At 57.9% G+C, this 229,321-nt stretch carries 209 protein-coding genes and 5 pseudogenes (1 of these 214 cut by a window edge); 97 read left to right on the forward strand and 117 right to left on the reverse strand.

Going from position 1 to position 229,321, the window contains the following annotated elements:
- The 4 genes from AC0JZ4_RS24280 to AC0JZ4_RS24295 form a co-directional block, all read left to right on the forward strand.
- A partial coding sequence (locus AC0JZ4_RS24280; RefSeq protein ID WP_471889092.1) for an ABC transporter substrate-binding protein occupies positions 1–388 on the forward strand: 388 nt, incomplete at its 5' end.
- Positions 389–393: 5 nt separating this feature from the next.
- Positions 394–1,182, forward strand: coding sequence for an ABC transporter permease (locus AC0JZ4_RS24285; protein WP_471889412.1), 789 nt, complete (start codon positions 394–396; stop codon positions 1,180–1,182).
- On the forward strand, positions 1,179–1,940 hold the full coding sequence (locus AC0JZ4_RS24290; protein WP_471889093.1) for an ABC transporter permease: 762 nt from the start codon (positions 1,179–1,181) through the stop codon (positions 1,938–1,940). Before AC0JZ4_RS24285 ends, AC0JZ4_RS24290 begins: the two co-directional genes overlap by 4 nt.
- A gap of 7 nt (positions 1,941–1,947) precedes the next feature.
- Positions 1,948–3,243 carry an LLM class flavin-dependent oxidoreductase gene (locus tag AC0JZ4_RS24295; RefSeq protein ID WP_471889094.1) on the forward strand — a complete coding sequence of 432 codons (1,296 nt, stop codon included), beginning with the start codon at positions 1,948–1,950 and terminating at the stop codon, positions 3,241–3,243.
- Positions 3,244–3,502: 259 nt separating this feature from the next.
- Here the strand turns inward: AC0JZ4_RS24295 and AC0JZ4_RS24300 are convergent, their stop codons facing one another.
- The 6 genes and pseudogenes from AC0JZ4_RS24300 to AC0JZ4_RS24325 form a co-directional block, all read right to left on the reverse strand.
- A complete protein-coding gene (locus tag AC0JZ4_RS24300; RefSeq protein WP_471889095.1) occupies positions 3,503–3,967 on the reverse strand; it encodes a heme-degrading domain-containing protein in 465 nt (154 codons plus the stop codon).
- Positions 3,968–4,138: 171 nt separating this feature from the next.
- Positions 4,139–4,467, reverse strand: a pseudogene (locus AC0JZ4_RS24305) (aminotransferase class III-fold pyridoxal phosphate-dependent enzyme); the annotation flags it as partial.
- Positions 4,468–4,525: 58 nt separating this feature from the next.
- Positions 4,526–6,202, reverse strand: a complete 1,677-nt coding sequence (locus AC0JZ4_RS24310; protein ID WP_471889096.1) for an ABC transporter ATP-binding protein — start codon at positions 6,200–6,202, stop codon at positions 4,526–4,528.
- 1 nt (position 6,203) lies between these two features.
- Positions 6,204–7,043, reverse strand: a complete 840-nt coding sequence (locus AC0JZ4_RS24315) for an ABC transporter permease (protein WP_471889413.1) — start codon at positions 7,041–7,043, stop codon at positions 6,204–6,206.
- A complete protein-coding gene (locus AC0JZ4_RS24320) occupies positions 7,043–8,011 on the reverse strand; it encodes an ABC transporter permease (protein WP_471889097.1) in 969 nt (322 codons plus the stop codon). Before AC0JZ4_RS24320 ends, AC0JZ4_RS24315 begins: the two co-directional genes overlap by 1 nt.
- A 65-nt stretch (positions 8,012–8,076) precedes the next feature.
- Positions 8,077–9,621: an ABC transporter substrate-binding protein gene (locus tag AC0JZ4_RS24325; RefSeq protein WP_471889098.1), complete on the reverse strand. Its 1,545-nt coding sequence runs from the start codon at positions 9,619–9,621 to the stop codon at positions 8,077–8,079.
- Positions 9,622–9,853: 232 nt separating this feature from the next.
- On the opposite strand from AC0JZ4_RS24325, the pseudogene AC0JZ4_RS24330 reads away from it, so the two are divergent.
- Both AC0JZ4_RS24330 and AC0JZ4_RS24335 read left to right on the forward strand, forming a co-directional pair.
- A pseudogene (locus AC0JZ4_RS24330) lies at positions 9,854–10,006 on the forward strand (LacI family DNA-binding transcriptional regulator); the annotation flags it as partial.
- Positions 10,007–10,015: 9 nt separating this feature from the next.
- Positions 10,016–10,897 carry a substrate-binding domain-containing protein gene (locus AC0JZ4_RS24335; RefSeq protein ID WP_471889414.1) on the forward strand — a complete coding sequence of 294 codons (882 nt, stop codon included), beginning with the start codon at positions 10,016–10,018 and terminating at the stop codon, positions 10,895–10,897.
- A 20-nt stretch (positions 10,898–10,917) separates the two neighbouring features.
- On the opposite strand, the gene AC0JZ4_RS24340 is transcribed toward AC0JZ4_RS24335, so the two are convergent.
- On the reverse strand, positions 10,918–13,074 hold the full coding sequence (locus AC0JZ4_RS24340) for a glycoside hydrolase family 3 C-terminal domain-containing protein (protein WP_471889099.1): 2,157 nt from the start codon (positions 13,072–13,074) through the stop codon (positions 10,918–10,920).
- Positions 13,075–13,301: 227 nt separating this feature from the next.
- Entirely contained in the window at positions 13,302–14,435 is a 1,134-nt protein-coding gene (locus AC0JZ4_RS24345) for a Gfo/Idh/MocA family protein (RefSeq protein WP_471889100.1), read from the reverse strand.
- A gap of 238 nt (positions 14,436–14,673) precedes the next feature.
- Here AC0JZ4_RS24345 and AC0JZ4_RS24350 point away from each other — a divergent pair, with 238 nt between their 5' ends.
- The gene (locus AC0JZ4_RS24350; protein ID WP_471889101.1) at positions 14,674–15,111 is read left to right on the forward strand and encodes a VOC family protein; all 438 of its coding nucleotides are present in this window, start codon (positions 14,674–14,676) and stop codon (positions 15,109–15,111) included.
- Between the two features lie 309 nt (positions 15,112–15,420).
- Here the strand turns inward: AC0JZ4_RS24350 and AC0JZ4_RS24355 are convergent, their stop codons facing one another.
- The 9 genes and pseudogenes from AC0JZ4_RS24355 to AC0JZ4_RS24395 form a co-directional block, all read right to left on the reverse strand.
- A complete protein-coding gene (locus tag AC0JZ4_RS24355; RefSeq protein ID WP_471889102.1) occupies positions 15,421–16,848 on the reverse strand; it encodes an ISNCY family transposase in 1,428 nt (475 codons plus the stop codon).
- 320 nt (positions 16,849–17,168) lie between these two features.
- Positions 17,169–18,539, reverse strand: a complete 1,371-nt coding sequence (locus tag AC0JZ4_RS24360; protein ID WP_471889103.1) for an ISNCY family transposase — start codon at positions 18,537–18,539, stop codon at positions 17,169–17,171.
- 229 nt (positions 18,540–18,768) lie between these two features.
- Positions 18,769–19,827: a porin gene (locus AC0JZ4_RS24365; protein ID WP_471889104.1), complete on the reverse strand. Its 1,059-nt coding sequence runs from the start codon at positions 19,825–19,827 to the stop codon at positions 18,769–18,771.
- A 517-nt stretch (positions 19,828–20,344) separates the two neighbouring features.
- Positions 20,345–21,526, reverse strand: a complete 1,182-nt coding sequence (locus AC0JZ4_RS24370) for an MFS transporter (protein WP_471889105.1) — start codon at positions 21,524–21,526, stop codon at positions 20,345–20,347.
- 118 nt (positions 21,527–21,644) lie between these two features.
- A pseudogene (locus AC0JZ4_RS24375) lies at positions 21,645–22,412 on the reverse strand (SDR family NAD(P)-dependent oxidoreductase).
- A 431-nt stretch (positions 22,413–22,843) separates the two neighbouring features.
- Entirely contained in the window at positions 22,844–23,740 is an 897-nt protein-coding gene (locus AC0JZ4_RS24380) for an NAD(P)-dependent oxidoreductase (RefSeq protein ID WP_471889106.1), read from the reverse strand.
- 74 nt (positions 23,741–23,814) lie between these two features.
- Complete coding sequence (locus AC0JZ4_RS24385; protein ID WP_471889107.1) at positions 23,815–24,804, reverse strand: ABC transporter substrate-binding protein; 990 nt, start codon at positions 24,802–24,804, stop codon at positions 23,815–23,817.
- Between the two features lie 46 nt (positions 24,805–24,850).
- Positions 24,851–25,681, reverse strand: coding sequence for an ABC transporter permease (locus AC0JZ4_RS24390; protein ID WP_471889108.1), 831 nt, complete (start codon positions 25,679–25,681; stop codon positions 24,851–24,853).
- A gap of 14 nt (positions 25,682–25,695) precedes the next feature.
- On the reverse strand, positions 25,696–26,484 hold the full coding sequence (locus tag AC0JZ4_RS24395; protein ID WP_471889109.1) for an ABC transporter ATP-binding protein: 789 nt from the start codon (positions 26,482–26,484) through the stop codon (positions 25,696–25,698).
- Between the two features lie 351 nt (positions 26,485–26,835).
- Between AC0JZ4_RS24395 and AC0JZ4_RS24400 the strand changes: the two genes are divergently transcribed.
- The gene (locus tag AC0JZ4_RS24400; RefSeq protein WP_471889110.1) at positions 26,836–27,747 is read left to right on the forward strand and encodes an NAD(P)-dependent oxidoreductase; all 912 of its coding nucleotides are present in this window, start codon (positions 26,836–26,838) and stop codon (positions 27,745–27,747) included.
- Between the two features lie 238 nt (positions 27,748–27,985).
- On the opposite strand, the gene AC0JZ4_RS24405 is transcribed toward AC0JZ4_RS24400, so the two are convergent.
- Together AC0JZ4_RS24405 and AC0JZ4_RS24410 are read right to left on the reverse strand one after the other, a co-directional pair.
- Positions 27,986–29,470, reverse strand: coding sequence for an FAD-dependent oxidoreductase (locus AC0JZ4_RS24405; protein ID WP_471889111.1), 1,485 nt, complete (start codon positions 29,468–29,470; stop codon positions 27,986–27,988).
- Between the two features lie 221 nt (positions 29,471–29,691).
- A complete protein-coding gene (locus AC0JZ4_RS24410) occupies positions 29,692–30,804 on the reverse strand; it encodes an alpha/beta hydrolase (RefSeq protein WP_471889112.1) in 1,113 nt (370 codons plus the stop codon).
- A gap of 454 nt (positions 30,805–31,258) precedes the next feature.
- Here AC0JZ4_RS24410 and AC0JZ4_RS24415 point away from each other — a divergent pair, with 454 nt between their 5' ends.
- A complete protein-coding gene (locus AC0JZ4_RS24415; protein WP_471889113.1) occupies positions 31,259–32,755 on the forward strand; it encodes an aldehyde dehydrogenase family protein in 1,497 nt (498 codons plus the stop codon).
- 685 nt (positions 32,756–33,440) lie between these two features.
- Here AC0JZ4_RS24415 and AC0JZ4_RS24420 read toward each other — a convergent pair.
- From AC0JZ4_RS24420 to AC0JZ4_RS24500, 17 genes are all read right to left on the reverse strand, one after another.
- Entirely contained in the window at positions 33,441–34,430 is a 990-nt protein-coding gene (locus AC0JZ4_RS24420; protein WP_471889114.1) for an ABC transporter substrate-binding protein, read from the reverse strand.
- A 236-nt stretch (positions 34,431–34,666) separates the two neighbouring features.
- Positions 34,667–35,749 (reverse strand): alpha/beta hydrolase, encoded by a 1,083-nt coding sequence (locus AC0JZ4_RS24425; protein ID WP_471889115.1) that lies wholly within the window; start codon positions 35,747–35,749, stop codon positions 34,667–34,669.
- A gap of 936 nt (positions 35,750–36,685) precedes the next feature.
- On the reverse strand, positions 36,686–37,009 hold the full coding sequence (locus AC0JZ4_RS24430; RefSeq protein ID WP_471889116.1) for a hypothetical protein: 324 nt from the start codon (positions 37,007–37,009) through the stop codon (positions 36,686–36,688).
- A 770-nt stretch (positions 37,010–37,779) separates the two neighbouring features.
- On the reverse strand, positions 37,780–38,598 hold the full coding sequence (gene panB / locus AC0JZ4_RS24435; RefSeq protein ID WP_471889117.1) for a 3-methyl-2-oxobutanoate hydroxymethyltransferase: 819 nt from the start codon (positions 38,596–38,598) through the stop codon (positions 37,780–37,782).
- The gene (panC, locus tag AC0JZ4_RS24440) at positions 38,595–39,455 is read right to left on the reverse strand and encodes a pantoate--beta-alanine ligase (protein WP_471889118.1); all 861 of its coding nucleotides are present in this window, start codon (positions 39,453–39,455) and stop codon (positions 38,595–38,597) included. Before panC ends, panB begins: the two co-directional genes overlap by 4 nt.
- A 60-nt stretch (positions 39,456–39,515) precedes the next feature.
- Positions 39,516–40,961, reverse strand: coding sequence for an NAD(P)(+) transhydrogenase (Re/Si-specific) subunit beta (locus AC0JZ4_RS24445; protein WP_471889119.1), 1,446 nt, complete (start codon positions 40,959–40,961; stop codon positions 39,516–39,518).
- 20 nt (positions 40,962–40,981) lie between these two features.
- The gene (locus AC0JZ4_RS24450; RefSeq protein WP_471889120.1) at positions 40,982–42,556 is read right to left on the reverse strand and encodes a Re/Si-specific NAD(P)(+) transhydrogenase subunit alpha; all 1,575 of its coding nucleotides are present in this window, start codon (positions 42,554–42,556) and stop codon (positions 40,982–40,984) included.
- A 77-nt stretch (positions 42,557–42,633) separates the two neighbouring features.
- Positions 42,634–46,089, reverse strand: coding sequence for a pyruvate carboxylase (pyc, locus tag AC0JZ4_RS24455; protein ID WP_471889121.1), 3,456 nt, complete (start codon positions 46,087–46,089; stop codon positions 42,634–42,636).
- 43 nt (positions 46,090–46,132) lie between these two features.
- A complete protein-coding gene (locus AC0JZ4_RS24460; RefSeq protein ID WP_471889122.1) occupies positions 46,133–46,714 on the reverse strand; it encodes an adenylate kinase in 582 nt (193 codons plus the stop codon).
- Between the two features lie 11 nt (positions 46,715–46,725).
- Complete coding sequence (locus tag AC0JZ4_RS24465) at positions 46,726–48,387, reverse strand: electron transfer flavoprotein-ubiquinone oxidoreductase (protein WP_471889123.1); 1,662 nt, start codon at positions 48,385–48,387, stop codon at positions 46,726–46,728.
- A 4-nt stretch (positions 48,388–48,391) separates the two neighbouring features.
- Entirely contained in the window at positions 48,392–49,321 is a 930-nt protein-coding gene (locus AC0JZ4_RS24470) for an electron transfer flavoprotein subunit alpha/FixB family protein (RefSeq protein ID WP_471889124.1), read from the reverse strand.
- A 25-nt stretch (positions 49,322–49,346) separates the two neighbouring features.
- Positions 49,347–50,093, reverse strand: coding sequence for an electron transfer flavoprotein subunit beta/FixA family protein (locus tag AC0JZ4_RS24475; protein ID WP_471889125.1), 747 nt, complete (start codon positions 50,091–50,093; stop codon positions 49,347–49,349).
- A gap of 4 nt (positions 50,094–50,097) precedes the next feature.
- A complete protein-coding gene (locus AC0JZ4_RS24480) occupies positions 50,098–50,928 on the reverse strand; it encodes an HpcH/HpaI aldolase/citrate lyase family protein (protein ID WP_471889126.1) in 831 nt (276 codons plus the stop codon).
- Positions 50,925–51,788, reverse strand: a complete 864-nt coding sequence (locus AC0JZ4_RS24485; protein ID WP_471889127.1) for an HTD2 family dehydratase — start codon at positions 51,786–51,788, stop codon at positions 50,925–50,927. Before AC0JZ4_RS24485 ends, AC0JZ4_RS24480 begins: the two co-directional genes overlap by 4 nt.
- Positions 51,788–52,927 carry a CaiB/BaiF CoA transferase family protein gene (locus AC0JZ4_RS24490; protein ID WP_471889128.1) on the reverse strand — a complete coding sequence of 380 codons (1,140 nt, stop codon included), beginning with the start codon at positions 52,925–52,927 and terminating at the stop codon, positions 51,788–51,790. The genes AC0JZ4_RS24485 and AC0JZ4_RS24490 overlap by 1 nt, the downstream gene beginning before the upstream one ends.
- On the reverse strand, positions 52,927–54,090 hold the full coding sequence (locus AC0JZ4_RS24495; protein WP_471889129.1) for an acyl-CoA dehydrogenase family protein: 1,164 nt from the start codon (positions 54,088–54,090) through the stop codon (positions 52,927–52,929). The genes AC0JZ4_RS24490 and AC0JZ4_RS24495 overlap by 1 nt, the downstream gene beginning before the upstream one ends.
- Before the next feature lie 100 nt (positions 54,091–54,190).
- Positions 54,191–55,135 carry a LysR family transcriptional regulator gene (locus AC0JZ4_RS24500; RefSeq protein ID WP_471889130.1) on the reverse strand — a complete coding sequence of 315 codons (945 nt, stop codon included), beginning with the start codon at positions 55,133–55,135 and terminating at the stop codon, positions 54,191–54,193.
- Positions 55,136–55,440: 305 nt separating this feature from the next.
- Between AC0JZ4_RS24500 and AC0JZ4_RS24505 the strand changes: the two genes are divergently transcribed.
- Positions 55,441–56,100 carry a TetR/AcrR family transcriptional regulator gene (locus AC0JZ4_RS24505; RefSeq protein WP_471889131.1) on the forward strand — a complete coding sequence of 220 codons (660 nt, stop codon included), beginning with the start codon at positions 55,441–55,443 and terminating at the stop codon, positions 56,098–56,100.
- Positions 56,101–56,432: 332 nt separating this feature from the next.
- Here the strand turns inward: AC0JZ4_RS24505 and AC0JZ4_RS24510 are convergent, their stop codons facing one another.
- The 4 genes from AC0JZ4_RS24510 to AC0JZ4_RS24525 all read right to left on the reverse strand — a co-directional run bounded on the left by AC0JZ4_RS24510 (position 56,433) and on the right by AC0JZ4_RS24525 (position 60,430).
- Positions 56,433–57,833 carry an FAD-dependent oxidoreductase gene (locus AC0JZ4_RS24510; protein WP_471889132.1) on the reverse strand — a complete coding sequence of 467 codons (1,401 nt, stop codon included), beginning with the start codon at positions 57,831–57,833 and terminating at the stop codon, positions 56,433–56,435.
- An 11-nt stretch (positions 57,834–57,844) separates the two neighbouring features.
- Positions 57,845–58,087 (reverse strand): hypothetical protein, encoded by a 243-nt coding sequence (locus tag AC0JZ4_RS24515; protein ID WP_471889133.1) that lies wholly within the window; start codon positions 58,085–58,087, stop codon positions 57,845–57,847.
- A 98-nt stretch (positions 58,088–58,185) separates the two neighbouring features.
- Positions 58,186–59,541, reverse strand: coding sequence for an MmgE/PrpD family protein (locus AC0JZ4_RS24520; RefSeq protein WP_471889134.1), 1,356 nt, complete (start codon positions 59,539–59,541; stop codon positions 58,186–58,188).
- A 253-nt stretch (positions 59,542–59,794) separates the two neighbouring features.
- A complete protein-coding gene (locus tag AC0JZ4_RS24525; protein WP_471889135.1) occupies positions 59,795–60,430 on the reverse strand; it encodes a hypothetical protein in 636 nt (211 codons plus the stop codon).
- A gap of 281 nt (positions 60,431–60,711) precedes the next feature.
- Between AC0JZ4_RS24525 and AC0JZ4_RS24530 the strand changes: the two genes are divergently transcribed.
- A complete protein-coding gene (locus AC0JZ4_RS24530; protein WP_471889136.1) occupies positions 60,712–61,230 on the forward strand; it encodes a hypothetical protein in 519 nt (172 codons plus the stop codon).
- A 268-nt stretch (positions 61,231–61,498) separates the two neighbouring features.
- Here AC0JZ4_RS24530 and AC0JZ4_RS24535 read toward each other — a convergent pair whose 3' ends face one another.
- From AC0JZ4_RS24535 to AC0JZ4_RS24550, 4 genes are all read right to left on the reverse strand, one after another.
- Entirely contained in the window at positions 61,499–61,930 is a 432-nt protein-coding gene (locus AC0JZ4_RS24535; protein ID WP_471889137.1) for a Zn-ribbon domain-containing OB-fold protein, read from the reverse strand.
- Positions 61,927–63,159, reverse strand: coding sequence for a thiolase family protein (locus AC0JZ4_RS24540; RefSeq protein ID WP_471889138.1), 1,233 nt, complete (start codon positions 63,157–63,159; stop codon positions 61,927–61,929). The genes AC0JZ4_RS24535 and AC0JZ4_RS24540 overlap by 4 nt, the downstream gene beginning before the upstream one ends.
- Positions 63,160–63,280: 121 nt before the next feature.
- Positions 63,281–64,048, reverse strand: a complete 768-nt coding sequence (locus AC0JZ4_RS24545) for an SDR family NAD(P)-dependent oxidoreductase (RefSeq protein ID WP_471889139.1) — start codon at positions 64,046–64,048, stop codon at positions 63,281–63,283.
- Between the two features lie 108 nt (positions 64,049–64,156).
- Entirely contained in the window at positions 64,157–66,004 is a 1,848-nt protein-coding gene (locus AC0JZ4_RS24550) for an AMP-binding protein (protein WP_471889140.1), read from the reverse strand.
- A 67-nt stretch (positions 66,005–66,071) separates the two neighbouring features.
- On the opposite strand from AC0JZ4_RS24550, the gene AC0JZ4_RS24555 reads away from it, so the two are divergent.
- From AC0JZ4_RS24555 to AC0JZ4_RS24595, 9 genes are all read left to right on the forward strand, one after another.
- Positions 66,072–66,872 (forward strand): enoyl-CoA hydratase/isomerase family protein, encoded by an 801-nt coding sequence (locus tag AC0JZ4_RS24555; RefSeq protein ID WP_471889141.1) that lies wholly within the window; start codon positions 66,072–66,074, stop codon positions 66,870–66,872.
- 74 nt (positions 66,873–66,946) lie between these two features.
- On the forward strand, positions 66,947–67,810 hold the full coding sequence (locus AC0JZ4_RS24560) for a MaoC/PaaZ C-terminal domain-containing protein (protein WP_471889142.1): 864 nt from the start codon (positions 66,947–66,949) through the stop codon (positions 67,808–67,810).
- A 13-nt stretch (positions 67,811–67,823) separates the two neighbouring features.
- Positions 67,824–68,879, forward strand: coding sequence for an acyl-CoA dehydrogenase family protein (locus AC0JZ4_RS24565; protein ID WP_471889143.1), 1,056 nt, complete (start codon positions 67,824–67,826; stop codon positions 68,877–68,879).
- Positions 68,876–70,045 (forward strand): acyl-CoA dehydrogenase family protein, encoded by a 1,170-nt coding sequence (locus AC0JZ4_RS24570; protein ID WP_471889144.1) that lies wholly within the window; start codon positions 68,876–68,878, stop codon positions 70,043–70,045. The genes AC0JZ4_RS24565 and AC0JZ4_RS24570 overlap by 4 nt, the downstream gene beginning before the upstream one ends.
- Before the next feature lie 22 nt (positions 70,046–70,067).
- Positions 70,068–70,982: an SDR family NAD(P)-dependent oxidoreductase gene (locus tag AC0JZ4_RS24575; protein ID WP_471889145.1), complete on the forward strand. Its 915-nt coding sequence runs from the start codon at positions 70,068–70,070 to the stop codon at positions 70,980–70,982.
- Positions 70,983–71,070: 88 nt separating this feature from the next.
- The gene (locus tag AC0JZ4_RS24580) at positions 71,071–72,267 is read left to right on the forward strand and encodes an acetyl-CoA C-acetyltransferase (RefSeq protein ID WP_471889146.1); all 1,197 of its coding nucleotides are present in this window, start codon (positions 71,071–71,073) and stop codon (positions 72,265–72,267) included.
- A gap of 22 nt (positions 72,268–72,289) precedes the next feature.
- The gene (locus AC0JZ4_RS24585; protein WP_471889147.1) at positions 72,290–73,534 is read left to right on the forward strand and encodes an acetyl-CoA hydrolase/transferase family protein; all 1,245 of its coding nucleotides are present in this window, start codon (positions 72,290–72,292) and stop codon (positions 73,532–73,534) included.
- 235 nt (positions 73,535–73,769) lie between these two features.
- On the forward strand, positions 73,770–74,525 hold the full coding sequence (locus AC0JZ4_RS24590) for an SDR family NAD(P)-dependent oxidoreductase (protein WP_471889148.1): 756 nt from the start codon (positions 73,770–73,772) through the stop codon (positions 74,523–74,525).
- Positions 74,526–75,069: 544 nt separating this feature from the next.
- Complete coding sequence (locus AC0JZ4_RS24595; protein WP_471889149.1) at positions 75,070–76,866, forward strand: potassium/proton antiporter; 1,797 nt, start codon at positions 75,070–75,072, stop codon at positions 76,864–76,866.
- A 308-nt stretch (positions 76,867–77,174) separates the two neighbouring features.
- Here AC0JZ4_RS24595 and AC0JZ4_RS24600 read toward each other — a convergent pair whose 3' ends face one another.
- The 9 genes from AC0JZ4_RS24600 to AC0JZ4_RS24640 all read right to left on the reverse strand — a co-directional run bounded on the left by AC0JZ4_RS24600 (position 77,175) and on the right by AC0JZ4_RS24640 (position 86,378).
- Positions 77,175–78,680 (reverse strand): tripartite tricarboxylate transporter permease, encoded by a 1,506-nt coding sequence (locus tag AC0JZ4_RS24600; RefSeq protein WP_471889150.1) that lies wholly within the window; start codon positions 78,678–78,680, stop codon positions 77,175–77,177.
- A gap of 7 nt (positions 78,681–78,687) precedes the next feature.
- Positions 78,688–79,149, reverse strand: a complete 462-nt coding sequence (locus AC0JZ4_RS24605; protein WP_471889151.1) for a tripartite tricarboxylate transporter TctB family protein — start codon at positions 79,147–79,149, stop codon at positions 78,688–78,690.
- A 318-nt stretch (positions 79,150–79,467) separates the two neighbouring features.
- The gene (locus tag AC0JZ4_RS24610) at positions 79,468–80,415 is read right to left on the reverse strand and encodes a Bug family tripartite tricarboxylate transporter substrate binding protein (protein ID WP_471889152.1); all 948 of its coding nucleotides are present in this window, start codon (positions 80,413–80,415) and stop codon (positions 79,468–79,470) included.
- A gap of 358 nt (positions 80,416–80,773) precedes the next feature.
- On the reverse strand, positions 80,774–81,232 hold the full coding sequence (locus AC0JZ4_RS24615) for a MaoC/PaaZ C-terminal domain-containing protein (RefSeq protein WP_471889153.1): 459 nt from the start codon (positions 81,230–81,232) through the stop codon (positions 80,774–80,776).
- Positions 81,187–81,648, reverse strand: a complete 462-nt coding sequence (locus tag AC0JZ4_RS24620; RefSeq protein ID WP_471889154.1) for a MaoC family dehydratase N-terminal domain-containing protein — start codon at positions 81,646–81,648, stop codon at positions 81,187–81,189. Before AC0JZ4_RS24620 ends, AC0JZ4_RS24615 begins: the two co-directional genes overlap by 46 nt.
- Positions 81,649–81,677: 29 nt before the next feature.
- Complete coding sequence (locus AC0JZ4_RS24625; RefSeq protein WP_471889155.1) at positions 81,678–82,886, reverse strand: serine hydrolase domain-containing protein; 1,209 nt, start codon at positions 82,884–82,886, stop codon at positions 81,678–81,680.
- A 352-nt stretch (positions 82,887–83,238) separates the two neighbouring features.
- Positions 83,239–84,231, reverse strand: a complete 993-nt coding sequence (locus tag AC0JZ4_RS24630; RefSeq protein WP_471889156.1) for a Bug family tripartite tricarboxylate transporter substrate binding protein — start codon at positions 84,229–84,231, stop codon at positions 83,239–83,241.
- 143 nt (positions 84,232–84,374) lie between these two features.
- The gene (locus tag AC0JZ4_RS24635; protein ID WP_471889157.1) at positions 84,375–85,580 is read right to left on the reverse strand and encodes an ATP-grasp domain-containing protein; all 1,206 of its coding nucleotides are present in this window, start codon (positions 85,578–85,580) and stop codon (positions 84,375–84,377) included.
- A 30-nt stretch (positions 85,581–85,610) separates the two neighbouring features.
- Complete coding sequence (locus tag AC0JZ4_RS24640) at positions 85,611–86,378, reverse strand: GntR family transcriptional regulator (RefSeq protein ID WP_471889158.1); 768 nt, start codon at positions 86,376–86,378, stop codon at positions 85,611–85,613.
- Between the two features lie 344 nt (positions 86,379–86,722).
- On the opposite strand from AC0JZ4_RS24640, the gene AC0JZ4_RS24645 reads away from it, so the two are divergent.
- Positions 86,723–87,586 (forward strand): succinate--CoA ligase subunit alpha, encoded by an 864-nt coding sequence (locus AC0JZ4_RS24645; RefSeq protein WP_471889159.1) that lies wholly within the window; start codon positions 86,723–86,725, stop codon positions 87,584–87,586.
- 759 nt (positions 87,587–88,345) lie between these two features.
- Here AC0JZ4_RS24645 and AC0JZ4_RS24650 read toward each other — a convergent pair.
- The 7 genes from AC0JZ4_RS24650 to AC0JZ4_RS24680 form a co-directional block, all read right to left on the reverse strand.
- A complete protein-coding gene (locus AC0JZ4_RS24650) occupies positions 88,346–89,428 on the reverse strand; it encodes an alpha/beta hydrolase (RefSeq protein ID WP_471889160.1) in 1,083 nt (360 codons plus the stop codon).
- Between the two features lie 97 nt (positions 89,429–89,525).
- The gene (locus AC0JZ4_RS24655) at positions 89,526–90,074 is read right to left on the reverse strand and encodes a (R)-mandelonitrile lyase (RefSeq protein WP_471889161.1); all 549 of its coding nucleotides are present in this window, start codon (positions 90,072–90,074) and stop codon (positions 89,526–89,528) included.
- 64 nt (positions 90,075–90,138) lie between these two features.
- Entirely contained in the window at positions 90,139–90,909 is a 771-nt protein-coding gene (locus AC0JZ4_RS24660; RefSeq protein WP_471889162.1) for a carboxymuconolactone decarboxylase family protein, read from the reverse strand.
- A gap of 1,103 nt (positions 90,910–92,012) precedes the next feature.
- The gene (locus AC0JZ4_RS24665) at positions 92,013–92,282 is read right to left on the reverse strand and encodes a hypothetical protein (protein ID WP_471889163.1); all 270 of its coding nucleotides are present in this window, start codon (positions 92,280–92,282) and stop codon (positions 92,013–92,015) included.
- Between the two features lie 258 nt (positions 92,283–92,540).
- Positions 92,541–93,314, reverse strand: coding sequence for an SDR family oxidoreductase (locus AC0JZ4_RS24670; protein ID WP_471889164.1), 774 nt, complete (start codon positions 93,312–93,314; stop codon positions 92,541–92,543).
- A gap of 39 nt (positions 93,315–93,353) precedes the next feature.
- Positions 93,354–94,028, reverse strand: coding sequence for a nitroreductase (locus AC0JZ4_RS24675; protein WP_471889165.1), 675 nt, complete (start codon positions 94,026–94,028; stop codon positions 93,354–93,356).
- Between the two features lie 67 nt (positions 94,029–94,095).
- On the reverse strand, positions 94,096–94,926 hold the full coding sequence (locus AC0JZ4_RS24680; protein ID WP_471889166.1) for an oxidoreductase: 831 nt from the start codon (positions 94,924–94,926) through the stop codon (positions 94,096–94,098).
- A gap of 566 nt (positions 94,927–95,492) precedes the next feature.
- Here AC0JZ4_RS24680 and paoC (AC0JZ4_RS24685) point away from each other — a divergent pair.
- Both paoC (AC0JZ4_RS24685) and AC0JZ4_RS24690 read left to right on the forward strand, forming a co-directional pair.
- Entirely contained in the window at positions 95,493–97,691 is a 2,199-nt protein-coding gene (gene paoC, locus AC0JZ4_RS24685) for an aldehyde oxidoreductase molybdenum-binding subunit PaoC (protein ID WP_471889167.1), read from the forward strand.
- 68 nt (positions 97,692–97,759) lie between these two features.
- Positions 97,760–98,182, forward strand: coding sequence for a hypothetical protein (locus AC0JZ4_RS24690; RefSeq protein ID WP_471889168.1), 423 nt, complete (start codon positions 97,760–97,762; stop codon positions 98,180–98,182).
- A gap of 581 nt (positions 98,183–98,763) precedes the next feature.
- Here AC0JZ4_RS24690 and AC0JZ4_RS24695 read toward each other — a convergent pair.
- Complete coding sequence (locus AC0JZ4_RS24695) at positions 98,764–99,528, reverse strand: response regulator (protein WP_471889169.1); 765 nt, start codon at positions 99,526–99,528, stop codon at positions 98,764–98,766.
- 166 nt (positions 99,529–99,694) lie between these two features.
- The gene (locus AC0JZ4_RS24700) at positions 99,695–100,696 is read right to left on the reverse strand and encodes an alpha/beta hydrolase (RefSeq protein ID WP_471889170.1); all 1,002 of its coding nucleotides are present in this window, start codon (positions 100,694–100,696) and stop codon (positions 99,695–99,697) included.
- A 280-nt stretch (positions 100,697–100,976) separates the two neighbouring features.
- Between AC0JZ4_RS24700 and AC0JZ4_RS24705 the strand changes: the two genes are divergently transcribed.
- Together AC0JZ4_RS24705 and AC0JZ4_RS24710 are read left to right on the forward strand one after the other, a co-directional pair.
- Positions 100,977–101,690, forward strand: coding sequence for a response regulator (locus AC0JZ4_RS24705; RefSeq protein ID WP_471889171.1), 714 nt, complete (start codon positions 100,977–100,979; stop codon positions 101,688–101,690).
- A complete protein-coding gene (locus AC0JZ4_RS24710) occupies positions 101,687–103,105 on the forward strand; it encodes an ATP-binding protein (RefSeq protein ID WP_471889172.1) in 1,419 nt (472 codons plus the stop codon). Before AC0JZ4_RS24705 ends, AC0JZ4_RS24710 begins: the two co-directional genes overlap by 4 nt.
- A 124-nt stretch (positions 103,106–103,229) precedes the next feature.
- On the opposite strand, the gene AC0JZ4_RS24715 is transcribed toward AC0JZ4_RS24710, so the two are convergent.
- The 12 genes and pseudogenes from AC0JZ4_RS24715 to AC0JZ4_RS24770 form a co-directional block, all read right to left on the reverse strand.
- Complete coding sequence (locus AC0JZ4_RS24715) at positions 103,230–104,057, reverse strand: oxidoreductase (RefSeq protein ID WP_471889173.1); 828 nt, start codon at positions 104,055–104,057, stop codon at positions 103,230–103,232.
- A gap of 353 nt (positions 104,058–104,410) precedes the next feature.
- The gene (gene paoC, locus AC0JZ4_RS24720; protein WP_471889174.1) at positions 104,411–106,609 is read right to left on the reverse strand and encodes an aldehyde oxidoreductase molybdenum-binding subunit PaoC; all 2,199 of its coding nucleotides are present in this window, start codon (positions 106,607–106,609) and stop codon (positions 104,411–104,413) included.
- Between the two features lie 3 nt (positions 106,610–106,612).
- Positions 106,613–107,563 (reverse strand): FAD binding domain-containing protein, encoded by a 951-nt coding sequence (locus AC0JZ4_RS24725; protein ID WP_471889175.1) that lies wholly within the window; start codon positions 107,561–107,563, stop codon positions 106,613–106,615.
- On the reverse strand, positions 107,560–108,198 hold the full coding sequence (gene paoA / locus AC0JZ4_RS24730; protein ID WP_471889176.1) for an aldehyde dehydrogenase iron-sulfur subunit PaoA: 639 nt from the start codon (positions 108,196–108,198) through the stop codon (positions 107,560–107,562). The genes AC0JZ4_RS24725 and paoA (AC0JZ4_RS24730) overlap by 4 nt, the downstream gene beginning before the upstream one ends.
- A gap of 248 nt (positions 108,199–108,446) precedes the next feature.
- A complete protein-coding gene (locus tag AC0JZ4_RS24735) occupies positions 108,447–108,674 on the reverse strand; it encodes a hypothetical protein (RefSeq protein WP_471889177.1) in 228 nt (75 codons plus the stop codon).
- Positions 108,675–108,717: 43 nt separating this feature from the next.
- A pseudogene (locus AC0JZ4_RS24740) lies at positions 108,718–110,183 on the reverse strand (alpha/beta hydrolase domain-containing protein).
- 149 nt (positions 110,184–110,332) lie between these two features.
- Positions 110,333–111,160: an SDR family NAD(P)-dependent oxidoreductase gene (locus AC0JZ4_RS24745; protein ID WP_471889178.1), complete on the reverse strand. Its 828-nt coding sequence runs from the start codon at positions 111,158–111,160 to the stop codon at positions 110,333–110,335.
- Positions 111,161–111,215: 55 nt separating this feature from the next.
- Positions 111,216–111,770, reverse strand: a complete 555-nt coding sequence (locus AC0JZ4_RS24750) for a TetR/AcrR family transcriptional regulator (RefSeq protein ID WP_471889179.1) — start codon at positions 111,768–111,770, stop codon at positions 111,216–111,218.
- Positions 111,771–111,973: 203 nt separating this feature from the next.
- Positions 111,974–113,299, reverse strand: a complete 1,326-nt coding sequence (locus AC0JZ4_RS24755) for a c-type cytochrome (RefSeq protein ID WP_471889180.1) — start codon at positions 113,297–113,299, stop codon at positions 111,974–111,976.
- 59 nt (positions 113,300–113,358) lie between these two features.
- The gene (locus AC0JZ4_RS24760) at positions 113,359–115,563 is read right to left on the reverse strand and encodes a xanthine dehydrogenase family protein molybdopterin-binding subunit (protein ID WP_471889181.1); all 2,205 of its coding nucleotides are present in this window, start codon (positions 115,561–115,563) and stop codon (positions 113,359–113,361) included.
- A 3-nt stretch (positions 115,564–115,566) separates the two neighbouring features.
- Positions 115,567–116,013 (reverse strand): (2Fe-2S)-binding protein, encoded by a 447-nt coding sequence (locus tag AC0JZ4_RS24765; protein WP_471889182.1) that lies wholly within the window; start codon positions 116,011–116,013, stop codon positions 115,567–115,569.
- Positions 116,014–117,134: 1,121 nt separating this feature from the next.
- Positions 117,135–118,388, reverse strand: a complete 1,254-nt coding sequence (locus AC0JZ4_RS24770; RefSeq protein WP_471889183.1) for a LysR substrate-binding domain-containing protein — start codon at positions 118,386–118,388, stop codon at positions 117,135–117,137.
- Positions 118,389–118,656: 268 nt separating this feature from the next.
- On the opposite strand from AC0JZ4_RS24770, the gene AC0JZ4_RS24775 reads away from it, so the two are divergent.
- The 14 genes from AC0JZ4_RS24775 to AC0JZ4_RS24840 all read left to right on the forward strand — a co-directional run bounded on the left by AC0JZ4_RS24775 (position 118,657) and on the right by AC0JZ4_RS24840 (position 131,468).
- Complete coding sequence (locus AC0JZ4_RS24775) at positions 118,657–119,436, forward strand: LamB/YcsF family protein (protein ID WP_471889184.1); 780 nt, start codon at positions 118,657–118,659, stop codon at positions 119,434–119,436.
- 39 nt (positions 119,437–119,475) lie between these two features.
- Positions 119,476–120,414 (forward strand): ABC transporter permease, encoded by a 939-nt coding sequence (locus tag AC0JZ4_RS24780; protein WP_471889185.1) that lies wholly within the window; start codon positions 119,476–119,478, stop codon positions 120,412–120,414.
- Between the two features lie 221 nt (positions 120,415–120,635).
- Positions 120,636–121,202 carry an ABC transporter permease gene (locus AC0JZ4_RS24785; RefSeq protein ID WP_471889186.1) on the forward strand — a complete coding sequence of 189 codons (567 nt, stop codon included), beginning with the start codon at positions 120,636–120,638 and terminating at the stop codon, positions 121,200–121,202.
- Positions 121,203–121,248: 46 nt separating this feature from the next.
- The gene (locus tag AC0JZ4_RS24790; RefSeq protein ID WP_471889187.1) at positions 121,249–122,340 is read left to right on the forward strand and encodes an ABC transporter substrate-binding protein; all 1,092 of its coding nucleotides are present in this window, start codon (positions 121,249–121,251) and stop codon (positions 122,338–122,340) included.
- A 52-nt stretch (positions 122,341–122,392) separates the two neighbouring features.
- A complete protein-coding gene (locus tag AC0JZ4_RS24795; RefSeq protein ID WP_471889188.1) occupies positions 122,393–123,445 on the forward strand; it encodes an ABC transporter ATP-binding protein in 1,053 nt (350 codons plus the stop codon).
- 103 nt (positions 123,446–123,548) lie between these two features.
- On the forward strand, positions 123,549–124,832 hold the full coding sequence (locus AC0JZ4_RS24800) for an MFS transporter (protein WP_471889415.1): 1,284 nt from the start codon (positions 123,549–123,551) through the stop codon (positions 124,830–124,832).
- Between the two features lie 55 nt (positions 124,833–124,887).
- A complete protein-coding gene (locus AC0JZ4_RS24805) occupies positions 124,888–125,844 on the forward strand; it encodes a 2-hydroxyacid dehydrogenase (protein ID WP_471889189.1) in 957 nt (318 codons plus the stop codon).
- A 56-nt stretch (positions 125,845–125,900) separates the two neighbouring features.
- The gene (locus AC0JZ4_RS24810) at positions 125,901–127,118 is read left to right on the forward strand and encodes a pyridoxal phosphate-dependent aminotransferase (RefSeq protein WP_471889190.1); all 1,218 of its coding nucleotides are present in this window, start codon (positions 125,901–125,903) and stop codon (positions 127,116–127,118) included.
- Positions 127,115–127,603, forward strand: a complete 489-nt coding sequence (locus AC0JZ4_RS24815) for an acetyl-CoA carboxylase biotin carboxyl carrier protein (protein WP_471889191.1) — start codon at positions 127,115–127,117, stop codon at positions 127,601–127,603. The genes AC0JZ4_RS24810 and AC0JZ4_RS24815 overlap by 4 nt, the downstream gene beginning before the upstream one ends.
- Complete coding sequence (locus AC0JZ4_RS24820) at positions 127,593–128,315, forward strand: 5-oxoprolinase subunit B family protein (protein WP_471889192.1); 723 nt, start codon at positions 127,593–127,595, stop codon at positions 128,313–128,315. Before AC0JZ4_RS24815 ends, AC0JZ4_RS24820 begins: the two co-directional genes overlap by 11 nt.
- Positions 128,312–129,334 (forward strand): 5-oxoprolinase subunit C family protein, encoded by a 1,023-nt coding sequence (locus tag AC0JZ4_RS24825; protein WP_471889193.1) that lies wholly within the window; start codon positions 128,312–128,314, stop codon positions 129,332–129,334. Before AC0JZ4_RS24820 ends, AC0JZ4_RS24825 begins: the two co-directional genes overlap by 4 nt.
- Positions 129,334–129,753: a biotin/lipoyl-containing protein gene (locus tag AC0JZ4_RS24830; RefSeq protein ID WP_471889194.1), complete on the forward strand. Its 420-nt coding sequence runs from the start codon at positions 129,334–129,336 to the stop codon at positions 129,751–129,753. The genes AC0JZ4_RS24825 and AC0JZ4_RS24830 overlap by 1 nt, the downstream gene beginning before the upstream one ends.
- 40 nt (positions 129,754–129,793) lie before the next feature.
- Positions 129,794–131,152, forward strand: coding sequence for an acetyl-CoA carboxylase biotin carboxylase subunit (locus AC0JZ4_RS24835; protein WP_471889195.1), 1,359 nt, complete (start codon positions 129,794–129,796; stop codon positions 131,150–131,152).
- 103 nt (positions 131,153–131,255) lie between these two features.
- Entirely contained in the window at positions 131,256–131,468 is a 213-nt protein-coding gene (locus tag AC0JZ4_RS24840) for a hypothetical protein (RefSeq protein ID WP_471889196.1), read from the forward strand.
- A 506-nt stretch (positions 131,469–131,974) separates the two neighbouring features.
- Here the strand turns inward: AC0JZ4_RS24840 and AC0JZ4_RS24845 are convergent.
- The 6 genes and pseudogenes from AC0JZ4_RS24845 to AC0JZ4_RS24870 form a co-directional block, all read right to left on the reverse strand.
- Positions 131,975–132,088 (reverse strand): annotated as a pseudogene (locus AC0JZ4_RS24845) (hypothetical protein); the annotation flags it as partial.
- Positions 132,089–132,215: 127 nt separating this feature from the next.
- The gene (locus AC0JZ4_RS24850) at positions 132,216–133,511 is read right to left on the reverse strand and encodes an MFS transporter (RefSeq protein ID WP_471889197.1); all 1,296 of its coding nucleotides are present in this window, start codon (positions 133,509–133,511) and stop codon (positions 132,216–132,218) included.
- Between the two features lie 808 nt (positions 133,512–134,319).
- Positions 134,320–137,580, reverse strand: coding sequence for an error-prone DNA polymerase (locus tag AC0JZ4_RS24855; protein WP_471889198.1), 3,261 nt, complete (start codon positions 137,578–137,580; stop codon positions 134,320–134,322).
- Positions 137,577–139,088, reverse strand: coding sequence for a Y-family DNA polymerase (locus AC0JZ4_RS24860; RefSeq protein WP_471889199.1), 1,512 nt, complete (start codon positions 139,086–139,088; stop codon positions 137,577–137,579). Before AC0JZ4_RS24860 ends, AC0JZ4_RS24855 begins: the two co-directional genes overlap by 4 nt.
- Positions 139,009–139,761: an ImuA family protein gene (locus AC0JZ4_RS24865; RefSeq protein ID WP_471889200.1), complete on the reverse strand. Its 753-nt coding sequence runs from the start codon at positions 139,759–139,761 to the stop codon at positions 139,009–139,011. Before AC0JZ4_RS24865 ends, AC0JZ4_RS24860 begins: the two co-directional genes overlap by 80 nt.
- 572 nt (positions 139,762–140,333) lie before the next feature.
- A complete protein-coding gene (locus tag AC0JZ4_RS24870) occupies positions 140,334–140,756 on the reverse strand; it encodes a hypothetical protein (protein WP_471889201.1) in 423 nt (140 codons plus the stop codon).
- A gap of 318 nt (positions 140,757–141,074) precedes the next feature.
- Here AC0JZ4_RS24870 and AC0JZ4_RS24875 point away from each other — a divergent pair, with 318 nt between their 5' ends.
- Positions 141,075–141,518 (forward strand): PPC domain-containing DNA-binding protein, encoded by a 444-nt coding sequence (locus tag AC0JZ4_RS24875; protein ID WP_471889416.1) that lies wholly within the window; start codon positions 141,075–141,077, stop codon positions 141,516–141,518.
- An 11-nt stretch (positions 141,519–141,529) separates the two neighbouring features.
- A complete protein-coding gene (gene xth / locus AC0JZ4_RS24880) occupies positions 141,530–142,318 on the forward strand; it encodes an exodeoxyribonuclease III (RefSeq protein ID WP_471889202.1) in 789 nt (262 codons plus the stop codon).
- A gap of 60 nt (positions 142,319–142,378) precedes the next feature.
- Here xth and AC0JZ4_RS24885 read toward each other — a convergent pair whose 3' ends face one another.
- The gene (locus tag AC0JZ4_RS24885) at positions 142,379–143,155 is read right to left on the reverse strand and encodes an alpha/beta hydrolase (protein ID WP_471889203.1); all 777 of its coding nucleotides are present in this window, start codon (positions 143,153–143,155) and stop codon (positions 142,379–142,381) included.
- A gap of 278 nt (positions 143,156–143,433) precedes the next feature.
- On the opposite strand from AC0JZ4_RS24885, the gene AC0JZ4_RS24890 reads away from it, so the two are divergent.
- Positions 143,434–143,664: a hypothetical protein gene (locus tag AC0JZ4_RS24890; protein WP_471889204.1), complete on the forward strand. Its 231-nt coding sequence runs from the start codon at positions 143,434–143,436 to the stop codon at positions 143,662–143,664.
- A gap of 113 nt (positions 143,665–143,777) precedes the next feature.
- Here the strand turns inward: AC0JZ4_RS24890 and AC0JZ4_RS24895 are convergent, their stop codons facing one another.
- A complete protein-coding gene (locus AC0JZ4_RS24895; protein WP_471889205.1) occupies positions 143,778–144,158 on the reverse strand; it encodes a response regulator in 381 nt (126 codons plus the stop codon).
- Between the two features lie 410 nt (positions 144,159–144,568).
- Between AC0JZ4_RS24895 and AC0JZ4_RS24900 the strand changes: the two genes are divergently transcribed.
- Positions 144,569–144,760 carry a CsbD family protein gene (locus tag AC0JZ4_RS24900; RefSeq protein ID WP_471889206.1) on the forward strand — a complete coding sequence of 64 codons (192 nt, stop codon included), beginning with the start codon at positions 144,569–144,571 and terminating at the stop codon, positions 144,758–144,760.
- A gap of 68 nt (positions 144,761–144,828) precedes the next feature.
- A complete protein-coding gene (locus AC0JZ4_RS24905; RefSeq protein WP_471889207.1) occupies positions 144,829–145,086 on the forward strand; it encodes a DUF3253 domain-containing protein in 258 nt (85 codons plus the stop codon).
- Positions 145,087–145,159: 73 nt separating this feature from the next.
- Here AC0JZ4_RS24905 and AC0JZ4_RS24910 read toward each other — a convergent pair whose 3' ends face one another.
- A complete protein-coding gene (locus AC0JZ4_RS24910; RefSeq protein WP_471889208.1) occupies positions 145,160–145,810 on the reverse strand; it encodes a DUF2461 family protein in 651 nt (216 codons plus the stop codon).
- 363 nt (positions 145,811–146,173) lie between these two features.
- Between AC0JZ4_RS24910 and AC0JZ4_RS24915 the strand changes: the two genes are divergently transcribed.
- Positions 146,174–147,067 carry an SDR family oxidoreductase gene (locus AC0JZ4_RS24915; RefSeq protein WP_471889209.1) on the forward strand — a complete coding sequence of 298 codons (894 nt, stop codon included), beginning with the start codon at positions 146,174–146,176 and terminating at the stop codon, positions 147,065–147,067.
- A 90-nt stretch (positions 147,068–147,157) separates the two neighbouring features.
- Here AC0JZ4_RS24915 and ligD read toward each other — a convergent pair whose 3' ends face one another.
- Together ligD and AC0JZ4_RS24925 are read right to left on the reverse strand one after the other, a co-directional pair.
- Positions 147,158–149,794: a DNA ligase D gene (ligD, locus tag AC0JZ4_RS24920; protein ID WP_471889210.1), complete on the reverse strand. Its 2,637-nt coding sequence runs from the start codon at positions 149,792–149,794 to the stop codon at positions 147,158–147,160.
- 42 nt (positions 149,795–149,836) lie between these two features.
- Positions 149,837–150,148, reverse strand: a complete 312-nt coding sequence (locus AC0JZ4_RS24925) for a hypothetical protein (protein ID WP_471889211.1) — start codon at positions 150,146–150,148, stop codon at positions 149,837–149,839.
- A 113-nt stretch (positions 150,149–150,261) separates the two neighbouring features.
- Between AC0JZ4_RS24925 and AC0JZ4_RS24930 the strand changes: the two genes are divergently transcribed.
- The 5 genes from AC0JZ4_RS24930 to AC0JZ4_RS24950 all read left to right on the forward strand — a co-directional run bounded on the left by AC0JZ4_RS24930 (position 150,262) and on the right by AC0JZ4_RS24950 (position 152,373).
- Positions 150,262–150,528: a hypothetical protein gene (locus tag AC0JZ4_RS24930; RefSeq protein ID WP_471889212.1), complete on the forward strand. Its 267-nt coding sequence runs from the start codon at positions 150,262–150,264 to the stop codon at positions 150,526–150,528.
- Between the two features lie 126 nt (positions 150,529–150,654).
- A complete protein-coding gene (locus AC0JZ4_RS24935; RefSeq protein ID WP_471889213.1) occupies positions 150,655–150,912 on the forward strand; it encodes a DUF982 domain-containing protein in 258 nt (85 codons plus the stop codon).
- Between the two features lie 217 nt (positions 150,913–151,129).
- Positions 151,130–151,531 carry a DUF2177 family protein gene (locus AC0JZ4_RS24940; RefSeq protein ID WP_471889214.1) on the forward strand — a complete coding sequence of 134 codons (402 nt, stop codon included), beginning with the start codon at positions 151,130–151,132 and terminating at the stop codon, positions 151,529–151,531.
- Positions 151,532–151,537: 6 nt separating this feature from the next.
- The gene (locus tag AC0JZ4_RS24945) at positions 151,538–152,035 is read left to right on the forward strand and encodes a hydrolase (RefSeq protein ID WP_471889215.1); all 498 of its coding nucleotides are present in this window, start codon (positions 151,538–151,540) and stop codon (positions 152,033–152,035) included.
- A gap of 110 nt (positions 152,036–152,145) precedes the next feature.
- A complete protein-coding gene (locus tag AC0JZ4_RS24950) occupies positions 152,146–152,373 on the forward strand; it encodes a hypothetical protein (protein WP_471889216.1) in 228 nt (75 codons plus the stop codon).
- Between the two features lie 36 nt (positions 152,374–152,409).
- Here the strand turns inward: AC0JZ4_RS24950 and AC0JZ4_RS24955 are convergent, their stop codons facing one another.
- Complete coding sequence (locus tag AC0JZ4_RS24955) at positions 152,410–152,619, reverse strand: hypervirulence associated TUDOR domain-containing protein (protein WP_471889217.1); 210 nt, start codon at positions 152,617–152,619, stop codon at positions 152,410–152,412.
- Between the two features lie 10 nt (positions 152,620–152,629).
- On the reverse strand, positions 152,630–152,872 hold the full coding sequence (locus AC0JZ4_RS24960) for a DUF2934 domain-containing protein (protein ID WP_471889218.1): 243 nt from the start codon (positions 152,870–152,872) through the stop codon (positions 152,630–152,632).
- Between the two features lie 254 nt (positions 152,873–153,126).
- Here AC0JZ4_RS24960 and AC0JZ4_RS24965 point away from each other — a divergent pair, with 254 nt between their 5' ends.
- The 3 genes from AC0JZ4_RS24965 to AC0JZ4_RS24975 all read left to right on the forward strand — a co-directional run bounded on the left by AC0JZ4_RS24965 (position 153,127) and on the right by AC0JZ4_RS24975 (position 154,663).
- Positions 153,127–153,591, forward strand: coding sequence for a pyridoxamine 5'-phosphate oxidase family protein (locus tag AC0JZ4_RS24965; protein WP_471889219.1), 465 nt, complete (start codon positions 153,127–153,129; stop codon positions 153,589–153,591).
- Between the two features lie 83 nt (positions 153,592–153,674).
- Entirely contained in the window at positions 153,675–153,932 is a 258-nt protein-coding gene (locus tag AC0JZ4_RS24970; protein ID WP_471889220.1) for a DUF3140 domain-containing protein, read from the forward strand.
- 476 nt (positions 153,933–154,408) lie between these two features.
- Positions 154,409–154,663 carry a hypothetical protein gene (locus tag AC0JZ4_RS24975; protein WP_471889221.1) on the forward strand — a complete coding sequence of 85 codons (255 nt, stop codon included), beginning with the start codon at positions 154,409–154,411 and terminating at the stop codon, positions 154,661–154,663.
- Here AC0JZ4_RS24975 and AC0JZ4_RS24980 read toward each other — a convergent pair.
- Positions 154,644–156,026 (reverse strand): diguanylate cyclase, encoded by a 1,383-nt coding sequence (locus AC0JZ4_RS24980; protein WP_471889222.1) that lies wholly within the window; start codon positions 156,024–156,026, stop codon positions 154,644–154,646. The two genes, AC0JZ4_RS24975 and AC0JZ4_RS24980, sit on opposite strands and share 20 nt — an antisense overlap.
- Positions 156,027–156,129: 103 nt before the next feature.
- On the opposite strand from AC0JZ4_RS24980, the gene AC0JZ4_RS24985 reads away from it, so the two are divergent.
- Positions 156,130–156,348 (forward strand): hypothetical protein, encoded by a 219-nt coding sequence (locus tag AC0JZ4_RS24985; protein WP_471889223.1) that lies wholly within the window; start codon positions 156,130–156,132, stop codon positions 156,346–156,348.
- Between the two features lie 128 nt (positions 156,349–156,476).
- Positions 156,477–156,791: a metalloregulator ArsR/SmtB family transcription factor gene (locus AC0JZ4_RS24990; RefSeq protein WP_112456554.1), complete on the forward strand. Its 315-nt coding sequence runs from the start codon at positions 156,477–156,479 to the stop codon at positions 156,789–156,791.
- 488 nt (positions 156,792–157,279) lie between these two features.
- Here the strand turns inward: AC0JZ4_RS24990 and AC0JZ4_RS24995 are convergent, their stop codons facing one another.
- The 3 genes from AC0JZ4_RS24995 to AC0JZ4_RS25005 all read right to left on the reverse strand — a co-directional run bounded on the left by AC0JZ4_RS24995 (position 157,280) and on the right by AC0JZ4_RS25005 (position 158,702).
- Positions 157,280–157,750, reverse strand: a complete 471-nt coding sequence (locus AC0JZ4_RS24995) for an Hsp20 family protein (protein WP_471889224.1) — start codon at positions 157,748–157,750, stop codon at positions 157,280–157,282.
- Positions 157,751–158,068: 318 nt separating this feature from the next.
- Complete coding sequence (locus AC0JZ4_RS25000; RefSeq protein ID WP_471889225.1) at positions 158,069–158,377, reverse strand: hypothetical protein; 309 nt, start codon at positions 158,375–158,377, stop codon at positions 158,069–158,071.
- A gap of 85 nt (positions 158,378–158,462) precedes the next feature.
- Positions 158,463–158,702, reverse strand: a complete 240-nt coding sequence (locus AC0JZ4_RS25005) for a DUF982 domain-containing protein (RefSeq protein WP_471889226.1) — start codon at positions 158,700–158,702, stop codon at positions 158,463–158,465.
- A gap of 269 nt (positions 158,703–158,971) precedes the next feature.
- Here AC0JZ4_RS25005 and AC0JZ4_RS25010 point away from each other — a divergent pair, with 269 nt between their 5' ends.
- Positions 158,972–161,251, forward strand: a complete 2,280-nt coding sequence (locus tag AC0JZ4_RS25010) for an FdhF/YdeP family oxidoreductase (RefSeq protein ID WP_471889417.1) — start codon at positions 158,972–158,974, stop codon at positions 161,249–161,251.
- 113 nt (positions 161,252–161,364) lie between these two features.
- Here AC0JZ4_RS25010 and AC0JZ4_RS25015 read toward each other — a convergent pair whose 3' ends face one another.
- Complete coding sequence (locus tag AC0JZ4_RS25015; RefSeq protein WP_471889227.1) at positions 161,365–161,760, reverse strand: PRC-barrel domain-containing protein; 396 nt, start codon at positions 161,758–161,760, stop codon at positions 161,365–161,367.
- 457 nt (positions 161,761–162,217) lie between these two features.
- Here AC0JZ4_RS25015 and AC0JZ4_RS25020 point away from each other — a divergent pair, with 457 nt between their 5' ends.
- The 4 genes from AC0JZ4_RS25020 to AC0JZ4_RS25035 all read left to right on the forward strand — a co-directional run bounded on the left by AC0JZ4_RS25020 (position 162,218) and on the right by AC0JZ4_RS25035 (position 165,965).
- A complete protein-coding gene (locus AC0JZ4_RS25020; RefSeq protein ID WP_471889228.1) occupies positions 162,218–162,553 on the forward strand; it encodes a hypothetical protein in 336 nt (111 codons plus the stop codon).
- Between the two features lie 174 nt (positions 162,554–162,727).
- Positions 162,728–163,228 carry a YciE/YciF ferroxidase family protein gene (locus AC0JZ4_RS25025; RefSeq protein ID WP_471889229.1) on the forward strand — a complete coding sequence of 167 codons (501 nt, stop codon included), beginning with the start codon at positions 162,728–162,730 and terminating at the stop codon, positions 163,226–163,228.
- Positions 163,229–163,297: 69 nt separating this feature from the next.
- Complete coding sequence (katE, locus tag AC0JZ4_RS25030) at positions 163,298–165,430, forward strand: catalase (RefSeq protein WP_471889230.1); 2,133 nt, start codon at positions 163,298–163,300, stop codon at positions 165,428–165,430.
- A gap of 364 nt (positions 165,431–165,794) precedes the next feature.
- On the forward strand, positions 165,795–165,965 hold the full coding sequence (locus AC0JZ4_RS25035; protein WP_471889231.1) for a DUF2934 domain-containing protein: 171 nt from the start codon (positions 165,795–165,797) through the stop codon (positions 165,963–165,965).
- Between the two features lie 72 nt (positions 165,966–166,037).
- Here AC0JZ4_RS25035 and AC0JZ4_RS25040 read toward each other — a convergent pair whose 3' ends face one another.
- Entirely contained in the window at positions 166,038–166,280 is a 243-nt protein-coding gene (locus AC0JZ4_RS25040; protein WP_471889232.1) for a DUF6894 family protein, read from the reverse strand.
- Between the two features lie 136 nt (positions 166,281–166,416).
- On the opposite strand from AC0JZ4_RS25040, the gene AC0JZ4_RS25045 reads away from it, so the two are divergent.
- Positions 166,417–167,121: a Crp/Fnr family transcriptional regulator gene (locus AC0JZ4_RS25045; RefSeq protein ID WP_471889233.1), complete on the forward strand. Its 705-nt coding sequence runs from the start codon at positions 166,417–166,419 to the stop codon at positions 167,119–167,121.
- A gap of 41 nt (positions 167,122–167,162) precedes the next feature.
- Here AC0JZ4_RS25045 and AC0JZ4_RS25050 read toward each other — a convergent pair whose 3' ends face one another.
- From AC0JZ4_RS25050 to AC0JZ4_RS25060, 3 genes are all read right to left on the reverse strand, one after another.
- The gene (locus AC0JZ4_RS25050) at positions 167,163–168,326 is read right to left on the reverse strand and encodes a zinc-dependent alcohol dehydrogenase (protein WP_471889234.1); all 1,164 of its coding nucleotides are present in this window, start codon (positions 168,324–168,326) and stop codon (positions 167,163–167,165) included.
- Positions 168,327–168,401: 75 nt separating this feature from the next.
- On the reverse strand, positions 168,402–168,929 hold the full coding sequence (locus AC0JZ4_RS25055; protein WP_471889235.1) for a DUF4142 domain-containing protein: 528 nt from the start codon (positions 168,927–168,929) through the stop codon (positions 168,402–168,404).
- 136 nt (positions 168,930–169,065) lie between these two features.
- Positions 169,066–169,476: an NUDIX hydrolase gene (locus AC0JZ4_RS25060; RefSeq protein ID WP_471889236.1), complete on the reverse strand. Its 411-nt coding sequence runs from the start codon at positions 169,474–169,476 to the stop codon at positions 169,066–169,068.
- 89 nt (positions 169,477–169,565) lie between these two features.
- On the opposite strand from AC0JZ4_RS25060, the gene AC0JZ4_RS25065 reads away from it, so the two are divergent.
- Positions 169,566–170,288, forward strand: coding sequence for an MOSC domain-containing protein (locus tag AC0JZ4_RS25065; protein ID WP_471889237.1), 723 nt, complete (start codon positions 169,566–169,568; stop codon positions 170,286–170,288).
- Here AC0JZ4_RS25065 and AC0JZ4_RS25070 read toward each other — a convergent pair.
- Positions 170,228–171,949, reverse strand: coding sequence for an FAD/NAD(P)-binding protein (locus AC0JZ4_RS25070; protein WP_471889238.1), 1,722 nt, complete (start codon positions 171,947–171,949; stop codon positions 170,228–170,230). The genes AC0JZ4_RS25065 and AC0JZ4_RS25070 overlap by 61 nt on opposite strands.
- A 353-nt stretch (positions 171,950–172,302) precedes the next feature.
- Between AC0JZ4_RS25070 and AC0JZ4_RS25075 the strand changes: the two genes are divergently transcribed.
- From AC0JZ4_RS25075 to AC0JZ4_RS25085, 3 genes are all read left to right on the forward strand, one after another.
- Positions 172,303–172,872: a type 1 glutamine amidotransferase domain-containing protein gene (locus AC0JZ4_RS25075; RefSeq protein WP_471889239.1), complete on the forward strand. Its 570-nt coding sequence runs from the start codon at positions 172,303–172,305 to the stop codon at positions 172,870–172,872.
- 64 nt (positions 172,873–172,936) lie between these two features.
- Entirely contained in the window at positions 172,937–173,794 is an 858-nt protein-coding gene (locus tag AC0JZ4_RS25080; protein ID WP_471889240.1) for an SDR family oxidoreductase, read from the forward strand.
- A gap of 30 nt (positions 173,795–173,824) precedes the next feature.
- Positions 173,825–174,031: a hypothetical protein gene (locus AC0JZ4_RS25085; RefSeq protein WP_471889241.1), complete on the forward strand. Its 207-nt coding sequence runs from the start codon at positions 173,825–173,827 to the stop codon at positions 174,029–174,031.
- 60 nt (positions 174,032–174,091) lie between these two features.
- Here AC0JZ4_RS25085 and AC0JZ4_RS25090 read toward each other — a convergent pair whose 3' ends face one another.
- The 3 genes from AC0JZ4_RS25090 to AC0JZ4_RS25100 form a co-directional block, all read right to left on the reverse strand.
- A complete protein-coding gene (locus AC0JZ4_RS25090) occupies positions 174,092–174,517 on the reverse strand; it encodes a response regulator (RefSeq protein WP_471889242.1) in 426 nt (141 codons plus the stop codon).
- Positions 174,514–175,641, reverse strand: coding sequence for a PAS domain-containing protein (locus AC0JZ4_RS25095; protein ID WP_471889243.1), 1,128 nt, complete (start codon positions 175,639–175,641; stop codon positions 174,514–174,516). Before AC0JZ4_RS25095 ends, AC0JZ4_RS25090 begins: the two co-directional genes overlap by 4 nt.
- Positions 175,642–175,702: 61 nt before the next feature.
- Entirely contained in the window at positions 175,703–177,520 is a 1,818-nt protein-coding gene (locus AC0JZ4_RS25100) for a PAS domain S-box protein (RefSeq protein WP_471889244.1), read from the reverse strand.
- A gap of 221 nt (positions 177,521–177,741) precedes the next feature.
- On the opposite strand from AC0JZ4_RS25100, the gene AC0JZ4_RS25105 reads away from it, so the two are divergent.
- Positions 177,742–177,978 (forward strand): hypothetical protein, encoded by a 237-nt coding sequence (locus tag AC0JZ4_RS25105; protein WP_471889245.1) that lies wholly within the window; start codon positions 177,742–177,744, stop codon positions 177,976–177,978.
- A 56-nt stretch (positions 177,979–178,034) separates the two neighbouring features.
- Here AC0JZ4_RS25105 and AC0JZ4_RS25110 read toward each other — a convergent pair whose 3' ends face one another.
- Positions 178,035–178,916, reverse strand: coding sequence for a LysR family transcriptional regulator (locus AC0JZ4_RS25110; RefSeq protein ID WP_471889246.1), 882 nt, complete (start codon positions 178,914–178,916; stop codon positions 178,035–178,037).
- 95 nt (positions 178,917–179,011) lie between these two features.
- On the opposite strand from AC0JZ4_RS25110, the gene AC0JZ4_RS25115 reads away from it, so the two are divergent.
- The 4 genes from AC0JZ4_RS25115 (at position 179,012) to AC0JZ4_RS25130 (ending at position 182,003) form a co-directional block, all read left to right on the forward strand.
- Positions 179,012–180,244 carry an MFS transporter gene (locus tag AC0JZ4_RS25115; protein ID WP_471889247.1) on the forward strand — a complete coding sequence of 411 codons (1,233 nt, stop codon included), beginning with the start codon at positions 179,012–179,014 and terminating at the stop codon, positions 180,242–180,244.
- A complete protein-coding gene (locus AC0JZ4_RS25120; RefSeq protein WP_471889248.1) occupies positions 180,241–181,221 on the forward strand; it encodes a zinc-binding alcohol dehydrogenase family protein in 981 nt (326 codons plus the stop codon). Before AC0JZ4_RS25115 ends, AC0JZ4_RS25120 begins: the two co-directional genes overlap by 4 nt.
- Positions 181,222–181,265: 44 nt before the next feature.
- Positions 181,266–181,736, forward strand: a complete 471-nt coding sequence (locus AC0JZ4_RS25125) for a VOC family protein (RefSeq protein WP_471889249.1) — start codon at positions 181,266–181,268, stop codon at positions 181,734–181,736.
- 69 nt (positions 181,737–181,805) lie between these two features.
- On the forward strand, positions 181,806–182,003 hold the full coding sequence (locus AC0JZ4_RS25130) for a tautomerase family protein (RefSeq protein ID WP_471889250.1): 198 nt from the start codon (positions 181,806–181,808) through the stop codon (positions 182,001–182,003).
- Between the two features lie 134 nt (positions 182,004–182,137).
- Here AC0JZ4_RS25130 and AC0JZ4_RS25135 read toward each other — a convergent pair whose 3' ends face one another.
- Positions 182,138–183,022, reverse strand: a complete 885-nt coding sequence (locus AC0JZ4_RS25135; protein WP_471889251.1) for a polysaccharide deacetylase family protein — start codon at positions 183,020–183,022, stop codon at positions 182,138–182,140.
- An 11-nt stretch (positions 183,023–183,033) separates the two neighbouring features.
- Entirely contained in the window at positions 183,034–184,548 is a 1,515-nt protein-coding gene (locus AC0JZ4_RS25140) for an amidohydrolase family protein (RefSeq protein ID WP_471889252.1), read from the reverse strand.
- 240 nt (positions 184,549–184,788) lie between these two features.
- Here AC0JZ4_RS25140 and AC0JZ4_RS25145 point away from each other — a divergent pair, with 240 nt between their 5' ends.
- The 11 genes from AC0JZ4_RS25145 to AC0JZ4_RS25195 all read left to right on the forward strand — a co-directional run bounded on the left by AC0JZ4_RS25145 (position 184,789) and on the right by AC0JZ4_RS25195 (position 193,819).
- Positions 184,789–185,484: a GntR family transcriptional regulator gene (locus AC0JZ4_RS25145; RefSeq protein WP_471889253.1), complete on the forward strand. Its 696-nt coding sequence runs from the start codon at positions 184,789–184,791 to the stop codon at positions 185,482–185,484.
- Between the two features lie 237 nt (positions 185,485–185,721).
- Complete coding sequence (locus AC0JZ4_RS25150) at positions 185,722–186,654, forward strand: ABC transporter permease (RefSeq protein ID WP_471889254.1); 933 nt, start codon at positions 185,722–185,724, stop codon at positions 186,652–186,654.
- Positions 186,654–187,457, forward strand: coding sequence for an ABC transporter permease (locus tag AC0JZ4_RS25155; RefSeq protein ID WP_471889255.1), 804 nt, complete (start codon positions 186,654–186,656; stop codon positions 187,455–187,457). Before AC0JZ4_RS25150 ends, AC0JZ4_RS25155 begins: the two co-directional genes overlap by 1 nt.
- 50 nt (positions 187,458–187,507) lie before the next feature.
- Positions 187,508–188,596, forward strand: coding sequence for an extracellular solute-binding protein (locus AC0JZ4_RS25160; RefSeq protein ID WP_471889256.1), 1,089 nt, complete (start codon positions 187,508–187,510; stop codon positions 188,594–188,596).
- A 5-nt stretch (positions 188,597–188,601) separates the two neighbouring features.
- Positions 188,602–189,708 carry an ABC transporter ATP-binding protein gene (locus tag AC0JZ4_RS25165; RefSeq protein ID WP_471889257.1) on the forward strand — a complete coding sequence of 369 codons (1,107 nt, stop codon included), beginning with the start codon at positions 188,602–188,604 and terminating at the stop codon, positions 189,706–189,708.
- Positions 189,705–190,469, forward strand: coding sequence for a maleate cis-trans isomerase family protein (locus AC0JZ4_RS25170; protein WP_471889258.1), 765 nt, complete (start codon positions 189,705–189,707; stop codon positions 190,467–190,469). Before AC0JZ4_RS25165 ends, AC0JZ4_RS25170 begins: the two co-directional genes overlap by 4 nt.
- Positions 190,466–190,630 carry a hypothetical protein gene (locus AC0JZ4_RS25175; protein WP_471889259.1) on the forward strand — a complete coding sequence of 55 codons (165 nt, stop codon included), beginning with the start codon at positions 190,466–190,468 and terminating at the stop codon, positions 190,628–190,630. Before AC0JZ4_RS25170 ends, AC0JZ4_RS25175 begins: the two co-directional genes overlap by 4 nt.
- Positions 190,631–191,228: 598 nt before the next feature.
- Positions 191,229–192,125 (forward strand): transglutaminase family protein, encoded by an 897-nt coding sequence (locus AC0JZ4_RS25180; RefSeq protein WP_471889260.1) that lies wholly within the window; start codon positions 191,229–191,231, stop codon positions 192,123–192,125.
- Positions 192,126–192,202: 77 nt separating this feature from the next.
- The gene (locus AC0JZ4_RS25185) at positions 192,203–193,009 is read left to right on the forward strand and encodes a transglutaminase-like domain-containing protein (RefSeq protein ID WP_471889261.1); all 807 of its coding nucleotides are present in this window, start codon (positions 192,203–192,205) and stop codon (positions 193,007–193,009) included.
- Between the two features lie 2 nt (positions 193,010–193,011).
- Positions 193,012–193,560 carry an HAD family hydrolase gene (locus AC0JZ4_RS25190; RefSeq protein WP_471889262.1) on the forward strand — a complete coding sequence of 183 codons (549 nt, stop codon included), beginning with the start codon at positions 193,012–193,014 and terminating at the stop codon, positions 193,558–193,560.
- 10 nt (positions 193,561–193,570) lie between these two features.
- Complete coding sequence (locus AC0JZ4_RS25195) at positions 193,571–193,819, forward strand: HAD hydrolase-like protein (RefSeq protein ID WP_471889263.1); 249 nt, start codon at positions 193,571–193,573, stop codon at positions 193,817–193,819.
- Positions 193,820–193,878: 59 nt separating this feature from the next.
- On the opposite strand, the gene AC0JZ4_RS25200 is transcribed toward AC0JZ4_RS25195, so the two are convergent.
- The 3 genes from AC0JZ4_RS25200 to AC0JZ4_RS25210 form a co-directional block, all read right to left on the reverse strand.
- Positions 193,879–195,528, reverse strand: a complete 1,650-nt coding sequence (locus AC0JZ4_RS25200) for a Na/Pi cotransporter family protein (RefSeq protein ID WP_471889264.1) — start codon at positions 195,526–195,528, stop codon at positions 193,879–193,881.
- Positions 195,529–195,651: 123 nt separating this feature from the next.
- Positions 195,652–196,656 carry an inorganic phosphate transporter gene (locus AC0JZ4_RS25205; protein WP_471889265.1) on the reverse strand — a complete coding sequence of 335 codons (1,005 nt, stop codon included), beginning with the start codon at positions 196,654–196,656 and terminating at the stop codon, positions 195,652–195,654.
- Positions 196,656–197,300 (reverse strand): DUF47 domain-containing protein, encoded by a 645-nt coding sequence (locus tag AC0JZ4_RS25210; RefSeq protein ID WP_471889266.1) that lies wholly within the window; start codon positions 197,298–197,300, stop codon positions 196,656–196,658. The genes AC0JZ4_RS25205 and AC0JZ4_RS25210 overlap by 1 nt, the downstream gene beginning before the upstream one ends.
- 117 nt (positions 197,301–197,417) lie before the next feature.
- On the opposite strand from AC0JZ4_RS25210, the gene AC0JZ4_RS25215 reads away from it, so the two are divergent.
- The 8 genes from AC0JZ4_RS25215 (at position 197,418) to AC0JZ4_RS25250 (ending at position 205,828) form a co-directional block, all read left to right on the forward strand.
- Positions 197,418–197,954: an NUDIX hydrolase gene (locus tag AC0JZ4_RS25215; RefSeq protein ID WP_471889267.1), complete on the forward strand. Its 537-nt coding sequence runs from the start codon at positions 197,418–197,420 to the stop codon at positions 197,952–197,954.
- A 138-nt stretch (positions 197,955–198,092) separates the two neighbouring features.
- Positions 198,093–198,989 carry a helix-turn-helix transcriptional regulator gene (locus AC0JZ4_RS25220; protein WP_471889268.1) on the forward strand — a complete coding sequence of 299 codons (897 nt, stop codon included), beginning with the start codon at positions 198,093–198,095 and terminating at the stop codon, positions 198,987–198,989.
- 102 nt (positions 198,990–199,091) lie between these two features.
- On the forward strand, positions 199,092–201,224 hold the full coding sequence (locus tag AC0JZ4_RS25225) for a TonB-dependent siderophore receptor (RefSeq protein ID WP_471889269.1): 2,133 nt from the start codon (positions 199,092–199,094) through the stop codon (positions 201,222–201,224).
- A gap of 67 nt (positions 201,225–201,291) precedes the next feature.
- Positions 201,292–202,365, forward strand: a complete 1,074-nt coding sequence (locus AC0JZ4_RS25230) for an ABC transporter substrate-binding protein (RefSeq protein WP_471889270.1) — start codon at positions 201,292–201,294, stop codon at positions 202,363–202,365.
- Positions 202,362–203,444, forward strand: coding sequence for a FecCD family ABC transporter permease (locus AC0JZ4_RS25235; RefSeq protein ID WP_471889271.1), 1,083 nt, complete (start codon positions 202,362–202,364; stop codon positions 203,442–203,444). Before AC0JZ4_RS25230 ends, AC0JZ4_RS25235 begins: the two co-directional genes overlap by 4 nt.
- Positions 203,441–204,247, forward strand: a complete 807-nt coding sequence (locus tag AC0JZ4_RS25240; protein ID WP_471889272.1) for an ABC transporter ATP-binding protein — start codon at positions 203,441–203,443, stop codon at positions 204,245–204,247. The genes AC0JZ4_RS25235 and AC0JZ4_RS25240 overlap by 4 nt, the downstream gene beginning before the upstream one ends.
- Complete coding sequence (locus AC0JZ4_RS25245) at positions 204,244–205,305, forward strand: SIP domain-containing protein (RefSeq protein ID WP_471889273.1); 1,062 nt, start codon at positions 204,244–204,246, stop codon at positions 205,303–205,305. The genes AC0JZ4_RS25240 and AC0JZ4_RS25245 overlap by 4 nt, the downstream gene beginning before the upstream one ends.
- Positions 205,306–205,624: 319 nt before the next feature.
- Positions 205,625–205,828, forward strand: coding sequence for a cold-shock protein (locus AC0JZ4_RS25250; RefSeq protein ID WP_112456456.1), 204 nt, complete (start codon positions 205,625–205,627; stop codon positions 205,826–205,828).
- A gap of 53 nt (positions 205,829–205,881) precedes the next feature.
- Here the strand turns inward: AC0JZ4_RS25250 and AC0JZ4_RS25255 are convergent, their stop codons facing one another.
- The 8 genes from AC0JZ4_RS25255 to AC0JZ4_RS25290 all read right to left on the reverse strand — a co-directional run bounded on the left by AC0JZ4_RS25255 (position 205,882) and on the right by AC0JZ4_RS25290 (position 213,710).
- Positions 205,882–206,517: a glutathione S-transferase gene (locus AC0JZ4_RS25255; RefSeq protein ID WP_112456457.1), complete on the reverse strand. Its 636-nt coding sequence runs from the start codon at positions 206,515–206,517 to the stop codon at positions 205,882–205,884.
- Between the two features lie 12 nt (positions 206,518–206,529).
- Positions 206,530–206,709 carry a hypothetical protein gene (locus tag AC0JZ4_RS25260; RefSeq protein ID WP_112456458.1) on the reverse strand — a complete coding sequence of 60 codons (180 nt, stop codon included), beginning with the start codon at positions 206,707–206,709 and terminating at the stop codon, positions 206,530–206,532.
- A 160-nt stretch (positions 206,710–206,869) separates the two neighbouring features.
- Positions 206,870–207,748, reverse strand: coding sequence for an SDR family oxidoreductase (locus AC0JZ4_RS25265; RefSeq protein WP_471889274.1), 879 nt, complete (start codon positions 207,746–207,748; stop codon positions 206,870–206,872).
- Between the two features lie 79 nt (positions 207,749–207,827).
- Positions 207,828–208,124 (reverse strand): PRC-barrel domain-containing protein, encoded by a 297-nt coding sequence (locus AC0JZ4_RS25270; protein ID WP_112456460.1) that lies wholly within the window; start codon positions 208,122–208,124, stop codon positions 207,828–207,830.
- Between the two features lie 352 nt (positions 208,125–208,476).
- The gene (gene paoC, locus AC0JZ4_RS25275; RefSeq protein ID WP_112456461.1) at positions 208,477–210,681 is read right to left on the reverse strand and encodes an aldehyde oxidoreductase molybdenum-binding subunit PaoC; all 2,205 of its coding nucleotides are present in this window, start codon (positions 210,679–210,681) and stop codon (positions 208,477–208,479) included.
- Positions 210,678–211,634: an FAD binding domain-containing protein gene (locus tag AC0JZ4_RS25280; RefSeq protein ID WP_471889275.1), complete on the reverse strand. Its 957-nt coding sequence runs from the start codon at positions 211,632–211,634 to the stop codon at positions 210,678–210,680. Before AC0JZ4_RS25280 ends, paoC (AC0JZ4_RS25275) begins: the two co-directional genes overlap by 4 nt.
- The gene (gene paoA / locus AC0JZ4_RS25285) at positions 211,631–212,266 is read right to left on the reverse strand and encodes an aldehyde dehydrogenase iron-sulfur subunit PaoA (RefSeq protein ID WP_112456463.1); all 636 of its coding nucleotides are present in this window, start codon (positions 212,264–212,266) and stop codon (positions 211,631–211,633) included. The genes AC0JZ4_RS25280 and paoA (AC0JZ4_RS25285) overlap by 4 nt, the downstream gene beginning before the upstream one ends.
- Positions 212,267–212,594: 328 nt before the next feature.
- A complete protein-coding gene (locus tag AC0JZ4_RS25290; RefSeq protein ID WP_112456464.1) occupies positions 212,595–213,710 on the reverse strand; it encodes a Gfo/Idh/MocA family protein in 1,116 nt (371 codons plus the stop codon).
- Between the two features lie 376 nt (positions 213,711–214,086).
- Between AC0JZ4_RS25290 and AC0JZ4_RS25295 the strand changes: the two genes are divergently transcribed.
- The 5 genes from AC0JZ4_RS25295 to AC0JZ4_RS25315 all read left to right on the forward strand — a co-directional run bounded on the left by AC0JZ4_RS25295 (position 214,087) and on the right by AC0JZ4_RS25315 (position 220,676).
- Positions 214,087–215,187: an NAD(P)-dependent alcohol dehydrogenase gene (locus tag AC0JZ4_RS25295; protein WP_471889276.1), complete on the forward strand. Its 1,101-nt coding sequence runs from the start codon at positions 214,087–214,089 to the stop codon at positions 215,185–215,187.
- A gap of 43 nt (positions 215,188–215,230) precedes the next feature.
- Positions 215,231–216,307 carry a catalase family protein gene (locus AC0JZ4_RS25300; RefSeq protein WP_471889277.1) on the forward strand — a complete coding sequence of 359 codons (1,077 nt, stop codon included), beginning with the start codon at positions 215,231–215,233 and terminating at the stop codon, positions 216,305–216,307.
- Positions 216,308–216,381: 74 nt separating this feature from the next.
- On the forward strand, positions 216,382–218,661 hold the full coding sequence (locus tag AC0JZ4_RS25305) for an FdhF/YdeP family oxidoreductase (protein WP_471889278.1): 2,280 nt from the start codon (positions 216,382–216,384) through the stop codon (positions 218,659–218,661).
- Between the two features lie 162 nt (positions 218,662–218,823).
- Entirely contained in the window at positions 218,824–220,329 is a 1,506-nt protein-coding gene (locus AC0JZ4_RS25310; protein WP_471889279.1) for a sensor histidine kinase, read from the forward strand.
- Positions 220,329–220,676: a response regulator gene (locus AC0JZ4_RS25315; protein WP_112456468.1), complete on the forward strand. Its 348-nt coding sequence runs from the start codon at positions 220,329–220,331 to the stop codon at positions 220,674–220,676. Before AC0JZ4_RS25310 ends, AC0JZ4_RS25315 begins: the two co-directional genes overlap by 1 nt.
- On the opposite strand, the gene AC0JZ4_RS25320 is transcribed toward AC0JZ4_RS25315, so the two are convergent.
- A complete protein-coding gene (locus AC0JZ4_RS25320; protein WP_471889280.1) occupies positions 220,677–222,833 on the reverse strand; it encodes a PAS domain-containing sensor histidine kinase in 2,157 nt (718 codons plus the stop codon). It lies immediately after the preceding gene.
- 87 nt (positions 222,834–222,920) lie between these two features.
- Positions 222,921–226,073, reverse strand: a complete 3,153-nt coding sequence (locus AC0JZ4_RS25325; RefSeq protein WP_471889281.1) for a PAS domain-containing protein — start codon at positions 226,071–226,073, stop codon at positions 222,921–222,923.
- Between the two features lie 197 nt (positions 226,074–226,270).
- On the opposite strand from AC0JZ4_RS25325, the gene AC0JZ4_RS25330 reads away from it, so the two are divergent.
- Entirely contained in the window at positions 226,271–226,696 is a 426-nt protein-coding gene (locus tag AC0JZ4_RS25330) for a response regulator (RefSeq protein WP_471889282.1), read from the forward strand.
- A 112-nt stretch (positions 226,697–226,808) separates the two neighbouring features.
- Positions 226,809–228,293, forward strand: a complete 1,485-nt coding sequence (locus AC0JZ4_RS25335) for an HWE histidine kinase domain-containing protein (protein WP_471889283.1) — start codon at positions 226,809–226,811, stop codon at positions 228,291–228,293.
- Between the two features lie 283 nt (positions 228,294–228,576).
- Here the strand turns inward: AC0JZ4_RS25335 and AC0JZ4_RS25340 are convergent, their stop codons facing one another.
- A complete protein-coding gene (locus AC0JZ4_RS25340; RefSeq protein ID WP_471889284.1) occupies positions 228,577–228,972 on the reverse strand; it encodes a DUF1236 domain-containing protein in 396 nt (131 codons plus the stop codon).
- A gap of 221 nt (positions 228,973–229,193) precedes the next feature.
- Between AC0JZ4_RS25340 and AC0JZ4_RS25345 the strand changes: the two genes are divergently transcribed.
- Positions 229,194–229,321, forward strand: the 5' portion of a protein-coding gene (locus tag AC0JZ4_RS25345) for a hypothetical protein (RefSeq protein ID WP_471889285.1). It continues 160 nt past the right edge of the window; 128 of the gene's 288 nt are visible here — the first part of the coding sequence; the start codon lies at positions 229,194–229,196; its stop codon lies beyond the right edge, outside the window.

Here is a 229,321-nt window from a genome sequence, read left to right on the forward strand (position 1 = left end):
CAGCGGCGTCTCCTTCCCGCGCGACACGCTGATCGTGTCCGAGAAGACGGCGACGGAAAAGCCGGAACTGGTCGAGAAATTCCTGCGCGCCAGCGTCAAGGGCTGGAAGGACGCCTTCGCCAACGAGAAGGACGCGATCGACATCATCATGAAGATCGCGCCGACGCTCGACCGTGCGCAGCAGGAATTCATGCTGAGCGAAGTCAAGACGCTGATGACGGCCGGCAAGGCCTCGACCGAGGGCCTGTTCACCATCGACAAGGCTGCCGTCGGTTCGGCAAACGACCTGCTGGCCCAGTACAAGGTGATCTCCAAGCCCGTCGATCTCGACAAGGCCTTCAACTCGAGCTTCATCGACAAGATCCCGGCTGAGGAAAGACGCCTGTGAGCGGCATGAACGCAACCGAAACACGCCTGCCCGTCTTTTCGACGGGCAGGATCTATACCGTGATCAAACCGATCACCTGGCTGGCCGTGGGCCTGCTGGCGATCGAGTTCATCGTTATGCTCTTCGAGATCCGGCCCTATTACCTGCCGCGTCCGAGCGCGATCGCCGCCAATATCATGGCGACGCCCGGCGCCTATCTTTCCGGCCTCTGGCGAACGTTTCTCGAAACGGCGCTTGGCTTCGTGGCCGGCAGCGTGTTCGGCGTCGCCATTGCCGTGGTCTTCCATCGCTGGACGCTGCTGAGAGAGCTGTTCTTCCCGCTCTTCGTCGTCTCGCAGACCATTCCGGTCATCGCCTTCGGCGCGGTCGTGGTCCTGTGGTTCGGCAATACGCTGTTCGCGAAGGCGGTGATCTCCTTTTATATCAGCTTCCTGCCGGTGACGGTGAACACGCTGCTCGGCTTCAATTCTGTCGATCCGCGCCAGGTTCAGCTGATGCGCAGTTTCGGCGCGAGCGACGGGCAGATCCTGCGCCGTATCTATCTGCCGGCGGCACTGCCGCAGCTTTTCGTGGCACTGAAGCTGGCTTCGTCGCTGGCACTGGTCGGCGCGATCGTCGGCGAATGGTTCGGCGATACGACCGGTCTCGGCGTGCTGCTTTTGCAGGCGATGTATAACGAAAACGTGGTCGGCATCTGGGCGACCATCGTCGTCTCCGCCTGTCTCGGCATGGGGCTCTACAGTCTCGTCGCCCTTGCCGAGCGAAGGATCGTTTTCTGGGGGAACGAGCAATGATGACCTCGATGAATTCCGAAACGTCGCGCCAGATCGCGCGCGGCATTGCGGGCGCACTGCTTCTCGCCGCGGTCTGGGAACTGTCCGCCCGCGGGCTGAAGCTGCCCGCCTATGTCCTGCCGTCGGTCAGCAGCATCCTGAGCGGAATGGTGTCCGATGCCGGGATCCTCTTTGCGGCCGCGCGCTTCACGGCGGCGGAAGCACTGGCTGGTTATGCGATCGGCTGCCTGATCGGCATGGCTGCCGCAGTGCTGATCACCATGATCCCGGCTGCCCGCTCCGTTGTGTTGCCGCTTGCGACAGCCATCAATTCGGTGCCGGTTGTCGCCTATTCACCGCTCGTGCTCCTGTGGTTCGGCATGGGCATGGCGTCGAAGATCGTCATGGTGGCAATCGCCGTCAGCTTCACCATCTTCTTGAGCACGATCGCAGGTCTCGACCGGGTCGATCACAGGTCCGTGGCCCTGATCCGCTCCTTCGGCGCGAGCCGTCTTGCGGTGCTCTGGCGTCTGCGCCTGCCGACCGCGCTGCCTCTGATCATCGCCGGCATGCGGGTTTCGACCGTGCGCAGCGTGCTGGTGGCGATTGTCACCGAAATGCTCGGCGCCTATGGCGGCCTCGGGTGGGTTATCTACCAGGCGGTGCTGCAAATCGATTTCGTCAAGGTCTGGGCCGCAATCATCGTTGCCTCTGCGATTAGCCTTGCCTTCTTCGGCGCGATCAGCTTCGTCGAGCGCCGCTACGTCTTCTGGAAATGAGCATAGCATGACACGCAAGATACATTTCGGCCTCTTCCTGCTGGGCACCGGAAGCCATGTGGCCGGCTGGCGCGTGCCCGGCGCCATCGACAGCTTTCAGGATATCGAGGCCGTCAGGCAGATCGCGATCGAAGCGGAGCGTGGCCTGTTCGACCTGATCTTCATGGGCGATAACCTGCATGCCGATCCTGCCGCTCATCCGTCCTACACGGCTCGGCTCGAGCCACTGACGCTGCTTTCGGCCATCGCCGGTGCAACGAAGCATATTGGCCTCGGGGCGACGGTTTCAACGACTTACAGCGATCCGTTCACGGTCGCGCGCGTCTTTGCATCGCTCGATCATTTGAGCCGAGGACGGGCGGCCTGGAATGCAGTGACGACCGCCAATCCGACGGCGGCGGCGAATTTCGGGACGGTTCATCCGGACCACTCGAAACGCTACGAGATCGCCGAGGAATTCCTGACGGTCGTGCGTGGCCTTTGGGATTGCTGGGCCGACGATGCGATCGTCGCCGACCGGGAGACAGGCGTCTATATCGATCCGGCCAGGGTGCGCGCGCTCGATCACGAGGGCGCGCATTTCAAGGTCAAGGGACCGCTCAATATCGGTCGTTCTGCCCAAGGCCAGCCGATCATCCTGCAGGCCGGCGGCTCCGGTCCCGGCCAGGACCTGGCGGCGAAATCCGCCGATGTCGTCTTTTCGGTGACGCAGGATCTCGACGAGGCGCGGGCTTTCTATCGCTCGGTCAAGGATCGCCTGCCGAATTACGGTCGTACGGACGATTCCATGGTGATTTTGCCGGGTGTCATGCCGATCGTCGGACGCACGGAGCGCGAGGCGCATGACAAGCTGGCGCAATTGCAGGGTTTCATCAGCGAGACCAATGCGCTTTCAATGCTCTCGGACCGCTTCGGGATTGACATGAGCGTCTACGATCTCGACGGCCCTATTCCGGAAGACTTGAAGCCGTCCGATAGCTATCATGCCTTTGCCAAGGTGATGCTGGATAAGGCCAGGCGCGAAAACATGCAGCTGCGTGACGTCTACAATCTGATGGCCGCAGCTCGTGGGCACTGGGTGCTCTGCGGAACACCAGAGTATATCGCCGACACGCTGGAGACCTGGTTCATCACAGGTGCCGCCGACGGGTTCAATGTGATGCCATCGCATTTCCCGGACGGATTGACGGATTTCGTCGATATGGTCGTGCCCATCCTTCAGAATCGCGGCCTTTACCGCACGAAATATGAAGGGACGACCCTACGCGATCGGTTGGGATTTGCGCGCCCAAACCGCCTTTGATTGAGGTGGCTCAGTTCCACGTGGAAACCAACAGCATCCGCAAAAATGAAAGTCGGCCGTGTTCGATGCGATTTTTGCTCAATCAAAAGGTAAAAGAGAGCACCATGATGCACGGAGGCATGGGGCCAGTCTCGCCATAGACGATGGTTCCGATACGTAACCCTTTCGAGACCCAACGTTTCAGGTTCGGGAAATGATTGGGACAATTCCGGACAAACTAAGTAAGCGAAACATCGGAAGGGGACTTCACCAACATCATCTAGATGAGAATATCTCGAAGAGTGGTGACGATCAGTTTATGATCATCGATGTCAGGCAAACCACTGAGCGCGATTGCACCGACATAGGTTCCACCTTTGATCAAGAGCGGGAAACCACCACCGCCAATTACATAGTCCGCTGGAGGAAGACGAAACTTGGTATGGAAGTCATATCCATCTCTTTCCGCCTCGCGTCGGAGGAGAAGTGTGCTTTTGTGAAAGCGGTGGACGGAAGCCGACTTCCGACGAGCCCAGTCGAGATTATCGATTGTTGCCCCAGGCAAGAGAACCTTAAAGACACTGTCATTGCCATGGCAGATCTGGATGGCTATTGGCAGGGAGTTTTGGCTTGCGCGCTCGTGCAGCGCTGACCCTAGCCGCCAGACGATGTCGTAGTTGAAGGTCGCAAGCTGAAGCAAAGCTTGTTCTTCTTTCAGCTCGGAGATCGTTGTACCAGTTTCCATCGAATGCTCTTTCGCTTGAGGGTAGACCGAGAGCGCAGTTCAGACTGTCTACGCAACCGCGATATCTAACGTCATCTGCAGAATTATCTTTGCACCAGCCTCCACGTGACGCGGGTCGCACCATTCACGAAGATCGTTGGCTTCGGAACCTGACGCCGTGAAATGCACTTACGACATCGGCACTGGAGCGCTCTGGATCAGCAGTTCGGCAAGCTCGACCGAAGGTCCCGTCGTCTTGTCGGCAAAGTTGTGGTAATAGGGCAGCTTATCCATCTGCGCCTTGGCAACTTCAGACAGACGCTTTTCACCAAATCCGAGTGCCACCGACCAGAGGCCGGCGAGACCTTCAATGTAGCGTTTCCTGTTGTTGTCGATGACGTAGATTCCGTCACCCTTCTCGATAACAAGACCGCCGGTCTGTTGGCATTTGCGCAGGTTGACGGCCGAATGCAGCTGGTAGGCGATGTCGCGGCTTCGATCGAGTTGGGACGAATTGTCATTGCATCAGCTCCATTTTGGCGGGTGCACCGCCCGAATTGTTGGAGAGCGTCAGAAGGCTCAAATGGCCATCATGGCTTCTTTTGCCTTGCCTGGGATCGCGTTGATCAGGCTCCGGGTGTAGGGGTGTTTAGGCGCATCGAAGATTTCATGCCCGGTTCCTAGCTCGACCACTTCACCCTTCTGCATGACCATAACTCTGTCGCAGATCTTGGCCGCAACGCGCAGGTCATGGGTGATGAAGATAAGCGACAGGTTCAGCTCCACCTTCAGCTTTGCCAGAAGATCGAGAACCTGCGCCTGGATCGACACATCGAGTGCCGATACGGCTTCGTCGGCCACGATGATTTCTGGCTCTAGAGCCAGGGCGCGGGCAATACCGATGCGTTGGCGTTGACCACCGGAAAATTCATGCGGAAAGCGGTTGGCGCCCTTGGCGTCGAGGCCGACCATTTCCATCAGGTCGCCGGCGCGTGCCAAAGCCTTCTTTTCGTTCTGACCGTAGGCTATCGGCCCGGACGCGATGATCCTGCCGACCTTTTCACGGGGATTGAGTGAGGAAAACGGATCTTGGAAAATCATCTGCATGCGCCGACGCACGGCGCGCAGCTCCGCGCCCCGCAAATGCGCCATGTCCCTGTCGCCAAGAACGACGCGCCCCTGTTCGGGGTCCTGCAGCCTGACGAGGCAGCGCCCCACGGAGGATTTGCCAGAGCCGCTCTCTCCGACGATACCAAGCGTTTCACCGCGACCGAGCGTGAAGGAAACGTCCTTGACGGCATGAACTGAACGACGTTTGGACAGGAAACCCCCGCCCGTATTATACGTCTTGCTCAAGCGCTCAACCGTCAAAACAGGATCCCGGGCGGTGACCTCTTCCGCCCCTTTGCCGGGCCGCGGAATAGCGGCAATCAGCTTGCGGGTATACGGGTGCTGCGGGTTCATCAGAACGGCGTCAGCAGGTCCTTGTTCAACGATGCGACCAAGCTGCATCACCGTGACTTGATCGGCGATTTCGGCCACCACACCAAAATCGTGAGTGATGAACATCACAGCCATGTTGCGGGATTTTTGCAGGCCGCGAACCAGTTCTAGGATCTGCGCCTGCGTCGTCACGTCGAGCGCTGTGGTTGGTTCGTCAGCGATCAGAACCTGCGGCTCTAGCGCCAGTGCCATGGCAATCATCACCCGCTGCCTCTGGCCGCCTGAAAGCTGAAAGGGATAGGAGGCAGCAATCCGAGGCGGATCGGGCAGGCCAACTTCGGTTAGGAGCGCCAGCGCCTTTTGCTTGCGTTCGCGCGCACTGAGGAGGCCGTGAGCTTCAAAGACTTCTTCCACTTGTGCACCGACGCGCATCAAAGGATTGAGCGCCGACATGGGCTCTTGGAAGATCATGGCAACCCGTCGGCCACGGATACCGTGAAGCGCATCCGGGTCTATGGTCAGGAGGTCCTGCTTCTCAAGCAGGATCCTGCCGCTGGCGACCCTCACCGTTTCGGGCAGGAGACCCATAAGAGCGTTGGCAGACATCGACTTTCCAGAGCCGCTTTCGCCGACCACGCACAAGGTTTCTCCGGCATAAAGATCGAAGCTGACCCTATCCACCGCGTAAGGCCGGTCAGCGCCATCGGGCAGAGCGATGCTGAGTCGATCGATGGCAACGACAGGTGAAACGCTCCGCACGATTCCGCAGGTATGGATGACCGCATCTTCGATAATCTGGGGGTCGGTATTCATCTCAACGCCCCTTTCGTGCCAGGCGCGGGTTGAGCGCGTCGTTCAGCCCTTCGCCGACGAGATTGAGGGCAAGCACGGTCAGTAGGATCGCAAGGCCGGGGAAGAAACTCACCCACCATGCTTGACGGATGACGGTTCGGCCGGCGCCTATAATATAGCCCCAGGACATGACGTTGCTGTCGCCGAGTCCAAGGAAAGACAGCGAGCTTTCGATGAGAATGGCAGCGGCCACCATCATCGAGGCAAGCACGATAATCGGCGATATCGTATTGGGCAGTATCTGGCGCCAGATGATGGTCGAATGCGTCTGGCCCGACAGGACTGCCGCCTCGATGAATTCCCGCGAGCGCAGCGACATGACTTCGCCGCGCAGAAGCCGAGCGACTGGCGGCCAGGAGACAACTGCAATAGCTACGATGATCGATGTGATCGATGGCTGGAAGATCGCAACCAGGACGATGGCGAGCGCGAAGCTCGGCACACTCTGGAAGAATTCCGTAAAGCGCATGAGGATGTCATCGACGAGCCCGCCGAAATAGCCGGCAATGGCTCCGATCGGGATGCCGATCAGTAGCGAAACGACGGTTGAGACCAGACCTACCAGAAGAGAAATCCTCGCCCCGTGAGCAAGCCCGGCCGCCAGATCGCGACCAACTGGATCTGTTCCCAGAATGTATTGATCCATTGTGAAGGGTGGCAGGAATGGGCGTTGGACCATCGCCCAGGGCGAGCGTGGATACACGAATGGGGCTGCCACCGACAAGATGACGATCAGTACGAGGATGATCAGACCAATGACCGCGCCGCGATTTTGCGAAAAACGTTTCCAGAAATCTTTCATCATGCCACCCGGATTCTTGGATCGACGAGGCGATAGAGCACATCGGTAATCAGGTTAAAAAGGAGAACCATCGCCGCGGACATAACGAATACGCCGAGCAGGAGGTTGTAGTCGCGCTGCGAAAGTGCATCGAACATCAGTCGACCGATGCCTGGCCAGGCAAAAACTGTTTCGATCAAAACAGCACCGCCGACAAGTTGCCCTGCCTGTAGGCCCGCGAGTGTAACGACAGGCAGGATGGCATTGCGCAACACATGCCGGCGCTGGATTTTGCCGGGGCGAAGCCCCTTGGCCTTGGCGGTCTTCACAAAGTCCATACGGTTGACTTCGAGCATGGAAGCGCGCGTCATCCGAACATAGACCGCCATGAAGAACAGTCCCAGTGTTAGCGCCGGCAGAATAAGATGCTGGAGGATGTCGAGTGCACGCGGAATGCCGGTCAGGCCGGAACCAACCGTTTCATAGCCGAAGCCCGGAAGCCAGTTCAGATAAACCGAGAATAGCAGGACGGCCATCAGGGCTAGCCAGAACAGCGGCGTTGCGTAGAAAATCAGAGCAACCAGCGACATCAATGTATCCGACCAGCGGCCTTGGCGTGCGGCCGCGAAAGCGCCGGCAGCGATACCTAGACCAAGCGATATGACGAAGGCCGTGATCGACAGGATCAGCGTCGCGGGCATTCGATCGGCGATAAGATCTAGAACAGGCAACTGCTGTCGATAAGAATAGCCAAGGTCGAGTTGGGCGACAGAAGACAGGTATCGCCAGAGCTGGACATAAAGCGGCTTGTCTAGCTCAAAGCGCTCGCGAAGCTGCTGGAGGAAAACGGCATCCGTTTCGCCCGCTTCCCCGGCCATAACCGCCGCCGGATCACCTGGCGCGGAGTGGATGAGGAAGAAGTTCAAAATGGTGATGCAGAATAGGATGATAACCGCCTTGCCAAGACGTTGAATCACGAAGCGTAGCATCGTGGACCTCATTGATTAGCTAGGAACAGGGAGGGAGGGGCGGCGCTGCCGCCCCTCCCGCATGCCTATTTTTTTATCCAAGCGTCGCGCAGGGAATCGTTTAAACCGGTCCCAGTCGTAATGAGATCTTGCACTTTGCAGCTATAGATCGTCGGGAATACAAGCTCCGTCAACCAGGCTATCGGAACGTCGTTGCGAAGTGTCGTCTGGACTTCGTTGTAGAGAGGTTGACGTTTTTCGGCCGGGAAGGCGAGGGCTGCTCGATCGAAAAGGGCGTCCAATTGGGGATTGGCGTATCCTTCGACATTGTTCCAAGGCGAGCCCTTCTGAATCTGGCTCGACTTGTAGTTTCTCTCGACGCCGATTGCTGGATCACCGTTTTGATAGAGGTAGGTGAACGCTAAATCGTAGTCCCAGTTGCTGATGCGTTGATTCCAGCCTGCGACGTCGGTCGCCTGGATCTCGATCGGAATGCCAACTTCTGAAAGGTTCTGCTTCACTGCTTCCGCCCAGCGCTGCCATGTTTCGCCATAGGGAAGCGGAAGCAGGCGCAGCGGCTTTCCATCATAGCCGATTTCCTTCAGAAGGGCCTTCGCCTTTTCAGGATCGTGTGGATATTCCACTTCATCTTTATTGTAGAACGGTAGCTTGGAGGAAAACGGACCGTCGGCGACCCTGCCCATTCCGTTCCACAAAACGTCCTTGGCGAACTCGCGATCCATCCCGAACATTATCGCTTGGCGGAATTTCGGATTGTCCAAAGGCGCCGTGCGGTTATTGAGCCAGAGCCATGACATGGGCGCGTAGTACTCCCATCCCTTTTCCGTCACACAGGCATTGGGAAGACTTGAGATACGCGGGACCTCGAAGTTTTCGACCGTGCCACCGGGAAGAACGTCGATCTGGCCGGACTCGAAGGCAACGGCTCGTGCGGCTGCATCCGGGATGATCTGATAATATAGCTCGTCGAGATGCGGCTTCCCCTGGATGTAGTAATCCTGGTTCTTCACGAGCTTGATATAACTGCCACGCTTCCACTCGGCGAATTTAAAGGGCCCGGTACCGATCGGCTTTTCGTTGTTGAGGTTGGTGCTGTAATCTGTCCCCTCATAGAGATGCTTGGGGATGATTGGCATGGCGCCAAAATCCATCGCACGGATGAACGGCTCGAAGGGCTGCTTGAGCTTGAAGACAACTGTCTTGTCGTCCGGGGCCGCCACGCTTTCCACCCTTGTCATCGTATTGCGGTGCTTTGCCAGCGTCTTCACCAGGAAGTCGTTTACGGAAAACAGCACGTCCGCAGAGCTCATCGCCACGCCGTCGTGAAATTTGACATCGGTCTGTAGATGGAAGGTATAGGTCAGGCCGTCAGTCGAAATTTCCCAGGACTTGGCAAGAGATGGCTGCGGTTGCAGCTTCTCATCATATTTCAGCAGACTTTCGTATATTTGCCCTGCAACGAGCGAAGCGGGTCCGTTCTGCACGATCCCGAGCATCAAGCCGGGTGGCTCGGGCTGCACAATGATGTTCAAGCGGCCACCCTGATCAACGGCTGACACGACCGAAGTGGTGGAGAGTAAAATGGCAGCTATAAGCGCGAGTTTTTTCATGCAGTTCCCCTTTATGGTTGTGTGCGCACAAGTTTGAAACTCTTGTTGTCTAGTGACCTCGATGTCTTCCAATGGTGTTGACCGCCACCGGCGTTATTGGGCGACTTTGTCGCAACAACGAGAAAGGTAGCAATGTAAACGATTGCATGGAGCCTGACATATGGTGTAAACGATTACAACAGACTTTTACATTGGAATGCTGTTTTTATTTGTGTAGCCAATTGTTGAATGAGTGAGGGGCATTGTATTGCGAAACGAGAGCGTCAGTATCAAGGATGTCGCAATCGCGGCAGGGGTGTCGACCGCAACCGTAAGTAGAGCATTGTCTCGCCCCGATAAAGTCAGCCCCGATACTCGGGAACTGGTCCTCTCTGCGGTCCAGAGGACGGGGTACGTGCTGGATGCTGCCGCTAGCAATTTCCGCAGACAGCGCACCAAGTCTATTGTCGCGCTGCTTCCAAATATTGCCAATCCCTACTATTCGGCAATCCTTTCAGGCATCGCCGGCGGTTTGGCAGGAACATCCTATAGCCTACTCGTCGTCGATACCAACTACGGGCTAAGAGCTGGCGATATGGCTCTACAGTATTTTAATAGCCGTCGCGCGGACGGCGTGATCGTATTGCTCGGCAGTCTGCCAGCTGACGTCCTACATGAAATCCTTGCCCGTGACGGAATTCCCCCGATTGTCCAAGTTGGTGAATGGCCTGAGGCACCAGAAACGCCACGTGTCACAGTGGACAATCGGCTCGCTGCCAAGCGTGCTGTTAAGCACCTGATCGAACTTGGCCATAGAGATATAGGGTTCGTGAGCGGACCCAGAGGAAATTTCACCACCGAAGCTCGTCTAGAAGGTGTTCGCGATGCTATGGAGGAAGTTGATATTTCGATGCGCTCTGACTGGATATTAGCTGGAGAATTTACTCTGGCTTCGGGCCGCGACGCTGGTGCTCGATGGCTTAGTCTCGATTCGCGCCCAACCGCCGTATTTTGTGACTCCGATGAGATCGCTTGTGGCTTCATCGGTGCGGTAATGCGCGCTGGTATCAATGTACCAAGGGACGTGTCGGTCGTCGGTTTCGACGACATCGAGATCGGAGAACATATTCACCCCGCGCTGACGACCATACATCAGCCTCGCCGGAGGATGGGCACCATAGTGTCTGAGATGATGTTGCAACTGATCGATGGAAACGGGCCCGACACCCAGAAGGTCGTTCTGGATGTCGATCTCAAGGTGCGCGACAGTAGTGCGGCGCCGCCGGTCAAGCCCTAAGCGGTGAAAATTGCTTCACATTACCTGGCAATGAGAGCAGTGGCCTCTGCGGTCAGCATTTTAAGATCATCGGGTTGAACCGGCACGCCGGGAAATTCGGCGATGCTGACAAGCGGCGATGAGCGTACCGAGCCCTGCCCCGCCTCGTCCGACAAGAGGTCGTTGATCCTGCCTTTCAGGCCACCCCGTTCCGCGAAAATACCCTGCAGGCGAGGCCCCAGAACCGGATGGTCCAGCCACTCGCCGAAAGTGGACCAGAGCGTCAACGGTTTGGTCACGGGCTTTCCTTCGATCGTTGCGGCCTTGCTGACACGAATATCGCGCGATGATGAGCCAACATGAACGGTAAGCGGCCCGCCGGCATAGGACCAGGCGGAGAGTTCCGTGCTCCAGTGGGCGAGATGTTTGCGCAGCACCGCGATTTCGACCGGCGAGGACTGGCCGGCATCCAGCGCAACCTTCGCCCATCCGCGGAGTTCAAGGGGAGGGGTCGTGACCAGACCCGCATGATCATCGACATAGAGCTGGACGACCTCGGCACCTGATCGTTCTCCGACATTCTTGACGGTCAGCCGCGCGATGAACGCAATCTCATCAGTTGGTCCGCGAGGCTCGATCGTCAGATCGCTATAGGCGAAACGGGTATAGGACAGACCATGGCCAAACGGGAAATCGACGTCGATCTGCCGCGCGTCATAAGACCGATAACCGACATAAATACTCTCTCCATACAAAACATGCTGGTCTTCGCCAGGGAAGTTAAGATAGGCGGGCGTGTCCTGAAGTCGCAGTGGTATGGTCTCGGAGAGCTTTCCGCTCGGGTTAACACTGCCGAGCAGGATATCCGCAACCGTCTCGCCATGCGCTTGGCCTGTCAGCCAGAATTCGACGATGGCATTGACCGATCCGCGCCATGCACCGGTCGTCACCACTGATCCGTTGCTCATGGCAACCACAGTGTTTGCCGCCGTGGCCTTCAGTGCATCAAGGAGTGCAAGCTGGTTGCTGGGAAGATCGATCGTCTTGCGGTCGGTGCCTTCCACCTCATATTCGTCGGGTAGTCCTAGGAAGAGAATAACGACATCCGCCTGTTGGGCGATATCGACGGCCTCGGTGATCAGGGCCTGCTGGTTTGGATTGTCGGCAGAAAGCCTGTAACCGGCGGCAAAGGTGACGGTGGCGCCCGCAGTCTTAGCCCGTTCACAAAGTGCATCGAGCCCGCTCGTCACCTCGACGGGATTGACGCGGGAGCTCCCGGCGCCCTGATAGCGTGGCTTGCACGCTAGCTCGCCGATGACCGCCACCTTCAACCCGTCCGACAGGGTGAGTGGAAGGGTGCCGTCGTTGGTTAGGAGCACCACCGACTGTGTTGCCGCCTGTCGAACCATCTCGTGATGCGCCTGATAGTCGATCGCATCGGCTGCATCTTTGGGAAGCGTGCGCTGCGAAAGAAGTTGGAGACGTTCTACAACTTTGCTCGAGAGGGCTGGATCGAGTTTGCCTTCCGAGGCGGCAATTGCCGGCCGCATATCGGTCGGTCGGCCCGGCATACGTAGATCGAGTCCCGCCTGCAGCGAGGCGACGGGATCAACGACGGCGCCCCAATCCGAGATTACAACGCCGTCGAAGCCCCACTCGTCGCGCAGAACCGTTCTAAGCAACCAGAGATTTTCCGAGGCATAGATACCATTGATCCGATTATAGGAGGTCATCACGCTCCATGCGCCGGACACGTCGAGAGCAAGCTCGAAGGCGCGGAGATAGATCTCTCTCAGTGCGCGCTCGTCCACATCCGCACTGACGCGCAGTCTGTCTGTCTCCTGATTATTGACGGCAAAATGCTTGAGGCAAGCGGCAACACCTTCCGCCTGCAAACCCCTGGCGATGGCACCCGCGAGGATCCCCGTCAGCAACGGGTCTTCGGAGTAATATTCGAAATTGCGGCCGCAGAGAGGGCTGCGTTTGATATTGAGGCCGGGGCCGAGAACTATATCGACGCCAGCTGCCTTGGCTTCTCGGGCCAGGGCTCGGCCGACGTTCTCGATTAGATCGCTGTCCCAAGAGGATGCGAGGGTTACTGCGGGCGGAAAGCATGTGGCCGGCAGGCTTCTTTCCAGTCCGAGGTGATCCGGGTTTTCGTCATTTTGCACGCGCAAGCCATGCGGGCCGTCTGCCATCCGCATCGACCTCAAGCCGAATTGGGGTGCCGCGGCCGTGGTCCAGTAATCGGCCCCCGTGGTGAGCTTCAAAGGGAGAGTGAAATCAGCAGCTGCAGGGTCCCTCGCGACCGGATGGTCTTTCATATTTAGCCTCAACAGGGTTTCTTTAACCTCAACTCGGTCCGCTGTCTCGGAGTTGAATTGACGTAGAATTTATTTCGTGAACGAAGTCGTAGGGAGGTGGATTAATGCCCCATCAAACTTGCGGCATCCGCGCCTAAAAGCAGGGGAGGTCGCTCGGTGCGTGACAATACCGGCACTTCAGACCGGCGATCCAAGGCCTCGTTGATCCGCAAAAGTGTTTCCAAGACGTGTAGTCCTAGGTCGCCATTTGCGCGATGAGGGCGATCGTTTGCGATCGCATGAGCCATCTCGGCAAGGCCAAGGCCGCGGTAGTTGGCGAGGACCGGATCGAGTGCAGGAAAGTTGCAACGACCAAATGCTTGATCGCTGACGTCGATCGCATCCCAGACGCCACGTTCTTTCGAGATCTCAATCTTGCCACCGAAAAAGTTTGGATCCGGCAATCGGACTGAGGCTCGACTGCCATAAATTTCGATAGGCGCTAGACCATGGCTGGCAACGTCCCAGCTAAACATGAAGGACACTTGAGTGTTGTTTTCGAAGATAAGTACGCCTTGGGCGGTGGTAACGACCTCTACTTTGATCGTTTCCCCGTGGCGTGGATTGTTCGGAGAGGAAATGGTGCGCTCCCTGAACCCGATTGTCCCCATTGCCGATACCGATTTTACTGATCCTAGCAACAGAACAAGCGCCGACAAATAATAGGGGCCAATGTCGAGAACTGGTCCACCACCGGCCTTAAAGAAAAAGTCTGGGTTCGGATGCCGTTGCTCCATTCCACGGTTCATCATCGTGGCAATTCCGGAAATCGGTGAGCCGATTGCATTGTCGTCTATAAGGCTGCGCACTTTTTGTAGTCCGGGGCCGAATACGGTATCCGGCGCTACCCCGATCCTGACACCTTTTGCGCGAGCCGCATCGTTGATTTTAGCGGCGTCAGCGAGCGACGTCGACAACGGCTTTTCAGAGAAAACGTGCTTCCCAGCCTCGATTGCTGCAAGAGAGATTTCTGCGTGAGCTGACGGGATGGTTAGATTGAGTACCGCATCGATTTCCTCGGAGGCCATCAACTGATCTACTTGAAGTTCTAGAACGCCGTGCTTGTCCGCAAGCATTGCTGCGGCTTCCGGCTTCCGGTCACTTACTGCTGTTATCACGAAATCGCGAAAGATGGGCGCGTTCTCAAGGTAGATATCCGCGATATTTCCGCAGCCTACAACACCAACACGCAGCATCAGAGTGCCTCCAGTTCTCGAAAAGCAAGCGTTGGCCGCAACCTCAATGGGGTCTGAATTTCCCTGGTGGTGGTTCGGTAGTTAGCCTTGTGCAATTTCTTTCCCCGCAATTGCATGTAATCGTTTGCATGCACGATGGCACATGATGTAATCGATTACAATGACTTTGTGTGCTTAGATCTTTGCGGATCAGTCCGGGTTCGTACAAAGGCTGCCAAAGCGATAAGGGGATATTCGTATGCTTAGCGTTACATCGATTGCTCACGTAGCGATCCGAGTGAAAGACATCGACGTGACCCTCAGGTTCTACGTCGAAAAACTTGGTTTTGACGAGTTGATGAGGCTCGAAAAAGACGGCCGGCTATGGCTTGTCTATCTGCGCATCACCGATACTCAATTCTTGGAGATTTTCACAGAAGGAGTAGGGGAGATCGCTTCTGCCGACGCTGTTGGCTATAACCATTTCTGTATTGCCGTAGAGAATATTGATGTTGCCGTGAGCGAATTGGCTGTGGCCGGAATTGAGTTGTTACGCCCGAAAAAACTTGGCGCTGACGGCAATTGGCAGTGCTGGTTCCAAGATCCAGACGGTCATGCGATCGAAGTGATGCAAATGATGCCTAATGGCATGCAGTCTGAAGCGGTAGCCGCGCGGCAGGCTTTAGCGCAAAACTGATGGCGACGGTCTCAAGCCTACGGACTAGGGAGGAGGCATGTCTCCACAGCCACCTCCGTCCCAGCCCAGCGCTAGAGTTGGAGTAGCTCTAAAGGATCTTGGAGAAGCTACGCTCGATGTCGCAGCAAGGTTGAAATGTCCGCGGGTTTGCAAAGTAGAAATGTCCGAGAGGTGCTGTCCGGCACATCGCCCAGCCCCGATCTGAGCGGCTGATCCCGGTTGCAAGGGTAGGGAGGGGGCGGGTGATGGAACACCCCTTCGGCTTTAGCTTCCTCACTCCTCACGACTGCTTTGCGCCAAAAGCTGCCTTCATTCAGCTGCTTCCATTCGAGCGAGAGCTTTCTGTCGTCTCGCAATCACCTCCGGATCATTCATGAAATCCGTCCGCCTCCCAGGCTTGCGCCCGCGCTTTTGATAACCGTTGCTCTGGCTACCGTCGGGTATCTCGAACATACTGTTGTTTTGTCCGGTTCGGCGCGGACCACGTTTACTCCGCTGTAGATCGCGGCCTTCCTGCATCTGAGCAACGAGTGATAGCATGTCATCCAATCGCTTGTTCTCAACCACAGGCGAGCGGTGAACCGACCGTAGCGTGTCAAATGTCCTGTAGGGCAGGGTAAAACTCTCGTGCATGATCTCGAGCCGGCCGTCGGGATAATCGCATACAATGACTTTCTGTCCCGCCAGCGACGTTGCCCCTTCTGTTGGATCTAGGATGAATATCACCTTGTCATAGCGCAACGTCAGAGACTGAGACAGCGTGCGGACTTCTTTGCGGCACATGGCGCCGTCGAGGTTCTCATGTGCGGCGAGGGGACGATGCATGTCCTTCGGATTGCGTGGTTGCTTGCCGAAACGCGCGTTGAAATCCGCAATGAACTGAGGTGCATAGGCATTAGCGGCCTCGATCGTGTCGATGCCACGAAGCCGCATCTCTTTCACCAACCGATCCTGCAGCGTCTGATCGGCACGCTCCACCCGGCCTTTAGCCTGCGGGGTATTGGCACAAATGATGTCGATGTTCAGCTCATAGAGTGCGCGTCCGAACTGCGTCAGTCCACTCGTTCGATCTTTTTGCGACGCATGCGTAGAACGAAACACGCCGTGCTTGTCGCTGTAAAATGCCAGCGGCTTACCCCATTGCTGCAAATACGCTTTTGTCGCATGCAGATAGTCGAATGTGTTCTCAGATCCGGCAAAACGCAGATGCAGCAGCTTACCGGTGGCGTCATCGATGTAGACAAGAAGGGCGCATTTTGGTCCTCGGTTCTCGAACCACCAGTGGTGCGATCCGTCGATCTGCACCAGCTCGCCAAAGCAGTCGCGTCGGCCGCGTGGTTGAAAGACGCGCTTCTTGCGTTCTTTCCGAGAAATCCAGATGCCGGCCTCGGTCATCCATTGGCGCAACGTTTCCTTACCTATCGCCAGTTGGTGCAGCTCAATCAGCTTCTCGCGCGCCAGCGTGGGACCGAAATCAACATATCGTTCTCTGACCAGATCAAGAACTGCATTGCGAATATCCTCGCTGTGACACCGGTTGCTTGGGCGTTGGCGTTTTTTAGAAACAAGTCCAGGTGTGCCGTCTGTCTCATATGCTTTTAACAGCCGGTGCATCTGGCTTCGGCTGATGCCCAGAACACTAGCGGCCTGGACGACGCTCAGGCGTTGATCATGAATCTTCTGGATGACTTCGAGGCGATGCAATTCTTTCTGCGACATGGTGATCAAAAAGGACATGGCAACTCCGAACGCTTCTGACCGTAGTCAAGCTGGACATCGTCGCATCCTTGCTCCCGACGTTGATATTGACCAGCGTCGTCATGCGAGGAGAGTGTCGCATTTCTATCCGGCCCAACTGTCGCATTACTAAATAGCCCTTACACACAATGTGGCAGCAAGGTTGAAATGTCCGCGGGTTTGCAAAGTAGAAATGTCCGAGAGGTGCTGTCCGGCACATCGCCCAGCCCCGATCTGAGCGGCTGATCCCGGTTGCAAGATCAGATCGGGGCGGCTGACAAGAACACCTCTTCGGCTTTAGCTTTGGGTTATTCGAACGATCATTCCCCCGCAGGTCTCGACAGCGCTTTCTCTCGTCGGGCCATCACCGCCGGATCGTTCATGTAATCTGTGCGGCGACCAGGTTTGCGACCTCTCGGCTTATAGCCATTCTTGTCACTATTGGTTTTGACGACCGGCTTGTCCTGCTGCTCCTGGCGCTCCTTGATGTAGGCTAGGAGTTCACCGAGCCGCTTGTTCTCGGTGATTGCCGCATGCGTCACCCGCTGGTCCTTGTCGAACACCGTGTAGGGCAGGGAATAGCCTTTCCAGCGCACATCGAGGCGACCATCTGCATAGGCATAGGTCTCGACATAATGGCCAACCAGACCACGCGTTACTTCGGTTTCCGCCAGCATGATCCGCTTGCGTTCAAACGAAAATGTCAGCTGTGTGCCGACGTAACGCTGCTCGCGCTTGCACAGGATCTCCGTCAATCGATCCGGCGCCAGATTCAGTGGCCGGTGCAAATCATCGGAACGGGCAGGGATGACGGAAAATCGTGCATTATACCGGCTCACGAAACTCGCCAGAAACGCGTTGCCGGTTTCCATGTTGTCGATCCCGCCAAGTCGCAGTGCCTTGACCAGGCGATCCTGCAATGTCCGGTTCATCCGTTCGACACGCCCCTTAGCCTGGCTTGAATTTGCGCAGAGAATCTCGATGTTTAGCTCGCAGAGTGCACGCCCGAACTGCGTCATCGCCTGACCACCCCTGGCGTCCTTCTTTGCCACCCGGAACACCGAATGCTTGTCTGAATAGAATGCTATCGGGGCGCCATGTTCGTGCAGATACAGCGCTAGCGCTTCAAAATACGAGTACGCACTTTCTGACCGTACGAACCGCAATTGCATCAACTTGCCGGTCGCATCGTCGATGAACACCAGTAACGAACAGGGATCGCCTCGGTCTTCGAACCAGCGATGGTCAGAACCATCAATCTGCACCAACTCGCCGTAAGCCTCGCGGCGTAACCTTGGCTGATGAAATGTCCGGCGTTGCTTGCGCGACAACCATATGCCGGCTTCGATCATCCAGTGACGCAACGTCTCGCGCGACACACACAATCCATCCCGCTCAGCCAACATCTCTGACGCCAGGGTCGGACCAAAGTCCGCATAGCGTTCGCGAACCAGCGTCACTGCATATTCCCGAATGCCGTCACTGATACGGTTGTTCGACGGCCGGCCGATCGCCTTGTGCCGGATCGATGCGGCACCACTAATGTTCATCCGGCGCAACAACCGACGCACCTGGCGCGTGCTCACGTCGAGCACATGGGCCGCCGACACCATCGTCATACGGCCTGCCGCCACCTTCGACAAAACTTCGATCCGCTGCAGATCGCGCTCGCTCATCTCCATCAATCCCATCTGCTTGTCTCCGCGTCATCAAACGCGGGGAGTGTGACACTCTAACTTTGCTGAATTAGGACATTCTAACTTTGCGGCTACACACAAAGATCGCATAAGGCATGTTATGGAACAGTCGCGCTTGCGATAATTGGCACTGCGCGAACAGCTCCAAAAGCATGAGCTTAAGGGACTGCCAACGGCGTTGGCAGTCCCTAATTTTAACGCAGCTTCCGCTGTTTATTGAGGCTTAGAAATTCCGCTGGAGACGCAGGAAGCCATCCCACATATCGGCGCTCTCAGAGCCTGTGTCGACGTCGGTGTAGTTGACGGTGACCTTCGCTGCAAGGTTGGTGGTGATGGCATAATCAGCCGTTACCCCAACGCGCCATGCATCGCCACCGTTGAACTCACCATCGCTGCCGAGAACAATATTGTCAAAATACTGGGCGCCGGGCGCGACCGTGAGCTTGTCGTTTACCGCGAAGGCATATTCCGCACCGATGGTCCATTCAGACGCATCGTAGTAACGGTTCTGCCCAAAAGCATAGGCTGCAAAGATACCAAGCGAGCCTGCGCCGAGGTCAGCGTTGAGGGTCGAAGCCAAAGCCGCATTTTCGTTGTCGAAGTCGTAGCCAGCGAAAAAGTCTACGGTTAGGCCGCCCAATGTGCCTGCGATAACGCCGTTGATGCCGATTTCATCGGCATTGCCATCAGCGTCGGTCTTCCAACCATCCTGCGAGTCGAAAGCATCGACCTGACCGTAAACGGAGACTACGCTGCCGTCATAGGTGTACCGGATCGAGTTGTTGAGCGTATCAGCGCCTTCGCCACCATTGTTGAAAGGGCGGTCGTCGTGCATGACGGTCTCACCCGGCAGGCCGATATCGAAGTAGTTATAGAAGTAACCTACGCGGAAACCTCCAAGTTCGATATAGGTCTCGTTGAGGGAAAACTCTTCGTCGGTATTTGTCTCGGCGCGCAGCGTGATCAGCGACCGCAGAGACCCGAGCTCTGTGTCGGTGCGTGCGTCGAAGAAGACTTCAGCGCGGGTGTTGGTACGGTATCCAGCGTCGTCGCCGGACAGGTCGTTGTCGCTACGACCGTCGGCCTGAAGGCGAATCTGGCCGCCTACGCGCAGGCAGGTTTCGGTACCCGGAATGTAGAAGTAGCCCGTGCCGAACGCGTCGCAAACGCGAACGTATTCCATTGGCTCCGGCTCGGCGGCAACGATTGCGTCGGCAGCCTGAGCGCCGGATACTGCTGCGAGAGCTGCAGCGGAGCCGAGAAGAAGGCTCTTGATGTTCATTGAGATCTCCGATCGTGAAGCTAGGCGCGGGAGCTGTTATGCCCCCCTAATACCTCAAGTACCGATTTTGTCTCGGCCACAAACGACTATCATACAGGAACCGGTTCGCCACGGTTTCAACTTGGAGAAGGCGTGGCTAGTTGCACGCATTGGCCGGCGTGTGACCCGAATGCAGCAGTTTATATCTGGGTGTATGAAAAGTGTATCATCTCGGAGACGAAAGTGCTGTTTTGATGGGGGCCCGGCCTAAAAGTATCCGCAAGTACTGTACGTCGGTCTGGACCTCACGGAAGCGTATGCTCGATGGACCACCTCGGTGGCATGACGCTTCCTTATCGCTTCAAAAACTATGCGTCGGTCGTCGGGCGGAACTCCGCACCCGGCTCCCTGATAATATTGAAAATTGACATTTTCGTCCGTGACGCAGAATTCCCGACTGCTGCACAAAGACTTTCCTGCGATTGGGCACCCTTGCTCCACCGATATCAAGTGTGGCAGTTTCTTTTAAACTCCAGCATCAATCGAGACGCCTTTCGGCCTCCTCGAACGGAACCCGCGGAACAAGTAACACTGTCCATGCCGATATTGCCGCGGTAGCCAAGAAAATCCCTGTCGTACCCGCGCTGACGGCGCCAATCGCGAGCGGCATCGCCCCTTGAGCTACACGGTTGATGGTGAGGCGGATGCCCATTGCCGCTCCCCGAACGTCCGGCGGAACATTCACGGCTAGCCACGCAAGGGACATGGGCGCGGAAAGGCCGAAAGCAAAGCCGAGCATGGCGACCAACGCAGCCGCGAGCGGCACATTGGCGAATGGCAGCCCGGCCGATGCGACGGCTAGCATGATCGTGCACGTGACAAACAACCTCTTCCGCCCTGCTATCGCGATGATCTGCACCATGAAGAGCCGCACCACGATGCTTGCTGTAGCGCGGACGGAAAGCAGTGCACCGACGACCGTTGGCGTGATCTGCCGCTCCTGGCCCCAAATGGGCAGGAAAACGGCAAGAATGTCGATGACGCCTAGCACGACTGCGTTAAGCACGAGTATCGACCATGCACCTTGCGTTTTGGCGATGATCCGCATTGTGTCTACTGCGCGCAAGGACGTTGCCGGGCCTCCAATCGTTAAGCTGGGCGCGTAGAAGAACGGTGCCGCTGCGGCGCAAAGTATCGCCGTGGTGAGCGCAATCATGAACCCGGCCTCGGCTGTGCTCAATCCCCACATCAAAGGCGCGAGCCCGGTCGCCGCAATTGGGCCCAGCATCTGCCCGATGGCGTTGGCGGTAAACATTGTACCGAAAGCTTTCTCCGAGGCGTTGCGGCCGGCGATCGATCCCAAAAGTGCCTGCTGTCCGACGACCGACAGCAAAACTCCCAAGCCGTGTATCGCGGCTGACAGAAACAGTATTTCCGGCGTCGGAAGGAGTATTGGAAGGCCTGCAGACACAACGACGCATGCGTCGCCGAGAACGGAAACCCAGTAGCCTCCAATACGGTCAGACCAGATGCCAGCCTGCACAGCTGCAAAGACTGGTGGAAGGCCTAGCGCTGCCGCGACAAGCCCAATCATCGTAGGATTGAAATCAAATTCGATCGCCCGATAGCTGAGACTGACCTTAAAGGCCGTCGCAGATGCCTGATTGAACAGCGCGTGCAGGAACATGAACATGGTCCAAGTGTGCGTTGTCCGGATCATCTGCAATCCATAGCTCGACCTCGTCTGTCGCTTATCGTCGCTGAAAGCACGTTTCTTCTCCTAAATGTCGCCTCGTGTTGCTCTTGCGGCTGATTGCTTACTCAAAAAGCCGATCGGACTAGAACGCTGTTCGTCCACCATCGACGGCAAGCGTCACCCCGGTGATCATGCGTGCCTCGTCCGATGCCAAGAACAGTACTACTGACGCAATGTCCTCAGGCCGCCCGACAGAAAACGGGTATTCGTCACCCATCTTGTAACGCTTTGCGAACTTGTCGGTGGCGGTCTTAGCGTTTGCCATCCAGCGCTCAGTCTGCACAGATCCCGGGCAGATTGTGTTAGCCCGGATGCCAGACCTGGTGTACTCACCCGCGATAGACCGCGTTAGGGAGATGACCCCGCCTTTCGCGGCTGCGTAAACGTGCGTGGGATGACTGCCTCTGAGCGCGCCCCACGTAGCCATATTGACGATCGAGCCGCCATTGTTGGCAAGCATCCGGGGTATTGCTAGGCGGCAGCACAGGAAAGTGCCGAGAAGGTCAAGCTTGATCGTTTTGTCCTACACGGCCATATCGACATCTGGCGCAGGCGCATCGCCAGCCAGAGAGCCGCCGGCACAATTGAAGAGCACATCCAGCTTTCCGAACTCACGCACAGCGCGCTCGATCGCGGCCCCTACGGAGCGTTCCTCGGTGACATCAGTTTCCACGGCGATTGCGATATTTCCCGCTGCCCTGATCTCGCCCTCTACAGCCCGCGCACGCTCGGTATTTTTCTCTGCTATTAGAACCTGCGCTCCTTCGGATGCAAATCTTATTGCGGTGCTTTTTCCTATTCCTGAACCAGCACCGGTTACAAATGCCACCTTGCCCTCAAGTCTACCCATCGTCCCTCCCTTCCTTTCAAGTCAAAGACACGGTGCCCTCGAAAATTTGCAAATCGGCGCGACTGCTGAAATCGTGGTGCAGCTGCAGATTGCGCTTCGAAGGCCTAGAGCGTGACTGCGCCCAATCAGACCAAAGCGTCAGGCAAAATGGATTTTGCGTGACGACAGGCGAGTCACATCGAGGCATCGTATGACAGCCTCGCTCGTCTTTCCGCACCGTGGGCGATCAGCCGGTCCACGCAAACTGTTGCCGGACTGACCCTCGTGAAGCGCATTATCCCAGCGTCGGTCTGGTCCACGGACTGTTGCCGTGATGCCGTCGAAACGACTGCCTCGCTCATCGATACGCCGTTATGCAAGTCCGGAAGATGCAGAATGTTCGAAGTGACATTTCTAAACCTCATCTTATCTTCCTTGCTGCTCGCATGCGCCTACCGCAAAGCGCTGCCCACGACTGTCGTCTTTGCCATTCTATCGATAAAGACAGACAACTCGTCGGCTTGCGCTTGCGAACCAAGATCGTTGGTTGCCGCTTGGTAGATTTGCCTGACGAGGTTACTCAACAGCATCGGGACATCACTTTGTGCGCCCATATCTGTCGCGAGGCGCAAATCCTTGTTCAACAACTCCAGGGTGAATTTCGGTTGAAAGTCCGCGTCAAGTACGCGGCTGCGGAAATAATGGTGAAGAAAATAGTTGCTCCCGGACCCCGCCTTGAAGACGTCGATCGCTGTCGAGGGATCGACACCGTTTCGCGCCGCAAGCGCGACCACCTCCATGCTGATTAACCGGTGAGTGTGATGGAGCATGTTGTTGACGATCTTCACGACATGGCCAGTGCCGACATCGCCAACATGGAAGATCTTCGGGCTGATAACCTTCAGGATAGCCTCCACGCGTTCAAACTGCTCAAGCGACGCACCGACGATCAGGGCCAAGCTTCCCTCCTGCGCTGCGCGCGGGCCTCCACTGACCGGGCAGTCGACGAAGTCTATCCCGAACCCCGCAAGCTTTGCTGCAATCCGCCGTGTTTCTGCTGGATCCCCCGTTGTCTGGTCTATGACGATTGTTCCAGTCTTTGCCGACCCGGCGATCCCGTCCCCACCGAAAACCACCGTCTCCACGTGCCTTGATGTCGGAAGGCAAAGAAAGATCGTGTCGCAGGATGCGGCAAGCTCCTGCACCCCGGATGAAGCGCAGGCCCCGCCTCTCGTAAGATCAGACATGGCGGATGCTCTGATATCAAAAACCGACAGCGGAAGTTTTTGCATCAAACGGGCGGCAATCGCACCACCCATGCTTCCTAAACCAATATAGCCAGTGCCCATCTCGTTATCCCCGATTATTAACGATACTTCGAAAGGGGCGGTTCCTAGACCCGCAGATGCGACAATCCTTCGTCTCAGGGAACCAGGAGCTTGTTGGGATCGACGCTGTCGATATTGGGAAGCGGAACGCCCGTCGCCTTAACCAGCGCGATGTCATGCACCATGTTTTCAGCAGTTAGCGGCGGATACGTCCAAGCGACGGCCTCCGCATCGAACAGGAAATCCACGGTCTTTTGTGTGAGTGTCGGATACAGTTGAAGAAGCGCTTTCTTGACCTCCGCCGGCTCTTGCTTCACAGCCGTGGCGAAGTCGGCATAAACCAATCGAAGCCTGCGGATAATCTCCGCATTCGCGTCCACATTGGCACGCATGATCTGGATGATCGACGCACTTGATAGTGTATGCGAGGCGCCAAGTTCTCCGCGCGTGCCATAAAGCCAGGCGACGCCGGACCCATTTTCGATCGAGCCAGCCCAGAACGGAGCGCTCGCAATGAAGCCGTCGATGACGCCCGCTTGAAGCGCCGAAGCCATTGCGCCTTGCGACATATACGTCATGACCGGTTCTGCGCCGGCTTGTCTGGCAGCTTCGACGAACGCGAACGTGAAACTTGATGTTGCGCTCGGAGTTGCGATGCTCAGTCCGTCGAGCGCTTTCAGTCGCTTTTCCGGCGTTTCCGTCAGTCCGATCGCCAGCCGTTCGACGGCGGCTTTCGAAAGAATGAGGGTTCCCGAAGAGCCACCATAAATCGATCCAATCGCGACAACATCCTGCCCTCGACCCTGAGAAGCGATTAACTGGCCGGAGCCAACCATAGCAACGTCGAAAGAGCCGGCAATAAGACCTGTTCCCGCGATGCTGCTACTTTCAGCCACCGTAAGCTCGGGCTTGAGCCCGTGTTTTCCATAAAGGCCCATGATGTCCGCGAGCAATGCCGGAGCGGTTGCGAAACTGTTGGAACTGAGGCCGATGCGAACAGGCAGCTCTTGTGCCCCCGTACCTGTCACTGTCGCAAGCAGAGCGAAGACTGCAACGACGGTTTTAAATGTCTTCTTGAACTTCATCTCAAACCTCCTCCCCAGGATGACTTTTCAGGCAAATCTCCAACTGTCAGGCGTGTTCATCGACCTGAACGCCACCCTTGACATTCTGCCATTTGAGGGCTCTTCGCTCGACGAGTTTGAGGGCGCTGATAAGGACCAGGCTGATTGCCATAAGCACGAGCAGCCCTGCGAATACGCCAGCAGTATCAAAAAACGAGGTCGCTTCCTTGATGCGGAAACCCACGCCAACCGAAGAAGCGACGAATTCCCCGACAATAGCTCCAATCAGTGCATAGGGCAGGCCTACGCGGATACCGGTCAAAACCCACACGGCAGAATATGGTATCGCGATCTTGAACCAGATGTCGCGGTTCCTGCCACCCATCAGGCGGGCATTTTCGACCAAATCCCGATCAACTTGGCGCGTGCCTTGATAGGTAGTGATGAACACCATGAAGAAGACAAGAAGGCCAGAGAACATCACCTTGTTGAACAAGCCGATGCCGAACCAAAGCACAAAGAGGGGTGCAAGTGCGATCTTCGGCAGGCTATAAAATGCCAAGACGAACGGCTCGAGCAAGTCGCCAAGCCTGCGAACCCAGCCCAGAATGAACCCGGTGACGCCACCCACGGCGCTGCCGAACACAAAGCCGAGGCCGGCAGCCGTCAAGGTGTACCGAAGGTCCGTCCACAACAGGCCGGACACCGCCCAGGTCTTCAAGGCCGTCGCGACAGCGCTCGGGCTACTTGTATAGAATTGCGTGTTGAAGAGACGTGCAGAAAACTCCCATACGATCAGGACCACCACCGTAATCAGAGCCTGTAAAACAATGTCGAAATTGATCAAAATCGGCTCGCGTTTTACGGCTTTGATGCCAGACTGCGTATCTGTGCCCACGTTTGTTTCCTCCCTTATTGAATGTCCAGCGCGTTCCAGAGAGTCTTGAAGTAGCGGCCGAATTCCGGCGTTGTCTGGATGTCTATGACGTCACGCGGGCGTTCGAGTTCTATATCAAGCATCATCTTGATCCGCCCGGGTCGGCGAGACATGACAACTACACGGTCGGCAAGAGTTATTGCCTCCTGCAGATCATGGGTGACGAAAACGAACGTTGCGCCGGTGTCCTGCCAGAGTTTTAAAAGCTCGCCATGCATTCGAGTGCGTAGCTGCGCGTCGAGGCTTCCAAAGGGTTCGTCCATCAAATAGATGTCCGGGCGATAGGCGAGCGTACGGGCAATCATTACGCGCTGAAGCATGCCGCCAGACAGTTGCTTCGGGTAGGCGTGCTCGAAACCTTTGAGGCCGACTTGCTTGATCGCTTCGGTGACCCGACGGTCGATGTCAGCCTTGTCGAACCGACGGAACTCCAGCGGCAAGCGAACATTTGCCTCGACGGTTCGCCAAGGAAGGCAGTAGTTTTTCTGAGTGATGTAGCCGACGTCGGGATTGAGGCCGGTGACCGGCTTCCCCTTGTATTCCACACTGCCTTGGGCGGGTTTAAGTGTTCCGGCGACCAGATTGAGTAACGTAGACTTGCCGCAACCACTGGGCCCGACGATCGCAAGGAATTCCCCGCGTTTCACGGACAGAGTTGTTGGTCCCATCGCGTGAAGGCTGCCAAAACGGACCGTTGCGTCGCTGAATGAAATCGCAGCAGATTGCATGGACGTCACCCGTGACGTTCCGAGTTTATCAAGCAAGTTATCCTCCTAACTATGCCAGCGTGTCGACAAACCAGATAGGCTCGCGACACCCTCCCCCTCGTCCTCCCTCGGTCCGGTTCAGGAGAAAATTTCACCGAACGACTGTTCATTTATCCTGTGCCTCTGATAGAAAGGAGTCAAGCGGCAGTTTTGAAAGCCGGACGTCAGGTTAGTAATTAACTTGGCAGCACAGTGCTAATCGGTCTGAATAATCTATTGCTTTCAGGTGCTTGTAGAATTTTCTGACCGTGGTTGATTAACGGTCACTTCTTGTGAGCTTCGATAAGAACCTGCGTCGAAAGTATGATGTAGCGCGCTCAACATTGGGTAGGTGGAAGGTCTCGATACGTGAAAGAACAACTTGGATTTATAGGATTGGGCGCCATAGGTGCGCCAGTTGCACGAAACCTCGTCGGCAATGGCCACCTATTCGTATACGACATAAGCAAGGCTGCCATGGATGGTCTTGTCGCTGCGGGCGCTCAACCGGCGCTGGATGTCAAAGCGATCGCAGACGCATGCGAAATCGTATTCCTATGTCTTCCGAGCCTGGAAGTGGCTCAAGAAGTGATCTTCGGACCCGGCGGCATCATAAAAGGCACCAAGGTTCGGCTAGTAGTGGATCTCTCGACAACAGGTGCTTCATTTGCATGCGAAACGGCGCGTAGACTGGCGGACCAGGGCGTCACATTCGTGTCGGCACCCATTAGCGGTGGCGTTCCACGGGCGCACGACGGCGATCTGACCGTTATGGCTGCAGGCGACCCTTCGGCTGTTGCCCGGCTCACTCCATATTTTGCAAGTTTTGCCAGCAAGATTTTCAATCTCGGCGCAGCCCCTGGCCTCGGTCAGACGATGAAGCTTCTCAACAACATGCTTGCCTCGACCGCTTTTGTCGCAAGCTGCCAGGCAATGGTGGCAGGCGTTAAGGCGGGACTTGACCCCGACATGATGATTGAGGTCATCAACAGTTCTACTGGACGGAACAACGCGACCACGGGAAAAATTCCCAAAGCCATATTGCCCCGCACCTTTGACTTCGGTGCGACGATTAATGTCAGCACAAAAGATGCAGATTTATGCCTGAAGGAAACCGATGCTCTCGGTGTGTCGCTCACGGTTGCCAAAGCGGTCCGGAAGGTCTGGGACGTCGCCATCGAAGCTGGCGCCGGCGATAAGGACAACACTTTCATCATCACGTTTCTGGAACAGGAGAATGGCGTCGAGGTCAAAGGCAAGGCGGCGGCCGGCCCATGTTAGGAGCCTGCCGGAGGCGCTATGGGTCATTTCCGTCTGAACCCATCCGTGGAGCGCAACATCTTTTCATTCTGCACATCGCCGAGACATTCGGACAAACGCCTCGCCAATCACCAAAGCCTTGCCGAACCTCCGCATCCACGGAGTGGTCGAACCAGGCGTTGCCCGATTTCACTGCCTTAGCTGCCGATGCGGGATGTTACAAAGCACCCCGATTTCTCTTTCCCGTGCAAGCCGCCTTTTAGGCTGATTTGGCCTCCATAGCTGCATTTCGACCGGCAATCCGTCCGGAAGTGAAGGCCCAACCGATGTGATGGCCATGCCCCTCAAGCAGCAATCCCCCTTGCCCGTTAGACCCGGCCGCGTAAAGGCCACCGATAGGGCTCTCGCCCGTTCCGAGAACCCGCAATTGTGCATCAACCGCCAGCCCTCCATCCGTGAAAGTCATGTAAAGCTGCACCGGGCCAAGCAGGTAGAACGGTCCACCGGAAAGTTTTAGGTCGGAGCCGGCATTTTGCCGTCTGGCGTTGACCGTCTTCACGGTATTTTCGAGGCTTTGGCCGTCGACGCCCGCAAGCCGTGCGGCATCCTTGAGCGTTTCCCCCCGCACCGTTACGTCACGACGGCTGTGCAGGTAGTCCGGCAGATAGGCATAGGCGATCCCGGGGGCAGTGGAAATATAGTACGGCCATTGTGAGAACATTTTCGCGATCCGCCCGTCGATCAGGATGAAACCGCGCTGGTGTGGTGTGGCTGCCAGGTTCTTCACACGATCGTCGCCTGCCTCGGCGATGAGGTTGCCATCCGCACCTACAAGAATGGCGCCCTCATCGTACAGCTTACTACTCGGTTCCATGACCGTAAGCAGCAGGCCCATTACCATCGGCCGCACCATCCAGGCTGGGAGATTGTCGAGCGCAAACTTCGCGAACCATCCCACGGCGCGAAGGTTGGGAAGCGCCCGCACTAGAGAGCGCCTTTGCGGTGGGATGAACCTGCTTCCCGTATGGGCAAGATGTCCGTTGAGAACCCGCGCTCCGACCTCCAATCCCATCACATGCCCGTCGCCCGTGCTGAAGGTATTCACCGGTATCATGCGTGCCGCGTCCTCGGAAATAAAGCGCCGCTTCAGCTCGGCGCTGCCGCTATAATCGCCGCAGGCCAAGACAACTGCTGAAGCCCTGATACTCATCGTAGCCCCCTCGCCTACCTTGGCGACGACGCCCGTCACGCGCTCGTCATCGACCAAAAGCCGATGCACATGTGCGCCGACACGAATCTTGACTGAGAGCTTTCGCGCCTTCCTTTCGCACGCGGCAATATAGGCCCGTGCGCTCGGTACGACATTGTGCATGCGCGGATGACGATGTGGTGGCTCCGGCATTGGACCGAAGAAATGGACGCCGAGGGATATCAGCCAGCGGAAGGTATTCGGCACATTGTCGGTTAGCATTCGCCGAAGCGCGGGATTGTCTTCTGCCTGCAGATGTGAAGCAAATTTGGGAATATCCTCGTAATGCCCTTGAGGGCTATCCACAATGCCTGCAGCCGCCTGATGCGGTGTACCGGTTGCAGAAATCGACCCAATCGACCATGCGGTCGTTCCGCCGAGACGAGGCGCTTTTTCAAGAAGCAGCACCTTGCACCCCGCCTCCGCGGCCTCAATGGCGGCAGCCAGGCCAGATCCGCCTCCGCCAACGATAATGACGTCATAATCTATCTGCATATCTCAACCTCCTTCGTTCAACGTTCATCCAAACTGACGACGATGGCGCTTCAGCTTGCTATGTCGGTTGGGCAAGCGCCTGCCACCCTCAGGCATCGCGAAACTGAGTAGACGGCTTGCTACCTTGCGCTTACTCCATGCTTCCGCCCCTCCGCGCACGGCAGTGAACTCGCTAGGGGAAGCCTTTAAGGGCAAAGAGCTATTGCCCACACTCCGTCCGCTCAATCACGTCGTTCATTGGAGATCCGGCCTGCACTCAGGCCATTGTCCCGCAAAAACACAAACATGAGCTCGGCGATGTATTCGTTGTTTTCGTCTGCAAATGGAAAATGACTGTTCCCCTCGACGCCGATCTTGGGCAGCTCAACTATACGGGCGTCTCCCCCCTGATGGTTCAACGTCGCGACCCAGAGTCTCGCCATCTGCAACCGGATGCGCCACTGATCTTGCCCAGGGTTATCGCTGCCCTTCCCGGGAATGTGATCGCCATAAAAAAGAACTATTGGAATACGCGTAAGGCAATCGAAGTCCCTATCCGATACTTCCATTGCCGCAAGGGGTGGACCGCACTCGCTTAAGATCGGCTCGGGGCATTGTCCCTGCGGAAATGGGAAATTGCTGCCCGCCTCATATGCGACAATTGAGCGTATATTCGAACAGCGGATAGCCGACATCCAGCCCACGCCGCACCCTTGCGAATGGGTCACAAGCACGCCGTGGCCGATCTTGTCGAACAAAGCAACAACCGCGTTTGCCGCGATGTCGGGGCAGAACGGACCGGTGTTGGGCGTGCCCTGTCTGAAAAACTCGGACAGCGCCTCCGGCGACCGGGGGAATTTCGTATTTTCGAAAAAGTTAGGCCAGATGCCGAGCCGAAAGAAGTTAAACAGATACTGATCTTGCCCTTCCAGTGGTGCTACCTGGTGCTGGAATGAAAGACCAGCGCGACCTCTGCGCGGCTGATCCATAAGATATGTCGCAAAACCCCGTCGGGTGAAGATTGTCTGAAACCCTTCACGCTGGTCGGGAGTCGTCTGCCAGCACCGAGATGATTGCATGTGACCGTGAAGGAAGACCAGGGGATATCGCCTCGGATTGACAGGAATTTGATAGTCAACGCTCGCGTGATCCACATGAAGAGTTTGACCGTCAGGACTATAGATGTCTCCCACAAAAACACCCGGATTCTGTCGCATCGTGCCGCCAATTGAAAAGCTTCCTTGGCCTTGTAGTGTTAACGGCTCTGCCCCTTCGGCGGTTTCATGGACGTGTGTGTTGCCCGCATCTCCTCGCATCACTTCATCCTGCCCCTTGGCCAAAACAAATGGGCCCAATTAGTCGCCGATGACCATCCACGACCCGCTTGGCCGTATCGTTTGATACGGAAATGATTGCGTTGCGCCGGTCACCCTTGGCACCCGGCTTGAATGCAACAACAGGGGCCCCATTCGTGTCAGAAATCCTCGCGTGCCGTACTCGATATTATGCCTGAGGATAGTCTCCACGCAAGAGATAACTGAATGTTCATTCGCTTGTTGACTCAGTCCCTTCCCTCGCTAGTATGCCTCAATAGAGAGAGTGGAAAATCCGTTGGGATTGAGGTTCGGCATGATGGTTGGTGCTCGGCTGCGAGCTCACCGATCTTCCGCAGCCGAGAGTGGCAGCTTGCCCGTTTGATCCGCGATATAGGTGCGGAGATCCAAGCTATATGGTCGCATGTCGCGAGCACGGCATCGATGTAATCGACCGTACTGTTTTTCTATTTTCGTTTTGTAATTGGAGGGGATCATGGACGCTTCACCTGCAGATGTGAGAAAAATTTCCGGCTATGAGAGTGCGTTGGAATGGCTAGGGACGAAGCCAAAGGGAATGCTCATCGATGGGCAGTATGTGGATGCCCTATCCGGACGGACGTTGCAGTCGATTAACCCGGCCACGCAGGACGTCCTAGGCTCTGTCGCGGAGGGAGATGAGGCAGACGTCGATCGGGCTGTACTTTCGGCGCGCCGGGCCTTTGAATCTCCCAGCTGGATGAACATGTCTCCGCATGCGCGCGGGCACGTTCTCTACCGCGTCGCCGATCTCGTCGAAAAGCATGCGGACGAACTTGCCGTCCTCGAAACACTCGACATGGGAGGACCGATCGGGCTAACGCGAGCCTGGGTCCGTTTCGCGGCTCAGACATTTCGCTACTACGCCGGATGGCCAACGAAGATCACCGGTACGGTCGCTCCGTCTGACCCCAATCGCCTAGTATACACCAGGAAGGAACCTTTGGGCGTATGCGGTCTCATCAATCCGTGGAATGCGCCGCTGAGCCAGGCCGCGACCAAGATCGCGCCGACACTGGCATGCGGAAACAGCGGTGTCTTGAAGCCCGCCGAGCTGACATCCTATACCACCCTACGACTTGGCGAGATTTTGCTGGAAGCCGGAGTGCCGCCAGGCGTTTTGAATATTGTCACGGGCTATGGTGGAACCGTAGGCAATGCCATCGCCAAACATCCCGGCATCAACAAGGTTGCCTTCACGGGCTCGACTGCGGTCGGCAAAGAGATACTCTCAAGTTCGGCCGGTAACTTTAAAAAAGTCACGCTCGAGCTCGGGGGCAAGTCTCCAAACATCGTTTTTCCAGATGCCGATCTTGATCAAGCCATTGCGGCGGCGGTTGGCTCTTTCACTCGCAATTCGGGACAGGTATGCTCGGCTGGCACTCGTTTTTTTGTGCATGAGTCGCTGCACGACGAAGTGGTCGAGAAAGTGGCTGCGGCTACGGCGGACTTGAGAGTTGGCCAGCCCTTCGACGATGGCGTCAATCTGGGGCCGCTCATCTCGGAGACGCAGATGAACCGGGTTTTGTCTTATATTGAGGCTGGACATTTTCAGGGTGCAAAAGCTGCTCTAGCGGGCTCTCGAAAAGGCGATACAGGATTTTTTGTCGAGCCGACGGTTTTTTCCGGCGTCAATAACTCCATGACCATCGCCCGCGAGGAAATTTTCGGGCCAGTACTGTCGATCATCGCGTTCCGAAACGAAGACGACGCGGTTTTCCAAGGGAATGATACACCCTACGGTCTTGCGGCGGCAGTCTGGACCAACGACATATCGCGTGCTCACAAAGTCGCCCGGCGGCTCGAAGCTGGGCGGGTTTGGATCAATACATACGGCGAACTAGACCAGGTCATGTCATCAGGCGGTTACAAGCAGTCGGGTGTCGGCCGCGAATTCGGACCCGAGTCAATTGACGCATTTACGCAGACAAAATCTGTCATTGTCCGGCTTTAGTGTTGCTATAGCATCGACCTCGGCGACAAGTACCCGCTAAGCAAGACGAAGCCCTTCCGGCTCATCCTCAACTGTTCATCGGCGGCTTCGGGGTAACTTTGGCAAGGTACCTGCTTCTTAGAATCGTCACGCAGGCTATCGGCTCACGGCAATGATTCCCAGCGTATTTCCTCTCATGTCTCCGATGACCAATTCAAACCATGCGAGGTCTTCGAACAGGCTGCTCCGCGATTCGGCAAGGGGGTAGCTTTGTTTATGACCGGTGACGTGGTCGATAGTCGGGATACGCTTATCGGGGCGACGAATATACTGCCACGTGCTTTATGGCATTATCGCCGCAACGAACGGGATTGTCGAATGGAATGAAGATTGAGCGTCACGGCTTAAGGCGTCTCATCGGATGCCGCGAAGATAGCGGCACTGTCCTTCTTGCTTTGGCGGTTCGTGGATAATGGCGTGCTGACTGTTGAACGCCTAATGATTGCAAAGTGCCCCATGCTATATCGGTGCCGCGGTCGCGAGCTATGCGGCTAATCCCGGCTGTTTGGGGTATCTCGGATTGCCACGCGTCATTAACTGACTTTGAGAAGGATCGCGCACCTTTTTTAGTCAAAGATGCACGACGCGCGAATTGGCGTAGAGTCTCAGGCTGATGCTCGCATTGAAAATGCTGTTGCTCTAATTATCATGGGACAAACAGAAGATCCTTCGGATCCAAAGCGCTTGTATCCAGCGCAAGCCCGCTGGCTTTGAAGTAATTGATTTCTCGGGTCATATCCGCTTCTGTAAGCGGTCTTGTTGCAAATGCAGGAGAGTCCGTCGCAAAAAGCAAGTCGATTGTAGGCTGGTCAAGATCAGGGTAGACCTGAGCGATCGCATTCTTCACCTCGTCGGGCCTTTCTTTAAACGCTGTAGAGACCTCTCTAAAGGCTGCGCACGCTTGCCGCACAGTGTCTAAGTTGGCCTCGGCAAATGAACGCGTTGCGATGAGGACGACGGAATTGGCGGTCTCGGCAGCATTTGCGAAGTCACCATTGGGACCGCTGAGCCAGATCTCGGCATTCCCGCTCGATACACTCTTCGTGTAGAATGGCGCAGCCGCAGTGAAGCCCTGGATGGCTCCGCTTTCGAGCGCCGCGTACATCGCCGATTGAGCCATATATGTGAATGAGATTCTGGCGCCTGTTGGTTCCGTCAGCAACTTGGGGCCAAGGGTATAGTTGGACACAGCGCTTGGTGCCGCGATCACCAATCCGTCAAGTGCCTTTACGCGCTCTTCGATGGAGGCCGAGGGAGATACCCCAAGACCGTCAATTGTCGACCTTGAGAGGACGGTTACTCCGCTGTATCCGCGATACAGGGCGCAAAGTGCCACAAGCCGCTGTCCCCTCGCATTGGCAACGACCACATCCGTCGGGCCGGTCACGATGAAATCCATCGACCCTGAAACCAGGCCTGCCGTGGCTACGCTGCCGTTTTCAAGAGATGTAACGTCCGCATCAAGACCGTGTTTCTCAAACAGTCCCATCTTTTTCGCGATCAGGGCTCCCGCGACTGGTAGGCTTGTAGAACTTAAACCAACAGAAATTTTCGTCGGTTCTGCCCCGGTCGCTGCGGTCACCGACATGGTTATGGCAACCGCGATTGCACACGCCAATTCTAATAGTGTCTTCATCGTTTCCTCCCAGAACATGATGCCACTCGATGGAAGAATGGATGTTTATTCATTCATCGTCAAGCCCGCGGCCGCGGACGCATGCGATCTCCGCATCTGTGACCGCGTCCGCGTTGCAGATGCGGAGCAATGCTGCGCGCGCGATAGCCAGGTTCGGTATGGCAGATCTCGTTTGCCAATGATGGGTTGCCATCCAGCGAGGAGTGCGCGGCTTAGCCGCCGCGCATCTCGATGGCTCAGTCCAAACCCTTCTGCGAAAGAAACGCCGAGACTTGATCGGCGATCTCGATGTTGTTCAGATCGGAAAACGGAAAATGGGTATTCCCGCGAATACCTAATTCCGGCAAGTGGACGACAGTTACGTCCCCACCATGGCTATTGACAACGTCCCGGAATTTCCGCGCCATCTCCAGTCTGGCGCGCCATGCATCCTGCGTTGGAACATCGGTCGGCGTCACGGGAATGTTGTCGCCGTAAAAGATGATGATCGGTATTTTCGTCAGGGGTAGGAAGTCGGACATCGGTACAGCATTGCCGCGGATCGTGTCGAGTGCGCTGATGATATCCGCGGGCACCTCACCCTCTGGAAAAACGAAATTGCTACCCGGCTCGAAAGACACGATCGCTTTGACATTCTGGCTTTCGCTGACCAGCAACCACCCTGGACCACCGCTCTGCGAATGGGTCATCAAGATACCCGGTCCGATCCTTTCGAAAAGCGCATCGACGCTATCTGTCACAACACGGACGTCAAACGGGCCTGTGTTGGGTGTCATCGCACGAAAATACTGATTGAGGGTTTCGGCATTATTCGCAAATTGCACGCCTTCGAAATAGTTCGGCCAGACACCAAGCCGGAACATTCCAAACCAAAACTGCTCATCGCCAGTGGGCTTTATCTCCTCAGAAACAACTGCTCTGCCCGCGTTGCCACGACGGGGCTGATCGATGACGTAGGTTGAAAAATTCCGGCGCAAAAAGATGTTCTGAAATCCCTCGCGACCATCCGGAGTTGTCTCCCATGTTTTCGAAAACTGGCCCCCGCCATGCCACATGACGATAGGCATTTTCCTAGGGTTCACAGGAACCTGATAAAAAGCATAGGCATGATCGCCATGGAATGTTTGTCCCGCAGGATTCCGCGGATCTAAGGCATCAAACGTGCCCGGTGTCGTCACAACTGTGCCACCAACGGCGAAACTGCCTTGCTCCTTGATTACAATTGGTTCGCGCTCTCCAGGTGATTGAGCAAAGGCAGTGCCCACGCAAAAAGCTGTAACAACGATGGTAGCGACGATTCTTAAGGGGCGCGGTTGCATGAATTGTCCACCGATAGTGTAAGGTTAAAAGGAAGAGTGAATTTTCAATTTTACTGCAAACCTGCTGTGGGGAAACGGAATTTTGCCACCCCGTGGATCACAACAGCTTCATCATGAGGTTTGCCTCGGACACTGGCTCGACATCGGAAAATGTTACATCGGCAGAGTGTCCCGCCGATCGAGTTAGCCGAGGGAAAGTCAGGAACGCTTCGCAAGATCGCGAACCCGCCCGGAGATTTTCTGGCGATCGGGCAGAATGGCGAAGACACGACAGCCGGCGTAAGCCTACGGTACCATCTGAGTGCAGGGGCTTTGCGCTGATGTGCTGCCTCGGAAGGAGATACGTTATGGAGTTGCCCGCCCTTTCTGATGGAAAAGAAGAAATTCAAGATCAGGAAAGATTGGCAAATATTGCCATGACTGGGACAGTGGCCGAGATATGAAAAAAGCCACTCACGTGAATAATCGCTAACAGTTCTAATGCACATATCACGATGGTCATCGACAGAATCTCTCTTGAGACTACAGATCTTGTCGCAGCAAGCTTACAAGCACTGTGTGGGCCTGCAGCGTAACCATTTATGCCAATGCCTTCGAGCCCACGCGGTCCGTCAGCCATGCTGCGCGAATTGGAGGCCTTTTCCTACTGACGGACAGAAGGCGCGTTGTGAGCAGGTCTGATATTGAACACCGTCAGATACGGTCGTTGGTCTGTTGATAGATGGGTAGGTCAAACGCCGACAAGGCAGATCAAGGCCGCAACGAGCAGCTCATTCCGTTTCGCACCAGTTGGCCGCCGGCATCGTGCACATAATTGGCCTCTCACCTACAACCACACCGAACTCTCTAGGGGAGCCGGACCAGCCGGTCGGAAGCGAGGGGGGGATAAATGCCGGGCTGTTTATCCGCCCGGCTTCTCGAAGTCTTGATCAGGTCTTATCGGTAGTAGACGATTTTGCCACCATTGAGCGCTGTTTCAATATTGATCACATTCTGCGGGTCGACATTCTGCTCCGACAGAGCTTCCATGATTGTAGGGTCAGCGCTAGCTTCGGCCTGGGCGCTTTGAATAACCTCCGCGCTCGGATCTGTGATGGTCACCGGAGCGCGGCTGCCTTCACTGGTGCTGGGGTCGGCATTGACGTCGACGATCGTCACCATGGGTGTCGACGACACATCTGCGCCGACATCTTGAGCGGAAGCGCCAGCTGCAAAAATCGTTGCCGAAATCATGGCGGCGAAAGAGATAATTTTTTTCATAGTAATGCTCCTTGCGTTTTAACTGGTAGAGGCGGGTAGTCATCGGATCGTCCACCTTGTCTGGCGAGGACATCCTGTCGCGTTGGACGCCTGAATAACCCGCGTCAGCGCTGAAGAGTTCCGAAAAAAATGTTATTCTACAGATGGTTATAGTTCCATCAAAAGGCTGTGCGGCACGCTTTTGTGAGGCTGTGTGATAGTGGCACGGAAGGGCGCGCCGGGCTGGCCCGCGTTTGTATCGCGTAACGAACTCACTAGCTCTATGGGGCTGTTGAGCGCAGATTGCATGGGCGGCTCGCCGGTCTCCAAGCAAAGGGGCAGCTATGCGGATGACCCGTATTGCCGCGCCGTACAAGTCGGATAATATCCATGACCGGTACAGCAAAGGCGCCGCATCAGCGCCACCGGACCCTCACCAGTTGGTCATTTGACCGGACACGGCCTCCTTTATCTAGACGGCACACAGATGCCTTGCGGTCCACTCGCCGTATGGTCGTAAAATTAAAGTTCGCTACATAAAGGAGTTGTTGCCTGGCGAGCGTTACAGTTGTCGCCCGCCGCTTACCAATTCGTCTACCCCCACCACACCAACACGTCCGGTTCTGGTCGACAAGCGCGCCGGCTGGTCGTGAAAGCACCTAGTCAGGTATGGAGCGTCGCCTCGAATGCGATCTGTGCTGATCCGCGTTTCGTCTCGCGATAGGTCTGGCTCCCCAAAAAAGACCGCAAAGGCCGAGAAAATCAGTATCTCACATCTATGGGGCCCGTAATCAACGCCGCTTAAAGGTGTGTTCTGCGGCTGGAAAACTACGAGCGCGAACATCACCGGCATAAGCATGGACAGCCGAGCCGATCCGCTGACGGAGATCACCGTAGTGTTTTACAAAACGCGGCGTGAAATCGCAAAACAGCCCAAGCATATCTTCCGATACCAGAATCTGACCATCGCATGCAGCCGACGCACCTATGCCAATTGTGGGCACATCAACAGCAGAGCTTAACTCGCGTGCAAGAGGCTCCACAGTACCCTCTACGACAATGGCGAAGGCCCCCGCCTCTGCGACGGCCAGGGCATCGCGACGGATCTTATTGGCTTCAACGTCTGAGTGCCCAACGGAACGATAGCCACCAGCGGTATGGACCCGCTGTGGCATGAGGCCAATGTGGCCCATTACTGGCACTCCACGAGCGACTAGGAAGTCGACCGTTTCAGCCATTTCCTCGCCTCCCTCTAGCTTCACCGCATTGCACCCGGTTTCCTGTAGAATGCGAACCGCATTGCGATAGGCGATTTCTCTTGATTCCTGATAAGTGCCGAATGGCATATCGACGACGACGCAGCACCTCGTAACACTACGCATCACTGCCTTCCCATGCGCAATCATCATGTCGAGCGTGACGGCAATGGTGCTGTCCATACCGTAGAGAACCATTCCTACCGAATCCCCCACCAAAAGGAGATCACAATGCTGATCGAGAGCGCACGCCATCGGCGTGGTATAGGCGGTGAGGCAGACGATCGGGGTACCTCCTTTCATCGCTCGGATACGCGACGGCGTCAGCCGTCTTGTTAGGCTGGCAGTGCTCATTGGGCATTCCCTTTTGGAGCAATCACTCTGTTGTCGAGAAGTCTCGTTGCGCCGATCCGCACGAAAACTGCGATCACAACCGGTCGGTCTATTGATTGTATCGACTGCAGGGTCTCGGCATCACGCACCGCCACGACTTTCGGTTCCGCCAACGGTTCGTTGCTGATGAACTCGACAAGCATCTTTTCCAAGAGCGCTGGATTCGTTTTTCCCTCGGCAATCAAACGCTCGGCCTCAGCAAGTGCACCCGGCACCACTCTGGCTGCCCGCCGCTCGCGCGCGTCGAGATAGACATTGCGGGATGAGAGCGCGAGACCATCGAAAGCCCGAACGGTCGGCACGGATACAACACGTACAGGTATCGCAAGATCTCTGACCATCTGCTTGATAACGATGACTTGCTGGTAGTCCTTCTCACCGAAATATGCGGCTGCTGGCTGTACGATGTTGAACATTTTGCAGACAACGGTCGCCACACCGGCAAAATGGCCGGGACGAACCTCGCCTTCGAGCAAGCCGGCGAATTCTGGAACATCGACGACCGTCTTCATCGGCTGTGGGTACATATCTTCAACGGACGGCGCGAACAGTATATCGACGCCCGCGGACTGCAGCATAAAGGTATCTCGTTCGAGGTCACGCGGATACTGTGCGAGATCCTCCGCTGGACCAAACTGCAACGGGTTTACGAAGATGGATACAACGACGACATCATTCTCCAGGCGCGCCTCCGAAACGAGCTTCATGTGGCCAGCATGGAGATAGCCCATCGTCGGCACGAAACCGATACGAGCGCCACGTTGTCTGTACTCAGCAAGTGCTACACGAAGAGCACCGGTCGTCGTGAACTTGTCCATACGCCGTTCCCAATTGACGATTTGCGATTGCGATAACCCTGTGCATCCGTTGAGAGCGCCTTACGCGACCTTCGGCAAAAGCTCGGACACCGACTTCTTGGCGTCGCCGTAGAACATCCGCGTGTTCTCCTTGTAGAAGAGCGGGTTCTCGATGCCGGAATAACCGGTGCCCTGGCCGCGCTTGGAGACGAAGACCTGCTTGGCCTTCCACACCTGCAGAACCGGCATGCCGGCGATCGGCGAATTCGGGTCTTCTTCGGCGGCGGGATTGACGATGTCGTTGGAGCCGATGACGATGACGACATCCGTCGACGGGAAGTCGTCGTTGATCTCGTCCATCTCAAGCACGATGTCGTAAGGCACCTTGGCTTCGGCGAGCAACACATTCATGTGGCCCGGCAGACGACCGGCAACCGGGTGGATGGCGAAGCGGACTTCCTTGCCCGCCGCACGCAGCTTGCGGGTCAGCTCGGAAACGGCCTGCTGCGCCTGTGCGACGGCCATGCCGTAACCCGGCACGATGACGATCGAATCGGCATCATTGAGCGCATTGGCAACGCCATCGGCATCGATGGCGACCTGCTCGCCTTCGATTTCCATGGCCGGACCGGTGGTACCACCGAAGCCGCCGAGGATGACCGAGATGAAGGAGCGGTTCATCGCCTTGCACATGATGTAGGACAGGATCGCGCCGGATGAGCCGACCAGAGCGCCGGTAACGATCAGCAGATCGTTGCCGAGCGTGAAGCCGATGGCAGCCGCCGCCCAGCCGGAATAGCTGTTCAGCATCGACACCACGACCGGCATGTCGGCGCCGCCGATGCCCATGATCAGATGGTAACCGATGAAGAAGGCGAGCAGCGTCATCAGGACCAGCGTCCAGACGCCCGAACCGTTGGCGTACATCACAAGCAGGATGAGCGACAGGATGGCCGCGCCGGCGTTCAGAAAATGACCGCCCGGCAGTTTCTTGGCCTTGCCGTCGACCTTGCCGGCAAGCTTGCCGAAGGCTACGACCGAGCCCGTGAAGGTGACCGCACCGATGAAGACGCCGAGGAAGACTTCGACATTCATGATGGCGAGTTCGACCGGGGTCTTGTGGGCGAGAATGGCGGAAAAGCCTTCGAGAGCAGCGCGGGTCGCCTCGTCCATGCCGGCAACGCGCCATGCTTCGATATGGGCGTTGTAGCCGATGAAGACGGCAGCGAGGCCGACGAAGGAGTGAAGTGCTGCAACCAGCTGCGGCATTTCCGTCATCTGCACGCGGGCAGCGACGTAATACCCCATGACCGAGCCACCGGCGATCATCAGCAAGATGATGAACCAGTTGCCGAAACCGCCGGGAACCTGCGGGCCGAGCACGGTGGCAATGACGGCGAGCGCCATGCCGACAATGCCGTACCAGACGGCGCGCTTGGCGCTTTCCTGGCCGGAAAGGCCGCCGAGCGAAAGGATGAAAAGAACAGCCGCGGAAATGTAGGCGGCCGAAACGATACCGATCGTCATAATGTTAAACCCCTACCCGATCACGACTTCTGGAACATGGCGAGCATGCGCCGTGTGACGAGGAACCCGCCGACGATGTTGATGGTGGCGACCAGAACCGAGAGGGCGCCGAGAATGACGACCAGCCAGTTGCCGGAACCGATCTGCAACAGGGCGCCGAGAATGACGATGCCGGAGATGGCGTTGGTGACGGCCATCAGCGGCGTATGCAGCGAATGCGACACGTTCCAGATGACCTGGAAGCCGATGAAGCAGGCAAGCACGAAGACGACGAAATGGCTCATGAAGCTGGCGGGCGCGAATGCGCCGACGAGCAGAAGCAGCGCCGTGCCGACGGCAAGCAGAATCGCCTGGTTCTTGGTCTGCGCCTTGAACCCGGCGACTTCCTTCGCGCGCTTTTCCTCAGCTGTCAGTTCCTTGGCTTTTTCCTTTGGCTTCTGGGCTGCGATAGCCTTGATCTTCGGCGGCGGTGGCGGATAGGTGATCTCGCCTTCGAAGGCAACGGTCGCGCCGCGGATGACGTCGTCTTCCATGTTATGGACGACGACACCGTCCTTGGCCGGCGTCAGGTCCGTCATCATGTGACGGATATTGGTCGAATAGAGGGTCGACGACTGGGCAGCCATGCGGCTCGGGAAATCCGTGTAGCCGACGACGGTCACGCCGTTTTCCGAGACGATCTTCTGGTCCGCGACGGTCAGATCACAGTTGCCGCCGCGCTCGGCTGCAAGGTCGATGATGACCGATCCCGGTTTCATCATTGCCACCATGTCGGCGGTCCAGAGTTTCGGCGCATCGCGGCCCGGAATGAGAGCCGTGGTGATGACGATGTCGATCTGAGGCGAAAGCTCGCGGAATTTTTCCAGCTGCTTCTCGCGGAATTCCGGTGAGGACGGGGCGGCATAACCACCGGTGGCGGCGCCGTCCTGCTGGCTTTCCTTGAAATCGAGGAAGACGAATTCGGCGCCCATGGATTCGATCTGTTCGGCCACTTCCGGACGAACGTCGAAGGCATAGGTGATGGCACCGAGCGAGGTCGCCGTGCCGATGGCGGCAAGACCGGCAACGCCTGCGCCGATGACCAGAACCTTGGCCGGTGGCACCTTGCCGGCGGCAGTCACCTGACCGGTGAAGAAGCGGCCAAAATTGTTGCCGGCCTCGATGACGGCGCGGTAGCCGGCGATGTTGGCCATCGACGAGAGCGCATCCATCTTCTGGGCACGCGAAATGCGCGGCACCATGTCCATCGCGATGACGTTGACGCCCTTGGTCTTCGCCTCTTCCAAAAGCGCAGTGTTCTGCGCCGGATAGAAGAACGAGATCAGCGTCTTGCCGTGAGGTATGGCGGCCAGCTCTGCGGCTTCCGGCGGACGAACCTTGGCGATGATGTCGGACTGCGAGTTCAAAGCTTTAGCCCCCTCGACGACGGTCACGCCAGCTGCCCGATAGGCATCGTCCGAGAAGCCGGCAGCTTTGCCAGCCCCCGTTTCGATCAAACAATCATAACCCAGCTTCTGCAGCTGAAGCGCGGAATCAGGCGTCATGGCGACACGAGATTCGCCAACCCATATCTCGACGGGGCTACCTATGATCATGCTAAAAGCGCTCCTGCTTCTCTCGAGATTTCCATTGGATTTGCAGTGGTGGGCGAGACGAGCGTGACACCAAGCAGCTACCCGTAGATGATCAACAGGTCCTTGGCGTCGATCTGGTCGCCGGCCTTGACCAGCACTTCGGCAATCGTACCGTCCTTTTCCGCATGCAGCGCCGTCTCCATCTTCATCGCCTCGATGGAAAGCAGCACGTCGCCGGCCTGAACCTTCTGTCCGGCAGCAACGGCCACCGTCGAGATGACGCCCGGCATCGGCGCGCCGAGTTGTGCGGCATTACCGGCTTCCGCCTTCTGCCGGACAGCGCTTGAGGCAGCCCGGTTGCGATCCGGCACCTTGAGGCGGCGCGGCTGACCGTTCAGCTCGAAGAAGGCCGTCACCATGCCCTGCGCATCCGGCGCGCTCGTCGCCTGGTTGACGATGACCAGCGTCTTGCCCCGTTCGATATCGGCAAACAGCTCTTCGCCATCTGCCAGGCCGTAGAAATAGGCAGGCGTCGGCAACACGGAAACAGGACCATACGTTTCCGAAGCCAAGGCGAAATCGGTGAACACCTTCGGATACATCAGGTAGGAGGCGAACTCGAAATCGTCGACCTTGCGCTCCAACTTCTCCTCGATCGCCTTGCGCTCGGCATCGAGATCGGCTGGTGGCAGCAGCGAACCCGGCACATCGGTATAGGGTTTTTCGCCCTTCAGCGCCTTCTTCTGGATTGCTTCCGGCCATCCGCCCGGCGGCTGGCCAAGGTCGCCCTTCAACATTGAGACGACCGATTCGGGAAACGCAATATCCTTGTCCGGGTTCTCGACATCGGCAACCGTCAGATCCTGACTGACCATCATCAGCGCCATGTCACCAACCACCTTGGAGGACGGCGTTACCTTGACGATATCACCGAACATCCGGTTCACGTCGGCATAGGTCTGGGCGACCTTGTGCCACTTCGTATCGAGCCCGAGCGAACGGGCCTGTTCCTTGAGATTGGTGAACTGGCCGCCCGGCATTTCGTGCAAATAGACTTCCGATGCCGGCCCCTTGAGATCGCTTTCGAAGGCGGCGTACTGGTTGCGCACGGCTTCCCAGTAGAAGGAAATCTTCCGGATCCATTCCGGATCGAGGCCACTGTCTCGCTCCGACCCGGACAACGCCTCGACGATCGAGCCGAGGCAGGGCTGCGAGGTATTGCCCGAAAGCGCATCCATCGCCGCATCGACGACATCGACGCCGGCATCTATCGCGGCAAGCACGGTCGCGGCGGAAATGCCCGACGTATCATGCGTATGGAAATGGATCGGCAGATCGGTCGCCTCGCGCAACGCCTTGAACAGCGTGCGTGCTGCTGCAGGCTTCAGGAGGCCCGCCATATCCTTGACCGCGATGATATGCGCCCCGGCCTTTTCCAGCTCCTGTGCCAGCCCGACATAATATTTGAGATCGTATTTCGGCCGCGCCGAATTGCCAAGATCACCCGTATAGCAGATCGCCGCCTCGCAGAGCCGGTTCTCCTCGTTCACCGCGTCCATGGAAACGCGCATATTGTCGACCCAGTTGAGGCAGTCGAACACGCGGAACACATCGATCCCGCCCTTGGCTGCCTGCCGGACGAAGTATTTCACCACATTGTCGGGGTAATTCTTGTAGCCGACGCCGTTGGCCCCGCGCAGCAGCATCTGCAGCAGTATGTTCGGCGCCGCTTCGCGGATCAGCGCCAGGCGCTCCCACGGATCTTCGGTCAGGAAACGCATCGACACGTCGAAAGTCGCGCCACCCCAGCATTCCAGCGAGAAGAGATCCGGCAGCGCCCGCGAATAGACGCCGGCAATGCGGGCGATATCGTGTGTACGCATGCGTGTGGCGAGCAGCGACTGATGGCCATCGCGCATCGTCGTGTCGGTGATGAGGGCACGCTTTTCGCCCCGCATCCACTCACCGAACTTCTTCGGCCCCAGCTGGTCCAGCTTCTGCTTGGTGCCGTCCGGAATCTTGCCCTCGATGAACGGCAGGACCGGCTTGGCCACCTTGCCGGACGGCACCGGCCGCCCCTTCGTTTCCGGATGGCCGTTGACCGTCACATCGGCGAGATAGGTCAAGAGCTTTGTTGCGCGGTCGGCACGCTTTACCTGCTCGAACAGCTCCGGCGTCGTGTCGATGAACCGCGTCGTATAGGAGTTGTCGAGGAATTTCGGATGGCCGATGATCGCTTCGAGAAAGGTCAGATTGGTGGCGACACCGCGGATACGGAATTCGCGCAATGCGCGGTCCATACGGCTGATCGCTTCCCGCGGCGTGGAGCCCGAGGCCGTTACCTTGACCAGCAGCGGATCGTAATAGCGGGTGATGATCGCACCCGTATAGGCGGTGCCGCCGTCGAGCCGGATGCCGAAGCCGGCGGCAGAGCGGTACGCGGTGATACGACCGTAATCCGGGATGAAATTCTGTTCCGGGTCTTCCGTCGTAATACGGCACTGCAGCGCATGACCGTTGAGACGGATATCGTCTTGCGCCGGCACACCCGATTCCGGCGTCCCGATCGCAGCCCCCTCGAGAATATGGATCTGCGCCTTGACGATATCGATACCGGTAACGACTTCCGTCACCGTATGCTCGACCTGGATGCGCGGGTTGACCTCGATGAAGTAGAATTTGCCCGTGTCGGCATCCATCAGATACTCGACCGTACCGGCGCCGACATAATTCGTCGCCTTGGCGATCTTCAGCGAATAGCCCGCAAGCTCGGCCCGCTGCGCTTCCGAAAGGTATGGCGCCGGTGCGCGTTCTACAACCTTCTGGTTACGCCGCTGGATCGAACAATCGCGTTCGAACAGATGCACGACATTGCCATGCGTATCGCCGAGCACCTGGCTCTCCACATGGCGAGCGCGCTCGACGAGCTTTTCGAGATAGACCTCGTCCTTGCCGAAAGCGGCCTTCGCCTCACGCTTGGCTTCGACCACTTCCTTGGCGAGGTCCGCTTCCGCGCGGATGGCGCGCATGCCGCGCCCGCCGCCGCCCCAGGACGCTTTCAGCATGACCGGATAGCCGATCTCGGCCGCCATCTTCGCGACCTCGGCCATGTCGTCAGGCAACGGATCGGTGGCCGGCACCACGGGAACGCCGACTGAAATCGCCAGATTGCGCGCCGCGACCTTGTTGCCAAGCTGTCGCATCGTATCGGGCCGAGGACCGATGAATATGATGCCGGCCTCGTCGCAGGCGTCAACGAATTCCGGGCTTTCGGAAAGAAGCCCGTAGCCGGGATGGATGGCGTCGGCACCGGAAAGCCTGGCGACACGGATAACTTCCGAAATCGACAGATAGCTCTCGATCGGCCCGAGATCCTTGGCGAGATGCGGGCCGCGCCCGACCTGGTAGCTCTCGTCCGCTTTGAACCTGTGCAGCGAAAGCTTGTCTTCTTCTGCCCAGATCGCCACCGTCTTGATGCCAAGCTCGTTGGCAGCGCGAAACACGCGGATCGCAATTTCGGAACGGTTGGCAACGAGAATTTTCGATATCGGCATGAAATACTCCTTTTGAAAAGATCGGGCCGAATGGCTGGAGAATTTAAAGCTTGAGCAATCTGGCGATCTCTTCGGTGACGGCTTCAGCATTGAGGAGACCATTGATCCGATGGAGCAATCCCCGCTTCTGATAGTAATCGGAGACAGGAGCCGTACTGGAATGATAGGCGGTCATCCGCTGCGCGAAAATCTTTGGATTGTCGTCGCTTCGAGCCTGTCGTCCTTCAGAACGGGATAGCTCCGCTCGGCTTTTAATGCGCCTGAGAAGTTCCTCCTCGTTCACGACAAGCTCGAAAGCAATATCCAGGGGGCACGTCTGACGTTTCAGCAGATCATCCAGCATCGAAGCCTGGCTTGTCGTTCTCGGAAAACCGTCGAGGATGAACCCGGAAGATGCACTCGCCGCATGCAAGCCCTCTTCAACGCAGCCGGTAATGATCTCATCGCGAACGAGTTGCCCACGATCCATTGCGTCTTTCGCAGCGAGCCCGATGGCCGACGACGAAGCGACCGCTTTCCGCAACATTTCACCCGTTGAAAGATGCGAGATCTGTAGGCGCTGTGCTAGCTTCGCTGCCTGTGTTCCCTTGCCAGCACACGGTGCGCCAAGCATGACAATCCGCATTCGGTATACTCCTACATGTTCGGATAGACCGGACCTTCGCCACCCTGCGGCGGAACCCAGTTGATGTTCTGCTTGGGATCCTTGATATCGCAGGTCTTGCAATGGACGCAGTTCTGCGCGTTGATCACATAGACCTCCTCGCCATCCTGCTCGCGCCACTCATAGACCCCGGCCGGACAGTAGCGGGCCGAGGGGCCGGCAAAGATGTCGTGCTCGGATTTTTTCTGCAGTTCCATATCCCTCACCTTGAGATGGACCGGCTGGTCCTCCTCATGGTTGGTGTTGGACAGAAAGACCGAGGACAGGCGATCGAAGGTCAGAACGCCATCCGGCTTCGGATAATCGATCTTCGTGTGCTTGGCCGCCGGTTCGAGGCTTGCCGCATCGGTCTTGCCGTGCTTGAGCGTGCCGAACAGCGAGAAGCCGAACAACTGGTTGGTCCACATGTCGAGGCCACCAAGCGGGATGCCGAGGATCGTGCCGAACTTCGACCACAGCGGCTTGACGTTGCGGACCAGCTTGAGGTCCTTGCCGATCGGTCCGTCGCGCCATGCGTTCTCGATCTCGACCGGCTCGTCATTGGCGCGGCCATCGGCGATCGCGGCGGCGATCTTGTCGGCGGCGAGAATGCCGGACAGGACCGCGTTGTGGCTGCCTTTGATGCGCGGCACGTTGACGAAACCGGCAGAGCAGCCGATCAGCGCGCCGCCAGGGAAGGACAGTTTTGGCACCGACTGGTAGCCGCCCTCGGTGATGGCACGCGCACCATAGGAGATGCGCTTGGCACCCTCGAAGGTGGGGGCGATCGCCGGATGGGTCTTGAACCGCTGGAACTCCTCGAAGGGGAAGAGATAGGGGTTCTTGTAGTTGAGATGCAGAACGAAGCCGACGGCGATGAGATTGTCTTCCAGGTGATAGAGGAAGGAACCGCCGCCGGTCTTCAGGTCGAGCGGCCAGCCGAAGGAATGCTGCACGAGGCCCGGCTTATGGTTCTCGGGCTTGACCTGCCACAGTTCCTTGATGCCGATGCCGAATTTCTGGACGTCGCGATCGCTCGAAAGATCGAACCTGGCGATCAGCTGCTTGGCCAGCGAACCGCGCACGCCCTCGCCGATCAGCGTATACTTGCCGAGCAGCGCCATGCCGCGCGTATAGTTCGGTCCCGGCTCGCCGTTCTTCTCGATGCCCATGTCGCCGGTCGCGACACCGATGACGCGGCCGTCGTCGTCATAGAGCACTTCCGATGCGGCAAAGCCGGGATAGATCTCGACGCCGAGTTCCTCGGCCTTGGCGCCGAGCCACCGACAGACATTGCCGAGCGAGACGATGTATTTGCCGTGATTGCTCATCAAGGGCGGCATGGCGAAATTCGGCAGGCGAACGGAGCCGGCGGGGCCGAGGAACAGGAACTGGTCGTCGGTCACCTCGGTCTTGAACGGATGGCTTTCGTCCTCGCGCCAGTCAGGCAGAAGCGCGTCGATGCCGACCGGGTCGACCACCGCGCCGGAGAGAATGTGGGCGCCGACTTCGGCCCCCTTCTCCAGCACCACGACGGTCAGATCGGGATTGACCTGTTTCAGCCGGATCGCCGCCGAAAGGCCCGCGGGGCCGGCGCCGACGATCACGACATCGAATTCCATCGATTCGCGTTCGGGAAGGTCCTGCTCGCTCATCGTGTCACAGCGCCTGTTCGAGCTTGGGCAGGATGTCGAAGAGATCGCCGACGAGGCCGTAATCGGCGACCTGGAAGATCGGTGCTTCCTCGTCCTTGTTGATCGCGACGATGACCTTCGAATCCTTCATGCCGGCCAGATGCTGGATCGCACCGGAAATGCCCACCGCGATGTAAAGGTCGGGGGCAACAACCTTGCCGGTCTGGCCGACCTGCCAGTCGTTGGGGGCATAGCCGGCATCGACGGCTGCGCGTGATGCGCCGACGGCGGCGCCCAGCTTGTCGGCGACTGGAAGGATGACCTCCTGGAATTTCTCGGATGAGCCGAGTGCACGGCCGCCGGAAATGATCACCTTGGCGGAGGTCAGTTCCGGACGATCCGACGAGGCCAGCGCATCCGACACGAAGGAGGACAGCTGCGGATCGGCCGCCGCCGAGATTGTCTCGACGACGGCCGCGTTGCCTCGGGAGGCAGCGGAGAAGGAGGCGGTGCGGACCGTTATCACTTTCTTGGCGTCGGTCGACTGCACGGTCTGGATGGCGTTGCCGGCATAGATCGGGCGCTTGAACGTGTCGGCCGAAACGACTTCCACGATTTCAGACACCTGGGCGACGTCGAGCAGGGCTGCGACGCGCGGAAGCACGTTCTTGGCCGAGGTCGTCGCCGGGCCGATGATGACGTCGTAGGAGGCGCTAAGCGAAACGATCAGGTCGGCCAGCGGTTCGGCGAGATTGTTGGCAAGGCTTGCATCGTCGGCGACCAGAACCTTGGCGACGCCGGCAAGCTTAGCGGCAGCATCGGCAGCAGCCTTGGCGCCTGCGCCGGCGACCAGAACGTGCACGTCGCCACCGATCTTCGAGGCGGCCGTCAGTGCTTTGGCGGTCTGGTCAGAGAGGCCGGAATTGTCGTTTTCTGCGAGAAGAAGAATGGTCATGATTGTTGTCTCCTGTCCTGCCTGCTCAGATCACGCCGGCGGTCTTTAGGCTCGATACCAGCTCGTCTACCGAACCGACCTTGATGCCCGCCTTGCGGCCACCCGGCTCCTCGGTCTTCAGAACCTTGAGGCGCGGCGCGGTGTCGACGCCGAAATCGGCCGGCGTCTTCTTGTCGAGGGGCTTCTTCTTCGCCTTCATGATGTTCGGCAGCGAGGCGTAGCGTGGCTCGTTCAGACGCAGGTCCGTGGTCACGACGGCCGGAAGCTTGACCTCGATCGTCTGCAGGCCGCCGTCGACTTCGCGGGTGACGGTCGCCTTGTCGCCGGCAAGCTCGATCTTTGAGGCAAACGTCGCCTGCGCGGAGCCGAGAAGCGCCGCCAGCATCTGGCCGGTCTGGTTGCTGTCGTCATCGATCGCCTGCTTGCCGACAATGATCAGGCCCGGCTGTTCGGCATCGACGACGCCCTTCAGGATCTTGGCGACGGCGAGCGGCTCGACCATATCGTCGGTCTCGACGAGGATGGCGCGGTCGGCGCCCATGGCAAGCGCCGTGCGCAGCGTTTCCTCGGCCTTTGCCGGGCCGATCGAGACGACCACCACTTCTTCCGCCTTGCCTGCTTCCTTCAGCCGCAGAGCCTCTTCGACGGAGATTTCGTCGAACGGGTTCATCGACATCTTCACATTGGCAAGCTCGACGCCCGTGCCATCCGGCTTGACGCGGATCTTCACGTTGTAATCGACAACTCGCTTAACAGGCACCAGGATTTTCATTGCGCTAACCGTCCGTATAACTGTGGGGTGACGAGGTATCAGATTGCGGTCCGCCTGCGCGGGCAAGGATTGACCGGGCTCTTATCCTGATCGGTTCATCGACCATGGCGCCGTCGACCGTGGCTACACCTGCACCGCTTGCAAGGACTCTGACTGCCCAATCTATTTCCGCCTGCTTCGGCTGGAAGCCGGCCCGGATCGCATGGATTTGGCGGGGGTGGATGGCAAGCTTGCCGCCGAACCCGAGTTCGAGCGAGTAACGTGCGTCGCCCGTTATGAGATCCAGATCGTCGATGGATGTCGTCACTCCATCGACTGGGCTTGCGATGCCGGCCAGCCGGGCTGCCAGAACCAGTTCCGCGCGTGCAGAAAGCAGCGCCTCGCGCGTATGAGCAAGGCCGAGATCCGCGCAGAAATCCACGGATCCGAAGATGAGCCTCGCGACGCCGGGGAGCGCTGCAATCTGCCTTGCATGAGAGAGGCCGCGCGCCGTCTCGATCAGGGGCAATACGGGCAGACCGCAATTTGCGGCGATTTCGGGAAACGCTCCCCCGAGTTCCGACTTGGGAACTATGACGCCATCAAACGGCAGATGCGACACCGCTACCATGTCCTCCACGTGCCATGGCGTTCCTTCGCCGTTGACCCTGACCAGGACGGGAAGATCGGAAAAGTCGGCCCTGAGCGCCGCACGCGCCTCATCCTTGGAATCGGCCGCCACCGCATCTTCCAGATCGATGATGATCGCGTCCGCACCGGATGAGGCTGCCTTCACGAAACGCTCGGGTCGGTTTCCCGGCACGAAGAGAGGAATGGTGAAACTCGCAAGTGTCATGACCAGCTCGCCTCCGCACTCATCGCGACCGGGCCGTTCTCGCGCGCCGTCCACAGTTTGATTGTATCGCTGTCGACGGCCGTCGCATGAAGGTTGACCTTGTCATCGTCGAAAAGCGGTGAAAGACCCCGGAACATGAATTTCGAAGGTGCCCTTCCCTTCAGCTCGGCCGCATAGTTCAAGAGGAGAGTCGCCTGCAGCGGCCCGTGCACCACGAGGCCCGGGTAGTATTCGACCTCGACCGCGTAGGGGCGGTCGTAGTGGATGCGGTGTCCGTTAAAGGTCAGCGCGGAATAGCGGAACAGAAGCGGCGTCGATATAGCGGTGGCCCGGCGGTGCTCGCCGGCAGGAGCGGGATCGCGCGCCGCTAATTTCACTGCATCCTGCGGACCGGCCGCGTCGCGATACACGATGTTTTGCGTTTCCTCGATCCTGAGCGAGCCGTCCACATCCACCTTGTGCTGGACCGTCACGAAACACAGGGTTCCGGAACTGCCTTCCTTGACGACGACATCGGCAATGCGGGAGACCCGGCGGATCGTATCTCCGACCCGCAAACCGCCGTGAAATATTATCGTGCTTCCGGCCCACATGCGGCGGGGCAGCGGTACGGGCGGAAAGAAACCGCCGCGTTGCGGATGGCCGTCCTCGCCAAGCAGGCTGGTGGGTGCCGTGGGCTGCGCCATGCAATAGCCGATCTGCAGCGGGGCGTCGTCTCCGATCGACGGAGCTTCCTCCGACAGGTCGAATGTGGCGTTAAACCTCTTCACGAGATCGACCGATATGACATCTGAGACGCTCTCCTCGCGGCCTATCCACGATCGTAGGTGCTCGATATTCAAAAGAGTGGATGCCGACATCAGATTGCCTCCTGCGTATGGGATGCCGCACCAAGTGCGTTTTCGCCGAGCGCCGGAACCGGCCCATAGATCCGCGGCTGATCAACAAAGATTGGCGCCGGCGCCGGATAGGAAACGGTGCCGGTCGTCGTTTCGACCTCGATCCTTCGCAGGTGGGGATGCCGGGAGAGGGCCTCCATGTCATTGACGGCGGCAAATGCCACATCCGCCTGGCTGAGCAGCGTTCGGGCCCGGTTCTCGCTCATCGACGCAAATGCCGTCGCTACGATCTCGTTCAGATCGACACGGTTGGCGACGCGGCCGACATTGTCTGCGAAGCGCTTGTCCCCGGCAATCTGCGGCTGGTCCAGAACCAGCGCGCAGAACCGTGTCCATTCCCGATTGTTTTGAACCGAAATCAGGATGTCCTTGCCATCCAGTGTCCGGAAGATGCCGTATGGTGCGATAGAAGGATGTGCCATGCCCATTCGCCTGGGCGGCCTTCCGGCCTCCTGATGAAGCAGAGGGACGGAAAGCCAGTCTGCCATGACATCGAACATCGAGATGCGGATATCCGCGCCATTTCCCGTCGCCGCGCGTGCCAGGAGCGCTTCGAGAATAGCAGAATAGGCCATCGCACCCGTCGCGATGTCCACAACTGAAATACCGACCCGGCCCGGCATGTCGGGGCTCCCGGTGATCGAGGAAAGGCCCGATTCCGCCTGGATGAGAAGATCGTAGGCCTTTCGGTCGGATAAGGGACCGCTTTCGCCGTATCCGCTGATCGAGCACATCACGAGCCGGGGATAGGTCATCCGCATCTCACGAGGGGCGAAGCCGAGACGATCAAGAGCGCCCGGCTTGAGATTTTGCACGAGAACGTCAGCCCCCGCCAGGAGTTCGGAGAGTGTCCGCTTGCCCTCGTGGGAGGCCAGATCGACGATCAATGACTGCTTGCCGCGATTGAGCCAGACAAAATAACTGCTTTGTCCGGCGCAGACGTCATCGTAGCCGCGTGCGAAGTCTCCTTCGGGCCGCTCGATCTTGACGACTTCCGCACCGGCATCGGCCATCCGCGACGAGCAGAACGGTGCCGCCACCGCCTGCTCGATAGCGACGACACGGATGCCTTGGAGGGGGAGCCGCGCGTGCTCCGCCATCAGAAGGACCTCGGCAGGCCAAGCACATGTTCGGCAACATAGCTGAGGATCAGATTGGTCGAGATCGGCGCGACCTGGTAAAGTCTGGTTTCGCGGAACTTGCGCTCGACATCGTATTCGCAGGCGAAGCCAAAACCGCCATGGAACTGGAGGCAGGCATTGGCAGCCTCCCATGAGGCCTTTGCGGCGAGATATTTCGACATGTTCGCCTGTGCGCCGCAGGGTTCGTTGGCGTCGTACAGACGGCAGGCCTCGTAACGCATGAGGTTGGCTGCCTCGATCTCGATATAGCTTTCCGCGATCGGAAACTGGACGCCTTGGTTCTGGCCGATGGGCCGACCGAACACCGTACGTTCCTTGACGTATTGAGACACCTTCTCGACGAACCAGTAGCCATCGCCGATACATTCGGCGGCGATCAGCACACGCTCCGCGTTGAGGCCGGTCAGAATGTACTTGAACCCCTGCCCTTCTTCGCCGATCAGGTTTTCCGCCGGAATTTCCAGATTATCGAAGAACAGCTCGTTGGTCTCGTGGTTGACCATGTTGAGGATAGGCTGGACCTTCATCCCCTTCTTGAGCGCTTCCTTGAGATCGACGATGAAGATCGACATGCCTTCCGACTTCTTCTTGACCTGCTCAAGCGGCGTCGTGCGGGCGAGCAGGATCATCAGATCGGAATGCTGAATGCGGGAGATCCACACCTTCTGGCCGTTGATAATATAGCGATCGCCCTGGCGGACCGCAGTCGTCTTGATCCGGGTCGTGTCGGTCCCGGTGGTCGGCTCAGTCACGCCCATCGACTGCAGCCTGAGCTCCCCGGACGCGATCTTCGGCAGGTATCGCTGGCGCTGCTCCTCCGATCCGTGGCGGATCAGCGTATTCATGTTGTACATCTGGCCGTGGCATGCGCCGGAATTCCCGCCCGACCGATTAATCTCTTCCATGATGATCGAGGCTTCGGTGAGACCGAGGCCTGAACCGCCATATTGTTCGGGAATGAGGGCCGCCATCCAACCCGCTTCGGTCAGGGCGTTTACAAATGCCTCGGGATAACCGCGAACTTCATCGATCTTGCGATGATATTCCGATGGAAACTCGGCACACAGAGCACGCACGGCGTCACGAATTTCCTCGAAATCATTGCCGCGCGTCGTTTGCATCGCTCTCTCCTTGTGATGGCAAGTCGAGACTAGAGGGTGATGGAAGCTATGAGAAAAACCTTATGGCAATTTCAGAAATGCCGATCGGGCATTTCTGATGTCAGTTTAGCACCCCCAACCAATGTCCATCGGCGACGAGACTGCCGATCTCCTCGGTAATCTGCTCCGAGAACTTCCGAACGGCCGCGGACATTGGTCGGTCGACCGTATGGGCAAGAAGGAGCTGCCTGGTAATCAGGGGCGAAGACAGCGCACGTGCGCGCAACTGTCCGGACTCGACGAGCCGAAAGACCGGTAGGTAAGGCAGGATCGTGGATCCTATTCCGCGACATACGAGATCGATCTGGACGGGCAGCGAGTCTGCTTCGACGATCGGGCTAAAGGCGTAACCATGCCCAGCGGCCACCTCGTCCAGCAGGATTCTTAGTCCATGCTGTTGGCTGGGAAGTACGAGAGGCAGGGCGATCGCCTCGGCGAGCGTGGCATTGTCGGCCCGAGGCCTGGTCGCCGCCGGTTGAACAAGAAACAGCTTCTCCACGAGAAGCGGCTTCGAAACGATGGTTTGCGAGAGTTTGGTGTCATAGATTATCCCGACATCGATCGTGCCCTTATGTAGCCAGTCAACGATATGTCCGCTGTAGCCGGAGACCACTCTGAGCCTGACATGGGGATGATTTCTCGCAAACTTCTCGACAAGTCTGGCCGAAAGGACATCGCTGACGGTTGGGGGCATTCCAAAGGTGACATGGCCCCGCAACAAGGCCTTGTCAGCCTCGATTTCCGCACGCGCCTGTTCCAGCTCGCGCAGGATGATCTTGGCACGGGTAAAGAGCGCCTCTCCCTGTGCGGTAAGCTGAACCCCTCTCCCATGGCGATGGAATATCCGTATCCCCAATTCGCCTTCGAGTGCCTGTATCTGTCTTGTCAGGGCAGGCTGGGCAATATGCAGGCGTTCTGCCGCTGTCGTAATGCTTCCGAGTTCAGCGACATGAACCAGGGTACGCAATTGTCGAATTTCCATCCTCATTTCCACTTCCGAAAGCAACAGGCGATCTCGCCTCATCCTGATTGCCGGATGACAGCAGCAACGCGCCTTGCACGTAGCGGTCGCCGCCATACCTTAACGTCAACCGTCGTCCGCATCAGCGGGTGCGCAGCATCGGACATGACTGCCGTTTCGGCAATGCGTTGCCTTTCATAAAGATCGAAACTGTGTAACAATATGATTGCTTGATCATTCAGGCTTCAAAAGCCCAGTTTACGGAGAGGGATAGCATGGTAGGCCGAAGGTCTCCTACGGATAAGAAGGTCGAGGATTTTGATGCCGGATGGCTCGAGGACCCCAAGACCTTGGAACTAGTAACCTCACAGGTTGAAGATCCCAAACTGGTGCGCACGCGCCGAGGTCAGTTTGTGCGCAGCGCAATCCAGGTGTTCTGTGAGAAAGGATACTATCCGGCAACGATCAAGGAGATTGCCAAGGTCGCAGGCGTAAGTCCCGGCCTGATCTATCAATATGTGAGCGATAAGGAAGAGGTCCTCTTCCTTGCACTTCAGCTCATCGTTTTCACATTGAAAGATGGGCTGCCAAAAGCCTCGGAGCATGAGGCAAACCCGGTTCTGAAATATCAGGCCTGTTTCGAAGCATACTGCCGGGTCATCGACATCAATCGCGACGCGAGTATTCTCACCTACCGGGAGACGCATTCTCTGACGCAGGAGCACAAGAATTTCATAAAGAACATGGAGCTGCAGACGAATGAGATCATCGCCGAGGTTATCCGCGAAGGAATCCGAGACGGTTATTTCGTCGATGTCGATGTCGATCTGTTCGTCTATCACACGATCATGACAGCTCACGCCTGGGCTCTGAAATACTGGAGACTTTCGCGGATCACCACGATCGACAAGTATATCGAATCCAATACGAAATTCCTGCTATCGTCGCTGCTGACTAAAAAGGGCGTGAACGCGAGCACGCATCTCGCTGGCGCGCCGGCAGCGGTCTGAGCTGCCCGCATGGCGCCATTGCACCGGACGGTGTCAGACTTGCGTGGATTAGAACATGGGTGCAACAGGCCGGCGCCTCGCAGAGTTTGTAAAGAGGCCCCCTGCGGCATCCAGATGATATGACCATTCGGCCGACGGGTTCCAGGTCAATTCATTGCTTCAGGGACCGCTTCGGGGGCATAAAAGGCAAAGCGTCGTGACAATCTGCCGTCCGCGCCGGCAGATCGGCGTCGAGCGATCGCACGTGTGTGCAGGACCATTTACTAATCGGCAGGATAAGGTTTAGCCGGGTGACCGATTTCCCTTCTGCCAGATAGCCAACGGTCGTGAACCTATGACGCGATCCTTTCGGTTGCGGCATGCTCGGCCGCGACCAACCCCGTCATGACCGACTTCATAAGGCCGCCCACATACCCCCCGTTTGGTCCGCCTTCCAGTCCGCCCGCCGCGGTGCCGGCGGCATAGAGCCCATTGATCGTCTGCCCACCTTTCCCGACAACGCGGGCATGTCCGTCGATCGCTATTCCTCCCATTGTGTAGGTGATCCCGGCAACGAGACGGGCAGCCCTGAACGGTGCCTGTCGAATGGGCATGGCGATCGGCGCATCGGTCTTCCTGGGGGGATCGAGTTCGCCCGCGCGCCCGTCTAACAAGGCCAAATTGTAGGCATCCACCGTTGCTTGCAGGGTTTGCGCATCAATGCCGATTTGACTGGCGAGCGCAGCTAGCGTAGCGGACTGCGGAATTTTCACTCCAGCGAGCGGAATATTGGGATTGGGAGGGATCATTCCGACAGCCCCCGCCCCCTGCCAGATCGCCGTGTCGAAGATGGCCCATGCCGAGAGTGGGTCGGCCATGCGGGCGACCACATTGGCGATATGGATGCCGCCCTTTCCTTCATCGACGAACCGCCGTCCATCCTTGCCAACGACGACGCCGGCCGACGCGATCGGATCCATCCATGGATAGGGCCAGAGGTCGTCGCGTCCAATCGCATCCGCCAGCATGATGTGTCCGTAGAAGCGGTCGAGACCCACGGTCTGCGCCCCCAGTCGCAGGGCGAGCGTCAACCCGTCTCCTGCACCTGTCGCAGCTCCTCGCTGAAGCAAGGCTTCGGGATGCGGCGAGATATTACCCCGGGTGAGATCGGGATTGGCTTGAAATCCCCCATCGGCGATGACCACGGCCTTCGCAAAGAAACATGCATCGTCTTCGGCGCGGACGACCCACCCTTCGCCCCTTTTCTCAATATCCGCCACGCGCGCACCGCGGCGAAGCTCGCCGCCATTGGCTGTCAGTGCGGCCTCAAGGGCGCGAAGCATCACGTCTCCACCGCGGCCTTTCCAGTACAGCCCGCGACTTTGCGGGCGCATCGGTGTCAGAACCCAACGCTTGTATTCCTCAGCGCCGCCCTTGACGAAGATCGCCCCGCGGGCGCGAAGCCAGTCGATCACGCGCGCCGCATTGTTCGCCATCGCATCGGCCAGATCAGGTCGCGCTGTGCCGACGGTTGCAGCGTCGATGGCCGCGCGCAGCACCGAAGGTGCAGACGTCGGATCACGGTAGCACACATGCATCGCACCACCCGTGTATCTCGAATTGCAGGGATAGGCTGGTTCGCGTCCCTTCTCCAGAACGATCGCACGACTTCCCAGCTGCGTCGAGCGAAGCGCAGCTGTCAGGCCGGCGATACCACCCCCCATGACGATCACATCCGTCTGCATCATATCCATCGTCACGGAACTCAACGCGGCAGCAGAGTATCGCCGATGATTCGGATCAACTCCATATAGCTCGAGAGGATCAGGAAGATCACCGGCGCCAGAATGACGGCAGCGGCGAGCCATAGCCACCCGCCATCTGCAATCAGCACGAGCAGGCCTGCCAGAACAGGCGCGCCTGTCAGGATGACAGTGACAGCGCCTCCCCATCTAACTAGGAAACGAACCGTCGGATAATGAGGGACACCCTCGAATTTTTCAGACATGACGACCCTTTGTTTTATACGGTTACCTGAAGAGACCGGATTTGATCTGCTCCAACCTCGCAGCGAAGAGGCTGAGAACCATCGACGCGCTGCCAGCGTCATTCCTGTTTAAGCTGTGCGAGAATCGAAGCGATATCATCCGCCTGTGTCAGCTGGTTCAGCATGTCATAAAGCGATGCCGCCGCTGCATCACCCTTTGCCATGACGGCCTGCGATAGAAACTTTTCTTTTATCGCGGACGCCGACATCGGATTGCTTGCACTGCCCACGGCAGCCTCGATCGTTTTTGAGAGCTGTCGGCCGTCGCGCAGACGCAACGTTACGGTTACACCTTCGACAGGCATAGCGTCATCGAGATGCAGCGTTGTCACATCGCGCAGCCGTCGGATCTCGGGATCATTGAGCAGATCCTGCCTGACCGTCGCGAGGTTCGCCAGACCGATCTTCAGGCAAACGGCCGCCCAATGGTAGGTGCTGACCTGCGCCGTCAGCGGCGTCTCGGGATGTCGACGGTCGGTGAGTACCAGTACCATCCGATTGACCTGCATATCGATCGCAACGATATCCTCGCTATCGACGCCATGTTCGCGTTTCAGTGCAAGACACGCGTCGATGACGGCGTGAATGACGATGCCGCATGGATATGGCTTGAACAGGTTGCGAAGGATTTCGTATCGCTTTCCCAAGCCTCCTGTCAGCGCTTCCACGGACCAGTTTTGCGAGAACGCGGCAAGGAAGCCGTAAGGCGTTTCCAGGCTGTCGGAACGCCCCTTGATGCCGCCCCGCGCAAGAAGCGCGGCGCGAAGACCCACCTGCCCGGCATGTCCCATCATGAGCGAAGACACGGCCGTTCCCTGCACTCCCCGCAGGCCAGCCGCCTGCGCGTTGGCAACGGTTATGGCTGCATGCATGCCTTCGCCATCCAGGTTAAAAATCTTGGCTGACGCTACCGCCGCACCTATGGCGTTACAGATGCCGGTTTGCGACCAGCCGACGAAACTCTCGCCGGCCACCGATATCGCAAGGCTCAGGCGGCAGGCGACCTCGATACCCAAGGCGTATGCCAGCACAAATCCCGAACCGCTTACCGGCTGGATCTGGCTTGCCGACATAACGGCGGCCGCAATCGACCCGCTCGGATGAATGACGGCATCGGTATGGGTGTCGTCGAATGTCCTGACATTGGCGCTGACCGCGTTGAGAAGGCAGGCATGAAGTGGATCCCGATTGTACGGTGTTCCGGCAACGACAGCAGTTTGGGGGCCGGAATACATGCCGAGCGTATCGTCCAACTGCCGGACTTCCGGTAGCATACCACCGCCAAGCATGCATCCGAGGATGTTAACGACGCCCCCCAAAGCGTGAGCCCGAACCGGCTCAGGCAAATCTTGCCAGCTCTGCTGGACGGCGAAATGAACCAGTTCCCTGGTCACGTTGACGCCGGACATATCCATGGAGCCTCCCTCCCTTTCAACTCAACAGTGCGGAGCTGCCGCACAAGATATCAACTTGACGATGTTTGCCTCGGCTTGGGAACCGGAGTTCAGAAGCCTGCGTCGCAGGGGGCCGAAACCTTTCGCCGTGAGCGGTCCTCGGCCGCCGCACCCATCCACACTGCGCGCTAAAACCGCAATCCTAAAATGCGGCTTTGCATCGCACTTCTGCCGCGCCGCATCCTGCGCGATTGTCACGATCTCATGCGCCCGATTACGAAAATACGCCCGTCAACACACCTCGGCGCCAGTAGGGCGAATACAGATTGATGAGGTCCACCCGCTTCCGATAGACCCCAAGCATGCTCATGTCCACGACATCAAACGTAAATCCGGCAGAGGCTTCAATCATGGCCAGAAGACAGGACTCCCCATGGTAATTCGATCTCCACATACGCAGCTGGAGCACATCATCGCGCTGCTCGAATGCCTTTTTCATCAAGGCAATGGCATCCTGCTCGTCCTCTGAAGTCATGCCGGCGAGGCGCAAAAGCCCCATTCGCGCAGCGTTTCCTTTCTCGCCATAGGACGCATTTCCCGGATAAATCTGCGGTCCTTCATGCCTTCTCTGCCCATGGACCCGCTGCAGTATGCGTTTCGACCAGGGGCTGAAATTGCTTCCTGAAATGGCCTTGTAGCCAGGCTCCTGAAGAACCCCGTGATGCTGTAGGTCGTAGACGGCCACATAACGCGGAAATCCATCGAGGCAGACGAAGCGCAAGGCCGACAGGAAACCTTCGCATCCGGCGCGCTCGGGAATATGCTCCGTGTCGTACCAGTCCTGAAACTCTTCCTCCATGCTGTCTGGCGCCTGCATCATCGCCAGAAGCATTCCAAGCGGTTGAGACATCTGAAAACCTCCCATTCATGCGCATTTCGTAATAGAGCGAGCCGATCAATCATACCGCCCGGACGCGTGACATCGTGGGCGCACTCATCCCGCAGACATGTCACCACCCGAATGATACACGACTTGCACCGTCCCTCAAGCAGATAGTTGACTGTTCATTCATTTTGCATATCTATCTAATTTCGCCGAACGATTGGCAGTGTCTAACGCGATTTCTCGGCGCTCTTTTGTCCGTGACCAGGCCATCAGGGTCAGGTTAGATCAGTGTTTGAGGTACAGTGATGCTCTATATGGTAGAATGCGGTTTTTCGGAGCCGGCATTGGAAGCAGATTGGAACGCCTTCTACAGCGGCCCAAAACTTGCTTCGCTTCTCAATGACGTTCCCGGGTTTCGCCGTTCACAGCGCTTTTGCGATACATCGCCGTCCGGCGCTCCCTATATCGCCATTCACGAGGTCCAGTCGGCCGAACTGCTTGCGGGGGCCTCCTACAAGGGCGCTGGCGGCGGCTCGTTCCTGCAGTGGCAGGACTACATCACGAACTGGAGACGTACGATCTTCTCAGGTCTCGACCGTCTCGAGGAGCTGAAGCTGACAGATCGTCTGCTGGTCGTTGATGTCGAACCTCTTCCGATAAAAAATGTCCCGATCCATTGGCTAAGGTCGGCCGGACTGGGCGATCTCGTGCCCTCGAGGGGAATTGCCGTCGTGGACGCCAGCATTGCCGAAGAGGCCCGCAACATTATCGGTGCCGGCGCAAGGATTTTCGAACCCATTAGCGTGCAGATGCGGAAAAGCTGACGATCAGGCTCGATCAGGCCTAATCGTTCGTCGAGGACGTGAACCGATGAAACCGGGGAGAGGCAATTGCGCCTTTCCGGGAGACGCGTTCTCCCCGCATGGCTGAAGGCATAGATGTGCACCGGAACCAATAGCCTCACGTTACCGCCCGTTTGAAACCATCGTTCAGTCCGCAGTACCACAGCGATGACGGGATAACCGGGATCTCATACGAAACTGCCTCCGGCACTGCGGAGGCATTTTCGTATTGGATGCTGCGCGGATAATCCTAGTCCGGGACGAAGTAGAAATCGCCGATGGTTTTGATCTGGGGAAGAAATTCCGCCGTGACGCGTGTCTCTCTCCTGAAATCGCCCGTTTTGCCCACCACAAAGGCCTTTATGCAGGTATCGGCGCCGTCGGCCTTGATGAGGGCTGTGGCAACGACACCACCCAGATGCGCTAGATGCTTCGGCGCCGTCGGCAGAATGATGGCCGTGAGGATCTCGCCCTTACCGCTCAGCAAGACCTCATCTGCTTTCGAATAGCATCTCGAGCAGAGTGGCCTCAACGGCAGCCAGCAAAAACCGCAGCCAGCGCAACGGCTTGCGATCAACTCCCGTCTCTGAAGGCCATGGAAATAAGGTGATTGCCCGCCGTAACTCATACGGTAGGTATAGACATCCTCGATCTCGACCTCGAAAATTTCGGTACTGCTCATGACGTCCCCAATACAACTGTGCAACTTTGCGAAATTCCTGGGCCGCCAACTGCCGAGAACAAGGCACGCCCCTTGTTGATTGGCACCTGGGTGCCGCCGGCCTGTCCGCGCAACTGCTGGACAACTTCGCCGACGCGTGAAATGCCTGAACATCCCGCCACATGGCCACAACCGATCATGCCGCCGGATGGATTGACCGGAAGCGGTCCCGTTCGCTCTGTGAAGCCTTCATCGATCAGTCTGCCGCCCTGACCGGGCTCGCATAATCCGAGCTCTGCGTAACTCATCAGCTCGACACCGGTTAGGAGATCGTGGGTCTCGATAAAATCGAGCTGCTCGCGAGGATTGGTGATGCCGGCCATCCTGTAGGCGCGCTCTGCCGACTGCTGCTGGCAAAGGAGCCTACCAAGGCTGTCAAAGTCGGGCATGTAGCTTCGTATATTGGAAGAGCCGACGCCTTCGATCCAGATCGGATTGTCGCAGATTTCGCGTGCCCTCTCTTCAGACGCCAGAATAAGCGCAGCGGCGCCCTCGCTGTAGAGGCAGCAATCAAACATCTTGATTGGTCCGGCAATCCTCCTGGAATTCATGACGTCATCGACTGTAAGCGCCATACCACTTTGCGCGAGCGGATTAGTCAGTGCGTTTCCATGGTTCTTGACGGAGACCTTGGCCATTTGCGATTCCGTGGGCGCCCCATACCGGTCGATATGGGCTTGGACGGCAAAGCCGAAGTTTGCCGCCGCAAGCGGCTCTACCGGAACTTCCCAATTGGTATCGAGATCCAGCATGATGGCCTTGAGAAACGCTGAGGAGCGTTTGGAGAGCACCGGATCCCACAAATCCATGCCTTTGCCCGATCCGACGACGAGGGTCACATCGGACATGCCCGACATGATTTCGATCATGCCTTGGCGAACCGCAGTTGCGCCGGTTACGGCACCTGCGGTGACATGGACACAGGACTTGCCCGCCATTCCGATATAATCCTGCATGGTCGTGCTGGGGCAGCACTGCCGCACCCAGGCGACCATAAGATCGGAAAGACCCCACACGACGTGATCGACATCATCCGCCGAAATCCGCGCATCCGCGAGAGCAGCTTTGGTGACGTCGAGCGCCAGTTCGGAATATGTCTTGTCGGCGTATCTTACCTTCCAGGGAATAAGGCCGACCCCTACTATACCGACTTTCAACCTCGGACTCCTCTTCAAAATTGGGATTGCCAAGCCAACAAGCCGGCATCGGATGCATCCGTCATCCTTGACGAAAGGATTGTTTTAGAGACGCTTCTGACGTCTTGCCGTGGCCGGATGGCTCGGGAGGACGTCGGTTGTCGATCGTCGGTGGTTAGCTCATGGTCAGCCCCCCGCTGACACTGATCGCCTGCCCGGTAATGTAGGAAGCATGCGGCGACACCAGAAAGACGGCGGTTCCGGCGACTTCCTCTGGCCGGCCCAGCCTGCGCAAAGGAATGGCCTTGATCATAGCGTTGCCGATCTTACTGCCAAACTCGTCATTGTTCACCAGATCCTCCCACAGGCCCGTATCCGTGGGGCCAGGGCAAACGACATTGGCGAGAACCTTATGTCGCGCATATTCACGTGCGATCGACTTTATGAAGGCGATGGCGCCGCCGCGGCAGGCAGCCGACACGGACTCGCCGCTAGTCCCGACTTTGCCCGAATCGGAGCCGATGATGACTATGCGGCCGCCGCCGTTCTTGATGAGCTCAGGCAGGACTGCCCGAACAGCGTCGATCACGCTGCGCAACTCGATAGCGATGGTGATGTCGACCGACTCTTCGGGCGTGTCCAGAAAGGGACGAATACGAAGCTTGGTACCAATGGTCGTCATGAATGCGTCGAGCTTGCCGAAACGCTCCACGGTGCCTGCAACAATACGGGAGATATCCTCCGACCGGGTGAGGTCGCCCTTCAGCAGGATCGCTCGTTCTTTACCGTATTGGGTGACAATTTTCTGCAGGCTCTCTGCGCCGGTTCGATAATGAAGACCGACGGATGCACCCCGCTCCAGAAGCATGGTAGCGGCGGCCTGTCCGATATCCCCGGACGCGCCGCAAAGCAGAACAACCTTGCCATTCAAATCATCAGACATTTTTTTTCCTTTGAGTCGGCTGAAGTGTGGTCCAGAGCCAGATCAGAAATTCTCGGCGGCTCTCGCGAATAGATCACGGCTACCGGGATACGCCCCGGTGATGCCGGCTTATGATGTGACTTTGGCCCTTGGCTGAGCCAGTCGATCCCATGTCGCGTCCGAAAACGGGACCTTGCGCAATTCGTGTTTCATGATCTTGTTGGTCGGCGTCTTGGGAAGTTGCTCGACGAACTCGACATAGCGCGGAATGGCGAATGCGGGTAAATGGCACCTTGCACGCTCGACCAAAGCATCCGGGCTCAACGCAGCGTCGGGGCGCAAGACAACGACGATTTTCAGATCGTCTCCGCCCAGCTCTCCGGGCACCGCAATCGCGGCGACCTCGAGTACGGCAGGCTCCTCCAGGACAACGGATTCGACTTCGAAAGCGGATACATTCTCGCCTTTGACCCGAACCGAATCCTTCAGGCGACCGCTGAAGAACAGATAGCCTTCGTCATCGAACAGACCGGCATCGCCGGTATGGAACCACAGATCTTTCCACGCCGCCACGGTTGCCGCCGGGTCCCCGTCGTAGCCGGCCATCAAGGCGCATGGCTCGGTCGACCGAACCAATATTTCGCCCACCGCATTGCTCGGCAATTGCTCACCATCCGCATTGGCAATGCGGACTTCAAATCCGGGTGCTACGCACCCAGCGCTGCCGGTCTTGTGCGAGCCGCGCGGTAGATAGCAGGGCACGTTCGCTTCGGTAGACCCGTAGCCTGCACCAAACTCAACGCCGAACCGCGTCTGGAAATCGGCAAAATCCCGTGCCGAAGCTCCTACACCCCAGCCGGTGCGGAGTGCCGATCCCCGAGCGTCTTCGGCATTCGTCGATTTCAACAGAATTCTGACGATTTCGCCAATATAGTAAAATGCGGTGCAGCCATGCGTCTTGACGTCCGACCAGAATCTGGATGCGCTGAAGCGCTCGACCAGTACCATTCTGGCACCGACGAGCATCACCGGGATGACGATCATTGCCTGCGCGGTATTATGGAAGAGCGGATAGAAATTGTAATAGACGTCATCGGCATTCAGCCGCATATCCGCGGCGATCATCCGTCCGAGAATATACTGTTGCGCGTGGGGCATAAGAACCCCTTTTGATGGTCCCGTCGTTCCAGACGTATTCATGACGGTTCCGGTGTCTGCACCGCTGACATCCCAACATCCTTGCGGAGCTTCGTCCGACGCGCTGGCAACGATAACATCGTAGGCCACGGCGTTCGCCGGCAAGGCGTCGACCTTTTCATGGTCGAGCAGGACGATAGGCAACCCCTGTCCCATTTCATCGAAGGTCGCCTCGATCTCCGGCAGCAGGCTTGCCTCGATCACGACACGATCAATCCGCGACTGCCTGATCGTATGGGCAATCTGCTTGGTCTTGTAATCGACGTTTATCGGAACCTGAATGGCTCCGAGACGCGCAATTGCAAACCATACATCTAGGTATTCCAGCCGGTTCCTCAGGTTGATCGCAATGCGGTCGCCCTTCCTCACGCCGGCGGCGTAAAGCGCGTTGGCAACCTTGTTTGCCCGCTTGTCAGCCTCTCCATAGGTGATCCACTTCCCGTCGAAATTGACAAATGGCCTTGCAGGGGCTGCGGCTGCCTGCCAAGCAAGGATTTTCGCGGCGACGCGGTCGTGAAGCGGAAGCGGATCGAGATGCGGCTCGGCAAGGCCGGAATTCTCAGGAAAGCCAAATCGCAGTGGCTGGCTCGACATGGCGCTCATCTGCCTTGACCGCGCGTGTCGCGGGCAAACAAGGCGCTGCTGGTTGGTAATTTCGATCCCGCGCGATGCGAAAGCAGGCGTGTGTTTGTTTTCATGACCAGAGCCTCCCTCAAAAGTCATCAGATACTCAATCCCAATCGTCAGATACCTGTCGATTGACACAGAATGAACATTCATTTACCTAGCAGAGGCTCTTGATCCCCGTCAATAGGATTTCCGGATCAGATACCGAGGGAAGCAGCCAATGCAGTATGAAGACTTCCAGCACATCAAATTCGAGCGCCTTGAAAACGGTGTGCTCCTGGCCGTTCTGAACAGGCCGGAAGCAATGAATGCGACCAATGCCCGCCTCCATTTCGAGCTGTCCAAGCTCTGGGGTGTCGTCGGAGAAGACGATGCTACAAAGTGCGTCGTCGTGACCGGCGCCGGCGACCGTGCCTTTTCTGCGGGTGGCGATCTTGAGTGGGTAGAAAGCCTGATCGGAAACCCGGATGCGGTCGTTTCGATCATGAAGGAAGTCAGCGATCTGGTGTATAATATGCTCGCCTGCGACAAGCCAGTCATCTCGGCAATCAACGGGGTTGCCGTTGGGGCCGGCCTGGCCGTCGCCCTTCTCGCGGATATCAGCATTATTGCGGACGAGGCCAAGATCACCGACGGGCACGTGCGGCTGGGCGTTTCCGCGGGCGACCACGCGGCACTCATCTGGCCGCTGCTGTGCGGCATGGCGAAAGCTAAATATTACCTGATGACCGGGGAATTCCTCGACGGTAAGGAAGCCGAGCGGCTCGGCCTCGTCACGTTCTCGCTTCCCCGCGAGCAAGTCCTGCCCAGGGCGCTGGAGATTGCCTCAAAGCTCGCGCGCGGCAGCCAGCCCGCGATCTCCGCGACGAAGAAGACTCTCAACAATTGGATGAGAATGGCCGGCCCGATCTTCGACGCCTCTCTGGGGATGGAGATGCTGGGCTTCCTCACTCCAGACGCCAAAGAAGGCGTCGATGCAATCCGGAACAAACGACCTCCATCCTTTCCATCCGCCGGCTGAGGACGGCGAAAAGCTGAAGCTGGCGGAGCGGCTGCTGCGCCTCGGGAAAATCACGGGGAGATAAAGGGGGGAGGATGCCTATCGATATCGACAAGTTGACGCGTTTCCGGATTTCGGATCGCATCCAGACCCTTGATCCGCGCGATATCGCTCTCTTTGCGCTCTCGGTCGGGTTGGGGCAGGATGCGCTCGATACAGATCAGCTGCCGTATGTGGACCCGCTGCATGGTCCCAAGGTCATGCCCGCGATGGTGCTGGTGATGGCGCATCCCGGGTTTTATCTTGCCGATCCGCAATCCGGAGTGGACCCAAAGTTGGTCCTTCACTCCGAGCAATCGTTCGAAATCATCGGCGCGATACCGAACGAAGGCATCGTGGAAAGCCGCACGCGTATCGTCGATGTGATCGACAAGGGTGCAGGCAGGGCAGCACTTATTGTCGCGGAGACGCTGCTGTCGCATCTGGATCGACCGTTTGCACGGCTAAGCCGCACCACCTTCATTCGCGAGGGAGGTGGCTTCGGTGGCGCATCCGTCGCGAGCCACCCCGTTGCGCCGCACCGGGTCCCGGACGGTCTCCCCGATACGGCAATCGATTTCGCCTCCACGGCCAATCAGGCCCTGCTTTACAGGCTGAACGGCGATTACAACCCTCTGCATAGCGATCCCGAACTGGCGCGCGAGGCGGGGTTCAAACAGCCGATACTGCATGGTCTTTGCACGATGGGCATCGTCTGCGCCGCCCTGCTTCGGAAATTCGGCTACCACCGGCCGGATGCCCTGCGTTCCATGCGTCTGCGATTTTCAAGCCCAGTCTATCCGGGAGAGACGATCCGCACGGAGATATGGAACGACGGCAGTTTCCGCGCCCGAATCGAGGCGCGCAACATCACCGTCATCGACGGCGGACATGCCGTCTTCGAACAATCTCTTATTTGAATAGGAACGGTTCATGATCGACGCCGATACCCTGTCTTCCATGGAAATGATCCGCGACAGCGCGCGCGGGATCGTAAGCCAGGGGGACTTTGGACGTGTTCGCAAGCTGCGTTACACATCTCCCGGCTTTGACCGGAAGGTCTGGTCGGATATGTGTGAACTCGGCTGGCCCGCGCTTCGCCTCCCCGAAGAAAAGAACGGAGTGGGACTTGGGCTTCTCTCCTACGCAGCTCTTGCAGAGGAGTTGGGGCGTGGCCTTGTCCCGGAGCCACTCATACCCGCCGTTCTGGCGTCTTCCCTTTTGACGGATGACCTTCTGGAGAAACATCTCACGGGAGAAACTCTGGTGATCCCGGCTTGGCAGGATGCGCGAGGGGCGTTGGGACCTGCTGTTCCGCTTGATGTCGCGGACGGCAAGGTGACAGGAACGAAACTTTACGTGCCGATGGCAGGCGGCGCCGACGCATTCCTTGTTGTCGGTCAAGGTCAGGCGGGGCTCGTCCAGGCCGATACGCCTGAAGTAAGCGTCGAATCGACCGGAACGCAGGATGGCGGAAGTTTTGCCACGCTCCGGTTATCCGCTGCCGCGTGCGCCGCCTTTGCCGTTGATCCCGCGCCGGCGCTGGCCGAAGCCGCGCTTGCGACGGCCGCCTATCTCCTCGGCGTCATGCGGACCGCGACAGACCTGACTGTCGCTTATCTTAAGACCCGTGTCCAGTTTGGCGCGACGATCGGCAAATTCCAGATCCTGCAGCATATGGCGGTGGATATGCGGCTTGAGATCGAAGTGGTCTCCGCCAGCATCGAGGAAGCTGCATTGCGTTGGGATCTCGAGGGCGCGACACCGGCCGCCTTTGCAGCAATCTCGCGGGCCAAGGCGCGCGCATCGACGGCCGCCATGAAAGTGACGCGAGACGCTATCCAGTTGCATGGCGGCATCGGCTTCACCGACGAACATGACATCGGCCTCTGCCTTCGCAAGGCGATGGTTGCAAGCGAGGCCTTCGGTGGCGCCATCGTGCATCGAGCGAATTTCGCAAAGCTGAAGCCCGTGGGAGAGGACGCATGAACACGACATACGATGCTTTCCAGAGCGACGACTACAACGGTATGCCCGACGATGCATTTCGGGCCCTGGTCAATCGCTTTCTCGTAGAACATCACCCTGAAAACCTGCGCCATCCGTCGAAGCGATTGCATTGGGAACAGGCCGAGCCATGGTACATGACCCTCTCGCGGGCAGGCTGGCTGGCGCCCAACTGGCCGAGTGAGCACGGCGGCATGGGGCTGAACCCGGGCAAGCAACTGATCTATGTCGACGAATTCGAGAAGTTCGGCGCCGCCCGCACACCCGATCATGGAATGATGCTGCTGGGGCCTCTTCTGATCAATTACGGCTCCGAGGAGCAAAAGGCCCACTTCCTGCCGAAAATTCTGTCCGGGGAGCACATTTGGTGTCAGGGCTATTCCGAGCCGAACGCCGGTTCGGATCTGGCAGCCCTGCGAACCGAAGCCGTTCTCGACAACGATGTATGGGTCGTCAATGGCCAGAAAATATGGACAACGCTCGCCGGCGACGCCGACTGGATCTTCTGCCTCGTGCGCACCGACAAATCCGGAAAGAAACAAGAGGGTATCAGCTTCCTGCTGATTCCTCTGGATACACCCGGAATCACGATCCGCCCGATCATCAATCTCGAGCTGGATGACGAATTTTCCGAAGTCTTCTTCGACGATGTAAGGGTCCCGAAAGAGAACATAGTCGGTGAGGTCAATCAGGGCTGGACGATTGCCAAGAACCTGCTTGGCTTTGAGCGGATCTTCCTGGGCGGGCCCCGTCAGGCGTCAAACGCTCTCAGCAAGCTGCGGCGGCTTGGCATCTATTACGACGTTTTGAATGATAGTTCCTTCCTAGATAAGTTTGCCGGTTTTCAAATGGAACTCGAGGACCACCAGGCATTCTTCGGCCGTGTTGCCGACAAGTTGCGGCGGGGCGAGCGCCTTGGCGCGGAAGTGTCCTTCCTGAAGCTCAATCAGACGAGCCTTTACCAGCGTATCACCGAATATGGCCTGGAGTTAATGGCCGACGATGGAGCGCGGCTCGAACCTGTCGGCGGCAGCAACAACCTGGCGATGCCGACGCAGTTTCTGAACGCTCGCGCATCGACGATCTATGGCGGAACGACCCAGGTTCAAAAGAATATTCTGGCGAAGGCGGTCCTCGACCTTCCCTGAGCGACGCGAAAGGACAAAAGACATGACAGGAATTCTAACCGGCAAGGTCGCCCTGGTGACAGGCGCTGGCGGCGGGATAGGCAAGGCGATCGTGGTTGCGATGGCGCGCGCCGGCGCATCAGTAGTGATCAACGATATCGGCGTCTCGCTATCCGGCCAAGGCGGCTCCGCAAGCCCGGCCGAGGAAACGAAGGCGGAAATCGAGGCATTCGGCGGCAAGGCGGTGATCAGCACGGAATCGGTTTCGGAATGGCAGGCCGCGCAGCGCATGGTGGCATTGGCGAAAGACACCTATGGCCGCCTCGACATCGTGGTCAATAACGCCGGCATCCTGCGCGACGCCATGTTCCACAAAATGTCTCCTGAAGAGTGGCAGGCTGTCGTCGGCGTGCATCTCAACGGTTCGTTCTTCGTCAGCCGCGCGGCCGCCGAGGTCTTCCGTGAGCAGGAATGCGGATCCTTCATTCATATGGTGTCGACGTCAGGGCTAATCGGCAACCTCGGCCAAGCGAACTATTCCGCCGCGAAAATGGGTGTGGTCGGGCTGTCCAAGTCCATCGCGCTCGACATGCGTCGCTACAATGTTCGCTCCAACTGTATCGCGCCCTTCGCCTGGGGCCGCATGACCCTCAATATTCCGACCGAAACACCGGACCAGATCGCCCGCGTGGAAAACCTGAAAAAGATGACGCCGGAAAAAAATGCTCCGCTTGCCGTCTTCCTGGCATCAGACGATGCAGAGGATGTGAGCGGCCAGATCTTTTCCGTTCGCAGAAACGAGATTTTTCTTCTCAGCCAGAGCCGGCCACTCCGGTCCGTCCACACCGCCGAGGACTGGACACCGCAAAGCGTTCGGGACCACGCGATGCCTGCATTGCGGTCCTCGTTCTTTCCCCTGGATCGGAGCCAGGACGTCTTTACCTGGGATCCCTGCTGAGGCTGCATACCGGTCGAACGGCACCGCCGCTTTCGGCCAGAGCAACCTCGCAATGCCCATCAGCCTCTTGAAAGCCAAAGGTGAAATCATGCGTCGTGCCGCTATAGTAAGTCCGCTCCGCACTGCCGTCGGCGGATTTGGGGGATCGCTTCGGACCGTACCTGTCGAGACTTTGGGGACCACGGTCACCAAGGCAGTGCTTTCGGCAACGGGCATCGATCCTGCCTTGATAGAGGATGTCGTCTTCGCGCAGTCCTACGCCAGCTCGGAGACGCCTTGTGTCGGACGCTGGATCGCGCTCGACGCGGGGCTCCCCATCGAGGTGCCCGGTCTCCAGACTGACCGCCGTTGCGGCGGCGGACTTCAGGCGGTCGTCACGGCAGCGATGATGGTCCAGACAGGAGCCTGCGACGTGGTGCTGGCCGGCGGCGTCGAAAGCATGTCCAACATCGAATACTACACCACCGACATGCGCTGGGGCCGGCGCTCGGGCACGACCCAGTTCTACGACCGGCTCGATCGCGGTCGGGAGCGCTCCCAACCGGTCCACAGGTTCGGCGTCATTTCGGGAATGATTGAGACGGCGGAAAATCTGGCCGGCGATTACAGCATTACGCGCGAGGAAGCGGATGCTTTTTCCGCGGAAAGTCATCGCCGCGCAGCGCAGGCCTGGGCGTCAGGCCGCTTTGCCGAGGAAGTGGTGCCCGTCGTCGTACCCCAGCGCAAGGGAGATCCCGTGATATTCGATCAGGACGAGGGCATCCGTGCGGATAGCACACCCGCGACACTTGCAAAACTTCGCCCGATCATCAAAGACGGCTCTGTCACCGCGGGCAATGCTGCACAGCAGAACGATGCCGCCGCTGCCTGCCTGATCGTTGCCGAGGACAAGCTGGAAGCCCTCGGCCTGACGCCGATCGCCTTCCTCAATGGGTGGTCGGCGGTCGGCTGCGACCCTTCGCGCATGGGCATCGGCCCTGTGGGAGCGACAGCCAAGGTGCTGCAAAAGACTGGGCTACGGATGGCCGACATGGATCTCGTTGAAATCAATGAGGCCTTCGCCGCACAGGTTCTTGCCTGCCTTAAGGCGATGAACTGGGACGACCGCGAAAAGTTGAATGTCAACGGTTCCGGTATATCGCTTGGCCACCCGATCGGTGCAACCGGCGTTCGAATGATGACGACGCTCATCCGCGAAATGAAGCGCCGCAATGTGCGCTATGGGCTCGAAACGATGTGCATCGGTGGCGGCCAGGGCATGGCAGCAGTATTCGAGAGAGCTTGAGTTTGCCGAGAGGACATTCCTTATGACCAGCGCTGTCGATCTTTCGCACTTTATCCGCCCCGGCGATACCGTCATGTGGGGACAGTCCCACGCAGAGCCTGCAACGCTGATCCGGCATCTTGTCGAGCAGCGGTCCGCGCTCGGCAGGCTTCGTATTTTCGTTGGCATCGGGCTATCAGGCCAGATACGGCCGGAGCATGCCGACCATTTCGACTTTATCGGCTATGGGGCTGGTGGCACGACACGGGTCCTAGCGGATGCTGGCATCCTCGATATTCTGCCGGTGCATTACTCGCGGCTGCCTCACCTCATTCACGAGGGTACGCTGCGCATCGATGTCCTGATGCTTCAGGTTCCGCCACCGGATGCACAGGGACGCTACAGCCTCGGCATGGCTCGCGAATATCTTCTGGAAGCCATGTCTCAGGCCCGTGTGACAATCGCGGAAGTTCACCCTGAAGTCCCGTGGACCTTTGGCGGGCCCTATCTGAAACGGGACGACTTCGACCTCCTGATCGATTCTGACAGCCCGATGCCACCAGAAAAGACGGTCAGCCCCTCGTCGATCGATGAGGCCATTGGTAAGTTTGTCGCGTCGCTTGTGGAAGACGGAGCAACGTTGCAGACCGGCATTGGCGCAATCCCCGACGCCGCCCTATCGCAACTGCGAGACCGTCGCGATCTCGGCATTCACTCAGGCAGCATCGGGGACGGCATCGTCGCACTCCATGACGCGGGCATCATCACCAACAGCCGCAAGAGCATCGATCCGGGTTTGACCATCGGTGGCGTTTTGATGGGCGGCTCCGCTGTGCGGCGGTTTGCAGACAGGAACGCCTCGATTGAATTGCGGGGCACCGGATATACCCATGATCCGAAGGTGCTGGCGCGACTGACGAGATTTGTCGCGTTGAACAGCGCGGTGGAAGTCGATGCGACCGGGCAGATCAACTCTGAATCGGCAGGAGGACGCTATGTCGGAGCCGTCGGTGGGATAATCGATTTCCTGCGCGCGGCAGGAGCCAGCAAGGGCGGTGTACCGATCGTCGCATTGCCGTCGACAGCCGGTAGCAGGAGCCGCATCGTGCCGCGCCTGACAGGTCCTGTCTCGGTCGCCCGTTCGGAATCCTGCGTCATCGTTACTGAACACGGCATCGCCGACCTGCGTGGCTTGACCATTCGACAGAGGATACCTCGCATGATCTCCATCGCTCACCCGGACCATCGCGAAGCCATTGAGCGCGAGTTTCGGGCGCAGGACCATTGAAACGCCCTGCGGCTTGTGACAGGCGATCCAAATCGCTCGATGAATTACTAGGTGCGGATCGGTTGGCAAAAGCTATGGAATGGCCTGTCTCCCTTCAGCTGCAAGGGCCCAAAACAGATTACTCTCAATTGATAACTGAACGTTCATTCGCCGGTTGACAGTCCTCCCCTGGTTGATAGTATTCGGCGAGCTACCGGGCTCAACGTCACGGTGGGAGGACGGAGCGAGGAATGAAATGGATCGTCTGAAAGATAAGGTTGCGTTCATAACGGGCGGAGGCGCTGGCATCGGTCGTGCCGCAGCAAAAATGTTTGCTACGGAGGGCGCAAAAGTCGTTATCGCCGAAAAGAATCCTGAAACTGCTGCTGCTGTTGCCCAGGAAGTCATCGCTGCAGGGGGAGAAGCCCTCGGTATCGAAACGGATATTACGCAGGAGGAATCGATCCAAAGTGCGCTGGAAAAGACAAAGGAAAAATTCGGCGGACTTGATATTCTGTTCAATTGCGCCGGTGGCTCCATCAAGGAGGACGGACCAGTTACTGATGTCGATATGTCGGTATGGAACATCACGATCGGCATTAATTTGCTTGGGACCTTTCTTTGCTGCAGGAAGGCTATTCCCCTGCTGAAAGAGCGTGGAGGCGGCGTGATCGTGAACACCGCGAGCTGGGCCGCTTTAAGTGGCACATTGCGTAAGCACGTATATGCCTCCGCGAAAGGTGGCGTAATATCGCTCACGCGCGCGATTGCAGGTGAGTATGCCCAATATGGTATCCGCGCCAACGTGATCTGCCCGGGATCGGTCAAAACGGAGCGCTGGCTCGCGGCATCGAAGCCGCAAACGCATCTCCAGGACCTGGCTGAGAAGTACCCCTTCTCTCGTGGTGAGCCAGACGAGATGGCTTCCATTGCGCTATTTCTGGCATCGCCGGAGTCCCGCATGATGACCGGATCTGTCGTAACTGCCGATGGCGGCCGGACGGCTTTCTAAGCTCGACGGACGGGGCAGTCATGGCGCAGGAGGTGCGTCCTTCTTCTGCCTCCAACGACACCTCAGCGCGTTGCGGCTCCTGGAATTCAAGAGCGCCTTCAGCCGGATCCAGCGCGAACGACCGGTATCTTAGCCTGATACCGGTCGTTGACATTAGATAAACTGTGTCGTTACCGCACCGCATTGTGGGTAACGCCCCGGAAGCCCAAGGTCAGCGCAGAATGCTGGCATTTGGCGGACAGCGGTCTCGGTTCATGTCTCTAAGTAGATAGAGACGCGACGGCTGGTCAACGCTCGTAACCACCTGAGGTAATGGCGGCACTGGCTTTTCAAGATCAAGCAGGGGCTTGCCGCTGTCGCTTCAAAGCTCGGCTCGGAGGTATTCAAGGTCGGCCGTGTGACCGGCGAGGCGGTCATTCGGCCCCCGGGCTTGGTGGTTAAACTCACGCAAACGCCGCTGGACGGCCTTCGTCCCACCGCCGTCAAATCGTGGCTGCTTCAAGGTTCCTGTCGTGGCGCTGTATTTTGAGCAAAAGGAAGGCGCGTGGAGGCATTCTACATCATCCTGCTTGTCGGCACCTTGCTGGTGCTGGCGGCCGCGTTTTTTAGCCTTCTTGCCTTTCGCTTCGGCGCACCGCTGCTGCTCGTCTTCCTTGCCATCGGGCTGCTAGCAGGGGTGGACGGCCTCGGCATTCAGTTCAAAAACTTTCCGTTCGCCTATATGCTCGGGTCTCTGGGCTTGGCGATCGTGCTATTCGATTCAGGCTTCGGAACCTCGGTCCATTCGCTGCGCATCGCCGCCCTGCCCGCCCTGACGCTCGCCTCGGTTGGGGTATTTTTCACAGCCGGCTTTTTCGCTTTTGCGGCGACCATTCTGCTCGACTTCAGCTGGCTGGAAGGACTACTACTCGGCTCGATCGTCGCCTCGACGGATGCCGCTGCCGTCTTCTTCCTCCTGAGGATCGGAGGGATCAACATCCGCGACAGGGTGCGCTCAACGCTGGAGGTGGAATCTGGCACAAACGATCCGATGGCGATCTTCCTGACGGTTGCATTCGTTGACCTCTTGGCAAGTGGCCAGGGTGTCGACGATCTAAACCTGCATTTCCTCATCAGCTTCATTGGGGAAATGGGCCTCGGCCTCGTTCTCGGCCTGCTCGGCGGTATAACGATCGTTTGGGTCCTGAACCGCTTCACATCCGACCGTGGTCTCGCGCCGATTTTGGTGCTGACGCTTGCTCTTCTGGTCTTTGCTTTTACCGGCGCGCTCGGGGGCAGCGGCTTCCTGGCGGTCTATATCGCCGGGATTTACTCCGGCAACCGCAAGATGTTCGCCAGGCATTCGATTGCCCGCTTTCACGAGGGCCTCACTTGGCTGGCGCAGATCATCATGTTCCTCGTGCTCGGCCTTCTCGCGACGCCATCGCAGTTTGGGCCGATCATTCTTCCGGCTGTGGGATTGGCCTTCTTCCTCATCCTCGTCGCGCGGCCGATCGCGGTTTGGCTGAGCTTACTTTCCTATGACTTCACCCAGCAAGAGACGGGCTTCATTGCGTGGGTCGGCCTGCGCGGCGCAGTCTCCATCCTTCTGGCAATTCTGCCTGTCATGAGTGGGCTCGGTGACGCGAGCATCTATTTCAACACTGTATTCATAATCGTTCTGGTCTCGCTGCTGCTGCAGGGCTGGACCGTCAAGCCCCTGGCGGGCTATCTCGGTCTCATCATTCCCAAGCGCATGGGCGAGGTCGATAAGCTGGAGCTCGACCTGCCCGGCAAAGCCACCCATGAACTCATCTCATACCGGGTAATAAAAGACAGCGCGATCCTGCGGGGAGAACGCATCCCCCGTTGGGCGATGCCCTCTCTGGTGATCCGCGACAACAAGAGTATCCGCTACCAGTATGCCGGCCGTCTGCAGGAAGGCGATCAGGTCTATCTCTTCGTCACGCCGAACTCCATCCGCCTGCTGGACCGGCTGTTCGCGAGCAAAGTGCCGGTGGATGAGGACGATGCTGAGTTCTTCGGAGCTTTTTCCATATCTCCTGCAGGTTCCGCTCGGGAACTCGACGCAGCTTATGGTCCGGGTCTTCTGACCGCGGCCGAATATCACATGTCGATTGGCGAACTGATGATGCACCGGATGAGCGGCAAGGTGTATTATGCAGATCGGATGCGCTTCGGCTCAACCGTGCTGATCGTACGCGATCTCGATGAGCAGGAGAATGTCAGCAGCATTGGTATTTCGCTTGAGCCGGTCGAGCCGGCGACCAGGCTACCAATCTTTATCAACATGCGCGATATTGCCGACTGTATCCGCATGATGTTTCGGCGTCCACATTGAACGATGCTTCCGCCTTGGGGGATGATCTAGAGCATGCCGTGCCCAGAACAGGCGAGAGATTTCAAGGGAGGCGGCGGCGCCTGCGGGAAAAAAAGCGCAAGCGGGGAGCCGGTACTGACGATTACCAAGCGCAAGAATTCCGAGATACCAGCTAAAGGAGCCCGCAGGTTTCCCGAAGTTGTTCCGAATTGCCAGACCAACAACTGCGTGGCCCAAGCGTGTGCGGTTCAAAAACAGATCCCGGCACATTATGCCGGGATCATGAAGGTCGGTGCAGCGGTCAAGTCTGCTTAAAGATAAGTTCGGCGTCAGTCCGCCTCGCTCAGAACCTGATCCCTGCGCTTCCGTATCATCGGAATGCTGGCGACAACCAAAAGCAGAGCACCAAGAATCAGGAAGCCCAGTGAAATAGGCTCTTGAACGAAGGTGGTATAGTCTCCCTGGGACAGCACCATCGCACGGCGGAAATGCGACTCTAGCAGCGGTCCTAGAACGAAGCCCAGAACCAAAGGTGCCGGCTCGCATTCAAGCTTGCGGAACACATATCCAAGCAGTCCAAATCCCACCGCGAGATACAGGTCATTGGTCGAGAGCTGGCTGGCGTAAACACCAATACAACAGAACAGCATGATCGCAGGGTAAAGCGCCCGGTAAGGTATTTTCAGCAGCTTTACCCATACGCCAACTAGAGGCAGATTCAATACGACAAGCATGGCATTGCCGACCCACATGGATGCAATCAGCCCCCAGAAAAGATCCGGATTGCTAGTCATCACCTGAGGGCCAGGCTGGATGTCATGCATGATCATGGCACCAAGCAGGAGAGCCATGGTCGGGCTTCCGGGAATCCCCAATGTAAGTGTCGGGATGAACGCAGTCTGCGCCGCAGCATTGTTGGCGGATTCGGGACCGGCGACACCTTCGATTGCGCCTTTTCCAATTTGACTGCGATACCGGGAGACCTTCTTCTCAAGACTGTAAGACAGGAACGAGGCTATTGACAGGCCAGCCCCGGGGAGAATTCCGAGTATAGTTCCCAGACCCGTTCCGCGCAGAATAGATGGTGTCATCCGGCGGAAGTCTTCCCGATTGGGCATAAGACGGCCGACGGTTTCCGTTACATCCTGTTTTTGATCCTTGTCCTCAAGGGTGCCGATAACTTCACCAAAGGCAAAGAGTCCAACGGCAATTACTATGAAATCCAGGCCCTCCCACAAATGCGGCAGGCCAAAGGTGAAGCGCTGGACGCCGGATTCGAGGTCCGTCCCGATCGTGCCAAGGACAATGCCCAGCAAAATCATCCCAATCGCCTTGATAACGGAGCCGGTGGAAAGCGACACCGCGCCGATCAAACCCACAACCATCAACGAGAAATACTCGGCCGAGCCGAACCGAAACGCCATCGCGGACAATGGCGCCGCAAAGGCTGCCAGAACCAGCGTGCCGATACAGCCCGCCACAAAGGAACCGATTGCCGCAGTCGCTATAGCGACACCCGCTCGGCCTTTTTGGGCCATTTGATGGCCGTCAATCACGGTGACGACCGAGGACGTCTCCCCCGGTAGGTTGACGAGAATAGCGGTGGTCGAGCCCCCATAAGCAGCTCCGTAATAGATGCCAGCGAGCATGATCAAGGCCGATGTAGGATCCATTCCGAAGGTGATGGGCATGAGCATCGAGATTGTGGCCAATGGCCCCAGCCCTGGCAGTACGCCGATCAGCGTCCCAAGCAAACACCCCAAGAAGGCGTAGAACAGATTGTAGCCAGATAACGCCGTACCGAATCCGAGAACAAGGTTGTTAATTAGATCCACTGGGCACCTATTGCATCAAGAAGGGTGGGACTACCGGAAAAGGAAGGGCGAGAAGTTTTATGAATATCAACCACGTAAGCGGCGCCAGAACGGCTATCGATACGAGGACGGCCTTCCAGGAATGGTTGGGATGGGCAAGCGATGACACTGCGATCAGCACCGGAAGCGCTACGATCAACCCAAAGCGCTCTAGACAGAAGGCAAACAGCAGAACGGAAGACAGTACGATCACGATATTACGCATCGGCCATCGATCCAGTAAAACACGAGCCTTGCCCGTCCCCAGCGAGGAGATACCGACAAATATGCCGGTTGCGATCAACGCGATCCCGAGCCCGAGCGGAAAATATCCCGGGCCCATACGAGCTGCACTACCAATTTGGTACCGGGATGCACCTATTACGACTGCAACTCCGACTGCCGTATACAGCAGTCCTGTCGCAAAATTCCTCTGATTTGCGATAGCCATTTCATCCTCCCAACTCTCACTCACATCTGTGATCTAGAATTTTCTGCCGCAAAGCCCTCATTCAGCACCAGTTGTCTTTCCTCGGGCACGAATGGACAGCCGCTAAACGTTCCTTGAATGGTCCTTGTAGAGGTTGATTCATGATACGTTACAGGCCGCACGCAGACCGGCATGCTCGGTGCGAAGTCCGCTTTCTCCGTGTTTGGAAAAAAAAGGATCGGCGCCTAGCGGCAAGCTATAAGGCCGAAGGTTGCGCATTGACCACGATGCACATTTGCGATCAATGCGCACAACGACATTAGAATGCCGACTATCGCACTAGTTGTTGATGCCGATCCGCTGCGCAAGACCCTTCCAGCGATCGATGGAAGACCTCAGCATGACCTGGATTTCAGCTACCGCCCTGTCTGATGGACGAGCGTCCAAATTGGCCAGAAAATTGGTCCCTTCGGGAGAATGCATCACTTGCTGAATGCCTTCGTGGATCCGCGCGACAGCGGTGGGCGGAGTGTCCTTAGGCACGAGGATAGTCCAGTAATTTTCGCCGAGCGCATCCGGATACCCGGCTTCCACGATGGTCGGCACATCTGGCAGACTTTTCGAGCGCGCTTCGCTCAGTTGGGCCAGAACAACGACGCCCTTGTCCAGATGCCGCTGAGATGCGGTAAAAGCACCGACGACGACGTCGACGCGTCCGCCCACGAGGTCGACCAGCGCCTCAGATCCGCCAGGATAAGACACCGGCACCATCTCTACACCGAGAGTTTCACCCAGCATTGCACCATAGAAATGCATCGTGCTGCCGGATCCTGCAGTTGCGTAGAAAACTGTTCGGGCTTTCGCAAGCTCAGTCAGTTCCTTGAGCGTTTTCACCTTCAGATTGGGACCGGCGAGAATGATCTGATCGCCCTCTCCCACTATTCCCGCGGGAACCAGATCGGCTACCGGGTCGAATGGCAGGTCGGTTCGCGATGCAGCATTGGTGGTGTACGAGGACGATACCAGCAGGAATGTATAACCGTCGGGCTCGGATCGCGCCACATGCGCGGCTCCCACCGCAGTCCCACCGCCGGGGCGATTTTCAACGACAACGGCCTTACCCCATAATTTCGAAAGACCTTCGGCCAGAAAGCGGCCCACGGTGTCATTCCCGCCGCCCGGCGAAAACGGAATGACCAATGTCACCTGTTTTGTCGGATAATCTTGCGCAACGACGGCAGATACCATGACGAACAAGGACATAAATATAGTGACGACGAACTTCATGCGATCCTCCTCCATTTTGACCGGACAACGGTTTTCTACCACCTTGAACGGCAAATATTCATTGTTGTATTCAAAAAGACGACAACGACCGTCATCTGTCCGTGAATACACGCCTCAATCTTCTCGGCAGCCTACAGGCTGCCGAAACGCCTAATTCCAACAGTTAACTGAGGCAGGTCACCTGCCGTTCCTCTTAAAATGAATTATCATTCATTCATGCGCATTTGTCAACGTTCAAGGACTGGCGTCCTGAGAGCAGGGCGTCAGGTGCGGTGAGTTCGGGGGATGTTGTGGTCAGGATCTCGCTCGGAACGCGAGGTCCAAGAAAAGTCGGGCGGGTGGGATCACCCTGTGACAATCAGGGATGTGTCGCAGGCTCCAACGAGCTGACAACGGCCTCGCCCTTCACGACCACAGTCCCATCTTCGAGGGTCATCAGCAGCTCGACGCGTATCGAGCCTGCCATCACCTCGATGACCCGCCCGGTGCAGCGGGGCCGGGAATGCAAAGGTACGCGAGCAACGAAGCGCGCATCAAAGGATTTTATCCGCTCCTGCGGAAGCGAGTTGGTCAACAATCTGCCGAGATAGGCCATGGACAGCATGCCATGGGCGAAAACTTCGTCATAACCCTTGGCTCTCGCAGCGTCGATGTCGAGGTGCGTTGGCTGGTGATCGCCGGACGCTCCTGCAAAAAGCGCCAGGAGTGTCCTTGAGACGGTGTCGAGCTGGAGGTCGGGCAACTCCGAGCCCAGGTGGAATTCTCGCGAAATCATGTTGATACCTCCGGATGCCGGATAACCGATACGAACCGGCATTCCAGCAATGTCGTGTCACCGAGCCTTACATCCGTTTGCTTCACCACGAATTCGAGGGCACCGGCCTTCTTCGTATAGACATCGATGATCTTGCGATGAAACACGACTTTGTCATTGGCGTAAGCCAGTTCGTGATAGACAAACGATTGTTCGGCATGCGTTTTCTTCGAGAGATCCACTCCGAGGTCCGACAGCCACGAGAATGGATCCGGTAACGATAGCTCCAGCGAATTGCTGAGAAAGGTTAGGGGTACGACAAGGTCACGGTGGCCTGCTTTGCGGGCCGCATCGACATCGAAATAGATGGGATCGGTGAGGCCTATCGTTTCCGCAAAGAACCGCAGCCGCCCCCGCTCGATTTCAAAGGGCATAGGCGCGATCACCAGCTCCAAGGCCGCTGAACGGTCGATATACATCGAGTGGTCTCCTTGGGTTTGTGGCCTGATCAAAGGCAGTCCTGAATGGCTTTGTAATAGACCCCGTTGAGAGATCTCTTGCCCGATTGACACTGGTTCATGGCGTAGGTGATGGTTGTCCGGCGCTCGACATCTGCGATGGAAAGCGCGCCTCCAGTGCCGTACCAGAAGCAGGTTTTCCCGCTTGGCCGAAGGAATGGCAACGGTCCTCGCGTGTTGTCGCTTTCCGACGCCAATGCGTAGCCTATGCCCCATCGAATGGGCTTCATATAGTAGGCGTCGATGCCGCTGAACTGTTGATGGAAGATCATATCGATGATCGCGGGAGACACGAGTTTCACACCGCGCGAGGCGCCGCCCAGGCTGAGTGCCTGAATGATTCTGCCAAGGCCACGCGCGTTGCAATGGCCGGCGCTGCCCGCAAAGTCCGCCCGGCGCCATTCCCGCGAATTGTAGACCAGAAATGGATCGCGCTTCGTGCCGGAAAACGAACCGAGGCGTGTCCTTCTGGAAATGGCCATGTCGGTGTCCGGTCCTTCGTCGATAACCGACACGTGCGATACGGGCTCGTTATTGGTGCTGCCGCGCGCCGCGTCTTCGGACGAGGGATAGACAGTTGCCACGCGGTCGCACTGCTCATCGTTGAGGCCGAGATAGAAGTCGGCATCGAGAGGCTCGGCAATTTCCTCGGCGATGAACTGTTTCAATGATTTGCCGGTCACGCGGCGGACCAATTCCGAATTGAGATGACCGAACGTGCTGGCATGGTACGAGCCACGCGCCCCAGGCTCCCACCATGGAGCTTGTGCAGCCAGCCTGGCCGTCGAAGCGTCGACATCGTAGGCGACACTCATAGTAAAGGGGGGCTCCCATGCTGGTAATCCCGCCGTATGGCTGAGCAGGTGGCGCACCTCGACCGCTTCTTTGCCATTCTGAGCGAATTCGGGCCAGTATGTTGCGACGGGCGCGAAGAGATCTATCTGACCCCGATCAGCAAGCATGAGGACAGCTAGGCTGGTCACGGTCTTCGTTGCGGAAAACACGTTAACGATCGTATGTTGCGACCACGGAACCTTTCTTTCCTTCTCGCACCACCCGCCCCATAGATCGACGACATCTTCACCATCGACATTGACGTAAAGGCTGGCTCCAACCTCCTTTCCATCGGACAAGTTAGACTGAAGGATGTCGAAGATACTCTCAAAATGCGGGTCGCAATGCCCAGTCAATTCGGTCATGAATGTCTCCCTTTGGTCCATCTGACCGGCTTGAGAACGATGCGCTTGCCCTTGCGACCGCATGGACAACCACGCAAGGGCCTGCCCCCGGGTACCGGTGAACCCGGCGAGTGGGCTTTTTGAGCTTAGGGGTGCAGCTGATCTGCCGGGACTTTCGAAACAGGTGGCTTGGCGCGAATTCGAGGGCGGTTAGCGTAAGCGGTGCTTCTCGCCTTACCTCTGCCACGCGCCTTTCAGGTTCGCGGCAGAGGATAGACATCTGGCTGCTTGCGCTACATGGGAATTTCCCATCAACACGATACTCGAACTCCCTTATCAGCGCGGCTTGCCAGGCGTGATGCATTATGACGGGTCAGTTTTTGGCAATGCCGTTCTTGCTCGCCAGTTCTGTCCAGTACCTTATTTCCTTTCTGACATAGTCGCCCACCTCCGCTGTCGTCATATTGGCGGGTTCTCCGAACAGGCCTTCCAGGAATTTGCGGCCGTCATCAGAGTGCATGGCTTTCTGCACACCATCGTCGATCTTGGATACGACATCATCCGGCGTTCCAGCCGGAACGAAAATACTCCAGTAGTTCTGAGCGGCGGCCTGGGGATATCCTGCTTCTGCGGTCGTCGGAACGTTTGGCATAGCCGGTGAGCGTGCCGCACTCAGGATGGCGAGATTCTTGGCGCCGGCCTCGAGTGCCGGTTGGACGACACCGAGGCCCGCAATATAGAGATCCACGCGGCCACCGATGAGATCGACAAGCCCCTCGGTGCCACCTCCATAGGAAACGGCGGTCATGTTGATTCCCAGAACCTCGTTCAGCAGCAGACCGTTGAAGTGCTGAAAACTTCCAACTCCGGAAGTGGCGTAATAGATGGTTTTGGTTTTTGCCTCACGAACGAGATCCTCAAGCGTATTCATCGGGACACGCTTGCCTGCGATGATCCCGACGACATTGGTACCGACCATGCTGATCGGGGTCAGATCCTTGAGAGGGTCAAAGCCGAGATCGGATTTGACTGCGGCGTTGGTTGCGTAGGACGTCGAACCGATGAGCAGGGTATATCCGTCCGGATCTGTCCTTGCGACATGCGCCGCCCCCAACGCGCTCCCAGCGCCAGGACGGTTTTCCACGACAACCGGTTGGCCCCAGACTTCGCTCAGCTTGTTGGCAAGAAACCGGCCTATGGCGTCATTGCTGCCGCCGGGGGTAAACGGAACGATGATCGTTACCCTTTGCGTCGGGTAATCCGCCGCATGGCTGGCGAAGGGCATGCAGACGCACATAAGCAGTAAAGTTGCGAGTAGCTTCTTCATCTGTTTTTCCTCTCTCCCAAATTCGATGGCGAGCCACATCAGGTCGCAATCGACAATCTCAGCGCACTCTCCCCGATAGATCGCAGTCGTCGGCGATTTGAATCCCGGACGACTTTCTGCGATGCGATAGTCCTGCTGCCGTGCTCATCCCACCACGCCAGCCTGCTCTCCGCTTGCCATGTCTAGGTGGCGGGAGCAGTTAGCACGGAGCGCAATTCAACCCGGCTCATCCGCTGGCTCGCGCCAGCTCTCAGCGCTTTGGCCTCCGCGGACTTTCCGGCGAGAGTTTCGACAAACTCATGGACTTCGGTCACGACTGGTATTCCCTGCTCGCCCAAAAGCTGCTTGGCTTCCTCGATCGACATTCCGCGCTGGCCCGCACCGCCCGCAGCGATCCCGACGACAGTTGGCTTGGGCAGCGGAGCTTCCGCGATCTTTTTCAGTAGACTACTCACAACGCGAGACAGCGGCTGCGCCGTCTGGAATACATAGACCCCGATCAGATCGACATCGCTTTCCTTGGCGCGTGCCAGAACAAAATCGATCTTCTTCTCGATATTCACGCCTGCCGGTGTGTCGATGAAATTGGCTGCCCTGAGACCGGCTGTGGCCAATTCATCGACGATACCCATTCCTAGTCCGGCACCACCGGTCAGGAGAGCAATGTTGCCTGGGAGCCTGACGAAGGTGACACCCAATATTGACGCCTCGTTTTCTAGAGGATCGACGGAGGGATATCGGACAGGCTGTGGCCGATCCTTGTGCCGAAATGCCGCGCTGTCGTCGAGTTCGATCTTGGCATCAAGCGCGAGAAGCGTATTTTCAACTGTCAGAGCCAGAGGATTTATCTCGACCTGAAGCGCATCTTCCGCGACGAAAACGGCACAAAGTTTCGAGACCAGGCGAGCAAGTGCGCCGACCTGCTGGCTCCCCGCGCCAGCCTGGAGCAGGAATGGGATGAATAGATGAGCGGAGATCGGCTCCAGCGGATCGACATGCAGACGCGCAATTTTTGCCGAGCTCTCGACATCGATGCCGCCCTCGGGAGAAAACATCACGACAAGACGTTGAGCTACGTCGTCGATGCGAACGCAGACATAATATTCCTTCGAGATTTCCGTAACGTCTTCAATCAGGATATCAGCCGCATATCCCTGACTAAGCATGCTTGATCGCAATGTCCCGATAATGGCGGGAGCTTCCGAGGCACCAACCCGACGCACCAGCCCGGCCTTCCCGCGCCCCCCCTCTAGAACTTGGCATTTCAGCACCACGTCCTCATCCGAGTCCAGGCGGATTTCCTCCGATGCGCATAAAAGGCGGCCTCGCGGGACGGCAACGCCGTGCTTGCTCAAAATCCTCTTTCCCTGATATTCCAGCAAACGCATTGTCCTACTCCCTTTGGACGAGTTATAACGCTAATCCTGTTGCCGCCGCCGCCGTGGCGCCGCGGCAACCTTCTCCGAAGTCTCGAAGACGAAGTACTTCCCCAGATACTGCGAGCGGGCCGCGCAGATCAGTTTGCTGCCTGTGGCCTGCCACCATCGCCTCACGGTGATGATTGTCTCTCCCAGCTCGCAACCGAGTGCGCGCGCAATCTCCGAATCGGCATGCGTGACGGAGATCGTCTGTCGCTTTTGGTCGAGCTTTGCCTTGTCCTGGAGACGAAGGAGACTGTCGATCTTGACACGCTGCTCCGCACCCTCGAAAGCGTCAAAGATTGTCGTCGCAACGTAGAAGTCGCTTAAGACATACGGCGTGCCATCGATGCTGTGGATCTTGCGCAGGTGCTGATACGAATCGAAAAGGGTCCCCGACCATTCAAGATCGCCGGGCGGCCTGCGTATCTCGCTGCGGGACAGTAGGTCGATCAACGTCGGAGCACCCTCCGGATCGTTGATGGCAGCGACGAGCTTGGGAAAATCCTCTGCACCCATGGGGCGCGCCGTTACCACGGCCTGACGACCGCGAGAATGCGAAATTAGCCCCTCTTCCGCGAGCACCTGCAGAGCCTGCCGGATCGAATTGCGCGACATGTCAAATTCTTCGCAAAGATCGGACAGCGACGGCAACATTTGCCCGACTATCCATTCATCGCGCCGGATGCGTTCCCGCAGTACCCGCGCAACCTTCATGTAGGCAGCCAGGGACTTCGCGTCGGCGCTCGATATTCTCATGACGTTCATCAAACGCAACCTTTTTGACCGCTGTCCCGCATCGTCGCACTGCCGAGAAGCCTATCTTTGAAAAAACCTCAACTAGTGCTTGGTATAGTACTTGTATCTAGCCAGTCAAGAGGAGTTCAGTAGGCAGCCTTTTGCGGAAATCGTGCGTCCTACCCGTAAACAACTGATATTAGGCGTGTTTTCTGCCTTTAGTTTTGAATCGCTACCTAGTCTGAATATGAACCGCTCAATCATCATATACCATATTAGGTACTTGTTGCTTGCGCTTTGTTATGACATAGGGAATTGTGTGGCAGCCGAATGGCAGGTGAAATGCAGCCGCGAATCTCGCTGAGGAGCTTGTAATGGCAATTCTGATCGACAAAGAAACGCGTGTTCTCGTTCAAGGTGGAACCGGCGCCTATGGAGCAGCACAGGTGGAGTGGATGCGCGCATCCGGAACCAATGTCGTGGCGCATGTTTCACCGGGACGAGGTGGAACCGAGCTCGACGGGGTACCCGTCTTCGACCTGGTAGCGGACGCCGTCGAAGCGACAGGGGTAAATGCTGGCATCATCTATGTTCCAGCCAGTGGCGTGCGCGACGCAATCATAGAACATGCCGACGCGGGAATCGCTGTTGCGGTCGTTGCAGCTGAGCTTGTACCGGCCCATGACGCCCTGGTGGCTTCCAATTACGCGCGAAAACGCGGCACCTGGATCGTCGGACCGAACACCGTCGGCGTCTCAAGCCCGGGTAAATGCGTGATAGGATCGATACCGGCCGAATTTACCAGACAAGGCAATATCGGCGTCATTTCCCGTAGCGGGACCATGGGCCTAATGGTGTCGCGGATTCTGACCAACAACAGCTGTGGGCAAAGCACTATCGCGTGCATCGGAGGTGACGCGGTATCCACGCGCTTGCCAAACGAATATCTCGACCTTTTCATGGAGGATGACGATACAGAAATGATCCTTTACGTCGGTGAAATCGGCGGATTGAAAGAATATGAGATGCTTGAAACGATATCGGCGGCGCGTAAACCCGTTGCGGCGATGATCGTTGGTCACGGCGCCCCGCCCGGCAAGCGTATGGGCCATGCCGGTGCCCTGATTGGAGAGGATAGGGAAACCGCGATTGCCAAGCGCGAAGCCCTTGGCTCCGCCGGCGCGCAGGTTATCGAAAGCTTTGGCCACCTGAACTCCTGGGCGAAATCACTCGCATAGCGAACGCGCCTTAAGTTGCGCAAGTCCAAGAGTGTGAGCACAGATGATAATGGCTGGAGGGGCGCAAGGGCGCCCTGACTGTTTCATCGAGCCGCTACGACGCACCTTACTGCAAGTCCCGCAATATCGTCCGTTCCAATTCCGATGGCGGGAAAGAGAAGATAGGACGGCGAGATAGGGTTGAATTTCTCGACGGCAATACGAGAAACGCGCCGCGTAAATCGACGACATCGAGCAAAGTGTCAATGAAAGTGACAGCCGAATGGACGGTCACGCTGCGACATCCCTATCTCTTTAAGACATCAGGCATGGGACGAGAAACTCAATGCAGAGGATCCCATCTCCGTTGTCCGAGATCTGCTGCTGGGTAGCATTCATGCACGCACTCACCGATCAGCCACACAGCCATTTTTTGGATTCCCCTCTTAAGACGCTCCTCACATCCGTTCGCTCAACGTGGCATAAGGCAAGACATCGCCTCGACCATACATTCGTGCGCCTCGGTGGCTCGCTCGCAGCATGCGCTTTCGTCTCGATCCCTGCTCTATGAACGAACTGAACTGATCTCCTCCCAGCGGCTTTCATCACCCGGTGTGCAATGCTCCGGTGCGACGACCCATCCAACTGCCATGACACAGACAAGAATCGTAAGGACAAAAATCTGGAAAGACGAGAAAGACATTGTCAGTTACCTCCTACAAGATCCGCAGTGTCAGAATGCGGCGCAGACGAACCCGGCTCCGGGGGGCGCCTTACAAATCATCGGTCCAGGTTCTTCGTCCCGAGAAACTTCGAAACCTGATCCGCGATCTCGATATTGTTCAGGTCCGAAAAGGGGAAATGGGTATTTCCTCGGATGCCGATTTCGGGAAGGTGCACGAGCTCGGCATCACCGCCATGCCTGTTCACCGCTGCGACCCAGAGCTTTGCCATTGCGAGACGGACACGCCAGTTGTCCTTGCCGCGTTCGGCTGTCGCCTCTAACGGAAAATTATCGCCATAATAGATGATGATAGGAACCCGCGTGAGTTTCTCGAAATCCGCGACGGGTATGGCTTCAGCAGCCAGAGGACCGGCAGCGCTCGGCATCACAGGCGGAACCTCGCGTTCCGGGAACAGGAAGCCGCTTCCGGGTTCGAACGCAACGATGCCCTTGACGTTCTCGCTTTTGATCGCGGTGAGCCAGCCGGGGCCGCCGCCCTGCGAATGCGTGAACAAAATGGAAGGACCGATCCTGTCCAGCAGAGCCGCCATCGACGCCGAAATCACGCCGGCGTTATAGGGGCCGGTGTTCGGGGTAAACGAACGAACGAATTGGTCGAGCGTTGTCGGATCGCGATCGAACTGGACGTTCTCATTGTAGTTTGGCCAGGTGCCAATACGGAACTGATCAAAGAAGAGCTGATCGTTCGGTGTCGGCTCGATCGTGGCTGCAACAGTGCTATTGCCGGCGCGGCCGCGACGCGGCTGATCGACAAGATAGGTGGAAAAGCCGCGCCTAAGGAAGATGGTCTGGAAGCCTTCCCTACCGTCCGGCGTCGTCTCCCAGCTGCGCGAGGACTGGAACGCCCCATGAAGCATCACGATAGGCGTCGGCTTCGGATTTTCGGGGATCTGATAGAAGGTGTAGAGATGATCCCCGTGAAGCGTTTGCCCTGAGGGGGTCGGGGCGTTGTTGTCGTACTTGCCAGGATTGGACAGCACGGTTCCGCCCGCGGCAAAGCTTCCCTGCTCACGGATGACAAGCGGGCCGGGTTGGGATGTATCCTCTGCGAGGGCAGCGCCGGATACAAGCTGAGAAAACAGCAGGCAAAGAGCGAGATGCGGGTAGCGTGTCGTCATGATTTCACTTTCAAGACATGTTTCGCGAGAACAAGGCGAACGGCGAAGTCGGTTTGGTGACGGCCAGAGTAATGCCGACCGAAGACCTTCGTGTGGGTCACTGCGGGCCTTTGGAGTACTCTTCGTCGGTCACTCGTTCGAGCCATTCGACGCTTTGTCCGTCCACGGTCTCTAATGCCGTGACATGGCTCATGGAAGTGGTGGACGTCGCGCCATGCCAGTGTTTCTGACCCGGCCCTATCCATGAAACATCGCCTGCACAGATTTTTTCGATGACGCCACCTTCAGCCTGGGTCCATCCGCAGCCTTTGGTCACGATTAGCGTCTGGCCCATCGGGTGTCGGTGCCAGTTGGTTCTCGCTCCGGTGTCAAAAGTGACCGTGGAGCCCCGAAGACGCGAACCTCCGGTCCCACGGTAAGCCGAGGCGGTTCTGACATTCCCGGTGAAATTCTCCGCAGGGGCGACATTGATCGGGGGAGACCCCTTGCGCACGACAGTCGTTTCAGCCTGAGCGGACCATGCAAGCGAACCGAGGCATGATGCGGCGACAATCATACGAAGTCTCAGGGATTTTAGGTTCTTCCGCGAAACGCCATGATTCACTTGTCTCTCCTGACGATATGAGTGGTGTCGTCTGCATGCCATTCGTGATTAGATCGAAGGTCATAACTTGCAGACGACAGGCATGGCTGTCTGGCCACCGACAGCATCAGTCCGCCAGGGTTTGTGACACAACGGCGAGCGCTTTCGTCGCCTTGCCCCAGCCGGCGTAGAAAGCAAGCTGCGTCAGCGCCTCGGCGATTTCCTCTTTCTTGAGCCCGGCCTTGACACCGAGGTGAAGGTAGGGCGGCAAGAGATCGCTATCCCCTGTACTTGCAAGTGCGGCAATCGTGACAAGACTGCGGTCCCGGACAGTCAGGTCGGATCGATGCCACAGATCGCCGAAAACGATGCGGTTCGACAGGTCGGCAAAGTTCGGCGCAATTTCCTCCAGCCGGGCCGGCACCGCATCGCTACCCGTCGAAGCCTGCGGCAACGCCTCCAGAGGAGCTTGAATGCTGGCGAAGTCGACATTACGTTCGGTGAACACGCTATCGTAAACCTCGAGCACTGATACGGCAGACGGCCAACCTGTGTAGAGGGCGAGATGCGTGACCACGCCCGACGCTTCCACAGGGGTAACGCCGTTCGTCAAGGCACGCCCCAGATGCCCGCGCAGCTGCCCGACCTTGTTGGTCGCGATCAGTACAGATATGACAGTCAGGCTGCGGTCCCGAGGAGAGAGACCGGCACCCGTCCAAACCTCGCCGAACAGAACGTCATTCGTATATTTCGCCAAACCCGGAGCAATTTTTTGCTGCAGCCGCTCCGATGCGCCGGGCTGACGTGTCGACGGTACTGCGGGCGTCGCCGATTGCTGGGCTTGAGCATATCCTGCACCGGCTAAGGACAGCATAACAGCAAGAGTGGTGAGCTTCATTGGGGTTTCCTATCCGTAGTAATTGCGCCAAATCCTATCTTTTCCGTCTTTACTCACGAGCTACCGCAGACAGCCTTTCACGGCGCCGAAGTAGGACGTCCGAGGCGCCGGGCACCTCAAGCACGATTGCTTCAGACCTTTGGGGGAAACTCTCAGGGCCGTGCTCATAACAGCCTCAAGTGTCACGCTATCCTCCAACGCCAACCTGCAAGACACGGGTAGGGCCTGATGACCGTGCGCCTCGGATCCATCATATCCGACCTTTGTCGCGAAGGTTTCTCTCCGGCAGGCTAGTTTGTCGCAGAAATGTACTTATTGTCGCTCGGATGAGACAGGCACCCCGCATTCGAATGAAGCAGCGATGCGCGTTTTGAGCGGATGGTTTTCGCTTGCCGCCAGCCGTGACGGTGTTAGCTACCATGCAGGTCCTAACGACGGTTGCGGCATCCAGCTATCGATGCCCTGCTTCACCATTTAGCTGCTGCCACGCACACCAAGCTAGGAGGTCTGTATGATCCTGGCATTGCTTCCGGCAGCATTGCTCCTCCAGACGCTGTAATCGTCATGGCGATTTTGCTATCTTGGCCCAGAGGGCCAGTCGGGATCGCTAGATTGTCCCGAGTATGATCAGAGGGCGAACCTTCGCCTGATTGCAGATCTGTGCGTCGGTATCGGCCATGCTCAGTCACTGCCTTGGCTGCTGCGCGACACGACCGCGGATGCCCCATCCGCATCCTCGATAACCGCTTCCATCGGGAGATGCCCTGTTTAAGAGTCCCATCAGAACCACGCGCTCAGGATACGATACCAGTTGAGAACCCGCCCCGATAGTCGGATTGGAGGTTTGAATAGATGCCGTCAGGTTGGCGATCGACTGGTTCGAGACTTCGCCGAGTGCATCCACCGGAACTTGTGCCGGGAAACGGCGCTCCGCGCCATCGGACCGAAGCGGGAATTCGCAAGGCACCGATCCGATCGCCAAATCGCCGCTGGGCGCGTGTTCCCCCGGAATGTCTCCGGCAATGGCGCGGTTGCGAAGTGGTGATCGAAAGCCTGATCGACCTCTGCCGACCTAGTCGAGAACGTGGCTGCCTAGCCCGTCGTCAGCCTTCATTTCTATCGACAACCGAGCGGCGCTTGCTTCTTCGACGTGAATACCAATCGTCAAGCTCCGAACGTAGCACCTGCGGATGGCGCTCTTCCAGGAAGAGGCCCCGGTTCATGAGCATGGATGCCGCCTCGCAAGCAATCGGGTGATCGATGGCGAGACCTCGGTCACGGCAGAAATCATCAAGTATGCGTCGAATGGCAAGAAGGCCTCCCTCCGTCCGTAGGATCGCGGGGCTAACGTCCATCTCGATATTGATACTCATCGTTTTATTCATCGCACTAATCGCACTATCGGCAAATGCCTGTGAGGTCCGTGAAGCTTGAAACATTTATTGCCCACCAGTCGAAGCCGAAGGGTCAGTCTTGACTCTACCAGTCATCGTTCGCAGAAGTTTGCCCGATATGTCCGAATCTGTAACCTCGTCAGACATACCCGGAGAAAAACTGGGATGGCACGAAATGGAAGATCTTCCCGGCCGATCACCAACGCACGTTTCGGCCTGCCAACCGCAACGACGAACTCACCGTGCGGCAAATGCAGACAAGCTCTTGCAAAGCGTCGCGCGAACATCCTCCGGCTCCCTGTCGAGCACCATGTTGTCGGCGTCGTGAACACCGTCAATAACGCCATGTGGATCCCCGTCGATGGCGGCAAACAACCGATCGAAGTCGACCGGCGCCGGTCCATGTTGCGCAACGAGTTCGAATGTTCGTCGAACGGCTGACGACGAGGTCAGACTTCTGACCAGAACCCGGGCAACCTGCAGCCGGGAAATCACTCCGTCCTTCGGCGTCCCGGATTGCCGTCTGTCACCCTGCAGAAAAAGCGGGCTTTGCTGCTCGCGGTCGTTGTAATCGAACCAGCCGGGCCGCACGATCGTGTAGGAATTGCCGCTCGCGCGGACCAGCCGTTCGGCACGCCGTTTCCAGTCATGCGCCCCTTTGCGGTCGGTCACAGCGATCGCCGTCATCAGCGCGATCCGAACTTTCGTTTCGCCGAGCGCCGTAAGGATGTTCAGCACCCCGCCGTAATCCGTCGTCTCGGCATCCCGGATGCTGCCATAGGTGCCATGCGTAAAGACAATGGCGTCAATGCCCGTGACCGCTTCGATCAGCGAATGCGGCCGCGTCAGATCGCCCGCGATCACGTCGAGACCATCGCGAGGGCGCAACCGTTCTGGCCGGCGGGTGAGCGCACGAACCCGGTGCCCCTGCGCGATCACCTCGTCGACCACAAACTGCCCGATACTTCCGGTGGCTCCCACGGCAAGCACCGTCATTGTTGAAACGCTCATGGCAACCTTGCCCTCCTCACGTCCTCATCCTGAAGTCGGTTATGCATGCCAGACCACAGCCTGCTCAACCGGAGCGCGGCCTTCCCTGTAGGCAAAGGCGGGATGGGTACGGTTCGCTTCGCCAAAAGAGATGCCGAAAAGAAGCTTCATGTCCGCGGATACGCCGAGTGCGTTGCGAACCGTGTCCGGATTGTAGCTGAGCGCCGCCTGCGGAATGCCGGCATATCCGCGTGCCGCAAGAGACAGCAGGAATGTCTGGGCATACATGCCAACATCCGATGCCACCCTCACATTGTCCCCGACCGTCGGCATGAAGAGGAATGCGACATGCGGCGCACCGAAGAACCTCACATTGCGCTCAACGATCTGCGCCCTTGTCAGCTTGTCCTCACGGGCAACGCCAAGCGCCTCGTAGTAAGCCTCACCCTGATCTCGTGCGCGGCCGAGGTAAGGCTCCGGGTAATCGCCCTTGTCGAAGGTGAAGTCCGGCCGTTCATGCCTCGATCGCAAGGCGGCCAGCAAGGATCCACTCAGAGACACCAGCGACGTTCCCGACACGACATGCACCTTCCAGGGCTGCGTATTGCAGTTGGAGGGCGCGTGCTGTGCATCCGAAAGGATATCCTGCAGCGCATCGTGCGGGATGGGCGTCGGCAGGAACGCCCGCACCGAATGACGCGCTCGGACCAGTGCATCAAATGAAAATTTGTTCACCGTCACACTGTCTCCCTCCTGCCACTACCCGCGAATCTAGGTGCTGATACCACCCGGCCAATCGCGATCACTCGGCGAAATCCGTACTCCGGCTGATACTTTCCCAGGCAAGGATTTCCTCCCGCTGTCTTTCGAGTTCCTCGCCGACGATCCTCACCGCATCGCTTCCAAGCAGCAGCTTGGTCGGAAAGGCGGAACCTGAAGCAACCTCCATCATGACCTCCGCCGCCCGATCCGGATCACCGCTCTGGGTGCCGTGCGACTTGTCGTTTTCCTTGCGGCGCGTGCCGGAAGTTTCGGCGTAGTCGGAGATGTTGGCCTTGGCCTGTTGAAGCGAGCGACCGGAAAAGTCCGTCCTGAAGGGGCCCGGATCAATTGCGGCCACCCTGATCCCGAGCGGAGCCACCTCCTTGCGCAAGGCATCCGACATGCCCTCGATCGCAAATTTGCTGGCGGCGTAATAGCCGGACCCCGCAGCGGCCAGACGTCCGGCTATCGAAGAGACGTTGAAGATCACACCGTTGCGCTTCGCGCGCATGCCGGGAAGAACCGCTTTGATCATGGCAACCGCGCCGAAGAAATTAGTGGCGAAGAGCTGAGCGACCTCGCTTTCATCGCCTTCCTCGACGGCTGCGCGGTAACCATATCCGGCATTGTTGACCAGGACATCGACAGATCCGAACCTGCGCTCACAAAGGGCCACCGCTTGCTGGATTTGATCTTGATCGGTGACATCGAGCGCCACGGCGACTGCCGTACCTGGATAGGAGTGCACCAGATCGCGAATTGTTTCCACGTTCCGGGCCGTCGCGACAACATTGTGGCCAGCCTCAACAACTTTTTTGGCCAGGCTTCGGCCAAGACCCGTCGAGCATCCCGTTATCAACCAAGTCGCCATGTCTTTTCTCCTTATGGATCGTAAAATAACAACCGTTGCCTCGCGGACGCGTGTCGCCGTTTGCTCCAGTCTACTATCCTCAAAATATAAGTCCGGTGGATTGCATGATTAGGCTCCATAATCAGCATGGGGCAATAAGCAGAACTAATGAATGCATGTGTGAATTCGGGTGGTATGACTGGCAGGCTTACGAGCTTCTGGCGCGATATACGGCCGAGACATTGCGGTAAAATCCAACTCACTCTTTTTTGATTAATTAGCACCGCTTATGAGGGTATCCCGAAGGATGCTACTAATCCCCTGCGTGGGGCTCTCTAGGTTCTAAGAAAAGCCGATTTGGTCAACAATCTGGACGCAACTGTATTATCGAACCTTAGGAACTGGAGACACCCATCCGCAATCTAATGAAGTGGAAGGCCACAGAACCTATTGGAATGGGAGGCGTTGCCCCAAGATACTGATCCCCTCAGGGGCAGAAGCGGCGTCAAAATTGGAACGAATTCAAGGGCTTGATGGTGTGGCATAAAAGCCGCCACCTCCCTAACCAACACCAAAGGATTGAACCGATGAGATTCGATACACCGGCCACCACCAATCCAATTGACCGCATGACGGTTGTCGGCCAGCCGCTCGACCGTATCGACGGGCCGCTCAAGGTGGCTGGTACCGCGACCTACGCCTACGAGTGGCACGATCCGGCCCTCGACATCGCCTATGGCTATATCGTCGGATCCTCGATTGCCAAAGGTCGTATTTCCGCGATTGACCTCAGCGCAGCACATGCGGCACCCGGTGTGATCGCCATCGTGACCGCGGAGAACGCCGGAAAGCTAGGCAAGGGACAATTCCTGGCTGCAAGGCCTCTCGCGGGAGCGGAAGTCGAGCATTACCATCAGGCAGTCGCGGTGGTAGTCGCCGATACATTCGAGCGGGCCCGAGCGGCCGCCAATCTCGTGCGGGTCGAGTATGTCGCAGCAGATGGATCCTTCGATCTGAACGATGCGAAGAGCGCTGCACGGGAACTGGGCAAACAGAACGCCGATACCCTGGTCGGCGATTTCGACCGCGCCTTCTCGACGGCACCGGTTCAGTTGGAGGAAACCTACACGACCCCCGACCAGAGCCATGCGATGATGGAGCCACATGCCACGCTGGCCCTGTGGGAGGGAGACAGGCTTTCCTTGTGGTCGTCGCAGCAAATGATCAATTGGGGCGTGCGCGACCTTGCCCTTATCTTCGATATGCCGGAAGAGAATTTCCGTCTGGTATCGCCTTATATCGGCGGCGGTTTTGGCGGTAAGGCGACAGTGGGAGCAGATGCCGTTCTTGCCGCACTCGGCGCGCGCGCAGCCGGACGCCCAGTGAAGGTTGCCCAGACGCGAACGCTGATGTTCAACAACACGACGCACCGTGCAGCAACCATTCAGCGTATTCGCCTCGGCGCGGATAGAACTGGTAAGCTCACGGCCATTTCGCATGAGAGCTGGTCGGGGAATCTTGCGGGCGGGACTTTGGAAACGGCTGTCATTCCGACGCGCTTTCTTTATGCCGGCGAACACCGTCATACGGCAATGCGTCTGGCCGCCCTTGACTTGCCGGAAGCGAACGCGATGCGCGCGCCCGGAGAAGCCTCGGGTATGATGGCACTTGAAATTGCCATGGACGAGATGGCTGAGCGGCTCGGCATGGACCCGGTAAAGTTTCGCATCCTGAATGACACACAGGTCGATCCGGAAAACCCTGAGCGTCCGTTTTCCGCCCGCAATTTCGTTGAATGTCTAAGGGTGGGAGCGGACCGATTCGGCTGGCGGGACCGGGTTGCGACACCGCGACGCGTCAGGGATGGAAGAACATTGATCGGGATGGGAGTAGCATCCGCGATCCGTGCAAACCGGACGCGCGACTCTGGCGCGCGTATCAGGCTCGGCGTCGATGGCGTACTCACTGTCGAGACGGACATGACCGATATCGGGACTGGAACCTATACGATCATCGCCCAGACGGCAGCCGAGATGATGGGGCTACCGATGGCAATGGTCGCGGTTTCGCTTGGCGATTCCCGTTTTCCCAGAGCCTCGGGGTCGGCCGGGCAGCGTGGAGCGAATTCGTCGACATCGGGTGTCTACGCCGCCTGTATCAAGCTACGAGAAGCGATTGCGGCCAAGCTTGGACTGAATTCGACAGATTCGGAGTTCGTTGATGGCCATGTACGCTCCGGCGACCGCCGCATTTCCTTAATTGAGGCGGCACGGGATGGAGATATCGTCGTAGAGGAGACCATGGAATGGGGAGAGCTCGCAACGAAATATGAGCAGCAGACCTTCGGAGCACAATTCGTCGAGGTTGCGGTCGATACGGATACGGCAGAGATCCGTATTAGGCGTATGCTTGCCGTGTGCGATGCCGGTCGGATTCTCAATCCGAAAACAGCGCGAAGCCAAGTTATCGGAGCCATGACTATGGGGGTGGGTGCAGCGCTGATGGAAGAGCTTGCGGTGGACAAACGCCGCGGCTTTTTTGTCAACCACGATCTCGCCGGTTACGAGGTGCCCGTGCATGCAGATATACCGCATCAGGAGGTTATCTTCCTCGACCAGTTGGATCCGATGTCGTCGCCCATGAAAGCCAAGGGCGTGAGTGAACTCGGCCACACGGGGGTGGCGGCCGCAATCGCCAACGCCGTCTACAACGCGACCGGGGTCCGCGTGCGCAATTATCCGCTGACCGTCGACAAGATCCTGGCACACATGCCTCGAGATGTTTGACATTTGCCGATGACCACGAAGATGCGACCGCAATGGTCGCCAGCTAAATCTTAGAATGGAAAAGCCTGATGAGTTTGAAAAGACGCACCCGACTTGTAAGACACTTCGCAGCAGCCACGATTATGGCGGCCATACTCGCTTCCCAACTGGATGCCAATGCTCAAGCTCAAACAAGCGCATCGTCCCAGCGTAATCGATACGCGGATGGGCATTACACCGCGACTGGCCAGTATGGCGGCGGCCCATCCTACGTCACGGTTACAATCAATTTGAAGAGAGACACCGTTACCGCTGTCCGGGTCAAGCCGCATGCAACTGTCCCGCGGTCACTTGAGTTGCAGCGTCGTTTCGCCGCCGCTGTACCGGCCGTCGTCGTCGGACGGCGCCTCGATGAAGTCAACGTAGGCAAATTGGCTGGTTCTAGCCACACACCAGATGGGTTCAATGCAGCTATCCAGCAGATTCGGGAACAGGCACGCACGCGTCGATGACGACTAGCAGCCGAGGTTTCAGCTTGTCAGGATGACCAGGTTCCGACCACCCTCCCCTGTTAGCTAGGCAACTTTTTCCACGGCGAACGCCGATCTCGTCCGCTGCCTTCCCAAGCACTATGGAATATCACCAGGAGCTCCTGGCGTCATAGCTTGTAAGACCCCAGTCAATCGCCTGCGGCGGAGAATGGTCGTGAATTTGATGCTCGTCTTCTTTTCATTAGCCATAAGAAGTGTCAGCAATGAACAAATCTCAAGGCAGATTACAAGTGCGAGGCTGTGCGCCAGATCACAAGGCGATGTTTTGCCATAAGAGGTTTCGTTACGGCTCGAGTTAAGGCAGCATGTTTTCCAGCGGAGCGGGGAAGGCCATTTTTGAGACAAACGCCAGGCGGTTAAGAAATCCGGCGGATGAAATAAGGGGCTGATCGCTTTGCAGTGGTGATCACCTAAAGAGACAAATTTGGACTTTAGTTTGCCTTCGCGCAGCATTAATCTGGCTAGGTGAGCGCTGGATTATCTGCTCTGGCCGTAACTATATTTCTCATGTGCATCGCGGTCCATGCGGCGTCCATCGTGCATCAGATATCACGCGTGACATCGGCCGTAAGCGAGTACCCGCCTCCGCGCACTGTCATTATCAACTCCGGCCTAGCCGGGTTCCGCTCGATTTTGCGGCGTAGCCTGCTGATCTGGTTGTCGATGGCACGATCGAAGGCATGGGCTTCACGCCCACTTGTTAACTCCAGCAATTGGTCCCTGGAAAGAACGATGCGAGGTCGTTCCAATAGCGCGATAAGGAGCTGAAAATCCGCCGATGTCAACGCCACCTCCAGATTCGAATTATTCCTAAGAGAGCGGCGGTCCACGTCTAGGATCCAGGCACCAAACCGAAATCGCTTGCCCACAACCGGATCCGAGACAGTGGAACGGGAAGCCTTTCCTCTACGAAGGATCGCCTTTATCCTAGCAAGCACTTCGCGCGGGTTGAACGGTTTGCTAACATAATCATCTGCTCCGATCTCAATGCCGACAATTCGGTCAAGCTCATCACTCGATGCGCTGAGAAACATTACGGGAATTTTGCTTTTTGCGCGCAGGCGATGGCAAATTGCCAAGCCATTTTCTCCCGGCATTTGCACGTCAAGCAGAACCATGTCGAATGTTTCTCTTGCCATCGCTTTGTCCATGCCGCGGCCACCCTCGACAGCGACGGCACTAAATCCATTCCTCTCAAGATAATGCTTCAGTTCAACGCGAATGTCGGCATTGTCATCGACGATTAGAATTTTGAATGGAGACGACATCGTTTCCCGATTTTCGACCCGGCCATCGGAAACACCCATCCACGACGCCAAGCAATGCAGGTTGCTTTATGAATCAGTCTGCTGGGTGAAGAACACTGCAGCTAGAAGCACAGACCACGCTCTGAAAGTCGGATATAATATTGGGAGCGTCCGTCACGATCCGGGCGACCGGAATAGTGCACACGTAAACACACTCCCATCAGCCCTAATTCTTGCGTGATTTGGTCCAAAAATTTGTAGCTTCCTTAAGCCAGCCCTCAGCGCTCGTACCTACGCCAGTTCCAAAACCGTGGCCAACAGCGGGGAAATTTCTATACTCTACTGGTGTTCCTTGTTGTCGGAGCTCGCTTATTCTGCTCTCCATCGAATACGGCGGGGCAATTCCGTCGTTTTCGCCCACGACAGCAAATGTCGGTGGTTCAGAGTCTGAACGATCGGTGTGAGCGGTATAAGCCATGACCACGGTTGCCGGCTTTGGGAGGTCGCTTCCACCGAAAGCAGCTACCCCATGAGACCCGATCGACGCAGCGATACGAGCGCCGGCGGAGCTGCCCCACAGCGAATATCCCGCGATATCGACCTGCAGCATTTGACGGTTCTCGAAGATGAACGAGAGCGCTGCAGCGAGATCTTCGTTGGGAATGGTGCGACCCTGGCCGGCGCGATATCGCAGCACGAAGACGTTGTATCCTTGTGCGTTGATTTCCAAGGCATACGGAAATCCTTCGTGAACGGAGCCGACATAGGCGAAGCCTCCCCCTGGCACGACGACAGCGAAGGGCGCGCCAGGGTTCCCACGAAAGAAAAACAGGCCCGTTTCGGCTTTGCCAGGTTGATCCCGCTTTTCGGTTTCTGAGTAGAAATCGTAGAAAACTCTGTCACCAGCCGCAATATCGTCAACCATGCGATTGAGGCCGCTTAGCACTGACTCCGTGTCAACATTGCTGTGGTATGGAAGTAAGGCCCCGATGTCCGCTAGTGTCATTGTCTCGTCGTAGCGGCGTCCATCCCAAGGAAGGATCTGTGAAGCAAACCCAGTAAAGCTTGGATGTCGAAGGAGATCGCCAACTGTGCTGCGAGCAGAAAGATGCTCATTTTCTCGAGGCATTCGCTTCTCAATCACGAGTTGTGACGCTTGGCCATGAGCCATTGCTGGGTAAAGCCAAAGAGGCAGTGTAGCCACAAAGATGCTTCTAAGTATTCTCATCAAAGGATTTTTCCTTGCCCGCATCGTTTTGCGTCGAAAGCGATTCCGTCGAGGAGCTTGGCGATGCCAAGCCCGATCCGAAAGTGGCGACCCACACCGTGTTGCGAACAATTACCTCGGAGAGTCATCAGAATCGTGCCGCAAATGTAGGGGAATGTAAAAAAGTGTAATCGAAGTCTGGCGGCCGGCTATTTATGTTGTGTTATCCGTTGTTTTACAATCAAGGTTCATTGCGCTCCTCTCAGCGCATGATTGCTGAATAAACTAAGGGGCCAGTCAAGTGTCTACGCACATCGCGGTCGTCGATGATCACCTTGAGATAAGAGATCTTGTCGGATCGTATCTGAAGCGCGAGGGCTATAAGGTTAGTCTCGCCGAAGATGGAGCGGCTCTGCGACGGATCGTCGAAAAAAGCGCGCCCGATCTCATCGTACTCGACATTATGATGCCTGGCGACGACGGCATGACATTGTGCCGACAAATACGATCTTCCAGCAATATTCCCATTATTTTCTTGACCGCCAAAGCGGATGAAACCGACCGTGTGATCGGTCTGGAACTTGGCGCCGATGATTATCTGATCAAGCCTTTCAGCACCCGCGAGCTTGCAGCCCGGATAAAGGCGGTGTTGAGACGAACCAGTAGCCGCGCTCCAGATCCCCAACAACGCTCAGGTTTTCTGCGTTTCGAGCACTGGGTATTCGATCTTGGGAGACGAGAGCTTCAAGGCGAAGATGGGATCGGAATTCCGTTGAGCACGGCCGAGTTTCGCCTACTCAAAGTGTTCGTAGAGCGCCCAGGAATCGTGATGAGCCGGGAGGAACTGCTCGACTTGACGGTGGGCAGACATGCGGATCCCTTCGATCGTAGTATCGACAATCAAGTAAGCCGATTAAGGAAGAAAATCGAGAAAGATCCAAAGAATCCTGCATTGATACAGACCCATTGGGGTGGTGGCTATAGTTTCATGCCAAACGTGAGGACTGCATCATGAGGTGGTGGAAGAAAAGCCTTGCGATTCAGCTCACGGCGTCAATGCTGCTCGCTCTCATCATATCGCAGGCAATTGCCTTAGCATTCTCATGGTGGACCTACCTCGGCGTCATCCAAACATCCGCGCGTAATGAGCTCAACAGCAGAGCTTCCGCGGTTGCGAGGATGATCGAACTTGTGCCGGATGATTTCAGAGCCGATTTGGCAAGAGTGAGCAGCACTGAATATACCAGATTTTGGGTGTCTGAGGACCAAGACGATGATCTCGATGCCTGGGCTACCGAAGCGTTCCATAGCTTTCAGCTTTCATTGCGCGACTATTTGAGACCCGCGGGCCAAGGCCACGAAACGCATCGTCCGGCCACGGCCCCCCCTGTGTCAAAGGATGCTGTTCCCGAACTGTTTACGTCTCATGTGAAATGGACCAGCGCTGTCAGCGAGATTGGCGACAACCCGGTCGAAGCCAAATACATAGGCTACGCAGGCACACAGGGTGCGGGTATCGTGGTGCCGTTGGGTGACGGACTTGCGCTGAACGGTGCCTACTATAAACATACGCCTCCCTCAGTCTGGGCGACACAGTTACCATTGAACATTGCCGTTACCGCTTTGCTCGTCTCTCTCGCTGGGTTCGTCACGGCACGCCGTCTTGTCAGGCCACTTGTTCATCTCACCCGGGCGGCGGAGAAGCTGGGGCGTGGCGAGCCCGTGACGCCACTATCGGAGACAGGACCTGAAGACATTCAACGAACCGCCATTGCTTTCAATCAGATGCAGGAGCGACTTCACCGGTTCGTTCAGGACAAGACAAGGATGCTGGGGGCAATTGGCCACGATATGCGCACGCCGCTGACGATTTTACGGCTGCGCGCCGAACTTGTTTCTGATCGCGAGCTACAGTTTAAAATGCTCAAGACGATCGACGAGATGGAGGCAATGACCGAGGCGTGCCTCGCCCTCGCCAAACAGGAAACCAGTCTCGAGGTGACGCGCACGATCGATCTGGCGGCACTCGTTGAAAGTATATGTGAGGATTTATCGGAAATGGGTTCAGGCGTCACGGTCCAGCCGATGTCTCGCCTGAATTATCGATGCAGGCCGGACGCATTGCGTCGCACGATACGAAATCTGATCGAAAATGCCGTGAGGTACGCGGGCCATGCAACAGTTCATCTCCATGTCAGAGGGGGCTCGATCGAAGTCGCCATTGAGGACAACGGACCGGGGATTCCAGAAGACCAAATGGAGGATGTGTTTGCGCCGTTCTATCGAATTGAAGACTCTCGGAGTCGTGAGACTGGCGGAACAGGCCTCGGGCTCTCCATTGCGCGTGCAATTGCACGCCAACACGGCGGCGATGTTGTTCTAGCCGCACTTGGGCCTGGTTTGAGAGCCTCGATAGTTCTTCCGATGTAGAAAGATTTGAACTCGACATTATGCACCAGCCCCAGCCGGGACCGGTGAAGGCTTCTATTTGGCAGCACCATGGGTTTCAAGGTAACGAAAACGTCAGGGTCAAGTCACACCCGACCAAACTTTCTCAAGCGAAGTCGGCGCTTTCACTTACTGTCCGCCAGTCCTCGATTTCCTGGCGCTGGCGATCCGCCTCGGCGCTCACGCTTTTGACAGCCTCCCGCCCCAGTAAAAGTCTTACGGGAAGATCCTTCCGCTTAACGAGATCGATCAATATTTCGGCGGCTCGGGCCGGATCACCACGTTGCGTGCCGTGGGTCTTGTCATTCTCCTTGCGCCTTGGCCCAGCAGTTTCGACGTAATCCCCGATCTCATTGTTTGTTTGCTTCAGCGAGCGTCCCGAGAAATCAGTGCGGAAGCCGCCCGGTTCGACAATCGTGACGCGGATACCAAGAGGGCCGACCTCTTTTCTAAGGGCATCGGACATTCCTTCGACGGCGAATTTTGATGCCGAATAATATCCTGATCCAGGTGCGGCTCTCCGGCCCGCGGTTGACGATATGTTCAAGATAGTGCCGCTTCTGCGTGCCCTCATCCCCGGAAGTACGGCCTTTATCATACCTACAGTCCCGAAGAAGTTTGTTGCGAAAAGGTCAGCGACATCGCGGTCATCGCCTTCCTCCACCGCGGCTCGATAGCCATAGCCCGCATTGTTGACGAGGACGTCAATTCGCCCGAACCGCTCTTCCGCTGCACGGACCGCGTCTTTTATCTCATCGGGCTTTGTCACATCCAACGCAGCACTGATCGCGGTATCGGAGTATGCCTCTAAAAGGCTACGTAACGAACTCGTGTCGCGTGCGGTCAGCACCACGTTCATTCTTTGGCGAAGCGCGGCTTCTGCCAGGTTCCGGCCAAGGCCTGTCGAACAACCGGTGATCAACCAAGTCTGCATTTGATATCTCTCCCTCCACGTTGACTGTCTAGTTCGCTTATCGGCAGCAGAAGAAATCTTCGCGAGGTCTGCGATGTACTTCCAGTGCCACCATATGATGCGGCATAGATTGCTGATGGTCGCTGTCGGCTCAAAACCAAGCCGATCCGGTAATCGTTAGCTACCACATGACGGCAGTCCCGTTAGGTCACAGTACCCAATTCCCGTTACGATGATCCGCTTTCGCTGATGCTTCTATGGGCGATTCAGGTCGCAGACCAAACCGATGACAACTCGCTGGGCAGTGGCTAAAAAAGACTGTTACTCCATAGATCAGGATGTGCGCGCCAAAAGCGGCGCGCACACGGGCGATGTCAGCCGATTGTGGGCATGTTCTTCAAAAGCTTATCCAGTGTTGCCGGATAGTTCCGAACGCGCACGCCGCTCGCGTTATAGACTGCATTGGAAAGCGCTGCCGACACGCCACAGAGGCCCAGCTCGCCAACGCCCTTTGCCTTCATCGGGGATGAGTAAGGGTCCGTTTCATCAAGGAAAATCACGTCCTGATGCGGTATGTCCGCATGAACAGGGACTTCGTAGCTCGCCAGATCGTGATTGACAAAGAAGCCTCGGCGCTTGTCGACAGCAAGTTCTTCCATGAACGCACCGCCAACGCCCATGGTCATCGCTCCGATAACCTGGCTGCGGGCCGTTATCGGATTGAGAATACGACCTGCAGCGCAAACTGCTAGCATCCGCCGGACGCGGACCTCGGCAGTGAAGACATCCACGCCGACTTCAACAAAATGAGCGCCGAATGTGGATTGCTGCATTTGCTTTGCAAGATCACCGAATTCGATCGTATCTTCGCCAGCAATTCCTTCGGCTCCAGCCGCCTCCGATAGTGGAACGACGCGGTTGCCCGATTTGATATGGCCGTCAGCAAACGTAACATCGGCTGAATTGAAGCCAACTTTCTGCGCAATCACATCCCGAAGTGCAACGCAAGCTGCGTAGACCCCGGCGGTAGAACAGTTTGCGCCCCATTGCCCGCCTGAACCAGCGGAAGCCGGGAACCGGGAATCGCCGAGTTGAACAGCGACCTTATCCATCGGTAGGCCCATCATCTCTGCAGCTGTCTGCGCAATAATCGTGAAGCTGCCCGTGCCGATATCGGTCATATCCGTCTCGACGGTCACAACACCATCTGCACCGAGCCGCACGCGAGCTGCAGACTTGAACAGCAGATTGTTACGCAGGGCGCCTGCAACCCCCATGCCGACCAGCCATCTACCATCTCTCGTTTGGCCGGGCTGTGCATTCCTATTCGCCCATCCAAATTTCTCAGCACCGGTACGAAAGCATTCTACGAGCTGACGATGAGAGAATTTTCTCTGAGGGTTCTCCGGATCAACCTGCGTGTCGTTGATAACGCGGAACTCAACTGGATCGATCTTCAGCTTTTCCGCCATTTCATCCATGGCAACCTCAAGCGCCATGGAGCCCGGAGCTTCGCCGGGTGCGCGCATAGCGTTACCCTCGGGCAAGTCCAGCGTGGCGAGCCGCATCGCTGTCATGCGATGTTCCCCAGCATAGAGGAGACGTGTCTGTTGCACCGCAGTTTCAAGCTTGCCCTCGACCAGATTTCCGTTCCAGCTTTCGTGCGCAATTGCGGTGATCTTGCCCTCCGTCGTGGCGCCAATCCGGATCCGCTGGATTGTCGCGGGACGATGTGTCGTGTTGTTCATCAGGAAGGGTCTTGGCAATGCGAGCTTGACCGGTCGGCCGGCTGCCTTTGCGCCAAGGACGGCGAGCAATGCGTCTGAACGTAGGAAAAGTTTCGAGCCAAAGGCACCGCCGATAAACGGCGACATGATGTGGACTTTCTCCGGCTTCATACCGAGGGTGGTCGCCAGCTCGCTTCGGTTCCAGGCCACCATCTGGGTGGACGTCCAGAGAGTGACCTCGTCGCCATCCCACACGGCAAGCGAGGCATGCGGCTCCATCATCGAATGCGAATGGTCCGGCGTTGTGTACGTCTCATCCATTTTCACGGCCGCGTTTTCGAAGCCGGCCGAGAAATCGCCGATTGAGCTTTCAGGATTACCGGCCTTTGGGATCACGGCCGACTCCTTGGATGCGGCAAGGTCGAAATTCCCAGGAGTCTCCACGTAGTCAACCTTGATGAGCGCGGACGCCGCACGCGCCTGCTCAAAGGTTTCCGCAACGACAACCGCGATGGCCTGGTGGTAGTGGGAGATCTCGGGGCCGGCAAACAGCTTTGCGATGTTGAACTGACCTTTGCCCAGCTTACCGGCGGATTCAGCGGTGACGATCGCCAGAACACCTGGAGCCCGGCGGGCAGCTTTGACGTCCATCGAGCTGATACGGCCCTTAGCGATCGCAGCCCCGACAGGATAGCCGTAGGCGATGTTGAGATTCGGATCATGCCACTCATAGGCATAGGTCGCCGTGCCGGTCACCTTCTGCGGTCCGTCAATGCGCGTGATATGCTGGCCGACGACCTTGAGCTGATCAATGGGGTTCTGGGTAGCAGGCTTTTCGAAACGCATGTCTTATCCCCTTGTCTCTTCAAGAATGCCAGCGAGCGTTCGCTCTGCAAGTGTCACCTTGAATTCATTTTCTTCCGTCGGCGTCGCGCCTGCGAGGATTTTTGCCATCGTGGCACCTGCGCCGTTTCGAAGCTCTGCTTCCGCGCTTTCGACGCGCCAGGGTTTAGGGGCAACGCCACCGAGCGCAACGCGGCCGGTTCCGTCGGGAAGAATAATCGCACCGACCGATACCAGCGCAAATGCGTAGGAGGCACGGTCTCTCACCTTGCGATAGACGTGGCGGCCTCCCACTGGCGCCGGCAAGGAGACTGCGGTGATAATCTCATCTCGTTCGAGCGCAGTTTCGATATGCGGCGTATCTCCCGGAAGGCGATGGAAATCAGCAATCGGGATATTGCGTGTCGTGCCGTCCGACTTTGCCGTTTCGACAATGGCGTCCAAGGCGCGCATGGCAATCGCCATATCGCTTGGATGGGTCGCGATACAGGCATCACTCACGCCAATGACACCGAGTTGGCGGGTGAAGCCGCCGATCGCCGAACAGCCGCTGCCTGGCGCCCGTTTGTTACAAGGCTGGTTTGTGTCGTAGAAGTAAGGACAGCGCGTCCGCTGAAGAAGATTGCCGGCGGTCGTCGCCTTGTTGCGCAGTTGTCCGGAAGCACCTGCAAGAAGCGCACGAGACAGGAGACCGTAGTCCCGGCGAACCCGCGGGTCAGCAGCGAGATCGGTATTGCGGACCAGCGCTCCGATTTTCACGCCACCGTTGGGCAAAGCCTCGATCTTGTCCATGCCGAGGCCGTTGACATCGACCAAATGCGTCGGTGACTCGATTTCCAGCTTCATCAAATCCAGAAGATTGGTGCCGCCAGCGATGAATTTCGCATTCTGATTTCCTGCGATCGCGGAAGCGGCGTCTGTTGTCGATTTTGCACGGGAATAGGTGAAGGATTTCATGCGGGCCTCCCTGCAACTTCGCTGATAGCAGCAACAATGTTCGGATACGCCCCGCAACGACAGATATTGCCGCTCATCCGCTCGCGGATCTCCATTTCGGTGATTTCGGTCTGCGCGTTCAGATCCGCAGTTACATGGCTGGGAATGCCAGCCTTGATTTCGGCAAGTACCGCGACAGAGGAACAGATCTGTCCGGGCGTGCAATAGCCACACTGAAACCCATCGTGCTTGACGAATGCGGCTTGCATCGCATGCATATTGCTGGGCGTGCCGAGCCCCTCGATTGTGGTGATCTCATCACCTTCATGCATCAGTGCCAGCGAGAGACAGGAATTGATACGGCGTCCCTCGACCATGACAGTGCAGGCGCCACATTGTCCGTGATCACAGCCCTTTTTCGTTCCCGTAAGATGTAGGTGCTCACGGAGAGCATCCAGCAGCGTCGTGCGGTTGTCCAATGTCAGATTTTGCCTTGTGCCATTGACAACGAAGCTGACTGCGGACGTTTCCGCTCCAACGGTTGCATCGGTCTGGGCCAAAGCTTTTGACGCACCTCCCGTCATCGCTACTGAGGCGGCAGCCGTGCCGACCATCAGATCTCGTCGTGATATTTCCAGAACATCAGAGGTTTTCATGTCCAGTCCTTTCGAGCAAAAGTCTAGGACCCGGCCATTTCATCCTGGCAACGGAAATCCTGACGTTCGTCAAGCCTATGCGGGGTTTGTCGCAGAGGTGTCCCAGGAAGATCTCCAGAATGTAACAAATCGTACAGGAAGCTGCTGAGCACGCCGACGTGTTAAGGTGTGAAGTCAGTTCCCGATGTTGTCGTGCTCCCCAGTGCAGAGGCTTAGCCAGAATGCTGGCGACCTTGGGATGGCGATGCTTATCTTACCGTTCCATTGCCGCGACAAGCCGTCACCAGTGCGGTAAACTTCTGCGACAGGTAGATCCTATTCGTGGTTGAGCCGGCTTTTGCCATGCCGGGCGACAATGCTGCTGAACGGCACTGCATGCCGAGATGGTGCTGACAGGAATTGCGCATAGGCCGCACCAGCAACAATGCCCGCGCCTGAGTCTGCTGCGCGGCAGACTTGAGCGCGAGCTTTGCCAAGAAATTCCGCAATGTGAAATTCATTGGGAAGGTTTGATCGGCGTTAGCGAGCTATGTCAGAATTCTCAGCCGAAGTGACGGCAGCGTCGCGGTCGAAAGGGAGAACATATTGCTCCGTTGAAGCGAGATACATCGCCTCCCGCACTTGGCGGACATAGCTCTCATGGGTGACATAGCGGGCTTTTAGCTCCGCGCCTGTAAATTCCCGGTGATGGCCGGCGAGGACACAGAAGATTGCCTTTCCGTTTGGTGCTATCTTAGCCGTCGGCGCTGTGAACTGGGAAAGCCTAACGCCACCCATCACTTTGCCTTCTGCGTCACGTTCAAGTGCCCCCGACGCGTCACGGGTGAACAATTTGCTAGGCGGAGCAACAACTCCGGTCGCGATCCATTTTTGAACCGACGACAGCGCGCTATTCAGAACGAGCCCGTGATCGACCGTACTAAACGAGGGTTCCAGGTCGCAATCAAAAGCAGCGAGAGATTTCGTGAACGAGATTGGTCCATTGGGCCCTTGAAGTGATTTGTCACGTTCAACCATCGCGTTCACATACTCCCCGGCATAGAGTGAGGAATGAGAAGCGCCCGCTACCGCCCAGGTGCGGGTGTAATGCGACGTTGTTGTGTCCTGAAAAATCCGTGCCGTGGATTCCGAATTGACGCTGATCGCTGGCACGGGCTGATCCGACCGGAGCGGGCCCGCAAGATCGAAGAAAACAAATCCATCAAAGAGATGATAGATTGGCTGTATCACATTATAATAGGTAGTCAGGCGACGGGCAGACTGCGATTCACCCAGCGCGATTATTTTTCAACCGCAAGACCGGGCAGCGGCTGGTCGTTGCCGCTATTATCCTTGAGTGCTCTAGTGACCTGACTCATGATGTCCCATGACAATGGGTCGCCCGGGCACGCGGGTACCATAGGGCAGTCATCGATTTTGCTACCATCTTTGGGGTTCAAGTTGTCGGCGCCGACCGATAGGGTACCATAGCGCTGAGGGCTCCAAGTCTTCAGGCGATCCACGCCGACACGCTGCGCCGAAACCACCGCAATCGCATATCCTTCGCGAGTGAGGTATTCATACCCTTCGGCGAAAGCGAAATCGATGTCTTGGCCCGCGGTTACATTCGCCCATTCTACCACGAGCGTTCCGTTGAATTTTTCAGGAGCAGGCGCCCGGACAAGGACGCGGGTCTTAAATGGCCAGTTGCTGTCTAAAATCTTGGCGGTAACCAATTCCTCTGACTGCGCACCATCGTATCGGTTCGCCATACCTACGGCATAAAATTCTCGTTCGGTGTAACCAAGGGCTGTCAAATTTATGGGGGCTGCGCCCATCGGGGTTGTTCCAGCGACCGCTATTTCGGTAAGTCGCGCAGGGGGGATCGTAGTTGGATCCGCTGCGAAAGCCTGTACCCCGGCACAGAGTGCCAGCAGAGCGGTGAACCCTGTCAACATCATAGTGCTCAGATCGACGCGGTGATGTGCACGTTCAAGGTAGTTCATGGTTTCCTTTCAAAAATTGGAAGAGTGAGAATCTCTGCCAGGGCGCGTGATCGCTAGGGTATGCGCACCTTGATCGACGCGCGGACACCTGCGAAAGCATTGCATGCGCGTAGAGACAACGCCCTTTAGTTGGTCAGCGTGATTGAAGATCAGTCAGCCTTGGTGGAAAGCGTGACCGGCTTCCATTTCTCGTCCGAGGCGGCAACAGCCTGATTGAAACCATCCAAATGTTCGAACGTGTCGCTGCCTAGCAAAAGCTCCCTTGGCAGGTCGTCAAGCGTGGACAAATGGACTATGACCTTGGCGATCTTAGCTGGGTCTGAAGCCTCTTTGCCGGATATGTGTCGCAGATAGCTGGCGAGCGGCCCGACTGTCTGTTGGTAGGGTTCACTGATTGGTGGGATTTCCATGGAGGCACCGGCCCAGTCGGTGCGAATGCCACCGGGCTCCAAAGTCACAACCCGAATGCCAAGAGGAGCAACCTCCTGAGCCAATCCGACCGATAGAGCCCTTACTGCAAACTTGGCCGCTTGATATGCCGTCAAACCAGCACCAATGACCCGCGCACCCAGGGAAGCCACTTGAAATATGTGGCCCTGCCCCTGTTCCCGCATGATGGGTATTGCGGCTTTCGTGACGTAATACGTTCCAAAGAAATTGGTCTGCATCTGTTGGGTGAAATCCGACACGCCGATATCTTCGACGGAGCCCGCGTTCGCGTAACCCGCGTTATTTACGACGACGTCAAGCGAACCCATAGCTACGTTGGCCCTAGCCACCGCGGCAAATGCGGCAGAACTGTCGCTGACATCCAGTTTATGCGTGACAATTCGATCTCCATACTTTTCGACCAGGTCATTGAGTTGCTCAGGTTTGCGCGCTGTCGCAAAAACCCTGTCGCCCGCTTCCAACGCGGCAGTGACGATTTCCCTGCCAAGACCACGAGAGCTTCCCGTAACAAACCAACTGCGTGACATGCAATTCTCCTTTCTAAATAATGAGCGCGTACATGCTCATTTAAATTGTAAAATTTCAGTGGCTCAAACCGCCCCAGAACAGAGCGAACGCCGACCTCTTGTGGGCCTCGGCCTTCATCGGCTCCCTGCGCATGAATTCCGTGGTTATGTCCGCCAATGCCACAAGTATGGCGCCACAAAAGTGGGGTGAAGGTCCGCTGGCAATATCCACCATGAGAGCGTCGATCTGTTCAAAGAAAGCTTTACCTTTCATGCGGCTATCCGCTGTGATTTTATCAGAGACGGTCAGTTGCTTCATAGCTTTGCTCTTGGCAGGATATGCGCGACCCCACTCAATCAGGCGATCCCACACATGGTAAGTGCGATCATGAAGGCTGCCTCCTGATGGATAGTTTCCCAGTATGCCGGCACCCAGATCAGCCTTAAGTGCGACGTAAAGCTGATTAAGCAATTCGTCCTTAGTTGTGAAATATGTAAATATGGTGCCTTCTGACACTCCTGCGGCTTGCGATATGCGCGCGGTTGTCGCCCCGGTACCCAACTCGGCGACCGCATTGGTCGCAGCATCCAGTATAGCGATGCGTTTGTCTTCGCTTAGGGGTCGGGCCATTTGAGTCTCAATGAGTATGTAATTACTCATTTAACGGAGCGCGCCTTCTTGGTCAATTGGGAGATGATGGCATAATAGAGATTTCGGAGAGCGAGGTTTAACGTCACCGCGTTCGCTCCTATTTCTAGCTGATGTCCGCCGGACGCCTGGTCCGCCGGACACTTTCTCGAATGATGCAGATCACCACACTGCGCGATGATAAGTCAGCGCATCTGAAGGATATTGACCTCAGGACTTGCGGGATCTGTTGTGGTGCGTAGAGCGCGTACGTCCTCCACCTCGACCGGCCCGCCCGTGTTACCCCATGCACCACGAACGTAGCTCAGCACGTTGGCAATCTCCGCATCCGTCATTGAAGCTCTCATCTGCGGCATGCGGTAGATGTCCGGCTCGCCATTGACGACCAGCCGACCACCTCCGTTGAGCGTTATATTTATCGCCGAATGAGCGCTATCTGCGAGGACTGAACTGACGCCGGCAAGGGGAGGGATAGAAGGAGACCTGCCTTTGCCATCCGAACCGTGACAGCTTGCACACCGCATGGCGTAGATACTCGCTCCATCACTATCATGAGACGGAACTGAAGGTTGTGCTGTATAGGACCATTGAGGACGGTCGTTGCCGGAAAAAGGTGTAAGTGACTTCAGATAAACGGCCATAGCTGTCAGATCTGCGTCAGTCATGAACTGGGTGGAGTTATTGAACGCTTCAAGCATGGAGCCGAAGACGACGCCATGTTCATTCCGGCCTTCCCGCAGATACGCGACGATATCGTCCTGGCTCCAAGACGCTAGCCCTATACCCGGATCATTGCGTAAGCTGGGAGCGTACCAACCGTCCAGCAAAGCGCCGGAAAGAAAAGTGTCGCCGGCGTCATCGAGTGCTTCTTCCTGCATCGCCAGACCACGAGGGGTGTGGCAGGATCCACAATGTCCCGGGCCCTGAACCAGATAAGCTCCACGGTTCCATTGTTCAGATTGCGAAGGTGAAGGTGAAAAGGGCTCGTCGGGAAGAAATAGCGCGTTCCAGAATGCAAGCGGCCAACGCATGTTTAGCGGTGACGGGATTTCCGTCGGACGGTTAGCGGATATGACCGGGTCGGCGTGCCGCGTAAAGTAGGCGTAGAGCCGCTCTATCTCTTCATCCGGCATTTTCGCATAGGACGGGTAGGGCATGGCCGGGTAAAGACGTCGACCGTCGCGGCCGACGCCGCGACGCACCGCATTGTCGAATTCCGCCAGCGTCCAATCACCGATTCCGGTCTCTCGGTCGGAGGTGATATTCGTCGAATAGATGGTCCCCAGCATCGGGACGGCCATTGCGAGCCCGCCAGCGAACGGCTTTCCACCTTCGGCGGTGTGGCATGCTACGCAATCGGCTAGCCGAGCGGAGTAAGCACCGTCTTCGATGGAAATGCTGGCGGATGCCGGTTGTCCTTCGAATGGTGAGACGGGCGGGCGGATGACCAGCCAAACCGCAACAGCAATAAGCAGACAGAGCACAGAAATTACATAAAGGGCTTTTCTCAAGGGAAAGTCCAATCTCGGAAATTGTAGTGTTAAGTGGATGCGAGTAGCCTGACGCGGGGTCAGGCGCTGGCTGTAAACCGCATTTTGGAAAGCGGCAGGCTGCGGGGGCGCTGGCCACTTAGGCGTGCGACAGCGTTAGCTGCCGCCGCCATGCCGCCAGGGACACCGATTTCACCGACACCGCCCATTTCCGCTCCACTTTCAATTATATCTACATGGACACGAGGCATTCTGCCCGGCCCCATGATCGGGGAAGCATCATAATTGCGGGCAACAGGCGCGCCGTGTTCGAACTCCAGTCCCTCCGACAAGAGCAGAGATAGACCGAGCGCAGTGGCGCCCTGCATCTGCATCTTCACGGAGGTCGGGTTGACGATGCGGCCGGGATCGATGACAGTCCAAACCTCGTGCACGCGCACTGCGCCATCTAGGATAGAGACTTCCGCTATTGCTGCGGTCTCGCTCCTGAAGGGGGACGCCATCGCGATACCGCGGGCACGGACCGTGCCATCTGCGGCCGTGTATGGACCCGGGTTCCAGCCACCCGACATTGCGACCACCCTATCGAGCAGGTTCAAATGACGCGGACTATTCGACACCATCCTGCGTCGCCATTCCAACGGATCGATTCCGCCAGCAAGAGCCATTTCGTCGGCGAAGCTCTCCATGAAGAAATCGTTCATCGAATGCCCAACAGCCCTGAGGGCTCCCACGACAACAGGGTAACGGAAGACGATATGATCGACTTTGCGATTTTCGAACTGATAGACCTTCGCCGCCAAACCTTCGATAGCGGTGGGATCTGGCCCCTCCGTCGGGAAACCCATGCTGTCCATAAGGGAATCAATAACCGCTTCGATCTTCAAAGCAGTCGGCATGCCATCAGAACCGATGCTGGCGCGCATCCGGGCAACACCCAGGGGTCTCGGCGCATCGCGAAGGAACTCCTGCTCGCGGCTCCAGATCAGCTTAATCGGGCGGCCTGTCGCACGTGTGAGTGCAATGGCCTGAGCATATGGGCTGGTAGACGGATAAAGGAAATGGCGTCCGAAAAATCCTCCGAGCATCGGTGAATGCAAGGTAATGCGCGAGGCATCGATTCCAGATTCCTTTGCAATCGTCGCGAGATATCTGTCCGAAGCTTGGTTCGGAATCCAGATTTCAAGCGTTCCATCGGCATCTTTCCAACTGGCCAGCACGGAAGGAGGCTCGATCTGCGCGTGCGAAACGAAAGGCACGTCGTATGTCGCCTCGATCACCGTCTCTGCCGCAGCAAGTATTCTCTCCGCATCCCCTAGATTTTCTGCGTTGCGGCGAGGCTCCTGGGCCACCCGCATTTCATCACGCAGATGCTGCGAGGAAAACTCCGCCGGCATGGTAAAGCGACCGGGCTCGGAAGCTTCCTGCCATTCGACCTGAAGTGCCTCAACAGCACGATTGGCCCGCCACCAGCGGTCAGCCACGACTGCAACACAGCCTGGCAGCATGTGAACGGAATGAACACCGCGCATTGCGGCCACCCGATCTTCATTCAGAAGCCGCGTCGGCTCCATTCCAAGCCGCGGAGCGTGTTTGACGGAGGCCATCAGCATACCGTCGACGCTCTGATCGATTGTATAGTGAACCCGGCCTGTCGACTTGTCGCGTCCGTCAATGCGATCGACGTGCTTACCGATCCAGCGGAATTGCGACGGATCGCGAAGCGGCTGAGCTGCAGGAACAGGTCGACGCGCAGCCTCGTCGGCCAATTCTCCGTAACGCAAAGACCTTCCACTAGCGGCATGGAGGACTTGACCGGGCTCGGTTACCAACTCGGAAACGGGGACCGACAAGCGCACGGCGGCGGCCTCCAGCAGCATTGCGCGCGCTGTAGCGCCGAGCTGACGCATCGGCGTGTATGCTCGCCGAACCGACGAACTTCCCCCGGTTGTCCGGCGATTTTCAGGGACGTTGAACGCTGGCAGCGGCGGTGCGCATTCGACCGCGAATTTCGACGGCTCCAGATCAAGCTCTTCGCCGATGAGCTGGGCGATTGCCGTCGACGTCCCCTGCCCGCCTTCCACATAGGGCATCTGTACGAATGCGGTGCCGTCAGGTCGAAGCGTCAAAATAGCTTCGAGCGGGTTGAGCGGAGCAGCCGGAGCCTGCGCCTGCGCGAACGCGATGCGTGGGGCAATTGCAATTCCGAGTGCCAGACCTCCTATGCCGCCAAGCAGGCTGCGGCGGTTCATAACGAGCGACGTCGCTGTATGGGTGCTAACCATGTCTTAAGCCTCCTTCAGCGAATTGATGGCATCAGAGATCGCGTTGTAGGTGCCGCAGCGACAGAAATTCGTCACGCCCACCTGAACATCGGCTTCGGTAGGATTTGAAACCTGCTTCAACAATCCAGTGACCGCCATGACCTGTCCCGACTGGCAATAGCCGCATTGAGGAACCTGATGGCTCACCCACGCCTCGACGACGCGCGCACCCGTCTGGTCTTGCTCGATCGCCTCGATCGTGGTGATTTCAGCACCTTCGACCGAGGAAATAGGCGTGACGCAGGAACGTGTGGCGACACCATTTACCAGCACGGTGCAGGCTCCACATTGGGCAAGCCCGCAGCCATATTTGGTTCCTGTGAGAAGAAGGTCCTCGCGGATCACCCAAAGTAGAGGAGCTTCCGGTTCGACATCCAGGTCATGTTCGGCACCGTTTACGACTAGGCGCATATCGTCATTTCTCCAGAATTGGATCGTTCATCGTTATTGATTACCCGCCAGATGTCGATCGAGGCGGCATGGTGTGGTCACCAGCAGTTCTTGGGGCATGCGGGCAGCACTAATTGCCTGGCCGCCCATTCGCGACGCTAGTTCTTCAAGAAGCATTTATGGCCGGGGACGCTTAAGGCGGCCGACCATTCGTCAAAATCCGAAAATCGGCTCCGTGGATCACGGCGCCCGTTGCCTTCGGACTGACTGATCAGGATGGATGCTGCCTGTAACGCGACTAGATCGTCGACGTTTCCATCTTTGCAAAAAGCGTGGATAAGGCGGCGGACGGCACTACATCCGTGTTCGGCAGGGCGCTCACAAGTCCCGGCAATTTCAGCGAAATTGATATCCATTTTCTGGTTCGTTCCAGCCCCGTTTTGGCCCGTATCAGACGACACGTGCTTTTGCAGCTTAAGGTCAATGTTTCGCAGAGCTTTGCCAGAAATGTCGTGGTTTCGTATCAGTTTGCAGTAATTCGTAGATCTCAATCAAACCATGCGCGTTGCTTGTCTATCAACGTCTCCGGCCGCCTCTCTCCTGACGTTCGAACACGAATCTGAATGAGGAAACGCGCGGCGGTAGTGGCGCGGACGCCATTTTCGGTGTTGGGGATTGCGGCTGTGAGGCGCCAAGGATCAACCGGCTATGAGGCTTATCAAGACCTCGTTGATCCGAGTTGTCCATTTCGATGTTTAAGGCGCTAACGCATCAGCGGCCTGTGGATCATGACGGGTGTAGGCGAGTGCTACTCAACGATAGCCCGTGAAACTTGCAACGGAAAGGGCCGTCGGCCTGTGGATCGTAGACGCGACTCAGACCAGTGGCGATGTTGGTAAAGTCTCTACCGCGGCTTTCACAGCGCTAAAGATAACGCCCGCGCGCATGGGTAGGGCAGGCAGTCTTCCGCGGTCAGATCGCTGGCAGGCTCGCTTGCTTGTACATGGGTCCGCAGTGTGCCGCCCCAAGACGTTCCGAGATGCGGCGTTCAGACATTGAACGGCAACATTGAAGCGGATTGGTACGTGAGCCCTGGCCGTATCTTGCTTGCACGGTATCAACCAGTAAATGATCGCCTTCGCTTACCCCGAAATGGCGACGGAGTGCCTCAGAAATGCGTTGCGCACCTCAGATTGCAGCCTCGTTGGTTGCCAGCCGCGACGATAGAGAAGCCACATCGGTCGAATTAGGGTAAGATCGCCGATATCGAGCTGGCGGAACTCGCTCGACACAGGCTGCGACGCTTCCAGCGTATTGCCGACCGCCAGAAAATTTCCGGTCTTGACGAGGTACTCGGTCACGTCGGTCGATGTTGTTTCTACCGTAAAGCTCGGGGGCGATATCCCCTTGCGCTCAAAGATCTGCCGGAAAGCCTTTGCTGCGCCTGTCAGATAGGCAGGCCCGACCCAGGCGCAAGCCAGCAGGTCTTCGATCGTAATGTCGGTACGCCCGGCGAGAGCGTGGAGCGGGCTGCAAAACAGACGCAGCTTCGCCTGACCGAGGATTTCGCCATCAATGTCGGGCGGGATGTTATCTCTCACGGTACTACATAGATAATCAATCGCTCCGCCACGCAGAGCCTCCATCATCATCTGGTAGTTTCCTTGCGTGACATGAAACCGCGCGTCGGGAGCAAGCTTCGAAACCTCCGCTATCGCCTGAGGTACAATTTCGGCCGCTGAGACCCTTATCGCACCGATCGAAACCGAGCCGGAAATGTGGCCATCAAGTTCCCGTATGTCTGCTCCAATCGCCGAGAGCTCAGCAACTGCTCGACCAGCCCATGAGCTGAAGATGCGGCCAGTAATATTGAGTTGCGCACCTGCACGATTTCGATCCATTAAACTCGTGCCAAGCACGGCTTCCAAAGCACCGATGCTTTTTTGTAGCGTGGCGGGGCGCAGGCCGACGATCTCCGAAGCTGATCGAAAGCTGTCCTGCTGATGCATTCCTGCAATCGCTGTCAACTGCGATGTCGTGATGCTTGTCAGCATCCTTGGTACGGCCGTCTCTTCGGCGGCACGTTCCTTGCCTATCTCACCAATTGCCTTGCCGACGAAAAACATGCAGCGGAGCGCTCGACGCGCTACAGCGCGGCCTGCATCGGTCGTTGAAAGAGAGTTGGGCCGGCGTTCAAATAGCGAGGTCGAGTAAAATGTCTCAAGGGCGGCGATGGCAAGCGATGCGGCTGGCTGCGTCAAAGTAAATCGCTTCGCGGCGGCCCTCAGGCTTTCGCCTTCCGTGATCGCCAGCGCCAAACGGATGTGTCGTAGATTAGGAAGCTCTTCTTTCAAAATCTCTATCTCTGCACTCAAATATGCACACTTGATGCTCATGCCTACTTTGTAATCAAAATTACGGCGAGATCTTATCGACTTTCCTAAAACAAATCACTAAGGCTTTTTTTCAAAGCTTTTCGCTCTGGATCTACACTGTTTAGATAGAGCCGAAAGTAAACAATAACGCAATGCAACTGGACTCCAATCAGATGCCGGCGAGTGCGAATCGTAATGACATTCAACGCGCGCCGACGCCAGTTACGGAGCAGTGTATAGCAAAAACTAATCACTCAGACGACAAGTTCTGGAAGCGTGAACAAGAGACATGACCCTGAAGATCGATATCAACGCTGATCTAGGCGAAGGCTTTGGACGATGGAAACTCGGAGACGACGAGGCGATGATGTCGATCGTTTCGTCGGCGAATGTCGCCTGTGGCTTCCATGCCGGGGACGCCATCATCATGTCCCGTTGTGTCGAACTTGCTCTGCAAAACAAGGTCGCACTCGGCGCCCATGTCGGTTTGCCCGACCTGTTCGGCTTTGGTCGGGTCGCAATGGATATTGATCCCGATGACATGCAAAAGCTGGCTCTCTACCAGCTCGGGGCACTGGCGGCTATTGCCCGTGTCGGAGGCGCGCGTGTGTCACATGCCAGCATCCACGGTGCGCTTTCAACCATGCAGAAGAGTAACCCGGCCTATGTCGAGAAAGTTTTCGACGCCTTCAAGGCATTCGATCCCGAGATCATCGTCGCCACTGGCGTTAATAGCGCTGCGGAGCGTTACGCTGACAAGATCGGCATGAAGCGCGTAGGCAAGATTTTTGCTGATCGGGCCTATGACGATGATGGGCTGATCGCCAACCGTAAGATCCCCGGCTCTGTCATCCACGACGCCTCCGCTATCAAGGATCGGATCAAGGAATTTTTGCAGGATGGTGTTGTTACCAGCATGAGCGGCAAAAAATTGCCCATGAAAGCCAATTGCATCCTCATTCATTCCGATACCGAAGGCGCCGTGAAGATTGCTGAGACCGTGCGAAACACGATCGAACAGCACGGCGCGAGCATTACGGCTCTCGACGAAATCGCGGGAGGGCGGTGACATGCGCACGCGGCAATATGCGGACAGCTGGTGGCTACTATGACCCTCATGGAAAACGAAGCAGCATCGGCGAATGCGCAAAGTCTCGTTTCGAGCATGAGTCAGCGAAAAGCTCTGGTACAGGCGGCGCTGACCGCGCCGGCTGTGCTCTTCCTCACTGTGTTCCTGCTTGTACCCTCCCTCATGCTGCTCGCGTACAGCGCGGGCACTCAGTCCGCGACAGGAACGGTGGGATTGCCCTTTACGCTTGGTAATTTCAGCAGGTTGCTGGCGAGCGCCACCTACCGCGGCATCTTCTACCAGACCATCGAAATTTCCATCTGGACGACACTTGTTTCGGCCATTCTCGCCTTCCCGCTGGCGCTCACCATTGCGCGAGGAAGAGCATTCTACAGCCGGCTTACGCTGGTTCTTGTCGTCGCACCCATGGTTATGTCAGTCGTTGTGCGGACCTATGGCTGGCAATTGCTGCTCGCCAACGGTCCTCAGGGCGTCATCAACTACGCGCTCGCCTTTATCCACGCGCCAATGCTGCCACGCATACTTTACACTAAATGGGCTGTGGTCATCGCCTCGGCCCATGTTTTCCTACCGCTCGTCGTTCTGCCTCTTGCAGCATCACTGGCGCGCATTCCTGACAACTTGGTCGAGGCGGCCCGAATGCTTGGCGCCTCTGATCGGCGAGCCTTCTTTAGCGTGACACTGCCGCTCAGCATGCCCGGCTTGATTACCGGCTCCGCCATCGTGTTCACGCTGACCTCCGCCTCCTATGTCACACCGCAAATGCTCGGCGGCGCTAGCGGCGCCATGCTCGGCGTGCTGCTCGAACAGCAAATCAACACCGTCTACGACTGGCCGATGGGTGCAGCCATTGCCGTCATCATGGTGGCGCTGACGCTGTCCGCACACATCCTTGCCGGCCGGCTGATGGCGCGCTCTGGCGCCATCCGCGGAAACCTGGGAGCAAACCGCTCATGAACCGCTTTTCACGTTTTTTGTTCGCGGCTTCGACGGCGGCCATCCTGATTTTCCTGATCGCTCCGCTGATAGTGGTTGTATCGTTATCTTTCTCGGAGAGCCTGCTGGCCACATTTCCTCCCAGAGGGTTCACCTTGGACTGGTATGCCGCCGTTCTTTTCGATGACGATTTTCAGAGGTCGTTCAAGACGTCCGCTATCCTGGCGATAGGCTCAACTATCATGTCGCTGGTCTTGGCGACACCGGCCGCCGTCGCGCTCAACCGGGGTCTTGTTCCCGGCGCCGCACTTGTCGAGACGATCCTCTTGTCACCGATGATCCTGCCAATCCTCATCGCAGGCCTGGCTCTGATCCAGTTCACCGCGACGCTTGGCCTAGGTTCGACAATGCTCAACCTCTTCATCGGCCATACGCTGATCACCCTGCCCTACGTGCTGCGCACCGTCACGGCCAGTCTCAAGCAACTCGACCAAAGTCTCGAGGAGGCCGCCAGTACGCTGGGTGCCTCGCAGTTGTCGATCTTCCGGTTGATCACGATCCCCCAGATCATGCCGGGCCTGGTGGCGGGCTGCATCTTTTCATTCATGATCTCTTTCGACGACTTCTCGCTGTCCTTCTGGCTGAGCAACACTCAGACGGAGCCGTTGCCGGTCTTCCTGCACAACAAGATGGCAAGCGTCTTCGATCCGTCGATCGCTACCATGGCCAGCCTGATGATCGCAGTTGGGGTGATCGTCGTCCTCGCCATCGAGCGTATCGTCGGCTTGAGAAAGGCCATGGGCGTGTAGCGCCAATACAAAGCATAAAATCTTACAAAAAGAGGGAATGACGCATATGCAAGACAAGACTATCAGCCGTTTGGCGGCCCCTAGCAGGCGGCAGTTCCTGGCGACCGCCGGCACCGTGGCGATTGCAGCCCCGTTTATCGGCAAGGGTACGGCTTGGGCCGCAGGCAAAACGCTGAACATCAGCACCTATACCGGTGTGCAGGGCGAATATATCGCCAAGCAGGTGATTCCAGCCTTCGAACAGAAATTCGACTGCAAAGTCATTCAGCGGCAAAGCACCACCCTTCCGACGATCTCGATGCTGCGCACGGAAAAGGCAAACCCGACAACCTCGGTCGCAATGATGGACGACGTCGGCATCCCAATCGCCAAGGGCGAAGAGCTGATCGCCAAACTACCCGCCGACAAGATCCCCAACCTGCAGAACGTCTATTCGCGGTTCATCTACGAAGAAGGCTATGGCGTCGCTTTTGCCGTGTGCAAGTCAAGCCCCTGGTACAACACATCTGCTGTTGCCAAGCCGTTGACGAGCTGGAACGATCTGTGGGACGAGAGCCTGCGCGGGCGCCTGCTTCTGCCGTCACCGAAGCTGACGCAAAGCGTCATGCTGCTGGCAATCGCCGCCTCTGTTGTAACCGGCAAGCCGGTCGCAGAAGTCCAGCACGACCTGTCGTCCGGCTGGCCGCGGATGAAGGAGCTTCATCCAAACGTGCAGACCATGTACGAATCGACCGGCACTGCCGTGCTTCAGGTTACCCAAGGACAGGCGGATGTTGCCGGCCCCGACCTTGCCAAGTCGATGATGGCGTATATCGACCGCGGCGCCCCGATCGTTATGACTTCGCCAACGGAAGGCTCTTTTGCCGGCATTAACGCCATGACGCTGACGGCCAACGCACCCGAACCCGATCTCGGAGCGGCATTCCTCGACAGGATGCTCGCCGTCGATGTCCAAGCCGGATTGGCAGAAACCACATATGCAGCGCCGCCGGTGCGCGGCGTCAGCCTGCCGGAAAAGGTCACCAAGGTAATTCCGACCACGGAAGAAGAGCTGGCCCAGCTCCACATGCTCGACTGGAACATCATCAATCCGCAACGTGCCGAGATCATCGACATGTTCAACCAGACCTTCGGCTAAGAGATAATCCATGACCTCGAACTCGGATCTTGCCCTTTCCGGGCTGACCAAGATGTATGACGGCTTCGCCGCCGTCGATTATGTCACCATGCGCATCAAACAGGGCGAGCTCGTCGCCTTCCTTGGCCCGTCGGGCTGCGGCAAGACGACGACCCTGCGGATGATCGCCGGTTTGACCGAGCCGAGTTCGGGCGAAATCCTGATCGGGGGACAGCGCGTCACGCATGTCCCCCCACAGCGCCGCAATATCGGCATGCTTTTCCAGAACTACGCGCTTTTCCCGCATATGAGCGTGGCCGAGAATGTCGGTTTTGGCCTGCGGATGCGCAAATTCTCACGGTCGGATCGCGATCAGAAGGTGCGCAATGCCCTGGATCTGGTCCAGCTTTCGCATCTGGCGGACAGGTATCCAAAATCTCTGTCAGGCGGTCAACAGCAACGCATTGCTTTGGCCAGGGCAATCGTCATCGAGCCCTCGCTGCTTCTCCTCGACGAGCCGCTCGGTGCGCTCGATAAGAACCTACGGGAAGCTATGCAGATCGAATTGCGACAGCTACAGCGCCGGCTCGGGATCACCACGGTCCTCGTCACACATGATCAGGACGAGGCAATGACCATGGCTGACCAGATCGTCATCATGAACAAGGGTAACGTCGAGCAGATGGGCACCCCGAGCGAGATCTACGCGCGTCCCTCCAGCCGTTTTGTCGCCGGGTTCATCGGCGTTTCCAACTTCATAAGTGCTAGGTCGGGAGCCGGGCCATTGGCTGGGCAAGTCCTTCTTCTCGACGGTGGAGGGCAGGCTGTAATGGAAAAACCTGTCCGGGGTGCAAGCGTCAGCTTGACTGTACGGCCCGAGGCCATCGAGATTCGGCCGCTCGTTCAGGGTGCTCCGGTGGCAGACCACAACTGGACCAGTGCGACAGTTGACGACGTCATCTATCGCGGCTCAACCACGCATGTTCTGATGACACGCAATAATGGCGAGACACTACTTGCCTACGTCCAGAACAAGGTGGGCACCCACAGTCTGGCGGGTGTGGCAAAGGGCGACCGTGTGGTTGCGACCTGGCAAACCGGCGCAAACCATCTCCTTCCGGCCTAGCGTAGCCGGCTGATCGGACCTCCCGCAGGACACGAACATGAATTCTCTATGGGTAAATGGGGACGGTCTCGCGCCGTTACCAAGGTTTTTTGCTGTCCTCGTCATGACATGCGCGGTGTGCGCTTGCTCTATGACATTCGGCATCGTCAACGCGGTGTTACCGGCCATGTCAGACGCTTTCGGCGTGTCAGCCCAGCAGACGGTTGCCCTCGTCGGGAGTTTCCAGGTGTCTATGGTTGCGACACTCATTCCGTTGGCAGCACTTGGCGAGATCATCGGATACCGTAAGGTCTATCTGGCTGGACTGGCCGTATTTGGTTTGGCATCAGCGATGATATCCGCCTCAGCCCATTTCGAGACCGCTCTCGTCTGGCGCTTTATCCAGGGCTTTGGTGCGGCCGGTGTTTTGAGTGTCAACACGGCGATCCTGCGGTTCGTCTATCCGAAAGCCAGTTTCGGGCGCGGGCTCGGGCTGAATGCCTTCGTCGCCGGCTCCTCGACGGCGATCGGCCCGTCCGTCGCCGCCGCCGTGCTTTCGGTTGCAACATGGCACTGGCTCTTTCTTATCAACGTCCCGATCTGCATCGTCGCTTTCGTGGTCGGGGCGATCTTCGTGCCGATAACGCCAAAGGCCAGCCGCCGGCTAAGCACCGTCAGTCTGACGCAGCACCTGTTTGCAGCGATCTCACTGCTTTCAGCGATTCAGCTGATCGCAATCAGCGGCGTGTCTCCCTTGTCGATCATATTGCTGGTGATCGGCATCGCAGGACTGGTCGTTTACCTTGCCCGTGAACGCCGCCGCGAGGTCCCGCTATTTCCGATCGACCTTTTGCGCATCAGCTCATTTCGGCTGTCCGTCAGCGCCTCTGTCCTGGCCTTTGCCGCGCAGATCATCATTCTGACGGTGGTGCCTTTCTGGCTGGATCAGGCGATGAGGGCGTCGCAGAGCGATATCGGGTTCCTGTTAAGCCTTTGGCCTGTGATGTCGATGCTGGCAGCGCTCGGGTCGGGCGCCCTGTTGGAACGCATCTCAGCGCGGCAGCTCGGCGTTGCCGGAATGGCGATTTTCGGTGTCGGCCTTGCGACCCTTGTTCTCGTTGGCCCGTCCACGCCGTATCTCGTCATCGGTATCGCAATGAGCTGCTGCGGCCTTGGCTTCGGATTGTTCCAGACCCCTAACAACAAGATGATGCTGTCCGCCGCGCCCGTGGAACGAGCCGGCTCGGCAAGCGGCAGCCTGGGTACGGCACGCATGATCGGCCAGTCCTTCGGTTCTGCCGGCGCGGCCGTCGCCCTCGCCTTTGCTCCAACGACAGCCCTCTATATTTCGGTCCCCCTTGCCATCCTGCTTGCCAGCGCGGCCGCACTGGCAAGCGCAAACCGCTAGACGAAGAACCATTCTCGGAAACGACGACAAGAAGAAGCATATGACAGCCCTCGCAATGAAATTCTTCAATTCCGGCTACGCTTTACGCTTGCATGGCCATGGTTTCGAGCCGATCGACTGCACCGGGAGCCTGGAGGCCATCGCCCATTCCAGGTCAGACGATATCAGGGTCATCGTCACCTCCGGATTCTATGGGATGAGTGCTTCGGAGATGGACCAGTTTCCCAACCTCGGCCTGATATGCAGCGTTGGCACGGGTTACGAGAACATCGACCTTGCCGCCGCCCGCAACCGCAGCATCCTCGTCACCTATGGGGCTGGTATCAATGCAAAGGCTGTGGCCGACCAGGCATTCGCCCTTCTACTGGCCGCCATCAGGCGGATTCCGCAGCAGGACCGGATCGCCCGCGCGGGTGGCTGGAGCGTTGGCTGGGATCCAGCACCGCTTGCCTCCGAGAAGAAAATCGGCATCTGGGGCCTTGGCCGGATCGGCGAGGCGATTGCTCGGCGTGCTGAGGGATTTGACATGGACGTCTACTATTGTACCAGAACGCCAAAGCCGCATCTGCCCTACACCTATGTTCCGACACTGCTGCAACTGGCGCAGACCTGCGACTATCTCGTTTGCGCGGTTCCGGGTGGCGACGATACGTTTCACGCGGTCGGAGCCGACGTTCTCGCGGCACTGGGCCCAAAAGGCTTTTTCGTTAACGTCGCGCGCGGCAGCGTTGTTGCTACCGGCGTTCTGGCCGAAGCGTTGCGCAACAGCGTGATCGGCGGTGCAGGCCTTGACGTCTACGAGACCGAGCCGACTATTCCCGAACAGCTTCGGGACCTCGATAATCTCGTGATGACACTTCATACCTCAGCGCGCGCCCCTGAAATGCAAGACGTCAGCGCCGCGTTGCTGGCCAGCAACATCAACGCTTTTCTCAGCGGACGGCCGGTCGTGACGCCGGTTCCCACGATGCCGGACCGCTATTCGCATAGCCGATGCACATCCCCGGCCTGATCATAGAGGTAACGCCACTGCCGCCCGGTGAAAAAATTCCAATAGTGAGGATCGAGATGAAATATGTAAGTGACAAACTGGCGGCCGTTGGCGCTTCTGCATCGGTGGAAGCCTCGCAGAAGGCCCGCGAAATGAAGGCGGCAGGGCTGAATGTCGCGTCGCTCTCGTCAGGCGAGCCCGACTTCCCAACACCGGCCCATATCGCCGAAGCCGGCATTGCCGGCATCCGCAACGGGATGACGACCTATACCGACGTTCGCGGTATCCCTGAGCTTCGCAAGGCCATCCAGCGCAAGTTCAAGCGCGAGAACAACATAGACTACGAGCTCGACAGCATCATGGCCGGCCCAGGTGCAAAAAGCTTGATCGCGACTGCGCTTTCGGCTTCGGTCGATCCCGGCGACGAGATCATTATCCCTGCTCCTGCCTGGGTGTCTTATGTCGATATCGCCAGGCTGGTCGGCGGCAACCCGGTGGTCATCCAGACAAAGGCGGAATTCGGCCTCAAGCTCGATCCCGCCACCCTCGAGGGCGCGCTCACGCCACGCAGCCGTTGGCTGATCCTCAATTCTCCGAGCAACCCGACTGGCGCTGTCTATAGCCGTGAAGAGTTGCGCGCGCTCGGAGAGGTTCTGGCGCGCCATCCCCACGTGCTCGTCATGACCGACGAGATATACGAGCACCTCCTCTTCGATGACGTGAAGTTCGTTTCCTTCATTGAAGCCAATCCGGAGATGAAGGAGAGGACGCTAACCTTGAACGGCGCTTCCAAAGCCTACGCCATGACCGGGTGGCGGATCGGTTATGCTGGCGGTCCGGCACCTCTTATCAAAGCCATGACCAAGGTCGCCGGCCAGATGGTCGGGCCGATGTGCTCGATCAGCCAAGCGGCGACCGTCGCCGCCCTAGACGGCCCAAGTGAATACCTTAAAGAGCGTGCTGCAGCCTATCAGCAACGCCGCGACCGTGTCATGGAACTTCTGGCCGAGGTTCCCGGATTGAAGATCCAGAAGCCGTCGGGCGCATTTTATCTGTTCGTCGAATGCGCGGCCCTGCTCGGCGCCACAACGCCATCAGGCAATACGCTGGATACCGATGTCGACGTCACCAACTTCCTGTTGCAGGAGGCGATGATCGTCTGCGTCCCAGGCGCGGCCTACGGGCTTTCCCCCTATTTCCGTATCTCCATCGCGACGTCGTTGGCGGTCCTCGAGGATGCGTGCGAGCGCATCGCCAACGTAGTGGCCTCGCTTTCCTTCGAGGCCAACGCGTGACGAGCGGTGCGGACGAACTGCTGATCGTGACGCGAGCGCTGATCACGGAACTAGGCTCGACCGACATTGTCGAGGCGGAATGGGAATTCGGTGAGTTCCGCGTGAAGATCATCCGTCAGACCAACCCGACGGACGTCGTCGGGCCGATTACAACGACGGTCGCAAGGAAATGCACATTGCCGCAGGAAACCACGCCAGTTGCCCATGCTGCGGCGTACAACCGGAACGAGGTCCGCTCTCCGATGCACGGCATCTTTTATGCCGCCTCGGAGCAATCAGCGCCGCCTTTCGTCACCGTTGGCGATACCGTTACAAAGGGGCAGGTCCTTTGCGTTCTCGAGGCGATGAAGGTCTTCAGCGACATTACTTGCGAATGCGATGGCAAGATCGTTTCGATCGGACCATCCAACGGTCAGGATATCGCGCCGGGCGATCTCCTGTTCGAGATCGAGAAAAGCATCGAAAGGCATGGCAATGCGCGATGACAGCCGCGATCTGGCCGTGACGGTCAGTCAACTGGACGTACCACGGATAACCCCGATGGGTGACGCCGCATTGTTGTTCGAGGCAGACGGCCCCATGTCGCTGGCGGTGCAAAAGCGTATCTGGTCCTGCAGCGACCGGGTTGCCGAGATTGAAGGTGTCGTCGATCGGCAACCGGGCATCAACAACCTGCTGGTCGTATTTGATCCAGCCGTAGCTGATCCTGATGCCCTCTCGGCCGAGATCATGACGGCATGGTCGGTATCCACTGAAGATCGCACCATAGGCAGGCTGATCGAATTGCCCATGCTTTATGGTGGCGAAGGCGGGCTGGACCTGCCCGACGTATGCAAGTTCCTCGGCCTATCGGCCGAGGACGTCGCGGACATCCACTCCTCCGGCGAATATGTGATCTTCGCGCCCGGTACCATGCCCGGCTTTGGCTACTTGTTCGGCTTGCCTGAACGCCTCTTCGTACCGCGACGGGAGGTGCCGGTTACCCGGCCCCGATCGCTCAACGTGCTGATCGCCGGGCTGCAATGCAGTATTGCCGGCCCGCCCGGCGCGCAAGGTGCGGCCACCGCGCCGACCGGGTGGCATATGATTGGCCAACTCCTCGACCCGCCGATGCCCTTCGATCTGAAGGCCGAGCCGCCTGGCCTGATGCGGCCGGGGGATCGCATCAAGTTCGTCAATTTGGGGATTGCCAGGTGAGCAAGGCATTTATCGAAATCGTGGCGACGCCACCGCTCAACACCGTCCAAGATCTCGGCCGCACCGGTTATCGCGGAAGCGGCGTCGGCGTGACGGGAATGCTGGACGACCTCGGCTTGCTGCTCGCCAACGCACTGCTTGGGAACCAGCCGGGCGCCGCCGCCGTAGAAATCCAGATGTTTCCTTTTACGGTCCGTTTCCTTCGCGACGGGGCGGTAGCGATCACAGGTCTCAACGGAACGGCTTATCTCGATGATCGTCCTATTCCCTCCTATTGGGCGATGCCAGTGCGCGCTGGCCAGGTTCTTGAACTGAGATCCGTGCCACGAAGCGCACAAACTGCGTTGACGGGCTACCGGGCATGTCTGGCTGTGGCGGAGGGGATCGATGTACCAGTCGTTCTTGGATCGCGCAGCACCCACATCCGCCAGGGATTTGGCGGTTACCAGGGCCGACAACTGATGGCGGGCGACATCCTTGATGCAGAGTTCGACACCACACCGCAATTTCGTGATCCCCTCGGCTTTGGCATTGTTCCCCCCGGCGCAGCCCGTGGTGCACCAATGCCAGAGGATGGGGCAGTCGTCGTGCGGGCAATTGCCGCAGCCGAGTTCGACGAATTGCTGGACGTCTCCAAGCACAACTTCTGGACAAGACCGTGGACAGTATCGCTGCAAAGCAACCGCATGGGTCTGAGGCTCGACGGTGAAGTCGGCCTTGAGCGCAGCCATAAGGCTGAGCTTCGTTCGCATGGCATCGTGCCAGGCGTCGTGCAGGTTCCGCCATCCGGCAAGCCGATCATCCAGTTGCGTGACGGCAATACTGCTGGCGGCTACCCCAAGGCAGCAGTTGTCATACAGGCAGACCTTTGGAAACTGGCGCAGCTCGCACCTCGGCAGGTGCTGCGGTTCAAGCAGGTGACCTTTCAGGAGGCGCGCGCTGCGGCAGACGTCACCCAAGCCTATTTGAAACGCGTGCGCATGCTTGCCACGCTCTGCCGCGGAGACCGACAGCGCTGATGACCAGATCCCTTTTCGAAGCAGGCATCGTTTCGGTATTGGCAGCCGACATGCAAGCGCATGCCGTAAGTTGTCTTGAAATCGATTTTCCTGGCGGCGCGAAGTTTCGCCTTTGTCGCCCTTCAAGTAATGTCGTCAAACCAACCGGAAGCGCCGCAGAAGCACCGGCACCGTCATTGCACATGGTCAAGTCGAAGGCCGTCGGCAGGCTTGTCCTGAAAGACCCCGCAACCGGACAGACGCTTGTGCAACCCGGACAAAGGATCGATGAGACCACCATCCTGGGGTTCGTCCAGGTCGACATTTTGTTGCGCCCGATAGCAGCCTCTTGCGCTGGCCTCGTCGAGGCTTTGCTTTCAAGCGATGGCAGCGGGGTTGATTACGGGACCCCCATATTTTCCCTGATCGCGGACCGCTGAGAGGATAGTTATGACGCGAATGCAAAACTCCATTGACCCGATGCCGGCCGTTCTGATCGCCAATCGCGGAGAGATCGCCTTGCGCATCGTCAGGGCCTGTATCCGCCTTGGTTTGCCGACGGTTGCCATCCATTCCGAAGCGGATGCAGGATCGGCACATGTGCGGCTTGCCGACAAAGCCGTGTGTATCGGGGGGAGCGCCGCACGCGACAGCTATCTTGATGGCAGCGCTATCGTGCTGGCTGCACTGTCGAGCGGCGCGCGCGCCGTGCATCCGGGCTACGGCTTTCTGGCCGAGAACGCCATTTTTGCAGAGCAGGTGGAGAAAGCTGGCCTGGTCTTCATCGGACCCCGGCCGGAGGATATCCGCACGATGGGTGACAAGATCGCCGCCAAGGCCGCCATGCGGTCCGCCGGCGTGCCCTGCGTTCCTGGCACGCGGGATGCCCTACCATCCGACCCTGCCAAGCAACGAGAAATTGCAGCGCAGGTCGGCTATCCGCTTCTCGTCAAGGCTGCAGCCGGCGGTGGCGGCCGCGGCATGCGTGTTGTCGATGACGCTGCGAGGCTCGAAACGTCGATTGCCGCAGCGGCGGAAGAGGCGCGCCGCGCCTTCGGTGACGGCACGGTCTATCTCGAGCGATATCTCAAGAAGCCGCGGCACGTGGAAATACAGGTTCTTTGTGATCAGCAGCGTGGCGCGGTCTACCTGGGTGCGCGAGACTGCTCGATGCAGCGGCGCCACCAGAAGCTGGTCGAAGAAGCGCCGCCGCCCGGCATTGATCGAGAGGCTATTCGCCGGTTGGGCGAACAATGTGTGAATGCCTGTCGCGCGATCGGCTATCGCGGTGCCGGCACGTTTGAGTTTCTCTATGAGAACGGCGAATTCTACTTCATCGAGATGAACACCCGCATCCAAGTCGAGCATCCGGTGACCGAGGCGGTGACCGGCATCGATATTGTTGCCGAGCAGATCAGGGTCGCTCTTGGGCATCCGCTTTCATTTGAGCAGTCTGAGGTCCGCGAAACAGGCGCTGCGATAGAATGCCGCATCAACGCCGAAACGCCGTTCGACGCCCGCCCCGGCCCCGGCACATTGACGGTACTGCATTTGCCGGGCGGGCCGGGCGTGCGCATTGATACGCATATGTCGAAGGGTGCGGAAATGCCACCAAACTACGATTCGCTGATGATGAAGATCATCACCCATGGCCGGACGCGAAAAGAAGCGATCGATCGAATGGTGTGCGCACTGCGAGAGGTCCGCATCGAGGGTGTCGCCCACAACATTCCTATGCATCTGAAAATTCTAAATGACCGCGCATTTGTGGAGGGAGATGTCGACGTGCATTTAGTCGAGGCAAGAACCCCAGACTGGCGAGATTCATCAAAATCTTAGAATCTTCTGTGCGTCGATTTGCAATCCTGCGACAGTATTTTAACAACCGGCAATCAGATCAGTCTGACGCATAGCTGCAATCGCTCTGTAAGACTCCGTCCATTTGCTTTCGCCGCACGTCAGAATATGGTGTTATTCGCTGGCCGACGCCTTCCGGCACCTGCTGGAGCACGTCCTGGCGTTCAAATATTTTTCCACCCTCACCACGCAAGATATCGACGATCGCCGTTTCGCGGTCGTCATGACTGTGCATGTAGACGAAATCGCTGTCAGCTTCACTGCGAACGATACCGGCGCGCGTCTGACGATTGTCTGAAGGAAACCGTAAAGTAGGACACGGAAGGTTTATTGCTGTCGGCGACGTTTCGATTGTACTGACCTTAGGCGGGAACCTCGATACACGAATGCGATGTAATGACAGCGCACTGACTCATACCTTTGCTTTTTATGCGACTGGTACCTATGGCGCATTGCCGAGAATCAGATGTCACTGAAAATTTCCACGCCTTCACTTCCAGTTTCTCGATATCCATATCTCTGACAAACATATCCCAAGGGGGCACCCCCGGATTGCGCTGAACTCACGGACCGTGCCAACCACCACGGGCAAACTCGTCACCCCTGTCCGCCGACATTTTGAACTCGGCATCCCGGTTGGTCGGGCCAATAGATCAGTTGTGAGGTCGAACACTGCCGCGCTGTGAGGGGCACGACTTCGCCTGACGCTGTATCATGGCCTGAACTGCCGCCATTGATGAGCCAGAACGACCCACTGGCTTTTTCCCAACAGCTTTGTCAAGACGACGAGATTGACCGGGGCATGGAAACCCCACCCGTGAACTTGAGCGCCGCCATCGATCTGTGCGATTGATCCGCTTCGCCGCCGGTAAAGCCGGTGCATGCCATGACGACCTGCATGGCACTTTCCTGAAAGACTCGCCCCCTAGCCTCTTGGCGAGGCCGCATCAGTCTCTTCGCGGTACTCGGCCGGTTCGTTGTTATCGCAGCGGCCCAGGCAAGAATGGTTGCGCCCCTGCAGATGTCTGCCTGGGCGCAAGGAAATCTAAACGCTGACCGCGAGCCTTGCTTTTCGCCGCCCATTCGTCTCCGGAATCATCAGCGCCAGGACTGCACTGGCAATGTAGAGGCCGGCAAAGATCCACATCACGCCCTCGAGGCCAACAGATCCTAGGAAGATTGCGACAATCGCCGGTCCGACCCAGGTTGAGGCGCCTGCACCGAGGCTTAGCACAGAAAGAGCGCCCGCCTTGTTATGCGGAATGACGGTTGGCATCAAAGCTGAAAGCGGGACGAAACCACCGAGCGTAACGCCGTAAGCAAAGCCAACAAGGCTCGATACGAGGAAGTTGCCGGGATACATCAGCGGCACATAGTACAACATAAGAATCGTCGCTGCAGTACCTACCGCGCCCATCCAAATGACGGTCGTCCGATATCCGATCCGGTCGCCGAGCATTCCGGAAGCGAGATTTCCCAGAAGATTACCGCAGAAGATTATGGTCAGCAACTGAAGCCATGTGGCTAGGCTGAAGCCGATCTGATCCATGAAAAAACCTGGCAATACGATGAAGAAGGCAAATTGGGAGGACGTGTTGACCGTCCGTACGAGCCCGCCGACTGTCGATAGCGGTTCTTTCCACATGATCGTGATGCTCGCCGCAAGCGAGGCCAGCGGCTTTTCGCCTTTTGGTGCGAGCCTTCCACCGCCCTTGACCCCGGCGAGACCAACCAAACTGAGAAGCGCACCAATGACGACGAGGGCAAGAGCAAGCCACAAGGTTGGTAGCGTTCCGATCATCGGAATCGAAATGCTGGCCACAAGTGAACCGAGCGTCGGCAAGCCGGCGGCGTAGGCGAACCAAAACCAACCGACCGCCATGCCGAGCTTTTTCGACGGCGTTGCCGCCGCAATCCAAACCAAGAAGCTATAGGCAAAAAGCGGATAGCCGAAGCCGCGCAGACCGTAGGTGATTAGCATGGCGGTATAGTTCATCGATTCCAGACCGAGAACCAAAAAGGCTACCTGGAATATCGCCCAGATAATGATGCCGGCCCACATGACCCTGCGGGCGCCATAAATGTTTGAAAGTGCGCCCGACATCCAGGACGCGATTGCGACGGCGACGCCGTAGACTGTGAAAAGCAGCGCAACCTGGGCGCCGCTGATACCCTGGCCTTCAAGATAAGGCGCCAGATAGCCGAGTTCGATACCATCGCCGATCATCAGGATCAGCAGTCCGACAAAGCCCCAAAGAAGTGGACGGGGGATGCCGATACGGTCAAAAAAAGTGTCTGTTTGCGAAGTGTTTGAAGTGCCAATTTTATTGTGATCTGACAATAGTCCCTTTCCCGCCGAGCGGGCCCTAGTTAATCGTACCCTCCCTAGATGTTACCTCCTATGGAGCTCCGCCGGCCTCGGAAAAACGCTTCCATGATGCTCGCCCAGCGCCCAAATCCCATTCTGTTTTTAGCAAAAAAATCTCCTTAATCAAACTTGGTGTACAAATTTGCCTCTTAGTTGACCCAATCGCACCATCTTTGGGGCGGGTAGATTTGACGTCGTAACAGTCCCGAGATCGTAAAGGCCGGCGGAGATTGATCAGCCAAAAATCTTCTGTAAAGTCTCTAAAATTCAAGGTGATAGTAAATATCCCAGCGCTTTTCCTTCAAAACAAATCTGCTGCTTCCGACGGGATAGCAATGGGTCGAGATTCCGAAATTCCAATTGCGACCATATGACACCCTCTCAATTGCCGGGGCCTAAAATAAACGGATCGATTGGTTTATTTTTCTTCAATGGGCGTAAACGGCTTTTTCGGTTTGTGCCGTGGATCAGCGTACTCGAAAGCATAGGTGTTTCCTTCAACCAGGCGGAGCCGATGAGCCAGTTGCACGACAGGCGACGCGGGATTCTCGTTCCAGTGGCCTGCAACGAGTGGCTCAATCCTGCAACACGCGGAGCACCATCGGAGGAAATCTTGGAAAAGCAAAGCCTCGACAGAATGCGTGAATCTCATCGGGTAACGAGAGATGTGTACTCGTCGAGGTTCGCTGGAAAGCCCGAAGTGAACCCGCTGTGTAGCTGCTTTAGGAGTAGCATCCAGTGTAACGACGCCATTCGCATCCGCTGTAATTGACGCCTCGGTTCAGTGGAAATTCCGGCTTTTCACCTTCAGCGTGTCGATATGCAAATCTGGGATGAAAATGTCGCGAACCTTATTCGGCTTTGGCCGATCCCGTGCATCTCCACCACCCGGTGAACCATGCGCGAACTCGTCGCCCCGTCCGGTCGGATGCTTGAACTCGGAATCGCGATCGGAAAGCGCCGCAATATCTCCAGACAGATCCTCGAGCTGCCTTGCAATCAGATGAACGACCTCGCCCTCGCGCTGGATTTTTCCATGGATCGCCATCATGCTCGCCCCGAGGACGACCCGTCGCCGCTTTTCGAACAGGCTTGGCCAGACGACGACGTTGGCGATGCCGGTTTCATCCTCGATGGTGATGAACATCACCCCCTTGGCGCTGCCCGGCTTCTGGCGGACCAGGACAAGACCGGCGGCGCAGACAAAACTCTTGTCGCGAGCATTCATCGCGTCGGCGCAGGTGACGATCCGGCGATCCATGAGATCCCGGCGGAGGAACGATATCGGATGCTCTCTCAGCGTCAGTCCGACATGGGCATAGTCCTCGACAACGTTATGGCCTTCGGTCATTTGCCTGAGCGCGACCTCTGGCTCCTGTTGCTCGACCACGGCTCTCTCCTCCCGGGCGGACGCAGCGGCAAACAGCGGAAGCGGCTCGTCACGAAGGGCCTTGATCGCCCATAGGGCATCTCGCCGTTCCAGGCCAAACGCCGGCCGGAACGCATCGGCCTCCGCGAGCCGGACAAGCGCCTCGGCCGGCACCTCTGATCGTCGCCAGACATCATCGACAGTTTCGAATGGCCGCTCCATGCGCGCGGCCACGATCCGCGCCGCATCTGCGACCGCCAATCCATCGACCTGCCGCATGCCAAGCCGGATGGCATGGCGGTCGGATCCGGGGATTTTCTCGAGCGTGCAATCCCATCGCGAATGCTGGACAGAGATGGGCCGCACTTCAACACCATGCTTGCGGGCATCACCAATGATCTGGGCGGGTGCGTAAAAACCCATCGGAAGGGAGTTCATCAGCGCGGCCGCGAAGGCGTCCGGAAAGTGGCATTTGATGAAGCAGGATGCGTAAGCAATCAGGGCGAATGAGGCGGCATGGCTCTCCGGAAAGCCATAGCTGCCAAACCCCTCGAGCTGCTTGAACGTCCGTTCGGCGAATTCACGCGTGTAACCGTTGTTGATCATGCCGTCGATCAGCTTGGCCTGGAACCGTGAGACACCGCCGGTGAACTTGAAGGTCGCCATCGACTTGCGCAGCTGGTCGGCCTCGCCGGCCGTAAACCCGGCGCAGACCATGGCGACCTTCATGGCCGATTCCTGAAACAGCGGCACGCCCAAAGTCTTGCCGAGCACAGCTTCGAGCTCAGGCGTCGGGTATTCGACCGGCTCCTTGCCCTCGCGGCGTCGAAGATAGGGATGAACCATGTCACCCTGTATTGGACCGGGCCTGACGATCGCCACCTGAACGACGAGGTCATAGAAGGTCCTGGGCTTCAACCGTGGCAGCATCGACATCTGTGCCCGGCTCTCAACCTGAAACGTTCCGAGCGTATCGGCCTTACGGATCATCGCATATGTGGCGCTATCCTCCTGCTTGACCCTGGCGAGATCGAGATCCTCTCCCTTATGCTCGCGGATCAGGTCGAACGCCTTTTGCATGCAGGTCAGCATGCCGAGCGCCAGCACGTCGACCTTCATCATTTTCAAGGCCTCGACATCGTCCTTGTCCCATTCGATCACCTGGCGATCTTCCATGGCTGCCGGCTCGATCGGCACGAGGTCATCGAGGCGCGAGCGCGTCAGCACGAAGCCGCCGACATGCTGACCGAGATGCCGTGGGGCACCCATCAGCTCGCGGGCAAGCCGAAGCGTCATGACCAGGCGGTAGTCGTCGGGGTTGAGGTTCAGCTCGCGAACATTACGCTCGGTAATCTCTTCCGACCATGACCAGAGACCCGATGACAGGGCCTTGGTGACATCCTCGGGCAAGCCCATCGCCTTGCCGACATCCTTGATGGCGCCTTTGGCCCGGTATCGCGTGACCGTGCAGACCAATGCCGCTCGGTCGCGGCCATAGGTCTTATAAATCCACTGGATGACTTCTTCGCGCCGCTGGTGCTCGAAATCGACGTCGATATCTGGCGGTTCGTTGCGTTCCTTGGAGACGAAACGCTCGAACAGGAGATCGTTCGTCTCTGGATCGATACTGGTGATGCCAAGGATGTAGCAGATTGCCGAATTCGCAGCCGATCCCCTGCCCTGGCAAAGAATACCCTGGCTGCGGGCGAAACGGACGATGCTGTAGACCGTCAGGAAGTAGGGCGCGTAGTCCATCTCCTTGATCAGATCGAGCTCGTGTCTGACCGATCGCAGCACCTTTTGAGGAAGGCCTTCCGGATATCGCATCGGAATGCAGTCACGGACGCACTGTTCAAGAGACTGTTGAGCGTCCATCCCATTGACCAGCGCCTCCTCAGGATATTCGTAGGTGAGCTCTTCCAGCGAAAACCGACACTGCTCGACGATCTCCATCGTCCGCTCCAATGCTTCTGGATATCGGGGGAAGAGCCGCTCCATTTCCTCCGGTGGTTTCAGATAACGGTCGGCAAACCGCTCCCGGTCGAACCCGACCGTGTCGATCGTGGTGCCTTCGCGGATGCAGGTGACGATGTCCTGAAGCTGCCGCCGAGACGGTTCATGGAAGAGGACGTCGTTCGTGACGACCGTTTTGACACGGAATTTTGCCGCCATGTTCGACAGCTCGTGCAGCCGCATCTGATCGTTCGGCCGCCGTCGGAGACAGAGCGAGACATAGGCCCGCCTGCCGAAGGTGTCTGCCATCTTACGCATCTGGAGCGCGCAGGTGTCGTCCGGGAGATCCGGCACGAGAATGCCGATCATGCCCTCCGCGTATAGTGCGACATCATCGAGATGGAGGATGCAGTTGTCCTTGCCGCCCCTGCCCTTGCCAAGCGTGATCAACCGGGTCAGCCGCGAATAGGCTGCCTTGTTGGTTGGGTAGACGAGGATCGACATGCCGTCCTGCAAATCCAGGCGACATCCGACGACGAGACGAAGGCCTGTGTCCCGCGATGCCTCGAGCGCGCGCACGATCCCTGCCAGGGAATTGCGGTCGACCACACCCAGCGCCTCGATGCCGAGTGCCTTCGCGGCCGCAAACAGCTCCTGAGCGGAGGATGCCCCCCGCAGGAAGCTGAAATGGGTCGTCACCTGGAGTTCGGCGTAATTCATGCGAAGATCCCGTGCATGAACCACTTGTGCGATCCGGTGTCCAGGTCCACACCGTCGCCGGACCGGAAAATCCAGAAGCGCTCGCCATCATCGTTCTCGATGACGAAATAGTCGCGAACGGCTTCCAGCTCGTTTGGCCGCATCCACCATTCGCCGAAGATGCGCTCGGGGCCGTCGGCCCGTTTCACACGGTGGCGCTTGCCGCGCCAGGTGATGGTGGCCGGCGGATAGTCCGGCATCATCGCGATCGCCTGGATCTGCTCGGGTCGGCTGAAGAGACGGACCGGACGTCGCCAATGACTGACCCACCCGTCCTCGACGGCTTCCGCGACGGCGGAAACCCGCTGGACACTGCGCTCGGGGACATCGGACGCGAAGGGAGCGACCCGGTAGACCCGTTGGCCGCGATTGGCGAAGACGTCGATCAGTGGCGTGATGTCGCTGTTCTCCTCCTCCACAAGCGAGGAGACCTTCTGCTCTTGGGCCAAGGCCTCTGCGGAGATGGCAACCAGCGTCAGCTTCTCGATGCCGAAACCGGGTTCGATCTTTTCGGTTCGATCGCGAAAGAGCTTGGAGAGCCAGGCGATATCGCGCGCTGGCTTCGCCGTTCCGGCTCGTATCGCCTGGATCGTATTGTCGACCTTATGGACGATCAGATCCGTGCGCCGCGCACCAAGCCCGCGCTTCTCGAGCTCGGCCACGAGCTGCACAACCAGCCGGCCAACGTATTTATTGATGGTTTCGGCTGCGCCAATGGGCTCCTGGAACGATCGTGAGACCTCGACGAGGTCGGCGGTCCGGATCGGATCGATCGGTTCATTCAGGCGCCCGAACATCTGATCGAGACGACGGCCGACTTCCGGCCCGAAGCGAAGTGCCAGCGGCGCCCTCGGCGTGTTCGACAGTTCTCCGATCGATTGGAAACCCAGTACCCGCAGAACAGCTACGACCTTTTCCGGAAGCCTGAGCAACGAAATCGGCAATTTCTCGACGGCGCGAACAATCTCGCCGCGCGGCACGATGACCGTGTCACGCTTGATTGCACGAACGCAGGCATGGGCCGCACCCCAGGTGTCTGCGATTGCGACCCTTGCGGTGAGCTTTCTGGCACGGAACATGTTGACGATACCGGTGATCATTGGTTGCTCGCCACCCTGGAGATGATCGGCCCCTTCCGTATCGAGGACGAGGCCATCGATGCCATCGATGGCCACGATCGGCGAATAGTGGCCAAGCGCCCATAAGCCGAGGCGGTCTAGCGCCATGGCATCGGCCGCTGGATTCGCATCGACGAGCATAAGCCCCCGAAAGAGCGCCTGTGCCTTGGCGGCCGGCATCCCCGCCCTGACACCGATCTGTCTTGCGGCCTTATCTGCCGCCGACACCCAGCGCTTGGCTCCGCTACTGGCGATGACGGCGATCGGGCGGTCATCCGGAATGGCGGGATCGTCCCGCCTGATCCTGTCCGTGGCCAGATCCGGGAGATAGATGGATACGACCCTTGGCATCACACGCTCCGACGTAAAACTCAGCACACTCGCCCGCACGCGATCTCATCAACTCAAGAAACCATTGAGGCCTTCCGATCCCCGGGACCGGAAGCTCGTCCGATGGAAGCACGCTCACCCGCCATCTGGTGGTGGATGCCGTCGGCTGGCCGAAGTCGTTTGCCTCGGTTTGCCGCCGCCATCGCCGGACTGCGAGCGCGATGGTCCCACTTCGCTCGGCAACCAGCTGCAGCCGTCGGCTGACGACCATCGGCAGCCTCACCACCTCCCCGACGACGGCACCCAGTCCGCCATAGGAGAGCGCCTCTTCCATGTTGGCGGCAACGTCCTCTTCCTTGTCAGACTCAACAAAGATTACCCGCTTTGGATGCAGTCCCACTTGCGCCAGCGCCGGAAAGAATAAATCCGGGCGCGTCAGGCACCAGACGACCGGTCCCTTGGTCCTGGCTGCGATCCCTGCCGCAAACAATGCGGCCGCCGCACCATCGACCGTCCCCGACCCGCCGCCTGCAAATTCATGCAGGGCGCCGTTGGCCAGCCCGCCGCCTGGAAGAATGGTGTCGATGTCCGCGACGCCGAACGGCAGGCAGCCAGCCTTCTTGGCGCCTTCTCCTTCAATCGAAGAGATGCGGTCACGCAGATCTGCCAATACTTGGGCGCGGACAGCCGACATCGTTCGCAGAAATCCTTCCGGTTCGCGGTGGTTGGAAAGGACGGCATCATGCCGCCAGAACACTTGATGTTCTGTATCTGTTCCGTTAGCAAGAAAGAGTCAAGCGGGCGCAAAATGGGAATAGAGTCTCATAATTTTAGCGAAGTCGCAGATTCTGTTTTTGAATCAGATCGCTAGAAAGGCAAAGGCAGAGATTTGCGGGTGCAAGAAAATTTTGGCGGTCAGGCGGGGGCCAACATAGGCGGCGGCGTTGCCCACTAAACGAGATGCGCCCCAGATCTTTGATATGACCACAACGCTTCGACAGGTAAAAATGCCTGTCATCGCGGTGGAATGCCGCTTGTGTAAGCGCTCAGACGAACTCGAGCGCAAGGTCCTTGTACGAAAGCATGGCGCGGGGATGACATTCGCCCGGTTGCGAAGGATGGCCGCGATGGGCTGCGAAAGGCTGATCAGCGATGACGGGGATCAATGTCAGACAAGGTTTCCATGCTTGGCGCGGCTGAGCGATAAGCCTCAACGATCGCCTTCTGGTTAAACGCCAGGCCATCTTCCCCGAACCTCAGGCGAGATTAATCCCAGTTCAGTAATAAGCTGGTCACTACGCCAGTTCGCTCCACGTCTCCACGGTCTTCGGTGTCGCTCAGCATCGCGACCAGCGCATCATGCCGAGGACCTCTAAGGTCAGTACTGGGGAATGCGCCGACTGGCGTGACCGTCTCATGGCCGCCGGATGGCAGGTTTCCACGATGGAGCACCATCATCGAGCCCTGACGATCCTTCCCGATCGACCAGGTATCGCCGTTCGAACTGCGCGAGAACTCCCTGACGTCTGAGAGGTCGGTCACATCGGAGGACGATCGTCGGGTCTGCTCGCCACCGTGACCGACACGATGCAGAGTGGCGTCTGCGTTCTTCGCGAGCGTTTCGCGGTTTGCGTCAGCATCTTCGCTCGTCCGCGCGGCGTCGCTGGTCGGGTCTAGCTGTTGAGCCATACGTAAGTCTCCCGTCGCAAGGGTTGTGTTCATTCGAACCGTCAAATGCTAACCGGCGGCACGCGGGAACGGTTCCAAGGCCGAGTGACTGCCTCTGGGCTCCCTGACGGCGGCGCGGCCTTTCGAGTCCAGCACGACATCTTTGATCTTACAAACCAGGCAAGAGATCCTTCCCGCAGCGAACGGCTAAAAAATACGGCTGTCAACGAGGCAACTCTCTGGACGAATAGCAGTTACTCAGAAGGCATCGCCCGTGACGCTCGCCGATACGATCTGGATCAGTCGCGGCATATTACGAAGCAGTTTGAGGAACGAGAAATGAAGAGCAAGGAACTGGGCGACACGAACTTCTCGAGCGAGCGGACCTGGGTGCTGGTCCTCGACGAGGGCGAGGAAGCGTTCGACGCCATCACCCGCTTCGCGACTGAGCAGAAGATCACCGGCGCGTCCTTGACTGCGATCGGTGCGTTCCAAAAGGCCACCTTGGGTTTCTTCGACTTTGCAACGAAGACATACAAGGAAATCCCTGTGGACGGTCAGACGGAGGTCCTGAGTGCCATTGGAGATGTCGCCGTCGGAGACGACGGGAAGGCCAGTCTCCACATGCATGCGGTGCTCGGTTTCGAGGATGGCTCGACGAAAGGCGGCCATTTCATCAACGGCATCGTCCACCCCACACTGGAAATCATCATCGGCGAAAGTGCTGTCGGCTTCCGCCGAAAAAAGCGTCCTGATCTCGGTATAGCCCTGATCGACCTGTGACAGCAGCTCCGATGAGGATTGCGACCTACAATGTCAACGCTATCCGCAGCCGGTTAGATATCCTCCTGAGATGGCTGAAGGAGGACAAACCTGACGTCGTCTGCATCCAGGAGCTCAAAACGATCGACTTTCCTTTGAAAGAGATCGAGCGCGCCGGATACGGTGCCGTTTGGCAGGGCCAGAAATCATGGAACGGCGTCGCGATCCTTGCCCGTGGACAGGAGCCGCTTCTCACACGCAAGGGTCTTCCGGGCGATCCAGACGACAGTCATTGCCGTTATATCGAGGCCGCGGTCGATGGCATTTTGATCGGATGCCTCTATCTGCCAAACGGCAATCCTGCACCGGGGCCGAAGTTCGATTACAAACTGGCCTGGTTTCGCCGGTTTCAGAAATATGCAGCTGAGCTGCTGGAGCTTGAGATCCCTGTCGTGTTGGCGGGCGACTACAACGTGATGCCGACGGATCTCGACGTCTATAAGCCGGAGCGATGGATAGACGATGCTCTGTTCCGGCCCGAGGTTAGAAAGGCATATGCTCGTCTCCTCGCGCAAGGTTGGACGGATGCTGTCCGGCAACTGCACCCGGACGAGCGCATTTATACCTTCTGGAAATATTGGCGAAACTCGTTTGAGCGCGACGCCGGCCTCAGGATCGACCACATCCTTCTATCGCCCGCGGCCGTTCCGTGGTTGAAAACAGCCTCTGTCCGGAAAAAGCCGAGAAGCTGGGACCATACGAGCGACCATGCGCCGGTCATGATCAACCTCGATGTGTCAAGGACTGGAAGCGCCGGATAAACCATAGGTCACTTACAAAGGCACGCCTTTGGGGCGCGAGAGCAGCGTCATCCGCGCGCGTCAGTTCACCAATCGCTCGCGTAGAAAGGATCCGGCCAGCTCCGCCTCTTCCGAAGAGATCGTGTGGCCGACGCCAGGGAAGAGCTTGTAGGTCACGTCGTAACCGGCCGCTTGTAGCTGCGCCTGCGCGGTGACTGACGCAATCGACGGAATTCTCCTGTCTGCATCACCGTGCATCAGCAGAATTGCGGTATCCTTCGAAGTCGATGTCGGCGGAAATGGGAGCAAGCCCGCGAAGCTCACGACTGCGCCGATCTTCCACCTACCCGTGGCAACAGCATCGAGCGCCACAATGGCACCCTGTGAGACACCAACGAAAACGACGTTCCTCAGGTCGTTCTCGAAACCCTCGCGTTTGACGATGCCGGAAACCAGATCATCGAACGCACGGCGGGCGGCCTCGATGCGATCAGGGCGCATGACTTGATCGTCAACGACAAACCACTCGCGCCCTCTGGAATTGCTGGCGAACGGCGCATCAGGAGAGACAAACTCGGTGTCCGGTAGAACCGGCGCCCAGGAATTTCCGATCGCCTCCATGACCGAACCACGGCTTCTGATGCCGTGAAAAAAGATGACGAGGCGACGAGCCCGTTCCGTGCGATGCGGGCTGGCCGCGTCCGCAGCTGAGCCTGCCTGGCTCTGGGCGACCACTATGTCCTCTCCTGATTTGAAAGTACGCGACGTCGCCTCGGCTCGACTGGCCACCACTACAAGGACAAAGCATGCCAGCAGGAAAAGGGCTGACGAGAGTTTGGAAAAGGGCGACGTGATCATGGCATTTCCCAGTTGTCACGTCGAAACAGGTCCTGTGTAGTAATCGTTCCACTGAGCCGGCAGGGTCGCTCTGACAAGCGCGTTATCGGCCGATATACGCCACCTGCCCGACCGTGCCCCGTGCTCAGCGCAACCCTGCCACGTATATATCAAGCTTCTAATGTTAGGGATTTTCTCTTATCTGAGCGTTATTCGCCCGCGCAGCCGGATATCTGCGGAGCCATACTCTCAAGAAACGGAGAACGACTTTGCTGCCAGGAATGACAGAGGAAGAAGGAGTGCGCCTGTTTGAACGCATCGGCGCAACTGCCATCGCCAACCAGGCGATCCTCAAATGCACAGTTGCAGGGTATCCCCTGACCGTGGACAATGTGATCCTGTTTGTTGGCGACTTTGTCGACCCTGCGCGAGGCTCGTGCGCGAACCTCGTCGAGATGATTGGCCTCGCAATTGAAGAGGTTATCGATTGCCGTGGCTTGGCTGCTCACTCGACCGACAAAGGAATATAATTGCAAAAATGCTGGAGGCACCGCCTGGCAGATCATGCCAGGCTCTTCGTATCACCATTGAAGAACAATGAGAACGCGATCAACGAGACTTGACAGCTGAGAGGCGACGCCGATCAGCTTGCCAGCCGCCCCTCTCCATCGGATGTCATATCAGCCACGATTGCCGCGATGGCGTCCAACCGATATGGCTTGGCGACGAAGACGGCGGCGCCCGGCAACTCGTCTGCCTTTGGGCGGTGTCTCCCTGATGCGATGATGACTGGAACATTCATGCGCGTATCGGAAATCATCCGAGCGAGATCGAAGCCGCTAAGGCCACCCGGCATATCCACGTCCGTAACGACCGCGTCGATCTTCCGCTGGCCCAGGATCGCGACGGCTTCAAGGACGTTTCCGGCCTCGATCACCTCGTAGCCTTCATCCAGCAGGGTGTCCGCCAGCAACATCCGGATGAGGATTTCGTCTTCGACGATGAGAACTGTACGCTGATACATGGCAGTCTCCGCTCCGTGGTTACGAGATCAACTCGCTTACCCAGATTTCGATCGCCCCTCGCGTCAGAGTATTTGCCGACATATTTAATAAAATACGAATGAAATCGGCTAAGGCCGGAAAAACGACGTGGCCACCGACACAGCTAATGAGCAATAGTCGCGAGCCAAGAGTTTCCAATTTTAGGGTGATGCCCGTCGCAAGCGTCGGGGCCGGTCACTGCCAGCCCCGACTTCCTTCGACATTGGGTAGCATGGTCAGAACCTGCTGCAGGGGAGGACGTTCCGTCGTCATGGAACAGAAGGATCGACCCGGTGAGGATGCTGATTGATCCGACGCCAAGATGGAACGGAAGTGGCTCCTGCACAGTTTGTTCCTTGAACCATCACGGTTCCCGAAAAGGAGTACGATCATGGGCAGCATGTCCGACAAGGTAGCAGGCAAGACCAACGAACTCGCGGGCAAGGCGCGTCAGGCTGCCGGTGATGCGACCGACAATCGCGAGATGAAGGCCAAAGGTGCCGCACAGGAAGCCAAGGGCGATGCGCAGCAGTTCAAAGGCAAGGCAAAAGACGCCGCCAAAGACCTTGTCGACCGCGCGTAAGCGCGCGTGCCCACAAATCAGCCCGCTGTCGGCGGGCTTTTTTGTGCTTTGGATCCGAGCCGCCGCCAATGATCGATCAAACTGAATCGACAATTTTAGCTTTTGTTGCAAATCGACGTGGTGGCACAACGTGTCCGAGCGAAGTAGCGCGCAGGCTTGCGAAGGATCACAACGTCCCGCTTGAATGGCGTAAATTCATGCCAACCGTCCATGAAGCGGTAGATGAATTGCTGGCACGCGGCGAGATAACCCTCACATGGAAGTCTTTCGTCATGAACGAGCGAGCGGGTCCTTACCGAATAAGCGCTCGCGAGCAGAAGGACTGATAGTTCGTGTCGCTAACAGACTGCTAAAATTTAGGGGCTTCAGATGGATGAGCAGGCGTGTAGGAGCCATTAGTTAGCCGGCCTCCGGAACCCGCATCGTCGCACGATTGATATAGTCGACCAAGGCACGGGCGGCTGCGAAGGATTTTACGGTTTCCTTCACCAGATTGGGAGACATCAACATCTCGTCTGAGATACTGCAACATGCGCCAAAATTCCTAAGATTGAAGAAATCGAGCGCATCATGGTTTTTCACATAACCCTTGCCACCGGCGTAGTGCCCGCCCGTCAGACCATTCGGGAAATATTTCTGAAATAGCGGACCTTCCACGATGCCTCGCCATTTGCCGGTATGGCTCGCGATCGTCTGCCGTAAAATGCGCGCAAGACGTGGGGGCGGAAGCAATGCTCCCCCTCCGCTATAAGAACGCGAGGGCGAAATCTGCATGAAGTAAGTTGCAGCAGCGTTTTTCGATAATGACACGCGCAAAGCAATCAATCCCACGCCCTTCGAAATCGGCACTCTCGCCAAACATTTTCGTGGTTCGGGGTTAGCTTCGGCGATACGAGGATCTATCGATCCGGCGCTCGCAATCAGTTGCGATGTAAACTCCATCAAGTTGCGCCGCGCGCACTCAATGGACGCTTTGTTGTCGGTCAGCCAATCGGCATCATGATCGCTGGAAGCTTCCGATAGAAATTTTATCGTCGACTGATCGATCATTCGTCGTTCCATTGCCTAGCAGGCCGCATTACGCCTCGAGAGAGTTCGTTGGAACATAAAATGAACAGAAATATGCCCGCCTCTAGCGGTCAAGAGCCCGAATTTGCAAGAATGCAGATTTATGTCCTCTCGGGGCCGAAGCGTCGGTGACAACAGGTCCTCAGTTCAAAACCCGGCGACGGCTGGGTCTGGGAGCCGGTTCGGAGACGTCGCAGTCGCTGCGACCTAACCCTATGAGCCCAGGCGCGGATGGGCCACGACAGGCCAGACAAATGGAACGAGCATCCCTGTTGCTCGTTGGGCAACCTGAACCGCTTTCACAGCGCACAGCGAAAGCGGGAAACAGCAGAAGAAGGAGCCCATATGACCGACCGCCTGACCATGCAGGACCCGCGCCACCAGTTCCCGAAGCCCCCGTTTCCGGAGCAGCCTCAGCCGGTCCCCGGCATCGCAGGTCAGATGGATCCGAAGGCGGATCATGGCGAGACGAGCTACAAGGGCTCCGGCAAGCTAGTCGGCAGAAAGGCGCTGATCACAGGCGGAGACAGCGGGATCGGCCGAGCAGCGGCGATCGCGTATGCCCGCGAAGGCGCCGATGTCGCGATCTCCTATCTCGAGAGCGAGGAAGCTGACGCCCGAGAGGTCATCGATCTCATCGAGGCCGAGGGTCGAAAGGCGGTGGCATTGCCTGGCGACATCAAGAATGAGGACTGGTGCCGTAAGCTGGTGGACAAAGCCGTAACGTCGCTTGGTGGATTGGATATCCTCGTCATCAACGCCGGACGTCAGCAGTTCCGTGAGGATGTTTCGAGGGTCACGTCAGAGGATTTCGATAAGACCCTCAAGACAAACCTTTATGCAATGCACTGGATCACGCAGGCAGCGGTAAAGCATCTGCCTGCAGGCGCCTCCGTCATCACCACGGCATCCGTGCAGGCCTACGATCCGTCGGCCATCCTCCTCGACTACGCGACAACGAAGGCCGGGATCGTCGCCTATACGAAGGCGCTGGCGGCACAGTTGATCGAGAAAGGCATCCGGGCCAACGTCGTTGCACCCGGCCCATTCTGGACAGTTCTTCAGTCGTCCGGTGGCCAGCCCCAGGAGAAGGTCACGAAGTTCGGCGAACAGAGCAAGTTTGGCCGACCGGGCCAGCCAGTCGAGATCGCCCCGGTCTATGTCCTCCTGGCCAGCCAGGAGGGGAGCTACATCACTGGCGAAGTCTACGGCGTGACGGGTGGAGCCGGAATCGCCTGATCCGGAGGGGGAGGCGGCTTATGGCCGCTTCCGCGCCCGCTCATGAAGCATCTGCATCACGCCGGTCCTACCCTCAATCGCCATTCCTGGTCAGGCAGCCCTCTTTCGCTGCCTTTCAAGCCGCTTGATCGCTTGTTCGAGCGGCCGCTGGCTGTCGCAGTAGTCTTGCCATGCCGTGGTGTCTTTCAGCAGCTTGGGGACCGACCTCATCGTCAACCTTCTGGGATCCAGGCTGGATTTCACCTGTGTCCAGTTGAGCGGCATGGAGACCGTGGCCCCGGGGCGGGCCCGCGGCGACAATGGCGCGACCGCCGTCGATGTTCGGTCATTGCGCAGGTAGTCCAGGAAAATCCTGCCCCCGCGCTGAGCTTTGGACATCTTGATCAGGTAGAGGTCCGGATGATCCCGAGCCATGTCTTCGCAGACATCGTGCGCGAACCCCTTTGCCTCGACCCAGCTCAGTTTACGACCTTTCGAAACCGCAAGGGGCGTTACCACATGCAGGCCCTTGCCACCTGTCGTCTTGCAGAAGCTGACAAGGCCGAGTTCCTCGAGCCGATCCCGGATCTCGCGGGCCGCTTCGATGACTGCGGTGAAATCCACGTCCGGCGCCGGATCGAGGTCGAACACGAGCCGCCCTGGAACTTCCGGCTGATCGGGCTCGCAGTTCCACGGGTGGAGTTCCACACCGCCGAGCTGCGCGATGGCCGCCAATCCCTCCACGCGGTCGATCTGAAGATATGGCTGCTTGTCTCCGGAAACCGTTATCTGTTCTACGAGGTTCGAAGTCCCCTTCATCGCGTGTCGCTGGAAGAACTGTTCGCCGTCGATGCCATCAGGGGTCCGGATGATCGAGCACGGGCGGCCCCTGATGTGGTCAATGAGCCATGGACCGACAGACTCGTAAAAACGTGCGAGGTCCAGCTTTGTGACAGGCTCATCTTTCCCATCATCAGGCCAGAGGGGCTTGTCCGGACTGGATATGAGCACGCCCATCACATCTACCTTTGCGCCTTTGCTACGCCCGGTGGGAGCGGCTCGTTCGACCTCCGGATCGGGAACCTCGACCTTCAAGGGCTTGGCCGGCTTCTCGGCTTCAACTTCCTTGGCGGGCTTGTCTTCGCGGAGACCTTTGAACGAGGCCTGTCTCACCTGGCCATCGCCTGTCCATCCGGCGAACTCGATCTCGGCAACCAGCTCTGGCTTCAGCCAGACGATGTCGGGCGTCTTCTTTGGCGCCCCAATCCCGGTAAACGGCGAACGGGAAGCCTCGACCTCTTTCAGTCGAGGTAGCAGCGTCTCGATGACCTTGGCTCCGTATCCCGTGCCGACGCGCCCGACGTAAACGAAATGGTCCCCGCGATAGACACCGACCAGAAGCGAGCGGAACTTGCCGTTTGTCTTCGCATAGGCACCCACAACGACTTCGTGACCTGCGCGACATTTCGATTTCACCCAGGTTGCCGTTCGACCCGACTCGTATGGCGCATCGGCCTTCTTCGACACGATGCCTTCAAGCGATAGACGACATGCCGACTTCAGCACCGCGTCGCCGCCCGTCTCGAAATGCTCGACAAAGCGGATGCGCGGGTCTGCGCCGGCATCGGACAGCAGCTTCGACAACCGGTCCTTTCGATCGGTCAGCACCATTTCCCGCAGATCCTCTTCGCCTTCGAAGAGGAGGTCGAAGCCGAAGAAAACCAGATCGTCCGTCTTGCCCTCGGAGATCGCCGCCTGGAGAGCCGCGAAGTCCGGGGCACCGTTTCCATCCAAAGCGCAGATCTCGCCGTCGATGATCGCATCCGGAATATCCAACGCCGAGGCCGCGATCGCTGGAAATTTTGCCGTCCAGTCCAGACCCTTGCGGGTCTTCAAGGTGACCTTTTCGTCAGCGATCGCCATTTGGACCCGGTAGCCGTCAAACTTGATCTCGTGGATCCAGCCGTCGCCCGCGGGAGGACGCTCGACGGTGTCGCAGAGCTGCGGCGGAATGAATTGGGGAGCCTTGGACGCAGGTGCCTTCGACTTTTTTTTGCTCGCCCCGCCTTTTCGCTCATCGGCGGCAAGACCTTCGCTGCGGTCCCAGACCGCGTCCGCCTTGATCTGACCACCCTCGGTCATGAAAGGCTCTGGCTTCCGCCCCTTCCCGACTGCGATGGTCTCCATGCTCCGCCCCGATGCCACGGAGGTGTCGTTGCGTGTCAACACGGCCTCGCCGTCCCTGTCGACCGCATGCTCATCATTGTGCTTGATCAGGAGCCAGTTGGTACGCTTCTCGCCTTCGCGACCGCGCATGCGGACTAGAACGAAACTCCCCTGCAGGCGATCGCCATCAAGGGTGAACTTGAAGTCGCCCTTCGCCAGCGCCTGCTCGGGAGACCTGCTTCCTTCCGGCTCCCAATAACCGCGATCCCACAGCATCACTGTGCCGCCGCCATATTCACCCTTGGGAATCGTGCCTTCGAAATCGCCGTAGTCAAGGGGATGGTCCTCGACTTCGACCGCCAGCCGCTTGTCGTGGGGATCGAGTGAAGGCCCTTTGGTCACGGCCCATGACTTGAAGACGCCATCGAGTTCCAGACGGAGATCGTAATGCAGACGCGTCGCGTCGTGCTTCTGTATAACGAAACGCCGCCTCCTCGAAGCCTTCACATCAAGAAGGCCACTTGGTTCGCTCGTCTTTTTAAAATCACGTTTCGCGCGATATTTGCTCAAGTTGTCGGCCATGGGCTCCTCCGTCTCGACCAACTCCGTGTTCGCGGTCTTGCCTCATGATGTCGCGACATCGGTGGCGTTCAACGCCGCCAGCTCGGCGCGGACGCTATCGGCGAGGCCGGCATCGATATCGACTGACACCTCGATCTCCGACGCAAGCTGCCCATCTGTTCTTTCGATCTCGTTCGACGTTGGAGCATCGCCACCGCTCGGCTCCAGGCCGCTGGCATTGGTGGACCCGGCCGACTGCACGAAGATGTCGGTGCGCTCGACGCCGAGCTTCTGGACGAGGTGCTCGACCGCGAGATCCGCTGCTTCCCGGGTGGCAAACGCTGCGGTGATGGTCTGGGTGCTGATGTCGGACATTTCGCTCTCCTTCTTTCGGTATCGCGAAACATCTGGGAGCGATGGTCGGTTCCCTCTTCGGCCAGGAACAGAAACAGCTGCGTGGGAGTTGCGTGCTCAGACAGGAGGATGAGATGAACCTTGTACACACACGCGTAGTGCACGAAGGCGCCGGCAACTGGGCTGTCGACTTCATCAGTGACGATGGCGAAGCTGTTTCGGTGAAGGTCAATGACGACGCAGTCACAAGCGAAGACGAGGTCATCGAGTACGCCAGGCAGATCATGGTCGAATTGACTGCGTTCGGGACTCGTGGCGGCGGAACAGGTGTCAACAGTTACGACATTCTGAGCAATGGCAACTTCGATGTCGACGAGCCATCAGGCGGCCGCCAACCCTGACCGTGCAGGCAGTTCCAATTCAGCGCTTGCTCTCTTTTATATCATTTGCCTAATATTAACGCGGCGACGGGAACTTGCCTCGTCGAACGACGTTCTCTTGCGGCAAATATGTAGGGAGTTCAACAAATGTCTGGTCCAAACGCACGATGGAATGAGCCTGTGGAGATCTCTTTCCCGTCCGGCTCGCATAAGGTCAGCGGTCCGTTCGAGGCACTCGCGCACATGACGGAGAACTGGCCTGCTGCGCAGGGACTTGATTTCGTCCGCGCGCGTAGTGCCTGCCGCGGGGCAATCGCAGGTCACAAAACTGTCGATGAGGCGCGCATCGCTTTCGAAGCGGCTGCTGGCGAGGCTCGCAAGCAGTTTGATCTCCGCCGTCATTAGCAGGCAAGCGAGCATTGGGCCATTTAACCCAATGCTTCGCCCAATCCTTTGCCGTCTAAATCAAATCGTCTCTGATCATGTCGAGCGCATTTGAAGTGTTGCAAGCTACGGCGTCTAATCAAGGGGTCCCTCGAGGTTGACCTGGCCTCCAGCGGAACAAGTTCGAACACTGCGATGTTCCTGCCTGCACAGAAACCCAATCGAGGACATGCGCTCCATGAAGATTTTTGGCATCGCCTATGCCGGCACGCTCATCTCATTCCTCCTGATCGATGCCATCTGGCTTGGGCTTGTCGCCAAAAGCTTCTACCGAAATCAACTCGGCGACATGATGCTTCCATCTCCGAATTTTGCAGTCGCCGCGGGCTTTTATCTTTTCTTTGCCGCGGCGATTGTCATTCTCGCCGTTAGACCTGCCTTGGATTCCGGTTCGATCTGGACGGCAGTCGGCTATGGCGCGGTTCTCGGGCTGGCCGCCTACGGCACCTATAACATGACGAACCTCTCGACGCTCAAAGGGTGGCCGATCCCACTGACCCTTGTCGATCTCGCTTGGGGCACCGTATTGACGGCTGCGGCAAGCGCCTGTGGATATGCAGCGGCTCGATCCTTCGGTTAGACCGTCATGATCTACTTCACGGGTGACACGCATTTCAGCGATCCGCGCGTCCTGCGCATCGACCGGCGCCCGTTCTCCAACATGGCCGAGCACGACGCGGCACTTATCTCTGACTGGAACAATGTTGTGGGAGAGGATGACGACATTTGGCATCTTGGAGATTTCATGTCGGTCAGGGCCGGCCCCTGCGCCGATCTCCTCGCCAAATTGAACGGGCGCAAACATCTAATCATTGGCAACAACGATCCGGAGGAGACGACCGGCTCAAATGGCTGGGCTAGCATCCAGCATTATGCAGAACTCCGAGAGGCCGGACACCATCTCATCATGTGCCACTACGCCTTCCGAACCTGGAACCAAATGGGGAAAGGATCGATAAATCTCCATGGCCACTCCCACGGAAGACTGAAGCCGATCCCAAGGCAATTCGACGTTGGCGTCGATGCGCAGGGGCTGCGCCCGGTATCGCTGGCGCAGGTGCTGTTATCGCGCCGGAAATCATAGCGTCGCGAGTGAACCAAGCCGGCCGGCAAAGTGACAGCTGCTGGCAAGTCGCGACCTCTCATGTCATGAAGCGGCGTATTCGAGATGAACTGCGAAACATTGGAAGATAAATGGATAGATTTGCAGAAACCGAAAACGCACTTGTCGCGCGACTGCGCGTCCTCAAGACATCTCCAGACATGTCGATCAACCTTCTCGACCTCCGTTTGCCCTTGGAAGCGGCAGGCTTCTCTCAAGACGAGGTGACCGCCGTCCTCAATGCTCTCGAGCAGGACAAGATTGCAACCGTCGTACCGGGCGGGCGGCTGCTTATTTTGAAAGAGCTTCCGGAGGTCTAAAGCCACGCTCCGCCCCAGAGGCATTCCCTTGACCACCTAAGCTTTCTTAAGCGATCCAGGCTTATGGGACGCCCGCTTTCCGGATTTCTCGCTTTCGACGATCATTTGTGGATCTTCCTCGGATGCTTTGACCTTGTGGCCTTTGATATGTGTGTCCGAGGTTTGCTTCCTGATGACCTTGCCCGTCGTCTTTCCCTGACTTGTCTCCCACGAGACCTTATCACCCTTTTTCGGATTGTCGTCCATAAGGCTCTCCTTAGTCGGGGCTGACCGTAGATGGCGCCCTGAATTCAGCCGAGCCAATGGGGTTCGTGTCGTCTTTAGCGAACTCGTCATCGGCTTCCTGGTTAACCTTTGTCACGTCATCGGATGCCTGCTCATCCAGCTCGTGCTGTTCCTCCGCACGTCTCCAACGATCCTCGTGCGCTCCTTCCGGGCGATCTTCGTCCTCCCAGATCTTGTAGGCGCGCTCTCTATGCTGCTGTTCTTTTTCGTTCATCACTGCCTCCCTGTGTCGCGGAGAAACAACTTTCATGCGCCGTTGTTGTTTCCGAAGACCAGGAAGGAAATCAAGCATACCGCCCGGCCGACGTGCAATCCGACCTATGGACGCGGTTTTGAGCCGTGGGACAAGCCCGATGCCATGACGGGCGGGTAAGGATGCTCGCCTGGCCTTTCGGCCTCAGCCCGTCGCCGACGAGGAACCAACACGCTTCCAGAAGGTTTGGGCCAGACCAGTTCCAGGAGGGTCCAATGGCTTCGATGACGATGGAAGAACTTTCGAAAAAGCTGAGCAAAATCGACTTTTGCATGTTCAACGCAAATGGTCCCGAAAGCATTGTCAGCAGACCGATGAGCAACAACGGGGACGTGGAATATAACGGCGACTCATGGTTTTTCTCGTACGTCGACACAAAGAAGGTCGCAGATATCAATCGTGACGCTAGGGTCACCCTAACCTTCACCGCTCCACCGAGCATGCTTGGCAAGCCGGGCATTTTCATTGCCGTGACCGGACAAGCGGAGCTGATCCGTGACAAAGACCATTTTCAAGAGCATTGGACGAAGGATCTGGACCGCTGGTTCCCACAAGGGACCGACACACCCGGTATTGTCCTGATCAAGGTATCGGCTCAAGCGATTGAGTATTGGGACGGTGAGGAAAACGGGCGACTGCAACTGGCCGTGGTTGATGCCGTCGCGGCAGGTGCAGTATGACCGGCAAGGTACTGGACAGAGACCAGATCTGGGACGATTTCCGGGAAGCGGTGAACATGGCGCCGGCTGAACTGGCGAAGTGATTGAAGACTGACGAGAGTAAGTCAGTTGGCTGGTCAGGTGATGGGGGCGGCGAGACAGTTGGAGACCGTTCGGGTCACAGGATCATCGATATCAAAATGAAGAAGAAGGCCGATCTGACTGATGATGATTTTGCTCACATGAGGAAGGTTGTCGGCTATGTGCATCGGCATATTGCGCAGGGAGGGCCCGAGAAAGATCGGAAAACATCGCCATGGCGTTACTCCTTGATGAACTGGGGGCATGATCCGCTCAGATAAGCAGACGGGCCTTTCGATTGCTTCGGGACTCGGATGATTTCCGACATCGCCTGCTCGGCTCGACGTTTCTTGACCTACCGAACTGATCAGGGACTAGAAAGGGTGATCATTTGAGCCGCTAAGGATCGATCAGATCCACTCACGTCAGTCTTGCAACCGAAAACTGCCTGCATATTATCGGCTAACTGCAGACAGTTTTAGTGACACAAATGGATCAGCATCTACCGCACTCCGAACGCTCCGAACTCTCTGGCCGTTACACCGACAATGGGATTACCGTCGTTGTGGAAATCTTCCGCTCCTCAGGCGCAGATGATTGGCGGATGCAAGTGACAAGCCTAGAAGACCAGCTCACGGACTGGAATGAATCTTTCGCCTCAGCTCACGAGGCATGGGAGGAATTCGTCTACGTCGTCAACACGGAGGGGATCGCAGTTTTCCTTTAGCGCCTCCCGACGTCATCGAGGATAAGCAGATTGGCGATCGACAGCGACAGACGGCGAATGATTTTCGATCAGGTTCGCACCAAGGCGATGTCCCGGGGCAAGCCTATCGACGACGACCCCGAGTTTTTGGCTTGGGTAGAGCTGTGGATCAGCGGTGAGTATGACATGTCTGAACTCAGGTCTCGATACAATGACCTCGCGATACGTCGAACCCAGCGATCCAAGTCTGCCGCTGGTGCATTGGAACCCGTCGCCTCAGAAGCCACTACCCCGGATACCGACTGAACCTGACGGCGTCTTTTCCGGCAGCCTTCGCATTATATAGAAGCGCGTCGGCTTGCTTCAGGAGTTCGGAAACATCACGCTTTTCGCCCGTCCAGATGCCGCCAATGCTGGTGCGAACGTCTGCGATCTCATTGGAAATTGCGATAGGCTCCTTCATCCGTGCGAGGATCCGCTCGGCTGCCGCCTCCCCCGTCAACTGATCACCCGCGACAATAACAACAAACTCATCGCCCCCCGTGCGTGCCACAAGATCGCTTTCTCTGACGGCTGAGGTGAGGCGCGCGGCTGTGGTCTGCAGGACGACATCGCCCATCGCATGCCCATGAGCATCATTGACCTCCTTGAAGCCATCGAGGTCGAGTGCCAGGACAGCAAAACCGTCAGCAGACCGGAATGTCGCAAATTCCATCGACAGCCCACGCCGGTTCAGCAATCCGGTCAAAACGTCGGTGCGCGCCGTCTCCTCCAGCATCTCGATCCGACGTCGGTCTTCGGTAAAATCGATTGCCATTCCGACAACTTTGACCGGTCGGCCGTCATTGTCTCGTAGAAGCCGCCGATCGCAACGCATCCAGCGTTCGCCGTGGACCGTGTCGAGACGATATTCGGCGACGTTCTGATCGAGCTCACCAGCAATCAGCGGCGTGAGATCAGCCTGGGCACCGTCGTTCACGTTGACCCTGTTGATATACCGCTCAAGGTCGAGGCGCGCGGCCGTCGGCCCACCGATGAACTGAGCCAGTCGATCCGAAGTCTCGAATTTGCCTGTCAGGATGTCCATCTGCCAGAAGCCGCCACGAACCGCTTCAAGCGCCAACTCGAGCTGCGCCGCTCGCTCGGCAAGCTGACGCTCATGCTCCTTGTGGCGGGTGATATCCTCGATCTGTGATATGAAGCGTACCACCTTGCCCGCAGCATCGCGCATCGCGGCAACATGGATCAGGACGTGAACGATCTCGCCGAATGGGCGGAGGTAGCGCTTCTCGATCGTGTAGCTATCCCGCCTTCCCTGCAACACCTGCTGAAACAGGATGAGGTCCGCTTCGATATCCTCTGGATGGGTAAATTCCCGGAAATGCGTTCCCAGCACCTTTTCGAGCGGAAGAGACAGCAGCTTGGCGAAAGCCGAATTGCCGCGAATGATGCGCCCCTCAAGATCGACCAGAGCGATCCCGATCGGAGCATTCTCGAACGCAAAGTCGAACAGCGCCAAGCGGGTTTTAGGGTCGTCGGCCGTATACGGTTCCGCTACCATCTTTCCTCCAAAGAAAAGAGCATCACGGCGATAGGTGTGTTTTAGGAGATCATAATCAAGGTTACGGTCAGTATTGTCGCTCAGTGACAGGCTGCATGTGCGCGGCATCCTTGATGTCAGGCACGTGCGAAATTATCTCGGACCTTAGCGGAATATTCGGAAAAGCTGACATGGGCCGGACTTAAAGACGAATGAGACTAGGGAGGAAGACATGGATAGCAGGAGCCGGGGTCTTTCCACGAGCGACATGCGGATACTCAGAACGCTGCTCGGTCGATACGCGGCGCGTTATCATCTCGCTGGCCCAGAGAAAGACGACTTGATCGAACAAACGTTTCAGGCTTTGGCAAGCAATCCGGACATTTTCTTCGAAATCCCGGTTGAAAAGGCCGCCGCAGAGACGATGCACCGGATCTATTCCGGCCGTTAGATCAACGGCCATTCACCATGTCTGTCACATTATCATTTACATAATATAGCAGCTGGTCATATGTATGGCCCAGGGTAAGAGAGCGAGTCCATTCGCCAGCTGGTTAGGGTTCGTCAGGAGCAGAAAACATGAGCGGCGATCACTCGTTCGATGTCGAACGTGCATCTGAGCTTTTGTCCGTGCTATCAAACCCCAGACGCCTCGAGATCTTCGAGCTCATCGGCCAGCGAGAGTGGGACGTTAACTCCCTTGCTCAGAAACTGAACATGAGCCAGTCGTCGCTGTCGCAGCATCTAAAAAAGATGCGAGATCTGAAGGTTGTCAATGCCCGCCGGGACGCGCAGACCGTCTATTACTCGTCGCAGAACGAAAGCGTGGCATCGATCTTGGCCTCACTTACACAGATCTTCGCGTCGCGCAAAACCGTCGAACCCGCGACCTGAGCGACGGATGGTTGCCGTACTCTGGGTGAGACTTCGCCTGCCTCGGAAGCCGCGCTTCAAGGGTCGATAATCGGCAGAGCGGACAGGTATCGGCCTCATACTCCACCTATCTTCGCGTCCGTGTTACGCCGAAGATGAGGAGGGACATCTTCGAGCTCTGCGAGCTTATCGTTCTGCTTCAGAAACACTCGAGACTTTTCTCGGACCGCGTCGATCGGCCAATGACCGTTCGCCGCCTCACGACAATATTGGACAAGGGTGTCGTAAGCCAGATTTCGCTTACCGTGGGGCCACTCGTCGAGAAAATCAAATACGTCATCCAGTCCGGTGATCTCCTACACAAAATACCGGCGCTGCGCGTAGATGGGCTTGTAAAATTGAGCGAGCAACATAGAAACCTCCTTCGTTTGCTCGATGGACGTACGACTGAAGCCGGCCCCAGATCGGGCCGGCTAATAGCAATCTATGGTTTTTCCTGGGCCTTGGGGTCAGGCGACCTTGCGGTCAGCTTCGAGCCGGAGCGGCTCGCCAGCGGCTGAAGCGACGCCGATTTCGATCTTGCGCGGCTTCATGGCTTCGGGCACCTCACGCTTCAAAGCAATCGTCAGCAGGCCATTCTTTAGATCGGCTCCTTCCACCCTCACATGATCGGCAAGCTCAAACTTGCGCTCAAAGGAGCGACCAGCGATGCCGCGGTGGAGATATTCGCCCTGCAGCTCTTCGGCTTTCCCACCTTTGATCACCAGGACATTGCGCTCCTGAGTGATATCGAGGTCACCTTCGCCAAAGCCCGCAACCGCCATCGTGATGCGATAATCGTCTTCACTGGTCTTGACGATATCATAGGCCGGCCAGGTCTCGATCGCGTTGAAGCGCTGCGTATTGCTGAGCAGATTAAACACGCGGTCAAAGCCGATGCTCGAACGATAGAGCGGGGCAAAATCAAGTTCAGTCCTCATAACCATATCCTCCGTAAAGCAACATGGAAGAAGGCGGTTAGATCCGCCTCCTCGGTCAACCGACCCCCTCATTGGGCCGCCGGCGTTGACCGATTTGGTTTTTGAGATTTTGTCGTTCAAGACCTCGGTCGAAAATTTTCTCGGCTTCCCAGAGTCATCTTGTTTGTCGGAAATACGGTCCTATTTCGAGTCGCGATTTCGCTCTGGGAGCATTGGGACGGATGATGGAATGACTGTGAGGCTTTCGGACGCCGACATTGAGATTTTGCCTCCGGACCACATCGATCAAAACGAGTCGGCCAACGCTGGCGATTAACGTCACCGGCCCGACACCCTCATCGCCCCGAGGTCGCCCATGCTGCGCTGGATCGCGGCCAACCGGTCTGCGGCAATGTCGACTGAGATCTTAATATCACCTGCGAGCGGTGCATCCGTTCTTGCATGTCCAGAAGATGAAATGTCCCCCCCAGAGGGAGCCGAACCGGCCGTGTTTCCATCACCTGCCGCCTGAACGAAAATATCAGGTCTAGGAATGCCATGCTTCTGGACCAGATGCTCGATGGCGAGATCTGCTGCCTCGCGCGTTTCAAATATTGCGCGGACTGTGGTGGTGCTATTGTCGGACATCGTCTTACTCCCTCGTGATGGTAAAGGGTGAACAGGCGACTCCGATATTGGTTTCAGTGAGTGGCGGAGAGAACCCCGTCGCGGCTTACTCCCGAAGTAGACCCGCACTTCTGGCGGCAACTCTAAAAGCCGCAGCGGCGCTGTCGCCAGGAACTGCACCAGAGACCGCCCGGAGGCATACTTTTTTAGCAGTGCCTACATCCGGTCCGCCTTTGGGGAAGTCGAGAGCCAAAGACGCCAGGGCCTCTCGGGTGTTCCTGATGCATTTCGAACCGCCGGCTGTGCCGGTCGCGATCTCGGCAGGGTATTCCCAAAGTTCAGTCATCGGTCTTCCAATGCAAAGGAGTTTTTAACAGCGAGCGATCGTTCAATCGCAGGGACGAGCCCATCAGTAACCCGAGTGGTCATCAGATTGTTCCCATCTCATTCCCGCTTTCGGACCACGTAATGGACACGCCCAAGGCGGCCGAAAGCTTGGCTCATTGCGGAACGTTGTCTGTGCCAGGATGTTTCTCCCGCGACAAATCTCGGCCCCGGCCGGTTCACCCCGCGATCGAACGCAAACACCACGTCAGACTTCTTTGGAGCCATCCCATGACAGATCATATCGACAACCCGGATGGCAAAGGTCCTTCTGGGGGATGGGGATCGCTAAAATCGATCGCCCGCATTTACGGCGAGAGCGAGCCGCCGGCAGCTTTCCTGGAGACGCTTGCGCGGCAGAACAAACCGGGCGGCTTTATGTGCGTTTCTTGCGCTTGGCCCAAGCCGAAGAACTATCATCCCTTCGAATTCTGTGAGAACGGCGCGAAGGCGACCATGTGGGAGCTCACGAATGCCCGCTGCACGCCCGACTTCTGGAATGAGCATAGCGCGACGGAGCTGAGATCGTGGAAGGACCACGATCTTGAGATGACCGGTCGCCTTACCCACCCGATGCGCTTCGACCATGAAACCGATCGATATGTAGAGGTGACATGGGATGAGGCATTCGACAAGATCGGCAGAGCCCTGCGACGCCTGGAGAAGGACAGCGTCGTCTTCTATTCATCCGGCCATGCGGGGCTAGAGGCATCCTATCTCTACGCGCTGCTCGCCCGCGCCTACGGCAACAACAACCTGCCGCAAAGCTCAAACATGTGCCACGAGACGACGTCGGTTGGCCTCAACAACGTCATCGGCTCCCCCGTCGGTACGATCGTTTGGGACGATCTGGAAAAGGCCGACGCATTCTTCTTCTTCGGCCAGAATCCGGGAACTAACAGCCCACGCTTCCTGCACCCGCTGCAGGAAGCAAAAAAACGTGGCGCCAAGATCGTCACTTTCAACCCGGTGATCGAACAGGGGCTCGTATCCTTCGTCAATCCGCAGAACCCGTTCGACATGCTGACGGGGAATGAGACGAAGGTCTCCGATCAATACTGCCAAGTGAGGGCGGGTGGCGACATCGCTGCTATGCTCGGCCTCTGCAAGGTCGTCGTGGAAGCCGATGATGCCGCAGTCGCCACGGGTGCCTCGCGCATCCTCGACGTCGACTTCATCGCAGAGCATACGACCGGGTTTGAAGAGTTTATCACCTGCGTGCGAGAAACGTCCTGGGCGGATATCGAGCGTGAAAGCGGATTGTCGGAAACCGATCTACGCGAGGCGGGTGAGACCTATATTGCATCCGAACGTGTCATCGGTGTTTACGGGATGGGCCTTACCCAACATGCCCAGGGGGCGCTCAACGTTGCGATGCTCGTCAACCTCCTGCTCCTGCGAGGCAACATCGGCCGCGAGGGGGCAGGCTGCTGTCCCGTACGCGGCCATTCGAACGTGCAAGGCCAGCGCACTGTCGGCATCGCGGAAAAGACCAAGCTGATCCCGATGGACAAGTTGAAGGCACTTTTCGACTTTGATCCACCGACGGAGGACGGCACCCACATCGTCGATGCGGTGAAAGGCATGATGGCGCGCACGATCCGCGCCACGGTATCGCTCGGCGGCAATCTCCTGCGCGCGGTTCCGGACCAGGAGGAGATGGAGAAGGCATGGGCGGCTCAGGAACTGACCGTGATAGTCTCGACCAAGCTTAACCGCAGCCACCTCTTCCCCGGCAAGGAGGCCTGGATACTTCCCTGCCTGAGCCGAACGGAGATGGATATGCAGGCGACAGGCAACCAATCCGTGACGACGGAGGACAGCTTCTCGCACATCTCCGCCTCGATCGGAAAGCGGACACCGGCCTCCAAACATCTCAAAAGCGAGCTTGCGATCGTTACCGGCATCTCCAAGGCCACGCTCGATCCCAAGCCAACGCTCAGATGGGATGAATGGACGGCCGACTACGCATTGGTCCGGGCTCTTATCGAGGCTACCTATCCGGATGACTTCAAGGACTACAACGCACGCATGATCGAGCCGGGAGGCTTCTATCGGGGCAACGACGCGCATGAGCGGATCTGGAAGACCGCGGAGAAGAAAGCGGTCTTCACGAAGCCTGAGCGGTTAAACGCCCTTTCCTTTGAGGATGCACCGGGCCGATATCGGCTGGTCACCATGAGATCGAACGATCAATTCAATACGACTATCTACGGCTATTCGGACCGCTTCCGTGGCATCGAAGGAACGCGGGACGTGGTGCTGATGTGCCCGGAGGACATCGAAGCCGCCGGCCTGAGCGAAGGCCAGACCATCGCCCTCGTCAGCGACTTCGGCGACGGGAGACATCGCGAGCTTGGCGGGCTTGCCGTTCGAGTGCACAAGCTGCCCCGCGGCACAATTGGCGGGTACTACCCCGAATGCAACGTGCTGAACGCCATCGATCACCACGAAGCGTTATCGAAAACGCCAGCGGCTAAGGCGATCCCTGTTAGGATCATGGCGCAATAAGATGCGTTGAGAGGCGGGTTTTACCTGCTGGTATGTCGCTGCACCAAAACAGCGCGTCAACAAGAAAGAGGCCCCGCCAAAGCGAGGCCTCATTCTTTTGATTTCTGCGGCCACTACATCCGCGTCGGCGGAAGGCCATAGTAATCGTCGATCCGTCGATCGTTCGCACGATACCAGGAGTCGTCATCCAGATCAGCATAGCGCGGCGCGCCGGTGATCTGGTCCTTGGTAAGGTCAATCCGGTAGCCATCAAGACCTTCGTCATAGGTCAGTTTTTCCCAGGGCAGTGGATAGTAATCATCACCAATGCCCAGGAAGCCACCGAAGCTCAGCACTGCGTAGGCCACTCGACCACCCTGCTTCTCCAGAAGAAGACGCTGGATCGAGCCGATACGCTTTCCGTCGGCGCCGTAGACCTTCGTGCCTTCGACCTTGTCGCTTGCGATCAATGAAGTGGTATCCTTGACGTAAGGATCCTGACCGGTAACGCGATTTTCCTGATTCAGCATATCTGCCTCCTCTTTGTTGGTTTCAGGTACGTTGAGCAAACAACAGGACTGGAGCGTTTGTTCCGAGCAAATTGGCTCAGGGCAACGTTCGGGCCGCCCTCTGACCATGTGCAGACCGCGACATTTCCGCAGCCACATGCTCCTGCGGTCAGAATTGTTCCCCAAGCCATAACCACGAAGCTCGCTGCGACCGGCCACCCCTTAAACAAGCCAGATGGCATCGACAATCGGCAATAAGATCAAGGTTCCGGCGTGGGCGATTGCGAGGGATTTCATCGAGCGTCCTTTCGATTGGCTGCGCATCCACGGAACGCAAAATGGATTGAAAGTCGTGCGGTACCGTACTTCCGCAGAATGCAACGGCACCACGTGGAACATTTGTCAGCATCAATGCTTAGCCTCGTCAGTCCGAAACGGTGGATAAACGCCGCGGCGTCCCAAGGAGGATAAGAGCGCTATGACTTACGACCCAAATTTCAGGTCACCTGCACCTGGTAAGGATCTGGAAACGAAGGCACCCGGCTCCGTACCGGCTGAAAGCTCGTCAACGTCGGTATCCAGTCCGCTTCACACTTCGGATGCACCACGTGTCGATCAGGCGCTGAATTCACTCCTTGAACATCGTAACGACCCTTATGTCGAGCCGAAGGAAACACTTTCGGCACTAAGAGAAGAGGTCGATAGTCTTCGGTATCGCGCATCGGATGAAGTACGCTTTCGCATTCGCAAGAATCCCTGGCAGGCAGTAGGGATCGCGGCCTTCGTCGGATTTCTGTTCGGGATCACGCGATAGGCCCACACTTGCCGGGGCGTCGCCGACTGGAGCTCGATGACGAGATAAGCATGTCAGCGTTCCTGGTACGGTGGCGTACGGGAACCGATCACTCGCACCGGACATTCCTTGCTGTCACTGGTGCGGCGCGCGGTCCGCACCTCTTGCAACATCTCAAAAACGATGGAGGACGACATGGCAAACGCCAAGACTCTCGACGACCTGTTTCTGGATACGCTGAAAGATATCTACTTTGCAGAAAAGCAGATTCTGAAGGCACTGCCGAAGATGGCGCGTGCGTCTCAGTCCGAGGAAGGCAAGGAAGGTTTTCTCCACCATCGCGAGGAAACACAGGGCCAGATCGAGCGGCTCGAACAGGTGTTCGAGCTCGTCGGCAAGTCGGCACGCGGCAAGACCTGCGAAGCCATCCAGGGCATCATCGCCGAAGGCGAAGAGATCATCGAGGAATTCAAAGGATCGCCGGCGCTTGATGCCGGTCTCATCTCGTCTGCCCAGGCTGTCGAACATTATGAGATCGCGCGTTATGGCACCCTCATTGAGTGGGCCAAGCAGCTCGGCCTGAAGGATGCAGTGCCGCTCCTCGAGCAAAACCTGTCGGAAGAAGTGGCGACGGACAAAAAGTTGACGGCACTGGCAAAAGCTTCCGCCAACGACAAGGGTAAGAAAGCTGCCTGATCAACCGGAATAACGAGAGGCCGCCCGCAAGGCGGCCTTTTTCTGTTTCATAAACCTGAGGACGGGCAAATGGCCAAGAAGACACAATCATCAACCGATCAAGTCGCCATCCATGATCAGACACTTTTGCGTGGTGAAGGCGGCGAGCTTCACCAGACGGCGGAAGATGGCTTCGAGGTGCTGACGACATCGCAAGGCGCTCCAGTCGCGGACGATCAGAACACATTGCGTGTGGGTCCACGTGGCCCCGCATTGATGGAAGACTTCCACTTCAGGGAGAAGATTTTTCATTTCGACCATGAGCGCATTCCCGAGCGCGTAGTCCATGCGCGCGGTTACGGTGCCCATGGCTATTTCGAGACATACGAGTGTCTTGCCAAATATACTCGGGCAGACGTGTTTCAGCGTGCTGGCGAAAAGACGCCGGTCTTCGTACGCTTCTCGACGGTTGCCGGCAACAAGGGGTCGGCAGACCTTGCGCGCGACGTTCGCGGCTTTGCCGTCAAGATGTACACCAAGGAAGGCAACTGGGATCTTGTCGGCAACAACATTCCGGTCTTTTTCATCCAGGATGCGATCAAGTTTCCCGATCTCATCCACGCCGCCAAGCAGGAGCCCGATCGCGCGTTCCCGCAGGCTCAGACGGCGCACGACAATTTTTGGGATTTCATCAGTCTGACGCCCGAAAGCATGAACATGGTCATGTGGATCATGTCGGACCGGACCATTCCAAGATCGCTGCGCTTCATGGAAGGTTTTGGGGTCCATACTTTCCGGTTCATCAACGACAAAGACCAGTCCACCTTCGTCAAATTCCACTGGAAACCGAAGCTCGGCCTGCAGTCCGTCGCCTGGAACGAGGCAGTGAAAATCAATGGTGCGGATCCCGACTTCCACCGTCGTGATCTGTGGCATGCGATCACCACGGGCGACTTCCCGGAATGGGAGCTCGGTGTTCAGCTATTCGATCAGGATTTTGCCGACAACTTTGATTTTGATATCCTTGACCCGACGAAGATCATCCCGGAAGAGGTTCTGCCTGTGAACCCGATCGGACGGCTGGTGCTCGACCGCATGCCGGACAACTTCTTCGCCGAGACCGAGCAGGTCGCGTTCATGACCCAGAATGTGCCGCCGGGAATTAGCTTCAGTAACGATCCTCTGCTGCAGGGCCGCAACTTCTCTTATCTCGACACTCAACTGAAGCGGCTGGGCGGTCCGAACTTCACCCATCTGCCGATTAATGCCCCAAAGTGTCCCTTCGCGCATTTCCAGCAGGACGGCCATATGGCAATGCGCAATCCGGTCGGGCGGGTGAATTACGAACCGAACTCGTTTGGAGAAGGTCCACGGGAGAGCAAGTCTCGCGGCTATCGGCATTTTCCGGCGGAAGAGTCCGGCACCAAGGTGCAGCTTCGTCCTGAAAGTTTCGCGGATCACTACAGCCAGGCGCGACAGTTCTTCATCAGCCAGACACCGCCGGAGCAGCGTCATATCATCATGGCGCTCACCTTCGAGCTCAGCAAGGTCGAGACCGTTGCGATCCGCGAGCGCATGGTTTCCCATCTGATCAACATCGATGAGACACTCGCGTCCGAGGTCGCTCATCGGTTGGGAATGGCCGCCATGCCGAAGGCAGCAACGGCAGCCGTGCCAACACGACAGGATCTTGAGCCGTCCCTGGCGCTCAGCATAGTCGAACGCGGACCGAAGCGCTTTGAGGGACGCAAACTGGGCATTCTCGTGACCGACGGCGTCGACCCCAAGCTGCTGAAAGGCCTTGCAAGCGCTGTGTTGAAAGAGAAGGGCCTCGTCGAGTTCATCGCACCGAAGGTTGGCGGCGTGACGGCATCCGACGGAAGCTTTGTCGAGGCGCACCATATGATCGACGGTGGCCCCTCGGTCCTTTTCGATGCTGTCGCGCTACTTCCATCCGATGCAGGTGTGGAAGATTTACTGAAGGAGGCGACCGCACGGGATTTCGTGGCGGACGCGTTCCAGCATTGCAAGTTCATCGGCTACAGCAATGCTGCCCTGCCATTGCTTGAGAAAGCTGGTATCGCAAAGGACATTGACGAAGGTGTTCTGGAGCTTTCGAGCGGTGCGAGCCTGACGAGCTTCGTCGAGCAGCTCGGCAAGCTTCGCGTCTGGGGGCGTGAGCCGTCAATGAAGCTCGGCTCGGCATCGGTAACTGCAGCTTAAACACAATCATCGGCGCGGGTCATAAGCTCGCGCCGATATCTTTGACGTCGACATCGCTACGGGATGGCCGCCAGATTCGCCGTAAGACTTCCGGCGTCGCACTTCTCTAGCGATAACCTCTCATACGAGCCACGCGTTATGGGAAGAATTTCCGGCCGCGTTGGTACGGCATCGTACCCTCAACCCACTTTTCTCTTTCGTCAGGAACCCACCTAAAGAAGCTGACGTTCTCCGCCCGCTGTTCCTTTGGGAGGTGTCGCGCCAAGGTATCAGTCACCCTTCGCGGCTCTGATCAGATCAGCAGTTTGATGATGACAAAAATCGGGTGGCGAGGATGTCCTCGTTTTCCTGCAGGGAGATTGAAATGGACGAAAATCGTGAGGAATGGATTGCCCGTCGGGCTTACGAGCTGTGGGAGCAGGCTGGACAGCCTGAGGGCCAAGAGCATGAGCATTGGTCCCAGGCGAGCGCCGAATGGGATGCTCGACCGAACGCGGTCGAACCTGAACGCCCATCATGGGACGACGAAGAGTAATCTAAAACTAGGTGTAGGCGGGTGATGACCTCACCCGCCTTGCATGTGCATTTCTTACTTAAGCTGAATATTTCAACCTTGGTGCAGCCGAAGCACGTCGCGAAATTTGACGATATCCACGACAGCGCCGCTCTCGTCGGTCAGCTCAAAGGATTGCCCATCGATCTCTTCTCCATTCAGCACGCGCTGGGACAAAAGCTCGCGCGCAGAGCGAACCGCCTCTGCACGTGCGGTTTGGACGTCCAGAAACTCGGCACCTTCCGGATCCCTAGACAATCGATCTCCTTCGCGAATATGGAAATAAAGTCGGATCATTTATCACTCCCTTGTAGCCCCTGCATAACTTGACAGAGCCTCATAGGTTTCCCGCGAACCTGTTGTTTTTATGGATATCCCTGTTCGTCGCACTAGGTAGCTGGATAGATCCACGCAAGGCACCGGAGCTGATCTCATGAGCTGGACGACGAACAGGATCCTATCGATGCTATCGGACGATGTCGCCACACGTCTGAGGCCTCATCTCGAGCCAGTCGAGTTGCAGCAGGGCGAGCACTTGTTTGCGTCCGATCAACAGCTACGCCACGTGTTCTTTTTCGAAGGAGGCCTGTCCTCTGAAATCGCCGGTGGTAACGGCGACAAAACCATCGAGGTAGGATGTATCGGGCTGGAAGGCTTTTCGAGTGTTCCAGCGATCCTTGGTGTCGACAGCACACCGCATTTCGCCTTCATGCAATGTGGCGGACCCGCCTTGAGGATCGAAGTCGATGCACTTCGTGCGGCGATGGATGAATGTCACCCCTTACGCGAGCTTTTGATGCGTTATGCGCATGTATTTTTAATCCAGGTCGCCACGACTGCGCTGGCTGATGGTCGCTATGGTGTTGAAAGAAGGCTCGCTCGGTGGGTGTTGATGGGACGCGATAGGATAGGCTACGAGTTGCCGCTCACACATGACTTTCTGGCACTGATGCTCGGCGTCCGCCGCCCAAGTGTCACCGACGCGCTTCATCGTCTTGAAGGCAAACATGCGATCAAGGCCGAGCGCGGTCTCATTCTCATCAAAGACGTCGAGAAACTGAGGGAGCTAGCCGGCCCAATCTACGGCATAGCAGAGAAGGAATACGAGCAGCATATCCGACACGACTGGCGCTATTAGCTCGGCCCCGGAACAGGAGCCGAGCTCAACGTCGCGATCGATTAGCTGTGGGGACGGATCACGACTTTCACGCATCCATCGGCTTTGTCCCGAAACGTCTTGTAGGCTTCTGGCCCTTCTTCGAGACCGATGCGATGCGTGATGAGAAAAGACGGGTCGATCTTGCCATCGATGATCAGATCCATCAGCGGCTCGAGGTATTTCTGAACGTGGGTTTGGCCGGTCTTGAGCGTCAGCCCTTTTCCGACAACCGCGCCGAGCGGCGCGGGGACGGCCGGCCCGATGAATACGCCAGGCAGTGAAACCGTTCCGCCCGGACGGCATGCCAGGATGGCCTGGCTTAGAGCGTAGGGACGTTCTGTTGCCGACAGCTTCGTTTGCATCGTCTCCATAAAACCGCCGGCACCATGGCTCTCAAGTCCGACGGCTTCGATCACAGCATCAGGTCCCTTTCCACCAGTCATGTCGACAATACGTTGCTGCAGGTCTTCATCCGCATAGTCCAGCGTCTCCGCGCCCGCCCCTCGCGCAAGCGCCAAGCGTTCTGGCACGGTGTCGATTGCAATCACCCGCTCGGCCCCAAGCAGAAACGCCGACTTGATTGCAAACAAACCAACTGGCCCACAACCGAAAACGGCGACCGTTTGTCCCCGCTGGATATTGCAGTTTTCGGCGGCCATATATCCTGTTGGGAAAATGTCGGACAAAAACAGGACCTGCTCGTCGCTCAGACCGTCCGGCACCTTGATCGGACCGACGTCGGCATAGGGTACGCGCAGATATTCGGCTTGGCCGCCCGGAAAACGGCCGTACATTTCGGAGTAGCCAAACAATCCGGCAGTCGGATAGCCGATCTGTTCTGCTTGCATGGCGCCGTTCGGATTGGATCGCTCGCAAAGCGAAAACTGCCCCCATTGGCACTGTCGACATTCACCGCATGAGATGGTGAAGGGAACGACCACGCGGTCACCAACCTTGAGTTTGGAATTCCCGCGACCGACCTCAACGACCTCGCCCATGGTTTCGTGGCCCATGACATCACCATGATGCATGCCTGGCACGAAACCGCCGTAAAGATGGAGGTCAGAGCCGCAAATGGCGCAGCTTGTCACCCTGATGATCGCATCGCGGTCATCCTCGATGACAGGATCGTCTACCTGCTCGCAGCGAATGTCGCCGCTTCCATGCCAGGTCAGCGCTTTCATATCTGTTCCTTCCGAGTGATCGATGGCGGTCGTGAAAAGAAAACGGCCGCGTGACAGCGGCCGTATGAGACGAGGCTACTTATCGAGGTCCTGCGCCATCTGGTAATGATGCTCCAGGGCGGGCAGGGTCTTTGCCGCCCACGCCTTCAGCTCGGCATTCTCGCCCCCTTCGGCGTAACGCTTGAACAGATCGACGGCATCCTCGTGTGCTTCGACCTGGTCGTCAATATACTCCTCGCTGAAGTCGTCACCATCGAGCTTGGCGAGCTCGTCCACCTCCTCCTTGAAATCCTCGGTCAGCGTTGCAACAGGATTGCCCTGCACCTTGCCGGAAGCGAGAAGCGCCTTTAGCTCCGCGGTGGTCTTCTCGTGATCGGTGACCATCTGCTGTGCGAACGCCTTTGTTGCATCGTTTCCCTTTTGCAGAGCGAGCTTGCTGGACTCGATCTCGAAGACGTCGCTGGCGGAGGCCTCCATGATGAAGTCCTCGGTTTTCGGTGCGACACCGAGAGCGGAGTTTACGCCGGTCGATTCTGTTGCCGACTGCGCGAACGCACCGCCGGCGCAAAGGACGAGGCTAGCCGTGAGAAGGAGATGTTTCATTTGAGTGATCCCTGGGACTTGGTCTTCCTGATTGAAGATCCTGGATCAGAACGACGCCTTTCGATCACAGTTCCGGGGGAAACGAGTGATAATCAGCTTCGTACGGCAACGTACGAAATATGAGCGCCTAGCTGTTTCACTTGTACTGATCGGTCTGCAACAATGGCAGCACCACGTCGCGGTATGCGTTGAACGCAAGCTCGGCATCAAGAAAGCCGTCAACTGCAAACCAGCCAAGCTCCGAATGTTCGTGTCCCAACAAGCGAGCATTACCACCATCCCAGATAGGCACCCTAAAGATATGGAAGGGCGACTTTTTCTTCCGATCGTCGTCTTCATAGAGCGTAGCAACGTGATCGAAAGCGCGGGGCGTCAAGCCCACCTCTTCTTGGCATTCGCGCACCAGAGCGACATCGAGCCCCTCACCCTTTTCGACATGACCTCCGACCAGATCCCACTTGTTCGCAGACCATTTTCGATGGGCTGCGCGCCTCACAAGCAGCACCCGTCCATTGTTGATAAACGCCGCGCAAATAATCTCCGCCATCCGCAAACCTTTCAACACATCATACCGATAGGGAACCCGGAGGCAGCAGGCGGTGTTCCACGCTGTCAATAACCGCGAGGGGGCTTTGGATGAGTGAGACCGTGGGCACAGTCAAAGAGATCTGGCGCTATCCCATATCCTCGATCGGTGGTGAGGGTCTGAATGCGGCTTCGGTCGGCGATGATGGGATCGACGGAGATCGCACGCACCTCCTGGTCGATCTCGATACCGGAGAGGTCGCTTCACCGGAAACGACACCACGTTGGCGCCCTGCCCTGATGCTGTCGGCACGTAGATCTGGCGATGAGGTGCTGGTCTCATCAAGTACGTGGAAAATGAAAACGATCGACCCCAGCCTCGACGTTGCACTAAGCGAACTCATGGGATTTCGATGCGGCGTCCGGCCCAAGGGGTCTTCTCTCGAAAATGACGGGTCGACAGCCAATTATTTGCAACCGAGGTATGACCTTGCGTCACTCCACTTCCTGACTACCAAAAGCCTTACAGATCTGGCATCGCTCACCCCAGGCAGCCAGATAGACCGCCGACGGTTCAGGCCTAACGTCGTATTAGAGACCGAAAGTTATGAGGAGGATTGGCTGGGTCGGAGCTGGGCCTGTGGCGGTGTCATGGGAAACATCACCGAAAGGACCAAGCGGTGCGGCATGACTATGGTGGCGCAGCCGGGATTGCCTGAAGAACCGGAAATTCTGCGGACAATCGTCAGGCAGCGCGGCCGATGCTTTGGAGTCTATGCCTCCGTTGCACAGGCTGGCAGACTATCGGTCGGCGACGAGTTTGTATTTTCCTGATCCAGCGCCGTAATCAGAGAGTTCTCTGCTTTTTGTGTTGCCGCAATGATCGCCTTTGAGACGATGTCTCCCATGTCACGTGCACTCGTAATGCCTTGAATGAAAGGGAGCTTGTGCAGCAAGAATGGAACCGAGACACAGTAGAGGTTTCTTGAGACAGGCTGATCGATGATGGGCCGAAATGCTTGGTCAACATCGATCCCACCGGTGCGTCTCAGATGTGCTGACATCTCCGCTGACGTTTCCGTCGCGGATTCTTTGACGAGGCCGGGATGTTTCAGGCTCGGGAACGGGAGATCGGAGGCGGAGGCCGCATGCTGCCCCGTCGCATCGATAAATGCCGCATAATGGGTCTGACGCCCTTCGACAGTGACCGTCACGCCTGGACTGTTCTCCGGCCGATCGATCTCATAGTCGGTGCCAAGCGTCATGATATCCAGCGCTCCTGCGTTGTGAAGGGCAAGCAGACGCTCCACGGACTCATGTGGGACCGTGGCATAGTCATCGACAAACACCGTCTTGAAATGCGTATGAAAGCGCTTCAGATCCTCGGCATCGAGATGTGGAACGGCGCGTGCTATCACTTCGTGCATGCGAAGGATCGTGTACCGCCACTGAACCGTGATCCTCCCCACCTTGTTCTTCTTCGCCTCGGCGAGATTTCGGGCCGCTGCGATGAACTGGTCCATTGCTTCCCGTTTGCGGAAGTATCGCTCAGCAATGTCTTCGATTGTTGCAAGTCCCAGGCCAATCGATGAGGCGTAGTCCGGGTCGGCCGCCCCGAGCTCGGCTCTGAACAACTCGAATACATTGTCCAATAAACCTGCCGGTCCCCGCGAGATAGCAGCATCGACGGCCTCCGGCGTGCAAAACTGGAGAGGTTCGTAGGGTATCGGGCAGAAGAAGTCTGCTTCCGGCAGGAGCCCTTTCCGAGACATCATTGTCATGTGAAGCCCGTTGGTCGTGGGCTGATAAGCAAGCTGCCCTTGCTCATCACGCAGGAAGATCCCGTGAGCGGTGGCAACCGTGACAGCAGCATCGATGCCGCTCAGGGACGTTCCGAGAATGCCCACCTCCACCGGCCCGATGCGCTTGATGGCGCTGGCGGGCCAAGGCGAGATAAAGTAGCCCGGCGTTACCTCCGTGTTTTCCGGCCAATCATGACCAGTCGCCATGACGACATGGTCGAAGTTTTCCGTGGTTTCCGGTTCATCACCTTGATGAGCGACCAGCGCGACGTGAGATTTTTCCAGGCGGATATCGGTGATCGTGGTGTTCGCCCTGATTGCGACGGTATGGCCGCGGGCCTTCGCGTGATCCACCAGCTTCCAGAACTGATCTGCCAGAAACTCTCCAAGCACGACGCGGGGATAAAATTCGCGCTCACCGATCCGTGCCCGTTCAAGTCCGAGCTGCTGCAAGGCGGCATCAGAATGTCCACTCAGCCATTCGATAAGCGTATCGACGATGCGAGGGATTTCGATGCTCGCGATGTTGGCAAGCATCGCCTTATCATTGACCGCCGGATGATAGGGCGTGCCTTTCCCGGGATCTGGTAGCGCTTCGAACACAGTGACCGTAAGCGATTGCTGAGAGGCAACTAGGCCCATGAGGGTGTAGATGCCGGTGGGACCGGAACCAATGATGGCGATACGTGTCATGAGGCTCGACGAGCTTGTTGTGATGGAAGGCCGGACAAAACGGCTTAACGTCTGACAGGTTCCGGATCAGGCCATCAACCGTGCGGTACCGTACAGCCCCTGAAGACTCCGTGGTCAGGAGCGCCTCGTAATCTAACCATTCACTATCGATCGTCAGCTTCGACGTGAGCCGGCGAAAATGCGTCGCACACCAATCCAGGAACCTTCCATCGGTGTGACGGTTCTCCTGAGGTCACACGAACCAACACCATACCTTCACTCAGACACGGCGGCCCGGATCAGAGTGCGCGTTACGCGTGTACGTATCTCAACCGGCCGAGCGCCGTGATTGCCTACAACAAACGGAGAATAGCATGACCCTGGAAGGCAAGAAGATCGCAATCCTGCTGGCGCCCCGAGGCACCGAAGAACCGGAATTTGTCGAGCCGAAGAACGCCGTCGAAGCGGCTGGCGCAACGGTCACTGTAGTCGGCGTAGAAGCGGGCGAGGTCCAGACGGTCAACAACGATCTTGACCCGGGTTCGAGCTTCACGATCGACAAGACCGTCGCCGAAGTCTCGGCATCTGATTTCGATGGCTTGGTCATCCCGGGCGGCAGCGTCGGAGCAGATACATTGCGCGGCAACGCGCAGATAGTGTCCTTTGTCCACGACTTCTTTGTCCAGCAAAAGCCAGTCGGCGTCATCTGCCATGGCCCTTGGATCCTTGTGGAGGCGGACGTGGTCAAAGGGCGCACGCTGACCTCCTATCCGACAGTGTCGACCGACATCCGAAATGCCGGCGGCACCTGGATCGACCAGGAAGTTGTAACGGACAAAGGACTGGTCACCAGCCGGACCCCGGATGATTTGCCGGCATTCTGCGCCAAGATCATTGAGGAATTTGCCGAAGGCCGTCATCCGGCGCAGGCGCGCAGCGCATAATCGTGACAATTGCGGGCATCGCGAGATGCCTGCCTTTCCCATATTCGTAATGCAAGGAGTGAGAATGACCAACTATCCAACACCGCCTTTTGACACTCCACGACAGGACATGCCCGGCACAACTGAAGCGATGTCCCCCCTGCCCGATCATGGTGAAGTGAGCTATCGAGGCTCTGGCCGCTTGGCGGGAAAGAAGGCCGTGATTACCGGTGGCGACAGTGGCATCGGGCGCGCCGTCGCGATTGCATTTGCCCGCGAAGGCGCCGATGTCCTAATTTCGTATCTGGACGAAGACATGGATGCTGAGGAAACAAAATCCTGGATCGAAAAGGCCGGACGTAAGGCGATCTTGGTGCCTGGCGACATTCAGTACGCTCCACACTGCAAGGAAATCATCGACACAGCGGTCTCGCAGCTCGGCGGCATCGATATCCTCGTCAACAACGCCGCCCACCAGGCGAGCTTCAGCGAAATCGGGGACATTTCAGACGAAGAGTGGGAAGTGACTTTCCGCACCAACATCCATGCAATGTTCTATCTGACCAAGGCCGCCGTGCCACATATGAAGCCCGGCAGCGCGATCATCAATACGACGTCGATCAACGCCGATAGTCCAAGCCCGCATCTGCTCGCATATGCCACAACGAAGGGCGCGATCCAGAATTTCACGGCAGGCCTTGCTCAGATGCTGGCCGACAAAGGTATTCGCGCCAATTCCGTTGCACCTGGGCCGATTTGGACGCCCCTTATCCCGTCGACCATGCCGGATGAGAACGTGAAGAACTTCGGCAAGCAGGTACCAATGCAGCGACCCGGCCAGCCCGCCGAACTCGCGACTGCTTACGTGATGCTGGCCGATCCGCTGTCGAGCTATGTGTCGGGAGCAACCATCGCAGTTACCGGCGGCAAACCGATCATATGATGCTGAAACCTCAAACAATGGAGAAAGCAAATGGCAAAGCCACAGGACGATGCAAAGGGCCAGTACGCGCCTTCGCAGGCAGATCCCCACGCGACTGGCGTACACAGCGCTAAGCCAACAGTTATGACGGGTTCCGAAGACGCGACCGTCAATCGGACGCCGCCGGGCCAGAAGAAGGAGAAGGACTTCGATATTAATTACGATCCAACGGAACACAGTGGCAATCGCACGCCGTGACACTGACGTCTTCCAATCTCCGGCGTCATCCTAAGGTCGATTTAACCGCGTCCCCGACGTTCAGCCAGAACGTCGGCCAGCATTTGCATCTTCAGCCAAAACAAGGCTCGCTGGCGGGGCACCGCTATCGTCCCCTTGGATGATTGCCGAGACATAGACCAGCGCATTCTTCATGCCATTCATCGTGTAGGGTTTTTCGATTGCACCGAGCGCGCCGGCAAAATCCTGCGGGATCCGCTTGATGTTTCCGCTGACGAAGACATAGGGGATGCCGGCAGCCGCTAGTTCGCGCCCAACATCGATCCCGGTCGGGCCGTCCATGAGATGGATGTCAACGAACGCGAAGTCCGGCTTTAAAGCCCCGATCTGTTCGCGTGCCTGTGTGCTGCTCATAGCAAGACCTGTGACCTGATGGCCTGCCATCTCCACTTCGCTTTCCAGCTCCATGGCAAGCAGCATTTCGTCTTCGACGATCATGACTTTCAATGCGCATTCTCCTGATGGTCGCCGACAAGCAGCACCACATCGACGACCGTCTTTCGGCCGTCCTGCTTTCGTTCGATTTCGGCGCCCAGCTGCAAGGCCGACGCTTCAAGCAACATTTTTCCGAGCTGGGCGCTCTCGCTATCCGGCTCGACCGGTTCCGACGTGTCTTCGACACGGATCAGGAAGTGACCGTTCAGCCGCCGGACGACAACATGGATGTCGCCACCGCCGTCGCTCAATCCGCGGCGAACGGCGTCGCCGACCAACTCGTTGACGATCAGGGACAGCGGCGTCGCTTTGACGGCCGGCACGAGCAGCGGGGAGAGATCCAGAGACAGGCGAATGTCCTTTCGGCCGGTGGCATCGACCAGATCCGTCACCAGCTCGCGGGTGAATTCCGACATGTCGAATTTCGAGACGTCGTCGAGCGTGAACAGCTTGCGCTGCACCGTGCTCAGAGCCTCAATTCTGTTGAGGACCGACATCAGTGTGTGTCTTTGCCGATCGTCTTTGGTGATCCGCGCCTGCATTTTGACGATCGAGGCCATCGTCAAGAGGTTGTTCTTCACCCGATGATCGACCTCATGGACCAACATCGTTCGAGCATCCAGCGCCGCACGAAGGTTGGCCGTATGCTTTGCGACCTCGGCCTCGGCTTGGTGGCGAGCCGCCGCAAGGTCCGCTTCCCGGCTCTTGACCGTCGTGAAATCAAGCTGGGAGGCAAAGAAATAGATGATCTTGTCCGCTTCGTCCCTCACGGGGCTGATGAAGACGGCGTTCCAGAACGTGCTGCCATCCTTGCGGTAGTTCAAAATGTCGACAGCCACATCCCGCCCTGCCGCGATGCTGTCGCGGATCTTGGCGACGGTCTCCCGGTCCGTTTCAGGCCCCTGCAGAAAGCGACAGTTCCGGCCGATGATTTCCTCGTCGCTGTAACCGGTCAGCTTTCTGAATGCCTCGTTGCAGAAGATGATCGGATTATCGGCCTGGCTGGGATCCGTGACGATCATCGGCATGCGCGTGGCTTTGAACGCCGCCGCAAACGGGTCTTCGCTGACATGCCCGGCGACCAGGCGATCTCCGGCGCTGCGAGCGTCACGTCGATTTTGATCCTTTTCCTGCATCATGATCCTGATTGAGTTAAGCCACGACAGAAGTCGCGGCGGATGGATTCGTTCCTGCCGGTCATTTTGTGGCGTGCGGTAGAAGGACGGCCTCGATTTCGCAGACGACGCCGGCAGCGTCATAGACGATTGCCGACGTACCGTTGAGCTCCGCCGCCAACAAGCGCTCGACTAGGCGAGATCCAAAACCCTTCCTCGTCGGCTGAGCGACCGTCGGCCCACCCTTTTCCTGCCAGCGGAGGCTGAGAGCCGAGGTGTTGGGGTCATAGGTCCAGATGATTGACACCCGTCCTGTCGGAACGGAGAGCGCGCCGTATTTAGCGGCATTGGTTCCAAGTTCGTGAAGGGCGAGCGACAGTGTGGCGACAGCCTTTTGTGGCAGGAGAACCAACGGCCCAGAAATCTCGAAGCGCTCCGGCGGGTATGGCGCAACGGCCTGCTCGACCACCGCCGTGAGATCGGCACTCTGCCAGTCTCCTTCGGCAAGCAGATCGTGGGCGTGCGCCATTGCCGACAAGCGTGCTTCGAATGCCGCGACAGCATCCTGGGTGTCTGTCGCCTTGGCCAATGTCTGGCGAGCAATAGCGATGACCGTTGCAAAGACGTTTTTCACCCGGTGATGCAGCTCGCCAATCAGCACAGCCTGAAGCCGCTCCGCCTCCTTCTTCGCGGAGATGTCATGGGCGATTTTCGAGGCGCCAACAATCCTGCCGGCCGAGTCATAGATCGGTGAGACGCTGAGCAGAACGTCGACCAAACGTCCGTCCTTACGCCGGCGCTTCGTCTCATACGCATCAACCGGGGCCCCTGCCCTGATCTGTTGTAAAAGTGCCGGCTCTTCATCGAGCCTGTCTTCCGGCACGAGCATCAGGACGGATTGACCGAGGACCTCCTCAGCCTTGTAGCCATAAAGACGTTCAGCCCCGCCGTTCCAGGCCGTGATGTTCATGGCCAGATCGATGCCGAGGATGGCGTCGTTAGAGGACGCGATGATCGAGGCCAGTCTGCGTTCGGCTTCCTGCGCCTGCTTGCGCTCGGTGATATCGACCGAGATGACAGCAACCTGGTGGATCCGCCCTTCGTCATCGCGCAGAGCAGAGACCGTATTGTTCACCCAGACCAGGCTACCGTCCTTCCGCACATAGCGCTTCTCCATGTCGAAGCTTTCGCCGGTCGTGGCCAGACGGTTGAACAGGCGGGTCTGCTCAGGCATGTCATGGGCATAAGTGATGTCCGCGATGTTTTTGCCGAGAAGTTCGCCCTCCTCATAGCCGACGATCTCGCAGAACCGCCGGTTGATGTGCAGGATCTTGCCTTCCAGGCTTCCCTGGCCAATGCCGGCGGCCGACTGGGATATGACTGCCCGAAGCCTTTCCTCGCTTGCCTGCAATGCCTGATCGGCGCGGACGCGATCGGTCGTCTCGTTGACGATGCAGAAGACGCCGCGGACCGCGCCATGTTCGTCGCGAATGGCCGAATAGGATATGTCGAAATAGACGGTTTCCGGATAGCCGTGCCGCTCGATGTAGAAGGGACGATCCTTTGCCGCCACCGTCTCGCCGGTCTCCATCACCCGGCGCAGGAGCGGCTCGAGATCATCCCAGAGTTCGGCCCAGTTCTCTCGCGCCGGCCGGCCAAACGCCTTGGGGTGTCGTTGGCCGATCGTCGGCGCGTAGGGCTCATTGTAGAGCGCGACCAGGTCGGGGCCCCAGAACATCACGATCTGGGCCATTGCCGGCAGCATGATATCGACAGCGGATCTGAGACAGAGGGGCCATGTCGACGGCGCGCCGAGGATGGAATCGTCCCAGCTTCCGCTCTCGATAAGCCTAGAGATCTCGTCCGTCCCGTTGAAAGTCTTCCCCGCTTCGCTCCGCATTGGTACCCGCTCTACATTTCCATTGCGTGACCGCGCCTTGTTCCCGATCTGTCGGTGGCAGATTTATGGCGCCGGCACGGCTCTGCAAGGCCTTTCCGCAATGAAATCAGCGTGAGATGCCAGCGGGGCTCGTAGATCCCTCCGAGGTTGATCGACTGTAATTCGGTCTTGACCGATCAGGCTCGATTTCCCATATCGGCGCCACAAAGAAGGGGAAGGGTATGCGTGCGTTTCTGGAAAGGCCATTCGGCCCGACTGAGTTGCAGTTCATCGAGGAGGCGTTCGACGATTGGCTTGTTGAAAACCGCGTTCTCAAGGACAGCCCGGAAGCCGAGCTCGCCGCAGCAATCATCATAACCCTGTATCGCGAGGGCCATAATACCCTACCGGCGCTGGAGACTGCCATGTCCAAGCATCGCGGCCTGAAGGATCTGGCCGACTTGGCATCCAGGTCTTGATGGTATTTAAACCCACGTATCGGCTGGCTGCGATCGCTGCGGGTTTGAAATGAACGCTATCCAAAAGTCTGGGCTGCGAAATCGACGAACGACCGCAACTTCGGCGTCGGGCGCCGGTCGGCAGCGTGAAGGATATGGAGCGGACGTTCGATCACGCGAAATGCTGGCAGCAACTCAACAAGCGTCCCGAGCGCAAGATCACCCTCGAGAAGCTCGAGCGGCTGCAAGATGATGCCGAGACCGGCCCGCGCAGCACACAGCAGCGGCTCACCGTGATCAGCGACAAACCGTCCCTTGATTGGGACGGTGACCATCCCATCGGGGCCTTTGAACGTCCAGACGGTTCTCAGTTCTGAATGCGCGTAGACCAGGCATTCATGATCGGAGAGCTCGGACGGGTGCTGCAAAGCAGACCGACCCTCGAAATAGGACGGCGCCGCGCAGAGCGCCAGCTTATACGGCGCAAGCGAGCGCGCGATCAGGCCGCTATCGGAAAGCTCGCCGACACGGAAGACGGCATCGAACCCCTCATCCACCAGATCGATCATGCGGTTGGACAGGACAAGCTCGACCGACACCTCCGGAAATAGCTTCATATATTCAGGCAGCCTTGGCGCGAGCGTGTACATGCCGAAGCTCACCGGTGCATTGACCCGAAGCCGTCCGCTGGGTTTGGCCTTCGTGGCAGCCGCCATGCCTTCGGCGGTTTCGACCTCGGCCAGAATGATCCGGCATCGCTCGTAATAAGATCGTCCAAAATCCGTCAGGCTCTGCCGTCGGGTCGTGCGGTTGAGCAGTTGCACTCCCAGATGCTGCTCGAGCTTCAGGACATGCTTTCCAACAAGCTGCGGGGACATATCCAACGCATCGCCGGCAGCACTGAACGAGCCGAGCTCGACCGCTTTGACGAATACCGACATCGCGGCCAACCGATCCATTCGAACCAATCCGTTTCAAGTGTTTTGCTGAACTAAGCATTTTTCCGGATGTGTTTCAAATTCATGATGTGGCTGATCTTTCCATCGGGCCCTCCATGACGCATTGTTCTCCTCAATCAGATCCCATCCCGGCACGCTTCGTCGTCTTTGTCGGTGCCGTCTTCGCCATGGGCTCGCTTGGCATAGACACGATCCTGCCGGCACTGCCTGCAATATCGAGTGCTTTCGCTGTCGACGGCAACGCGATCCAGTTTCTGGTGACCGGGTTTGTGCTCGGCATGGGTTTTGGCAACGTGCTCGGTGGACCGATTTCGGATCGCTACGGACGCCGGCCGGTTATTCTCGCCGGATGCGCCCTCTATGCCGTCGCCTCCCTGGCCGCACTTGCGCTCCCAACGATCAGCCTCGTCATCGCAGCACGCTTTCTTCAGGGCATCGGTGCGTCTCTGGCCTATGTCGCCACGACGGCGCTGGTCCGAGATAGGTTCGAGGGCGATCGCATGGCGCGCTTGATGAGCTTCGCCATGATGATCTTTGCGACCATGCCGGCTCTCGCCCCTCTGATGGGGGGCGCATTGGTCGCCACGATCGGCTGGCCGGCGATTTTCGTGACGTTTGCCGTCTTGTCGGCTTTGCTTGGAGCTTTTGCATTCCTCTCGATCGCGGAAACACTGGAGCACCGAGATGCGAGCCTCAGCGTGGTTGATACGATCCGTCGCGGCCGTGACGTGCTTGCAATTGCCGCCGTTCGAATTCCGATCATGGGCCAGGTCTTCAACATGGCCATCCTGTTCGGTGTTCTTGCATCGATCCAGCCAATCTTCGACAAGGCGTTTGGACGCGCCTCGACCTTCCCGTTTTACTTTGCCCTTCTCGCGCTGGCCGTGCTCGTCTCGGGCTTTGTGAATGGACGCATGGTGCAATCCACCGGCGCCGCCCGGCTTGTTCGCACGGCATTTCTCGGCCAGGTCGTCTCGTCGTTGATCGTCGCGGCTTTATTCGCCGGCGATGTGCTGCCGTCCGACGTCGTCTTCTGGATCTTTCTCGCCTGGGCCATCGGCGTCTTTCTGATGCACGGGTTTACGATGGGCAATCTCAACGCGCTTGCCATGGACCCGATCGGTAACATGGCGGGAATTGGTTCCTCCGTCGTTGCCTCGACCACGATGATCATCGGCACAATGCTCGCAATCCCGGTCGGCCTTCTGTTTGACGGGACGGCGACCCCTCTCATCATGTCGGTTCTGCTGTTTTCGATCCTCGGCTTCGCCATCGCAAGTCGTTTGAGACCAAAGCCATCGCCTGGCGCTGAAGGAGCTAAGGCATGACCGGTATGATGAAGGCAGCGGTCATCCACACCGCGGGAGGTCCCGAACAGCTGGTCATCGAGGATCGCCCGGTCCCCGAGCCGGGCCCGGGGTGGGTTCGGATCAACGTCAAGGCTTTTGGTCTCAACCGGTCCGAACTGTTCACCCGTCATGGGCATTCCCCGAGCGTCAAATTTCCCCGCATCCTCGGCATCGAAGCGGTCGGAATTATCGATAGTGCGCCAGACGGCGAATTTGCTGTCGGCACAGCCGTCGCCACCGTGATGGGCGGAATGGGCCGCGCCTTTGATGGCAGTTATGCGCAATACACCTGCGTGCCGGCATCCCAGGTCAGGAGCCTCGTGACGGATCTCTCATGGCAGGTCCTCGGCGCTCTCCCCGAAAAGCTCCAGACCGCCTGGGGGGCGCTGTTTTCCTCGCTCAAGGTGACAGAGGGCGATCGGCTCCTCATCCGCGGTGGCACGACCTCTGTCGGCATGGCCGCCACTGCCCTTGCACGCCAGGCTGGCGCCCATGTCAGCGCGACCACACGAAACAAGGAGCGCGCTCCCCTACTGTGGGAATGCGGCGCGCAGCGCGTGATTGTCGATGACGGCGAAATCCAACGCGGCGCGCATCGGTTCGACAAGATCCTCGAACTCGTCGGGACGACGACACTGCAAAACTCGCTGTTGTCAGCGGACAGGGGCGGTGTCGTCTGCATGGCCGGGATCGTCGGCAACACTTGGGAGCTGAAGGATTTCGCGCCGATGGACGCGATCCCGAACCGGGTTTCTCTGACCACCTACAGCGGCGAGGCGCGGGATTTTATGGATATGCCGATGCAGGCCCTGGTCGATCAGGTGGCCTCGGGCGCCCTACCGATCAAGATCGGCCCAACGTTCAGGCTCGATCAGATCGCTGAGGCGCACACCTGCATGGAGAACAACCAAGCCAATGGCAAGATCGTGGTGATCGTCGGCGATCAGGACGACTGATCGAGCCCGACCAGCAGCCGATCAGCATGAAGGAGACAAGAGCAATGACGAACACCTCACCCGGATTTGTGAAGAGCTTCAACCATACGAGCTACACGATCAGCGACGACGATTTCGATCGGGTCATCGGTTTTCTGGTGGAGGGCCTCGGCTTTCCACTTCTGGAAAAGGGACCACGCGATCCGGCGAATATGGAAGCCGTGGTGGGCGTCAAAGGCGCCGACGTCATCATCGCCTATGTACAGGCGCCGGGCCATCGGCTGGAAATCATCAACTACGTAAAGCCCGACGACCGCAAGCGAACCGACACCCTGCGCCCCTGCGATACCGGCTTCACCCACCTGGCGTTCGATGTCACCGATATCGACCGGGCACTGCATGTCGCTGATGCCTATGGTTTCCACCCCGTCCACGAGCCGCTTCCCGTCAGCGCCGGGCCGAATGTCGGAAACTTCTGCGTCTATACCCGCGACAAGAACGGCATCACCGTCGAGTTCATCGGACCACGCGTCTGACGTTTCCACTTTATCGAATGAATATTTCAACGGGCGGCAACCACGCCGCCATCATCAAGGAGACTACCAATGCCCGTCGTACGTGTGAGCTGGTTCAGCGGCAAGGATGCCAAGGCGAAGAAGGCGGTTGCTGCCGAGATCACCGAAAGCATCGTCAAAAATACCGGAACCGACCCTAACTACATCTATGTGATCTTCGAGGACGTAGCTCCGTCGGACTGGGCTGGAGCTGGCAAGCTGTTCGGGGAAGAAGCCGAGGGAGTTTGAACGATCACGGTGGCGGTGCATCGATCCGACCCCAGCATATGGCCGATTTCAAGAGGCACCGCCACGGTTTCTTTACGCCCTTGATGGGAACCGAACCTTCGGCCTCGTTGATACGCCAAGCTTGGTTGACCACTTCACTTAACGGCTAAGTCAGGACACTCCAAAACGGCACTGGCAATTTCGTCCGGTGTTGTGAACCAGACATTATCGGAATGGCGGCTGATATGCTCCAGCGCCCGGGTCAGCGCCTTCAGGCGAAATGGCTGCCCGGAGATGAACGAGTGCACGACGATGCTCATCACTAGAGCCCGCTCTTCTGAGGCCTCCAGCAGTTCGTCGAATTCGTCGACGATCATCGCGGTGAAATCACCTGCCGCTGTCTGGCGCCCGATCATGGTCGAGCTGTCGTTAATCTCGAGTGCATAGGGGATCGAAAGAAGCTTGCCATGGCTGGTCGTCAGCCAGACCGGCTGATCATCGAGACGGAGATCCAGGAGATATCGGATGCCCTCGGCTTGCAGGTTGTCGAGCGTGGTGGGACTGTGGGCGAGCCAGGGGCTGGACCAGCCGAGCGGCGATCTGCCCTCTTGGCCGGCGATCTGCGCCGCGACCTCGCGGATGTAAAGCGCTTCCTCGACAGACTCCATCGTCACCAGCGTATCGGAGTTCGACAGTCCATGCGCGACGAACTCGGCGCCGGCGTCTCTCGCCGCATCCGTGATGGCTGACGATGTCTGATAGACATCTGTGTTCAACAGGATCGTCGGCCGGATGCCGAACTGCTTGAGGCGCTCGATCAGCCGAAATCCGCCGACGCGATTGCCGTAATCCCGCCAGGCGGTGTTGGCCATATCAGGGTGGGATGTTCCGGAAATGAGGTTTTCCGTCAGCCCCTCGCCAAATGCATACTCCTCGACGCCAAGCGCCACGTATACTGCCAAGCGCTTGCCGTTCGGCCAGCGGGTTTTCGGGCGCTGGGTGATGGCGGAGTACGGATACCACTGCTGACGAGCACTCATTGAATTTCTGCCTAGCCCAGTTTGCGGTTCATGCCGACATCGATGGCCGACGCTTTGAAATACATCTCGTCATAGAATGGCAGCAGTCGGTTCATTGCCGCTGCCGCATCGGCAAGCGCCGGCGCCTTGCGGGCAAACACATCCCTTGCCTCGGCAAGAATGTCCGCCTCGTTGACTAAAGTCGTCGTGCCGGACTCGGCGACTATCCGGCCGGCCACCATGGTCATCACGACAGAGCGTCCATCCTCGCAATGGACGAGCTGGCGCTGGAGATCGTTGAGCGGTGAATAGGCGATCGTTTTCAGGTCGATCAGCGTCAGATCGGCGATCTGGCCTTCCTCGACCCGTCCAAGCTGGCCATGCATTCCCATCGCCCGCGCTCCACCTAGGATCGCGCAGTCCAGAATCTCGTGCGCCTGCGGCCAGCGGCGGTAGTCGGCCTCGGTTAGGTTGTGGATCATGCCCGCGGTCTTGATTACCAACCACATGTTGACCGCATCATCGGCAATCGCTTCGTCGACGCCGAGACAGATCGGGATGTTGCGCTCGCGCATGCGGCGAAACGGCATGACGCCGCTGCCGAGCCGCAGATTGCTGACCGGATTGTGGGCGACGACCGCACCGGATGCGGCGATCAGATCGAGGTCGTCATCATCGACCCAGATGGCATGGATGATGTTCATTCGCTCCGACAGCAGGCCGAGATCATGGACATAACGAACCAGGGAACGGCCGCCATATTTCTCGAACCCCAGCACCCGCTGAAGCTTGGTTTCCAACATATGCGCATAGAACGACAGCTGATGGCTACGGCTGAGATCGTCGAGAGCGTGAAAATAGTCCGGCGTGACGCGCTGCGGCGCCGAGCAGGAAACCGCCGCGCGAATGCGTCCCTCCGCATGGCCATGCCATTTTGCGATGAGATGGCCGTAGAGCCCGAGTAGGTCCTCCTTGCCGAGGGCAGGCGATCTTGATAGCTCGGCGCGAACATCCGGGGGGACGATGTTGGTAAGAAATGGAAGCTTGTCCAGCTCGGGCACTTGCGGCTCGTCGAGCGCGACCGTCGCGCGGATGCCGCTATCGGAATAGGCCTGGCAGACGGCATCGATGATCTCGGGCGTCGGGCGTGGCACGAAGAAGGCGTCGTCCTGGACGGCGGTCGTCCCGTTTTTTAGCATCTCGATCGCCGCAAGCATCGTGCGCAGATAGGCTTCGCGCGGCGTCGGCGTCAGGACGTCGAGCGCGGGAGATTCGTAGAGCATGAAGATTTCGAGCGGCAGTCCCGGCAACCTGCCCTTCATGTGGTTGACGGAGGAGTGAAAATGCCCGTTGACCAGGCCGGGCATCAGAAGACGGTCTGCGCCGGAAATCTGTCGGGCGCCTATCAGTGGCTCTAAGGCCTCGGCAATCTTCGTGATCCGCCCATCTTCGATCAGAACGTCGAGCGGCCCCCGCATCGCCGTGGCTGCTGCGGGATCGTAGATGGCCACGTCGCGAAACAAGGTTGCAGCACGTTCGTGCGTCATACGGCATCTCCGGTGAATTAGCGACGGACGGCAGCAAGCAAGACGGAAAAGACCGCACGCGGAATGTGTCGATAATAAAACACAGGATTGTAGACAATACAATATCAATGTGACGATGATTTTGGCGCGATCTGCTGCGAAGAAACGCGTCAACCCCGCCGGACTCCGAATTCAGAATTGGCCTGGTTGACGTTCCCAACCAATATTGTCAACGAAACTAGGCTGATCTAGAATACCGGCATGACCGACTCACAAATCGCTGATGACGAGTATTCCATAGAGGAAGCCGTCTACTTGAAGATCCGCGATGCTATCGGGGGGCAGAAGCTGCCGCCAGGCACGCGCCTGCGCGAAGATGAAATGCGCCAGATCTTTTCGGTCAGCCGCAGCCGCATTCGCAAGGTGTTCTCGCGGCTCGCCTATGACGGACTGGTCGTCATCGAGCCCAACCGCGGCGCCTCCGTTGCGAAACCCTCGGTCAAGGATGCTCGCGAACTGTTCGAGGCGCGCAAAGGGTTGGAAGCGACGATCGTTACCGCCGTCACTAAAAAGCTCGGAAATGCCGAGCGGCGCGCCTTGAAGCAGCATATCGACAAGGAAAAGCGCGCCGACGAGGAGCGGGACCACCCGGAAATGATTGCCTTGTCAGGCGAGTTCCACACGTTGCTGGCGCAATTTTCCGACAACAGCCTGCTTTCAAAATTTCTGGGCGAATTGATCACGCGCGAGTCCCTGGTGATCCAGGCCTATGAGAGGCCTGGAAGACCCAGCTGCTCCTACCATGAGCATCAACATATCCTCGAAGCCATCGAGGCCAAGGATACGTCGCGGGCAATCGCCCTGATGACCGAGCATTTGTCGAACATCGAGGATCGTCTGGATCTCGATCGGGACGATCGCCAGGCCGTATCCCTCGCCAAGGTGTTTACCGTTTAGGCTTCCACCTATCGGCCATCAAATATTGCGGTCAGCGCCCGATCTGATGAGATGCATGATAGGCCGGCAGACTGTGTGCGCGCGTTTGGCTCGCCGCCAAAACTAATCCTTGAGCACGATGCTTATATTTACAGCGCTAATGGACAATTTTTGCGCACACATTTTGATTGTTTTGTCGACAATCTGATGCATAATTATTGACATGAATTGACCCATATCTTCAGGATCGGGTATTCCATGTCATTACAAGCTACCTCGATACTACCGGATACGGCAACTGTGCCAGACGCCGGCAAGACTTCCACGGTCGGGCGGTACCTGACGGCCCTGGTGTTGCTTGGACCCGCGGTAATCTTTTTCCTCGTGGTCTTTGTCATACCCGTCGGGTTGATGGTCAAATACAGTTTCCTCCAGCAGATGCCCGACGGTTCGCTCGGAAGCGACTTCACGCTGGTCAATTACACCCGCCTTGCGACGGCAACGCTTTACCAAAAAGTGGTCCTGACAACGCTTCGCATTAGCCTGTTCACCACGCTTGCTGCCGCCATTCTTGCCTATCCGCTGGCGTTGGTAATTGCCCGCGGACCGGCCATGATCGGCCGCATCCTGACGATCCTGGTCATTGCGCCGCTTCTGGTCAACGTCGTGGTGCGCGCTTATGGCTGGCGGATCATTCTGGGCGGCGGCAATAGCGGCGTTCTGAACTGGGCGCTCTCCAAGCTCGGGTTTGGCTCGGTCGAAATTCTCTATACCGAATGGGCGATCGTCATCGGCTCGGTCCAGGTCTTCCTGCCGATGATGGCCTTGCCGCTTGCTGCGGCTATCGGCCGGATCGATCCGGCGGTCGAGGATGCGGCAAGAACGCTCGGCGCCTCCGCGTTCGCAGTCTTCCGTCGGGTGACGCTGCCTCTCAGCATTCCCGGCCTGGGCGTAGGCTGCACGCTGGTGTTTTCGCTCACCGCCAGCTCCTTTATCCTGCCGGCGCTGCTTGGCGGAAACTTCACCAAGATGCTCGGCACGCTGGTCGAGGAGCAAATCCTGTCTGTATTCGACTGGCCGTTCGGCGCTGCGATTTCCACGGTCATGGTCGTGATCGTGCTGTTGATCAACGTGATTTACATGGCGCTTATCGAACGCCGGTTCCGCTCTCGTGCCTCGGAGGCCCTGTGATGTCTGAGACTGGTTTGGGACGCGGCGCGCCGCTGATCTACACATTGACGGCGATCATCGTCATCTTCCTGATGCTGCCTCTGGCGATGCCGATCATCATGTCCGTGTCGGACACCCCGTTCGTCACCTTCCCGCCCCAAGGCTTCACACTGAAATGGTACGCCAACGTGCTGGCGGAGCCCGACTTCACCGACTCCTTCACCTTCAGCGTCATGCTAAGCACGGTGACCGCGATCGGCGCGGTCATTCTAGGAACGCCGACGGCGGTCGGCCTGGTCCGTCTCCGGTTTCCGGGCAAAGGCATCATCCAGGGACTGATACTGTCGCCGCTGATCTTCCCGACGCTGGTGACGGGGATCGCACTTCTGCGCCTGTTTTCGTCGATCGGTTCGCAGAATGCCTTCCTCAACCTCTTCATCGGCCACGTGCTGGTCACGACGCCCTATGTGGTGCGCACGGTCTCGGCAAGCCTGGTTACCGTCGATCCCAGCATGGAGGAAGCGGCGCGTACGCTGGGCGCTAGCCGGTTCGTTGCCTTCTGGCGCATCACCCGCCCGCAGATCGTTCCGGGACTGGTGGCCGGCGCCCTCTTCGCCTTCGTCACGTCCTTCGACAACTATGCCGTTTCCATGTGGCTGTTCGATGCCGGCCATGTACCTCTGCCGATGATGATGGTGTCGTTGATCAGCCGGATGTTCGATCCCGGTATCGCGGCCATCGCCTCGCTGATGATCTTCTTTTCTCTCGCGATCGTCCTCGTGCTTGAGCGGCTTGCCGGTCTTCGGCGCGCCATGAGTTTCTGATCTCCTCAATCTGATCAATTGAACCCCACCCGTCTCAAAAGGAGCCTGAAATGACTGAGAAGTTTTCCTCCGCAATCAACAGACGCACATTCCTCACCGTGACTGCTGCCGCAACCGCGCTCGCCACCCCGACCTTCTTCGTCCGTAACGGCTGGGCTGCCGGCAAGACGATACAGATCGGCATCTGGGGCGGCGCTCAGGGCGAATTTATGCGCAAAAGCGTGCTGCCCCAGTTCGAGAAGGATTTCGATTGCAAGGTGGAAGCCCAGCAGGGCTCGACGCTTGGCCAAATCGCCCTTCTGCGGGCTGCCAAAGATGCCCCAAAATTCACCGTCATGTTCGTCGACGACCTTGGCGTCGAGATCGCCAAGCGCGAGGGCCTGATCGACGCCCTTCCGCGCGACAAGATGCCGAACATGGAGAAGGTCTATCCGCGCTTCGTATTCAACGATGGATATGGTGTGGGCCTTGCCATTTCGTCTGCCGGCCTGTTCTACAATCCCAGCGCCACGAAGCCGCTCGAAAGTTATGCGGAGCTGTGGGATCCCCGCTTCGCCCGCAAGATCTCCATGGTCGGCACCAAGACGACCCCCAGCGTCTTCACCGTCATCGCCGCTGCGGCCGTTGCGACGGGCAAGCCTTACAAGGAAGCACAATATCTGACGGATGCCGCATGGCCGAAACTGGAAGCACTGAAGCCCAATATCCTCAACCTCTACAGCACCGATGATGCAGCGCTCCTGGTGGCGCAGGGACAGGGAGCGATCGGCGGGCCGGAATATTCCAAATATGTCTACCCTTACAAGATGAAGGGCGCCAGCATCGACATGTGCTTCCCCAAGGAAGGCGCCTTCGCCGGCGTCAACTGCCAGGTTCTGGTCAAGAATGCTCCGAACGCCGATCTGGGTGCCGAATTCATGAACCGCATGCTGGATGCGAAAGTACAACAGGGCCTTGCCGAAACCGCCCTTGCCGCCCCTGCCATTTCCGGTTTGAGCTTCAAACCCGAGATCGCCGGCCTGCTGGCTTATCCCGATACCAAGATGGACGAGCTTGGCCTGTTCAGTCCTGACTGGGCCTATGTGAATGCCAACCGGTCCGCCTGGATCGAAAAGATCAACCAGATCTTCACGGCGTAACGGCGATGAGCGATCTCGGCCTGCACAGCAAGAATATTTCCGTCAGGAATATCGCCAAGAGCTACGGCGGCACCCAGGCCGTCAAGGGTTTGTCCTTCGAAGTCGAGCAGGGACACGTCCTGTCCCTGCTCGGACCAAGTGGCTGCGGCAAGACCACCGTCATGCGGATGATCGCCGGTCTGATCGATCCGTCGGCGGGCGATATTCTGATTGGCGGCGAACAGGTTACGAAAGTCCCCGTTCACCGTCGCAATATCGGCATGTTGTTTCAAAACTACGCGCTATTTCCGCATCTCACCGTTGCGCAGAACCTCGCATTTGGGCTGGAAATGCGGAAGGTCGCAAAAGCAGAGGTCGCGCAACGCGTCGCAGCCACCCTCGCTATGGTGCGGCTGTCCTCATTCGCCGAGCGGCTGCCGCACCAGCTCTCCGGCGGCCAGCAGCAGCGCGTTGGGCTTGCCCGGGCACTGATCATCGAGCCCGCCGTCCTGCTGCTAGACGAGCCGTTCGGCGCGCTCGACAAGAAGTTGCGTGAGAATATGCAGATCGAGATGCGCCAGCTTCAGAAGCGCCTTGGTATCACCACGCTCATGGTGACCCACGACCAGGACGAAGCTATGACGCTTTCGGACCAGATCGCGGTGATGAACAACGGCCGGATCGAACAGATCGGATCACCGAAGAATATCTACGAGCAACCAGCGACGCGGTTTGTCGCAAGCTTCATCGGGACGTCCAACTTCTTCAGCGGTCAGGTTTCATCGCAGGATGCGACCGGGTTCACCGTGACCAGCGACGACGGCGTCTTGCTGGCCATGGAAGGCCCGGTCCCATCGGGCGGAAACATAACGATCGCGCTCAGGCCGGAAGCGATCCATATCGGGCCGGACAAGGACCGTTCATCCGTCAATCAGGCCCGGGTGGTCGTCGAGCAGATCGTCTATCATGGCCTCAACACCCATTATCACCTAAGGCGTCCCGGCGGCGAGCAACTACTTGCCGTGCGCCAAAACGATCACGGCAAGCTGCCGTTCATCATTGATCCCGGCAGCGAGGTGTCAGTCAGCTGGCAGGCGAGCAGCAACCGGGTTGTGTTGGAGGAGGCTGCTTGACAGCACCATTCAAAAGTCTGAGGCCGCACTTCGGGACGGCGATCGGCATGGTAACGCCATCCGCCAATGTCGTGGTCGAGCAGGTCACGACGGCTATCCTTTCCGATTTTCCCGGTGTCTCGGCCCATTTTTCCCGGACCCCCGTGTTCGGAGCCCGCGATCTGTTTCCCGACGATTACGACTGGGAGGGAATGCTCGGTGCCGCAAAGCTGTTGGCCCAGGCGCAACCGAATGTCATTGCCTGGAACGGCAGCAAGGGCGGCATGCTCGGTCTGGCTGTCGACAAGGAATATTGCAGGCGGGTCGAGGGCGAAACCGGAATTCGTGCCACGACATCGACAGTCGCTCTTTATGATGCCCTAGACACGATCGGGACCAGACGCATTGCGATCGTTTCTCCCTATATGCCCGATTATCAGCAGAAGCTCGTATCGGCTTTTCAGCGCGCCGGTTTCGATGTCGTCTCGGATGCCTGCTCGTCGATTGATGACAATCTTGCCTTCGCTGCAGCCTCCGACATCTCTATCGCCAACATGGTTCGTCAGGTTGCCGACACCAAGCCAGACGCAATCCTAACCTGGTGTACCAATTTCCCGGCGGCATTCACCGTTGCGAAACTGGAGGGTGAAACAGGTATCCCGATATTGGATTCAGTGACACTCGCCGTGTGGCATGCCTTGAAGCTGTCAGGCCACTATGATCTCGCTGCCCGACGCTGGGGATGCCTGTTCGAGATCGACATGAGCGTCGGAAAACAATGAAGACACAAGCATTGGATGATTACGCGGAGCCGAATCCAATTGCGCGTCTCATCGAGAAAACGCTGAGTAAAAAGACGATTGGGGCAGAAAGGAACCCCGAGAACTCCGCGTTGTCCAAGCATTTCAAAGAGATCCGCGCGATTAAGGCGCGCGGTCAATGAACAAGAGTTCGCGTCCTGTGCAACAATCGCTTTCTAGCTCTTGGAGGAGTTTGAACCTGAGACACGGCTGTTTCGCAGGCTGATACAAGCCCGTTTGGCACCAATCATTCATCAAGCCGCCCAGTTGCGGCCCAGGCACTCCTCAAGGAGGTAGCAAGGGAGCCGTGCAGAAACGTCGTTGACGAAAGCTATCGGATCGTCGTGCTGCGAGGATCTGTAATGATCATTGGCATGCAGGTCGGACGCATGGCCGCAGCGAATGGATCAGATTCGGACGTGGTCTTGTGGATTTCGGTCTATCCGACGCTCTTCGGAACTCGTCACGAGATGGGTCTAATCACCTTTCGTTCTGCTTTTTCGCGACGATTTGCAGGTTGTCTGGTATCTTACCAAACATCGATTGGGAGGGTGCTTCTTCAGGACGATCGATGGGAGCATCACGCCTTCCCGTGAAACCAGATAGTCGACAGTAGCTCTACCGGCCATTTCGCGCACTATCGCTCACTGGGGCAAACGATGTGACGATGGATCCATCTGCTCCCTGTGAGTGTTAAAGGTGATAATCCGGCCTGGACCTCACAAACCGCATCGGTGATCGATGACTATATTTTCCGTCCGACACATTACGTCTTATCGCTATAAGCGGCCGGTTGAGTTCGGAGAACACAAGCTGCTTTTCAGACCAAGAGACAGTTTCGATCAGACATTGCTCAGTTCCCGTCTCCTGATTGACCCGGAACCAAAATACATTCGCTGGATCCACGACGTGTTCGGAAATTGTGTCGCGGTGATCGGGTTTGCGCAGCCCGCAGATGAGCTTCGTTTCGAAACCGTCATTCGGCTTGACCATACGCCTCACGTCGCAATCGATCTGCAGATTGACGAGGAGGCTTTGACCTATCCTTTTTCATACGACGCAGACGAAGCGCTTGACCTAGAGCGAACCATTCAACGCCACTATGCAGACCTGGATGATCAGGTCAGCAAATGGGCGCGGCAATTCGTGCGGATCGGGCAGTCCACCGACACTGGTCGTCTACTGATGACGATGTGCTACGCCATTCATGAGGGTTTCGTCTATGCCCGACGACACGAGCATGGCACGCAAGCGCCGACCGAGACGCTGAGGCTTCGTCGAGGGACATGCCGCGACTTTGCGCTTCTGATGATGGAGGCCGCCAGATCACTTGGGTTCGCGGCAAGATTCGTCACCGGCTATATTTATGTTCCAGATCGTGACGGATCGACGACTCTCGGCGGCGGTTCCACCCATGCGTGGTGCCAGATTTATTTGCCCGGCGCAGGTTGGGCGGAGTTTGACCCGACCAATGGTATCGTCGGCAACCGTGATCTCATCCGTGTTGGCGTGGCGCGCGATCCGAAGCAAGCGATGCCTCTGTGGGGAAGTTACGACGGAACAGCCGCTGACTACCAAGGCATGTCCGTCCAAGTCAATGTCACGACGGACGATCGCATCTTAGCCGAGATCAGCTGATCGGAACGCATTGCTCACCCCGGCGTTGCCGCACAACCAAGTCTCACGGCGATTCGCCGGCGCTAAGGAATTTTACCATGAAAATACGTGCCGGATTCCATCTTCGATATGAGTGCGAACGACCGACCCCAATGTTGCTCGTCCTGAATATTCACCCGTCCCGGCGCGCGGATCTTTTGACCGAGCAGACCTTGAATTTCGACCGACCGATTGAGGCATGGGGATATATCGACGGCTTTGGCAATGCCTGTAGCCGAATTGTCGCGCCAGCCGGGCTTACGACGATATCGACTGAGTTCGAGATCTATGACGACGGTCTGCCGGATCCCATCCCACAAAACGCCTTTCAGCACGAGATCAAGGATTTGCCCGACGACGTCTTGGTCTATCTACTTGGCAGCCGCTATTGCGATACCGATCATCTGGCTGACTTCGCGTGGACGAATTTTTCTTCCACCCCGTTTGGTTGGCCAAGGGTGAAGGCAATTCTCGATTTTGCGCACGGCCATATCAAGTTTGATTATAAGAAGGCTGATCCGCTTCGGACGGCATTTGGTGGATATACGGACCGCGTGGGCGTTTGCCGTGACTTTGCTCACCTCGCTATAACGCTCTGCCGCTGCATGAACATACCTGCCCGCTACTGCACCGGCTATCTTGGCGATATTGGCGTCCCAAAGGACCCAAATCCCATGGATTTTAGTGCCTGGTTCGAAGTTTATTTGGGGGGACATTGGCATACAGTCGATGCCAGACATAACACGCCGCGCATTGGCCGTATTCTGATGGCGACCGGTCGCGACGCAACCGACGTAGCACTTACAACCGCGTTCGGAACAGCGAAGTTGTCCCATTTCGAAGTTAAAACTGAGGAGGCGCTCTGAAAGTGAGCAAACATAATATCAGATCCTGGTTGACCGATATGGATGGCGTGCTGGTGCATGAAAACCGGGCGATACCAGGCGCGGTCGAACTCATACAGCACTGGGGAGCGAGCAATACACCGTTCCTGGTCTTGACCAATAATTCGATCTATACGCCTCGCGATCTCAGTGCCCGGCTGCTCAACAGTGGATTGGACGTGCCGGAAGAACGCATCTGGACCTCGGCGTTGGCAACAGCTGCTTTTCTCAAGGACCAGACCCCTGCCGGCAAGGCGTTTGTCATTGGAGAAGCCGGGCTCACCACTGCCATCCACGAGGCGGGCTTCATCATGACCGACACGGATCCCGACTATGTCGTGCTGGGCGAAACCCGTTCATACTCCTTCGAGGCAATCACCAAAGCCATTCGTTTGATCAATAAGGGTGCCCGGTTTATCGCAACAAACCCTGATGCCACGGGACCCAGCGCCGAAGGCGCTCTTCCCGCAACGGGCGCCGTCGCCGCACTTGATAACCCGTGCGACCAGCCGCGAGCCTTATATAGTCGGTAAGCCAAACCCTATGATGTTCCGTTCTGCACTCAACAAACTCGGCGTGCATTCAGAAGGTACCGGCATGATTGGCGATCGCATGGATACGGATATCGTCGCCGGCATCGAGGCAGGTTTGCACACCGTGCTCGTCCTCAGTGGCATTGCCGACAAAGCAGAAATTGCACGCTACCCGTTCCGGCCAAAGCTAGTGATTAATTCGATTGCGGATTTGCTCGCCCACTTTCATAGCAAAAGATGGGAGCGTACGCGTCATTGATAATCGTCACCGGGCGAAAATTGCTCGGTCGGAGGAAGGATCTGCAGAAGGCAAGATCGTCACCGCTGCTCGGCCTGTCTCAGCCTGCTTTCGATTAGCAGACCACTTTCGTCCAAAATCAGATGGGCGACCGAGACGATATGGGCATTGATGCGCTTGAGGTCGCGCAGCATGTCGAGATGCAGCGAACTCGTCTGAAGGCTTTCCAGCCTGCCGTCCCTCAGCCGCTCCAGATGACGTTCCGCCGAGCGCTTTTCCAGCTTCCTGACATCGACTTTGATCTCCATCAGCCGCCTGGCAAGGTTGAAATCGCCGGTGACGAAGACGGTTTGCGCGGTGCGCAGGTTGTCGATGGTGAGGTCAAACAGATCGGCCAGTTCCTGGTATCCGTCGTCGGAGAATTTCAGACCCTTGTCGATTTTTTTGGCGAGCTGGTCGCAGAGGCCTTTCTCGATGATGTCGCCGATATGCTCGAGGTTGATGGCGTAGTCGATGATCGCGATGGAACGACGCGAGTTCTCGTCGTCCAATCCCCTTTGCCCGAGCTTCGAGACATAGAGCTTCACATCCTGCTGCATCCTGTCGACGCGCGCCTCGATCGCGGCGATCTCTCTCAGCGGCGCGCCATCGTTGCGCTTGAAGGCGTTTTCGGCGCGGATCAGCATGCGCTCGATCTGGTCGCCGACGCCGAGGACTTCGCGGGTGGCGTTGACCAGCGCGCGGACCGGATCGCCAAGCTCCTGCGGGTCGAGAAATTGCGGCCCGGTGTCTTTTTCCGGCTCGTCCGGGATCAGCTGGGTCATGAGATCCGAGACCAGGCCGCCGAAGGGCCAGGCAAGCACTGCCAGCAACAGGTTGAAGGCGAGATGGGCGTCTACCGGCAGTCTTTCCGCTGAGACGGGCAGCATCTGCAGGAGATCGGCGGCGACGCCGGCCAGCGGCAGCGCCAGCGCACAGCCGATGGCGCGCACGAGGAGGTTGCCGCGGGTGATGCGGCGCGCCTCGGGCGGGCTCGTCAGTGTCGCGACGACGGGCGGTATGGCACCGCCGAGATTGGCGCCGAGGATCAGAACGACGATGAGTCCGGGCGAGGCGATGCCGCTCGATGCGAGCGACAGAACGAGAATGACGATCGCGAGGCTTGAGGAGGAGACGAAGGCAAGGGCTGCGGAAAAGATCAGCGCGACGAGCCAGGTGGAATCGAGCAGGCTGAGAAAGGCTGCGAGCGCCGGCGAGCGGCGCATCGGCTCGGTCGCATAGCCGAGAAGCTGAAGCGACAGCAGCATGAGGCCGATACCGATCAATGCGGAGCCGAGCCCCTTGCGGGCAGCGGAGCCGTTGCGCAGCAGGATTACGCCGGCAAGCAGCAGAAGCGGTGCGAAGACCTCGGTGCCGGCCGCGACCAGCCAGGCCGTGACCGCCGTGCCGATATTGGCGCCGAGCAGCACGATCTGCGCCATGCGCGGATTGACCATGCCGCGCTCTGCAAAGGAGGCTGTCATCAATGCGGTCGCGGTCGAACTCTGCAGCGCGATCGTCGCGACGAGGCCTGAGAGGAACGAGCGTATGCCGCTGCGCGTGCAATTGGCCAATCCGGTCCGCAGTCTGGCGCCGAAGGCACGTGTCACGCCTTCCTTGACCTGAGCCAGGCCGAAGAGCAGCAGCGCGACAGCACCCAGAATATTGATGACGACGAGCGTCGACTGCACTCGAGAACTCCTGAATTCCATGTGGAAAATAGAGCGTAATTCCGTTGCCGGCTAATGAATTATAGCCCTTTTGCAAGGCCTTGCAAGGGAAGCTTCCGCACTCCTGTCCCGACCGAAACGGGGTCAGGAAAGCAAGCCAACAACACTATACGTTATGTAGGAAATCAGTGCCGCCGCCGGCATGGTGACAATCCAAGCAATGACGATGTTGCCGGCGAGCCCCCAGCGCACCGCCGATATCCGCCGGGCGGCACCGACGCCAATGATGGCGCCTGTGATCGTGTGTGTCGTCGACACCGGAATGCCGAGCCAGGTCGCGCCGAATAGCGTCAACGCGCCACCCGTCTCGGCACAGAAGCCCTGCATCGGGTTGAGCCGTGTGATCTTCGATCCCATCGTATGGACGATCCGCCAGCCCCCGAACAGCGTGCCGAGCGCCATGGCGGACTGACAGCTTATTACCACCCAGAAGGGCACGTAGAAATCGGACCCGAGGTAGCCCTGGCTGAACAGCAGCACGGCAATGATGCCCATCGTCTTCTGCGCATCATTGCCGCCGTGGCCAAGCGAATAGAGCGAGGCGGAGACGAACTGCATGATGCGAAAGGTCCGGTCGACCGCAAACGGCGTCTGGCGCAGGAAGATCCACGACACGGCAAGCACCAGGACCAGCGCCAGGAAGAAGCCGATCGCCGGCGACAGCACGATCGCCCCCGCCGTCTTCAGAAAACCGCTCCAGACGATCGAGGAGACCCCGACCTTGGCGAACCCGGCACCGATCAGCCCACCCACGAGCGCGTGCGACGAGCTGGATGGGATACCGAAGATCCAGGTGACGATGTTCCAGACGATGGCGCCGATCAGCGCCGCAAAGATCACCGAAGGCGAGACGATGCCGGGATCGATGATGCCGGTTCCGAGCGTCTCGGCCACATGCAGGCCGAAGAACAGGAAGGCGATGAAGTTGAAGAACGCAGCCCAGGCCACCGCATATTGCGGCCGCAGCACCCGGGTCGAAACGATCGTCGCGATCGAATTGGCCGCATCGTGCAATCCGTTGAGGAAGTCGAAGAACAGCGCGATGGCGATCAGGCCGGCGAGAAGCGGAAAGGCGAGTGTCGCGTCCATCAGACGTTCTCGATCACGATGCCGCTGATCTCGTTGGCGACATCCTCGAACCGGTCGACGACTTTTTCCAGCTCGCCGTAGATCTCGCTGCCGATCATGTAAGCCATCGCATTGCCGGCGGCCCCATAGCGAACGAAAAGATCCTTCAGGCCCTGGTCGTGCAGGTCGTCGGACCGGCCTTCGGCGCGGGTGACTTCCTCGGCGATGGCGCTCAGGCGCTGGGCATTGGTGCCCACCTTGTCAAGCAGCGGAATGGCTTCGGCGACCAGATGCGCCGCGCGCACGACCTCCTCGCCCATCTGCCGCATCAGCGGATCGAAGCTCGTCTGCTCGAACAGGCGAATGGTCTTGACCGTCTTGTGCATCATGTCGATCGCGTCATCCATCGACTGGATCAGATCCTTGATGTCGCCGCGGTCGAAGGGCGTGATGAAACTGCGCCGCACGGCCAGAAGCACCTCGCGGGTGATGTTGTCGGCGCGGTCTTCCAGTGTCACGATCCGCTCGCAATTGGTCTCTAGGTCTTCGCCGTGGAGCAGATTGCGCAGGGCTTCGGCCGCTTCCACCACCGTGCGCGAATGTTCGGAGAACATGTCGAAGAACTTATCCTCGCGAGGCATCAATTTCCGGAAAACGCTCATCATGGCCCTGCTCCTCGGTCTCGCCCCAGTGTCACACGTCTGCGCCGCCACTGTCACAAAACTGTCATAAATGCTATCGGGCAGCTGGAATCAACTGCGAAAGTCGGCATTTAACCGCTCATGAAGCCTGTCAAGAAAGATCAGAAGCGGCCCGATGCCAAACCCAGAACGCTGCTTCAACAGCTGGCCCAGATGCCGGATAAACTGTTTAAGGGTGAGTTCCGGCAGCAATATGCGGCACTCTGCTATCGGGAGACAACCGATCGCGACGGCATCGAGGTGCTGGTCATCACATCGCGCGACAGCGGCCGCTGGGTGATTCCCAAGGGCTGGCCGATGAAACGGAAGAAGCCGCATCAGGCGGCCGAAATAGAGGCATTGCAAGAAGCCGGCGTGCGCGGCCAAGCCAGGAAAAAGCCGATAGGCCGCTATACGTATCTGAAATGGCTCGACAACGGCGATGTCGCGCCTTGCGTGGTGGATGTGTACGAGATCGAGGTCACGGAAGTTGCTGCCGATTACAAGGAGCGCGGTCAGCGTGTCCTGGACTGGGTTTCGCCTGACGAGGCCGCGCGCCGTGTTCGAGAAGTGGAACTAAAATCTCTGCTTGTCGACTTCAATCCGAGGATTAGATCGAAGCCGAACGTCACGAAATAGTCACCCGCGACGTGACTATCCATCGCCTTGATGGGATATGAACCTATGACCTATCTATCCGACCACTGAACGTGAAATGAGGAAGATCGACCAAAGTTAAATATTGATTTCTATACTCATATTTTTTAAATTCCTTTAATGAGCATTTCTTCATCGCCCTCGCAACTTGTAACGACCCACCTTCAGGGTCAGTTGCTGGTGGAGACAAGTACCAAGATCTTCTCCGAGCCGCTCCACGTATCCTCACCCATACGAGACGGGCTGCGCATCATCGTCGTATTGCAGGGTCGCATGCAGCTTGAGGCCGGCGATGCCCCTCTTTTGGACATTCGCACACCAACCACGTTCGCTGTTCTGAGCGAAGGAGAAAACCGGCGGCAGCAGGTATTCTCGCACGATACGCCTTTCAGCGTCGTTCTTCTGCAGATTGATCGTGAATTAATCGAGACCGAATACCAGCGCAATCCTGCGTCATTGCTATGTGGCATGCGGGATCGTTCAGGCGGCAGCCTTGTGCTTCGATCCAGAAAAGCTGACACCGCAATCAGCGCTCTCGGCGCCCAATTGCTCGGCCATCGCGATGCAAACCATGGCTTTTACCGGTGCGCAAAAGCGCTGGAACTCGCCTCGCTTGTCTTTGAAGGCTTCTCTCCTGCGGCGGATGGGGCCTTTTCGGGGTACCTGACGCCGTCGGACCGCGATCGGGTACGCGCAGCATGCGACCTCCTCGTTGCAAACTCGGTCGACCCGCCCGATCTCACGGATGTGGCACGCCGATGCGGCATCAATCTTTCCAAGCTCAATCGTGGCTTTCGCACAATCTACGGCATGGCCCCGTATCGCTACATTCAGGAATATCGCCTCAACCGTGCCTACAAGATGTTGGCCAGCGGGCACTTCACGGTGAGCCAGGTAGCGTCGGAAGCCGGATATACTCCTGCGCATTTCTCGACCCTGTTCCGACGCCGCTTCGGCGTCGCGCCCAACACTCTGGTTCCGCACGCGTCATCCCGCGAAATCAATCGGCTTTCGTGATAGAATCACGAAAGCATTTCTCAGGATCGCGAAAGTGGAGATCATTGCTCACCATTCAGTGCAAACGCTAAAACGCCACCATCTATTTCGTGGGGGCAACCAATGATATTCTCTCGCCAGTCCGGCCTCGTGAAGCGCCAGAGCATGATGTTGGCTGCCAGCGCGGCAACCTTTACCCTGATGCTCACACAAGCGCATGCGCAAGATGCCGGCACGCAGCTTGCGCCGATAGTGGTGCAAGCGAATGGCGAAAACGCCAACGGGCCGGTTCGTGGCATCGTCGCTAAACAGAGCGCAACCGCCACTAAGTCCGCACGAGCGGTGGCAGAAACACCGCAATCGATTTCGATCGCCACCGCAGACCAGATCCGCCAACAGCAGGTGACGACGACCAGCGAGGCGATGCGCTACACGCCGTCCACCAATGCCGAAATCTTCGGCGCCGATCCGCGCGCCGATTGGGTTCGCATGCGCGGCTTCATCGTTCCGGAACTGCTGGATGGAACCCGGATGCCGCGCGCCACTTATGCCTGGCCACGGATCGACCCCTACATGGTCGAACGCATCGAAGCACTGCGTGGCCCGGCAGCAGCCCTTTACGGCCAGACACCGCCCGGCGGTCTCCTCAATTTCGTCAGCAAGAAGCCAACCGACGAACCGCTGCGTGAGGTTCAGTTCACGCTCGGCGAGCCATGGCGCAAACAAGCTGCTTTCGACTTTAGCGGCCCGATCGACGAGGAAGGCAAGTTCCTCTACCGCGTGACAGGCATGGTGCGTGACGCGGAAACGCAGGTCGATCATGTCGACGACAACCGCCTCTTCATCGCGCCGTCGATCACCTTCAAACCGGAGGAAGGCACGGAATTGACCATTTCGGGCCACCACATCCGCGACGATGGCGGCTCCCTGCAGTTCCTGCCTGCGCCCGGCATGCTTTACCCTAGCGCCTACGGCTATTACGACCGCAGCACCTACATCGGAGAACCCGGCTACGACGATTTCCAAAGACGCCAGTCGGCTATCGGTTATCAGTTCGAGCACCAGTTCGACAACGGCATCACCTTTAATTCCTCGGCACGACTGATGGAAGTGGACTACGACCTGAGCGTGGTGCGCGGCCATCCCGCCGCAGCGGCCGTTCCGCCGATGGTCAACCGTCTCGCAGTTGAGATTCACGACGTCGCCCGAACGTTCACCATGGACAACAACATCTCCGGCACAGTCGAAACCGGCCCGATCACGCACGACCTGTTGGCCGGTGTGGACGTGCTCGTCCAAAACTACGACTACCAATTCGGTACCGGCACGGCCTCGCCGCTCAATATCTACAACCCTGTCTACGGTCAGGCGACGATCGGGGCGATTACCAATACCGCCAATGCCAAGCAGAACGTCAATCAGGTCGGCATCTACCTCCAGGACGAGATGTCGCTCGACAACTGGCGCCTGACACTGACTGGCCGCTATGACACAGCCGAAATGGACACCTATAATCGTCTTAATTCGACCCGAACGGTCAACGATGACGGCGCCTTCACAGGTCGTGCCGGTCTGCTCTATGCTTTCGACAACGGTATCGCTCCTTACGTCAGCTACGGCACATCGTTCGAGCCGACGCAGGGTCTGAGCACCTCCGGCCAGCCTTGGGATCCGAACGAAGGCAAACAGCTCGAAGTCGGCGTCAAGTATCAGCCACTCGGCACCGATCATCTGTTCACACTGGCAGCCTTCGATCTCGAACAGAGCAATCTCGTCGTGACCAGCGGCGGTGTCTCCCAGCAGATTGGTCGCGTCGAGATGCGCGGTATCGAGGCGGAAGCCAAGATCAGCATGTGGGACGGGTGGGACATGATAGCATCCTATGCCTATCTCGACTCGAACGTCACAGCGACGGGCAAGCGCGTGATCTATGTGCCTAACCACCAGGCAGCACTGTGGGTGAACCATACTTTCTCAGGCAATCTGGAAGGCCTCAGTGCTGGCGCCGGCGTGCGTTATACGGGTGCAAGTTTCGGCGACACGGCCAATGCTCTTGAAGCACCGGCCTACACGCTGTTTGACGTGGCGGCACGCCTTGATCTCAGCGCAATCAATGAAAGTCTGAAGGGCACAGAGGTTGCGGTCAATGTCGCCAATGTGTTCGACAAGGAATACGTGGCATCGTGCAACACGGTCACCCAGTGCTATTGGGGAACGGGCCGCACGATCCGCGCGACGCTGACGCATCGCTGGTAGGCAAGGCAATGGTGGCAAGGGCATGACGTTGAGACGGCGGGACATACTGGGTCTGATGGCTGGCGCAATGGCACTGGCAACCAGGCCGGCGCACGCCGAAAAGGCGCTCGTCTCGGCTTCCCTGCCTGAGCTACCGTCTACTCCAAAAAAGATCCTCTTGGGTGACGGGCACTTGCTTCTGGCGCTGTCTCTGGTTCACCCCTCTCCGGGCGAGCTTGTCTGCGCCTGGCAGGGCGATCTGGTGCGGCACAGCAAGGAAATTTTTGCCGCCTATCAGGCAGCCTTTCCCGGTCTTGCCACCGTACCCGTGGTCGGACAGGCGAGCCCGCAGACATTTTCAGTGGAAGCCGCCCTCGCCAGCCGCCCGGACGTCGTTCTTCTTGGCGGCTGTTACGGACCGGGGCCGGAAGATGAAACAGTGGTCAAGCGGCTGGAGGCCGCCGGAATACCGGTTGCGTTTGTCGACTTCTACGAAGATCCGATCGCTAATACTGCACCCAGCATGCGCCTGATCGGCAGGCTTCTTGGCGGAGCAGCGGAAGAAAAGGCGGAACGCTTCGCCCGCTGGCACGAGACCTCGATCGCCACCATTCGCGAGCGACTTGCCGCAGAAAAATCCAAGCGCCCGACGGTAATGCTGCAGGCGAATGCCGGAGCGCCCGGCTGGGACTGTTGCTGGGTGCCGGGCGCCGGCGGCCTCGGCGCCTTCATCGAGCTTGCCGGTGGCGACAATATCGGTGCATCACTTAGCCCCCTTCCCTGGATACAGGCACGGCGGGAATTCGTCCTGACGACCGATCCGCAATTCGTCTTCGTGACCGGGGGTGGTTATCTTGCTGGTCGCAGCGGGCTGGTGATCGGGCCGGGCGTCGCTACGGACGCAGCCGTAGCGAGCCTCGAAGCCGTTGCCATGCGGGCCGATACCGCACCACTCACGGCGTTTCAGGAAAAACGCGTCAGCGGCATCTGGCATCTGTTGCACGCGACGCCCTTTAATCTGCTTGCCGCCCAGTCGATAGCACAGCGACTGCATCCGCAATTGTTTGCCGACCTGGATCCGGCGGCGACCATGGCCCGCATCAACCGGGACTTTCTGGCCGTGCCACTCGAGGGCACGTACTCCGTGGATCTCCCCGCATGAACGGCCATCTTGCACAGCCCGCCAGAATGTTAGGCGAAAACGGCGAGCGTATCGTCGCCAGCCATCGCCGGCTGTCGGTTCGCCGCACGGTCCTGCTGATCTGCCTTCTGACAGCCGCCGTTGTTTTGCTGTTTGCAGACATCATCACCGGCCCGTCAGGCCTGAGCGCGACAGACGTGCTGACAGGTCTTATCGACCCCGCCTCGCTCGACCGGATCGAGGCCGTGATCCTTTATGACGTTCGGCTGCCGGCGGCTTTGATGGCGCTTCTGGTGGGCGCCGCGCTTGCAACCGCAGGCGTCGAGATGCAGACGGTGCTCGACAACCCGCTTGCCTCGCCCTTTACGCTCGGCGTCTCGTCGGCGGCAGCGCTCGGTGCGGCGGTGGCCATTGTTACCGGCGCAAGCATACCGTACCTCGGATCAGGCTGGTTCGTTTCCGCCAATGCCTTTCTGTTTGCCATCAGTTCCGTCGTGCTGTTGCAGGTTCTGACACGTCTGAAGGGCGGCGGCAGCGAGCATCTTGTTCTTTTCGGCATCGCGTTGGTGTTCTCGTTCAATGCCGCGATCTCACTCTTGCAGTTCTATGCCTCGGCCCAGTCTGTGCAGCAGGTTGTGTTCTGGATGATGGGAAACCTGCAACGGGCCGACTGGACAAATGTTTCCGTTTTGGGGGTGATCACGGCGGTTGTGTTGCCAATGTCATGGATGGCATCGCCGCAACTGACGGCACTGCATCTTGGCGAGGAACGCGCCATGTCCTTTGGAGTCGACGTCAAGCGACTAAGACTGACGTCGCTGATCCGCGTTAGCCTGCTGACGGCGACCGCCGTCGCCTTTGTCGGCACGATCGGCTTCATAGGCCTTGTCGGCCCGCACATCGCCCGCATGATCATCGGCGAGGACCACCGCTTCCTCATTCCCGCCAGTGCGCTGTCGGGAGGTATCCTTCTGCTTGCGGCATCAATTGCCGCAAAGCTGCTGGTTCCGGATGCCAACTTACCTGTAGGCATCGTCGCCGCCCTCGTCGGCGTGCCCGTTTTCGTCGCACTGATCCTGCGACAGGGGACGCGCCGATGAGTGCGCTGTCGCTGCAGGATATTCATGCAGGCTACGCCGGCAAATCCGTGCTGGACGGTGTCAGCCTGAGCGATATCGCCCCCGGCCAGATCCTCGCGCTGACGGGCCCAAACGCGGCAGGCAAATCGACCGTCTTGAAAGCGATAGCGGGTTTTTTGCCGGTCAGGGGCAAGATAATGCTGGGAACGGAAGATATAACCAAGCTCAAGCCGTTCCAGCGGGCCGGTAAAATCTCCTACATGCCGCAGGCACTGCCCCAAGGCGTTGGCCTCAATGTATTCGAAAGCGTTCTGAGTGCGCTTCGCATTGCCAGCAAGCACGGCACAGCAGTCCCAGGCCTTTCACTCGAACGTCAGGCGGCCGCCCTGATCGAGAAGCTCGAGCTTGGCGAAATCGCCCTATCGAACATCGACACGCTTTCCGGCGGCCAGAAACAGATGGCAGCCCTTGCCCAAGCCCTGGTCAGCAATCCTTCGGTTCTCCTCCTCGACGAGCCGACGAGTGCGCTTGACCTTCGCCATCAGGATGAATTCATGCGGGTGATCCGCAGTGTCGCATCATCTGGAACGATCGTCGTCGTCATTTTGCACGAGCTTGCTCTGGCAGCGCGTATGTCCGATCGTATCGCCGTCCTGTCAAAGGGCCGGATCGACGCCGAAGGACCGCCGGCGGAAGTCCTGAGCCGGGAGGTTCTTGCGAGGGTCTGGGGAATTGATGCCGAAGTGACGTTCAACGAGCGCGGCTCGCTCATGATCGACGTGCTCGGCCCCTCGCGGGATATGCTCAGGAAGGAAATCGGATGACACAACTATCGGCGACAACGCGCGTCAACTGTCCTGATGCGGCACTTCTTGGGCGTGTCATGACCGATCATCTCATCGAACACGGGACCCAGATCGTCCCGGTTTCCGAAACCCTTTGGACGCTTGCCTCAAGCAATGGCGATGCCCGCATCATCGCCGATGGCAGCAGCCTATGCATCGAAACCTTCGCGCCTGACACCGAACGGCTGATGGAGATGAAATATCTCCTTGCCAGCCACGTGGGCGAATTCAACTTGGACAATGGCGCCGACATTCGCTGGCAAGGTGATGGCGAAGAAATCGCTTCACTGCCTAATCTCCGTCGCTTGAAAGTCCTCGCAGTCATCGATCTTTCTCCAAATATGCGAAGGATCACGTTCGGCTCATCAAAACTGAAGCGGTTCGACACCCATTCAGCGCTGCATGCCAAACTCCTCCTTCCGCGCAACGGTGGTCCACTCTGTCTTCCGAAACTCACACCGCGCGGAACAATCGACTGGGGATCAGATACGGAGCGGGCGATCATCCGCAAATACACGATCCGCCACATTGATCCGCAGGCAAGTACGCTCAACATCGACTTCGTGCTGCATGACCACGGCGGACCAGGCTGCCGTTTTGCGGCCCAAGCAAAGGTCGGAGATGTCATCGGCATGATCGGTCCCGGCGGCGGTAGCGCAAGACCCGCTCAATGGAATCTGTTTGCTGGCGACGAAACGGCGCTGCCAGCGATCGCGAGGCTTATCGAAGCATTGCCGGCAGGTGCGCGCGGCGCGGCTATCATCGAAGTGGCAGACCGACAAGACGAGCAGACCATCCGCCAAGTCGCCGATATCGAGATAACATGGCTGCATCGCAATCGCTCGATCAGAACCAACGCCCTTGCAAAGCGTGTGGCGGCCATCGAACTGCCAGCGGACAGATCAGTGTTCGCTTGGGCCGGCACCGAGTTCTCGAATTTTCGCAAGATTCGCTCAGACTGGCGCTCCACCAAACGGTTGGCAAAGAACGACCACCTCGCGGTCTCGTATTGGCGCGATGGTCACTCCCAGACATAGGTCTATTCGAGAAGAGATCATTTTAAAGGTCTTGATAGGATTGGGACCTGCGACCCATTGTTAGAGATCAGATTTCCCTCGCCTTTCACCAGCCTCGCTACCAAATCCTTTGACGAACGTTTCGCGAAGGCTCACACCTCGCTTTAGGGTGTCGCGCGGCTCTGGTAAAATCGTCATGCGCATACTTATTCCCCGGCTGACAAGGTGAATTCTGCATCCCTATCGGTCAGGTCGGACACGTGCATTCAGAATTGATCCAACGTCTCTCGCTCTATAGCGTGCCGCCGGCAAACCGAACCCCACCAAACAAGGACACGATATGCCAACAGGCACAGTGAAATTCTTCAACGACGACAAGGGATTTGGATTCATCACGCCGGAAAACGGTGGCCAGGATGTCTTTGTCCACGTCTCTGCCCTGCAGCAAGGCGGATCCCTTCGCGAGGGTGACAAGGTGACGTTCGAGGTCGGGCAGGATCGCAAGACCGGAAAATCGAAGGCTGAGAACGTATCGGTTCTTTGACGATCGGCGAAACACGATGGCGGGGTAACCTCTAACTCCGCCGTTTTCTTCCATCAGTTGGCGAAACGATAGGTCCCGCCCTTTTCCAACGCTCTTCGATAGGCTGGCCGGGCATGAATTCGATCGAGCCAAGCGATCGTCGCAGGGCGGGTCGAGTCTAGTCCAGCCCTCGACCGGGCGGCTTCGAGTGGGAAGCTCATCATGACATCGGCTGCCGTGAATTTCTCGCCCGCAAACCACTTTCTCGAGGCAAGCTCCGCCTCGATATAGTCCAGATGAACGTCGAGCATCGGGCGGACCCTTTTGGCCGCAAGTTTTCCAAAGAGCGGAACCTTCGACGCTACCAGCAGGGAAAAGAGGACGGGCATCACCGAACCCTCAGCGTAGTGCAGAAATTGCCGGTAGCAAAGCAGATCATCCTTGCGAGCAGGGCCTAGCCTGCCTCCACATAGGTCGACGAGATACTCGCAAATTGCGCCGGTCTCGACGAGAACGACGCGACGGTTCTTGGGGTCGATATGTTCGACAATCGGTGATTTGCCGAGGGGATGGATCCGCCTCAGCTCGTCTGGAGCGCTCATATCCTGTCGGCGTTTGTAAAAACGGATCTCATAGACGAGCCCGAGTTCCTCCAGCATCCAGAGAACACGCTGCGAGCGGCTGTTGTTGAGGTGGTGGACAATCAGCATCTTATGGCAGTCTCACGAAGCGCCCTGGTCGTTTTCTGTATCGAGGTCCTCTGGACGAATCCCTTCATCCCGAGGCGCCGTCGATCCGTTGTCTTCTTTCGCCTGCTTTACAGACCCGGCCATACCGCCGGAGTGATCGGCTGACCACGTTATCCGCAGGTCGCGACCCGTCTCATCATTCTTGTCGGTCATTTGATGCCTCCACAATTACGCCGCCAAAAGCAGCGACCAATGAGCGGGAGTAACGAGGCATAGGACCCAACGTTCCCATCCACCTCGCGCCTCTAGGCTGTGATCGGCGGATCGTCTAAAGGGGCGCGGCTAAGCCAGAGTCCTCGACGGCAGTTGCCTGTCATGGCTGGCCGCCACCACCGGCGGCGCCATAGACCTGTCCATTGGCATAGCTTGCCTTGGGGTCAGCGAGCTGCACATAGATCGATGCCAGCTCCGCCGGCTGACCAGGGCGGCCCATCGGCGTGTCGCCGCCAAAACCCTGCAGTTTTTCCATGGTAGCGCCACCTGCGACCTGCAACGGCGTCCAGATCGGACCCGGAGCGACGCCATTCACACGGATTCCTTTCGGGCCGAGCTGTTTCGCCATCGATTTCGTGAAATTCATTCCGGCGGCCTTGGTCATGGCATAGTCCACGAGGTTTGCCGACGGGTCATAGGCCTGCTCGGATGTGGTCTGGATAATCACCGATCCGGGCTTTAGATGTTTCAGAGCCGCCGTGGTCAGCCAGAACATCGCGTAAATGTTCGTTTTGATCGTCGCATCGAACGCCTCAGACGTAATGTCTGAGATCGACTGTGCCTGCTGCTGCCGGCCGGCATTGTTGACCAGCGTATCCAAGGCGCCGAGCGCACCGACCGCATCTTCGATGAGCTGTTGGCAGAAGGCCTCATCGCGCAAGTCACCCGGCAGCGCTATCCCGATGCGCCCTTCCTTTTTAATGAGGGCGATGACTTCCTGGGCATCGGCCTCTTCGTCTGGCAGATAGTTGATGGCGACATCAGCGCCTTCCCGGGCATAAGCGATCGCGGCGGCCCGCCCCATGCCTGAATCACCGCCGGTGATCAGCGCCTTCCTGCCAGCCAGCCGGCCGGAGCCGACATAGGATTGCTCGCCGTGATCCGGTTTCGGGTTCATCTCGCCTGCAAGGCCCGGAAACGGCTGCGTCTGCTTGTCAAAGGGCGGCTTGGGATATTGCGTGGTCGGGTCGATCGTCATCGATTGTTCCTCTGCTGCAGACGGCACACCGCTTACGCGGCATATGAAAAGCCCGGCGCGAAGGCCGGGCTATCAGGGGTTAGTGCTTGTGTTCAGGCATGTCTTTCAGCTGATCCTTCGTCCAGCTCGTCACGGCATGGACGTCGCCATCCTCGTCGCGCATGAACTCAAGGTCAGACAGCGGCACGGCGACAGGCTTGGCGCCGATGCCAAGGAAGCCGCCGACGTCGATGATCGCCTGCTCCGCGGCGCCTACGCCGTGGACATGATCCAGCTTTCCGACCTTGTGGTCATCAGCGCCGTAGATCGTGGCGCCCTCAAGGATTGCAGGGGTGAGCTCGGTCGGCGCAAGGCGAATGTGATTGGTATGGTCCATTGTGTTTCCTCCTTCTTATTGCTTGGACAGAGAAAACATCGTCATAGCTGATATTGTTCCGATCGCCGTTTTCCGACAAGCCGATGTTTATGACGAGCATCGACCGAGGACATCTTAGAACCCCAAACCCTCGCCCTATCTGAGGAGGTTTAGTCCTTCGAAACCTTCACCGCAGTTGCGTTACGGAGTTATGGCACAGCGTCTTCAATGATCTATGCTGCCGAACGATAGTCTGTAACAAAAAAGCCTGCCGCAGGAAGTGGTGCAGCAGGCTTCAAATGAGGTCAATAACGGCCGGGGAAGAGCCGATTGGTACCTCGTCAAAGTTCAATGCTCAGCGAGATGGTTCTTCTCAAGCGACCTCTGGCAACTCATGAATGAGCTTGTCGAGCGTGACGGGATAGTCCCGAACGCGAATACCGGTCGCATTGTATACGGCATTCGCGATTGCTGCCGAGACGCCGCAAAGGCCAAGTTCACCTACACCCTTGGCCTTCATAGGCGAAGAAATCGGGTCGGTTTCGTCCATGAAGATCACGTCCTGATGGGGTATGTCGGCATGAACGGCAACCTCATACCCGGCCAAGTCATGATTGACGAAGAAGCCGCGCCGCTTGTCGACGGACAGTTCTTCCGACAGGGCCAGCCCTGCTCCCATCGTCATGGCGCCGATGACCTGGCTGCGTGCGGTGATCGGATTGAGGATCCGGCCAGCCGCGCAGACCGCGAGCATGCGCTTCAGTCGTACTTCGCCGGTCGCGACATCGACGCCGACTTCGACGAAATGCGCGCCAAAGGTCGATTGCTGGTACGTCTTCTCAAGATCACCCCACTGCATCGTGTCTTCGCCGACAAGTCCTTCCGGCCCAGCTGCCTGGGAGAGCGGCACGACGCGGTTGTCGGAGCGTACTTCGCCGTTGGCAAATTCGATGTCCTGCGAATTGAATCCCAGCTTTTGTGCCACGGCTTCCCTGAGCTTGACGCATGCGGCATAGACGCCGGACGTCGAGGAGTTGGCACCGAATTGGCCACCGGAACCGGACGAAACCGGAAAACGAGAATCACCGAGATGAACACCAACCTTTTCCATCGGCACGCCCATCATCTCCGCTGCGGTCTGCGCCAAGATCGTGTAGCTGCCGGTGCCAATATCGGTCATGTCCGTCTCGACGGTGATGTCGCCCCTCGCATCCAGCTTAACGCGGGCGCCCGATGGCATGACGAGATTGTTGCGGAATGCGGCCGCCATGCCGAGACCGATGAACTGGCCGCCTTCGCGTTTTGTACCCGGCTTGCCGCGGGCGTTCCATCCGAATTTCTCCGCTCCAAGCGTCAGGCAGCCCACCAGGTTACGATGCGAGAAGTTACGTCCCGGCTTTTCCGGGTCCACTTGGGTGTCGTTCAGGATGCGGAATTCGACGGGATCCATGCCGAGCTTGACCGCTATTTCGTCGATTGCGATCTCAAGCGCCATGAGACCCGGTGCTTCGCCGGGCGCGCGCATCGAGTTGCCTTCCGGCAAATCAAGTGTTGCAAGCCGCATAGCCGTCATCCGGTTTTCGCCAGCGTAGAGAAGCCGTGTCTGCATGACGGCGGTTTCGGGCTGGCCGCCGGGCAGGTCGCCTGACCAGCTCTCGTGGCCGATGGCGGTGATCTTGCCGTCACGCGTGGCCCCGATGCGGATGCGCTGGATCGTTGCTGGCCTATGGGTCGCGTTATTGACGAGGAAGGGACGCGGCAACGCAACCTTAACCGGTCGACCAGCGGCTTTGGCCGCGAACGCCGCCATAACGGCGTCTGAGCGCAGGAACAGCTTGCCGCCGAACCCGCCGCCGATGAAAGGCGACATTAGATGGATTTTCTCCTTATCGATGCCGAGCGTCGTGGCGAGATCGGTCCGCCACCAGTCGATCATCTGGCTGGAGGTCCAGACCGTCAGCTCGTCACCGTTCCAGGCGGCAATCGACGCGAACGGCTCCATCATTGCATGCGATTGGTCCGGCGTGGTGTATGTCGCGTCAAGCTTAACGGCAGCATTTGCGAAGGCGCCTTCGAAATCGCCGACGCTGCTGTCGGGTTCCGTCCCACCTTCCGCCTTCGGCTTCTTGGCATCCTTGGTTGCCGTGCTCAGGTCGAAGACGCCTTCGCCGACTGCATAATCAACCTTGATCAACGCGGAGGCCGCTCGTGCCTGCTCGAATGTTGCCGCGACGACAATAGCAATCGCCTGATGATAATGCTGAACTTCATCGCCCCCGAACAAATTTGCCGTGTTCTTGGAGCCGAGATCGCGCTTGCCGACATCCAGTGCCGTAACGACGGAGATGACGCCCGGCGACTTTTTCGCGGCGGCCGTATCCATTGACCTGATCCGGCCTTTTGCGATGGACGAGCCGAGAGGGTAGCCATAGGCGTAGTCGATGTCAGGATCATGCCACTCATAGGCATATTTCGCCCGACCTGTCGTCTTCAGTTCGCCATCGATGCGATGGATGGGCTTTCCGACAACTGTGAGATTGTCGATAGGGTTGGTTGTGGCTGGCTTTTCGAACTTCATGGCTTATCCCTCGTCTCTTCGATCACGGCGGCAAGCGTTCGCTCGACGAGCGCAATCTTGAAGCGGTTGTCGTTAGTCGGCCGCGCATCGGCCATGAGCTCAGCACACGCGGCTTTAGCGCCCTTGGCCAAAGCCGCATCCGCAGCATCGACGCGCCACGGTTTAGGCGCAACGCCGCCAACGGCGACCCTTCCTGTACCGTCCGCCTGGATGATCGCACCGATCGAGACCAACGCGAATGCATAGGAGGCACGGTCACGCACCTTGCGATAAATGTGCATGCCACCCGCCGGCTTCGGCAAGGTGACCGCCGTGATCATCTCGCCCTTCTCCAGCGCCGTTTCGATATGCGGCGAGTCGCCGGGCAGATGGTGGAAGTCGGAGATCGGGATGCTGCGGTTCGTGCCATCGGGCCTGGTTGTTTCGACCACGGCGTCAAGTGCGCGCATGGCGACCGCCATGTCACTCGGATGGGTTGCGATGCAGGCCTCGCTTGTGCCGATCACACCGAGCTGTCGTGTCACTCCGCCGATCGCCGAGCATCCGCTGCCCGGCATCCGTTTGTTGCAGGATTGGGCGGTATCGTAGAAGTAGGGACAGCGTGTCCGCTGCAGAAGATTACCCGCCGTCGTCGCCTTGTTGCGAAGCTGTCCCGAAGCGCCGGCGACAAGCGCCCGCGACAGCAGTCCGTAGTCTCGCCGAACGGTTTCATGGGATGCCAGGTCTGTGTTGCGAACCATGGCGCCGATACGCAGGCCGCCCTCCGACGTGACCTCGATCTTGTCGAGACCGAGGCCGTTGACGTCGATCAGATGCGTCGGCACCTCGATTTCGAGCTTCATCAGATCCAGCAGATTCGTTCCGCCCGCAATGAACTTGGCTTCGGGATTGTTCGACGCGGACTCAGCTGCAGCGCGGACCGATTCCGCACGTTCGAAAGTGAAGGCTCTCATGCTTTGCTCCCCGCGACTTCGGTGATCGCCTCGACGATATTGGAATAGGCGCCGCATCGACAGATATTGCCGCTCATGCGTTCGCGGATCTCGGCAGACGTGACGCTGGCTTTTTCGGTCAGATCGCCGGTCACGTGGCTCGGGATATTCGCTTCGATCTCCTGAAGCACAGCGATGGAGGAACAAATCTGTCCGGGGGTGCAGTAACCGCACTGGAACCCGTCATGCTTGACGAAAGCAACCTGCATCGGATGCAGGTTGCCCGGACGGCCGTAGCCTTCGATCGTGGTGATCTCATCACCGTCATGCATCACCGCAAGCGTCAGGCAAGAGTTGATCCGCCGGCCATCCACCATGACGGTACAGGCGCCGCACTGTCCGTGGTCGCAGCCTTTCTTCGTACCGGTCAGGTGCAAGTGTTCGCGCAGCGCATCCAATAAGGTGGTGCGATTATCCAGCTCCAGCGCGTGTTCTTCGCCGTTTACCTTGAATGAAACATTCGAACTTTGCTGCATTTCATTTCCTGATATCTGGGCGTGGGCATTGCCTGCGACCGAGGCGAATGCAGCGGTAGCGGCCGACGACACAAGCAGGTCGCGGCGTGATATTTCGAACGGGCAAATTTCTATCATGAACGGCTCCGTTGGCTGTGAAGTACGGCAACCTTGCGGAAGGCTGACATGGCAAAGGTGACGATCTGTGGAGGCATGAACCGGCGCGTTCCCAAATCAGTCTCCGATCGTTGGAGGTCTGTCTTAAACCGACAGAAATTTGAAACTCGACGCTCAGATCGTTGTTCCAATCGTCTGGAAAGCAGAACAAAACAAATTCGTGATCGGCAGGAGACATCGCCATTGCACCGAGCATGCCAATGAGATGAAAAAACAGCGGTCTGCGTGCTCCTCGTGGCGGGTGCACTTCAGGTGAACGAGCGCGACCGGAAAGCCGCGCCGCGAAACATCATTTCGATTGCGGAATGATGCTGATCATTTCGTCTTCGGACGGCTCTTTCGCTGGCTTTAGTTTCAGAGCCTGCTCGGGCTGAACCTGCTTTGATCGCCGAGCCGGCGGCAATACGACAGTCTCGCCTGTCTTCAGAGACTGCTCGACAGCCGCAAGCACCCGCATATCCATAAGACCCTCCTCGCCATCGGCTTCCGGATCGGTGCCTTTGAGGATGCAGTCAGAGAAATATTGCGTCTCGTTACCAAACTGCTCAACCGGGTCGAAGCTGTGCGTTTTCTCCCCGTCGTCCGTCTTTTCCACATAGGAAATACCAATGCTCGGACCGAACATGAAGCAGGGCGACGCGACGATGGTCGCCTTTGTCCCCACAAGCGTGAAGCTCTCGGCGGAGGCCGTAGCATAGCTGACCGTGAACTGCGCGCTCCGCTTGCTTGGAAAGCGAAGTGTCACGGCGACGGTATCATGGAAATCGAAACCACGGTCGGCGGCCTTTGTGCCGACGGCATGGACCGCCACCGGTTCTTCGCCGAACAGATTGCGAACTGCATTCAAAGGATACGTACCCATGTCGGGGACGGGGCCACCCCAATAGCCGTTGTGACCGCGAGAGTTTTCCTCGGCAACATTTTGCGCGAACGTCGATGTGAAGGCCCGCAGATCTCCGAACTCGCCATTTCGCGCTCGTGTGATCATCTGGACGGTCGCTGGCTCATGGTGCAGGCGGTAGGCGATCATCAACTTGGCGGCACTGGTAGTCGAAGCCTCAAGGATTTTCTCTGCATCCTCGACGCTTGCAGCCATCGGCTTTTCCAGGAGGACATGAATGCCGGCCGCCAAGGCATCGACCGCAAGGTAAGTGTGGTGTGCGTTCGGGGTCGCGATATAGACGGCATCAATTTCGCCAGAGCTGAGAAGCTGTCCATAATCGTCGTAGGACCAGGCTTTGATGCCGTAGCGACTGGCGAGCTTGTCCGCTTTCACCGGATCGCCGGTCACAAGCGCTGCAAGCTGTGAATTATTCGTTTGGCCGATACCGGGCATGAACGCCTGTTGCGAAATCTGGCCGCTGCCCACCACTGCGTAGCGAACTTTCTTTGAAACTGAAGTCATGATTTTCCGATTACGTGATTGACGTCTCTTGAGATCCTTCGCGATGACCGCGACAGACCCTGGCCAAATGCCTCATATGCCAAACGGTTCCCGATGCTGACATTGCTTTTGCTGCACCGCAGCATCACCAAGGCAGCTTGCAAGCTGCACTCATCGGCGAGCAACTGGGTGTATTGCGAACTGCAGCGGCTTAGATCCGGCGGCTAGATAGAATGAGCATTGCAACCTGAGGCAATCGCACCGACTTTCTCGTCAATCCGTCTGCAAATGGCGCTGGATATATCAGACACATGCTCGGCTAATTGTCTGAAACTTTTTCCCGTTTCAGAGCTTTCTGCTCACGACCTGCAGACAGCAGCGCAGTGGAGCAAAATGAATGACGAAAGCACTCGGCTGTGCCACCAAGCATTCCTACAGCCGGCTGAAGCCGCTCGAATTCGAATGCCAGGAACCGGGCGCCAGCGACGTCGAGATCGACATCGTCTATTGTGGTGTCTGCCATTCCGACGTGCATCAAGCCGAAAACGACTGGGGAAACACCGTCTATCCCTGCATGCCAGGCCACGAGATTGTCGGACGTGTTACCAAGGTCGGCACCAGTGTTACGCGCCATGCGGTCGGTGACCTGGTCGGCGTCGGATGCATGATCGACAGTTGTCGCGAATGTGAATCTTGCCGCAACCACGAAGAACAATATTGCGAGGGGCCGAACTCGTGGCTCGCCACATATAACGGCCCAATGAAACCGGCCGCGATGGCAAAGACCGGGCAGAACTCTTATGGCCGCGACAACACCTTTGGCGGTTATTCAACGACGATCGTCGTCAGCCAAGATTTCGTCCTCAAGATCCCCGCCTCCATCCCGATCGAAGCCGCGGCACCCATTCTGTGCGCCGGTGTGACGACCTACTCGCCGATGAAGCATTGGGGCATCAAATCCGGCCAGACGGTCGGTATCGTCGGCTTCGGCGGCCTCGGCGACATGGCCGTGAAAATCGCCAAAGCGATGGGTGCGGATGTCACCGTCTTCACGACTACGAAGGAGAAAGTCGAAGAGGCACGCCGGCTTGGGGTTAAGGCGGTGGTCGAAACCGATAGCGATGCCCTTGCGGACCTCGAGGCAGTCTTTGATTTTATCCTCTCCACCATCCCGGAAAAGCACAAGGTCGACACGTTCACCCCGCTGCTCAAGCGCGACGGCACCTATGTCGCGGTGGGCGCTTTGGCCACCATGCCGGGTTATGACAACCAGGCAATGATCATGGGGCGGAAAAAGCTGGCCGGCTCGCTGATCGGTTCGATCGCAGAAACCCAGGAGATTTTGGACTTCTGTGCGGAACATCGCATCGCGCCGGATGTTCAGGTCATCCCGATCCAGGAGATCAACGAGGCCTATAAGAAGATCAAGAAAGGCGATGTGCGGTTCCGCTACGTGATCGACACCGCCAGCCTGCGCGAGGAAATGGCGAACGCCTGATAAGCGCAGCCACACACGACCTTTCAATCAAGGAGCTCGATATATGTCCACGTCCGCACCGGTCAGATATTCGCCCAATCTCGAAACCATCAGTTCCGACGAAGCCGAAACCGTTTCCGGCCTCATCGACCAGTTCGACATCATCCTGCAAAAGACCGCCGAAGATTACGGTCATGCCGTTCGGTCCGTGCATGCCAAAGCGCATGGCATCATCGAAGGCAGGATGACGGTCCGGGAGGGGCTGCCACCGGAACTTGCCCAGGGCCTGTTCGCCAAACCCGGCCAATATCCGGTCTATATGCGGCTTTCCACCAATGCCGGCGATATCCTTCCCGACGCGATCGCGCTGCCGCGCGGGCTCGCATTGAAAGTCGTCGGCACCGATGGGCTTCGTCTTCCCGACGCCGATGGCGACACGCAGGACTTCGTCATGGTCAACGGCCCGGTATTCCAGGCGCCTAATCCTGAAAAGTTCCTATCCAGTTTGAAGCTGCTGGCGCGCACGACTGACAGGATGGAGGGCACCAAGACCGTGATGTCGAGCGTGTTGCAGACGGTCAACAAAGGCCTCGAAGCCGTCGGGGTCGCCAGCCCGACCGTGCAGTCGCTCGGCGGTGCGCCGAATGTCGATCCGCTCGGCGAGACCTATTTCAGCGTCACGCCATTTCGATACGGGGATTATGTCGCGAAATTTCGCCTGAAGCCCGTATCTTCCGACCTCACCAAGCGCACCGGTACCGAGATCGATGCCAGCGTTCGCGAGGATGCGATCCGCGAAACCGTCCAGGCCGAGATGCAGGATACGGTCGGCGAATGGGAATTCCAGGTGCAGCTCTGTCGTGACATCGAAGCCCAGCCGATCGAGGACCCGATAGTGGAATGGAAGGAAGACGAGGCACCCTTCGTCACGGTCGCGACGGTCACCGCCGGGCCGCAGGATAGCTGGAGCGACGCCAAGGTTCAAAAGGTCGATGAGGAGATGCGGTTCAGCGTCTGGACCGGCCTTGCGGATCACCAGCCGCTGGGCAGCATCAACCGCGCCCGCAAGGACACCTACCTGCACTCCGCGCAGTTCCGGGCGAAGTTCAACGGCTGTCCGTTTCACGAGCCACGCCAGTAGTCTCATCGGTCATCCGCGGGCTCTGCCGCCTTTGGCAGAGCCCGCCATCCCCATCCCTCAATTGGAATTCACCGATGGCAGACACGATCCCCAACCCAGAATCCGAGGGCCCCTCCGGCGGCTGGGGCTCGGTCAAGTCCATCGCGCGCATCTATGGCGACACCAGGCCACCTGCAGCCGTGGTGGAGACGCTGGCGCGGCAGAACAAGCCCGGCGGCTTCATGTGCGTCTCCTGCGCCTGGCCGAAGCCGGTGAACTATCACCCGTTCGAGTTTTGCGAGAACGGGGCCAAAGCAACGCTTTCCGATCTGACCAGCGCCCGGTGCACACCCGACTTCTTTCACGATCATACAGTCGAGGAACTGCGGTCATGGAAGGATTACGATCTTGAGCAGACCGGTCGGCTGACTCATCCCTTGCGCTACGATGCCGGAACCGATCGATATGTCGAGGTCAACTGGACAGAGGCCTTCGAAAAGATCGGCGTGACTTTGAAAGCGCTGCCGCGAGAGAGCGTGGTCTTCTACTCATCCGGCCATGCCGGGCTGGAAGCATCCTACCTCTACGGGCTGCTCGCCCGCGTCTTTGGCAACAACAACTTGCCGCAAAGCTCCAACATGTGCCACGAAACGACTTCGGTCGGGCTGAACAAGGTGATCGGGTCACCTGTCGGCACGATCGTCTGGGACGACCTGGAAAAGGCCGACGCCTTCTTCTTCTTCGGTCAGAACCCCGGTTCGAACAGTCCACGCTTCCTCCATCCGCTGCAGGAGGCGAAAAAGCGCGGTGCGCGCATCGTCACCTTCAATCCGGTCGTCGAGCAGGGACTAGTCTCATTCGTCAATCCGCAGAGCCCGGTCGACATGTTGACGGGTCACGAGACGCAGATCTCCGACGAGTATCTCCAGGTTCAAGCCGGCGGCGACATCGCTGCCATCCTCGGGCTTTGCAAGGTCGTCGTCGAAGCTGACGACAAGGCGGTCGCCGCGGGCGCCAAGCGCGTGGTCGACATCGACTTCATCGATGAGCACACGACCGGCCTGGAGACATTCATCTCGCTGGTCCGGCAGACGACCTGGGCAGAGATCGAGCGCGAGAGCGGCCTGGGTGAGCCAGCCATCCGCCGCGCCGGCGAGATCTACATCGCATCGGAACGGGTCATCGGCGTCTATGGCATGGGCCTGACGCAACATAGCCAGGGCGCGCTCAATGTCGCCATGGTGGTGAACCTTCTGCTTCTGCGCGGCAATATCGGCCGGGAGGGTGCCGGATGCTGTCCGGTCCGGGGGCACTCGAATGTCCAGGGCCAGCGGACCGTTGGAATAGCCGAGAAGACGAAGCTCATCCCTATGGACAAGCTGAAGCAGTTGTTCGACTTCGACCCGCCGATGAAAGACGGAACGACGATCGTGGATGCGGTGAAGGGCTTGATGGCCGGCGAGATCAAGGCATTCATTTCCCTTGGTGGCAATCTGGTCCGCGCCGTTCCGGAACAGAAGGAAATGGAAAAGGCCTGGGCAAAACAGGAACTGACGGTGGTGGTGTCCACGAAGCTCAACCGCAGCCACCTGTTTCCGGCGAAGAATGCCTATATCCTGCCTTGCCTGTCACGCGCGGAAATCGATGATCAGGCGACAGGAAATCAAGCCGTTTCCACCGAGGACAGCTTCTCTCATATTTCTGGCTCGATCGGTAAACGCACGCCCGCGTCCGAGCACCTGAAAAGCGAGCTGGCGATCGTGACCGGGATTGCCAAAGCGACCCTCGAGCCCAACCCGAAGCTGAAATGGGACGAATGGGAGGGCGACTACAGTCTGGTGCGCCAACTGATCGAGTTCACCTACCCCAAGGATTTTGAAGGCTACAATGACCGCCTCTTCCAGCCGGGTGGTTTCTACCGCGGCAACGATGCCCACGAACGTGTGTGGAATACGCAAGAGAAAAAGGCGGTGTTCACCACGCCAAAGCAACTGAACGCCTTGTCGTTCGCGGATGCCGACGGCCGGTTTCGGTTGATCACCATGCGCTCCAACGACCAGTTCAACACGACAATCTATGGCTACTCCGATCGTTTCCGCGGCATCGAGGGAACGCGGGACGTCGTGTTGATGAGCAAGTCCGACATCGATGCCACCGGGCTGGTCGAAGGACAGATGGTGACGCTGGTCAGCGATTTCGGCGATGGGATCCGCCGAGAGCTTGCTGGCCTGACTGTCAGGGCGCATAACCTGCCGAACGGGACGATTGGTGCTTATTACCCGGAAGCCAATGTGCTGAACGCCATCGACCATCACGATGAGCTGTCAAAGACGCCGGCTTCCAAAGCCATCCCGGTTCGGATCGAGGTTCAATAAGATCAACGACTTCGCTGGGATGAAGAACCCGTTCCAATTTTCGTCCTTCACCCAGCGGCGGGAACGTTTCGGGCGCGCGTTTTGTTTGTGTTCATACCGGCCTTGTATATTTGACATACTGCAATAACTCGCCGTGACCAGTGCCCGCTCAATAGGAACCAAATGACCTCGCATATTAGTCCCCAGACAGATATTTTCCAGTTCCTGGGGCATAGTGGCGAGGTTTCCGGAATCATCCGAACCTTCGACTGGGCATCGACCCCGCTCGGGAACGTAACCACTTGGCCGCAATCACTGAAAACGGCGACTGCGCTGCTTTTGCAGTCTCCCGTTCCGATCGTGATGCTCTGGGGCGAAGAGGGCGTGATGATCTACAATGACGCCTATTCGGGGTTTGCGGGCCATCGTCATCCGAAACTGTTTGGGTCGAATGTGCGTGAAGGCTGGTCTGAGATCGCCGACTTCAACGATAACGTCATGAAGGTCGGCTTGTCGGGCAGGACGCTCGCCTATCGTGACCAGGAATTGACACTTCATCGCAATGGCATTCCTGAACAGGTTTGGATGGATCTCGATTACTCGCCGGTTATCGACGAAAGCGGCAAGCCGGCGGGCGTCATCGCCATCGTTGTCGAAACGACAGAGCGGGTGCTGGCCGAGCGAAGAAACCGCGAAGAATCCCAACGTCTGCAGGATCTCTTCGAGCAAGCCCCAACTTTCATGGCGATGGTCAGTGGGCCAGATCATCGCTTTGTCATGATCAACCCCGAATACCGGCGGGTGATCGGCGGACGGCATGTCGAAGGGCGTTCGTTTGCAGAAGCACTCCCCGAGATTGCGGAGCAAGGTTATGCCGCCCTTCTGGATGAGGTATTCCAGTCCGGCGCAACAGTTCGGAGAATGTCCGAGCGGGTGCTGTTTCGGTGGTCGGAAGGCGGACCGATGGAAGAGCGTTTCGTCGACTTCGTCTATCAGCCCATCCGGGACGAGTCCGGCATGGTCACAAGCATTTTCATCCAGGGCTCTGATGTCACTGAGCGCGTGCGCGCCGAAAACCACCAGAAGCTCCTGATCAACGAGCTGAACCACCGCGTCAAAAACACGCTCGCCTCGATCCAGTCGCTCGTCTCGCAGACGCTACGCGGCCCGCAAACCAAAGAGGAAGCATCGTCGGCGATTACCGCGCGCATCTTGGCTCTCTCGCGTGCCCATAACATTCTCACCGACGAGAACTGGGATGGCGCTGATCTCGAGACGATGATCGCCAGTTCGCTTGAGACCTTCCAGCAGCCAGGGCGCGGCACCATTAACATTGCAGGGCCCAAGCTTCGTGTCGGTCCGCATGCGGCCCTGTCGATTGCTCTTGCGATCCATGAACTCGAATCGAACGCCTTCAAGTTTGGAGCCCTCTCGGTTAGCAACGGCAGCGTTGCTATAGAGTGGTCAATCTCGGCAGATGGCGCGTTCGTACTCACCTGGACTGAGCAGGGTGGCCCAGCGGTCGGAACAGGAAATCGCCAGGGGTTCGGGTCAAGGCTGCTGCTTAGGGTGCTGCCGATTGAGCTGAGCGGAAGCGCCGCTCTGGACTATCGACCGAGCGGTATCGCATTCACGCTTCGAACCAGCCTGGACGCGATCAGCGATCGCCCAGCGGTGGAAGGCGCGTAATGGCCAGGATCCTGATCGTCGAGGACGAAATGCTGGTCGCAATGCTCATCGAGGACACGGTGCTCGACCTTGGTCATCAGGTCATCGGGCCGGCGATGCGGCTCGAAACGGCGATGAGCGTGGCGGCAAGCGAAGATATCGACTTTGCCATCCTCGACATCAACCTCGCTGGAAAACAGTCGTTCCCTGTCGCGGATCAACTCACGGAACGGGGCATCCCGTTCATGTTTGCCAGTGGTTACGGCGCGGCGGGGTTGGCCGATCCGTATCGGGAAGCCGCTATTTTGCAGAAGCCATTCTCGCCCGAGCAGATCGCCAGCGCTCTGAGCCGGCGTCTCCCCTGCTGATCAACTGTCTATGGGTTGCGTCTCGATATCGGAGAACTTGGCGACAAAGCTAAGCAGCAATCCTTCAGGGTTGTAGGCGACACTGACCGAGCCGAGGGCCCCGAGGCTGGACTTGATCAGCCTAGATCCGAACCCGACCCGTTCAGGCGCTACAATCGTCGGGCCACCAACTTCCCGCCATGTAAAGTCGAGATGATTAACCCCGTCGATCGACTTGATAGCCCATGCGATCTCCACCTGTCCGGTCGTGTTCGACAGCGCGCCGTATTTGACAGCATTGGTCAGCAGCTCATGGGTCACCAGCCCGAGCGACAGTGCCGCCTGCGGTGCAAGCGATACTGGTGGACCGGAAACAACGAGACGATCATTGTCTTCCATGCCGATATTGCTGGCCGTCATCTCGACAACATCACGGATCGAGGCGCTGACCCAGTTCGACTGCATGAGGACATCATGCGCTTTCGACAACGCACCGATCCGCGACTGAAGTTTTTCGCCAGCCTCTTGCATGCTGCTGGCTCCCCTCAACGACTGAGTGGCGATCGACTGGACGACCGCCAGCGTGTTTTTCACCCGGTGCGCCAGTTCATGCATGAGCAGACGTTGTGTTTCCTCGGCCTGCTTTCTTTCGGTGATTTCCACCGATGCCCCGGAAAACCGGACCGGTTTGCCAATATCATCATGGATCAGCCGTCCGCGCGCATGGACCCATCGAACCCCGCCGTCCGGCTGCAGGATGCGATACTCGTTAGAGAAGCTTTCCTGCCCCACAAATAGCCGGTCGAGTTCGGCTTGGAACTCCGGCATGTCGTCCGGATGGAAATTCTTGATATAGTCTTCGAGCGGCGCACCAGCTGCGGCCCGCTCGGGCGCCACCGTATAGATTTCCGCGAAATTGGGGTCGGCGTAGATCAGGTTGGTTTCAAGATCCCAGTCCCAGATGCCGACCATGCTGGAGGCGCCGAGCGCGAGGCTGAGCCGCTCTTCACTTCGACCGAGCTGTTCCTCGACGCGCTTTATATCGCTGATATCGAGGGAAATACCCGACATTGCAGTCACGCGGCCGTCTTTGTCGACCAAGGGCTGACCACGAACCAGTAGCCATGCAGTCTCGTCGTCACGCTGAATGCGGTACTGGATATCGAACTCGCCACCGCTATCGACCGCCGTTTGCATGGCTGCCTGCAGACCCTTGCGATCATCAGGAAGGATCGCCTCCAGGACGCCGTCATAGGTCAGTGTCCGGTCTGGAGGACATCCGTAGTTCTGCTTGCAGATATCAGAGCATTCCATGTCACCGGTCAGAAGGTCGAGATGCCAGTAGCCGAGACGACCAGCGGTCAGGGTCAGCCGCAACCGCCGCTCGTTCTCCGCAGCAATTTCTTCGGCGACCCTTGTCGCCGTGATGTCGCGTGAGACCGACAATATCCGTTCTGGCTTTCCGTCCGGCCCGAACATCGGCGAGACCTGCACGTCCCACCATTTTCCGGTCCCCTTCATCGTGTTGGCAAACCCGATAAATCGAGCGCTTTCGCCCGCTCTGGCGGAGGCTACCGCCGCCTTGGCCGCAGTATTTCCGTCAAGCTGCCAGAAGTCTGGCCAAGGGCAACCGGCGATCTTGTTGAAGTCATCGACCTCCATGACGCGCATCCCGCCTTCCGACATGAATGTCAGGTTGGCGTCGAGGTCGAGGACCTTGATGCAATCGTCGGAGGAAAACAGAACCTTGTGCATGAATTCGGCGTCGGCGCGTCGGCGCTCTTCTTCCTGCCTTTGTGTCGTACGGTCGCGAAGAACCTTGATGAAACCATGCACCGCATCGTTCTCGTCGCGCAAAGCCATCATTTCGCCGGAGGCCCAGAAACGGGTTCCATCCTGTCGGATATGCCAGCGCTCGTCGTTGCCGCGGCCTTTGCCGAGAGCCGAAGCCATTTCTTTTTCCGGAACTCCGTCTGCGCGATCTTCCGGGGTGAAGAAGATATCGGCAGGCTTGCCAAGCATCTCTTCCTCGTCCCAGCCGAGGATCAGCCGCGCACCCTCGTTCCATGTCGTGACCCGGCCATCACGATCCATCGAGATGATGGCGTAGTCGATCGCGCTGTCGATAATCGATTGGAGCAGCCGCTCCCGAGGCAAGGAAGGATGGTCCGAGATCAATTGGCATCTCCTCTCGACCGGGCCCCGGCGCGAGCGTCCTCAACGGATGGTGCAACTATGTCCGCTCTCTCCGACATGGCCTGGGTCCTAGACTTCTTCCTGTTCGTTATCGGGCGCCTGACGGCTACCGACGAGGCCGCTCCGTCCGGTTCCACCGCGAGCGTCGGCGATTGCCGCAGCCAACCGTCGAGCATCATACGGCTTTGCCAGAACGACGGCCCCGGTTTCTCCCCTCACCGCACCCGGATCCCCGGTTGCGTAAATGATCACCGCGGATGGCTTGATAGATCGCGCCTTGGCCGCCAGTTCCGGGCCCGATGCGCCCGGCAGGTTAACGTCGGTCACAAGGACATCCACCGGTGCAGTCTGCAACGCCGTGATTGCGTCCTCGGCACTTGCTGCTTCGACCACAACGAAACCCGCATCGTTCAGCATATCGGCAGTTGTCATGCGGATGAGATGATCGTCCTCGACCAGCAGCACCGTCAGACGATCCACGTTCTCGTGCGGGCCGGGAGCCGGTGCTGAGACCGGATCGGGGTGAATTTGCGCAGGTTTTGGCTTAAGTGCGACCACCCGCTGCTTCTGGTTTGCCAACACATGCCGGAACTTTCGAGCAAGTGCTTCTCGGGTGTAAGGTTTCGACAGCAGTTCGACGCCTGCATCGAGCTTGCCACCATGGACGATCGAATTTTCCGTGTAGCCTGACGTGAACAGGACGCCGATATCGGGAAGCCTTTCCTTGGCTTTGCGTGCAAGCTCGGGGCTTTTGAGCGTGCCGGGCATGACAACGTCGGTGAACAGCAGGTCGATCGGAATGCCGCTGTCGATGACTGTCAACGCGCTCGCGGCGTCGACAGCCTTCAATGTCCGGTAGCCAAGATCGGTCAGCAGCGCGATCACGGTGTCGCGCACCTCGGCATCATCCTCAACAACCAGCACCGTTTCCGTTCCACCGACGATCGGTCCATTATCGACAACAACCTCGACGTCTTCCGCCTGAAGCGCACGCGGCAGGTAGAGTTTGATCGTCGTGCCATGCCCAACTTCGGAATAGATTTTGACGTGACCGCCGGACTGTTTGACGAAGCCATAGACCATCGAAAGCCCAAGCCCCGAGCCCTTCCCTTCCGCCTTCGTAGAAAAGAACGGCTCGAACACTTTCTCGATGATCTCACGCGGCATGCCGGAACCCGTATCGGTGACCGCCATCATGACATATTGGCCGGGTGTCACCTCTTCATGCGCACGCGCATAGGCATCGTCGAGATGCGCGTTGGAGAGTTCGATCGTCAGCTTGCCGGCGCCCTGCATCGCGTCGCGAGCGTTGATGGCCAAATTCAGAAGCGCATTTTCGATCTGGTTCGGATCGATGAATGTGTTCCAGAGGCCACCACCGACGACCGTCTCGACTTCGACAGCTTCGCCAATCGCGCGCCGGATCATGTCATCCATGTCGCGCACAAAGCGGCTGATATTGACGACTTTCGGCTCAAGCGCCTGACGCCGGCCGAAGGCCAGAAGCTGGCTGGCGAGTTTTGATCCGCGCGAGACACCGGCCATCGCGTTGGCGATCTTGGTCTCGGCACGATCGTTGCCAACCACTTCCTTGGACAGAAGCTGGAGATTGCCGGAGACGACCTGCAGCAGATTGTTGAAGTCGTGGGCCACGCCGCCGGTCAGCTTGCCGATGGTTTCCATCTTCTGTGACTGGGCCAGCTTGGCTTCCGCCTGGCGCCGTTCGCCGATTTCGGCGATGACGCGGGCTTCGAGATTTTCGTTGAGCTGCCGGAGCTGCTCTTCGGCACGCTCACGATGGCCAACCTGCCGCGCCAAAGCTTCCGCATGTTCACGCAAGGCCTCTTCGGCGGCGCGCTGGTGGGTAATGTCGGTATGGACGCCAACCCATTCGACGATCGAACCGTCCGACCGCAGGATTGGAAGTGCCCGGATCATGAAGCGTCGCCAGGTGTCGTCATGGCGACGGACACGATGTTCGTAGACGAACATCATTTTGGATGCGACCGCTTCCTCCCAGGCTGATACGGTACCACCGACATCTTCCGGGTGAACGGCGTTCGCCCAGCCAAATCCCTGATACTCTTCGTAAGCCTGGCCGGTCAGCGACGCCCATGCCGGCTGCTCGCCAAGCATCTGGCCATCGGCGCTGTTGGTCCAGAGGACGCCATGCATCGCATCCATGGCCGTGCGGAAGCGACCGTTGCTGGCAGCGAGTTGAGCTTCGCGAACGGCGCGTTCCTCGACGTCGATCCCGAGGATATAAACTCCCGGGACGGAGCCATCGGTCGCAACATGAGGGACGTAGCGGATCTCCAGTCGCCGCGGCGCGCTCCCTGCATGCGGGATGGCAACCTCGGCGGAAAAGGTCTCGCCCGCGAGCGCCCGATCCAGATCCGGCCTGCGGTTCTCATAGGCCTTTTCGCCAATTATCTCGACGACAGGCCGTCCCACCAGATCCTCAGGCTTTGTCCCAAACCAGTGCTCGTAGGTCGCATTGGCAAAACCATAGCGATGCTCACGGTCGACATAGGAGATCAGCATTGGCACCGCGTCTGTGACACGTCGGAGCTCGGCGGCGCTCGCCGCAATCCTTGCTTCCATCTGTGAACGATCGCTGTTGTCGACGACCGTGCAAAGAACCCCGCCGATCGATCCGTCTGCCTCATAAACCGGGGTGTAGAAGAGGTCGAAAATGAATGTCTTCGCCACACCGTCGCGGACCAGCGTCATCGGTTGATCGCGGTAGGAGCGCAGCTCGCCACGATGACCGGCCTCCAGCATCTCCCGGTTCCAGTCCCAGATTTCCGGCCAGATGCCGGGCACCGTGCCGCCCAAGGCCGCCGGGTGGTTTGGACCCGCGATCTCGCTGTAGCGGTCGTTGTAGATCATCACGTGGCTGTCGCCCCACATCAGGACCTTGGCGACCGGGGAATTGACGACATTGGCAACCGTCGTTCTGAGTTCGACCGACCAGTTTTGCATTGGGCCCAAGGCAGTGGCTGCCCAGTCGTGAGCACGAATGATCTGCCCGCACTCGCCGCCGCCGATCGGCCATACCGCTGGCAACGGCCGAGCGGCACTTGCGCCGTCCCGAAGGGTTCGCAATGCCGCGCGGACAACCTCGCTGGCGTTGGTGTAATCACCCGACGCAAGGCAGTCGTTGATAAAGCCTTCCAGTTCGGAGGTGAGCGAAACGTTGCGAGACAGTCTATTGGTCATGATTTCTGCTCGCAGGTTGCGCAGGCTGTGTCAACAATTGACACAGGGCTTATCTGAAATCCCTCGTATACAGCCAGGGGTTTCCATACAAAATTGCAGTGCGACGTCACTCTTCCCGCAAAAATCGCAGCGAGCTCGTTGAACACTGACAAGGAACACCTGGCAACTCCGGGCGTTCGGCCTATACCAGCCAACGTATGGCGACCCACGAGAGAAGAAAAATGCCGTACAATGTCCTCATCGTCGAAGACCAGCCAATTCTCGCTATGGGTGTCGAAGATGCCGTCGAAGCACTTGGACATTGCACGATCGGGATCGCCAGCAATGCAACCGACGCGCTGAAATATCTTGATACCGCAGACATCGCCCTTGTCGACGTCAACCTTGATGATGGCGCCACCGGCCCCGACATCGGACGACAGATGGCCAACGCCAATGTCGCCGTGCTGTTTATGACCAGCGATCCTTCGGCACTCGGAGCCGGCGTCAACGGAACGCTTGGTGTCATGGAAAAGCCGATGATGGATCTCGAGATGATAGAGGCAATTCAGTTCGTCGCCGACTGCCGATCCGGAACATCCGCGCCTGTTCCACCCAGGAAACTAAGAATCTTCGCTCACTGATCGATTCAAGGCCAGTCAAAGCTTCTGTCCCCTTTTTTATCTGAAGGCAGGCCGCTATGTTTCGATCATCGCTCTTGGTGTGGCGGGGACTGGTCAATTGGATGGAATGGGCGTGAAGCAGATCAACTGGGATGAAACCGAACGGTCGGCTGCGCTCCACTCCTACGACATGCTGGATACACCACGCGAGCAGGATTTCGATGATCTCGCCAAGGTCGCGTCGGAATTTTGCGCAACGCCGATTGCGGTGGTCAATCTTGTCGACAGTACCCGGCAGTTCTTCAAGGCGGAAGTCGGGCTCGGGGTTCGCGAGACACCGCTCGAAACAGGCTTCTGTCAGCACGCTATCCTGTCCGAAGATATCCTCGTCATTCCCGACGCCACCAAGGATCACCGTTTCGATTGCAATCCGCTGGTCACCGGCGAGCCGGGGCTGAGGGCCTATGCCGGCGCTCTGCTGAAATCACCGGAAGGCTTGCCGATCGGCACGGTCTGCGTCCTGGACTACCAGCCGCGCGAGTTCACGCAGGCCCAAGTGGAAATGCTGCGCTTCCTGGCACGTCAGGCAATGGCCCAACTCGAACTGCGCAGAACCGTCGCCCAGCAGAGACAGCTTTTGCGCCGCGCCCGCTCAGCCGAGCGCGAAAAGGCCAATTTCGAGCGCGTTGTCCGGCAGGCCTCCGATTTTATCGGCATGGCAGATGCGCATGGTCACGTGCTGTTCTTAAATGATGCCGCACGCGCTTTGGTTGGATTGGCCGCTGACGAGGTGCTCCGCACCTCGATCTGGGACTATATTGCCGAAGAGCATCACCAAATTTTCCGGGAAGACGTCATCCCGTTGATCCGCGCTGGCGAGAGCTGTGAGCGCGAATTGAGGCTTCGCCATTTTGGGTCAGGTGCGAGCGTTCCTGCGCTTTACTCGATATTTCCGATGCGTGACGAAGTCGGCGATCTCTTGGGCTATGGTTTTGTCAGCAAGGATATCTCGGAACGCAAGGCCGAAGAGCAGCGCCGAGCCGAGGTCATGGGCGAAGCCGCTCATCGCATCAAGAATACCCTGGCGGTCGTCCAGGCAATCGTTTCCCAGACGTTGAAAACGGCGACGTCACTTGATCAGGGGCGGGAAAACATCTCCAAACGTGTTGCAGCACTCGCAAGCGCGCAGGATATTTTGACAGCCGCAGAAGGCTCTGTGGCGGACATCGTCGACGTGATTGCCAGCGCCATGGCGCCGCACGACGGAGGTACCGGACGTGTCACCATGGGCGGGCCGTCGCGCCTGCTGGCCGCATCCCAGGCTTTGGGTCTTTCGCTCGCGCTTCACGAGCTGGCGACCAACGCTGCAAAATATGGCGCATTGTCAGGCGATGCCGGCAATGTCGGGATCGAATGGACCGTATCGCCGGAGGGCGCGTTCATTCTCGAATGGATAGAGAGTGGTGGACCGGCGGTTGCTACACCTTCGGGCACGGGCTTTGGGTCAAAACTGATCAAGAAAATGGTTGCGCCTTATTTCCAGGGTGCCGCGACGTTGGACTTCCATGCAGAAGGCGTTCGGTTTCGCCTTGAAGGCAAGCTAGCCGAAATGGTGTGATAGCGCCTGGCCCGAACGCAGTTTAGCTTAAAGCGCATCGAACCTTTGAGCTAGCTAGGGCGCGACTTGAACATCTTAGACAGATTGGCAGAGAAACAAAAAGGCCGGGGCGATACCGCACCGACCTTCCTGATTATCGCTTAATCACCCCTGCCAGTCCATCCGTGGTCAGACGCTGGAAAGCGACACGACCCCGCAAGATGCACCTCTGGAGCACTCCTCGGCGGGGGTCTCGACCCCAAAGTCGGGCAGCGGCCGGGCCAAAGCCCGGCCATCTATCAAATCACTCGATGACCTGCACGACCCGGCGGGACGAAGGTTCGACGATGACCCGCTGTTGGTTGACAACAGCGTAGCCGTATTTCGGATCCTCCGGGATCTGCTGCACGACAACTGTCTGTGGGAGAGGTTCGCCGACAACGACCCGTTCCTGAACGACCACGCGTTCAACCGGCGCCGGGGCCTGGCGGACGTAGGTAACGACGCGCTCCGGCGGCGGATCGATTGCGGTGCCTGCGATGGCGCCGACGACGCCCCCAACCGCAGCTCCGATCGGCCCGCCAACCACAGCACCAGTCACCGCACCGCCGGCAGCTCCGGTTACGGTTGAGTTCTGAGCGAAAGCCGTACCTGCGGCAAGAACGGCCGCCACAACGAGCACAAGACGTTTAATTGACATGAATCTCTCCCTTGGCGCTTGAAGCGCGCTCAACAACGCGGCTCCGACAAGTCGGTTCCAGTAACGGCCAAGTGGGCTGCTTTTTCCATGCGCGGGAGGTTGTTCGCGTGGATCCCACCCCACACGTTCGTACGCAGCATGGCGCATGCGGAACCGGATAAGGCGCGGGGCATTAGAGCACCATTCCGCCGTAGTCTTATTCCTGGAAGTTGAGGCATTGAATGACAGCACCCCCGTCCTTCTTCGACTTCGTAGAGGAGGTCGTCGACAGCCTGCGCGATATCACGCCTCGGCCTAGCGTCGAGCTTGGCGTCCTGCATGGATTTTGCCTTGATGCGGCCCAAGAAAG

It is taken from the genome of [Rhizobium] kunmingense, from assembly GCF_977018605.1.

Bases quoted from the DNA above. Each gene is read 5' to 3' on its own strand.
- AC0JZ4_RS24370 (WP_471889105.1), bottom strand. From the start codon at position 21,526: ATGATCCGGACAACGCACACTTGGACCATGTTCATGTTCCTGCACGCG.
- AC0JZ4_RS24510 (WP_471889132.1), bottom strand. From the start codon at position 57,833: ATGGATATGATGCAGACGGATGTGATCGTCATGGGGGGTGGTATCGCC.
- AC0JZ4_RS24770 (WP_471889183.1), bottom strand. From the start codon at position 118,388: ATGAGCATCAAGTGTGCATATTTGAGTGCAGAGATAGAGATTTTGAAA.
- AC0JZ4_RS25080 (WP_471889240.1), top strand. From the start codon at position 172,937: ATGACCAACTATCCAACACCGCCTTTTGACACTCCACGACAGGACATG.
- AC0JZ4_RS24530 (WP_471889136.1), top strand. From the start codon at position 60,712: ATGCTCTATATGGTAGAATGCGGTTTTTCGGAGCCGGCATTGGAAGCA.
- AC0JZ4_RS24700 (WP_471889170.1), bottom strand. From the start codon at position 100,696: ATGAGAATACTTAGAAGCATCTTTGTGGCTACACTGCCTCTTTGGCTT.
- AC0JZ4_RS24860 (WP_471889199.1), bottom strand. From the start codon at position 139,088: ATGCCAAGGGTCGTATCCATCTATCTCCCGGATCTGGCCACGGACAGG.
- AC0JZ4_RS24535 (WP_471889137.1), bottom strand. From the start codon at position 61,930: ATGAGCAGTACCGAAATTTTCGAGGTCGAGATCGAGGATGTCTATACC.
- AC0JZ4_RS24460 (WP_471889122.1), bottom strand. From the start codon at position 46,714: ATGCGGATTGTCATGCTTGGCGCACCGTGTGCTGGCAAGGGAACACAG.
- AC0JZ4_RS24910 (WP_471889208.1), bottom strand. From the start codon at position 145,810: ATGATCGATCAGTCGACGATAAAATTTCTATCGGAAGCTTCCAGCGAT.
- AC0JZ4_RS25050 (WP_471889234.1), bottom strand. From the start codon at position 168,326: ATGAAAGCGCTGACCTGGCATGGAAGCGGCGACATTCGCTGCGAGCAG.
- AC0JZ4_RS24315 (WP_471889413.1), bottom strand. From the start codon at position 7,043: ATGAAAGATTTCTGGAAACGTTTTTCGCAAAATCGCGGCGCGGTCATT.
- AC0JZ4_RS24785 (WP_471889186.1), top strand. From the start codon at position 120,636: ATGTCGCTGGTCTTGGCGACACCGGCCGCCGTCGCGCTCAACCGGGGT.
- AC0JZ4_RS24555 (WP_471889141.1), top strand. From the start codon at position 66,072: ATGCAGTATGAAGACTTCCAGCACATCAAATTCGAGCGCCTTGAAAAC.
- AC0JZ4_RS24525 (WP_471889135.1), bottom strand. From the start codon at position 60,430: ATGTCTCAACCGCTTGGAATGCTTCTGGCGATGATGCAGGCGCCAGAC.
- AC0JZ4_RS24350 (WP_471889101.1), top strand. From the start codon at position 14,674: ATGCTTAGCGTTACATCGATTGCTCACGTAGCGATCCGAGTGAAAGAC.
- paoA (WP_112456463.1), bottom strand. From the start codon at position 212,266: ATGATAGAAATTTGCCCGTTCGAAATATCACGCCGCGACCTGCTTGTG.
- AC0JZ4_RS24940 (WP_471889214.1), top strand. From the start codon at position 151,130: ATGAAGATTTTTGGCATCGCCTATGCCGGCACGCTCATCTCATTCCTC.
- pyc (WP_471889121.1), bottom strand. From the start codon at position 46,089: ATGCCGATATCGAAAATTCTCGTTGCCAACCGTTCCGAAATTGCGATC.
- AC0JZ4_RS24810 (WP_471889190.1), top strand. From the start codon at position 125,901: ATGAAATATGTAAGTGACAAACTGGCGGCCGTTGGCGCTTCTGCATCG.
- AC0JZ4_RS25205 (WP_471889265.1), bottom strand. From the start codon at position 196,656: ATGGACGCGACACTCGCCTTTCCGCTTCTCGCCGGCCTGATCGCCATC.
- AC0JZ4_RS25065 (WP_471889237.1), top strand. From the start codon at position 169,566: ATGAGTGAGACCGTGGGCACAGTCAAAGAGATCTGGCGCTATCCCATA.
- AC0JZ4_RS24320 (WP_471889097.1), bottom strand. From the start codon at position 8,011: ATGCTACGCTTCGTGATTCAACGTCTTGGCAAGGCGGTTATCATCCTA.
- AC0JZ4_RS25055 (WP_471889235.1), bottom strand. From the start codon at position 168,929: ATGAAACATCTCCTTCTCACGGCTAGCCTCGTCCTTTGCGCCGGCGGT.
- AC0JZ4_RS25000 (WP_471889225.1), bottom strand. From the start codon at position 158,377: ATGTCCGACAATAGCACCACCACAGTCCGCGCAATATTTGAAACGCGC.
- AC0JZ4_RS24635 (WP_471889157.1), bottom strand. From the start codon at position 85,580: ATGCGTTTGCTGGAATATCAGGGAAAGAGGATTTTGAGCAAGCACGGC.
- AC0JZ4_RS25035 (WP_471889231.1), top strand. From the start codon at position 165,795: ATGGACGAAAATCGTGAGGAATGGATTGCCCGTCGGGCTTACGAGCTG.
- AC0JZ4_RS25330 (WP_471889282.1), top strand. From the start codon at position 226,271: ATGGCGACCCACGAGAGAAGAAAAATGCCGTACAATGTCCTCATCGTC.
- AC0JZ4_RS25265 (WP_471889274.1), bottom strand. From the start codon at position 207,748: ATGACGATCGACCCGACCACGCAATATCCCAAGCCGCCCTTTGACAAG.
- AC0JZ4_RS25195 (WP_471889263.1), top strand. From the start codon at position 193,571: ATGATGTTCCGTTCTGCACTCAACAAACTCGGCGTGCATTCAGAAGGT.
- AC0JZ4_RS25180 (WP_471889260.1), top strand. From the start codon at position 191,229: ATGACTATATTTTCCGTCCGACACATTACGTCTTATCGCTATAAGCGG.
- AC0JZ4_RS24980 (WP_471889222.1), bottom strand. From the start codon at position 156,026: ATGCCGCGCACATGCAGCCTGTCACTGAGCGACAATACTGACCGTAAC.
- AC0JZ4_RS24655 (WP_471889161.1), bottom strand. From the start codon at position 90,074: ATGGCATGCAGACGACACCACTCATATCGTCAGGAGAGACAAGTGAAT.
- AC0JZ4_RS25135 (WP_471889251.1), bottom strand. From the start codon at position 183,022: ATGAGTGCTCGTCAGCAGTGGTATCCGTACTCCGCCATCACCCAGCGC.
- AC0JZ4_RS24835 (WP_471889195.1), top strand. From the start codon at position 129,794: ATGCCGGCCGTTCTGATCGCCAATCGCGGAGAGATCGCCTTGCGCATC.
- AC0JZ4_RS24855 (WP_471889198.1), bottom strand. From the start codon at position 137,580: ATGAATTACGCCGAACTCCAGGTGACGACCCATTTCAGCTTCCTGCGG.
- AC0JZ4_RS25075 (WP_471889239.1), top strand. From the start codon at position 172,303: ATGACCCTGGAAGGCAAGAAGATCGCAATCCTGCTGGCGCCCCGAGGC.
- AC0JZ4_RS25020 (WP_471889228.1), top strand. From the start codon at position 162,218: ATGACTTACGACCCAAATTTCAGGTCACCTGCACCTGGTAAGGATCTG.
- AC0JZ4_RS24895 (WP_471889205.1), bottom strand. From the start codon at position 144,158: ATGTATCAGCGTACAGTTCTCATCGTCGAAGACGAAATCCTCATCCGG.
- AC0JZ4_RS24430 (WP_471889116.1), bottom strand. From the start codon at position 37,009: ATGAAAAAAATTATCTCTTTCGCCGCCATGATTTCGGCAACGATTTTT.
- AC0JZ4_RS24565 (WP_471889143.1), top strand. From the start codon at position 67,824: ATGATCGACGCCGATACCCTGTCTTCCATGGAAATGATCCGCGACAGC.
- AC0JZ4_RS25005 (WP_471889226.1), bottom strand. From the start codon at position 158,702: ATGACTGAACTTTGGGAATACCCTGCCGAGATCGCGACCGGCACAGCC.
- AC0JZ4_RS24285 (WP_471889412.1), top strand. From the start codon at position 394: ATGAACGCAACCGAAACACGCCTGCCCGTCTTTTCGACGGGCAGGATC.
- AC0JZ4_RS24380 (WP_471889106.1), bottom strand. From the start codon at position 23,740: ATGGGCACTGGCTATATTGGTTTAGGAAGCATGGGTGGTGCGATTGCC.
- AC0JZ4_RS24955 (WP_471889217.1), bottom strand. From the start codon at position 152,619: ATGGACGACAATCCGAAAAAGGGTGATAAGGTCTCGTGGGAGACAAGT.
- AC0JZ4_RS24760 (WP_471889181.1), bottom strand. From the start codon at position 115,563: ATGGTTAGCACCCATACAGCGACGTCGCTCGTTATGAACCGCCGCAGC.
- AC0JZ4_RS24795 (WP_471889188.1), top strand. From the start codon at position 122,393: ATGTATGACGGCTTCGCCGCCGTCGATTATGTCACCATGCGCATCAAA.
- AC0JZ4_RS24325 (WP_471889098.1), bottom strand. From the start codon at position 9,621: ATGAAAAAACTCGCGCTTATAGCTGCCATTTTACTCTCCACCACTTCG.
- AC0JZ4_RS24930 (WP_471889212.1), top strand. From the start codon at position 150,262: ATGAACCTTGTACACACACGCGTAGTGCACGAAGGCGCCGGCAACTGG.
- AC0JZ4_RS25010 (WP_471889417.1), top strand. From the start codon at position 158,972: ATGACAGATCATATCGACAACCCGGATGGCAAAGGTCCTTCTGGGGGA.
- AC0JZ4_RS24445 (WP_471889119.1), bottom strand. From the start codon at position 40,961: ATGACGATCGGTATCGTTTCGGCCGCCTACATTTCCGCGGCTGTTCTT.
- AC0JZ4_RS24415 (WP_471889113.1), top strand. From the start codon at position 31,259: ATGGACGCTTCACCTGCAGATGTGAGAAAAATTTCCGGCTATGAGAGT.
- AC0JZ4_RS25340 (WP_471889284.1), bottom strand. From the start codon at position 228,972: ATGTCAATTAAACGTCTTGTGCTCGTTGTGGCGGCCGTTCTTGCCGCA.
- AC0JZ4_RS25280 (WP_471889275.1), bottom strand. From the start codon at position 211,634: ATGAGAGCCTTCACTTTCGAACGTGCGGAATCGGTCCGCGCTGCAGCT.
- AC0JZ4_RS24360 (WP_471889103.1), bottom strand. From the start codon at position 18,539: ATGGGATTGATGGAGATGAGCGAGCGCGATCTGCAGCGGATCGAAGTT.
- AC0JZ4_RS25315 (WP_112456468.1), top strand. From the start codon at position 220,329: ATGGCCAGGATCCTGATCGTCGAGGACGAAATGCTGGTCGCAATGCTC.
- AC0JZ4_RS24650 (WP_471889160.1), bottom strand. From the start codon at position 89,428: ATGACGACACGCTACCCGCATCTCGCTCTTTGCCTGCTGTTTTCTCAG.
- AC0JZ4_RS24560 (WP_471889142.1), top strand. From the start codon at position 66,947: ATGCCTATCGATATCGACAAGTTGACGCGTTTCCGGATTTCGGATCGC.
- AC0JZ4_RS25110 (WP_471889246.1), bottom strand. From the start codon at position 178,916: ATGGATCGGTTGGCCGCGATGTCGGTATTCGTCAAAGCGGTCGAGCTC.
- AC0JZ4_RS24620 (WP_471889154.1), bottom strand. From the start codon at position 81,648: ATGTATATCGACCGTTCAGCGGCCTTGGAGCTGGTGATCGCGCCTATG.
- AC0JZ4_RS24405 (WP_471889111.1), bottom strand. From the start codon at position 29,470: ATGCAGATAGATTATGACGTCATTATCGTTGGCGGAGGCGGATCTGGC.
- AC0JZ4_RS25040 (WP_471889232.1), bottom strand. From the start codon at position 166,280: ATGATCCGACTTTATTTCCATATTCGCGAAGGAGATCGATTGTCTAGG.
- AC0JZ4_RS24830 (WP_471889194.1), top strand. From the start codon at position 129,334: ATGACCAGATCCCTTTTCGAAGCAGGCATCGTTTCGGTATTGGCAGCC.
- AC0JZ4_RS25150 (WP_471889254.1), top strand. From the start codon at position 185,722: ATGTCATTACAAGCTACCTCGATACTACCGGATACGGCAACTGTGCCA.
- AC0JZ4_RS25215 (WP_471889267.1), top strand. From the start codon at position 197,418: ATGAAGCCTGTCAAGAAAGATCAGAAGCGGCCCGATGCCAAACCCAGA.
- AC0JZ4_RS25120 (WP_471889248.1), top strand. From the start codon at position 180,241: ATGACCGGTATGATGAAGGCAGCGGTCATCCACACCGCGGGAGGTCCC.
- AC0JZ4_RS24645 (WP_471889159.1), top strand. From the start codon at position 86,723: ATGGCAATTCTGATCGACAAAGAAACGCGTGTTCTCGTTCAAGGTGGA.
- AC0JZ4_RS24865 (WP_471889200.1), bottom strand. From the start codon at position 139,761: ATGTCGGCTGTCCGCGCCCAAGTATTGGCAGATCTGCGTGACCGCATC.
- AC0JZ4_RS25270 (WP_112456460.1), bottom strand. From the start codon at position 208,124: ATGGACCATACCAATCACATTCGCCTTGCGCCGACCGAGCTCACCCCT.
- AC0JZ4_RS25210 (WP_471889266.1), bottom strand. From the start codon at position 197,300: ATGATGAGCGTTTTCCGGAAATTGATGCCTCGCGAGGATAAGTTCTTC.
- AC0JZ4_RS25300 (WP_471889277.1), top strand. From the start codon at position 215,231: ATGTCCACGTCCGCACCGGTCAGATATTCGCCCAATCTCGAAACCATC.
- AC0JZ4_RS25260 (WP_112456458.1), bottom strand. From the start codon at position 206,709: ATGACCGACAAGAATGATGAGACGGGTCGCGACCTGCGGATAACGTGG.
- AC0JZ4_RS24870 (WP_471889201.1), bottom strand. From the start codon at position 140,756: ATGGCTCAACAGCTAGACCCGACCAGCGACGCCGCGCGGACGAGCGAA.
- AC0JZ4_RS25310 (WP_471889279.1), top strand. From the start codon at position 218,824: ATGACCTCGCATATTAGTCCCCAGACAGATATTTTCCAGTTCCTGGGG.
- AC0JZ4_RS24905 (WP_471889207.1), top strand. From the start codon at position 144,829: ATGATCGATCAAACTGAATCGACAATTTTAGCTTTTGTTGCAAATCGA.
- AC0JZ4_RS25230 (WP_471889270.1), top strand. From the start codon at position 201,292: ATGGCACTGGCAACCAGGCCGGCGCACGCCGAAAAGGCGCTCGTCTCG.
- AC0JZ4_RS24805 (WP_471889189.1), top strand. From the start codon at position 124,888: ATGAAATTCTTCAATTCCGGCTACGCTTTACGCTTGCATGGCCATGGT.
- AC0JZ4_RS24680 (WP_471889166.1), bottom strand. From the start codon at position 94,926: ATGGCGACTTGGTTGATAACGGGATGCTCGACGGGTCTTGGCCGAAGC.
- AC0JZ4_RS25070 (WP_471889238.1), bottom strand. From the start codon at position 171,949: ATGACACGTATCGCCATCATTGGTTCCGGTCCCACCGGCATCTACACC.
- AC0JZ4_RS24355 (WP_471889102.1), bottom strand. From the start codon at position 16,848: ATGTCCTTTTTGATCACCATGTCGCAGAAAGAATTGCATCGCCTCGAA.
- AC0JZ4_RS24915 (WP_471889209.1), top strand. From the start codon at position 146,174: ATGACCGACCGCCTGACCATGCAGGACCCGCGCCACCAGTTCCCGAAG.
- AC0JZ4_RS25220 (WP_471889268.1), top strand. From the start codon at position 198,093: ATGAGCATTTCTTCATCGCCCTCGCAACTTGTAACGACCCACCTTCAG.
- AC0JZ4_RS25130 (WP_471889250.1), top strand. From the start codon at position 181,806: ATGCCCGTCGTACGTGTGAGCTGGTTCAGCGGCAAGGATGCCAAGGCG.
- AC0JZ4_RS25295 (WP_471889276.1), top strand. From the start codon at position 214,087: ATGACGAAAGCACTCGGCTGTGCCACCAAGCATTCCTACAGCCGGCTG.
- AC0JZ4_RS24475 (WP_471889125.1), bottom strand. From the start codon at position 50,093: ATGAAAATCCTGGTGCCTGTTAAGCGAGTTGTCGATTACAACGTGAAG.
- AC0JZ4_RS25245 (WP_471889273.1), top strand. From the start codon at position 204,244: ATGACACAACTATCGGCGACAACGCGCGTCAACTGTCCTGATGCGGCA.
- AC0JZ4_RS24570 (WP_471889144.1), top strand. From the start codon at position 68,876: ATGAACACGACATACGATGCTTTCCAGAGCGACGACTACAACGGTATG.
- AC0JZ4_RS24790 (WP_471889187.1), top strand. From the start codon at position 121,249: ATGCAAGACAAGACTATCAGCCGTTTGGCGGCCCCTAGCAGGCGGCAG.
- AC0JZ4_RS24450 (WP_471889120.1), bottom strand. From the start codon at position 42,556: ATGATCATAGGTAGCCCCGTCGAGATATGGGTTGGCGAATCTCGTGTC.
- AC0JZ4_RS24425 (WP_471889115.1), bottom strand. From the start codon at position 35,749: ATGCAACCGCGCCCCTTAAGAATCGTCGCTACCATCGTTGTTACAGCT.
- AC0JZ4_RS25145 (WP_471889253.1), top strand. From the start codon at position 184,789: ATGACCGACTCACAAATCGCTGATGACGAGTATTCCATAGAGGAAGCC.
- AC0JZ4_RS24985 (WP_471889223.1), top strand. From the start codon at position 156,130: ATGGATAGCAGGAGCCGGGGTCTTTCCACGAGCGACATGCGGATACTC.
- AC0JZ4_RS24885 (WP_471889203.1), bottom strand. From the start codon at position 143,155: ATGATCACGTCGCCCTTTTCCAAACTCTCGTCAGCCCTTTTCCTGCTG.
- AC0JZ4_RS24585 (WP_471889147.1), top strand. From the start codon at position 72,290: ATGACCAGCGCTGTCGATCTTTCGCACTTTATCCGCCCCGGCGATACC.
- AC0JZ4_RS24725 (WP_471889175.1), bottom strand. From the start codon at position 107,563: ATGAAATCCTTCACCTATTCCCGTGCAAAATCGACAACAGACGCCGCT.
- panC (WP_471889118.1), bottom strand. From the start codon at position 39,455: ATGGACAAGTTCACGACGACCGGTGCTCTTCGTGTAGCACTTGCTGAG.
- AC0JZ4_RS25250 (WP_112456456.1), top strand. From the start codon at position 205,625: ATGCCAACAGGCACAGTGAAATTCTTCAACGACGACAAGGGATTTGGA.
- AC0JZ4_RS25015 (WP_471889227.1), bottom strand. From the start codon at position 161,760: ATGCTGAATCAGGAAAATCGCGTTACCGGTCAGGATCCTTACGTCAAG.
- AC0JZ4_RS24640 (WP_471889158.1), bottom strand. From the start codon at position 86,378: ATGAACGTCATGAGAATATCGAGCGCCGACGCGAAGTCCCTGGCTGCC.
- AC0JZ4_RS25125 (WP_471889249.1), top strand. From the start codon at position 181,266: ATGACGAACACCTCACCCGGATTTGTGAAGAGCTTCAACCATACGAGC.
- AC0JZ4_RS25255 (WP_112456457.1), bottom strand. From the start codon at position 206,517: ATGCTGATTGTCCACCACCTCAACAACAGCCGCTCGCAGCGTGTTCTC.
- AC0JZ4_RS24480 (WP_471889126.1), bottom strand. From the start codon at position 50,928: ATGACACTTGCGAGTTTCACCATTCCTCTCTTCGTGCCGGGAAACCGA.
- AC0JZ4_RS25235 (WP_471889271.1), top strand. From the start codon at position 202,362: ATGAACGGCCATCTTGCACAGCCCGCCAGAATGTTAGGCGAAAACGGC.
- xth (WP_471889202.1), top strand. From the start codon at position 141,530: ATGAGGATTGCGACCTACAATGTCAACGCTATCCGCAGCCGGTTAGAT.
- AC0JZ4_RS24520 (WP_471889134.1), bottom strand. From the start codon at position 59,541: ATGGATATGTCCGGCGTCAACGTGACCAGGGAACTGGTTCATTTCGCC.
- AC0JZ4_RS24950 (WP_471889216.1), top strand. From the start codon at position 152,146: ATGGATAGATTTGCAGAAACCGAAAACGCACTTGTCGCGCGACTGCGC.
- AC0JZ4_RS24485 (WP_471889127.1), bottom strand. From the start codon at position 51,788: ATGTCGGCATCCACTCTTTTGAATATCGAGCACCTACGATCGTGGATA.
- AC0JZ4_RS24670 (WP_471889164.1), bottom strand. From the start codon at position 93,314: ATGAGCGTTTCAACAATGACGGTGCTTGCCGTGGGAGCCACCGGAAGT.
- AC0JZ4_RS25325 (WP_471889281.1), bottom strand. From the start codon at position 226,073: ATGACCAATAGACTGTCTCGCAACGTTTCGCTCACCTCCGAACTGGAA.
- AC0JZ4_RS25225 (WP_471889269.1), top strand. From the start codon at position 199,092: ATGATATTCTCTCGCCAGTCCGGCCTCGTGAAGCGCCAGAGCATGATG.
- AC0JZ4_RS25085 (WP_471889241.1), top strand. From the start codon at position 173,825: ATGGCAAAGCCACAGGACGATGCAAAGGGCCAGTACGCGCCTTCGCAG.
- ligD (WP_471889210.1), bottom strand. From the start codon at position 149,794: ATGGCCGACAACTTGAGCAAATATCGCGCGAAACGTGATTTTAAAAAG.
- AC0JZ4_RS24345 (WP_471889100.1), bottom strand. From the start codon at position 14,435: ATGCTGCGTGTTGGTGTTGTAGGCTGCGGAAATATCGCGGATATCTAC.
- AC0JZ4_RS25155 (WP_471889255.1), top strand. From the start codon at position 186,654: ATGTCTGAGACTGGTTTGGGACGCGGCGCGCCGCTGATCTACACATTG.
- paoC (WP_471889174.1), bottom strand. From the start codon at position 106,609: ATGCGTTTCGAAAAGCCTGCTACCCAGAACCCCATTGATCAGCTCAAG.
- AC0JZ4_RS25175 (WP_471889259.1), top strand. From the start codon at position 190,466: ATGAAGACACAAGCATTGGATGATTACGCGGAGCCGAATCCAATTGCG.
- AC0JZ4_RS24490 (WP_471889128.1), bottom strand. From the start codon at position 52,927: ATGGCGGAGCACGCGCGGCTCCCCCTCCAAGGCATCCGTGTCGTCGCT.
- AC0JZ4_RS24780 (WP_471889185.1), top strand. From the start codon at position 119,476: ATGACCCTCATGGAAAACGAAGCAGCATCGGCGAATGCGCAAAGTCTC.
- AC0JZ4_RS24775 (WP_471889184.1), top strand. From the start codon at position 118,657: ATGACCCTGAAGATCGATATCAACGCTGATCTAGGCGAAGGCTTTGGA.
- AC0JZ4_RS24550 (WP_471889140.1), bottom strand. From the start codon at position 66,004: ATGAATGTTCATTCTGTGTCAATCGACAGGTATCTGACGATTGGGATT.
- AC0JZ4_RS25165 (WP_471889257.1), top strand. From the start codon at position 188,602: ATGAGCGATCTCGGCCTGCACAGCAAGAATATTTCCGTCAGGAATATC.
- panB (WP_471889117.1), bottom strand. From the start codon at position 38,598: ATGAGCACTGCCAGCCTAACAAGACGGCTGACGCCGTCGCGTATCCGA.
- AC0JZ4_RS24580 (WP_471889146.1), top strand. From the start codon at position 71,071: ATGCGTCGTGCCGCTATAGTAAGTCCGCTCCGCACTGCCGTCGGCGGA.
- AC0JZ4_RS24935 (WP_471889213.1), top strand. From the start codon at position 150,655: ATGTCTGGTCCAAACGCACGATGGAATGAGCCTGTGGAGATCTCTTTC.
- AC0JZ4_RS24290 (WP_471889093.1), top strand. From the start codon at position 1,179: ATGATGACCTCGATGAATTCCGAAACGTCGCGCCAGATCGCGCGCGGC.
- AC0JZ4_RS24605 (WP_471889151.1), bottom strand. From the start codon at position 79,149: ATGGCTATCGCAAATCAGAGGAATTTTGCGACAGGACTGCTGTATACG.
- AC0JZ4_RS24660 (WP_471889162.1), bottom strand. From the start codon at position 90,909: ATGAAGCTCACCACTCTTGCTGTTATGCTGTCCTTAGCCGGTGCAGGA.
- AC0JZ4_RS25045 (WP_471889233.1), top strand. From the start codon at position 166,417: ATGAGCTGGACGACGAACAGGATCCTATCGATGCTATCGGACGATGTC.
- AC0JZ4_RS24420 (WP_471889114.1), bottom strand. From the start codon at position 34,430: ATGAAGACACTATTAGAATTGGCGTGTGCAATCGCGGTTGCCATAACC.
- AC0JZ4_RS24820 (WP_471889192.1), top strand. From the start codon at position 127,593: ATGCGCGATGACAGCCGCGATCTGGCCGTGACGGTCAGTCAACTGGAC.
- AC0JZ4_RS24665 (WP_471889163.1), bottom strand. From the start codon at position 92,282: ATGAGTATCAATATCGAGATGGACGTTAGCCCCGCGATCCTACGGACG.
- AC0JZ4_RS24575 (WP_471889145.1), top strand. From the start codon at position 70,068: ATGACAGGAATTCTAACCGGCAAGGTCGCCCTGGTGACAGGCGCTGGC.
- AC0JZ4_RS24800 (WP_471889415.1), top strand. From the start codon at position 123,549: ATGACATGCGCGGTGTGCGCTTGCTCTATGACATTCGGCATCGTCAAC.
- AC0JZ4_RS25105 (WP_471889245.1), top strand. From the start codon at position 177,742: ATGCGTGCGTTTCTGGAAAGGCCATTCGGCCCGACTGAGTTGCAGTTC.
- AC0JZ4_RS24515 (WP_471889133.1), bottom strand. From the start codon at position 58,087: ATGTCTGAAAAATTCGAGGGTGTCCCTCATTATCCGACGGTTCGTTTC.
- AC0JZ4_RS24765 (WP_471889182.1), bottom strand. From the start codon at position 116,013: ATGCGCCTAGTCGTAAACGGTGCCGAACATGACCTGGATGTCGAACCG.
- AC0JZ4_RS25185 (WP_471889261.1), top strand. From the start codon at position 192,203: ATGAAAATACGTGCCGGATTCCATCTTCGATATGAGTGCGAACGACCG.
- AC0JZ4_RS24695 (WP_471889169.1), bottom strand. From the start codon at position 99,528: ATGGGTGTTTCCGATGGCCGGGTCGAAAATCGGGAAACGATGTCGTCT.
- AC0JZ4_RS24495 (WP_471889129.1), bottom strand. From the start codon at position 54,090: ATGCAAACGACGCGCGGCAATGATTTCGAGGAAATTCGTGACGCCGTG.
- AC0JZ4_RS24900 (WP_471889206.1), top strand. From the start codon at position 144,569: ATGGGCAGCATGTCCGACAAGGTAGCAGGCAAGACCAACGAACTCGCG.
- katE (WP_471889230.1), top strand. From the start codon at position 163,298: ATGGCCAAGAAGACACAATCATCAACCGATCAAGTCGCCATCCATGAT.
- paoC (WP_112456461.1), bottom strand. From the start codon at position 210,681: ATGAAGTTCGAAAAGCCAGCCACAACCAACCCTATCGACAATCTCACA.
- AC0JZ4_RS25060 (WP_471889236.1), bottom strand. From the start codon at position 169,476: ATGGCGGAGATTATTTGCGCGGCGTTTATCAACAATGGACGGGTGCTG.
- AC0JZ4_RS24995 (WP_471889224.1), bottom strand. From the start codon at position 157,750: ATGAGGACTGAACTTGATTTTGCCCCGCTCTATCGTTCGAGCATCGGC.
- AC0JZ4_RS24470 (WP_471889124.1), bottom strand. From the start codon at position 49,321: ATGACCATTCTTCTTCTCGCAGAAAACGACAATTCCGGCCTCTCTGAC.
- AC0JZ4_RS25140 (WP_471889252.1), bottom strand. From the start codon at position 184,548: ATGACGCACGAACGTGCTGCAACCTTGTTTCGCGACGTGGCCATCTAC.
- AC0JZ4_RS24385 (WP_471889107.1), bottom strand. From the start codon at position 24,804: ATGAAGTTCAAGAAGACATTTAAAACCGTCGTTGCAGTCTTCGCTCTG.
- AC0JZ4_RS24875 (WP_471889416.1), top strand. From the start codon at position 141,075: ATGAAGAGCAAGGAACTGGGCGACACGAACTTCTCGAGCGAGCGGACC.
- AC0JZ4_RS25025 (WP_471889229.1), top strand. From the start codon at position 162,728: ATGGCAAACGCCAAGACTCTCGACGACCTGTTTCTGGATACGCTGAAA.
- AC0JZ4_RS24715 (WP_471889173.1), bottom strand. From the start codon at position 104,057: ATGCAGACTTGGTTGATCACCGGTTGTTCGACAGGCCTTGGCCGGAAC.
- AC0JZ4_RS24610 (WP_471889152.1), bottom strand. From the start codon at position 80,415: ATGAAGTTCGTCGTCACTATATTTATGTCCTTGTTCGTCATGGTATCT.
- paoC (WP_471889167.1), top strand. From the start codon at position 95,493: ATGAGATTCGATACACCGGCCACCACCAATCCAATTGACCGCATGACG.
- AC0JZ4_RS24310 (WP_471889096.1), bottom strand. From the start codon at position 6,202: ATGAATACCGACCCCCAGATTATCGAAGATGCGGTCATCCATACCTGC.
- AC0JZ4_RS24625 (WP_471889155.1), bottom strand. From the start codon at position 82,886: ATGACCGAATTGACTGGGCATTGCGACCCGCATTTTGAGAGTATCTTC.
- AC0JZ4_RS24965 (WP_471889219.1), top strand. From the start codon at position 153,127: ATGGCTTCGATGACGATGGAAGAACTTTCGAAAAAGCTGAGCAAAATC.
- AC0JZ4_RS24960 (WP_471889218.1), bottom strand. From the start codon at position 152,872: ATGAACGAAAAAGAACAGCAGCATAGAGAGCGCGCCTACAAGATCTGG.
- paoA (WP_471889176.1), bottom strand. From the start codon at position 108,198: ATGAAAACCTCTGATGTTCTGGAAATATCACGACGAGATCTGATGGTC.
- AC0JZ4_RS24990 (WP_112456554.1), top strand. From the start codon at position 156,477: ATGAGCGGCGATCACTCGTTCGATGTCGAACGTGCATCTGAGCTTTTG.
- AC0JZ4_RS24630 (WP_471889156.1), bottom strand. From the start codon at position 84,231: ATGTGGCTCGCCATCGAATTTGGGAGAGAGGAAAAACAGATGAAGAAG.
- AC0JZ4_RS24745 (WP_471889178.1), bottom strand. From the start codon at position 111,160: ATGTCACGCAGTTGGTTTGTTACGGGAAGCTCTCGTGGTCTTGGCAGG.
- AC0JZ4_RS24300 (WP_471889095.1), bottom strand. From the start codon at position 3,967: ATGGAAACTGGTACAACGATCTCCGAGCTGAAAGAAGAACAAGCTTTG.
- AC0JZ4_RS24365 (WP_471889104.1), bottom strand. From the start codon at position 19,827: ATGAACATCAAGAGCCTTCTTCTCGGCTCCGCTGCAGCTCTCGCAGCA.
- AC0JZ4_RS24465 (WP_471889123.1), bottom strand. From the start codon at position 48,387: ATGAGCGAGCAGGACCTTCCCGAACGCGAATCGATGGAATTCGATGTC.
- AC0JZ4_RS25115 (WP_471889247.1), top strand. From the start codon at position 179,012: ATGACGCATTGTTCTCCTCAATCAGATCCCATCCCGGCACGCTTCGTC.
- AC0JZ4_RS25305 (WP_471889278.1), top strand. From the start codon at position 216,382: ATGGCAGACACGATCCCCAACCCAGAATCCGAGGGCCCCTCCGGCGGC.
- AC0JZ4_RS24925 (WP_471889211.1), bottom strand. From the start codon at position 150,148: ATGTCCGACATCAGCACCCAGACCATCACCGCAGCGTTTGCCACCCGG.
- AC0JZ4_RS25160 (WP_471889256.1), top strand. From the start codon at position 187,508: ATGACTGAGAAGTTTTCCTCCGCAATCAACAGACGCACATTCCTCACC.
- AC0JZ4_RS24690 (WP_471889168.1), top strand. From the start codon at position 97,760: ATGAGTTTGAAAAGACGCACCCGACTTGTAAGACACTTCGCAGCAGCC.
- AC0JZ4_RS25290 (WP_112456464.1), bottom strand. From the start codon at position 213,710: ATGACTTCAGTTTCAAAGAAAGTTCGCTACGCAGTGGTGGGCAGCGGC.
- AC0JZ4_RS24545 (WP_471889139.1), bottom strand. From the start codon at position 64,048: ATGTCTGATGATTTGAATGGCAAGGTTGTTCTGCTTTGCGGCGCGTCC.
- AC0JZ4_RS24750 (WP_471889179.1), bottom strand. From the start codon at position 111,770: ATGGCCCGACCCCTAAGCGAAGACAAACGCATCGCTATACTGGATGCT.
- AC0JZ4_RS24590 (WP_471889148.1), top strand. From the start codon at position 73,770: ATGGATCGTCTGAAAGATAAGGTTGCGTTCATAACGGGCGGAGGCGCT.
- AC0JZ4_RS25240 (WP_471889272.1), top strand. From the start codon at position 203,441: ATGAGTGCGCTGTCGCTGCAGGATATTCATGCAGGCTACGCCGGCAAA.
- AC0JZ4_RS24295 (WP_471889094.1), top strand. From the start codon at position 1,948: ATGACACGCAAGATACATTTCGGCCTCTTCCTGCTGGGCACCGGAAGC.
- AC0JZ4_RS24945 (WP_471889215.1), top strand. From the start codon at position 151,538: ATGATCTACTTCACGGGTGACACGCATTTCAGCGATCCGCGCGTCCTG.
- AC0JZ4_RS24710 (WP_471889172.1), top strand. From the start codon at position 101,687: ATGAGGTGGTGGAAGAAAAGCCTTGCGATTCAGCTCACGGCGTCAATG.
- AC0JZ4_RS25095 (WP_471889243.1), bottom strand. From the start codon at position 175,641: ATGCAGGAAAAGGATCAAAATCGACGTGACGCTCGCAGCGCCGGAGAT.
- AC0JZ4_RS25100 (WP_471889244.1), bottom strand. From the start codon at position 177,520: ATGCGGAGCGAAGCGGGGAAGACTTTCAACGGGACGGACGAGATCTCT.
- AC0JZ4_RS24340 (WP_471889099.1), bottom strand. From the start codon at position 13,074: ATGGCAGACGGCCCGCATGGCTTGCGCGTGCAAAATGACGAAAACCCG.
- AC0JZ4_RS24615 (WP_471889153.1), bottom strand. From the start codon at position 81,232: ATGCCGGTTCGTATCGGTTATCCGGCATCCGGAGGTATCAACATGATT.